The organism is Pseudomonas sp. FP215, assembly GCF_030687795.1.
In the GTDB taxonomy this organism is placed as follows: Bacteria; Pseudomonadota; Gammaproteobacteria; order Pseudomonadales; family Pseudomonadaceae; genus Aquipseudomonas; species Aquipseudomonas salmasensis.
In genome coordinates this window covers 5,039,524-5,265,551 of the sequence record NZ_CP117447.1, presented here as the reverse complement: position 1 = coordinate 5,265,551, position 226,028 = coordinate 5,039,524, and the positions used below count along the sequence as shown (strand labels likewise).

The window sequence follows — 226,028 nt, the reverse complement described above, 5'->3', positions numbered from 1 at the left end:
CAAATTCTGATTCCTTAATCACTGAACTATCTCGTAAGGAAGAAACCGCGGGTTTTGAAATGATGCTCGGCGATACGGAGCTCGAGAGTGCCGTTCGATGTGAGGGGTTAGGTCGATGACACCGTTGAGATGCGGAACGGACTGAGGCTTAACCATTAACACCGATTGTCGAAAGTGGTCGTCGCTACCGACCCAAAAGGGGCGAATGGCGGTAATTTGGATGCCGCTAGACGCTGGCATCGTGTGCCGATTACCGACAGCGTAACCTTTCATTCTTGAAGAGTCGTATTTACCTGAGTCAAGCGACATGCGTGCTCACCCCAGATCGCAGCGGCTTTGCGACACGCTTGATTCATTCGCACACCTAGCCAGGTAGCAACTTGAATATTGGTTGTGGGTGAGGAGGTTATTGAAGTGAAAATCGGAGTTAGCGGCGCCGGCAATATTGGGGCTACCCTTGCCCGCAAGCTCGTCGCGTGCGGCCATGAAGTTAAGCTGGCAAATTCGAAAGGCCCCGAAAGCCTTCAAAACCTGGTCAGTGAAATCGGCGCACACGCTGTGACCAAGGAAGAGGCAGTGTCCGAGGTAGGCGTTGTGATCCTCTCGATACCCTTCCCAAAATATCCAGATCTCAAACAGACGTTAAAGAATGTCCCCGAGAAAGTCGTTGTCATTGACACGTCCAATTACTATCCGGGACGCGACGGGGCAATCATAGAAGTTGACGACGGCAAGCCCGTGAACGTTTGGGTAAGCGAGCAGTTTAGCCGCCCGGTCATTAAGGCTTGGAACGCCGTCCTTGCAGCGACTCTTGCCGACAATCGGCAACCAACTGGATCTTCGACACGCATTGGCTTACATGTAGCAGGGGATGACACTCATGCAGAGGCCGTCGCGCAGGATCTCGTTGAGGATACGGGCTTTATCGCGCTTGCCGCTGGTAGCCTTGAAGATTCGTGGCGTCAGCAACCAGGAACACCAGCCTACTGCACCGAGCTAACATTGCCGGAGCTGAAGATGGCGCTGGAGGCGGCAGACAAGGTACGGGCACCTCAAAACCGAGACGCACTTATCGCAAAATTTATGGTTCCCGGCAGTCAGTTTACAGATGAGCAAATTGTTGCCACAAATCGCGCTAGGACGGCCTGACTACCGGATTAGGCGGGATTCTTTGCTAGAATTTCGCCTAATTGATCTAGTCGCTAAACTCATCTCTTTACGTAAACAGGGCACTGCAGACGCGTGCCTAACTCAGCGTCTGGATGAGGCCGCGAATTTCCTAACCTGTCCTGTATCGCGGCCTAGGCCACGTCACGTTGTTCAAGCATCCGCTCAATCTCAGCGCCAGCTAAAGCGTCGCAAGCGTGCGGCGTGGTCTACTACCGATCTCAACTATTAAGGCGTTGGCGTCAGGAAGGCGTGTTTACCGGACGCTTACCTTCAAGGAATTCCGGGCAACACAGAAACAAGAACGCCGATTTGATTGATGATGTTCGTGCGAGCAAACACATCTAACAAACCGGCGTTCTTATGTGCGATATTATACTTTTCTTCCTTTTTGGGAGGGCTTTTCTGTCGTTAACACAAAGCCTGATGGTGATGCCCTCCAGATCGATCTGACTCCCCGCGCCAAACTAGACCGTCTCGTTTTGAAATAGTGGGCTGTGCCCAGTGAGAAAGATTTGCCCCAGGTATTTGGGGCGAAGGGCAACGGCGCCATCGGCTTGTTCTGCCGTCATTTCGAGCTCCTCTACGAAGAAGTCCCAAAGCTCCTCATTCGTCGATACCTCGTTATTGGCGAGCTGATCTTCGATGTTTTCAAGGATTTGTTGGGTCAGGTTATTGAAGATTAGATTCATGTGCTGCTCCTGTTGAGTCGAGGAGCGCCCAGGAGGGAGCCTCTCATGAATGTGCCGATTGGCTTGGCGTATCGCCGGCATCGTTAGGTATTGGAGATATTCCATACCTGCAGTTTGAAGTTGTGTAAATAGCCGAGCTCCGAGAGCCGACTGCACTGTTGGCGTAGTTGCTGACGATCAACAGTTGTGTCCAGCCTGACTGTATAGCTTAGAGGCCAGATTGTGCCGAACAACTCGGCATCTGCCTCGAGGTCGTTGGTTGCGCCGGTCGGGGTCATCCCGAACGGGGCATCCTCTTTTGATACCTGTTTATTGGTGGCCGGTAGGGCGGGCGGATTATTACGCTGCACAGGCTTGGAGAGGTTGGAAGAAGACTCTTCATCCATAGGGTCAGGCTCGTTTGGCGAGAGCCTGGCGGCGTCTTCTGGTGTCAGATTGTCGACGTCGTCGAGGCTCATGCTTTCCAGCCTTGCACGGATCTCAACGATCAGGCGGCCTGCTGTGGAGTAATACGAAGGACGGATCTCCGTTATCAGAAAGTCGCCTCGGTATTTGCCTTCATCGTACTGATCGAGGAGTGCGTCTTTGATCACGAACTCACCGATAGAGGTCGAAAGCCGTCCGACGTTGAATTCGCCATTACGGCCGCTGATGGTACGGATGGCCAGTTGGCCGGGGATGTTGATCATGGGCAGCTCCACACTGCTACGAATGAAAAAAGCCCGACAGGTGTCGGGCTTTGGGCAGTGCTGTGATTGTCGAAGGATTACGGGCAAGAAGTATGAGTTTCTTCCTTGAGTGAGATGTACAGATAGAAAACGCCTGGCGGTGATTCTATACGGTCAAGTTTTAGGTCCAGCCAGACTCGATCAGTGCTATTGCCGGCAGGCAATAAACGATAGAGGCCGAAATGGATCTGTGTGCTGTCAGGTTGCAAGTGCAGTTCTCGGTAGGCCTCCAGGACAACTTCGCCCAGTCGCTCACTGACAACACTTGCATCCTGAGGGTTTTCAATATGCACCGCTTCCTGCCAGGCCCGGGGTGTTAAAACGACCGGGAGCTTGAGCAGGTCAGACGACACGAGGTTAGTGGTGCTTTGCATGTTTATCTCCAGGTGTGAGAAACCACCCGGCCCGTCCGGGAAGTGGTTTCCCGGTTAGGTATGTTTTGGTTATGTCAGGACCAGCACACGTGGCGTTGTGTCCAGAGGTTGAGGTCAAAAGCTTGTTTCGCGGCATATTCGCTGCGGTAGTATTCTTCGGACTCCCTTGATACCGGTTCAAACTCATCAGCGGTACCAATGTAATAGCCCGCAGCGCTCTTCAGTATTTGGAGGGGGTACTCGATACCGCACTCGGCGAATGCAAGTTTCCCGTATGCAAAATCCGACACAATGTATGGTTCCGGTGTTATTAGCTGCTGCTGGTCTTCTTCAGTAAAGCGTGACCAACCGCCACCATTAATGGCCGCGTTCACTCCTTCGCCCCAAGCTCGACTGAGCGCAGGAACGGTTTTGAACAGCTCGGGTACGATCGGCTGGCCGGCGCGGTACGCGTCGGCACCCAGAATATGAGCCTCGATCTCAGCCTCATATTGGGTAATCTCGTCGCCATAGATTTCCGCTTTTGCATAAGCAACGCGTATATCGAGAGATTGCGTAAATAACGTGTTCATAAAGGTGAGTCTCCAACGGACGAGAATCACCGTGCCCGGAAGGGAGGTGTTCCCTGCGGACTTTGATAATAATGAAGGCACCCGAAGGGTGCCTTTCAACAAAGTGAATCAAGATGCCGTACGCTGCTGTTTAGCGGGCGTTGGCTTGGATTGTTCCTCTGCTACTGGCTCGGATGCTTCTTCGCTTGCGAGCTGTGCTTCAGGTTCCGCTTCGCCGTCTTCAACAACTGGTTCTACTTCACGAGGCTTTGCTTCATAGACGGTTTGGCCATCCACCTTGATCCAGCCGATAAACAACAGGCGTCCCTTGAGGCTTGCTCCAGGTTGACCTTTTTTATCGCCTTTCTCGTAGGTAAATGCGTCGGTCCAGATATCACCGATGCGGAAGCTCACAAGGACCTTCTTTCCGGCTTCAACGGCTGCTTGGCTGCGACGAATCAGCTTTTCAGCTTCAGCGCCGACCACGTTGCAGTCGATATAGGAATACTCGGCATCATCCATCGAGCCGCGCAGAGCCGCAACGGTAACTGCCATGAATGGCTTACCTTTGCCGCGAGGTTTCACTTCACGGATACGGTTGAGATAACCGATACCAGTGGTGTGAAGGTCGAAGAATTTTGCTTCGTTGGATTGATTAGTGCTCATGGTGATTCTCCAGTTTCGAAATAACAGAAAGCGGAGAAACACTTCGCCCTAGGGGGAAAGTATTCCCCGCGAGGGTGGGTGGAGCTTAAGGTTGTTTAATGCATCAGCTTCATTGCAGCAATCATTACACCGACAGCTGCAGACAACATGACGCCCATGCGAATGGTGAGCTTGACTTCAAGCTGTGAAATCTCAGATTTGAACTCTGCAGCAAGAGCAGTTAAATCTGCCTTGGTAGCCAAACGTGAAAGCATGTCGGTCTCCAAAGCTTCAATAACAGCATTTGCCTTCTGTTCCGGGACGTTAATCGAAATCAACGCCTGGTAGAGAGCCAGTTCAGTTTTCATCAGACCTCCAAAAGTGAGAGGCCTGCCCTGACGGGGTAGGCCCGTCATGGGTGGGAAAGGTGCTTCCATCGACTAAGTCGACTGATCGCGCTACCGGAAGCTATGGCGATCTTGGGAGTGGATCAATGCAGAAAACCGCATCGTAGTCTTGCGGATCCAGACTACTTGGGCATGTTGCTGACGACGTCAGCGATACATGTGCAGATCATGGAAATACGATTGTCGCTTGTCAAGCCCCTACCGTGAAAACTCTGAGGAAACCTTCCCTTTGGGAAGGCTCCCTACAGAGGCGAAGGACGCAGACTTAGCAAGTTGCTGGCACCAACGAGCGTGCAGCTGGCTTCTTACGCGGTTTCCGAGCTGGCTTTTCGACCACTCGAGTGTTAGCCGCGTACCAAAGGTTCAGGTCGACACCTTTACGAGTTATTGCCGGTACATGATCCATCTCACGTACGAGACGCTCAGGTACGCAGGGCGGTGGAAGCAACGGAGCTGCTTTGGTATGGATAGCTGTGGGCGCAGCGCTGGTTTTCTTTACCGCACGCAGAAACTGTCGCGTGATGGTGCCAAGCGCGAAACCGAAGCCATAAGCAAGTTTGGACATGGTGATTCTCCTGCAGGTTGAATGCGGAGAACCCACTGACCCCGTTGGGGAAGTGATTCCCCGCGAGGTGAGTTGCATAAGGTGCTTCCATCGACGATTGTCGACCGACCGCGCTACCAGAAGCTCAGCGGTCTTGGGCGGATCTGACACGAACATCGTGTCGCAGTCTTCAAGATCCTGACTGCCTGGGCATGATGCTGACGACGTCAGCAAAGCACGTCCATATCATCGAAGGGGGGATGGTGATGTGTCAAGCGGAGAGGGATATTTCGCGGAGGGCAAAGAAGGTTCAGGTCGACAGGAGAAGCTACCGAGAGTAGCTGGGTCAACAGTCACTCTCGGATGTAGTAAGTAGCGTCTTTCAGAAAAAAATACCACCTGTGCGGGATGAAGGCGTTGTTGATCCCTGGGCTGTGATCTGAACGTCTTACTTCCAACACCTGGCCGATTATCGTGGCTGAGGCCAGCTAGCATAAGGCACGCATCCGCGCACAAAGGGAGCCCTGCGTTTCGCCGGCGGGCCACCGGCAAGGAAAAGCAGCTACCAATAGGTAGCCTGATCATCCTTTGCAAGATGATCAGGCTACCTATTGTGTGAGCTTTAAAAAGTGTGGGCCACAACACCAGTGTGGCCCTTAGACTACGGTGCTTCGAACCTCAACAGAGCCCTATGTGCCTTTGAACTCGCAATTCACGAGTTAGACGGCTGCGTGTCTGGCTTGAACAGGGAGACACAGGGAGAGCTCTGAACCAGGTCCGCACGCCCTTCCCGGAGCTATGCGTGCTTTGGGGTTGGTGATGAGGCAAGCCGCATCACCGGGCGCTACTGATGACCGCCAGTAGCCAACGGGGTGGAAACGTTGTTGTGATCATTATGTTGATAGGCCGGAGCTTATGCAACCCGGCGCCTTTCAAAGTCGGTCGACTCAGACTAATTGACTGCGACGACCGCACCTTCGGGAACAGGGGACGGAATTGCTATACCGGTCGCCCCAGTTATCTGTGAAATCAGCATTCCTGAACGCTTTAAACCAACGGTAGTTGTCTTTGTCAGGTCTACCAGCACAGAAGGCAAGCCTGACGGTGCAACCCCATCAAAATAAGTATAGGCCGTTCCTGATGAGATGTAAGAACCTACGCCCACAGGTTTCACAAACCACCCAGGTAGGTTGAGCGCAGAATCGCTCGGTACTCCGCTGAAGCCCGGGTTGGCCTGGGCATATTCGGTAGCGGCAGATCGGTACACCAGAAAGCCGCGACCCAGTGAGTCGAGGGTAGCGTAGTCGGATGTACGTTGGTCCTGATGTTGGTTCTCCATGAAAATGCTGGAGGCAATGAGCACAATCATCAAAACGAGCCATTGCATTGTCATGATATGAGCTCCATCCACAAAATGGTGGTTGTTACCACCTACGCGTCAATAACAAAACTATTTCGTGAGGATAATCAATGTTAAGCAAATTCCTACTAGGCCAAGCGCAATGACAGTCCACTTTGCGGCTCGCTTGATGCTCATTGGTTTGCGTTGTGGATTGATTAATTCCATAGTGGCGATCTTTTTTACTAAATAACGACCAGAGGCCGTTGGTTGTAACTTGTAAGTGAACTCGCCGACCTCGAATGCCTCTTTTTCTTCTAGTGCGCGACGCCATAGCACAGTTGAGCATATCCTGCTTCGGGTGCTTAGCCAGGTCTGTAATTCTCCAGCACTATACTCAACGTTATTCTCAAGCGTCTGCACTGCAATAATCCCCATAAACATACTATAAAACGTTTTTGAAATTTTATAAATGGATGCTTTATTTGAAGCAGCTCCAATAGAAAAGACCTGGCCAGGAAAGTCGAGATGTGGAGAGAAACCATCCACTTGCATTTCTGAAGATGTACCCAGTCTCACTATCCCCGATGCCAAAAGCGCCAGTTAAAGAGCATGACTTCCATGTAGTGTCGCCAAGGGAGCAGGTCACACTTCCTCTGGCAGGCGCCTGGCAGGTGCCCTGGATCAGCTGGAATTCCCACCCACCTGGTCTTTTCCATAAGCCTTGTTCGCAGGACAACGTTATTCCCGCGGCGCTTTTTGCAAGAAGGGTTCGGTCACTGCACTGTTGCCCCTCGGTAGCTATGCCTCCCAGGGACAAATATTCATTTGTCTGAATGCGATCATAGGCCGTTATCTTGCCCGTCGAGGTTATCTTTCCACCCCATAGTTCACCTCCGGTTGAAAAGTTTTTGTCGTTATAAACTTGGACCCAGTTGGGGCTATTTTGATAAATCCCGCCTCCCCATTTTTCGCTGTACCAGCCTGTGTCACCACGTGTTCTGAACCAACCACCTGTGCTGGTATCACCGGTAATGGTTGCAGTAGCGGCATTAACATTGGCTGTGGCGATAACGTTTCGAGCTGTAATGTCGGCGTTAGCTGTTATGTTGCCTGACGCTGTGATACTTCCTGCGTTGTTAATATTGTGGTTGCCCATCGTGATATCAGTATTCATCGTGTTGAATTCTGGATGATTGGGCACTGCGTTTCGATATAGATAGTCATTAGCCAACGCTCCATCCATAAGAAAAAGTGCGCTAGCTGTATGTCCTGGGCCAGGAGCTATAGCATAGTTACTTAGTGCTACCTGCCATCCACCCCGCACGCCCTGGACGATGTTCGGATTGGCAGAAGAGATGAACCCACCAGGTCCTCCGAGATTTTCAGCGATGGTTCGAATACCCATTTCAGGAATCGTCTGCCCACCTGTAGTAACCACAATCACTTCCAGTTGATTGGCGTTGGGTTTCCGGGCGAGGCCGACAATGGTCTGCCCAAAGGCGTTAGTGGGGCTATAACCTGCAGGAAGGTAGTTGGTGTTGACGAGCATCGGAACGGTTATTTGCACCGGTACGGTTGCTGCCGCGTTGGCCAGCACCACGCTGTAGTTATCCTTCAGATATTTGGCCAATGCCTCTGAAATGGTTCTCTGTTGATCAGCCGCAATTCGATAGTCCTGAGAATCCATCTGCTTGATTTGCCATGCGATCGCCAAAGTGACGACAACGGAGAAAACGGCCAATCCGATCGCCATGTCCAAGCTCAAGAACCCCCGCTGCTTGATCCTACTGGTCATTCCAGAGACTCCTTGATGATTGGTGAGCGATGTCGTGATCGAGCATCGTGATCTTTCCTGCATGGACTTTCTCTCGGATGCCCGGTCCGTCATCGCCTGTGAAAAGCAGGCTCTGCAGGGTTAATCGACGACTTCCTTCGTTGCCACTTGATAAGGACTGGTGAAGAACAGCCACCAACCCCTTGGAGAGCAGCTCTCGGGCGTTATTGAGTAACGGCTGAGCCAGGGCTGATATACGTTCAATGCCTTGAGTAACGCTGCCGGCATGACCTGTGCTGATAATGAGATGGCCATTGATCGAGGCTTGAATTACTTGTGCTGCTGTCGAGCTGTCGCGAATTTCTCCCACGAACAGGAAATCGGCTCTTGTGCGCAGCGCTAGGATCAAAGCTTCCTCGTATCCCCCCATCCGGCGAGAGACCGGAACTTGAATGCAGCGCCCACTCCCATGCCTGCCATTCAAAAATGGTTCTGGAGGATCCTCTACAGCCACACAAATGCCTCCCCAGGCCTCGAGACGTGCTTTCACCAGTGATGCAGCACTTGAGGTTTTCCCTGTGCCCATTTCCCCACAAATAAATATCAGGCCGCGTACCGTGTCGCTCATCAGCGCGTCCTGCAGATAGTCGGGCAGACCCAGCATGTCCAATGGACGGATCTGGACTGAGGATTTGCTTACGACAAACACAGGCTTGCCATTCAAATCCAGCAACTGGGTTACACGAAGGACGACGCCATCTTCAATTAGGGCGAACTCTGGATCCTGGGTTGCCTTGTGCTTTTCCTCGCACTGCGCCCGTAAGCGCTCAAGGTCTGCCCGCCATTCGGCGGGCGCTTCAACCCTTCGTGCCTGCCCAGGGAGACCTTTGGCGTCGGCAAATCCATCGCCGAGGTACAGGTCGACGAATTCAGCATCAGAGATCACGCTCACACTGAGTTCCTTAGTACGAAGTCCAAGCGATGGTATTGGCGTCCGAGGAGCAGCTGGTCGCAGCTGCCACCGCAGTGATTTCGCCGGCAATTGCAGTGCCGCCATTGATCGCCGTCGTTGTCTGTTTGTCCTTGGCCATGTTCGAGGCAAGGGTGATGCAGGCATTTTTCGGAAGGTTGGATTCTGTGATGGTGAAGGTCATGCCGTTGCTCATTACGGTCACTGCGCCGTTCCAGCGGTTGGACAGGGCATTACCGTTGATGCTCATGCCGCCAGTTGCCTCGAGGTTGATCAAAGAAGGCGCCAAGTTGGTGCCTGCCGTGGCGTAGCCCGTGGTGCTTTTCAGTCGTTTGGTATTGCTCAGCAACGTGCCGAGATTGCTCTGTTCAATGGTGACGTCCGAGCTGCCGAACGTTCTGTAGCCCATGAACACGATGAAACCAAGTGCCACCGCGATCAGCATCAACCAGAACATCCCGTCCAGGGAGAGAAATCCGCGTTGGTTGTTTTGAGTGTTTGTTGGCATTTCCAGTACCTCATTTAGGTTTGATTTAAAGCGTTGCAGTCACATTGCCGGCCAACTGGAAGATCCCGACCACTACCAGAATCATCATGACCCCCATGGCCATGGAGGACATGCCGATAAGAGATTTGGCGATGGCTTCGACGCGCTGAAGCGTTTGCTCCAGCCACCGGTTGGAAAACCGTTCCATCGACTCAGCGAAGCCTTTGCGGGTGGCGAGCACTTCCAGAAAATGCATCGCCATGGGGTCTGGGAATTGATGACCCGCAAGCTTCAATGCGGTACCGAAGTTTTTGCCGGCGCTCACTCCGTAATGAATGGCGCTCAGGCGCTCTTTCAACCATGGAGAGGCATTGCGTTGAAGAGAGGTCAGCGCATCTAGTTGGTTGATGCCGGAGCGCAGCATCACAGCCATGTTGAGCAGAAAGATCGATCCGTGGAGCGCCTTGTAGACTGACCAAGGCGGGAGCCTCTCTGCTCGGACTCGCAGGACCTGGAGCAGCTTGTTCAACTGCAGCTTCCACGAAGGGCTGGCGGCCGTAATCTGAAGGCCGCAAAACACGGGTAGAGTGATGATCGATATGAGGATAAAGACGATTACAGCTATCAGCGTCACTAGCCCGTAGTGGGTCACGAAATTCGATAGGGCATAGAGGAAGGCCGGCACGCCGGTCCACGCCTCGGGGTTGGAGCGTCGTGTCATGGAGGGCACCATCCACACTGCAATCACATACAGCAACGCCGCCATGACGCTCCACACCATGGAGGGGAAAACGGTGGCGGACGCTACGAGTTTGCTGATCCGCTGACGTACTTCGATGATCCTCACGCAGTCCCGAAATGCCTGCACCAGGTTGCCGGTGTCTTCCCCGGAAGCGATCAAAGAGTTCTCGTCATAGGGAACCCAGCCTTCGCAGGAAATGCTCAGCGATTTCCCACCTTTTACCGATTGCGCGATATCCCTGCAGGCAAGGGACACTGGATGGAGCTTCTGCCCGTTATCGCTGAATGCTCTGGCCACCGTGTGCAGTGCGTCTTCAAGCGACACACCATCCTCAAGGATGCCCATCAGGCTCTCGTAGAACTGGATTCTTTCGTTTTTGCCAAACTGCTTGGCATAGAAGGTCTCTGCCCAACGATTCAGCATCGCTCTGACGTCACTCAGCATGAGCGAGCTCCAGGATTTGCCGGTCAAAGTCCAACGGCCCCACCGTCATTTCGGCGTGGCGGGGGTCTACTAATCCTTGTTTCAGTTTGATGATCGTGTGTGCGGTCTTGGTAATACCGCCCATTTCCTTGACCCAGTGGCGACGTGCCGCACTTGCACCCTGCCCATTGAAAACGCGCATGAATTCAAGGTCGGTGAGCAAAGTTTCCGCAACCACCGTGCGACCGGTGATGCCCAAGCCTTTGCAATGCGGGCATCCCGGTCCTTTGAGGTAGGTCTCATCAATCGCTTCCAAATCGCGCAAGTGCTGCACCAGCGCACTGTTGAGCTGCCCGAGATGCTCGCGTGCGGGGACGCGGCAGTGGGAACACAGCACGGGCAAGAGGGATTGATTGACCACGCTTGTCATCAGTGCAGGATCAGTAACCAGGTGTCGGTCTACACCCATGTCGATCAGTCGTTGAAGAGCTGCTACAGCGTTGTTGGTGTGCAGTGTCGTCAGCACCAGGTGACCAGTCATACCGCCGCGGAAAGCCGCTTGTGCTGATGCAAGGTCCCGGATCTCCCCATACATGAGAATGTCAGGGTCGAGTCGCATGGAATTGGTGATCCCGTCATTCCAGGTTTCACCGGCGCCCAGCGGTGACTGATTGGCGAGAAGTGGATATTCAGGTGGATCTTCCATCGTCAGAATGTGTTTTGTTCCACCGCACTCTTCGTGCAAGAGGTTCAGGTTTACCTGCAGCGACTTCGATTTGCCGGAACCGGTGGGTCCAGTGATCAGGTTCACCCCATAAGGCAAGCTGCGGATGCGGCTGAATGCATCAATTTGCTGCGTCAGGAAACCGAGATCACTAAGCGTCATTTTGGTTTTGTCGTCATACAGCAGACGCAAAACCATCAGAGGGCCATCTACGAGCGGCCGAGTGGCGACTCGGGCACCGAACAAACCGAGTTGGTCGACATAGGCGCGTTTTACCCTGGCGTCCTGGCTCACCTGCGGCTGGTAGTGGTCTTTCGCGACATCGCACATGCTGTTGTAGAGGGACGAGCAGAGCTCCATGCCCACCTGGCTCTGGTGCTGTTCTGCCTCCCACAAGAGCCCGTGGATGCGAAAGAAGATTCGAGTGATATCGTGACCTACGACAAAGTGGACGTCGCTGGCATTGCGCCGGTGGGCTTCTCCTAAAAGCTGCACCACCTGGGCCTGGCGCTTCGTCTCAGTCGCCGATAGTGCTTTACCATTTGCATCATCATTGGCGCGGTAGAGTGCCTTGATTGTGCTCATCGAGCAGACCTTGACCTCAAAGTGGTGATTTTCGTGTTCCAGCTGGTCCTCGAATGCCATGACATAGGCATCCGTTTGGTGTTGGGCTGACACATACAAAATCCCATCGCTGGTCAACGCACATAGTTGACGCAGCTCGGGTTTCAGCTCAAACGGTCCACCAGGGGCCGTCAGCAGTATTTGGTGCGACGTCAGTAGGACTGCAGCAGACTCATCACTGTCAGGCTCTATGACATCTGGTTTTTCAGTCAGGATCGTCATCGAACTTCTCAATCAACGTTGGCCAGGGATCAGCCCAGGCGGCATAGGTGCTGATGGGGTAATGCTGGGGGCTGAATTGTTAACGTTGCTCAAGCTGGCCGGGGGCGTACTGGAAAAGCCGAGGGGGTAGCGCTTACCGCCACGCTCGAGGGTCACGTTTTCGACGGAGAGGATGGCCATGCGATAGCCACCGGGTAACTCCCGAGATGAGGCATCTGCGTCTACTTCAAATCCGCTGCTGTAGAGCAGAGTCGCACGCAGCCGTTTTGCTGAGCCGAATACCGCTTTCACGACAGGCAAGTCAGACTGTGTATCACTGCTGTGCGCCGAGGCTGCAGCCGGCTGTGTGAGGTTTCCTTGAGAAAAAAACACAGTTGACGGCTGCGTCGTCGCACTTTGGTCTTCGCCCTTGATCGATCTTTCGGCCTTGGCCTTCTCGGCTTTGGCATTCAACAAGATCGTCTGGCTTTGAATCTGGGCCAGCTCGCCGACGTTCACCCCAGATAGGGTGTTCTCATCTGCCCAGCTCGATGGTGCCCCTAACGCAAGGATGGAGCACAAAAAGCACAGCGCTTTATTTCGCATATAGGTCACCTATTACTGACCAGACAAGGTGGCCGGTCTCATATTTGGTTGTGATTTCGCGCAGCCGTAAGCCCTGACTGGGTGCGCCGGATAATGAGTCCAGCGGCGTAATGCCAGTGGCATAGCTCAGCTCGAATTGCTTCCATTGAGGCGGTGGGGGCGGCGGTGGCGCAGGTTGGCCCGGTATCGCTGGTTGAATGGGCACAACGACCGGCACTTCTTTCAGCACTGGGGTTTGAGTGAAGCTGTGCAGCCAAGACGACAGGTTCGCCAACATCACGATGGCGTCTTTTAGAGGCTCATCACCGGCTGCGGGTAGAGAGATGTCGAATTTCAACGTGGCCGAGTTGCCCTCGTCAAAGAAGGCCGGCCGATCAGAAAAGTGGCCCTGCGTCGCCTGTATCAGTTTGTCGGCCGTGCTATTGCCCGAGCGCTTATAGGAGGACAAAACCTGTGCGCCGTCGCAGACGGCACTCGTGAACTGCCATCCCTGAATGGACAGAGGCAACTGATAAATGACGTTGCTGCAACCCTCCAGGAAATCTGCAACAGATGGACGTTTGGCCCAAGGGTGTTCAAGCGCTTGGGGCGTCTGTTCCATACCGGATTCTTTTTGCAGTCTGGCCAACTCTGCCAGGCGTTGCTGTTCAGCCTGGAAAGCCGCCTCTTTGGCTATCTGGTCCTGATGGTTCTGCCATTGAGCCCATCCGATGATGCCGGCAGCGATCAGCACGCCAAGAACCGCCAGCTGTACAAGTTCTGGTTTGGATAGCCCAAAGACGAGTGGCCGTAGCCGGTACTCGCGTTTTAGATGCGACGGCTGAAGCAGCTCTGCCACGTCCAGTGGTTGACCGCCCATATCGAACTCTGGGGGCAGGTACTCGTTGTCGAAGTTGATCCCACGACTGCGTTGTTGCGCGACTCGGCGGCGGACCTCAGCACCAGTGCCGATCATGTCGCAGCCAGAGATCACGCCACCTTGATACACAGCAACGAGGGCATATTGGTCAATCTCGCTTTCAGTTTTCCAGGCCGCGATCCATGAGTCCCCCAGCTGTCCAGCCAGGGTGGCCGCGAGCGAGTACATCCCTTTGATGACCTCCTCGCTGCGCGCTACAAAACCTGCCTGAATAATGGCTGGTGTTCTTCTAATGGCGACAATGTCGAGGTGGTGCTCACGACCGTACTGGCGCGCTTCCTTCATGTGCCCGGTGACACTACCCAGCGGATGCCAGCGCAGACCGGTGACAAATGATTTTCCACGATACTGGAGTACCTGGACTCGAGCAGAGCGTGCATTTTTTGAGGTTTCCGCAACCATGGCTTACCCCTTGGAACCTGTGCAATGCAGCAGTGGGGTAGGGCAAGAGCCCCAAGGCTCGTTGGCAGCAGGTGAAATCACCGCGCTGGGGCTGCCTGTGTCGCTATCAACAACAGGAGTAATCAGCACTACGAGTACGCTGTGCCCTGTGGTGCGGACACGGCTGCCGCCCAAACCGAAGAATCCAGGATCCCCTACGCCAGACTTGGTTGCGTTTTCGCTGTTCTCCTCAAAACCAGTCAGTACGAGGGTTTGACCGCTGCGCAATTTGACCTTGGGCGACAGATTCTTGGTGTCGTAATCCGCTGTCTGGACACTGGAGCCGTTGCTCGTAAAAGTGGTGAAGGTCGGTTTGCTACTCATGCTCAGGGTGATCATCAGCAACATGTTGTCCTGGTCGATGATTCGAGGGAGCAACATCATGTTGAAGCCGCTGGTGATAGTCGCGGGGGTGAGCGAAGTAGACGATCCAACGGAAGCCGTAGTGGTTGTCGAGCTTGATGCGACATAGCTCTTTACGTTGCCGATCTGGATGGGTGCCGGCTGCAGATTCAGCGTGGTGACCGACGGCGAGCGAACGTTCGAGATTCGGCCCTGTTCGGAAAGTGCTTTGATGATTAAGTTGGAGCCAGCCCAAGGAGACTTCGACGTGTCCAAAATACTCAACGAGCCCGACACCGCGCCCGTGCTTATGCCGGTGGTGGCATTCTTCAGCGAAAAGCCCCATTTGTTGCTCAAGGACGTATAGACAGCCGTCCAGTCCAGGCCGGTCTGGTCTGTGTCGGTGAGAGTTACCTCGAAAACTTTGACGTTGAACAACACCTGACGGGTGATACTGCTGTTGATCGAATTCAGGTATTTAGCAACGTTTGAGAGTACTTCTGGTCGATCACTTACCGTCAGGGTGCCAGTGGAACGCGAGAGGAACATCCGACCTTGGGGCTGTTGGCTCAGCATCGCCTTGACGTTTTTTTCAATGTCTCCGATCAGCGAGGTCTTGATGGTAACGGTGGTGCTCTGGTTGCTGCCTGATTCACCCGATGCACCTGTCGACGAAGATCCGCCGCCACCACCACCGGAACTGCTCCCGCTGCCTGTAGCGGTCAGCAAGCCCGACTTCACTGTGCTTTCAATGACCTGGTCATCACCAAATGCCCAGACGTCGAACGTCTTGGTGTCGAAGTAAGTGACATGCACGCTTCGATCATCGGAGGAATAATTCCACGCTAAGCCCAACTGGGAGGTCGCTTGATTCAACAACCCTGACAGCTTGCCGCTGTACTTAATGGGGAATGTGTTGGGTGCAGTCAGCCCAATCGAATTCATTGAGCGGGCGTTGCTCGGAACATTGCCGATGACGCCGGCGGGCATGAAGTTGGTCAGGTTGTCGGCAGAGCCCAAACCAGGTGGAACTGCAGGTCCTGAGTTGCCCTGCGTCGAACTGGAAAGGACACTTGGGTCGATTGCGTCAGGGGCTACGATGACCGGTACACCACATTCACTAGTGATGTACTGCGCGATCTCAGCGATCCCAACGTTATATGAGGGGCGATAGGTGATGTCGCAATCCATGGTCAGCGGTAAACCACGCTTGGCGACCAGCGGTTTTTTGGACACCCATGGTTTGTCGCTGAACACCACCGTAGCGCGCGCGGACTCTTGCTGCTGATTTCTCAGAAATCGGCTGTATTGAGAGGCTGTCGCAGCGTCATTTTCAGCTCGGCTGGCCGATTCATTCACACGCTGCAGCGAACAGGAACTCACCAGTGCGACGATAAGTGACAAGGCTGTGCTTTTGATCCAGAGACGAGCAGTCATCATTTGTTCCTCTCTGTAATAAAAATCAGCCGCTGTGAGGAGTTACTGTCGACCACATCGACCAGAAAGGACCGTGGAGCCGAGTCGTAGAGAGGGAAAATCGACCCAATGGCTTCTTGGAAACTGCCCTCAAATCGAAGTGGAGCGTCAATTGAGTAATCCAAATCATCGACCTGCCACATCAGTTTCCAGCCCGCTTTTTCAGCCCAGCCTTCGACGGTTTGACGAAGGGTTGAGCCAGTTGAAGCCGTCCATGTCTGGGCCAGCGGCTTCGGCGCTGCAATGTCCGTCGCAACCGGCTTTGGCGCTGCAGAAACTGCGGACGGCGCGGTGACCAGTTTCGGAGTTGAAGCGGCCTTGGCATCTGGGTTGCTGGACGAAGTCGAGGCCGGACTCTGAGTCGGCAAGGCAGACGTTTGTTTTGTAGAGCCATCCTTGGTAATCACCGTAGGAGGGGCCACGGTTTTGGCTGGTGCAGCGTTCGCCACAGGGGTAGCGGCTGATGCCGTTGTTGTGAAAGGCGCTGTTTGGGGAACGGCGGCGACTACTACTTGGCTGCCCGCATCATTGTTATTGCTCTTCGCTGCGATAGGCTGTGCAGCTGTCGATGTGTTGAGTTGAGCAATCTGAGTTGATGCAGGACGTGGAGAGTCCGGGAGCTGGTAGCCAGGGCGCAGGACGTAGCACACCTGACGGTTGACCTCGTCGACCTTCACCTGCCAGGCCGGACCTGCGAGCACCTGCAGGGTGTTACGCAGGGTCATAGGGCCAAGTTTATATTGGGCTGCTGGGAGTGGTCGGGTGTAAAGGATGTTGACGTGGCCAGAGTCTGCCGAGCAAAGCGTATAACCTGAACGGTCCACCACGTACTGCATGGCCTCATGCACATTTGGGTGCATGTTGGCTGGAATGCTGATGTCGATAATCTGAGCCATCAGGTCACGTTGGCCAGAATCTGGCAGCGTGCTGACGAGGGTGTAGCGGCCATAGCGCACTACTGGTTCTTTTTCAGGAACGGCGCCGCCAGGATAGAGGTCTGGCGTCAACATGTCCGGATTGCGACTGCTGTCGAAAGCGGGCTTGGGTGTCTGCGCCGTTTGGGTCGTGCAACTGGCGATTAACGCTAGAAGCGAGAGCGTGGTGACGTGCCTGATCATGTGCCGAGAGGCCCCCTGTAATGATAGGGGAACGGTGACAGGCTGGTACCAGCTGCGCAGTAGGAAATAGAAAACTACGTCTATAGGTATTTATAGGCTATACAAAGATGACGCGACCGAGGTGGAAAATTACCTAGTATCTGATCACCCATTTCCATTCACGCTGAGCATTCATTTGCATTCACGCTGACCACTCAATTGCATTCGACCTGACCAGCTATCCTGCCATTACGCCTAGAGTAATGAATCCAAAATCGCGTTCAGCGAACATCCATTCGAACATCAAATCTCCGTCCGCGTGCTGAGGCGATTGTTAATCCCTCCTGGTCGTTACCCTGTGGTCGACCGGTGAGCATTGATCCCCATCGTTAACTCCCGCCACAGGCATTTGTGCAAGCAGGCTGAACGTGGTTAAATCTGCATATTCGATTATCCACATATGCAGAGCGATTGCTTATGAGCCTTACACCACACACATTCTTCAAGTGCTTGGGTGATGAAACTCGCGCCCGGATCATGCTCATGCTTTCGGCTGAGGGTGAGTTGTGCGTGTGCGAGTTAATCTGGGCACTGGACGATAACCAGTCGAAGGTCTCCAGGCATCTTGCCCAACTGCGTGCTTGCGGGTTACTCGCAGATCGGAGGCAGGGTCAGTGGGTTTACTACCGGCTGCATCCCGAGCTTGAACAGTGGGCACTGGATGTTCTGAACGTCACTACGCAGGCACACCAGTCCTGGGTTAACGACCATCAAGGACGGCTGGCTTCCATGGAAGACAGACCCGTGCGCCAAGCCTCCTGCTGCTGACATCCTGATCTGGAACATACTCATGCTCATCGCAGCATCGATTTTCGTAGTTACGCTCGTCTTTGTTATCTGGCAACCCAAGGGGTTAGGTGTCGGCTGGAGCGCGGCAGCGGGTGCCGTTCTGGCACTACTGACTGGCGCCGTAAGTCTAGGGGATGTGCCGGTTGTGTGGCACATCGTCTGGAACGCTACCGCGACCTTCATTGCTGTGATCATCATCAGTTTGTTGCTCGATGAAGCGGGATTCTTCAAATGGGCGGCGCTTCATGTCGCTCGCTGGGGTCGGGGCAAAGGCGGACGTCTGTTTGCGCTGATGATCCTGCTCGGTGCAGCCGTTTCGGCACTGTTCGCCAATGATGGAGCCGCACTGATTCTGACCCCAATCGTCATCGCGATGCTGACGGCGCTTCGCTTCAGCCCGGCATCCACCTTGGCATTCGTGATGGCCGCAGGCTTCATCGCTGATACCGCCAGTCTGCCGATGGTGGTGTCCAACCTGGTGAACATCGTTTCGGCAGACTTTTTTGGCGTGGGTTTCGGTGAATACGCTTCTGTCATGTGGCCAGTGAACCTAGTGGCCGTGGCCGCGACACTGTTCATGCTCTGGATGTTCTATCGCAAGGACATTCCCGCCCAGTACGACGCGGATCAGCTTGAGGCCCCGGAGTCGGTGATTCGAGATCGGGCGACCTTCATTGCTGGCTGGTGGGTACTTGGCCTGCTGCTGGTTGGTCTGTTCGCACTGGAGCCGTTAGGTATCCCCATCAGCGCTGTTGCTGCTGCGTGTGCAATGATCCTGCTGGTCATCGCAGGTAAAGGCCAAATCATCTCCACGAGAAGGGTCATCAAGGACGCGCCCTGGCAAATTGTCGTGTTTTCGCTGGGCATGTATCTGGTGGTCTATGGCCTGCGTAATGCTGGCCTAACCGACTCGCTCTCGGGGCTGCTGAACATATTTGCCGAGCATGGCCTATGGGCCGCTACCTTGGGCACCGGTATCACCGCTGCGCTGTTGTCCTCGATCATGAACAACATGCCGAGTGTGCTTATCGGCGCTCTGTCCATTCAGGGCAGCGACGCTACAGGACTGGTACGTGAGGCCATGATCTACGCCAACGTCATCGGTTGCGATCTTGGCCCCAAGATCACGCCCATCGGAAGCCTGGCCACGTTGCTGTGGCTGCATGTGCTAGCGCAGAAAAATATCCGCATCACCTGGGGTTACTACTTCAAAGTCGGCAGCATCCTCACCCTCCCTATCTTGCTGGTAACGCTGGTGGCACTGGCGTCGCGGCTGAGCATCCCTGTCTAGGAGAAACCCATGAAAGTGCTATTTATGTGTACGGCAAACAGCTGCCGGAGCGTTCTCTCGGAGGGGTTGTTCAACCACCTGGCCCCGAGCGGTTTTAACGCCGTCAGTTCGGGCAGCTTCCCAAGCGGACAACTGAATCCACGCGCCGTGAGTACGTTGCAAGCGCTTGGTATCGACACCACAGATCTCTACAGCAAAGGCTCAGAGGTGTTTTCGGACTCACCACCGGATGTGGTGATCACCGTGTGTGATAAGGCTGGAGGCGAACCCTGCCCGGTCTATTTCGGGCCTGCTGTCAAAAGCCACTGGGGCCTCGCCGACCCTTCCGATGTAGAAGGCACAGACAGCGACATCCAAGCCGCATTTGACGCGACCGTCGTCCAGATTAAAAAGCGTTTCGAGGCATTCTTCAGCTTGGATCATTCGGCGCTCACACCGCAGGAACTGAAGCGCGAGCTAGATCAAATAGGTGAACTGTAATGGACGAATTTTCCTCGGAAAGCAGCCTGGATCTACCTAATCTGGATCAGTCGCTAATCGACTTCGTCACACTGGATCGCCTGCAAGGCAACGAGCAACCGACTCACAAACCACGCATCTTGTTGCTGTATGGCTCAACCCGTGAGCGCTCTTTCAGCAGGCTGCTGACCCAAGAGGCCGCGCGCATCCTGACCCTAATGGGAGCCGAGACCGTCATCTTTGATCCCTCGGGTCTGCCTCTCCCTGATGACGCTCCGGAAGACCATCCAAAGGTTAAAGAGCTGCGGGATCTGGTTCTGTGGTCAGAGGGACAGGTGTGGTGTTCGCCAGAGCGTCACGGTGCAATGTCTGCTGTATTCAAAGCCCAAATAGACTGGATACCTCTCACGTTGGGCGCTGTCCGCCCCAGCCAGGGCAAGACGTTGGCCGTCATGCAGGTCTGCGGTGGATCACAGTCCTTCAACACGGTAAACCAGCTTAGGATCCTCGGGCGCTGGATGCGGATGATCACCATCCCAAACCAGTCGTCAGTACCCAAAGCCTTTCTGGAGTTCGACGACGCAGGGCGTATGAAGCCATCCGCCTACTACGACCGTGTTGTGGACGTGATGGAGGAACTGATGAAGTTCACGCTGATGGTTCGGGGCCGGGAAACGTATTTGGTAGACCGCTATTCGGAGCGCAAGGAAAGCGCCGAAGCACTCTCGAAACGAGTCAATCAAAGATCGATTTGAGCGACCAAGGGGATAGAGGATGAGCAACACCACAGTAAGGATTGCGCAGATTTCGGACGCTCAAGCCATCCAGGCAATTTACGCACCGATGGTTGAGCATACGGCGATTTCGTTTGAGCTTGAGCCGCCCACAGTCGAAGAGATGGCCAAGCGGATTGGGTCGACTTTGCCGACTTACCCGTATCTGGTAGCGGAGCGAGACGGCCAGCTCATCGGCTATGCATATGCCAGTCAGCACCGGGCTCGTGAGGCCTATCGCTGGTCGGTCGACGTCACCGTTTATATATCGCCAGAAGCGCACCGTAGCGGGGTCGGCCGGGCACTGTATGGCGTGTTGCTGCCGACATTGAAAAGGCAAGGGTTTCACGCAGCCTTTGCCGGGATCGCGCTGCCAAACGATGGCAGCGTGGGGCTGCATGAAGCACTAGGCTTCGCTCACATCGGTACGTATCCAGAAGTAGGATTCAAGCATGGCGCTTGGCATGATGTTGGATATTGGCGTATCGCGCTGGATTCAACGAGTCCGCCAAAACTGTCCGTGCCTTTCAGTGAGATCAGTCTCTTCTGAATGGGTCTCGACGGCCATTATGAGCGATGGGAAGATTCTAATACGTAACAAAGTCAATTATGTTCGACTCCTCGAAATGAATACGAGCAAAGTGGGTAAAATCGAAATAGATTTGCCACTTTCGGAAGTTTGCAGATATCGAACGAAACTATTGTTGCCGATGGGGAGGCCTATTAGATTCCAGAAAACAAAAGTAATGGTTCCAAGTACGTTTACAAGGTCTCAGCCACTAAGAAGCAGTGATATACCGCAGATCTACAAATTGGTCGCCAATGCTTGTCTCGCGTTGCCGGCCGCGTCGGGCTCAATGAGGTCACTTGCCAACTGACGCTTATCCTGCAGCATTTGCCAAAGCATCTGGTCGATTGTGTTTTCCACCAGCGGGATTTTCACCACGACCATGCGCAATTGCCCATTGCGGTAGGCCCTGTCCTCAGCCTGGTCCTGCAGTCCAGGCGTCCAGGGGAGGCCCAGGAACATCACATAGTTGGCCGCAGTGAGGTTGTTGCCGGTGCCGGCAGCGGAGGTAGTGGCGGCAAAGACGCGGGTTTCTGGATCACTTTGGAATTGATCGATCGCCTTCTGCCGTTTGCCTACAGAGTCACTGCCGACAACCGTGACGCACCCGTACTCAGCTTGCTTGCACCGAGTGCGAAGTGTTCCTACCGTATCCTTGAACTCACAGAACAAGATTACTTTGTCCTCCGCGTCCAGTTCGCACAGCAGATCCATTACGACACGAATCTTTACCTGCTCAAGCAACTGACGCAGTGATCCCAACCTGGCGAGGCTAGGCCTGTCTTCGAGCCGAATTTGATCGTATTGCTTGCGCTCTTCAGCAGTGAGTTCGATGGGTAAAGTTTGGCGCTGTTTGCCCTTGAGACCGGGCAAGACATCCTTGCGTCGACGGAGCATCCAATCGCCGATTGCGCCCCGCAGATTCATGCGGAAATCCTGACTGCCGGCGAACTGTTCGCAGAATTCTTTCAAGGGCAGTTTCCCAACGGGGTGGCCGGATAGCCGTAGCAGCGTGTGCAGCTCAGATTCTCGGTTGAGGACTGGCGTACCCGTCAGCAGGTAACGGTTGGGTATCTTGGCGGCAATGTCGAAGCCGTGACGTGTCCACGCGGCGGTCGGCTCTTTCAGGCGGTGCGCCTCGTCGATGATCATCACTTCAAAGTGTCCTGCATGCAGAACAAAATCGCCAAGGCGTTCGTAGTTGGTGATAATCCATTGCGAAGAGGGATCAAAGACCTGTTGGCCGATAGTGGCCTTGGGATACACCATCTGGATTTCGCGTTGCCAGTTGATGATCAACGTCGACAGGGTGATAACCAAGATGGGTCTATTAGCTGCTCGGATTGCAGCGGCAATGATTGCTTGGCGAGTTTTACCAAGCCCCATGTCATCCGCAAGCAAGGCGCTTGTGCGCTGTAGCAAGTGCCGGATGCCTGCCGGTTGATGGTCCAGTAAAGAATAACCAGCCAATGCCTGGTTAATCTGTTCGGTAGTGGACCCGGTGCGCTCGATTGAGGGCACCGCGGCTAAATACACATCGGTTGAGGTGCTATCGTCAGCCGCTTTTGCTGCGCGCTCTTGTGGCGGTCCACCAAGACTGATGCGGGTGATTTCATCAGCTGGAACAACGGATCCGTCGGTCAGCAGCTCTTGCACGGTGTCGAGGATTTCGAACTGATCCTCCGACAATCCAAGCTCCAGGATCAAGTTGCTTCGCACCACTTCCGCACCAGCGTCAATGCGCCAGGACTTGGAATGCCCGAGAAACACGCCGTGCATGCGCCTTGAAACGGCGACCGCGCCAGGATGGTAGTCACCTGACAGCAGGATCCCGCCCTGAACGAGTGGAGCTATCCGAAAGGTCAGCCCCCACGTGAATGCCTGCCGATCTGGGTCGTTTTGTGCGGCTGTGATTTTATGTGAAAACGTCTCCCAACTTTCATTGAAACGGTCCTCGGACAACTCCATCAAACGGTGGAAGAGCACATCCAGGTCATCCAGCAACTTGCCTTTTGGTAATCGCCAATAGCGATGTTGAGGATGCTCGGCACGCCGAATATAGAAACCATTACGTTCGAGAAACAGCCGGTTCGCACCCTCAACGTATTGCATTAAGACCCCGAAGTCATAGCCGTCAAAAATGACTTTTTCGACCAGGTCCTGCCGGCGGTTCATCAGACGTGGACGACTCATGTCCTGCTCAATCGTTGGTTGATCCATTCCGCACAGGCCTGGGCATGCATTTTTTTCCGGTTTCGATTTGTATAGCGCGACATGGATAGTGTTTGGTCGGGCCATTCCAGGTTAATGGCGAGCTCACCCGATTTGATCTTTGCCCAAAACCATTGATAGGCCCGGTCAACCCTGGAGCCCGACTTAGGTGTGCGATTGCGGAGCCCTCTCAGTTGTATCGTCACCAGGTGTTTGGGAGTCAATTTTGCTAACGTTTCGCCCCAGGCACTTTCATCCATTTGGATTTCTGCAGAGGCCAACGATTTCCCGTTTTCGCGAACCGAAAAAAGACGGCAGATGCCCCGATAAGCACTGTAGTCGTAACCATCAATGCAATGGCCCAGCGCTCGATGTTCCGCATCAAGATCGGCGGGGCACTTCAGTTCGATAATTTGCAGCCCATTTGGACTCACGAGGGGTGTGCTGGTTGAATAAAGCAGCGGCTTCCAGGGCGTTAAAGAGTCTGTTCTTGTTTGTGGATCTACTGCATCTAAAGCCTCACGGATGTCTATCAACGCGAGGTGAAAGCCATTCACCAAGCTGGCGATCTGGTGATAGGAAGCAGTAGCAATGAAGCTTTTGAGTTTCTGCAGTGCTTCACCAGAAGCTGGTCCGTCGCTCTCATCAACGTTGTTAAAGAGCTCGTTCAGGTCTCGAAAGTCGTCGGCGATTTTGGACCAATTGTCGTCCGACCAATCAGTTGGACACCCTGACAGCAGCCTGTTCCAGTCCTGCGTTTGATCCAGCAGTTGATACGGGATTTTATCCAGCAGCGCGAAGAGAGTGATCCAGTGCGCTTTTTTAAGAGGACGGCGATTGCCCAGTGAGGCTCCCAGCAGCAGTCGATGCCAGGGTCCTTGTGGCCCCTCGCGGCTGATACGGGTCAATGCACTGCCGGTATCGAATACCCGCTGTTGACCCAGGTAGCGCACTGCAGCGCGCGGCGCCTGTAGCAGCCAAGCCAGTGTGTCGGAAAGGGGGAGGCCCGCGTCGGCTATGCGACCTACCAGGCACTCTTCAGCGGAAATCAAATAACGGTCCTCACTCCAGTATGGGCGCCACGCCTGAAGTTCATCCCATGGGCAGTTCATGTATACCTGCTGCTGCCCATCCCACGGCCACGGCCATTGATCTGCTAGTACCAGAAGTGGAATCAGTACTGGCTGGGCTTTTAGGGCCTGAAGGCGGCGTTTTCGGTCACCTTGAGCCAGCCAGTTATAGAGCTTGGGTGAGGGACATTGCGCTGAACGAATGGCGAATAAAAGCTCTTGGTCCAGACACTGGCAAAACTGCTTCAGCGTGCTGCCAATCTGCTTCAGGTAAAATCGGGTGCGGGGATTGAAGTACCGATTGTTGCTCGCCGTCCAATCGAAGCCGCGGCGATTAAAGCTTCCTAGATCTTCAATCGAAAGGGCTTTCGCCCTCTCTCCAGCAGACTTGCAGAAGGAGGTCAGTAGGACGTCTGCATACCAGCGTTTTTCAAACCTGAGCAGTAGCTGCTGGGCCACCATTGCGGTGGGTTTTCTCTTATGCACGCGGTCCTTGCTGAAGATTTTGCAGGCCTTAACCTGATGACCATCGAAGTACTGGAGGTGATCGCCGATTCTGGCCAGGAGCCGCCGTGTTTGATCATCTGTAGAGGGCAGGGCTACGCACCAGCAACGAGTATGGACAGTGGAACTCAGATAGGTATCGATGAAGGAGGTCAGCTGGGAGGGCGGTACGTTAAATTGTAAAGCCCAGGTCTGGGCGACTTCAATTTGCCGGTCTGAGAACTTCTCCAGCTTCGGCGCTAAGATGCGCAGCCCCACCACCGATTGTCTCTTCTGTACGCTCACCCATGACCTCCTCTGCAATTTCGCAGAGGACTGTCAGGTATAGGAATGGTGGGCTTCTAGGGTTAATGCGTAACGGCGTTGTCGGTGATTTATATCGGCAATGGCAGAAGTCACACCCCTCTGGGTTTATTGAGATCTGGTTTGCCATTCAAGTTTGGAAAACTCACCTTGCATCCATTCGATTTGAAGCCTGTGCAACCCCAAAAGTCATAGCCACCGCCCCCTTTTTTTTGTCGCCTTGCGAGGGGTTGATTGCACTTGGGACAGTTGAAAGCGCCACCTGCTGTGGCTGGGCGTGGAGCGGACGCCATCGGCACACTCGGCATTCCACGTTGCTGAGACAGTTCCTCTTCCAGGCGTCTATGCAGACGCGCAACGACAGCTCCATAGGTGTCTTGGCCCTGGGCGACTTTGTCCAAATCCCGCTCCAGCTCCCTCGTAAAATCGAGCTCCACGAAACTGTAGAACCCTTCCAGCTTCGCGATTGTTTCCTCCCCCAGCGGCGCCGGTACCAGCTTGCGGCTTTTTTCCTCAATCATTCCTTTGCTGGTGATGTTCTTCAAGATCGAGGCGAACGTGCTGGGACGACCAATACCGCGGCGCTCCATTTCTTTGATTAGACTGGCCTTGGTGTAGCGGGATGGCGGCTGAGTTTTCTTCTTCAGCAGTTCTCCGTTGTGCACAGAGATGATCTGTTTTGGTGTGAGTGCAGGAACTGGGTTGCTCGCTGCTCCATCTTCCTCATCGTCTGTGTCATCGCCCTTGAGCAGTTTCCGCCACCCAGGATGAAAAAGGGTTTCACCAGTTGCATTGAATCGCAAAGCCTTACCATTTGGGCCAACCGCGAGCAGTTTTACAGCACGCACGTCGAATACCGCCGCTTCGATCTGGCTGGCCAGCGCCCGGACCCAAATCAACTTGTACAGGGCGAGTTCCTCGTCGTTCTCACCAGCTTTTGTATCAGCCCAATGCGTCGGGGTAATAGCGGGGTGGCCTTCCTGCGCGCCTTCGGCGGCCTTGAATGTACGTCGCTCGTCGACGGTCTTCAATCCGATAGATCTAGCTACGGTTCTAATATCCTCCATGGCCTCGTCTGGTACGTTGGGATTATCCGTCCTGTGGTAGGTGATCACGCCTTGTTCATACAATCGCTGGGCGACTTGCATGGTCTTGTCCGGGTCCCATTTCAAGGCGTTGCTGGCTGCTTGTTGAAGGGTGGAAGAGATGAAGGGCGCGGGTGGGTGGCGCTCGGCCTTGCGGTCTTCACAGGACTCGACGACGACATTACGTGTGCCGGCGACGAGTCGGGCCAGGTTGGCATCTTGAACGTAAGGAAAGTCTTTGCTCGCGAAATCCGGTACCGGTTGCCAGTCTGCATACCAGGTGGTGCCCTGATTCATATCCACAAAGTTCAGACGCACACCGAAGTGGTTGATTACCTGAAAGTTGCGGATCTCGCGCTCGCGCAAAACCACCAGGTATACGGCAGGCGATTGCACGCGGCCTGCAGAGGTGGGCTTGCCCATCAGTCGGCGTAGCTCCTGAGTCACCAGGTAACCCACCAAACGATCAAGTACACGCCGGCATTCTTGTGACGCGACTCTGTTCAAATCGATTTGGCGAGGATTGGCTAGAGCCTCTGCGACACGCTTCAGGGTGATTTCATTGAAGGTGATGCGTTTGTAGGATTTGACCGCCAGTACCTGCTGGATGTGCCAGCTGATGCTTTCACCTTCGCGATCCGGATCGGTTGCGAGGTAGATTTCATCGGCCTGTTTAGCTGCGGCCTTGATGGTCCGCACGGCCTTGGCGCTCTTATCCAGGATCTCGTACACCGGTGTGTAATTTTTGCGGACGCCTGTGGTGATCATGCTGTCGTCCTGCCCTCTGGCGGGCAAGTCACGTATGTGCCCACCACTGGCGACAACCAACCAGTGTTCGCCTGGGCGCAGTTTCTTCATCATTGGCTGAAGCTTTTTCAGCTTCCCAGGTGCCTCGATGATCAATAGCTTCACGGTGTGCCCCTTCTCAATTATGCAGAGCGGGACTGTCACGTCATGGCAGGTAAGGCTTCAATGGGAAATGGTCAATGCACAACGGGAGGCTTTTAGCGGCTAGAGGTCCAGCGTCAGCTGCTGTTCCTGGGCAAAGCCCTTTAGCCACGACGCGCGCATCGCAGGATGGTGGTAAGGGCAGTCATACACCCGTAGCCCTTTTCGGGCGGCGTCAGCACCGGCTATTTGAACGGCAGTATGGGGGTTATTGAATTGCCGCCTATCTGCTGGTTTCAAAGAAGTTCGAGATTGCGCCATTGGCTATCGGTCCCCGAAGAACAGATCTATCAGACAGTAACATCACGAATAGCGCATTTTTTTGCATCAAAAACGGAAGTTTTAAACTTCTGTGCTTGAGATAGCCGAATGGAAGTGTGACTCAACCTGAAAGTTAACGAATGGCGCGATTTTTTGCCAACCAATTGGCGGTTTGATGTCAATTCGAAGCTGGCTCGTCCGTCCAGTTCGCAACTCTGATCCACGCGATGAAGTCCTGAGTGGATTGTCCGCTTTGAACACGTAGTTGTTCCAGCTTGCCGTATAAGTGTTCAGTCATTTCGTCGTCGTCGTCAAAGTCGACGCGGTATTCAGTATCTAAGCGGTATTCATCGAGCAAGGTGTTGATAAATCGGCGGGCTTGCCAGGTATCAAGGTCTGTCTCTCCACGGCCCCCCATCAGATACTCTCCCGTTCGCCACCCAACTGGAGCCCATGATGCTCGGTTTATGTCCAGGGTGAGCCCGTAGTAGTCCGGAGCATTCACCTCGCTTTCATCAAAGTAAGCCCAGTAAACACGGCCTAAAGCTGGGTGCTCTGCGCCAATGACAACGTACCCTGTTGGGTCCCTCAAAACTTCATCCATCGGCACGTCCTAATTTGTAGTGGTTCTCTAATGAGGTCGGGGGAAACGATGAGCTGTTTCCCCCAACACCGACAGCTACACGAATGGGCCGAAAAATTAAGCCCCTGTTTTCAGAATTGCGGTGGATCGGTATCTGGATATTCATCCGGGCCTGGAGCTGGCTGCGGCCGCGATTCGGGTCTGTTGGACTGTTGCGAATTCTGGTTTTGCGAAGGCGCCAGATTCACCATGGTCACGCGGTGTGGCAGCATGCCGACCCGGCTGGCCTGGATTTTCAAAGCTTCGAATTCGCCATCGTCGTTCTTCCAACGGTCCATAACGGCGCGACCGGAAACCAGCACTCGCATACCTTTCTGGAACAGTTGCGAATAATGCTCGGCGTCCTTGTGCCACCACTCCACATTCGCCCAAAAACCGCCACGATCTTCGTAGCCGCCTTTGCCATCCGGAATCGAATTGTCGAAGTAAACGTTGGCTCGCATGAGTCGACGTGGGTCTTTATTGCCGTTGGGGAATTCTTTGAATTCCGGTGCAGAACCGATATTGCCTTCCCAGCCTTGTACGGGCGTGCCCATGAGTATTCTCCGAGGTTATTGGTGTTGCGTTGGGTTGTTGAGCTGCTGCAGGCGAGCGGTATACACGGCCTCTGCCTGGCCCATTTTTTCTGCGCACTCGGCGGCCTGTTTGGTGATCGAGTGCAGCAAACTCATTTGCATATTCAAGGTGATGCGCTGCAGCTCCATCACGTAAAGATCCTGCAGCATGGATTCCGGTGTTCTGGGTGAGCCCATCATTTCTGCCCAAACCCCTACGCCCATCCGCCGATCTGTCACCTGCTGCCATCTCAAAAACTGGGTGCCGGCTTGGGTGTTCTGCTCAGTCAACCGCACTGGAACTAGGGTGAATGGATATCGGCGGGCCTGGCTCAGCACTTCCTGGGCAAGAGCTTTTAAGTCCGATTCTTGAGCTCGGCAAAGATCGGCAAATTGGGTCAGCTCCCCCTTACCTTTAAAAGGCTTTAAAAGGCCCTTTAGTGAGGCAGCCTGTTGCAGTCGCTGAAAGGCTTCCTGTTGCAGTGGCCGGAAGGCGGTCTGTTGCAGCGACCCATCATTGGAGGGAATCTGGCCCATGCTCTTTAACCCTCAACGGGGTCATCGAGATGATCATCCGTCTCGGTTTGCTGCTGACCGCGGATGATCGGTGGCGCGAAATTCGAACGGCGGGTGCCTTCCAGGATGTCTTGTGGCAGCTCACCGTACCGCTCGTACATTTTGCGGGCTGCTTCAGCCTTGGCATTGTTTGCAGCGAAGTCGTCGCGGGCAGCGCCTGAGTACTTATAGATCTGGGCCAGACCAAACAGTCTCCGCAGTACCGCTGCGCCTTCGTCGATCCAGGTTTCCATATCGTGGCGCCCGACAAGGCCAACGTGCTGGGCCAACAGAATGCGTCTGACAATTTCGTCGTAGTTCGTCAGCAGGTACACAGCCTGAAATCCCAGGGGATTGGAGATGTACAGCGGGAGGCTGACAGGCTGGATCGAGAGGTTTTCGCTAATGCTGATGGCCGGTGGAAGAGAGGCCATGGCTGTGTCCAGGCGATCTTCGATGGTCTTTAACGCTTCCTTGGAATCGTTGATCTTTTCCTCGAGGAGGATCATCCACCAGTCAGAGTAGGGATCATCCTGTTGGGCGCCTCGAGACATTCGATTGACGACAGTGCAGAACCCTGACAGACCAATGATGCCGGCTTTGAGGTCATTTTTAGGGCGCCCCATCCATATACGAGCGGCGTGGTGAGTGTGAAGGGTGAGCTTCACATCGCTGCGCAGTGAACCGATGTTGAGCCGGAAGTTATCAGCCATGGTGCAGTGTTTCCTTGGGAAGAGGATTGACGTACCCATGCTGCAATTTGGCTATAGGAGACGCAGCATTAAATACGTAGCCCGATGGAAGGGGATTTGTTGAGGCTTCTATATAGGAAGAGCTGAAACTCGCCGGTGCGGACCGAATCCCTTGCGTGGCGGCCACCTCCGGTGCCGGATGCTGTCAGGGTGTTGTGGGCCACAACACTTGCCATGTCGCCGGCACGGATGCCGGATCCTGCCAAGGTGGTGCGGGCCGCACCACTTATATGGCTGCCACCTCCGGTGCCGGATGCTGTCAGGGTGTTGTGGGCCACAACACTTGCCATGTCGCCGGCACGGATGCCGGATCCTGCCAAGGTGGTGCGGGCCGCACCACTTATATGGCTGCCACCTCCGGTGCCGGATGCTGTCAGGGTGTTGTGGGCCACAACACTTGCCGTGTCGCCGGCACGGATGCCGGATCCTGCCAAGGTGGTGCGGGCCGCACCACTTATATGGCGGCCACCTCCGGTGCCGGATGCTGTCAGGGTGTTGTGGGCCACAACACTTGCCATGTCGCCGGCACGGATGCCGGATCCTGCCAAGGTGGTGCGGGCCGCACCACTTATATGGCGGCCACCTCCGGTGCCGGATGCTGTCAGGGTGTTGTGGGCCACAACACTTGCCGTGTCGCTGGCACGAATGCCGGATCCTGGGCAAGTGATTTGGGCCGAGTCACTTGCGTGGCGGCCGCGGCGTATTTCGGTTCCTGTCAGGGTGTTGCGGGCCGCAACACTTGCTGTGTAGCTGGCACAGATTCCGGTCACGACCGCTTCGCTCTGGGCCGCGTTACCACGATATTCTGGTTGTCCACCTGACATCATGGATGTGTACCCCGATTAGGCTTCAGCAGATGCAGCATTCCGCTGAGTGTGTGTTTTGCGGTTTGTATCGACTCAGGGCTACGCGTCTGCGTTAGCGTCTTCGTCGGCTGCTCTGCGCCCTCTGGCGGGGCTGAAGCGTCTTGACGCTCGGGGCTCGCTTTTGCCTTGTCGTCAGGGTTCCATTGGCTGTTGAAATCGCCGCGAACGGCCATGCCGACGAGCGTCATTAAGTATCCAAGCGGGTTTCGGACCCCTCCCGAGTCACAGCGGTGGACCCATTGTTTGATGAGCGCGGTTTTCAACTCTGCTGGAACCTTTTGCAGCGCCAGGACCGCGTTCTGTTTTTGCTCGACCGGTAGTCGATGCAGTGCACCGAGCAAATCGGCAGCGATGTCGTTTGGTGTGGGCGGTACATGTACAGAGCTTTTACAAACATCTTTGTGTGTATCTGTATACGTACTATATGAGTTCGGATGCCGAACTAAGTCCGAACTCAGTGATTTACGGCTGAGTTCGGCATCCGAACTCTGCTCCAAAGCGATTCGCTCTTCGCCTTTTTCACTGAGTTCGGTATCCGAACTCAGTGGAGATAGAGCTATATTTTGCTGAGTTCGGATTCCGAACTCAGTCGCTTTAAGAACGACTGGAGCCTGCGCTTTGGTCCAGGCCTGGCTATTCATGCGGGATTCGATGATGTCCAGCCTGCTAGGTAAGCGTTGGCCAACATCAGGATCAGCTGCAAATTCCTTCCAGGCAATTTCTGCCACTTCGCGAATCACCTTGGTCTGGTGCTGCATTGACTGCGCGAGTAGCTGCAAGTAGTCCTTGTCGAACTCTATAGCTTCGGCCGGTGTGACCGGTTCGTCGTGAAGCAGGTAGACGTTGCCTTGCACTTGTCCACTCAGATCATTGCGCACCCGTCGCCCCAGGCTAAGCCAACGGGTGAGACGTAAGGTCACTAATGCTTTTGATACAGTTTCACGCGAGGCAGGCCTACCGGGTTGCATACCCAAATATGGCCGCAGTTGGTCATAGGTAGGGAACGCCGTAAGGCCGTCGTCATTGATCAGTAGGCGAAATACCTGCCAGGTGTTTCTTTCAAGCGGGGTTAAGCGATCATCCAAAAGCAATCGGCGAGGAACCGTTTCGTGTGGGTTCCCGCTGAAAATAATTCCGGAGTAGGGGGAAGACCCTTCAATCCCCGGAGGCGCCGACTCTTTTTTCTGAAGCAAATGAGCTTCAAGGTGACCCGAGGCCGAGTCTAAAAGCGTCGACAAGGGAAGCCGAGACAACCTCATAATACAGAGTCACCTTCCACCGATGTCGCTGCAGGCTGTGCAAGTCGTTGAGAAGACACAAGCTGTAGCCTTCTCGGAAGGCCAGGGTTTGCAGGAGGGTAAAGCCCTTCCTTTATCCAGGACTGAATGCGATGCCAGATGATGGCCAGGCTGAGGTTTTCGTGGGTCTCATCTGGGCTAGTATCCTGTGGAGCATTGAGTTCCTCGGCGACCAACATGGCGATGTCCAGCAACGCGAGACTGTCGCCAAGCTCTACCTGATGCTCTTGCATTAGGTGCGTCCATCGGTACCAAAGCTGAGCGTCCATCTCCTCACTGAATTCGCGCCAACGGCCACGACGTGCCGTCACGCCGATCATTAGGCGTTGAAGGGCCACATCCTGCGGAGACAGCCCGAAGAACTGTTGCAGCATTTGAGTGGTCGCGCCAAGTCGCAGCGCACGTTCAATCATGCGCACTTCTTCATCAGAACGCTGCGCGCCTGACAGTAGTTTTTTTACCATGTCCCCATCAATGGTGACGTTGCACCAAGACACGGGAGTGTTAAGCAGCAAGCTCAGTACTGAAGGTTGTTGGAGCTGAGCCAATATCTCTGGCTCCAGGCCCATTTCGATGCAGCGCCGAAGTTGGCCATTACGCATGTGATGAAGCACCTGTGACAGGATTGCTTCATTTATTGGTGTCTTGGACATGACGACTCCCCCTTGTAGAGTCCGTGTGTTAACTGGCTGAATTCGGACCGTTGTTGGCGACTGACTGGATTTCCAGGTCAATCAAACGTCTTGCGAGACGAATAATGCGGAACAGCTTCACTAGAGCGCCGTCGCTGAGACGGCATTCACTTTCAGGGGGCTGATCTTTTGTGTGAGGCTGGCCCAGTAAGATCTGGCCCAGTCCGGCTGCGAACTCAAAGTCAGCCAACGCGTCGATTTGAAGCTTGGGTTGCTGCTGAATCATTTTCAGTACGATGGCCATCGAGCCGCTCAAAGACTGGAGCAGCGTCAAGGTATGTTGGGCTGTGGCAGTAATTTCGACTTCCGCTTCGGGGTGTCGGTAGCTGAACCCGACGCCACCATCGATATCGATAAATTGACCTGGGGCTTTGACCGAGCTGGCTATTTCGCGAGCCAATTGAGCGATGTGCTGACGCAGGGTCGCGGTATTGTCTATTTCGCGTTCGATGTACCAAAGGTCAGAAATGGGATTGAGTCCGCCAGCTTGAACAGGGATGGCCACCAAGGCATTGGAGGCGAAGTCGGGCAAGACCTCACCGTCAAGCGCAGCGAGCTCCCGTTTCATCTTGTCGACTCTGGGAGAAGTCTTCACAGGGCTCGCAACGTGCCCATCGATACGTGCTTGGCGCTCTTGTGGGCTCATTTGCTCCTGCGGAGTTGGGGCCAGTTGCTGTTGCACCCCTTGAGGTGAAGGACTCTCTTTGGAGGGCGTCGTCTTATGTGTGCTGCCCCCCGAAGTAGTAGGGGGTAGTTGTAGAGGGTTCTGATTAGCCTCAATGCCATTGTTCGAAACGTTAAGTTGAGTCCCCCCCTCAAATTGCGATGCAGGGTACTGTGGCAGCTCAAGAACCGGCGTAGACCGGCGCAATTGGTCCTGGTTCTGAGTGATTTCCAACAGTATTTGCTCGTAGCCGAGGTTCAGCGGCTTTTTAAGGTGATCTATCAGTTCGTCCTGAAATCGCTGGAATAGAAATTCTTCAGCGTCGCCCTCAAACTGGGACAGTACATCTTGGAAAAGCGTATCGAAATCAAGGTGCTGCTCCTGCTCTTGATAATTGCGATCCCAGCACTGAAGAGCTGTTTTGCGCAAAGACAGAAGCTTTATGATTCTGTCTACTCCCAGTCCAGAGTACAGCGCGCCTGGAATTGCTGGCAGTAAGTACCGAATGGTGTCGTGCATACGACTCAAGTGAGACGCGGAGACCGGGTAGCCATCCGCTGACAGCCGCCGTGAAAGCTCACGTAATGAGATAGACTCCCCTGCCTCTGTTTCATACAGCGCTCTCGCTTTGTCGACCCCAATAGCCCGCTCAATGAACAGGAGCTGGCCTTGGAGGTCGTTTTCAGCCAAGTGGCCGGTGAGCGAGATGATTTCGCCCCGAACGGCGTCCCAGGGTCGAAATAGGCAGTGAAACTTGAAGTACTTCTCGTCGCCGGTCTCACGATACAACTCGTTTAAAATTGCCAGGCGAGTGTTGCCGCCGTTGCGGATCCGGTACTTATCTTCCCCAGGTTTACGAGTGACGGGAGGTGGCGTATCGAGTCCCCGATTTCGTATCGACTCTTTAATTTCATCGTACTTCGGGTTACGAGTCGTCCTTGGGTTTTCGTCATACGGCAGCGTTTCGTCGAGAGTCAACAGCATGGGGGTATCGACGATGGGGTCGCTCATTCGCGCTGCCACCGGCGACTTCGATTCAAACGCCGGCAGCAACAGCTTATCTTTCATGGTTTGGGCCAAAGACGCTTTCATACTCTGGCTCCTGGCTGCTCATAAGCCGGGCTTGCCGCCAAAAGCTGGTCAATGATTTTCAAAGCACGATCCAGAGCAGCTTCAAGTTCGGCAGTTGTCTCCAGCCGATAAACAATTTCTGAGTTCATCGACCTGGCGTTTTCACGTGCTTCCAACGCGATGCGTTCGCGCATCCCGTCGGGCAGGCGAATAACGAATTTTTCTTCATGCAGACGCTGTGGTTTGTTACTCATGGTGGGCTCCGATGCCTAGGGTAGAAAGTGTGTTCAGCGACGTTTCAACTGATCAGTGAGTTGGGTAGGTAACCCCTTGATGACTAATGAATTGGACGCCTCGTCGTACTCGATCTTGTCCCCTAGCAGATGCGCTTCAAAACTGATGGACAAGCCTTCGGCACGGCCGGTGAACCGACGGAATTGGTTGAGAGTGCGTTTATCCAGGGGGATTTCCGGCGACAGGCCGTAGTCCTTATTGCGGATATGGTCGTAGAACGCCTTGGGGCGATCTTCATCGATCAAGCCTGACAGTTCCTCCAGGCCCATGGGTTCACCGAGCTTGGCCTGGCTGGTGGCGTAGTCCACCAGGGCCTTGGTTTTCTCGCGGGCCGATTCGTCTGGCAGGTCTTCGTTTTCAACGAAGTCGCTGAACGCCTTGAGGAGGGCGCGGGTTTCGCCCGGGCCGTCGACGCCTTCCATGCAGCCAATGAAGTCGCTGAAATACCCCGAGATCTTCTTACCGTTTTTGCCTTTGATGTACGAGATGTACTGCTTGGATTGCTTGTTGTTCTGCCACTCGGACAAGTTGATACGCGCTGCCAGGTGCAACTGGCCAACGTCCAGGTGGCGTGAAGGAGTGACGTCCAGATCGTCAGTAACCACCACGCCTTCACTGTGGTGGAGCAGGGCGACAGTTAGGTAGTCGGTCATGCCTTGCTGGTAATGGGCAAACAGTACGTGGCCACCGGTGGAGAGGTTGGACTCTTCCATCAGCTTTTGCAGATGCTCGACCGCCGTGTGGCTGAAGGCGGTGAAGTCCTGGTCACCTTCAAAGTACTGCTTTAACCAGCCGCTAAACGGGTGCGCGCCGGACTCGGCATGGAAGAAACCCCAGGCCTTGCCTTGTTTGGCGTTATAGCTCTCGTTGAGGTCGGCAAGCATGTTCTCGATGGCGACCGATTCGGATAGCTCCGAATCGCGTGCCTGGAGAACAGCAGGTGTGCCATCGGGTTTTTTGTCGATCAGGTGGACGATGCAATGACGGATAGGCATTAGATTGCCTCCTGCGAGTGTAGGGTTTGAGCTCGATCAGCACGACGAATACGGGCTTTGGCGTTGAGGCCTGAGCGGTAATCGCTTGCGGTTGATGAGGTGTAAATCGATCCAAGGCCAGATTTCGTGAACTTGATATGGCCACCTTGAGTGCGAGACACCGTCCAGCCATTCGCTTCAGCAAACTTCACGAGTACACGAAGGCTCTCGCTTTTTCCGCGTAGGAGATTGGTGGTCATAGCTCTGCATCCCTGTCTGCCAGAACGTTACCGGTCTGGATCGCGATGATTTCAGCCTGATCGCCAGGAAACTTGGTACCGAGCTCATGCAAAAAGTGACGCGTAGCCTCACGTGCTCCAGGCACGCGGAACACCACGCTGCAGTGCTGAACTTCCGCGGGGTGTTGCAGGTGAGACATGACGGCCACTTTCAGCGAGCAGCACTGGAGGTAGCGGGGCACCCAAACCGACCAGAAGTAGCTGGATAGCAAGGCGCCCGCACAGAGCAGTTCAACGGTAATTGTTGCGCTGGGCGTGTTGGTCAGCTCGACGTAGCCGAGCTTCTCAAACTCCAACAGATCCTCACGCATGCTCATTGGGACCACGGTGCTGTGGTCACGAGCAAGGCGGCCGATCGCTTGAGCTAATGCGTCGAGCTCCACCGGGTTGATCCCAGATTTATGGGCATGAGCCACAGCAGAGGCTTCGAACACGGCACCGGCATGGATACTAGGAAATAGCTCGGCGCTACTGTGCATCCGACACCTCCTGAAGCTCCTCGATGTCATAGCTATTGCAAGTAGGGCAAATAAGCTCGTCCACTTCACCGCCGGGTAAGGCTGGAGCGCCACTCACTTGATGTTTCGGGTGGTGGCTATCGCATTGAAGGCACCAGTGAGTGATGCGTACGAGAGTATTCATCGCTGAGGTGTGCTTTTTCATAGTTGAGCCCCTTGCCAGCCGGCGTTGGGACTGAGGTTGGCAAACCGGGTCTGATTGGCGATGAAGGCTGTTCGTACGGTCCCAGTTGGGCCGTTACGCGCCTTGCCGAGAATGATTTCTGCAATGCCTTTGTGTTCGCTCTGAGGGTGGTACACCTCGTCCCGGTAGACGAACATAATCAGGTCCGCGTCCTGTTCAATCGCACCGCTATCACGCAGGTCTGCGTTGATCGGACGCTTATTTGGCCGTCGCTCCAGTTCTCGGTTGAGCTGGGAAAGCGCAACCACCGGGCAATTCATCTCTTTCGCTAGGGCCTTGAGGGACTGGGATATAGCGCTGATCTCGTTGGCCCTGTTTTCCTGACCTGGGCAGCGCATGAGCTGCAGGTAATCGATCAGGATCAAGCTCGGGTGTCCGAAGCGACGAGCTGCTCGACGAGATTTAGCTCTGATTACTGCAGGCGTGAGCGCTGATGAGTCGTCGATGACCAGCCGCTCTCCATAGCCATTAATACGAGAAACCGCTGCAGTCAGCTTCGGCCAATCATCATCATCGAGCTTGCCCTTCAATAGCCTGCCCAGATCGATATGGCCTAGGATGCCCATCAATCGATACATCAGTGCTTTGGCCGGCATTTCCATGCTGAAAACCTGAACTGTACGATCAAGCTTTGCCTGCAGAGCCGTATCTATGAAGTTCAAGGCCAGAGAGGTCTTCCCCATAGACGGGCGCGCGCCGAGGATGATCAGGTCGGCTTTTTGAAAACCCGACGTCAGCTCGTCCAGGTCCTCCAGGCCTGAAGGCAGGCCGGTCACGGTGATATTGCCGTTGAAATGTTCGTCTATTTGTTCGACGACGTTCGTCAGGCATTGGTTGATATTGACGAATTCCGTTGCGCTCTTGCCTTCACCCAGAGCGAACAGTTGCTGTTCAATTGATTCTTGAACATCCTCCGCACTTGCCAACGGGTCTGTCGCCTCGCGAGAGCATTGGTATCCAAGGGACATGAGCTGTCTGAGCCGAGAGCGATTACGCACGATGGATGCGTAATGCTCGATGTTGGCTACAGACGGCGTGTTTTTGGCCAGCTCGCCCAGATAGCTCAGCCCTCCGGCTTCGTCTGGCTCCTCCAACGCGTTGTGGACGGTGACGATGTCGAACGGAATGGACTTGTCAGCAAGGCTTGCCATTGTCCGGAACAGCAACCGATGGTCGTGTCGGAAAAAATCAGAGGCATCCAGTTTGTCTGCGACGAGATCCCAGGTGTTGTTGTCGAGCAGTAGCCCACCTAACACACCTTGTTCAGCCTCTACGGAGTAGGGAGGTGAGAGGTCAAGGTGATTCATTTCCCAGACTCCTGGCCTATCTGAAGAAAACCACTCCCGTTGCGTGCCCCCAGGGCTTTGACCATGTCGACTTCAACCTTCGCTGAATTGATCATGACCTGAGCAACCTCGGCAACCGCTTTGGCCCGTTCGATTTCCATTGGTCTTTCTGGGTCCAGGAGGCTCTCGATCGCGACGAACAGGTGATTACGTAGATCTTCAATCTTGTTCTTCATGTTCAACCTCCCGGATGGTGCGTTTGAGTTTGCCGATAGCGCGTATTGCGGATTTCAGCTCTTCCGGATACCGATGAATGGTGTTCCGACGCATACGTTCTGCTCTCGTCAGCAACTCCAGGTTATTCAGGGCTATATGGGCCTTGTTGCCGTCCTTGAAGCACACGCACATGTTTATAGGGACTGGTCCGTGATGCTCCTCCCAAAGCAGTACATGCACGGCTTTCCAGTCAACGGGTGGGTAACCGGTATCGGTGATTTTCTTCTGCTGATAACCGTCAGGAGTTGTGCGCAGGCTGCCAATAGGCAGCCAGTTCCCCGGTTTATTGCCGGCCTTAAACTGCGTCTGAGTCATACGGCCAGAGGAGGGGAGCCCCTTAAGGCCCTTATTCCATGGGACGGATCCCTTGGGAAAGCGGAATTCTGCGCCCAACTTGCCGTCAAGCCGGCCACAGAGACTACTGCGAAGAAACTCGGCGCTTTTGCTCAAGCCCAGCCGTTTGGCTTTGGCATAGACCTGATAGACGCTGAGCCCCAATTCGGCGGCTAGGACCTGAGTCGGTTCATTGGGATAGCGGGCAATGAGCGAGCGCTCTTCTGCCTCACTCCAAACATGGTGTTTGTGAACCGGGGCAAGCCCAAGTTGGGATCTGGCTTGTTCCAGCGCCGCCATGGCCAAAGGTGAAAGCGAATGAGTTCTCATTGGCTCCCTCCATGCCCAAGGGCTCCTTGTGACTGCTGTCCGACACCACGATGCAGCCTGGCATGCTTGCCCTGGTCCCATCCCGCTTGCAAAGAGCGGGTGTCATGACCTTTGGCTTCGATGGGCTTGATAATGGCTAGCGTTAGTTTTGGATGATGCCATTCCAGGTAGGCTTGGATCTCCAGCGCAGTGTTTTCGTCTATCCCACCTGCAAACTGGTTCACCTTAGAGGCGACGGCATTGAGCCAGCCCTCGGCAAACAGTTGGCCGCGGTGACGTTTGGTTTTCAGTTGGCAGCGCTTCTGCTGGGCAACATGAGCTCGTCGGGCTGCGACAAGCTGGTGATGCAGCGTTGAATAGGTGTGAGCTGCCAGATCGGGTGAAATACCTTTCCCCAAGAACTTGAAGGACCAGCCAAGTAGCGGATTGAAATACGCCAAGTGGCTGCAATCGAAGGCTTGGGAACAGATTGAGGCCAGGTTGTGCAGCCAATCCTGCGGTGCCCGACGGGTTTTGGTACCCACAATGGATTCTTCGATTGTATGGGCAGCGACTTCGGTGTGTTCCAAGTTGTACTGATTCATCAAATGGCGAGCTTGACGAAGTGCAATTTCCACTTCGTTTGGGGCAGCGCCTTGTGACTTGGCCAGCGCCATGAGTTTGGCGACCTTGCTGAGGACTTTTTGCTTGTCCATCATTCACCCCCTTCCTGTTGGAGGCGGGGGGAGAGCGCCTCTGACCACAGGCGAAGTGTTTCTTCCTCATCAGCAGAGAGGTGAGTCCGGGCAAGGCAGTCCGCAACCTTCTGTTTCAGGGCATCAAGGCGGTCTTGAACACTTGACCCATCGTCGTAAGCAATCTCTTGCTCAACAGCTTGCACAACGTCATTACGAAGAGAGAGAACCGTGCTTATCCAAAAAGCACTTGGGCTGGTCCAGCCAATGAGCTTTCGAGTTCTGGCAGGCGACAGGTAATCACGGAGCCTGAGATTGAACTCCCTAGGGGAATAACCATTCCTGAAAACGTCTGCTCGATTAAGCGTCAGCGCTGTTTTAAGAATATCTAGAAGAGGGTCCAAAGCCGTTGGCTCAGGAGCAAAGGGTTCTAAATATGTTTCAGCTACCAGGCGTTTGGCTTCGGCATATCGACTTTGCTGACGGCGTTTGGCTTGGTTTTCGTCGCGGCCGCGCTTTTCCTTCGCGTGCTTAATGTTCGAGTTCACTGACTCGATAAGCTTCGCGGCGTCCTGCAAAAGCTGAAGCTGGTCAACGCTCAACTGAGCGCCAATCCGACCGGGTAATTGGTAACCGCTTGTCAGGGCTCGGATTTCTCGTGCGGTTCCACTGAGCTTGGCTTGCAAGCTGCGCAATTGCTGAGCGCTGTAGTACTTGCCAACCTCTAGGATGAGGTTTGCAGTAATACTGCGGGCGTCGGTAATGGAGGGCTTCGCCATTTCAACGACCCTCCCTCACCAAGTTAGCTACCTTTTCCTCGGTCATGGCCTCGAAGCGGTCACGCCATTCTGGAAAAAGCTCAATGGCCAATTGGCGGATCACGACAAGGGCTGCAGGGGATATGCGGTTGGAAGGCTGTCTGTATTCCAAGCGGTGTACTGGGACGCCCAGGGATGAACTGTTACGAAACACCACTGCGGAGGGGACGACGCATTCCAGAACGTTGATTTCGTCATTGTCCTGGAAAATTTCCCGTACCGACTGCTCGATCATTTGCGCGTCGGTGGTTTGGTCGAGATTGTTGACGACGATCCGCACAGGAGGGATTTTCATGCCCAGGCGCCCATAGGCGCGCAGGCCGTCCAGCATCTGCATGGATCCCCGGCTGAACTCCCGTGCAGCGAGCATATTGGGCGGAAGTGGGGATATGACCAAATCAGAGGCTAGGACCACCATTTCGAGCATTGCCGACCTGGCGCCTTGGGTGTCAATCAGTACCAGGTCGAAATGATCTTTGAAGCCCGGCATCAGGTTGGCGAGTCGCAACCGTCCGTCAGGTGCTTGCAGGATCAGGCTGTTCAGTTGGTTGTTGATGTCGTTGGAAATGACAAGCGACAGGTTTGGTATCGTGGTGCTGGATATGATCTTGGCTGATTCGGTGATATTGAATGCCAGCAGGTCGTAGATGCCTCCTTGAGCTTCATCGACCAATTGGTAATACGAGGAGAGCGAAGGCTGTGCAGGATCTAGGTCGATCATGAGCACGCGCAGGCCTGCATCCGCACAAAAAGCGCCGAGGTTGGCCTCGATGGTAGTTTTGCCTACGCCGCCTTTGGTCGAAACGACCGCAGAGATTTTCATGGTTTGGAGCCTCTAATGTGGGTTCATTAGAGGCTGCGAGGCCACGGAAACAGCTATGTGTAGCGAACACGATCCTGGGCTATGAAGCACTAAAACCAATTGTCTTTTAACCAATTGGTCGTAGGTTCGAATCCCACACGACCCACCATTTTTGAGACCAGTTCAGGCTGGAATCGAATCTTAAGATCAGAGGCCAAAAGCGCTGATCGAAGAAGGCGACTGAAAGGTCGCCTTTTTATTACCGGGGTATAGCGCAGTCCGGTAGCGCGCCTGCTTTGGGAGCAGGATGTCGGGAGTTCGAATCCCCCTACCCCGACCATATTAAAAATCCTCGTATCGAAAGATACGGGGATTTTTTTTGCCTGTTGTTGTAGGAGCGAGCTTGCTCGCGAAAAACTCACAGGCGCCGCGTTCACTTAGAAAGCCCGCGTTATCGTTGACGTTTTTCGCGAGCAAGCTCGCTCCTACAAGGGGCAAGATTCGCTTAACTTGCCCCCCACAGGTGTTATGCGTTGTTAATGCAATTTAAGGCGCGGCTCGGTGCCGCGGCCGATCTTGCTGCCCAGCATCAGCATCGCCGTGCGGAAGAACCCATACAGCGCCATCTGGTGCATGCGGTACAGCGACACGTAGAACATCCGCGCCAGCCAGCCTTCCAGCATCACACTGCCCGTCAAATTGCCCATCAGGTTACCCACCGCGGAAAAGCGCGACAGCGAGATCAGCGAGCCGTAGTCGGTGTACTTGTAGGTCGGCAGCTCCTTGCCTTCAATCCGCAGCTTGAGCGATTTGGCCAGCAATGACGCCTGCTGGTGAGCGGCTTGGGCCCGTGGCGGTACATTGCGGTCGGTGCCCGGCTGCGGGCAGGCGGCGCAATCACCAAAGGCGAAGATGTTTTCGTCGCGGGTGGTTTGCAGGGTTTGCAGGACTTGCAGCTGGTTGATGCGGTTGGTTTCCAGGCCGTCGATGTCCTTGAGGAAGCCAGGTGCGCGAATACCGGCCGCCCAGACCTTGAGGCTAGCCGGGATCACCTGGCCGCTGCTGGTAATCAAGGCGTCGGCGGTTACTTCACTGACTGCCGAGTTGGTCAGTACCGTCACCCCTAGTTTCTCCAGGGTCTTATGCACTGGCCCACCGATCCGCTCCGGCAGGGCAGGCAATACCCGCGGGCCGGCTTCGATCAGGGTGATGTGCATGTTTTCCGGCTTGATACGGTCCAGGCCATAAGCCGCCAGCTCATGGGCGGCGTTATGCAGCTCGGCGGCCAGCTCAACCCCGGTGGCACCGGCGCCGACGATGGCGACGCTGATCTGTTCAACGGCGTCGGTTTGGCCTGCATGGGCGCGCAGGTAGTGGTTGAGCAGTTGCTGGTGGAAGCGCTCGGCCTGCTTGCGGGTGTCGAGGAACAGGCAATGTTGCGCCGCGCCCTCGGTGCCGAAATCGTTGGTGGTGCTGCCTACCGCAATCACCAGGCTGTCGTAGCCCAGCACGCGGGCGGGCACCAGTTCGCGGCCTTCTTCGTCGAGGGTGGCGGCCAGCTGGATTTTCTTCTGTTCACGGTCAAGCCCGCTCATACGGCCCAGCTGGAACTCGAAGTGGTTCCATTTGGCTTGGGCGACGTAGTTGAGTTCGTCTTCCGAGGAATTCAGCGAGCCGGCAGCCACTTCGTGCAGCAAGGGCTTCCAGATGTGGGTCAGGTTGGTGTCGACCAGCGTGATGCTGGCCTTGCCACGCTTGCCCAGGGTCTTACCCAGGCGGGTAGCCAACTCCAGGCCGCCGGCACCGCCGCCGACGATAATAATACGATGGGTCATGGGGATATCTCGCAAGGCTAAAAGAAATCGGAGCAGTTACCCTCGCGAGCGCCAGGCGGCTCATAGCGTCAGGTAACTCAATAGGCGGCTCAGCGCACCGAGCCCGATCACCACTACCAGCACCACGCAGAGGAGCAGCCACGGCCGGAAAGGCTTGCGCTCGACTCTGTTCTGGGAGAGTTGCAGGTACTCTTCGACACGCTCTTGGTCATCGGGTTTCAGGCGGCTGGTCATAAAGGCCTCGTCAGGTAGACGTTGCAAAGGGGCGCCACGTTACAGCCAGGGGCATCACAGGCTGATGCCGACATCAAACACTATGCTGCGGCCCAGGTTGTTGCGCAAGAAGTCCGGCGCGTCGGGATGGGCGAACAGGACCCGCGCGAATGTCGGCCCCACCAGCGATAGCGAGCGCCAGCCCTGGCGCAGGTATTCGGTCGGCGGCGGAAAATGGCTGTTGAGGTCCAGCACTTCGCGCTTGAGGCTGGTAAACGCAATGAGGTCCAGCTCCCCCAAGTCCATGCCGCGTTCTTTGTAGTTGTGAGCTTTTTTACGCAGTGTGGGGGCCAGGCGCAGCAGGAACTCATGGGCGGGGATGCGCCGTGGCTTGGCTTCGCGCCGTACCAGTTGGCTCAGGGAGAAAGCACTGCGCCTGCGCAGCAACTCATCGCGCCACTCGTCGTTCAGGCGACGGCCCTCGTCCAGCACAAAAAAGACCTCGAAGCTGGCGTCGCGAAACAACACGTCGGGCGGCTCCTGGCCCGCCGCGTGAAATTCTTCGACACGGTAGGGCACGTTCAAGCCTTGCAGCAGGCGCTGGCAGACCCAACGCTCACGCTCCCACTTGCGGGCATTGGACAGGAATGCGTTGGCTTGTTCGGCTGCTACGGTGAGCAGGCGCAAATAATCTGAGTCATCCATAGTCGCAGCTTAGCGTTCAAATGATGACCACAGGAAGTCTTGCCTTAAAACGCGGGTGTAGAATGCTCACGTGAAACAGGCCAGGGACGAGGTGTGTGATGAGTTTTTTAGTAAAGGCAGAGCGTCCGTGATCAGTGCAGCGGTTCTGGCACCCCAGACCCTCGGTATCGGCTGGCTGGTGTATGCGCCCGTGGTGATATGGGCGATCCTGCGCTCGCCCTGGGTGGAGCTGTTTGCCGACCGGCGGCGCCAGCATTTGCTGTTCGGCACGGTGTTCGCACTGTTCATGCTGTGGCTGGTGCGGCGGGATTTCGATACCGGTGTTTCCTATCACTTTATCGGCATGACCGCCGTGACCTTGCTGCTCGATTGGCCGCTGGCAATCGTCGGTGGCTTTGCCGCCCAGCTTGGCTTGATGCTGTTGGGGCGCCAGGATCTGGCCGCGCTTGGCGTCAATGGCCTGCTCCTGATCGTGCTGCCGGTGCTGGTCACCGAAGGGTGCGCGCTGTTGGTAGAGCGGGCGCAGCCGCGAAACCCCTTTGTGTATATCTTCTGTTCGGGCTTTTTTGCTGCCGCACTGTCGGCATTGCTGTGCCTGTTGGCCGGCCTGGGCCTGCTGTGGTTCGACGGCCTTTTTGCGATGCCGCAATGGCTGGAGGATTTTGTCGGTTACCTGTGGCTGATCATCTTTCCCGAAGCCTTTATCAACGGCATGGTCATCAGCGCATTGGTGGTGTTTTGCCCCGATTGGCTGGAGACCTTCAACCGCACCCGCTACCTCTCGGCGCCCTGGAAGGACGACGATTCGCAGCGTTGATCCAGGTCAAATGCCGGGCAGCGGCGCAGGTCCATGCTCTGCAAAATTTTCAGGAGCACGAATCATGAGTGTGTATGAATGGGCACGGCAGGAGTTGCGCAGAAGCCAGGACGCAGCGCAGGAAATCGGGTTTGACCCCGGCTTGACCTTGCGCGCCATGCTCAGCGCAGTGGTGCAGCAAAGCAAGGGTGTACGCAGCTTTGAAGACCTGGCCGACGAGTTGCAATACCTTGCAGAAAACCTCGACGACCAGCAGGAATATGCCTTTATGCGGCCTTAGTGGCGCGGCGGCAGGTCTTCGGAAAACAGTTCGTCTTCGGCGTCAGGGGCCACGGGAATCTTGTGTTCTTCAGCGGCCCAGGCACCCAGGTCGATGAGTTTGCAACGGTCCGAGCAGAACGGCCGGTTGAGGTTGGTCGCTTTCCATTCCACGGGGGCACCGCAGGTTGGGCAGTCGACGGTCAAGGGTTGGCTCATGATCGGCCTCCACGCAAAGTAAGGTAAAAGTGGTGCAGTCGCTCGACCTCGCCGTGCAGCCAGGCCAGGTCCTTATCGTTGACCAGCACGTCATCGGCATGGTTCAGGCGGTCTTCGCGGCTGGACTGGGCCTTGAGAATCGCCTGCACCTGTTGTTCGCTGATGCCATCGCGCTGCAGGGTACGCTGAATCTGCAGCGATTGCGGCACGTCGATCACCAGGATGCGCTGGGTCATGCTGTACTGTCCGGATTCGATCAGCAGCGGTGACACCAGGATCGCGTAGGGCGACTGGGCGCGTGCCAGGTGGCTGCGAATTTCCTCGGCGATCAGCGGGTGCAGCAAGGCCTCCAGCCACAGGCGCTCTTGTGGGACCTCAAAAATCAGTTTGCGCAGCGCGGCACGGTCCAGTTGGCCGTCGGCTTGCAGCACGCCACTGCCGAAATGTTCGGCAATGCGCGCCAGCGCCGGGCGGCCCGGCTCGACGACCCAGCGCGCGGCGTGATCGGCGTCCACCAGGTCGATGCCCAGCTTGATAAAGTGCTCGGCCGCAGCGCTTTTGCCGCTGCCAATGCCGCCCGTGAGCCCAAGAATCCAGGGTGTTGCAACAGAAGTGGTCATCTGAAACCGACAGACTGCAAATAGAAGTCGGTTATTTGACCACCCCAGAGCAATGCAATCCAGCCGGCAATTGCCAGGCAGGGGCCAAACGGCATCGGCGCTGACACCTGGGCCTTACGCAAACGCAACAGAATCAACCCGGCAAACACGCCCAGCAGCGAGGCCATCAGCAGGGTCATCGGCAGAATCTGCCAGCCGCCCCAGGCTCCCAGCAAGGCCAATAATTTGAAGTCGCCATGGCCCATGCCGTCCTTGCCAGTGGCCAGCTTGAAGAGCCAGAACAGGCTCCACAAGCTCATGTAGCCGATGACCGCGCCCCATACTGCATCGGGCAGGGGCGTCAGCAGGTCAGCGCTGTTGAGGATCAGCCCCAGCCATAGCAGCGGCAGCACCAGCACATCCGGCAGCAGTTGGTGGTCCAGATCAATCAGGCTCATCCCCAGCAAGCCCCAACTCAACAGCATCACCGCGCCGGCTTGCCAGCCGAAGCCGAAGTGCCAGGCGACAGCGGTTGAGATCAGCGCGCAGGCCAGTTCGGTGAGGGGGTAACGCAGGCCGATGGGTTCGCGGCAGTGGGCACAATGCCCCCGGAGCAGCAGGTAGCTGAGCACCGGGATATTTTCCCAAGGCCGAATCGGTTGATTGCAGTGCGGGCAGCATGAGTTGGGGCGCATCAGGTTATAGGCCGGTCCATCGGGCTCGGCTGGCAAGTCGAGAATCTCATGGGCCTGGGCACGCCACTCCCGCTCGAGCATTTTGGGCAGGCGCCACACCAGAACATTGAGGAAGCTGCCGACGATCAGGCCCAACACCAGCGCCAGGCCTACAAACGCCCAGGGATGTTCGCTCAGCAACAGGCTCAAAACGCCGTCCCCAATTGGAATACCGGCAAGTACATGGCGACTACCAGCGCGCCGACAATCCCCCCCAATACCACCATGATCAGCGGCTCCATCAGGCTGGTGAGATTGTCGACCAAGGTATCCACGTCTGACTCGTAGTGGTTCGCGACTTTTTCCAGCATGCGGTCCAGGGTGCCGGACTCCTCACCGATTGCGGTCATCTGGATTGCCATGCCTGGGAACAGGCCGCTGTTATGCATCGATTGATTCAACTGCATGCCTGTGGATACATCGTGGCGCATACGTTCGATTGCCTGTTTAAAGGGGCCATGACCGACGGCGCCAGCCACCGAACCCAATGCCTGTACCAGAGGAACGCCCGCCGCAAAGGTAGTGGATAGCGTGCGTGCGTAGCGGGCGACCGCAGATTTGTGCAGCAGTTTGCCTGCCACGGGCACTTTCAACAAACCTGCTGCCCACCCATGGCGAAACCCCGGGTGAGTCCGGTAGGCGTGGCGACCCGCGCCCAGCGCCGCGCCCACACCCAGCCCCAGCATCCACCACGCCTGTTGCAGCAGTTCCGACAGCGCGATGACCCCCAGGGTAAACCCCGGCAATTGGCCGTTGACCCCGGCGAACAAGTTCTGGAATTGCGGCACCACATGGATCAACAGCACTGTGCTCACCCCTGTGGCAATTACCAGTACCGCGATAGGGTAGGTCATGGCTTTCTTGATCCTGGTTTTGAGCCGTTGGCTTTTTTCCAGATGAATCGCCACGCGCTCCAGTAGGGTTTCCAGGGCACCGGCCATTTCGCCAGCCGCCACCAGATTGCAGTACAGCTCATCGAAGTGGCGGGGATACTGACGCAGGGCAGCAACCAACGGGTGGCCGCTGGCAATATGCTGTTTCAGCGCCTTCACCAGTTCGCGCAGCTGTGGGTTTTCGACGCCTTCACTGATGATGTCGAAGGCTTGCAGCAGCGGAATGCCGGCCTTGAGCAAGGTGGCCAACTGGCGAGTGAACAGGGCGATATCTGCGGGCGTTATGCGCGTCTTGAAGGTCGGCAGTGCACAAGATTTTTTGCGCACACGCTCGGGGCAGATCCCTTGCTGGCGCAGTTGTACCTTGATCAGCGCAAGGTTATGGCCGGCGATTTGCCCGGAGACCCGGCGCCCTTTGCGGTTGATGCCCTCCCAGGCATAGATTGTTGGAGTGTCGTTCATGTGAGGTTGGCGCACCCAGATCGTGAAGAATTTATAGCTTAGTCAGGTGGCGGAGTCGGGCAGGCTGGTGCTGGGCGATAAAATGTCAGATTGTGCGTCTTGCAGGCGAACGGCTGCGTGGGGATGAGTACACTGGCGCCGTTGCACACTACGGGGCGCAGGACGCGCCTTGTCATGGTTCTATTCTGGAGAGTGAAAGAGATGCGTCAAAAAGGTTTTACCTTGATCGAGTTGTTGATTGTCGTGGCAATCATCGGCATTTTGGCCACCATCGGTCTGCCCATGTACACCAAGCACCAGGCCAAGGCCAAGTTCACCGCGGGGTTGGCTGAAATCAGCGCGTTAAAGGCCGGCTACGAGGACGCTATCAATCAGGGCGAAGTGCCGAAGCTGCCGCTGATCGGTGGAACCAGCCCTACCGCCAACTGCACTATCGAAGTGACGGGCGATGTGGCCTCGGGCGTCGGTACTATCCGTTGTGAAATCCTCGATGCGCCCGCGCCCGTGCTCGGCAAGACCATCACCCTGACCCGCAGCGCCACCAGCGGCTGGAGCTGTGCCACCACGGTAGAGCCTCAGTATGCTGCCAAGGGTTGCGGCGCCAACGGCGCGTGACAGTCGCCGGGCGGTGAGCGAGCAAGTTGCTGCATGCCCAATGCAGTGCTAGCTTTAGCCCACCGCCCGTGTAGCTCAGCCGGTAGAGCAGCGCACTCGTAACGCGAAGGTCGCAGGTTCGATTCCTGTCTCGGGCACCACAGGCACCACTGTTTCAACGGCAATGTTTTCAGATGATCCCAGAATGGTTCTGAAGGCCAGGTGAGCCGGGCATTTGCGCCCGCTCTTTTGTATCTGCGCAACCTTGAAGACCCAGATGCATTCCCATTCCTCGATCTAAGAGAACAACATGACCACGACTGAAATGACCCAGGAAGCGCGGCACGAACAAGCGCTCAAGCACTACCTTGAGGACACGCCGCAGCTAAAAGAAGAGATCAAGGACCTGAGTGCCGATGATCAGCGCGACCAGATTCAGTGGGCATTCGAGGACGAGGCCGAGAGCCAGAGCCTTCAGCCTTGGGAGCTGACCCTCAAGTACACCACGACCCCTGAAGAGTTCGAGGCCGCGCGGTTGGCCTTGCACAAAGAGGCGGCCGAGGTGCTGGGTGTCGATTGGGACGAGTACTGCGAGATGAATAACCTCGTCGTCTAAAAGCAGCCTGTAGGAGCGAGCTTGCTCGCGAAAAACTCAAGACCACCGCGTGCCCCCAGAGGTACGCGTTATCGTTAGGGTTTTTCGCGAGCAAGCTCGCTCCTACAGTTACGGCATCTTCAGATACTGAGGCGCATCGACAGGTCCACCGCCTTCACATCCTTGGTCATCGCCCCGATGGAGATGTAGTCCACGCCGGTCTCAGCGATAGGCAGCAAGGTGGTTTCATTGATCCCGCCGCTGGCTTCCAGCTTGGCCTTGCCGGCGTTCAGGCGCACGGCTTCGCGCATGTCGTCCAGGCTCAGTTCATCCAGCATGATGATGTCGGCACCCGCCGCCAGGGCTTCGCGCAACTCTTCCAGGCTTTCCACTTCGATTTCCACCGGCTTGCCCGGGGCGATCTCGTGGGCGGCCGTAATCGCTTGGGCAATACCACCGCAGGCGGCGATGTGGTTTTCCTTGATCAGGAACGCGTCATACAGCCCGATACGGTGGTTGTGGCAACCGCCGCAGGTCACCGCGTACTTCTGCGCCAAACGCAGACCTGGGAGTGTCTTGCGGGTGTCCAGCAGTTTGACCTGGGTGCTCGCGACAAAGTCCGCCAGGAACTGCGCTCGGGTGGCTACACCTGACAGCATCTGCAAAAAATTCAGCGCACTGCGTTCACCCGTGAGCAGCGAGCGTGCCGGGCCTTCAAGGTGGAACAGCGCCTGGTTGGGGCTGACACGTTCACCGTCAGCTACCTGCCAATGCACGGCGACCCGTGGGTCCAGTTGACGAAACACTGCATCCACCCAGGCCGTACCGGCAATCACGGCCGCTTCACGGGTAATGATCGTGGCCTTGGCCAGCCGTTCGGCCGGGATCAACTGCGCGGTGATGTCACCACTGCCTATGTCTTCCAGCAGTGCGCGGCGCACGTTGGCTTCGATTTCGGCGGTGAGGTCGGCAAGACGGAGGTTCGGCATAACAGGCTCCACAAACAAAGTGCCTCGATTATAGGGCCAGCGTGCGTTCTAACCCAGCTCGCCACTCATTTACCGCACAAAGTCAGAGTGTGCTGGCGCAACTGCCCTCGTTTGCAAGATAATCTCGCGCCTTGCAATTGGCGTCATAGCTTTGACGTCTTGGTGGTAACCGGGATATTTGCAGGGCCTGCCAGGCCTGCTCCCGGTCTTTCCACCTCTCAAAACCGCCGTTTCAGGAGGCCAGGATGCACAATGACGGGAAGGTGGTGCCTATCAACAGGGCACAGGCCACGCCATCGCCGCTCGCGCGCCTGCCGGTGGTGTTGCTGCAGGTGCGTGACAAGGCTGCGCAACAGCTGCAGCAGGGTTTGCAGGAACTGTTCGATAACGCCGACGATACCCTGTTTGAAATGGCCGAAAAGGCCCGTAGCACCGTCGACCATCATATTTTTTTCGAGGCCATGCGCGACCTGCGCCTCAAGCGCAAGAACTTCGAACGCGTGTTCATGGAGCAGTTGTTCGTGGCGTTCGCCAACTTGGGCCAGGCCCGGTGCAGCGGGGCGCACCTGGTGCCGCTGGTGTCTTATGAGGCGGTACCCGGCACCAGCGCCGATGACGTGGAAAAAGCCGTGGCCCTGGAGGCGATGCTCGGTCGGGTGCGCCACCGTGATGGCTTGGCGCTGGGGCAATTGAACGCGCGCTTGAGTGAACTGCTTGGCAGGCGCCTGGATGATCCGGAAAACCCCTTGGGCCCGGCGCGGCTTTGCGATTTTTTCCTGCAGGCAGGGCGTAGCCTGGGGGTGGAGATCCGCGTCAAGCTGGTCATGCTCAAGCTGTTTGAGAAGTACGTGCTCAGTGACGCCGACCTGTTGTATGGCGAGGCCAACCAATTGCTGATCGCCACTGGCGTATTGCCGGAACTCAAAGCGGTCCCGTCCCGTCGAGCCGGCGGGCGTGCGGCCCGGGAGCATCAGGACTGCTCCGGCCAAGCGGTGGCCGACCCGCCGCTGGATAAAAGCGGCCAGCAAGCGTTCAGCGCCTTGCAGACGCTGCTGGTAGCCGTGCGTGGCAGCGTGGCCCCGACCCTTGAAGCCAGCGCCGAGCCGCAACCCATTGCCACCCGCGATCTGCTGCGCCTGCTGTCGCATTTGCAGCAATATGTACCGGAGCCGGAGTGCGAGGACGATTTCGACCTGCGCAGCCAGCTTGAACAGTTGCTCACCCGGGTCAGTGTCAAAAGTGGCAAGTCGCGGGTGTTGGAAGAAGCAGACGAAGATGTGATCAATCTGGTGGCCATGCTGTTCGAGTTCATGCTCGATGACAGCAGTGTGCCGGACGCTTTCAAGGCGCTGATCGCCCGCTTGCAGATCCCGCTGCTGAAAGTGGCGGTGCTGGACAAGAGCCTGCTCAGTTGCACGCAGCATCCGGCGCGGCGCTTGCTCAATGACATCGCGAACGCCGTCATCGGCTGGAGCCCGCCCCATGACCACCCACGGGACAACCTCTATCTGTGTATCGAGCAACTCGTACAGCGGTTGCTGAATGAGTACGTCGAAGATCCGGCGATTTTCTCCCAGTTGCTCACCACGTTCAGCGCATTTACAGCCCAAGAGCGCACACGCAGTGAACGTCTTGAGCGGCATACCCGTGACGCCGAGCAAGAGCGCCTGCATACCCAGGTGGCGCGTCAACGTGTGGCGCAGGTGCTCAATCGGCGGCTCGCGGGCAAAACCTTGCCGGCATCGGTGCTGCAATTTGTGCAGCAAGCCTGGAGCCAGGTGCTGTTAGTGGCCGTTCTCAAGCACGGCGAACAATCGCTGCAATGGCAGGCGGCGCTACGCACCCTGGATGAATTGCTCTGGAGCGTGGGCCTGCGTGAAGACACCGAAGCCGGCCGGCGTTTGCTGGAGCAATTACCCGGGCTGCTCAAAGCATTGCGTGACGGATTGGCCGGTGCGGCGTTCGATCCTTTCAGTACCCGCGAGTTTTTCCTGCGGTTGCAGGCTCTGCATGTTCAGCCGCTCGACGGCGAGGTACTGGTCGAAGTCCGCGAGCCTTTTACCCTGGACGCTGGCCCGCCGGCCGCCGATGAATCAATGCCCCCTGACGATCCCGACCTGATCAAGGTCCAGCAGTTGCGAGTCGGTGCCTGGGTTGCGTTGCAGCAACATGAAGCCGGTACCCTGCGCTGCAAGTTGACCGCAATCATGCCGCCCGCCGATACCTATATTTTTGTCAGCCGCACGGGCCTCAAGGTCCTGGAGAAAAGCGCGTGCCAGTTAGCCCTGGCGTTCAAGCAGGGCGTCCTGCACAGCTTGGACGATGGCCCGCTGTTCGAACGTGCGCTGACAGCCGTGGTGGGTAACCTGCGGCAACTCAATCGCGGCAAGTGATCGCAACCGCAGGGTGGAACGCGGCATACTGGTCACACCTCGTCTCACTCAAGGAGCCTGTATGCAGTTGGACCCCGCCAGCGGTTGGTGCCAGGGCATTCGTCATTGCCCTTCGCCCAACTTCAACGAGCGCCCTGAAGGCGAAATCTCGCTGTTGGTGGTGCACAACATCAGTTTGCCTCCGGCGCAGTTCAAGACCGGCAAGGTGCAGGAGTTTTTCCAGAACCGCCTGGATATTTCAGAGCATCCCTACTTTGAAGGGATAGCCAGCCTACGGGTGTCTGCGCATTTTCTGATTGAACGTGACGGCACTGTGACGCAATTTGTTTCGTGCCGCGACCGGGCCTGGCATGCCGGTGTTTCCTGCTTCAAGGGGCGCGAGGTGTGCAACGATTTTTCCCTTGGGATCGAGCTGGAAGGTACGGATGACCTGCCGTTCACCGATGCCCAGTACGCGGCGTTGATCGACCTGACGCGCCAACTGCTGGCCGCTTACCCAGATATCACCTACCAAAATATTTGTGGTCATAGCGACATCGCTCCGGGGCGCAAGACTGACCCAGGCCCCGCTTTTGATTGGACGCGCTTTCGCAGCGCCCTGCAGGATGGAGGACACGAACGATGAGTTTCCTGGTGTTGGTGCTGGCGGTATGGATCGAGAAGTTCTCGGCCTTGCGCCTGCGGTTGCAGCGTGACGGCGGATGGCTGCGTGAACTGGCCAAGCTGGAATCGAGCCCGCGCATGGGCAAGCGGCCCTGGTTGATCCTGCTGGTATTGGTGCTGTTGCCAGTGGCATTGCTGGCGTTGCTGTTGCTGGTGCTGGAGCCAGTGGCCTATGGCCTGTTGGCATTGCCGGTGCATTTGCTGGTGGTGATCTATAGCCTGGGCCGTGGCGACCTATTGGCAGGGCTGGGGCCGTTTCGTGATGCCTGGCGGCGCGGTGACCTGCAAGCGGCCGAGCATGTGGCCGAACGCGACCTCAAGCTTGGCGCCGACAGTGGCGAGCAACTGCTGGAGCGCGTCCAGGGCTACCTGCTGTGGCAGGCGTACCAAAGCTTCTTTGCGGTGATTTTCTGGTATTTCCTGCTGGGCCCGGTGGCAGCCCTGGCGTACCGCCTGTTGGCGCTGGCCAGCGAACACAGCCAGAACCCCTTGGTGGCCGAGCGCGCCACGCAATTGCGTCACGCGTTTGACTGGTTGCCGGTACGCCTGCTGGCGGCCAGCTTTGCCTTGGTGGGCAATTTCGTCGGGGTCAGCCGTGTGATGCTCCACGAACTGCTGAGTTGGGATATCAGCGCTGCACAGCTGGTGGAAAAAGTCGGCCTGGCTGCTGCGGAGATCCCGCCGCCAGTGGTGGGGGCCGATGGCATCAACAGCCTGGATCGCCTGTGGGAACTGCTGCTGCGCGCGGCGGTGCTGTGGTATGCCGGGTTTGCCATCTGGACGGTACTCCCCTGATGCCAATTTGTAGGAGCGAGCTTGCTCGCGAAAAACGTCAACGATAACGCGTGCTTCCTGAATAAACGCGGCGTCGTTAAGTTTTTCGCGAGCAAGCTCGCTCCTACATGGCATTAGGGCTTGCCCCTCGCCGTTAACCTTACGTTACAAAACTCCCTTTCGAATTGAGCTATACAGATAGAGCGCCAAATAGTGGCTATCTGCCGCCGCCCTGCGCCTCAATAAAAATAAAAGAAGGGGAGGTCACCTGTGAAGAGCTTGCTCTATCCCGCCGTCGCGCTGATGAACCGCCTGAGCTTCGGCATGAAGTTCAGCCTGATCAGCGTGCTGTTCCTGCTGCCGATGCTGGCGACCAACTATTACCTGGTGCGCGACTCGTGGCGTGAATACCAGGGCACCCGCGTCGAACTGCAAAGCCTTGACCTGCTCGGCAGCAGCCTGGCGTTGCGTCGCGAGCTGGAAACCCTCAACAACCAGGTTCAGATCAACGCGACCCTCGGCCAGTCTGGCAAAGCGGCAGACCTGGAGACCAGAATCAGCGCTTTGGAAGCGAGTGTAGTGGAGCGCTTGCAGGGCTTGCGCGCCATTGCGACCCAGCCCGAGCAAGTTGCCGTCTTCGACAGTAAGCGCGACGAACTGATCGCCGCGTTCAAGGCCCAGCAGCAGGAAACCTCACTGCTCAACAAAGCGGCGTTGATTAGCAAGTTACTCAACCAGGCCCAGATGTTCAGCCAGATCATTGCCAGCCAAGCCGGCTTGAGCCGTGATCCGCAAAGTGATCTGCGCCAGCTCAGCGACCTGGTCACCACCGTCACCCCTCAAGTCACCCAGGCCTTGGGCGAAGGCCGGGCGATGGGCGCGTACTCCCTGGGGCAGGGCTTTATCAATTCGTCCTCCAGCACCCGTTTTGACGAACTGTTGCAGCAACTGGAAAAACTCCACGGTGAATATGGCCTGAAGCTGCAGGACGCGCTGGGCGCCAGCAAGGCCGCGCACGCCGCCCTCGACGTCTCGGCGCAAGCCAGCCAGGCGAGCCTTAAGCAAGGCAGTGAGTTTTTCGAAGAGCAGGTGGTGATGGCCGAGACCCTCGACGCGCCTTGGCAGGGCTTTTATGACGGCGTCAGCCAACTGATGGCCAAGACCTATCAATTGGATGACGCCACCCTGGCGTTCCTCGGGCAGCAGTTGCAGCAGCGCCTGGCGCAGAACCGTTTGCATATGGTGTTGCTGGTCACGGCCCTGGCGGCGGTGTTTGCGCTGATTTTCTATCTCTATGCCGGTTTCTTTGTCTCCACCCGCACCACCTTGCGGCGCCTGGGGGCGATGATGGACAAAGTGGCGGCAGGTGACATGACGGTCACCTTCGTTGCGCAAAGCCGTGACGAACTGGGCGACCTGGGCCAGGTGTTCAATGGCACCGTGGCCAAGATTCATGACCTGATCGAGCGTGTTGGGCATACGGTCAGCCAGGTCGAGTTGCAGGCCGGCCAGGTGCAGGCGGTGTCGGCACAGAGTAACCAGGCGGTGTCCGGCCAGCGCAGCCAGATCGAGCAAGTGGCGACGGCGATGAACCAGATGTCCGCCACCGCCCAGGAGGTGGCGCGCAGCGCGGCGGCGGCGGTCAGCAGTGCTCAGAGTGTCAACGATGAAACCGTCAGCGGGCGTGCGCTGGTGCAATCCCAGCAAGGCGGTATCGCGCGCCTGGCGGCGGAGATCGACGAATCGGTGCGGGTGATCAACCAACTGGCTACCGACAGCCAGTCCATCAGCAGCGTGCTGGAGGTGATCAAGAGCATCGCCGAGCAGACCAACCTGCTGGCGCTCAACGCGGCCATCGAAGCGGCGCGCGCCGGTGACCAAGGGCGCGGGTTTGCGGTGGTGGCCGACGAGGTGCGCACCCTGGCTCGGCGCACCCAGCACTCCACCGAGGAAATCGAGCAGATGATCATCCGCTTGCACAGCGGCGTCGGCGCGGCGGTGAAGGCCATGGGCAGCAGCCATGAAATGGCGAATGGCACGGTAGGGCAGTCGGAAAAAGTCCAGCAAGCCCTGGAAAATATCCTGGGGGCGGTTGGGATGATCGTCGATCAGAACCAGCAGATCGCCGCCGCCGTGGAGCAGCAAACGGCGGTCGCCCACGACATCGACCAGAACATTGTCGAAATCAACCGCGCCGGCGAGCATGCGGCGCAAGGCGCGCAGCACACGGAAGCGGCCAGTCGGCAACTGGCAAGCCAGGTGGTTGAGTTGAAGCAATTGATTGGTGCGTTTCGGGTGTAGGGAGGTTCTGAAGGACGAAGCGGCGGGCCATGTGGCTTATGTCCTGATTTACCGATGCGTGTTTTATCGGGGCGTGATTAGGTGAAAATTTATTTCATCCGTCACGGTCACGAGGGGACAAAACGATGGCCGCCGCAATCGGTATCAAAGGGCATTGCGCCCAATGCAACATGACGTTTGAGCTCAAGCCCTGGCAACTGAACGCCATTGCCATTGAGGTGCCGTTTGACTGTACGTATTGCCACTGCGGTTTGCAGTTGGAGTGTGTCAAGCAGTTGCGCCAGTTCAAGGCCCTGGACCACTGGGCGCTGGTGCGGCCGAGCATGATCATGCTGACGTGCGCAACCTTTCTGATGGCCTTGGTCGCTGAATGGTTGGGGCTGCTCAGTGTGATCGGGCAACTGAACATTTCGCTGGTCGCCGTGCTGATCCATTTGCTGGTGGTGCGCTATGCCCGCCATCGGCAGACTATGACCTTGAAGTTGCAGGTGATCAGTCCGCTACCAGTTGAACAGCTCGCACGCATTGCGTGTGCTCGCCTCAGCCAGCAATAAAGGGCTGATACCCATGCGTTCGGCCAGGGCCGTGCAGATCTGCGGCAGGTGCTGCGGGCTATTGCGCTGGTTGGGGTACATGGCCGGGGCCATATCCGGCGAGTCGGTTTCCAGCACCACGGCGTCGAGTGGCAACTGCGCCAGTACCCGGTGCATGCGCAGGGCCTGGGGCCAGGTGGCAGCGCCGCCCAGGCCCAGTTTGAACCCGAGCTTGATGTACTCGCGGGCCTCTTCAGCGCTGCCGGCGAACGCATGGATGATGCCGCCTCTGGGCACGCGGATGCGCTTGAGGGTGGCAATCACGGCGGCGTGGCTGCGGCGAACGTGGAGCAAGGCCGGCAGTTGGAAATCCACTGCGAGTTTCAGTTGGGCTTCAAACAGCGGTTGCTGGCGCTCGTGGTCCAACTGTTCCAGAAAGTAATCCAGGCCAATTTCGCCCACGGCGCACAGTTGCCGGTGGCCGTGCAGGCGCGTCAACCAGTCGCCCAGTTCCAGCAGGTCGGCGGGGCGATGCTCATCGAGATACACCGGGTGCAAGCCGAAGGCGGCGAACAAGCCTTCGTCTTGTTGCACCAAGTCCCACAGCCGCTGCCAATTTTTCTGGTACACCCCCAGCACCACCAGGCGCCGCACGCCGAGTTCACGGCTGTGGGCGAGGACGTGCGAGCGATCCTGCTCGAAGTCCTCGAAGTCCAGGTGCGTGTGGGTGTCGATCAGCTCCACGCTCAGGCCTCGTGGATACGCTGCTTGAAGGTCCGGCCAATCGCATGCACGCCGGGTTGGTACTGTTCCTCTTCAATGGCGGCCAGGGCCAGACGCAGGGCGGTTTCGGCAATCAACTGATGTTGCTGGGCCATGGCGTTGACCGGCAGCGGCAGGAAATCCAGCAACTGCGTATCGCCGAAGGTGCCCAGGCGCAGGGGCCGCGACTTGAGCGGGAAGTCATGCAGCGCGTCGAACACGCCTTGCAGCAGTACGTAGGAGGTGGTTACCAGCGCGTCCGGCAGATGCCCCAGGCGTTGCAGCAGTTGCTCCATCAGCTCTCGGCCGCAGTCACGGCTGAAGGCTTCGCCCTGTTCGATAATCACTTCGCCCGTGAAGCCTTGCAGCGCATCCCGGAAACCGGCGGTACGTGCCTGGCTGATGCTCAGTTCGGGCCGCGCGCCAATCAGTGCGATCTGCTTGGGCAGCGGTTGTAGCAGGCTGCTGGTGAGTTGCTGGCAGGCCTGGTGGTCGTCGCTGACCACGGAGCAGAACTGGTTCGGCTCCATCTCCCGGTCGATGGCAATCACTGGCAGCCCCTTGGCCTGCAGCTCGCGATAGCTGTCATCGCTGGCCGGCAGGCAACTGGCGACGAACAACGCATCGCAACGCCTGGCACGGAACAGTTGCAGCAGTTGGCGTTCGCTGTCCGCTTCATCATCGGAGCTGGCGATCAGCAACTGATAGCCTCGCGCCCGCGCACCTTGTTCCAGCAATTTGGCGATGCGTGCGTAGCTGGGGTTTTCCAGGTCTGGCAGGATGAACCCCAAGGTGCGTGTATGCCGGCTGCGCAGCCCGGCAGCTTGAGGGTTGGGGGTAAAACCATGGGCCTGGACCACGGCACGCACACGCTCAACGGTTGCGTTGCTGATGCGCTGCTGTTCGGCCTTGCCATTGATGACATAGCTGGCGGTGGTAACGGACACACCGGCCAGACGTGCGATATCACTGAGTTTCAAACCGGGATTTCCTTGTTTTTTGGCGCTCGCCCCGACATTTTGTCCAATCGTAACCGATTCCAGCATTCGACCCATGCCCCACAGCAAGCGCCGAGTGGCCCTTCAAGCTTGCGCAATTAACGCGTAATCTGCCATAAATTCTAGATTAAACGTTTCAGCAAGCGTATTTTTACGATGTTCGCCGCTGAGTGATCACTGCCAATTGACCGCTCAGTCAGTTAATTTTGAACATATTTACCTACAACAATACCTAGTGCGCCGGTCGCACTAACTAGGAGAACGGCATGCTTGAGCTCACTGTAGAGCAGATATCCATGGGCCAGGTGGCTGTGGATAAATCTGCTGCCTTGCACCTGCTCGCTGACAAATTAGTGGCCGATGGCCTGGTTGCCGAAGGTTATCTCAGTGGCTTGCAAGCCCGTGAAGCCCAAGGCTCGACCTTTCTCGGCCAAGGCATTGCCATTCCCCATGGCACGCCAGAAACCCGCGACCAGGTATTTTCCACCGGTGTGCGCTTGCTGCAGTTCCCCGAAGGGGTGGACTGGGGCGATGGCCAGATCGTCTACCTGGCGATTGGCATCGCGGCTAAATCCGATGAACACCTGCGCCTGCTGCAACTGCTCACTCGTGCTCTCGGTGAAACCGACCTGGGTCAGGCCTTGCGCCGTGCTGGCAGTGCCGAAGCCCTGTTGAAACTGTTGCAAGGCGCGCCCCAGGAACTGGCCCTGGATGCACAGATGATCAGCCTGGGCGTGTCGGCCGATGATTTTGAAGAGTTGGTGTGGCGCGGTGCACGCCTGCTGCGCCAGGCCGACTGTGTGAGCAATGGCTTTGCCGCCGTGTTGCAGCAGGTCGACGCGCTGCCCCTGGGCGATGGCCTGTGGTGGTTGCACAGCGAGCAGACGGTCAAGCGTCCGGGCCTGGCCTTCGTGACGCCGGACAAACCCATGCGTTACCTCGGCCAGCCTTTGCACGGCCTGTTTTGCCTGGCGAGCCTCGGCGAAGCGCACCAAAGCCTGCTTGAACGCCTGTGTGCCTTGTTGATTGAAGGGCGTGGTCAGGAATTGGGGCGCGCCACCAGCAGCCGTGCGGTGCTGGAAGTGCTGGGCGGTGAACTGCCACCGGACTGGCCCAGCGCCCGCATTACCCTGGCCAACGCCCACGGGTTGCATGCGCGCCCGGCGAAGATCCTTGCCCAATTGGCGAAAAGTTTTGATGGCGATATCCGCGTGCGCATCGTCGATGGCGCGGTGGGCGCCGTGTCGGTCAAAAGCTTGAGCAAGTTGCTCAGCCTCGGCGCACGTCGTGGCCAGGTGCTGGAATTTGTGGCCGAGCCGACGGTGGCCGGCGATGCACTGCCCGCCCTCTTGGCCGCCGTGCAAGAGGGCCTTGGCGAAGAGGTCGAGCCTTTGCCCACCGTGAGCGCACAGCCAGCACCGGTCGACATCGAACCCGTGCTTAGCGCGCCAGTGAGCGGTAGCCAACTCCAGGCGATTGCCGCCGCACCGGGTATTGCCATCGGCCCGGCCCATATCCAGGTGCCGCAGGTGTTCGATTACCCGCTGCGCGGTGAGTCTGCCGCCGCCGAACGCCAGCGCCTGCACACGGCCTTGAGCGACGTGCGCACGGATATCCAGGGCCTGATCGAGCGTAGCCAGGCCAAGGCCATCCGCGAGATTTTCATCACCCACCAGGAAATGCTCGACGACCCGGAACTGACCGACGAAGTCGACACCCGCCTCAAGCAAGGCGAAAGCGCCGAAGCCGCCTGGATGAGCGTGATCGAAGCCGCCGCCAAGCAACAGGAAGCCTTGCAGGATGCCCTGTTGGCCGAGCGTGCTGCCGACTTGCGTGACATCGGCCGCCGCGTGCTGGCCCAATTATGCGGCGTCCAAAGCGTGCAGGAACCGAGTGAACCCTACATCCTGGTGATGGAAGAAGTCGGCCCTTCGGATGTAGCACGCCTGGACCCTGCCCGCGTTGCCGGCATTCTCACCGCCCGAGGTGGCGCCACCGCTCACAGTGCCATCGTCGCTCGCGCCTTGGGCATTCCGGCCTTGGTCGGTGCTGGCGCTGCGGTATTACTGCTCAACGCCGGCACGCCGCTTTTGCTCGATGGCCAGCGCGGTCGCCTGCATGTGGACCCCGACGCCGCCACCCTGCAACGCGCCACCGTGGAGCGCGACAGTCGCGAACAGCGCTTGCAAGCTGCTTCGGCCCAACGCCATGAAGCGGCGCTGACCCGTGACGGCCACGCCGTGGAAGTGTTCGCCAACATTGGTGAAAGCGCCGGGGTGGCCAGTGCAGTGGAGCAGGGCGCCGAAGGTATTGGCCTGCTGCGCACCGAACTGATTTTCATGGCCCACCCCCAGGCGCCGGACGAGGCCACCCAGGAGGCCGAATACCGTCGCGTACTCGACGGCCTCAACGGTCGCCCGTTGGTGGTGCGCACCCTGGATGTGGGCGGCGACAAGCCCTTGCCCTATTGGCCGATCGCCGAAGAAGAAAACCCCTTCCTCGGTGTGCGCGGCATTCGCCTGACGCTGCAACGCCCGCAGATCATGGAAGCGCAACTGCGCGCACTGCTGCGTGCTGCGGATAACCGCCCGCTGCGCATCATGTTCCCCATGGTCGGCAGCGTGGATGAGTGGCGCGCCGCCCGGGACATGACCGAGCGCCTGCGCCTGGAGATCCCGGTAGCGGACCTGCAACTGGGGATCATGATCGAAGTGCCTTCAGCCGCGTTGCTGGCGCCGGTGCTCGCCAAGGAAGTCGACTTCTTCAGCGTCGGCACCAACGACCTGACCCAGTACACCCTGGCCATCGACCGTGGCCACCCGACCCTGTCGGCCCAGGCCGATGGCTTGCACCCGGCAGTTTTGCAACTGATCGACATCACCGTGCGCGCCGCCCATGCCCACGGCAAATGGGTGGGCGTGTGCGGCGAGTTGGCGGCGGACCCGCTGGCGGTGCCGGTGCTGGTCGGCCTGGGTGTGGATGAGTTGAGCGTGTCGGCCCGCAGCATTCCCGAGGTGAAGGCGCGGGTGCGTGAGTTCAGTCTGAGCGAGGCCCAAGGCCTGGCGCAACAAGCACTGGCGGTGGGTTCGCCTGCCGAAGTGCGTGCCCTAGTGGAGGCCGTGTAGATGGCGAATATTCTGACTCTGACGCTGAACCCGGCGTTGGACCTCACGGTACGCCTGGCGCACCTGCAACCCGGTGAGGTCAATCGCAGTGAGGCGATGCTCACCCACGCGGCGGGCAAGGGCGTGAATGTGGCGCAAGTGCTGGCGGACCTGGGCCATTACGTCAGCGTGGGCGGGTTCCTCGGCAGTGCCAACCCCCAGGCGTTCAATGCGCTGATCAAGCGCCGTGGGTTTGGCGATGCCTTCATTCGTGTCCCCGGCGAAACCCGTAGCAACATCAAGATTGCCGAACAGGATGGGCGGGTCACCGACATCAATGCACCGGGGCCGCTGGTGACTGAAGAGGCGCTAAAAGCGCTGCTCAAGATGGTCGCGATCATTGGCCCGGAGTTCGATGCGGTGGTGGTGGCCGGTAGCCTGCCGCGCGGCGTCAGCCCGCAGTGGTTTAAAGGTCTGCTGGAGGCGTTGAAAGACCTCGGGTTGAAAGTGGCCCTGGACACCAGCGGCGAAGCGCTGCGCCTGGGGTTGGAGGTTGGCCCGTGGCTGGTCAAACCCAATACCGAAGAGTTGGCCGAGGCCCTGGGTAGCGCCACCGATGCCATCAGCCGCCTGCATCAGCAAGGTGTCGAGCATGTGGTGGTCTCCGACGGGGCCGCAGGCGTGACTTGGTACCGCCCAGGTGCGGCGCTGCACGCCACACCGCCCAAAGTGGCAGTGGCCAGTACCGTGGGCGCCGGCGACTCGCTGCTGGCCGGGATGCTCCACGGTTTGCTCAGTGGCGACACGCCGGAGCACACCCTGCGCCGGGCCACGGCGATTGCCGCGATGGCAGTGACACAGATCGGTTTTGGCATCAGCGATGACGCGCAGTTGGCGCATCTCGAAAGCGGCGTCGATGTGCGCACGCTGACAGAACAATAAGAGGGTTTGTGATGAAGTTAGCCATTGTTACCGCCTGCCCGAACGGCATGGTCACCAGTGTGCTGTGCGCCCGCTTGCTGGACGCCGCCGCCCAGCGCATGGGTTTGCACACCAGTGTTGAAGTCGTCGATGTGCAGCGCCCGGAGCGCCAGTTGTCCCAGGCCACGATTGATGATGCCGAGTGGGTGCTGCTGGTCAGCAGTACCCCGGTGGATATGCAGCGGTTTGTCGGCAAGCGTGTGTTCCAGAGCACGCCCGCCCAGGCGTTGGCGGATGTCGAAGGCGTATTGCGCCGGGGCGCCGAAGAAGCCCAGGTGTATGTCGCCGACGCCGCCCCGGTGGCGGCCAAGGCTGCGCCGCGTATCGTTGCGATTACCGCGTGCCCCACTGGCGTGGCCCACACGTTCATGGCCGCCGAAGCCTTGCAGCAGACCGCCCAGCGCCTGGGTTATGACTTGCAGGTCGAGACCCAAGGCTCGGTCGGCGCCCGCACGCCGTTGAGCCCCCAGGCGATTGCCGATGCCGATGTGGTATTGCTCGCGGCCGATATCGAAGTGGCCACCGAGCGTTTCGCCGGCAAGAAGATTTATCGCTGTGGCACCGGCATTGCTCTTAAGCAATCCGAAGCCATCCTCAACAAGGCCCTGGCCGAAGGCGCAGTGGAAAGCGCGGCCAGCGGTGCAGCGGCCAAGGCCGAGAAAACCGGGATCTACAAACACCTGCTCACCGGCGTGTCGTACATGTTGCCGATGGTGGTGGCGGGGGGCTTGCTGATCGCCTTGTCGTTTGTGTTCGGCATTCATGCCTTCGAACAGCCCGGCACCTTGGCGGCGGCGCTCAAGTCCGTGGGTGACCAGGCGTTCCTGTTGATGGTGCCGCTGCTGGCGGGCTACATCGCCTACTCGATTGCCGACCGTCCCGGCCTGGCACCCGGCATGATTGGCGGGCTGCTGGCGGGGACGCTGGGGGCTGGGTTTATTGGCGGCATCCTCGCCGGTTTCGTCGCCGGGTATTGCGTCAAGCTGATCAGCCGCGCGGTGCAACTGCCCCAGAGCCTGGAAGCGCTCAAGCCGATCCTGATCATCCCGTTATTGGCGAGCCTGTTTACCGGCTTGGTGATGATCTACCTGGTGGGGCCACCGGTCGCGCGCTTGCTCACGGGCCTGACGGATTTCCTCAGCACCATGGGCACCACCAACGCGGTGCTGTTGGGCATTTTGCTCGGCGGCATGATGTGCGTGGACTTGGGCGGGCCGATCAACAAAGCGGCCTATGCGTTCTCGGTCGGCCTGCTGGCCGCCTCGAGCGGCGCGCCGATGGCCGCGACCATGGCAGCCGGCATGGTGCCGCCGATTGGCATGGGCATCGCCACGTTACTGGCCCGACGCAAGTTCGCTCAGACCGAACGCGAAGCCGGCAAGGCGGCGATGATCCTGGGGCTGTGCTTTATCTCCGAAGGCGCGATTCCCTTCGCCGCCAAAGACCCGCTGCGCGTGATTCCAGCCAGCATCGCCGGTGGCGCGTTGACCGGCGCACTGTCGATGTACTTCGGCTGCAAACTCGCCGCGCCCCATGGTGGCTTGTTTGTGCTGGTGATTCCGAATGCGATGAACCATGCGTTGTTGTACTTGTTGGCGATTGTGGCGGGCAGTGTATTGACCGGGCTGGTGTATGCCCTGCTCAAGCGACCGGAAGCGGCCGAGCTGGCCGTGACTGCCTGACACTGGCAAAAAATGTGGGAGCTGGCTTGCCTGCGATAGCATCGACTGGGTTTGCCTGATACACCGAGGTGTTTGCATCGCAGGCAAGCCAGCTCCCACAGGTGAATTTGATCGTTCTCCCGATCGGTGTCACATCCGCTTCATCCCTCCATGCTTTAGTGGCCCTTTTGATACTCAAGAGGGCACCTGCATGAGCCACTTCGATCTGGGCCGCCGCCGTGTGATGCAAGCCGTGGGCGCCGGCCTGTTGTTGCCGGGCCTGGCGCCGGCGGTGATCGCTTCGGTGAAGGACCGGCCGCAACTCACTGACGGCGTGCAGTCGGGCGACCTGCAGGGCGACCGCGCGATGATCTGGAGCCGCAGCGACCGCCCGGCGAAGATGGTGGTGGAGTGGGATACCCGCAGCGTGTTCAGCAACCCGCGCCGATTCGTCTCGCCCCTGGCCGACAGCCGCACCGACTTTACCGCCCGTGTCGAACTCACGGGGCTGCCGGTCGACCAGGCGATTTTCTACCGCGTGCACTTCGAAGATGCCCAGAGCGGCATTGCCAGTGAACCCTGGTTCGGCCACTTGCGCAGCGTGCCGCAACAGCGGCGTGACATCCGCTTTGTGTGGAGCGGCGACACCGTCGGCCAAGGCTTCGGCATCAACCCCGACATCGGTGGCATGCGCATCTATGAAGCCATGCGCCTGCGCCTGCCGGACTTTTTTATCCACAGCGGCGACACCATCTACGCCGACGGCCCAGTCCCCGCGCAGATCACCACCGAAGGCGGGCGCATCTGGCGCAACATCACCACCGAAGCCAAGAGCAAGGTGGCGGAAACCCTCGATGAATATCGCGGCAATTACCGCTACAACCTGCTGGATGAAAACGTGCGCCGCTTCAATGCCGAGGTGCCGCAGATCTGGCAGTGGGACGATCACGAGGTGATCAACAACTGGTCATCGAGCAAGCAGTTGGATGAGCGCTACCAGACCCGCGACATCAACACTCTGGTGGGCCGTGCCCGCCAGGCCTGGCTGGAATATTCACCCATGCGCCGACAGAGCGCCGACGGTGGCGGGCGCATTTATCGCACGCTCAGTTATGGGCCGCTGCTGGATGTGTTTGTGTTGGATATGCGCAGCTATCGCGGGCCGAATGACGACAACCTGGGTGCTGAAAAACCCTTCCTGGGTCGTGAACAGTTGGACTGGCTCAAGCGCGGGCTCAAGGCGTCGCAAGCGCAGTGGAAGGTGGTCGCCGCCGACATGCCCATCGGCCTGGGCGTACCCGACGGTGAAGTCAGCCCCGGTGTGGCGCGTTGGGAAGCGATCGCCAATGGCGACCCAGGCCCGGCGCAAGGGCGTGAGCTGGAGATCGCCGAACTGCTGGGGTTCCTGCATGAGCACAAGGTGCGCAACCATGTGTGGCTGACGGCCGATGTGCATTACTGCGCGGCGCATCACTACCACCCAGACCGCGCGGCGTTTCAGGATTTCGAGCCGTTCTGGGAGTTTGTGGCAGGGCCGTTGAATGCCGGAAGCTTCGGGCCCAACCCACTGGATAAAACCTTTGGCCCGCACGTGGTGTTTCAGAAGGCGCCACCGGCACAGAACACCTCGCCGTTTGCGGGTTTCCAGTTTTTTGGTGAAGTGCAGATTGATGGGCAGACGGCGGAGTTGACGGTGATGCTGCGGGACTTGGATGGGGTTTCGGTGTTCGAGCAGAAATTGCAACCGACTTGATTGGAGTGCTGATCGTTCCCACGCTCTGCGTGGGAACGCATCCTGTGACGCTCCGCGTCACGCCGTTAAGAGCGGACGCGGAGCGCCCAGGGCAGCATCCCCACGCGGAGCGTGGGAACGATCAGGAGCAACAAAGTCTCAGTAGACATCCCGACGATAGCGGCCTTGTTCGATCAGGCGCTCCAGCGCCTCATTGCCCAGGATGTCTGCCAGTGCCTGATCCACCCCCGTCGCCATCCCCTGCAAGCTGCCACATACATAAATCGCCGCGCCATCCGCCAGCCATTTACGCAGCACATCCGCTGACTCGCGCAGGCGGTCCTGTACGTAGATTTTCTCCTCTTGGTCCCGGGAAAACGCCAAGTCCAGCAGGGCCAGGTCTCCATTGGCGAGCCAGCCTTGCAGTTCCTCCTGGCACAGGTAGTCGTGGGCGATATTGCGCTCGCCAAACAGCAGCCAGTTGCGCTGCTGGCCGTCGGCAATACGCGCCTTGAGCAAGCTGCGCAGGCCCGCCAGGCCGGTGCCGTTGCCCAGCAGAATCAGCGGCACAGGCGCGTCGGGCAAATGAAAGCCGCTGTTGCGCCGCAGGCGCAGGCTGATGGCCGAGCCGAGGGCGGCGTGTTCAGTCAGCCAGCCGGAGCCAAGCCCCAGGCTGCCGTCGGGATGGCGCTCCTGGCGCACGATCAGCTCCAGCACACCGTCGCTGGCAATCGAGGCGATGGAGTATTCGCGCATGCCCAGCGGTACCAACGCATCCACCAGTGCCTGGGCGTGCAGGCCGACCAGGTGCGTGCGGTTGTCCGGCAGTTGGCGCGTGGCCAGGGCCTGGTCGAGGGTGTGGGCGACGCCGTCAATTACCACGCCGTCGCTGCCGACCAAGCCCAGGCCGGCCAGGAAGTGTTCGATAGCCCACGGGCAATTGCGTGGCAGAACTTCCACCAGGTCGCCGGCCAGCCAGCTGTGCGCAGACGTGGACGTCAGGCCCAGCAGGTAGACGGGCGAGCCGACACTGTCGGGGTTGAGCAGGGTGCGTTGGCTCAGGGTCCAGTTTTCGTACTGGGCCGTCGGCCAGGCCGCTGCCGGCGCATGCCCGGTGAGCTGGCCCAGTTGTTGTTGCCAGGTCTGCAACGCCAGGGTGTCGCCGCTGTCGACTTCCACCGGGGCAAACAGGGGGTTGCCGCCCTGGTTGGTCAGCCAGAAATGCAGGCGCCGCGCAAAGCCGCAAAAATGCTCGTACTGCCGGTCACCCAGGGCCAGCACCGAGTAGTTCAAGCCTTTGAGGGGCAGCGCCTGGCCGAGCACGCTGCGCTCGAAACCACGGGCGCTGTCGGGCGCTTCGCCGTCGCCAAAGGTACTGACCACAAACAGCGCGTTCTGCGAGTGGCTGAGGTCGTCAGGGCTGACACTGCCCAGCGGCTGCACCTTCACCACCAGGCCCGCAGCCTGCAATTGCCCGGCCGTTTGCCAGGCCAGTTGTTCGGCAAAACCGCTCTGGCTGGCGAAGCCGATCAGCCATGCCGGCGCATCGCTGTGGTTGTCTGTCAGACCTTTGCGGGCATCGCGGACCTGGCGCTTTTTGCGGCGTCGGTCGAGGTACAGCAGCCAGCCCGTGATGAAAAACAGCGGCATGAGCAACGAACTGACGGTGAGGACAATCCGCCCGACCAGGCCGAAATAGCTGCCGGTGTGCAGCGCATACACACTGGTCAGCAACTGCGCCTTGAGGCTTTTGCTGGCGTAGCGCTCGTGGGATTTGACCTCGCCGGTGGCCGGGTCCAGGTTGATCTGGTTCAGCGCGCGGTCATGGGGCGATGAGTTGAGCAGGTAATACACAGTGGCCGGTTGCCCGGCAACCGCCGGCATCCGAATGTTATAGGCGCTCAAGTCGGGGCCGGCGTTGCTGTAGATGCTGCTCCAGATCGCGTCGTAGTTGGCCACCGGAGCCGGGCCAGCGGGGGCTGGGCCGCGCTTGCGCATGCGCTCGTTCTGCGGCGCGTCGGACAGCAGTTTGGTCACGCCACGGTTGTACCAATCGTAGGACCAATACAGCCCGGTCAGCGCCGCCAACAGATAAAACAGCAGGCACCAGGTGCCGAACACCGAGTGCAGGTCCCAATTGAAGCTGCGGCCCTTTTTGCGCCAGTCCAGGGTCAGCCAGACGCGCCAGCTTTTCACCTGGCGCGGCCAGCGCAGGTACAGGCCGGAGAGGCAGAAGAACAACAGGATCAGGGTGCAGGCGCCGGTGATATTGCGCCCGGTATCGCCGATGGCGAGGAAACGGTGCAGTTGCAGGACAAAGCCGAACAGATCCTGGCCGACCGCGTCGCCCATGTAGTCGCCGGTGTACGGGTCAAAGTAGCGCATCTGGCCACGGCGCTCGCCCGGTGGTGGGGTGAAGGACACGCGGCCGGCGTTGCCGCTGTCGCTTTCTACCCACAGCATGGCCACGGTCTTGCCTTCGGCCGCTTCCAACTTGCGTACCAGCTCGGCGGGCGGCAGTACACCGGCCTCGCGTTTCTGCACGCTCAACACGGTGGGGTTGAGCGCCCGCAGGATCTCGTCCTGAAACGAGTACGCGGCCCCGGTGACCCCCATCAAGGCCAGCACCAGCCCGGCCGTGATGCCGAAGAACCAATGCAACTGAAACAGGGTTTTCTTCAACACGTCGGAGCGCCTCGCTTAGCTGGATATCTGATCACGGCGCGCATTATGCCGTGAGTTGCCGAAAAACACGCAAAAGCCCCACGCATCCGATGTGTGGGGCTTCTGGCTGGAGCTTTACCGCTTTTAGAAGTGGAAGCTGGTGGTCAACAACGCCGTACGACCGGCCGCCTGGTTGGCGAAGTGCGTGGAGAAAGCCTTGTCGTAGTAGGTCTTGTCAGTCAGGTTCTGCACGTTCAATTGCAGGTCGACGTTCTTGGTCAGCTTGTAGCTGGCCATGGCGTCGTAGCGGGTGTAGGAGGGTACATACACCGTGTTGCCGACGTCGCCGTAAACCTGATCGACATAGAAGGCGCCGCCGCCGATGGTCAGCTTGGGCGTCACGTCGTAGGTGGTCCACAGGCTGAAGGAGTTCTTCGGCGTGTTGGGCATTTGGTTGCCCTTGCTGGAGCCGGAACTCACGACACCGTTACGCCCGTTGAGGCCGGATTTAACCAGTTCGCTGTCCAGATAGCTGTAGCCCGCAAACACCTGCCATTGTTCGGTAATTTTGCCGCTGGCGGACAACTCGATGCCATCGACCTGAGATTCACCGGCGTTCTGGTAGGTGAGTGCATCCACCAGGATGCGGGTGTTTTTCTTCTCGGTGCGGAAGATAGCTGCGGTCAGGGACAGGCGGTCGTGGAACAGGTCCCACTTGGTGCCCAGTTCGTAGTTGACGGTTTCTTCTGGCTGCAAGTCGCTGGTGGCGGCACCGGCAGACAGTGGGTTGCCGTCGGAACCTTCGCCTATCAGGCCACCGGCTGGCGTGGCCGATGTTGCGTACGAGGCGTAGATGCTGCCGTTCTCCACCGGCTTCCAGACCAGGCCGGCCTGCCAGTTGAAGAACTGGCTGTCGTCCTTGATCTTGCTGCGTCCGGCGACGGCGTTGGTGTTGGCTTCGGTGTCAAAGGTGTCGTAACGCAAGCCTACGTTCAGCAGCCATTTCGGATCGAGCTCGATGGTATCGAATACGTACGCGGCGCGGCTGGTGGCCTTGGTGTTGGTGCCGTTGTAGTTGCGGGCGATGCTGCCGTTCCAGGCATCGTCGGGGTTTGGGTTGCTCAGTGAGGTGCACTGGCCGCCCAGGCTGCCCTTGGCGGTGGTGCACACCGGGTTCGCGTTAGGGCTGACGGTGTAGCCACTGACACGGGTTTCTTCACCGGTAAATTCCAGGCCAGTGGAGTAAGTGTGCTTGAAGCCCAGGGCCTGGAAGCTGCCAAACAGGTCAGTCTGGTTGGTGGTTGTGGTCGTGGTGGAGACACGGCTGTTGGCGCGGCGCCAGACGGTGCCGTAGCGGTTGACGTTGAACTTGCTGTCATCCGGCTGAGTGAGCACATAGTCCTGGCCGGTGCTGCCGTGGCGCAGGGTGTTCTTGAGCGTCATGTTGTCGTTCAGGTCGTGCTCGATGGAGAACGTGCTGATGTCGGCGCGGGTCTTGCGGAAGTCACGGCTTTTCAAACCATAGAAGTTGTTGCTGTCGCCGCCGTCGTTGGGTTTGTCATGCACGTGGGCCGTGGCGGTTGCTGAGCCATAGCCATACGGAATCCCCGAATCCGGCAGGTCATCACTTTCCATATGGTAGTAGCTGAGGTTGACACGGGTCGGTGTGCCCAGGCCAAACGTCAGCGACGGTGCCACGCCCCAACGGTCGTAGTTCACCGCATCGCGGCCAGCCACGTTTTGTTCATGGCTCATCAGGTTCAGGCGGAATGCCGCGCTGTCGTCGAGGAACTGGCGGTTCACGTCGAGCACGTAGCGGCGGGTCTGGTCGGAGCCGTAGGTAAAGCCGCCGTTGGTGAAGTCCCGCGCTTGTGGGGTCTTGCTCACCAGGTTGAGGCTGCCACCGGCCGAGCCACGGCCGCCGAACGAGGAGTTGGGGCCTTTGCTGACTTCGATGGACTCGATGTCGAAGATCTCGCGGCTCTGGCCGCCGGTATCGCGTACGCCATCGAGGTAGGTGTCGCCCTGAGCGTCAAAACCACGGATGAACGGACGGTCGCCCTGAGGGTTGCCACCTTCACCGGCGCCGAAGGTGATACCCGGTACGGTGCGCAAGGCATCCTGCAACGAGGTGGCGGCGGTGTCCTTGAGTACTTGTTGCGGCACCACAGTGACCGAACGCGGCGTGTCCACCAGCGGCGCGGTGTACTTCTGCGACGAGGCTTTTTCCACCTGGTAGGAGGTGTTGTCCTGCTCTTGCCCTGTGATGTTGGTAGCGCCGAGGGAGATAGGGTTGCGCTCGCCTTTTGGCTCGGTATTTTCAGCCGCCTGCGCCAGGTGGGCGGCGGAGCCGGCACTCAGGGCAACGCCGATGGCCGAAGCCAGCATGCGTGGTGAACTGACCGGTATTTTTAGAATAGTGCGCGACATGACGTGTCCCTTCCCCAAGGATGTGAGGCCGCGGAATATAGGGCCAACAAGACTTTGTATCAATTGCGAGATATTGCTATTCGCATCAAATTTACATTCTTTACACTTTTTTGTTACGGAATTTGCCTTCTCGTTCGTCCCCGTGTTTTACAGAGCGGATAAGAATCAATACCATTGACGCCTCTCTGATCGCAGGTATTGCCCCATGTTGCTGCACATTCCCGGCCTGTTCTCTCGCGAGGAGGTGCTACGCATTCGCCAGGCCCTGGAAGAGACCGAATGGGCTGACGGCAAAATCACCGCCGGGCACCAGTCGGCCAAGGCCAAGCACAACCTGCAATTACCCGAAGGCCACCCCCTGGCCAAGGAAATCGGCGCGGCGATGCTGGAACGGTTGTGGAGCAACCCGCTGTTCATGTCGGCCGCGCTGCCGCATAAAGTCTTCCCGCCACTGCTCAACTGCTACACCGCAGGCGGCAGTTTCGACTTTCATATCGACAACGCGGTGCGCCAACCCAAAGGCAGCCACGAGCGCGTGCGCACCGACCTTTCGTCCACGTTGTTCTTCAGCGACCCCGACGACTACGACGGTGGGGAACTGGAGATCCAGGACACATTCGGCGTGCAGCGAGTCAAGCTACCCGCCGGCGACATGGTGCTGTACCCCGGCTCCAGCCTGCACAAGGTCAACGCGGTGACCCGTGGCGCGCGCTATGCCTCGTTCTTCTGGACCCAAAGCCTGGTGCGCGAAGACAGCCAGCGCACCTTGCTGTTCGAGATGGACGGCGCGATCCAGCAACTGACCCGCGACGTGCCCGACCACCCCGCGTTGATCCAGCTCACCGGCACCTACCACAACTTGCTGCGCCGCTGGGTCGAGGTCTGAGCATGGGCTTTTTATTGCGCCGCGAAGAAGTGCTCAACGTCGAGCAATTACAAAGCATGCTCGATGATTCCCCGGTGCGCGCCGCCCAGGCCATCCTCATCGCCGCCAAGGCAGGCGTGGTCGATGCCCAGGCCCTGCTCGGGCAAATCCTGCTGGAAGGGCGCGGCATCGCACGCGATGAAGCGCTGGCGCTGCGCTGGTTCCAGATTGCCGCGCAGGGCGGGCACCTGATGGCGCGCAATATGACCGGGCGCTGCCTGGAGCATGGTTGGGGCTGTGCCGTCGATGAAGCCGCAGCCGCGCAGGAATATCGCCTGGCGGCACACGCCGGGTTGGATTGGGGGCAGTACAACTACGCCAACCTCTTGGCTACCGGCCGTGGCGTTATTGAAGACCAGGCGCAAGCACTGGCGCTGTATCGCCAGGCCGCCGAGCAGGGCCACGCCAAGTCCATGAACCTGCTCGGGCGTTACCTGGAAGACGGGCAGCATTGCCCCAAGGACCTTGAGGCGGCTGTCGAGTGGTATCGCCGTTCAGCCGAGGCAGGGGATTTTCGGGGGCAGTTCAGCCATGCGGCGGTGCTGGCCGACAGTGGCCAGATCGACGCGGCGCTGGAGTGGTTGCACAAGGCGCTGGAGGGCGGGAATCTCAAATTCCTGCGAACGGCTCACAAGGCGCTGGCGCAGGCGGATGACCCGCGAATTCGCGCCATGGCCGAGGCCTACCAACAACGAGCCGCGACCTGATCGTTCCCACGCTCCGCGTGGGAATGCCGCCCTGGACGCTCTGCGTCCGCACATGAGCGCGTAACGCAGAGCGTTACAGGAGGCATTCCCACGCAGAGCGTGGGAACGAGCGGGGGAGGGGTTAAACGTAGAAGGATTTCAACGGCGGGAACCCATTGAACTCAACCGCGCTGTAGCTGGTGGTGTAGGCACCGGTCGACAACCAGTACAAACGATCACCAATGGCCAGGTTCAATGGCAGGCCGTACTTGTAGTTTTCGTACATGATATCGGCGCTGTCGCAGGTCGGGCCGGCGATGACCACTTCTTCCATCTCGCCTTTCTTCTCGGTCCAGATCGGGAACTTGATGGCTTCGTCCATGGTTTCGATCAGGCCGGAGAATTTGCCCACATCCGTGTACACCCAACGCTCGACCGCGGTACGGGACTTGCGCGCCACCAGCACCACTTCGCTGACCAGGATGCCGGCATTGGCGATCAGCGAACGGCCAGGTTCCAGGATGATTTCCGGCAGGTCGTCACCGAAGTCTTCCTTGAGGAAGCGGATGATTTCTTCGGCGTAGGTTTCCAGGCTGTTGGTGCGGGTGATGTAGTTGGCCGGGAAGCCACCGCCCATGTTGATCAGCTTCAGGTGAATGCCGTCTTCTTCTTTCAGGCGTTCGAAGATCACCTTGACCTTGGCGATGGCCGCGTCCCACACGCTGATGTCGCGCTGTTGCGAGCCAACGTGGAACGAGATGCCGTAAGGCACCAGGCCCAGGTCGCGGGCGAGGATCAGCAGGTCCATGGCCATGTCGGTCTGGCAGCCGAATTTGCGCGACAACGGCCAGTCGGCGGTGGTCGAGCCTTCGGTGAGGATACGCACATACACTTTCGAGCCCGGCGCGGCCTTGGCGATGTTGCGCAGGTCGGCTTCGGAGTCGGTGGAGAACAGGCGCACGCCCTTCTCATAGAAGTAGCGGATGTCCTTGGATTTCTTGATGGTGTTGCCGTAGCTGATACGGTCGGCGCTGACGCCGCGGTCCATGACCTTGTCCAGCTCGTAGATCGAGGCGATGTCGAAGCTCGAGCCTTTGTCTTTCAACAGGTCGATGATTTCAACGGCCGGGTTGGCCTTGACGGCGTAATACACCTTGGCGAATTCGAAACCGGCGCGCAGGTCATCGTAGGCCTGGCTGATCATCGCGGTGTCGATCACCACGAACGGGGTTTCTTGCTTGTCGGCGAACGCCTTCATTTTGTCAAAAGTGGCGCGCGCGAAATAATCTTCGACGTTGATCGACATGCTGGGAACTCCTAAGGGCAAACTGAAATTAGCAATGGGTGCAAATGAACGTCCTCCGTATCCCCACTTTGGTTCGCCTACTTCCCAAGGCATGTCGCCGAAAGCAAAAAGGCCACGGGGTAAGCTGCCCTTGGCCTTGCTGTCTCGTCGTCAGTACTTGAGCCGGATGGATCGTTTCCAGCATGGACGTTCGGCGCGAACTTTAGGGCTTGGCGGGCGTGGGATCAACTAAAAATGTCGCGTTTTTGCACGCGTTCGTCGCGCGGCCGCGTGCAGCTACTTATGTAACCGACCGGTGTGACGGATTGATGTTCCCCGGATGGGGCCAATCAGATGGATTTGCGGTGTATTCATCGCAGGCAAGCCAGCTCCCACAGGGGAATGCATTCCAACATAAGAATGCAGTTCAAATGTGGGAGCTGGCTTGTCGGGTCGCCGCATCGCTGCGATAGCGATCTATCAAGCCAAAGCAGTTTCGGCAGGCGAGACAATACTGGTCTTGCCCCCACGGGACTTACCAGAGCTCAAGTATTCGGCAATCGACTCCTGGGTCACCTCACCCAAGAACACCCGCTCCGCATCCATCACCGGCAACCACGAGCGGTTGAACTCGTACATGCGCGACAGCAGGATGCGCAAATGCTCGTCATACGCCGCCGTGGCGTTGAACTCGCGCAGGTACTGGCCGCAGGTGCCGGCCTGGCGGTGCAAGTCGCGGCGGCGCACATAACCCAGCGCCTTGTTTTCGGCGCAGGTGACCACCACGTAGCGGCGGTCGTGCTCGTCCATCAGCTCCAGGGCATCGGCCACTGGGGTTTCCGGGCTGACGGACGGGGCGTTGTCCGCCGCGTCTTCGGCTTTCACCAGCAGCAGGCGCTTGAGGGTGCTGTCCTGGCCCACGAAATTGCTGACGAACTCGTCGGCCGGGTGCGCCAGCAGCGTGTCCGGGTGGTCGATCTGCAGCAACTTGCCGGCGCGGAAGATGGCGATCTTGTCGCCCAGCTTGATGGCTTCGTCGATGTCGTGGCTGACCATGATCACGGTCTTGTTCAGCGCGCGCTGCATCTCGAAGAACTCGTTCTGGATCATCTCGCGGTTGATCGGGTCGACCGCGCCGAACGGCTCGTCCATCAGCAGCAACGGTGCGTCAGCCGCCAGGGCGCGGATCACGCCGATGCGCTGTTGCTGCCCGCCCGACAATTCACGCGGGTAGCGATGCAGGTACTGCTTGGGCTCCAGCTTGATCATGCTCATCAACTCGCGGGCGCGGTCGTGGCATTTTTGCTTGTCCCAGCCGAGCAGCTTGGGCACCACCACGATGTTCTCTTCGATGGTCATGTTGGGGAACAGGCCGATCTGCTGGATCACGTAGCCGATGTTGCGACGCAGGGTCACCTCGTCGAGGTCGGTGGTGTCTTCGCCGTTGATCAAGATCTTGCCCGAGGTGGGCTTGATCAGGCGGTTGATCATTTTCAGCGTGGTGCTCTTGCCGCAGCCCGAGGGCCCCAGGAATACGCAAATTTCGCCTTCGTTGACGGTCAGGCTTACATCGTTGACGGCAGTGACAGTCTTGCCGTTGCTTTGAAAAGTCTTGGACAGGTTTTGAAGTTCGATCATTTGAGCAATCCTTTTGGAGTCAGCGAGCGTTGCAGCCATTGCAGAAGCAGGTCGGCGAAGATGGCCAGGAGACTGACCAGCACGGCGCCGACGATCAGCATCGACATGTCACTGCGGCTGATAGAAGCCAGAATCAGTACACCCAGGCCACCGGCACCGATGGTGGCGGCGATGGTCATCACACCGATATTCATCACCACGGCGGTGCGCACACCGGCGAGGATCACCGGCACCGCAATCGGCAGTTCGACCATGCGCAGGCGCTGGCCGAAGGTCATGCCGATGCCGCGTGCGGCTTCGCGAATGCCTGGCTCTACGCCGGTCAGCGCGAGGTAGGTGTTACGCATGATCGGCAGCAGGGAGTAGAGGAACACGGCGGTGATCGCCGGCATCGGCCCCAGGCCCTGGCCGAACTTGGAGTAGAACGGCAGCAGCAGGCCGAACAGCGCAATGGAGGGCACCGTCAGCAGCACCGTGGCGCTGGCTTGCAGCGGGCCGGCCAGGGTCGGAAAACGCGTCATCAGAATGCCCAGGGGCACGCCGATAAAGATCGCCAGGATCACGGCGATGCCGACCAGGGTGATGTGCTGCCAGGTCAAGTGCAGCACTTGGGCCCAATCAAGATGGGAAAAGGCGTTCAAAAATTCCATGTCTTCTCCTTTTTAGTTGATTGGATGTTGGCGCAGGAAATCGGCGGCAACGGCGGACGGGCTTTCATGGTCGACGTCGACCCGTGCATTGAGCTGGCGCATGGTTTCGTCGTCGAACAGGTGTGCCAAAGGCTTGAGTTCGGCGGCCAGTTGCGGGTGCTTGTCGAGGTATTCCTGGCGGATCACCGGGGCTGCGGTGTAGTCGGGGAAGTAGTGCTTGTCGTCTTCCAGCAGCTTCAACTTAAAGGCGTTGAGGCGCCCGTCGGTGGTGTAGACCAAACCTGCAAACACCTGGCCGTTACGCAGCGCGGTGTAGACCAGCCCGGCGTCCATCTGCCGGGTGTTCTTGCGCGTCAGGTTCATGTCGTACAGCTTGACCATGCCCGCCAGGCCATCGGAGCGGTTGGCAAACTCGGTATCCAGGGCGACCAGGCGATGCTCTTTGGTCTCCTCGGCCATGGCTTGGGTGAGATCGCTGATGCTGTTGATCTCGGGATGTTCCTGCGCGACTTTCTCCGGCAATGCCAGGGCATAGGTGTTGCTAAAGCGCGACGGCGACAGCCAGACCAGGCCTTTTTTCGCGTCGAGTTCTTTGACCCGAGCGTAGGACTGTTCGCTGTCGAGTTTCTCGTCGATATGGTTGTAGGCCACCAGGGACACACCGGTGTATTCCCAGATCAGGTCCAGTTGCCCGCTTTCCTGGGCACTGCGCGCCAGGTTGCTGCCCAGGCCGCCAGTCACACGGGCGTCGTAGCCCTTGGCGCGCAGGTACTGGGAAGTGATTTCGGCGAGCAGGGTCTGCTCGGTGAACACCCGGGCGCCGATGCGGATCACGGGTTTTTCGGCGGCTTGTGCAATACCTGCAAGCAGCAGGACGCAGCCTAATATCAAGCTCAGTTTTTTCATGTGAATTCCTTTACCGGGCTTAAGACGGGCGCAACCCGCGTTCCAGCCAGAGGCGGCTGGCCATGGTTACCAGGCCGTCAAGCAGCAACGCCAGCAGCGCGGTGCAGGCGGCGCCGAGCAACAGTTGCGGCTGATTGTTCAGGGCAATGCCGGGGAAGATCAGGCTGCCCAGGCTGTTGGCGCCAATCAGGAAGGCCAGCGGCGCGGTGCCGACGTTGATCGCCAGGGCCACGCGCACACCGCCGATGATGATCGGCACGGCGTTGGGCAGCTCCACGCGAAACAGCACCTGGCGCGGGGTCATGCCGATGCCGGTGGCGGCTTCTTTCAGGGAGCCCTGAACGTTTTTCAGGCCTTCGTAGGTGTTGCGCACGATGGGCAGGAGCGAGGCGAGGAACAGCGCGAAGATGGCCGGGCCGCTGCCGATGCCGAGGACGCCGAGGGCGATGGCCAGTACGGCCAGGGGAGGGACGGTGTTGCCGATGTTGAAGATCTGCATGAAACGTTCTGCGCGCCCGACCATATTGGGTCGGCTGAGCAGGATACCGGCGGGGATGCCCACAATCAGGGCTGCCAGCATGGAGACTAGGACGAGAATCAGATGAGCTTGCAGGTAAAACAACAAATCGTCGCGGTACAGTTCGATCGTGTTGATGCCGATCCAGTGGACCAGCAGGGCCAGGAGAGCGACGACAACCACTGCTCCTATCAGCCCTTTGCCATAGCGAATAGCCACAGGCGGACTCCTTTTTTTCTTCTGTCGGCGAACACATTTCCGAGCGGCAGGGCCATGACTGGCTGCCTTGGAATGGGTTCGCGAAAAGCAACTCGCCGATACTGGCAATGCAGTATGCGATCGAGCCATGAGCGCAGCCTCGTCAGGCTAACTTGCTGATTTTTCAGCCCCTGTTCCGAGTGCGATAGCAGGGGAGTGGACGTCTCTACCTTTTAAAAGGTTCCACACTTGGGCGTATTTAGCCACCCCCAATGGGCTCAACGGTGGTCCGGACCCTCGCGTTTGCGCTATACTCGCCGCCCTTTTTTGACTCACCTGCCAGGCGATTTCCCATGACCCACCAGGCCGCCGAAGTCGCGAAACGCCGCACTTTCGCCATTATTTCCCACCCCGATGCCGGTAAAACCACCATCACCGAAAAGCTGTTGCTGATGGGCAAGGCGATCGCGGTAGCCGGCACGGTGAAATCGCGCAAATCCGACCGCCATGCCACCTCCGACTGGATGGAGATGGAAAAGCAACGGGGTATTTCCATTACCACGTCGGTCATGCAGTTCCCGTATCGCGACCACATGGTCAACCTGCTCGACACCCCCGGCCACGAAGACTTCTCCGAAGATACCTACCGCACCCTGACGGCGGTGGACTCGGCATTGATGGTCCTCGACGGCGGTAAGGGTGTAGAGCCACGTACCATCGCGCTGATGGACGTGTGCCGTCTGCGTGACACGCCGATTGTCAGCTTCATCAACAAACTCGACCGCGACATCCGCGACCCCGTCGAGCTGCTGGATGAAATCGAAGCCGTCCTGAAGATCAAGGCCGCGCCGATCACCTGGCCGATTGGTTGCTACCGCGACTTCAAGGGCGTGTACCACCTGGCCGACGACTACATCATTGTCTACACCGCTGGCCACGGTCATGAACGCACCGAAACCAAGATCATCGAGAAGCTCGACTCCGACGAAGCCCGCGCCCACCTGGGTGACGAGTACGACCGTTTTGTCGACCAGCTGGAACTGGTGCAGGGCGCCTGCCATGAGTTCAACCAGCAGGAGTTCCTCGACGGCCAACTGACGCCGGTGTTCTTCGGTACCGCGCTGGGCAACTTCGGTGTCGACCACGTGCTCGACGCCGTCGTGGACTGGGCGCCAAAACCCCTGGCTCGCGTTGCCAACGAGCGCACCGTGGAACCGGTCGAAGAGAAATTCACCGGCTTTGTGTTCAAGATCCAGGCGAACATGGACCCCAAACACCGTGACCGTATCGCCTTCATGCGCATCTGCTCCGGCAAATACGAAAAAGGCATGAAGATGCGCCACGTGCGCACCGGCAAGGACGTGCGCATCGGCGACGCCCTGACGTTCTTCTCCTCTGAACGTGAACAGCTGGAAGAGGCGTTTGCCGGCGACATCATCGGTTTGCACAACCACGGCACCATCCAGATCGGCGACACCTTCACCGAAGGCGAAGCGCTGGGTTTTACCGGTATCCCGCACTTCGCCCCGGAACTGTTCCGCCGCGTGCGCCTGCGTGACCCGCTCAAGTCCAAGCAACTGCGCCAAGGCTTGCAGCAATTGGCCGAAGAGGGCGCCACCCAGGTGTTCTTCCCCGAGCGCAGCAACGACATCATCCTCGGCGCCGTGGGGGTGCTGCAGTTCGACGTGGTCGCCAGCCGCTTGAAAGAGGAATACAAGGTGGAGTGCTCCTACGAGCCGATCACCGTGTATTCGGCGCGCTGGATTGATTGCAGCGATAAGAAGAAGTTGGAAGAGTTCTCCAACAAAGCCGTGGAAAACCTCGCGATCGACGGCGGTGGTCACCTGACCTACCTGGCGCCGACCCGGGTGAACCTGGCGTTGATGGAAGAGCGTTGGCCGGATGTGAAATTCCGCGCGACCCGCGAACACCACTAAGGTTTGAGCGGTTAAGAGAAGGGCGAAGCTGTGATGGCTTCGCCCTTTTTATTGGTCGCCCAAAGGCTAAGTGTGGGAGCGCGCTTGCTCGCGAAGGCGGTGGATCAGCCGACGCATCTGTTGAATGACGCCCCGCATTCGCGAGCAAGCCCGCTCCCACAGTTAATCTCGATTTGACCAGAAATTGGCGCAAACCCTTGATCAGAACTAGCTTCAAAGACTGGCGATGGTAATTGGTCTGTCGCGTGGGCTTTACCTACTGACTGGACGGAATCGATCATGAGTATTTTTCAACGAATAGTGCTGTTGATGAAGGTGCTGGTGCTGTTGTCGTTGGGGATGTCGACGGCCTGGGCGCATAACCCGGTGCATGGCTCAGCCATGGTGACGAGTAGCCAGGGCTCGGACTTGCAGTTGGCCAAGTCCGAAGCGGAACCCGGCGATAAAGGCCAAGGTGGCACTGAGGGGGATGATGACTCGACCACCGAAGAGCCCGACAGCGACGACGCAGACGAAGGCGATAGCCAGACGTAGGCTCGCCCAGCAATGTAAAGCGCTTCAAACAATGCCTTGGATGGGGTTTCCAAGGCATTGTTATTACTGGCCGCCCACTTTCCTCAGAACGAAGTGGTCACCGACGCGAAGTAAGCCCGCCCTGGCTCATTGTAGGTCTGCGCCCCCGCATCCTCGGCGTTGCCTTTGCGCGACAAACGCTTGTCCAGCAGGTTGTTGATGCCCACTCGTACGCTCAGGTTTTTATTGAATTCGTAGCCGCTGCTCAGGCCCATCAGCCCGTACGGGTCGACGTCCTGCTGGGCGCTGCGATCGTAACTGCTGGCGCTGCGTGAGTTGAGCGTCGGCGCCTCCTGCTTGCCGTAATAGGTGCCGCTGACTTGGAAAGACAGCTTGTCCGTGGCTTGCCAGTCCAGCGTGGTGTTGACGGTGTACTTGGGGATGATGCTCAAGGGCTCGCCGGTGTCTTTGTCCTTGGAGTCGATCATGTAGGTCAGGTTGGTGTTCAAGTCCAGATCATCGCGCAGGCTGATGAACAGGTTGCCTTCAACGCCCTGCACCAAGGCTGGGCCGCTGTTTTCCCACTCCAATACACGTCGGCCATTGCCCAGACGGAACGCCGCCTCGTTACTGGCGTTGATCTTGTTCTTGTAGTCATTACGGAAATACGTCGCACTGGTGCGCCAGGTGCCCTTGTCCAAAGCCAGGCCGATTTCCTTGTTGACGCTGATTTCCGGCTTCAGGTCCCGGTTGCCCACCAGGTAGCAACCGCCCATGTTGGCTTCGCTGGCGTTGCAGCCATTGCCACGGCTGTAGAGCAAATAGTTCGGGTTGGACTGGTACAGGTTGGGGGTTTTGTAGGCGCGGGCAATGCCGCCCTTGATGCTCAGTTCATCGGTCAACTGGTGCGAAGCGTTGAAGCTGGGGCTCCAGTTGCCGCCGTATTCCTCATGATCGTCGAAGCGCAAGCCAGGCGTGATGACAGTCTTGCTGCCCAGTTCGATGTTGTCTTCGGCAAACAAGGCGTAGCTTGAGGCGGTGGTCTTGGTGCTGTTGCGGCTGATGCCCGGGATGGCGGGGACGCCGCCGGTGCCTGGGTCATAGCTTTGCGGGCGCAACGAGCCAGGGTCGTTCATCGACTCGTAGAGGTATTCGCTGCCCAGGGTCAGCACCTGTTCCGCACCCACGCTCAGGGGCAGGTTGACCTCGGCAGTGGCCCGGGTATTGCGCAGGCGCGACTCGAAACGACCCGCGCTGGCGGAGGGCGCGCCTTCGCCGGAACCGGCCAGGCCTTCGTTGAGGCGCTCGTTGCGGGTCAGGTCGTGGGTCAGCGTAGCCAGGGTCGAACCCCAGTCGAATTCGCCGCGATGGGTGGCAGAAAAGCTGCTGCGTTGAATCACACTGGTTTCCTTGCCGACCAGGCTTTCCACGAACGCGCCACCGCCGTTGAGCATGGTGTCGCCGGCGAAAATATTGCCCTGGCGGCTGTAGCTGGCTTCCAGGTCGAGGGTTTGCTCGGGGGTGAATTGCCAGCTCAGCAAGCCATTCACATCTTTGTTGCGCACACCTTCGCGGCCGGCTACCAGCGAGTCTGGGGTCGCTTGGGCTGCGCGGTTGATATCGGCGTCATCGGCGTCGGTCTTGTTCAGGCCGCCATAGACGCGGAACGCCAGGGTGTCGGTCAGCGGGCCGCTGAGGTTGAAGTTGGTACGCTTGCTCGCGCCTTCGGCATCGTTTTCGGGGAAGGCGGTGTAGGCGGTCAGCGAGCCGTGCAGTTGGTCGGTGGGGCGTTTGGTGATGATATTGATGACACCGCCCATGGCACCGGAGCCATAACGGGCGGCGGCCGGGCCGCGCAGGATTTCAATGCGTTCGACCTCTTCGGCCGGTACCCAGTTGGTTTCGCCACGGGTATCACGGTCACCACTCCAGCCGTAACGCACAGCGTTGCGGGAGGTGGACGGCTTGCCATCGATCAGGATCAGGGTGTTTTCCGGGCCCATGCCGCGCAGGTCGATCTGGCGGTTATTGCCACGGCTGCCGCTGGAACTGTTGCCGGTCAGGTTCACACCCGGCTCGCGGCGGATGATCTCCGACAGGTCGTTAGTGGGCGGGCGTTTCTTGATGTCTTCGGCGGTGATGATCGACACGCCGGGCGCTTGCTTGAGTTCTTCGGCGGCGGTGCCCAGTACACGTGTCTCGCCCAGCACCAGGGCTTGGGGCGTGCCATCCACAGGCAGGTCTGTCGCTTGGATCGGCACTTTGTCGCGTTCTTTTTCCACGCTCTGCGCCAGTAGCGCGGGGGACGAAAGGGTAGCGATAAACGCCAGCGAGAGATGGCTGAGCCTGAATTGAGACGACATGTCCACAAAGTCCTTTAGGAGGGGCGATTGAACGAGAGGCGTCTGAATTTTTTTCGTGCATCCAGCGCTCTCTATGCGCCGTAATGGTATTGATTCTCAAACAGAAGTAAATTGCATTTACAGTCTATACACTTTTTGAAACGCTCTGGATCAATGTTTTCAGGGCTTTGGGCGTGGGTTCAAACGGTATGTTTTTTGTTACAACCGCGCAAAAAAAGCCCCTCCGGCCAGACTGATGCGCAATCTGGCGGGAAGGGCGATGGAACTCATGCAACGAGATCATCCCCACGCTCTGCGTGGGGATGGATCCTGTGACGCTCCGCGTCACTCTTGCGCAAGGCTTGAGCTGGCGGACGCAGAGCGTCGCCGACGGCGTTCCCACGCAGAGCGTGGGAACGATCCCACACAGGGCGGTTGTGTTGCTTCAGGCCACGAATTGCTCCGCGTAGTGGCAAGCCACCTGCCGATTATCCAAAGGACGCAACAGCGGCTCCTCACTGCTGCAACGCGCCGTCGCATACGGGCAGCGCTTGTGGAACGCGCAGCCAGGCGGCGGGTTCAGTGGGTTGGGCAGTTCGCCGACGATCTTGATCTTCGGCTTGCTCGGGTCCGGGTGAATGGTCGGGGTGGCCGACAGCAGCGCCTGGGTGTAGGGGTGCAAGGGGCGTGCGTAGATGTCTTCCTTGGGGCCCACTTCAACCGGGCGGCCGAGGTACATCACCATCACATCGTCAGCCACGTGCTGCACCACCGCCAGGTTGTGGGAGATGAACACGTAGGCGGTGTTGAATTCCTGCTGCAAATCCATGAACAGGTTAAGCACCTGCGCCTGGATCGACACATCCAGCGCCGAGGTCGGTTCGTCCGCCACCAGCACTTTGGGTTGCAGCATCATGGCGCGGGCCAACGCGATGCGCTGGCGCTGACCACCGGAGAACATGTGCGGGTAGCGCTGATAATGCTCAGGGCGCAGGCCCACTTGCTTCATCATCGCCTGCACTTTCTCGCGGCGCTCAGCGGCCGACAGGTTGGTGTTGATCAGCAACGGCTCGGCCAGTTGATCGCCGACTTTCTGGCGGGGATTCAACGAGGCATAGGGGCTCTGGAACACCATCTGCACGTCTTTGCGCAACTGCTTGCGCTGGGCCTTGTCGGCGCCGGCCACTTCTTGCCCGGCGATTTTCAACGAGCCCGACGAGGGCTCTTCAATCAGCGTCAGGGCGCGGGCCAGGGTGGACTTGCCACAGCCCGACTCGCCCACCACGGCGAGGGTCTTGCCGGCTTCCAGCTCAAAAGACACACCATTAAGAGCACGCACGGTGGCGTGGCCTTTGAACAGGCCACGGGACACTTCGTAGTGACGGGTGAGGTCGCGGGCGGTAAGTACGACGGCCATTACGCCACCTCCTGGTTCAGCGGGTAGAAGCAGCGGGCAAGGCTGTTGCTTTTCGGATCGAGGCCCGGGCGCTGGGCGCGGCAGGAGTCCTGCACGTACGGGCAGCGCGGCGACAGCAGGCAACCCTGTGGGCGGTCATAGCGACCCGGCACGATGCCTGGCAGGGTGGCCAGGCGCGTAGCACCCAGGCTGTGCTCGGGAATCGCCTTGAGCAGCGCTTCGCTGTACGGGTGCGCCGGAATGTCGAACAACTGCGGCACCTGGCCGACTTCCACGGCTTGGCCGGCGTACATCACGCACACCCGCTGGGCGGTCTCAGCCACTACCGCAAGGTCGTGGGTGATCAGCACCAGGCCCATGTTCTGCTCTTTTTGCAGGGCCAGCAGCAGTTCCATGATCTGCGCCTGGATGGTCACGTCCAGTGCAGTGGTCGGTTCATCGGCGATCAGCAGTTTGGGCTCGCCGGCAATCGCCATGGCAATTGCCACACGCTGGCTCATACCGCCGGACAGTTGATGCGGGTAGGCGTCCATACGGCTTGCGGCGCCTGGGATCTCGACCTTTTCCAGCAGCTCGATGGCGCGTTTGCGTGCTTGTTTGCCGGACATTTTCAAATGCAGGCGCAGCACTTCTTCAATCTGGAAACCCACGGTGTAGCTGGGGTTCAACGCGGTCATCGGGTCTTGGAACACCATCGCCAGGTCTTTGCCGACGATCTGGCGGCGCTGGCGGTTGCTCAACTTGAGCATGTCCTTGCCGTCGAAGCTCAGGGCATCGGCGGTGACGATGCCGGGATGCTCGATCAGGCCCATCAGCGCCATCATGGTCACGGATTTACCCGAACCCGACTCGCCAACGATCGCCAGTACTTCGCCTTTGTCGACGGACAGGTCGAGGCCATCGACCACCGGCACGGCGGTCTTGTCGCCGAAGCGCACGTTGAGATTCTTGATTTCTAACAGTGACATGGGAATCTCCTCAGGCGGCGTTCTTGAGTTTCGGGTCCAGCGCGTCGCGCAGGCCGTCACCCATCAAGTTGATTGCCAGCACGCTGAGCAAAATGGTCAAGCCAGGCAGGCTCACCACCCACCAGGCGCGTTCGATGTAGTCTCGGGCCGAAGCCAGCATGGTGCCCCACTCAGGGGTTGGCGGTTGTACGCCAAGGCCGAGGAAGCCCAGGGCCGCGGCATCGAGAATCGCCGAGGAAAAGCTCAAGGTCGCTTGTACGATCAGCGGCGCCATGCAGTTAGGCAGCACGGTGATGAACATCAGGCGTGGCAGGCCGGCGCCAGCGAGGCGGGCGGCAGTCACGTAGTCGCGGTTCAGTTCGCCCATTACGGCCGCGCGGGTCAGACGCACATAGGACGGCAGCGACACGATGGCGATGGCGATCACGGTGTTGATCAGGCCAGGGCCGAGGATGGCGACAATCGCCACAGCCAGCAGCAGCGACGGCAGGGCCAGCATGATATCCATCAAGCGCATGATGGTCGGGCCGAGCAAGCGCGGGAAGAACCCGGCGAACAGGCCCAGCAGGATGCCCGGGATCAGCGACATCACCACCGATGACAAACCGATCAGCAACGACAGGCGCGAACCCTGGATCAGGCGCGAGAGCAAGTCACGGCCCAGTTCGTCGGTGCCCAGCAGGAACTGCATCTGCCCACCTTCCAGCCACGCCGGCGGGGTCAGCAGGAAGTCGCGGTATTGCTCGCTGGGGTTATGCGGGGCAACCCACGGAGCGAAGATCGCGCAGAACACGATCAGCAACATGAACAGCAGGCCGGCAACCGCGCCTTTGTTCTTGGAGAAGGCTTGCCAGAATTCTTTGTACGGGGACGGGTACAGCAGGCTCTGATCGACTGCTGACACTTGAGTAGGTGTGGTCATGGTCATGATCTCAGCGCTGGTGACGGATGCGTGGGTTGGCGAAGCCGTAGAGGATATCCACCACGAAGTTCACCAGGATCACCAGGCAGGCGATCAGCAGAATGCCGTTTTGCACCACTGGGTAGTCCCGCGCGCCAATGGCTTCGATCAGCCATTTGCCGATGCCGGGCCACGAGAAGATGGTTTCGGTCAGTACCGCACCGGCCAGCAGTGTGCCGACTTGCAAGCCGACCACGGTGAGTACCGGGATCAGCGCGTTGCGCAGGCCGTGCACGAACACCACGCGAGCCGGCGACAGGCCCTTGGCCTTGGCGGTACGGATGTAGTCCTCACGCAGCACTTCGAGCATCGACGAACGGGTCATGCGCGCGATCACTGCCAGCGGGATGGTGCCGAGCACGATGGCCGGCAGGATCAGGTGGTGCAACGCATCCCAGAACGCGTCCGGCTCGTCGGCCAGCAGGGTGTCGATCAGCATGAAACCGGTGCGCGGCTCGATGTCGTAGAGCAGGTCGATACGCCCGGAAACCGGGGTCCAGCCCAGGCTCACCGAGAAGAACATGATCAGGATCAGGCCCCACCAGAAGATCGGCATCGAATACCCCGCCAGGGAGATGCCCATCACCCCATGGTCGAACAGGGACCCTCGCTTGAGTGCCGCGATCACCCCGGCCAACAGGCCCAGGATACCGGCGAACAACAGCGCGGCCATGGACAGTTCCAGGGTCGCGGGGAAGAGGGCGGTGAACTCGGTCCACACGCTGGTGCGCGTACGCAGCGATTCGCCAAGGTCGCCCTGGGCGAGCTTGCCGACATAGTCCAGGTATTGCGCATACAGCGGCTTGTTAAGGCCAAGGCGCTCCATTGCCTGTGCGTGCATTTCGGGGTCAACCCGTCGCTCGCCCATCATGACTTCTACGGGGTCGCCTGGAATCATGCGAATCAACGCAAAGGTCAGCAACGTGATGCCGAAGAACGTGGGGATCAATAACCCCAGTCGGCGGGCAATAAAACTAAACATCTTGGTGTGTACCTCAATCAGCCGGTTAGGCAGGTCCGGCACCGTCAATGTCGACGGTGCCGAGCGTTTTTCTTATTTACTTCACCTGGGTGGTGGCGAAGTTATTTGTACCCAGAGGGCTTTGGGTGAAGCCTTCTACGTTCTTGCGCATGGCGGTGAACAGTTTCGGGTAAGCCATTGGAAGCCATGGCTGGTCCTTCTCGAAGACATCTTGTGCTTGTTCATAGAGCGCAGCCCGTAAGGCCGGTTCCTTTTCCGCACGAGCCTTGTCGATCAAGTCCTGAAACTCTTTGTTACACCAGCGTGCGTAGTTTTCGCCGTTTTTCGCCGCATCGCAACTCAGGTTCGGAGTGAGGAAGTTATCCGGGTCGCCGTTGTCACCGACCCAGCCCGCCGAAACCATGTCGTGCTCGCCGTTTTTAGCGCGTTTGAGCATTTCGCCCCATTCCATGACTTTGATATTGACCTTCAGGCCAACCTGCGCCAGATCCGCCTGCATACGCTGGGCGCCGAGCATTGGATTGGGGTTGGTTGGGCCGCCGCCGTTGCGGGTGAACAGGGTGAATTCTGTGCCTTCCGGTACGCCAGCTTCCTTGAGCAGGGCGCGGGCCTTGTCCAGGTCACGGGGTGGGTTCTTCAGTTTTTCGCTGAAACCCAGCAAGGTCGGTGGGTAGGGGCCGGTGCCGACTACCGCGTTGCCTTTGCCGAACAGGGCTTCGGTGTAACCTGCCTTGTCGAACGCGATGTTAATCGCATGGCGTACCCGGGCATCGCTCATGTATTTGCGCGTGGTGTTCAATGCGGTGTAGCTGGTGGTCATCGCAGCCAGTTCATCGACTTTCAGGTTCGGATCTTTCTTGATGCTTGGGATGTCATCCGGCTTGGGGAACAACGCGATCTGACATTCGTTGGCCTTGAGCTTTTGCAGGCGCACGTTGTTATCGGTGGTGATCGCCAGAATCAGCGGGTCGACCGCCGGTTTGCCGCGGAAGTAGTCCGGGTTGGCCTTGAAGCGCGCCTGGGCATCTTTCTGGTAGCGATTGAAGACGAATGGGCCAGTGCCGATAGGCTTGGCGTTGAGGTCTTCAGTTTTACCGGACTTGAGCAACTGGTCGGCGTATTCCTTCGAGTGGATTGAAGAGAATGCCATGCCCAGATCGGCCAGGAACGGAGCTTCTGGGCGGGTCAGGGTAAAGACGACGGTGTGATCATCGGTCTTCTCTACGCTCTTGAGCAGTTCCTTGAAACCCATGCTTTCGAAATACGGGTAACCCACGAGAGATTTGTTATGCCACGGATGATTCGGGTCCAGCTGGCGCTGGAAGCTCCAAAGCACATCATCGGCGTTCAGGTTGCGCGTGGGTTTGAAATAGTCGGTGGTGTGGAACTTGATGTCGTCACGCAGGTGGAAGGTATAGGTCAGGCCATCGGCGCTGATTTCCGGCAGGTCTTTGGCCAGGGCAGGCACCACTTCTGTGGTGCCGGGCTTGAAGTCCACCAGACGGTTGAACATGGTTTCAGCGGCGGCGTCAGCGGTCACGGCAGTGGTGTACAGGACCGGGTCGAAACCTTCCGGGCTGGCTTCGGTGCAGACCACCAGCGGTTTGGCCGAAACGCCGATCGCCACGCTCAACAGCGCAGCGGCCATGGCGGCTTGTAGTGGGAGCATTTTCATTCAGAGCCCTCTGCAATCGATGGAGCCAGAAAAGCGTAGGCGGCGGGCTCGTCCTGAGCTCGCCGCCTGCCTGGCACTAATTAAAGGATGTTGAACGGGATGGTGGTAACCAGACGGAACTCTTTGATGCTGCCGTCGGACTGGAACTCGCTGCCACGGTGCTCAACATAGGTTGCGCGCACGGTGGTGGCTTTGAGTGGGCCGCTCTGCAGCGCGTAAGAGGCGCCTACACCGTATTCCTGGTGCTTCTCGCCGTCCTGGGACTGGATGCCGTCATAGGCAAACTTGGCCCGGCCATTGTTGCCGGTGTAGTGGGTACCGTCGATGCCCCAGCCGCGTGCCGAGTAGGCGTTGAACTTAAGGCCAGGTACGCCGTATTCAGCCATGTTGATGGCATAGGCGATCTGGAAGGATTTCTCGTTCGGGCCGTTGAAGTCAGACGTCAGGGAGTTGGCCAGGTAGATACCGTTGGTTTCGTGCAGGTAGTCGAAGTACTCGTTACCGTTCACTTGCTGGTAGCCGAAGGTCAGGCTGTGTGCCTGGTGAGTCAGGCCCAGGGAGAGGGAGAAGGTATCGTTGTCGATTTCCCCCATCTCTTTTTTGCCTTCATCGACAGTCTTGTAGTAGTTGAAGCCGGTGGTCAGGCCCAACTGCTGCGCGTCGCCCAGCTCGTGGGTGGCGCCGAAGTAGTACTGGTTCCAGAAGTCCTTCACGTTGGCGGCGAAGAAGCTGGTCTTCAGGCTTTTCAGCGGCTGGTAGTTCACACCCAGGGTCGACACTTTGTCGGTTTCTGCGCCGTTGCCGTATTCGCTGCGGAATTTCGACAGGCTCTGCTCGCTACGTGGCGAAACGCGGTCGAACACGCCACCCTGGAACGACAGGTTGCTGAACTCTTCGCTGTTAAAGCTCACACCCTGGAAGCTGGAAGGCAGGGCACGGTTGCCGATGGTGTCGACGATGCCGCTGCTGAAGTTCTGACGGCCGGCGGTCAGTGTGGTGTTGGACACACGGAATTGCACGTTGGCCAGGCCCAGTTTGCTCCACTGGTCGACAGCGTCGCCGTTGGAGTCGGCCAGGGTACGGTTGGAGCCACCCTTGATATCACGCTTGCTGCGGTCCAGCACCAGGGCGTTGTACACCGCCACTTCAGTCTTGACCCCAACGGTGCCCTGGGTGAAACCCGAGCTGGCGTTGAGGATGGTGCCTTGCACCCAGTTGGTACGGTTGCGGTCGGTCAGGGTCTGGCCGTGCTTCTGGTACGAGAAGGTGCCCCCACGGTATTTGCTTTCATGGGAGTACCAGTTACGCGTGGTGCCGCCCAGGCTGAAATCTTCGATAAAGCCTTTGGCCTCGCTTTGGGCGCTGGTGCCGGCCAGGGTGGTAGGAACGAAGTCCTGGCTTTGCGTTTCAGCGTAGGCGGTGGCCGTGATGCTGCTGATGGCCAAGGCCAGAAGCGCTTTGCTGCTCAGTTTCATGGGTGAAGCTCCTTTGGTTCTCTTTTTTAATGCCGGTCTTTTTGGGTGATCCGGCTATTGGGTGTGGAACTCGTTCAAGCCATTGCAAACGTTTGGCGTAGGAAATTTCCCAACAAAAGCCTGCACGTTTGCCGGGGAGCCGATTTCGCTCCCCGCCATCCGGTTATTGTCTTATGGGTTGATGCTGACGCCCGAGAACACGTTGCGGCCGAAGGGGCTTACCTTGAAGCCTTCGACTTTGGCGCTTAACGGCTGGTTGACCGTCGAGTGGGCGATAGGCGTGATCGGCACCTGCTGCTTGAGCAGTTGCTGCGCCTGTTTGTACAGAACAGTCCTTTGTTCGCGGTCGGTCACGACCTTGGCTTGCTTGATCAGCTTGTCGTACGCCGGGTCGCACCACATGGAGTAGTTGTTCCCGCCGATGGCGTCGCAGCTGTAGAGGGTGCCGAGCCAGTTGTCCGGGTCACCATTGTCGCCGGTCCAGCCGATCAGGCTGACATCGTGCTCACCGTTCTTGGTGCGTTTGATGTACTCGCCCCACTCATAGCTGACGATCTTGACCTTGAGGCCGATCTTGGCCCAGTCGTTCTGTAGCATCTCGGCCATCAGCTTGGCGTTGGGGTTGTACGGGCGCTGCACTGGCATAGCCCACAGGGTGATCTCGGTGCCTTCCTTGACGCCGGCGGCCTTGAGCAACTCCTTGGCTTTTTCCGGGTTGTAGGCGGCATCCTTGATGCTGTCGTCGTAAGACCACTGCGTCGGCGGCATGGCGTTGACCGCCAGTTGCCCGGCGCCCTGGTACACGGCGTTGAGGATGCTCTGCTTGTTCACCGCCATGTCCAGCGCCTGGCGTACTTCAAGCTGATCGAACGGCTTGTGGCGCACGTTGTAGGAGATGTAGCCAAGGTTGAAGCCCGGCTTGGTCAGCAGCTGCAGGTTCGGGTCGGCCTTGAGGGCTTCGACATCGGCGGGGCGTGGATGCAGGGTCACCTGGCATTCGCCGGCCTTGAGTTTTTGCACGCGTACCGAGGCGTCGGTGTTGATGGCGAAGATCAACTGGTCCAGCTTGACGCGGCTCGGGTCCCAGTACTGTTTGTTGCCCACGTAGCGGATCTGCGAGTCTTTCTGGTAACGCTGGAACACGAACGGGCCAGTGCCGATCGGCTTCTGGTTGATGTCGCTGGGCCGGCCTTGCTTGAGCAACTGCTCGGCGTATTCGGCCGAGAGGATCGCGGCAAAGCTCATGGCGATGTTCTGCACGAACGCGGCGTCGACCGTGTTCAGGGTCATCACCACGGTGTAGGGGCCTGTTTTCTCGACCTTGGCGATGTTCTTGTTCAGGCTCATCCCGTTGAAGTACGGAAACTCGGTCGGGTAGGCCTTGCGAAACGGATGGTCGGGGTCAAGCATGCGGTTGAAGGTGAACAGCACGTCGTCGGCGTTGAAGTCCCGCGTCGGCTTGAATTCCTTGTTGCTGTGGAATTTCACCCCTTCACGCAGGTGGAAGGTGTAGGTCAGGCCATCCGGGGAGATATCCCACTTGGTTGCCAGCCCAGGGACGACGTCGGTGGCGCCTTTTTCGAACTCCACCAAACGGTTATACAAAGGCTCCGCCGCATCGTTGTCGGTGGCGGTGGTGTATTGCGCAGTGTCAAACCCTGCCGGGCTGCCTTCGGAGCAGAACACCAGGCTCTTCTTTTCGGCGGCTTGGCCCATCGTGGCCACGGCCAGCAGGCTGGTGGCAAACAGAGCGGATACAACGGTTGTATGGCGCATGACGTTCCCGGTCCTTGTTTGTAGTTATCAACAGCGAGCCTTCCTGCTGGCGTGCAGCCAGGCAGACCTCACTGATCCCACACACAGCAAGTGCCCTTCACCAGAATGATGCCGCTGCTGTCCTACGACCTTATGGGGCGCTGACCTTGCAGTAAATGCGTCAATTCTGACTGACCTTGTAGGCAACGGAGGCACGGGTCGCAGTTCATTGCTGTAAGACGGCAACGCTTGCAAACGTAGTCTGTTTCCTAAGGTCCAGGCGGATGGAATAACGGCGACGTTATGAAACGTCGCCGTTATTGATCCTTACTTGCCGCTGACGCTAACGCCGTAGAAGGAGTTCAAGCCAAACGGGCTGATCTTGAAGTCCTGTACGGTATTACGCATGGGTTGATACACCGTCGAGTGCGCGATAGGTGTCATCGGGACTGCATCTTTGAGGATATGTTGCGCCTGCTTATACAGCTCGGTGCGTTTGGCGACATCCGATGTGGCCTTGGCTTCTTTCACGATGCCGTCGAATTTCTTGTCGCACCACTTGGAGAAGTTGTTGCCCGACAGCGAGTCGCAGCCGAACAGCACGTTCAGCCAGTTGTCCGGGTCACCATTGTCGCCGCTCCAGCCAATGATCATGGCCTGGTTCTCGCCGCCCTTGGAGCGCTTGATGTACTCGCCCCACTCGTAGCTGACGATGTTGACCTTCAGGCCGATCTGTTTCCAGTCGTTCTGCAGCATCTCGGCCATCAACTTGGCGTTGGGGTTGTAGGGGCGCTGAACCGGCATGGCCCACAGGGTGATCTCGGTGCCTTCCTTGACGCCAGCGGCCTTGAGCAGCTCTTTGGCTTTGGCAGGATCGTACTTGGCATCCTTGATGGTGTTGTCATAGGACCACTGGGTCGGCGGCATGGCGTTGACTGCCAGCTGGCCGGCACCCTGGTACACGGAGTCGATGATCTGCTGCTTGTTCACCGACATGTCCAGGGCTTCACGGACGCGCAGGTCAGCCAGCGGGTTCGCGGCGGTCTGGCCCTTGAGTACTGGCATGACGTTATAGGCGATGTAGCCCAGGTTGAAACCGGCCTGGTGCGGCAGTTTCAGGTCCTTGTCCTCACCCAGCGCCTTGAGGTCGGCCGGACGTGGGAACAGGGTGATCTGGCATTCGTTTTTCTTGAGCTTCTGGATACGCACCGACGGGTCAGTGGTGATAGCGAAGATCAGGTTGTCGATCTTCACGTCTTCAGGTTTCCAGTAGTCCTTGTTGCCGGTGTAGCGAATGTTCGAATCTTTCTGGTAGCTCTTGAACACGAACGGGCCAGTGCCGACCGGCTTCTGGTTGATGTCGGCAGGCTTGCCTTCCTTCAACAGCTGCGCAGCGTATTCGGCGGACTGGATCGAGGCGAAGCTCATGGCCAGGTTCTGGATGAACGCGGCGTCCACGGTGCCAAGGGTGAACTTGACAGTGTGGTCATCGACTTTTTCGATGTTCTTGATGTTGGTGTCCATCCCCATGTCCGTGAAGTACGGGAACTCGGTGGGGTAGGCCTTACGGAATGGATCGTCTTTATTGATCATCCGGTTGAAGGTGAACAGTACGTCGTCAGCCGAGAATTCACGAGTAGGCTTGAAGTACGGGGTGGTGTGGAACTTGACGCCTTCGCGAAGGTGGAAGGTATACGTCAGGCCATCCGGGGAAACGTCCCAGCTGGTGGCAAGGCCAGGAACGACGGCAGTGCCGCCACGTTCGAACTGGCTCAGGCGGTTGAACATGGTTTCGGCCGAGGCATCGAAGTCTGTTCCGGTGGTGTACTGGCCTGGATCAAAACCGGCCGGGCTCCCTTCGGAGCAGAACACCAGGTTAGTTGCCGCAAGGGCTACGGGGGCTGCGGCCATAAGGCCAGCGCTCACTAATAACGGAAGGACTGCGTGTTTAAGCATGTTGGCCTCATGATTTGTTGTCATTTTTGGTGGTGAGGGCGACCTCGTGAGTCGGCCTGCGGATACTTATGCAGGCGCCATACCCAATGCAAGATGCAGAGCGGTTGCAAAGGGAAAACTGTGGTACGAACGTACAGGAATGTCGCAATTATGAAAGTTTCGACACAAAAGTGCTTGTTTGGAGGGTTTTTTCGGTGCAAATGGCGCACCAAAAAAGCCCAGCCGAGGCGTCTAGCGCACTCGGTTGGGGCGCGGCTGTTACTTATCTAGACCCACACCGTAGAACGGCGTTAGCCCAAACGGGCTGATCTTGAAGTCCTGCACTTGCTTGCGCATAGGCTGGAAAACCGTCGAGTTCGCAATAGGCGTTATAGGTACTTGTTCCTTAAGGATTTTCTGTGCCTGTTGATACCACTTGATGCGCTGCTCACGGTCACTGCTGACCTTGGCCTGCTGCACCAGCTTGTCGTAGGCCGGGTTACACCATTTGGCGTAGTTGCTGCCCTTGACCGCGGCACAACTGTAGAGCACGCCCAGCCAGTTATCGGGGTCGCCGTTGTCGCCGGTCCAGCCATAAATCATTGCATCGTGCTCGCCATTTTTGGCGCGCTTGATGTATTCGCCCCACTCATAGCTGACGATGTTGGCCTTGATGCCGACCTTGGCCCAATCCTGTTGAATCATTTGTGCGGACATCCGCGCATTCGGGTTTGAGGCGCGTTGTACGGTCATTGCCCACAGGTTGATGGTGGTACCTGGTGCAACCCCTGCTTCTTTTAGTAGCAACCGTGCCTTGGTCGGGTCGTAGGGGGCGTCCTGGATGTTCGGGTCATAAGACCACTGCGCGGGAGGCAGTGCGTTCTGCGCCAATTGCCCGGCGCCCTGGTACACGGCCTTGATGATCGCGGGCTTGTCGATGGCCATGTCCAGGGCCTGGCGCACCTTGAGCTGGTCCAGCGGCGGGTGAGTCACGTTATAGGCCAAAAATCCCAGGTTGAAGCCTGCTTGTTGCAACACGCGCAGGTTGGGGTCTTGCTTCATCACCTCGATATCGGCGGGGCGCGGGTAACCGCTGACCTGGCATTCGCCGGCCTTGAGTTTTTGCAGGCGTGCGGCGGCGTCCGGGGTGATGGCGAACACCAGGTTGTCGAGCTTCACGTCCTCGGGTTTCCAATACTGTTTATTGGCCACGTAGCGGATCTGCGAGTCCTTCTGATAGCGCTTGAACACAAACGGCCCGGTACCGACCGGTTGCTGATTGATCTGCTCGGCCTTGCCTTCTTTCAACAGTTGGGCGGCGTATTCGGCCGATTGCACCGAGGCGAAACTCATGGCCAGGTTTTGCACGAACGAAGCATCGACCGTGTTCAGGTTGAACCGCACGCTGTGCTCGTCGAGTTTTTCGACGCTCTTGATCGTGGTGTTCAAGCCCATGTCGGTGAAGTAGGGCGACTCGGATGGGTAGGCCTTGCGAAACGGGCTCTGGGCATCGAGCAGGCGATTAAAAGTGAACAGCACGTCATCGGCGTTGAAATCGCGGGTCGGGGTGAAGAAGTCGGTGGTGTGGAACTTGACGCCTTCACGCAGGTGAAAGGTGTACGTCAGGCCATCCTTCGAAACATCCCAGCTCGTCGCCAGACCAGGCTCCACCTCGGTGCCACCGCGCTTGAACTGGGTCAGGCGGTTGAACACGGTTTCGGCGGAGGCATCGAAATCGGTGCCACTGGTGTACTGGCTGGGGTCGAAGCCGGCGGGGCTGGCTTCGGAGCAGTAGACCAGCGTCGTGGCGGCCTGGGCCATCGGCATAAAGGCCACAAGGCTTGCGGCGAGGAGCAGTGGCTTGACGGCGATTCTTTGCATAAAGACCCCTGAAATGGCGGGCATATTAAAGCTGCCCAAACGAAAACGGCGGTGACCGAGGTTACCGCCGTTCAGCTGGCTTAGGTAGGAGATACGTTTATGCGGGGGGAGACTTCTATCCGGATGGGAGCCGATTTGTCGATTGTAACGGGCTGGCCATCTATTTCATTACTTTCACGAAGGGTGAACGTTCGAGTGGCTGTTATGTTCACGTCATCGGCGAGGGTGGACTCACCTCTAACCGCATATTTCAGGTGCCATTGGGTGGTTATGGTGACCTCTGTCTCATTTTTTAAAGGGTTGTAGTCGATGACGTACCGCCTTTTGCCAACATTGCTGCTAAAGCCGGGCTTCACTCGGGGAGGCTGCAATTCAAACCACACAGGAGCGGAAGAGCCTTGATGAGCTACCTCTGAAATTGCCGCTCGCATGTCAGGATCGGGCACGATGTGCTCAAATTTATCGATCCCGTCCCTTATAAGCCCCTCACGAATCGGCTCTTCTAAGTTATTGGGGATAGTCATTCCTGCTATCTGCCGAGATATGTCGATTTCAACGTTCTCCAGGCCAGGGCGCCTTATTGTGTAAGGGTCTCGGTTGATGTCTTTGATAAATTGTTCGGAGTAATTGCTGGTACCGAACGGGGATGAGGAGGCTCTTTCCGATGCGGATACCGTGAAGTCCCCGCTGTCGGCTGTCCAAGAAAAGACAGGGCGATTCTTTAAAACACCGTTATCCTCCTCGACGCTGATGCCATATTTATAGTTCGCTTGCTCTTCAACGTTGAAATACTTGTCGAATATGTCAGCGCCTTTCATTTTGGTACCGTCTAACTCAATAAAATTATCCGATACCTGTGCAGGGGTTTTTATATCGTTACTGAGTGTCGGGGACTCAGTTCGCGGCCACGGCCACTGCCACTTCACCCCGCCATCGCCCTGGGCACGGGCCCACTCTCCATCACGCCCGGGTGTGATGATCATCAGTCCCGCGCCGTTATCAGGGTTGATGACTCTGGCAAACACATCGCCGGTGCGGTAACGCCCCGATATCTCAAATACCTTGCTCGCCCCCGTCTCATCGGTAAGGCGCACGAATTGGCGCAGTGCTCCCTGGCTGTCGGATATTCGGTAGACACCCAGCGCGTCGCGGGGCGCATCCTTTATCAACTGTTCACCCTCGGGGACAGCATAGGGCGCCATCGGCAGTAGGGGGCGGGATTTTGGCGCCGGAGCCCCCGCGTCGTTGACCACCTGAGTACCGCTGGATGGCCCGGGTTTTGGTTCTTCAATTTTGGTGATTTGTGGTTGAGCAAGCGGGTTTCTCACCGGCAGTTCTTTCTTCGGCGGCAGTGCAAAAGGATCTTCAGGGACGGTACTCGCCCCGATGGAAAATAATGTGTTCAGCACACCATCGAGTGCTCGGGAGGCCCCGTTGTCGCGTTCCGCCTCGGTGTCTCCGGACGCGGATTGTTCGAACCCCAGCCCCAGTTCGGTCAGCCCGGCAATTACTGCGGCACCGGTGACCGGTGCTGCGATGGGAGCAAGCTTGGCCAGTAACCCCGCGGCCACGGTAATGTCATTGAGCCATGTGTCCCGCGTCACTTCGCTGTTGGATTTGACGACAACGTCGGTATCACTCGTCATGCGTTGTTTGGCAGCGGTTGCCAGGGTGGAAAACACGTCCCCCTCGATCTTTGACTGACTGCTTTTATTCAGCGGTGTTTTCAGAGCGTCGGCGGCCATTTTCTTGAAGAGGGCGTCCAGGCCATCTTGCGTGTCGCTAATACCTGTAAAGCTCCCGCCCGGTACGAACCCGCTTGCCAGTTGTATGAGAACGCCAGGCTTACGGTTCTGACGATCAGCCAACGAGAAGTGCGCGAGCAGCGACTGGCTTTTTTTCGGGTCCTTGGTCTGGTCAATCACCCATTGATTGAGCTTGTCCAAGGAGTCGAAGCGCAGAAATGCCGGTTTGGCTCCAGGTAGGTAGAGCACTTGCCGGCCAGCGTCGTCGTTGCTGAATCGAAGAATGTCGCTGGATATAAAACCGTGGATATCAAGGGCATGCACTTGGGGGGTGCTGTTTACTGGCGCTTTAGCCTGCAGCTGTTCAAGGCTCAGGGGGGTGTTTTCGTCGAGTGGAATATTGTTTGCCGCCGCCATTACCAGGCTGTAGTCGCCACGGGTGAACTGATGTTCGGGGGCTTGTAACGCTCGCTCAGCAGATGACCCGGCTTCGGCGCTCTTCAGTTGTTCTCGGGCCTGGGAAACAAACTCGCCCTTGATTACCGTCTGGTAGTCATCGGTATGCGCGCTCCAGAACGCGTCGAATTTCTGGGTCATCTGGGTCTGAAAGTCGGTTTTCCAGCTTTCGTGCATCACTTGGGACGGCTTGAGGTCGATTTGATTGTGTTTTCCGTAGCCGCCGTTTTCGCTTTGCCCGGCAGGCTGGGTATACAAACCCGCGTCGAGGTCGAGGTTGCCAGGCACCCAGTCGTGCTCGGAGAAGTTTTTCAGCAGGGCGTCGGGCAAGCGCAGCGAAGACCAGGGCTCCTGGAATGTGTGTTCCCAGCCGGTCGCCGTGTCCGCGCTTTCGCCGCCTTTGAAGCGATTCAAGTAGACGGTGTCGGAGTCGATAGGTTTGCCCGTGAGTTTGAGCAGCAGGTCATCCGCCCACTTCTTGGCTTCTGCCCGCGTATTGGGCAGGTTGTTGGCGACCTCAACCGCCAGGCGCTTGTAAGCCAAGGCCTGTGGTGCGGTGCTGTAGTACCTGGCGGCGTTGTGTTGTTGCACTAGCAGCGCCTGTGCCGAGCGGCTGCTGGCAGGGCGCAGGTGGTCATCGGCGGGGATAGGGTCGAAGGTGTCTTTATGTTCCAGGTGCCTGATTTGCGCACGGGCCTGTGTCAGTGTTTGCGGCAGGGAAACGCCTTCAAAGTTGGCCACCACTTTTGCGCTGACCTGTATGGAGTCCTCGCGCAGCCTCACACGCAAATCACCGTTATTGCCAGGGGCGATAACTTTTGCGGCGTCCAGCAATGGCCCTGAAACTTGCCCCCAGCCTGAGGTATCCGACAGTTGAAAGGTTTTGGTTTTGCCCTCGACCTCGGCCGACAAGGTACCGGTAGAGGGGTTGATTGAAAGCAGGGTGTCTGGAGCGAAGTGTTGTGCGCGCAGCCAGCTCTGGACAACGGAGTTTTCCAAAAGCCTGCGATACAGCCCGAGCCATTGACCCAGGGTACTTTGGGGCGGGACGGTTATAAGCCCGGCATTGCCGTGTAACACCTTGCGCTGTGCGGCCTCGAGGTAGGCCTTGAGCAGTGCTGTTTCGTCGGGTTGGACGGGATTGGCTGTTGGCGGGACTGCGGGTGGCGTCTGCGCTTGAGTGCTCGGTGTCGGATGCAGTGATGCAGAGGGTATTGGATTGATTGATAGGGACATGAATTCGGCTCTCATTGTGTGAATAAATGCCAGCACAGCCCTCCCTGGTAGCTATGGCAGTAATTGAGTCGTGAAAGCCGGGCACTTGATTCCTGCCAGATATGCTGCTGGATATGACGTGGCGCCAACGCAAAAAAAAGGCGCACGCCCCGTGGGGCTGCGCCTCTGTCCTGTCTAAAAAAGTTACTGTAAAACTTCGATCACGCCGTCGGCACTCATAGTGACCTGGCTGGTGCCGGCTTCCACTTCAGGCGTCGGCGCTGAATCGGCCATGGCGGCTTTCATCATCATGCCGCCATTGCGGGCGTAGGGCATCGGGTAGCCATTGGTGTTGAAGTTCAGGTTGACGATCTTGTAGCCCTTGCCGCCGAGTGCATCGGTAGCCAGTTGCGCGCGCGCCTTGAACGCCGCCACCGCGTCTTTGAGCAGCGCATCTTCGCTGGCCTTGCGGGTGGCGTCGGCGATGGCGAAGTCCATGCTGTCCATTTTCAAGGTGTTCAACAACTCGCCGGTGAGTTTGGACAGCGCCGGGAAGTCCGCGCTTTCCAGGCGCAGCTCGGCGCGTTCACGCCAGCCGGTGATCTTCTGGTTCTTGCTGTCGTAGATCGGGTAGCTGTTGCGGCTGCCCTGGCGCAAGGTCACGCCTTTGACCTCGCGGGCCTGGCCCAGGGCCTGGTTCAGGGTGGTGGTGATTTCGGCGGCGAGCTTGGCCGGGTCGGCGTTTTGCGATTCGGTGTAAAGGGTGACGATCATCTTGTCGCGGGCCACTTCCTGGCTGGCTTCGGCGCGCAGGGAGATCTGGTTGTAATGCAATGCATCGGCGGCCATGGCCGGCAGGCTGGCCAGGGCGCTGGCGCTGAGGGTAATGATGGCTGCACTGCGAATGAAACGAGACATGGAAGCTCCTTGAGATAGTCGTGCTCGGTAAGACTGTAGACGTTGGCACTGGGTTCTTCGGGTTTACACATTACCTACAAGTTATGCGGGCGGCGACGAACGGTCATTTGCCCGGCCTGCGTCAAAGAGCCACACACGCCGTGCCAGCCGGTCTGCTTCGTTTATACTCGTGCCGATCCGCCTGCAGCGCTCAACGGGAGAGCTCATGCTCGCCGCCGTAAAACTGACTTCCGCCACTCGCCAGAACCTTTGGCGCCTGACGTTCATTCGCACCCTGGTATTGGCCGCACAGGCCGGTTCCGTCGGGCTTGCCTATTGGTTCGACCTGCTGCCGCTGCCCTGGCTGCAACTGGCCGTGACCCTGGGTTTTTCCACCGTATTGTGTGTGTTCACCGCCATACGATTGCGTACCACCTGGCCTGTGACCGAGCTTGAGTACGCCCTGCAACTGGCCTGTGACCTGTTTATCCACAGCGTGTTGCTGTACTTCTCCGGCGGTTCCACCAACCCCTTTGTCTCCTACTACCTGGTGCCTTTGACCATCGCCGCCGTGACCCTGCCGTGGCGCTATTCGGTGGTGCTGTCGGGCATCGCGCTGACGCTGTACACCTTGCTGTTGGCGCAGTTCTACCCCTTGCAGACATTCCCCATCGCCCGGGAAAACCTGCAGATCTACGGGATGTGGTTGAGCTTCGCCCTGTCGGCGGCAGTCATTACCTTCTTCGCCGCACGCATGGCCGAAGAACTGCGCCGCCAGGAAGAACTGCGCGCCATTCGCCGGGAAGAGGGCCTGCGTGACCAGCAGTTGCTGGCCGTCGCCACCCAGGCCGCCGGCGCCGCCCATGAGTTGGGCACGCCGCTGGCGACCATGAGCGTGCTGCTCAAGGAAATGACCCAGGACCATCACGACCCGGCCCTGCAGGACGATTTGAGCGTGCTGCAGGAGCAGGTCAAACAGTGCAAGCTGACGCTCCAGCAACTGGTGCGCGCCGCCGAAGCCAATCGCCGTCTGGCGGTCGAAATGCAAGACGTCACCCAGTGGCTCGATGAGGCGCTCAACCGCTGGCACCTGATGCGTCCCGAAGCCAGTTACCGTTTCAACCTGCTGGGCCAAGGCAGCGTACCGCGCATGGCGCCACCGCCAGACCTGACCCAGGCGCTGCTCAACTTGCTGAACAATGCAGCCGACGCCTGCCCTGAAGGCCTCGGTGTGCAGTTGGACTGGGACGCCGAAAACGTCACCATCAGCATTCGTGACCATGGCGCGGGCGTGCCGTTGGCCATTGCCGAGCAGATCGGCAAACCCTTCTTTACCACCAAGGGCAAAGGCTTCGGTCTGGGCCTGTTTTTGAGCAAGGCCAGCGTGACCCGCGCGGGCGGCTCAGTGAAGCTCTATAGTCATGAGGAAGGTGGCACGCTCACCGAGCTGCGCCTGCCCCGTGTCGCACGAGGAGATATCGATGAGTGACGAGATCCAAGTCGAAGGCGAAGAACTGCCGCACCTGTTGCTGGTAGATGACGACGCGACCTTTACCCGCGTGATGGCACGCGCCATGAGCCGGCGCGGTTTTCGCGTCAGCACCGCAGGCTCTGCCGAAGAGGGCCTGACCATCGCCCAGGCCGACCTGCCGGACTACGCCGCCCTGGACCTGAAAATGGACGGCGACTCGGGCCTGGTGCTGCTGCCCAAGCTGCTGGAACTTGACCCGGAAATGCGCGTGGTGATCCTCACCGGTTACTCCAGCATCGCCACCGCCGTCGAGGCAATCAAGCGCGGCGCCTGCAATTACCTGTGCAAGCCGGCGGATGCCGACGACGTGTTGGCCGCCTTGCTGTCCGAGCATGCCGACCTCGACACCCTGGTGCCGGAAAACCCGATGTCGGTGGACCGCCTGCAGTGGGAACACATCCAGCGTGTGTTGACCGAACACGAAGGCAATATCTCGGCCACCGCCCGCGCCCTGGGCATGCACCGCCGCACGCTGCAACGCAAGCTGCAGAAGCGCCCGGTACGACGCTGAACGGCGACTGAACAACCCGCTTCAGGCTGCACGGACGCACGAACCGATCACCTATGATCGGTTCAAACGCCTGTCATTCTTTTCCTACCGAGCCTGAACGATGAATCAGAACGCTGAATACCGCGCGGTCAACGATGCGGTGCGTGGGCAATTCTTCCGCCGAACCTGGGCCATGATCACACCCTATTGGCGCAGCGAAGAGAAGGGCAGGGCCTGGCTGCTTCTAGCCGCAGTGATTGGCCTGTCGCTGTTCAGCGTGGCGATCTCCGTGTGGATCAACCACTGGTACAAGGACTTCTACAACGCCCTGGAGAAGAAGGACACCGCGGCCTTCTGGCAACTGATCGGCTATTTCGGCGGGATCGCGGCGGTGGCGATACTCGGTGCGGTGTACCGCCTGTACCTGACCCAGATGCTGACGATCCGCTGGCGCGCCTGGCTCACCGAAAAACACTTCAGCCGGTGGCTCGCCCACAAGAATTACTACCAGATGGAGCAGGGCGGCTACACCGACAACCCGGACCAGCGGATCTCCGAAGACCTCAACAACTTCACCTCCGGCACCTTGAGCCTGGGCCTCGGCTTGCTGCGTAACGTGGTCAGCCTGGTGTCATTCTCGATCATCCTGTGGGGTGTCTCGGGCAGCATCGAAGTGTTCGGCGTCACCATCCCTGGCTACATGTTCTGGTGTGCGTTGCTGTACGCCGCCGTGGGCAGTTGGCTGACGCACCTGATCGGCCGGCGCTTGATTGGCCTGAGCAACCAGCAACAACGCTTTGAGGCGGACCTGCGTTTTTCCATGGTGCGGGTGCGTGAGAATGCCGAAAGTATCGCCTTGTACAACGGCGAGCCGAATGAAAGGCAACGCCTGAGTTCGCGCTTCGGCAAGGTCTGGCAGAACTTCTGGGACATCATGAAAGTGTCCAAGCGCCTGACCTTTTTCACCGCCGGCTACAGCCAGATCGCAATCATCTTCCCGTTTATCGTCGCCGCGCCGCGCTACTTCACCGGCAAGATCGAGCTGGGCGAGCTGATGCAAATCAACTCGGCGTTCGGCAACGTACAAGAGAACTTCAGCTGGTTTATCAACGCCTATTCGGAGCTGGCGACCTGGCGCGCCACCAGCGACCGTCTGCTGAGTTTCCAGCAAGCCATGAGCGACAACGAGCAACGCACGCCGGCGATCGACGTGCGCCCTGAAGGCGAGCGCCTGGTGATCCAAGACCTGGGCATGGACCTGGCCGATGGCCGCCATTTGCTCACCGACGCCGACATGACCGTGGAGCCTGGCCAGCGCGTCATGCTCAGCGGGCGTTCCGGCAGCGGCAAGAGCACGTTGCTGCGGGCGATGGGGCATCTGTGGCCCGCCGGGCATGGCAGCATCCGCCTGCCGGCGACGCGCTACCTGTTCCTGCCGCAAAAGCCTTACTTGCCGATTGGTACGCTCAAGGCCGTGTTGAGTTATCCACAGGACGACAGCGTCTATGCGCCAGAACGTTATGCACAGGTGCTGGAAACCTGTCGCCTGCCCCATCTGGTCAGCCGTTTGGATGAAGCCAACCACTGGCAACGCATGCTCTCGCCCGGCGAGCAACAGCGCCTGGCCTTTGCCCGTGCGTTGTTGTTTGCGCCGCAATGGCTGTACATGGACGAAGCGACCTCGGCGATGGATGAAGAAGACGAGGCAACCCTGTACCAGGCGTTGATTGATGAACTGCCGGGACTGAGCATCGTCAGCGTTGGCCACCGCAGCAGCCTCAAGCGTTTCCACGGGCGGCATGTGCGCATTGACGGTGGGCGGTTGCAGGAGCAACAACTCACTTGAGCTCTTGTCCGCTCCTACAATTGGTGGGGTGTCTGAGGCAGGTGTGTCAACGGGCACACCGCTATCGCAGCATAGGTATCTACACAAACTTTGGTGAGACGCTGGACCTGTGGCGAGGGAGCTTGCTCCCGTGACGACTGGATAGCCGACCCTGTTCTAACTGACGCACCGAGAGTTAAATGTGGGAGCTGGGTTGCCTGCGATGGCGGCCTGGCAGTCAACACAGTTGGACCGGGTACATATCCGTTATTTAGGTAACGGCCACCTAGGGTTCCGCCCTGACGGCGGCTCACTTTCGAAAAGCGCGAAAGTAAGCAAAGCGCTCTTGCCCCACCACTCGGCACCTCGCCTAGGCTCGGTGTGCCCGTAATCCGCCAGTGATTTGGGGGGCCGCCGCCACGCGCCATCCATGGCGCGGGGCGGCTAAACCGGCATCCCTGCCGGTTTACCCCCCCAAATCCCTGTCGAATTCCGGCCAGCGTGGTTTGACGGGGCGCCTGAGATCAAGAGCAGATCAAGATCAAGAGCGGCTCGCTTCGCATCGTGGTTACCGTCGGCTGCTACAGGCTACAAAGTTGTGTAGATACCTATGGCCATCGCAGGCAAGCCAGCTCCACAGGGGGCGGGGTTGTCTGGTGGTTCAGGCACCCAACAAAAAAGCCCGGCTGATCATCGATCAGCCGGGCTTTTTTATTGCTCGAAGATGACTTACTTCTTCAAGCCGTAATGCTCATCCAACATGCCTGGGGCGTTCGGCGTTTTTGGCGCGTAGTCCCGTGGTGGCTCCTGGTTTTCCCGTGGCGGGGTCAGGCGTTCCCGTGGGGGTTGCGGTGCATCGGAATGCAGCGCTGCCAGCAGGCGCTGGCGGGTGATGTCGTCGAGGGCCAGGCGGTTAGCGCCATCGGCGAGATGATCCTGTACTTCCTGGTAGCTCTGGGTGAGCTTCTTGACCAGGGTCGCGGTGCTGTTGAAGTGGGTAACAACCTCGTTCTGATAACTGTCAAAACGTTCCTGAATGTCATCCAACTGACGCTGCGTGCGGTTAGGCGCGGCATTCGGCAGCAGGCGGGCAACCAGGAAACCAATGGCGACACCGGCAACCAGGGCAAGAGTCGGCAACAACCAAACTAAGAGCGAGTGTTCCACGAGTCCTTCCTCTATAAACGGCTTTGCTTTACGTTAACGGCTCAAACCTGCGCTGTATACCGCGATTAAGCTCGCAATGATGCCATGCACAGACTTTTAGCTAGACGAGTCGACCCCTTGAGAGGTCACGGAGTTCATCCTTGCTCATGCGTGAAACCCCCGTTTTGATCGATGGCCCGGTGGGCCAATTGGAAGCCTTGTACCTGGATCACCCCGAACCACGTGGCCTGGCGCTGGTTTGCCACCCTAACCCGGTGCAGGGCGGGACCATGCTCAATAAAGTCGTCTCGACCTTGCAACGCACCGCCCGCGACGCGGGTTTGATTACTTTGCGTTTCAATTACCGGGGCGTCGGTGCCAGTGCCGGTACTCACGATATGGCCAGCGGTGAAGTCGACGATGCTGAAGCGGCCGCCACCTGGCTGCGGGAAAAGCACCCGGACCTGCCGATCACCTTGCTGGGTTTCTCCTTCGGTGGTTACGTGGCTGCCAGTCTCGGCGGGCGTTTGGAAGCCAAGGGCGAGAAGCTCGCGCACTTGTTCATGGTGGCTGCGGCGGTGATGCGCCTGGGCGAGTCGGACGTGCTGCCCCAAGGCTGCCCGTTGACCCTGATCCAACCGGAAAGCGACGAAGTGGTCGATCCGCAAGTGGTCTACGCCTGGTCCGCCGCCCTGAAACGCCCCCATGAGTTGCTGAAAGTGGCAGAATGCGGACACTTTTTTCACGGCAAGCTGACCGATCTTAAGGATCTGGTGCTGCCACGCCTTTCGAATTGATGACAAGCGATCACCCATGACGACCCGTACCCGTATCCTCACCGGCATCACCACCACCGGCACGCCGCACCTGGGCAACTACGCCGGTGCGATTCGCCCGGCGATCCTCGCCAGCGAAGACGCGAATGCCGACTCCTTCTACTTCCTGGCCGACTACCACGCCCTGATCAAATGCGATGACCCGCAGCGCATCCAGCGCTCGCGTATGGAAATCGCCGCGACCTGGCTGGCCGGTGGCCTGGATGTGAACCGGGTGACGTTCTACCGCCAGTCGGACATCCCGGAAATTCCGGAGCTGACCTGGCTGCTCACCTGTGTTGCCGCCAAGGGCCTGCTCAACCGCGCCCATGCCTACAAGGCCTCGGTGGACAAGAACGTCGAAAACGGTGAAGACCCGGATGCGGGCATCAGCATGGGCCTGTACAGCTACCCGGTGCTGATGGCGGCGGACATCCTGATGTTCAACGCGCACAAGGTGCCGGTGGGCCGCGACCAAATCCAGCACGTGGAAATGGCCCGCGACATCGGCCAGCGCTTCAACCACCTGTTCGGCAACGGTAAAGAATTCTTCACCATGCCCGAAGCGTTGATCGAAGAAAGCGTGGCCACCTTGCCGGGCCTGGATGGTCGCAAGATGTCCAAGAGCTACGACAACACCATCCCGTTGTTCACCAGCGCCAAGGACATGAAGGACGCGATCTCGCGGATCGTCACCGACTCCCGTGCCCCAGGCGAAGCCAAGGACCCGGACAATTCGCACCTGTTCACCCTGTACCAGGCGTTCGCGACCAAGGCCCAGGAAGCCGAATTCCGTGGTCATTTGTTAGAAGGCCTGGGCTGGGGCGAGGCGAAGAACCGTCTGTTCCAACTGCTCGACGGCCAGCTCGGCGAAGCACGCGAGCGTTACCATCAACTGATGTCGCGCCCATCGGACATGGAAGACCTGCTGCAGGTCGGCGCCAAGAAGGCCCGCGCTGTGGCGGCACCGTTTCTGGCCGAGTTGCGTGAGGCGGTGGGCCTGCGTTCGTTCGTCAACCAGGCGGCGCCGCCGGTCGCCACCAAGAAGAAAGCGGCAAAGGCTGCGCGGTTTGTGAGCTTCCGTGAAGCTGACGGCAGCTTCCGCTTCCGCCTGCTGGCCGCTGATGGTGAGCAACTGCTGCTGTCGCGCAACTTTGCCGATGGCAAAGCGGCCGGCGCGGTGACTAAGCAACTGCAAAGTGGTGATGCGCTGGACGTGCGCGCCGAGGCTTTGAGCTTCAGCGTGTGGCTGGACGGCGCCGCAGTCGCTGACAGCGCCGAGTACGCCGACCAAGCTTCGCGTGACGCGGCCATCGAAGCCTTGCGCGCTGCGTTAGCCCCAATCGAGGATTAACCCGACCAAGGGTTGATTGCCATTATCCAGGGCCGTCGTTACAGTGTCGGCCCGTTTTTGTTGCCTTGCTAACGAAATTATGACGCCCCTAGAACGATATCAAGCTGATCTGAAACGCCCCGAGTTCTTCCACGACGCGGCCCAGGAAAATGCCGTGCGTCATTTGCAGCGCCTGTACGAGGACCTCGTGGCCGCGTCGCAAAGCAAACCAGGGATGTTCAGCAAGCTGTTTGGCAAGAAAGACCACACGCCGGTCAAGGGCCTGTATTTCTGGGGCGGCGTGGGCCGGGGCAAGACTTACCTGGTAGACACCTTCTTTGAAGCACTACCGTTCAAGGAAAAGGTACGTACGCACTTCCACCGCTTCATGAAGCGCGTGCACGAAGAGATGAAGACCCTGCCGGGCGAGAAAAACCCGCTGACCATCATTGCCAAGCGTTTCTCCCAAGAGGCCCGGGTGATCTGCTTCGATGAATTCTTCGTCTCCGACATCACCGACGCCATGATCCTCGGCACGCTGATGGAAGAACTGTTCAAGAACGGTGTGACCCTGGTGGCCACGTCGAACATCGTGCCCGATGGCCTGTACAAGGACGGCCTGCAACGTGCGCGCTTCCTGCCGGCCATTGCGCTGATCAAGCAGAACACCGATATCGTCAACGTCGACAGCGGCGTCGACTACCGCCTGCGTCACCTGGAGCAAGCCGAGCTGTTCCACTTCCCGCTCAACGAAGCCGCACACGAAAGCCTGAAGAAAAGCTTCCGTGCGCTGACACCGGAATGCACCCAGGCGGTGGAAAACGACAAGCTGATGATCGAGAACCGCGAAATCATCGCGCTGCGCACCTGCGATGACGTGGCCTGGTTCGATTTCCGCCAGCTGTGCGATGGGCCGCGTAGCCAGAACGATTACATCGAGCTGGGCAAGATCTTCCACGCCGTGATCTTGAGTGGTGTGGAACAGATGGGCGTGACCACCGACGATATCGCCCGACGCTTCATCAACATGGTCGATGAGTTCTACGACCGTAACGTCAAGCTGATCATCTCGGCGGAAGTCGAACTCAAGGACCTCTATACGGGTGGTCGCTTGAACTTCGAATTCCAGCGCACCCTGAGTCGCCTGCTGGAAATGCAGTCCCACGAGTTCCTGTCGCGCGGGCACAAGCCTTAAGCACGCTATAAATCAAATGTGGGGCTTGCTCGCGAATGAGATCTGTCAGTTGATGAATAAGTCGACTGACAGTCCGCATTCGCGAGCAAGCCCGCTCCCACATTTTTTTCCGCGTTCAACCAGGGTCAGGCGGCTTGCTGGAATTGCTGCCTGTACTGGTTGGGCGACAACTCCGTGTGCTGCCTGAACAACCGCGCAAAGAAACTCGCATCGTCGTAACCCACCTCATAACTGATGGTCTTGATGCTCTTGCGGCTGCCCGAGAGCAGGCCCTTGGCGGTCTCGATACGCAGGCGTTGCAGGTAATGCAGCGGCTTGTCACCGGTCGCGGTCTGGAAGCGGCGCATGAAGTTGCGGATGCTCATGCCGTGTTCCCGGGCGACGTCTTCAAAGCGGAACTTGTCGGCAAAGTGCTCTTCAAGCCAATGCTGGATCTGCAGGATGATCACATCCTGGTGCAGCTTCTGCCCGCCAAACCCGATCCGCCCCGGTGAATAGTTGCGCTGCACCTCATAGAGAATGTCGCGGGCCACCGCCTGGGCGATGTTGGCGCCGCAGAAGCGTTCGATCAGGTAGATATAAAGGTCGCAGGCCGAGGTGGTGCCGCCGGCGCAGTACAGGTTGTCGGCGTCCGTGAGGTGCTTGTCCTGATTGAGCTGCACCTTGGGGAAGCGCTCGCTGAAGGCATTGAAGAAGCGCCAGTAGGTGGTCGCCTCCTTGCCATCGAGCAGCCCGGCTTCGGCCAGCCAGAACACCCCGGTGGCCTCGCCGCACAGCACAGCCCCGCGAGCATGTTGTTCGCGCAGCCACGGCAGCACCTGGGGGTAGCGGGTGCACAACGCATCGAAGTCGTCCCAGAAGGCCGGCAGCACGATGATGTCGGCGTCTTCGAGGCCGCCGTCCACCGGCATGATCACATCGCTGAAGCTGCGCACGGACTGGCCGTCGGGGCTGACCAGGCGCGTTTCGAACCCTGGGGTCAGGCCCAGGCCTTGCTGTTTGCCATGGCGCAGGCTGGCGAGATGGAAGAAATCCTTGGCTTGCATGAGGGTGGAAGCGAATACCCGATCAATGGCCAAAATGCTGACGCGCCGCAACGGCGTGGAGATTTGGTTAGACATAATTTCATTTATTCTTATAGGGGAAAGTGGTCACCAGACGGCTGGATCGTCTTATTTTTTGTCGCATGTGTCCAGTGTCCCGTGACGCCTTCGGGGCATAGGCTCTGTGGTCTCGTCCTTGTCCGACAATCCACACAGGTGACCCATGATCCCCAGAACCTTGTTCAGTTCGGAGCACGAACTCTTCCGTGAGAGCGTGCGCACCTTCCTCGAAAAACACGCCGTGCCCTTTCATGGGCAGTGGGAAAAGCAGGGCTATATCGACCGTAACCTGTGGAACCAGGCGGGGGAGGCGGGCATGTTGTGTTCCCACCTGCCAGAGGAATACGGCGGCCTGGGCGCGGATTTTGTCTACAGCGCTGTGGTGATCGAAGAGGTCAGCCGCCTGGGTTTGACCGGCATCGGCTTTTCCCTGCATTCGGATATTGTCGCGCCGTACATCCTGCATTACGGCAGTGAAGCACTGAAGCACAAGTACCTGCCCAAATTGATCTCTGGGGAAATGGTCACGGCCATTGCCATGACCGAGCCGGGCGCTGGTTCCGACCTGCAGGGCGTCAAGACCACAGCGGTTTTGGATGGTGATGAGTACGTGATCAACGGCTCCAAGACCTTTATCACCAATGGCTACCTGGCCGATCTGGTGATCGTCGTTGCCAAGACCGACCCCAAGGCCGGCGCCAAGGGCACCAGCCTGTTCTTGGTGGAAGCCGATACGCCGGGCTTCGACAAGGGCAAGCGCCTGGAGAAAGTCGGCATGAAGGCCCAGGACACCTCGGAGTTGTTCTTCCAGGATGTGCGCGTGCCCAAGGAAAACCTGCTGGGCCAGGCGGGCATGGGCTTTGCCTACCTGATGCAAGAGTTACCGCAAGAACGCCTGACCGTGGCGATTGGCGCGCTGTCTTCAGCCGAAGCGGCGTTGCAGTGGACCCTTGAGTACACCCGTGAGCGCAAGGCGTTCGGCAAGGCGATTGCCGATTTTCAGAACACCCGGTTCAAGCTGGCGGAGATGGCTACCGAGATTCAGATTGGCCGTGTTTTTGTGGACAAGTGCATGGCTATGCACCTGGAAGGCAAGCTGGACGTGCCTACCGCAGCGATGGCCAAGTACTGGGCCACAGACCTGCAATGCAAGGTGCTCGATGAGTGCGTGCAGTTGCATGGCGGTTACGGCTTCATGTGGGAATACCCGATTGCCCGGGCCTGGGCGGATGCGCGGGTGCAGCGCATTTATGCGGGGACCAATGAGATCATGAAGGAGATCATTGCGCGGGCGCTTTGATGGATCGTTCCCACGCTCCGCGTGGGAACGCCTCATGTGACGCTCCGCGTCACGACTCTGAGAGCGGACGCAGAGCGTCCAAGGCGGCATCCCACGCAGAGCGTGGGAACGATCAGTGCGCGACAATCAAGGCGCTGGATTCGGATGATCCTTCTGAATCGCCTCAATCCCTTCCAACACTTCTTTGGACAATTTCAGATCGGCACTGGCGATGTTGCTGTCCAGTTGTTCCAGTGAAGTAGCCCCAATAATATTGCTGGTCACAAACGGCTGCTGCGTCACAAACGCCAGCGCCATCTGCGCCGGGTCCAGGCCATGTTCCCGCGCAAGAGCCACATACCGGCTGCACGCCGCTTCCGACTGCGGGTTGAAGTAACGGCTGAAGCGGCTGTATTCAGTCAGGCGCGCCTTGGCCGGGCGTGCGCCATTCTCGTACTTGCCACTGAGCATGCCGAACGCCAAAGGCGAATAGGCCAGCAAGCCGCACTGTTCACGAATGGCAACCTCCGCCAGGCCCACTTCAAAGCTGCGGTTGAGCAGGTTGTAAGGGTTCTGGATCGACACGGCGCGCGGCCAGCCACGGGCTTCGGCCAGGGCGAGGAATTTCATGGTGCCCCACGGCGTTTCGTTGGACAGGCCAATGTGACGGATCTTGCCGGCCTTCACTTGTTCGTCCAGGGCTTCGAGCGTTTCCTCCAGTGGGGTGAGGTCGTCTTCGTCCTTGTGCTTGTAGCTCAACTGGCCGAAGAAGTTGGTGCTGCGCTCCGGCCAATGCAGTTGGTAGAGGTCGATCCAGTCGGTCTGCAGGCGCTTGAGGCTGGCGTCCAGGGCTGCGCCAATGTGCTTGCGGTTGTGGCGCAGGTGGCCATCACGGATATAGTCGATGGTGTTGCCGGGGCCGGCGATCTTGCTGGCAAGCACCCAGTCGGCGCGGTCGCCACGGCTTTTGAAGTAGTTGCCGATGTAGCGTTCGGTGGTGGCGTAGGTGTCGGCCTTGGGCGGTACCGGGTACATTTCTGCGGTGTCGAGGAAGTTGATCCCCGCGGCCTTGGCCCGTTCGATCTGCGCGAAGGCCTCTGCCTCGCTGTTTTGCTCGCCCCAGGTCATGGTGCCCAACGCGATCGCGCTGACATTCAGATCGGTGCGGCCCAGCTGTCGGTAATCCATCGGGTACTCCTTCGGGGAAAACAATCATAAAAGCAGGTTGAATTTTTTTTCGCAATCTGCATAATTGCCCACCTCTTTCTGCAGTGGAAGTGATGCGCCGCCTGCCGAAGAATCTTGCCGTTGAACGGACGCGCCGACCCGAGCCCCCGATAGCGTCTGTATCCGGCTGCCTTTGACCTTGTCAAAGTACGCACTATTCAGTAAGATCCGCCGTCTAAATTTACAGGCGGCCCCTGAGGCTATTAAAGAATGACAACTTTTACTGCAAAACCGGAAACAGTTCAGCGCGACTGGTTTGTCGTCGACGCCGCTGGTCAGACCCTGGGTCGTCTGGCCACTGAAGTCGCCAGCCGTCTGCGTGGCAAGCACAAGCCTGAATACACCCCGCACGTTGATACCGGCGACTACATCGTCATCATCAACGCTGAGCAGGTTCGTGTAACCGGCAACAAAGCAAGCGACAAAATGTACTACCGTCACTCCGGTTTCCCAGGCGGTATCAAGTCTTCCAACTTCGAAGGCCTGATTGCCAAGAAGCCTGAAGCCCCGATCGAAATCGCGGTCAAAGGCATGCTGCCTAAGGGCCCACTGGGTCGCGATATGTTTCGCAAGCTGAAAGTCTATGCGGGCGCTGTACACCCTCATGCTGCTCAGCAGCCCCAAGAACTGAAGTTTTAACGGAATAGTTCATTATGTCGGCGACTCAAAATTACGGCACTGGCCGTCGCAAAACCGCAACCGCACGCGTTTTCCTGCGTCCGGGCACTGGTAACATCTCGATCAACAACCGCTCCCTGGACAACTTCTTCGGTCGCGAAACTGCCCGCATGGTAGTTCGTCAGCCGCTGGAATTGACCGAGACCGTTGAAAAGTTCGACATCTACGTCACCGTTATCGGTGGCGGTGTAAGTGGTCAAGCTGGCGCAATCCGCCACGGTATCACTCGCGCTCTGATGCAGTACGACGAAACCCTGCGTGGCGCTCTGCGCAAAGCTGGCTTCGTGACTCGCGATGCTCGTGAAGTTGAACGTAAGAAAGTCGGTCTGCGTAAAGCGCGTAAGCGTCCGCAGTACTCGAAGCGTTAATTCGCTTTACGTTCCACAAAAACGCCCAGCCTCCTTACGGAGCTGGGCGTTTTTTATTGCCTGCGATTTATGCACATTTTTCGCCGTGACAACTTGCCACATCCGTAGACCCCCTATACTACAAGGCCTGGAGGCGGAGCTCCGGGCAATTCCCTTGTCATACGTGGGGCTTTTCATTACCATCCGTCAAAATTTTTATAAGTAAAGATTCAACACTTAGTAGACGCCTGATTTAACAGGCCAAAAAGCTGATGGGAGAGGACTGAATGAGCAATGACGGCGTGAATGCAGGCCGGCGTCGCTTCTTGGTAGCAGCCACATCCGTGGTGGGTGCTGCAGGAGCGGTGGGGGCTGCGGTCCCGTTCGTGGGGTCATGGTTTCCCAGTGCCAAGGCGAAAGCCGCAGGTGCACCGGTGAAGGTGAATGTCAGCAAGATCGAGCCAGGCCAGCAGATGATTGCTGAGTGGCGCGGCCAGCCGGTTTTCATTGTTCGTCGTACCGAGGAAATCCTGGGGAATCTGAAGAAGATCGAAGGCCAGTTATCTGACCCGACATCCGAAAAGTCCGACCAGCCCGCCTACGCCAAGAACGAAGCGCGTTCGATCAAGCCAGAGATTCTGCTGCTGGTTGGTCTGTGTACCCACCTGGGTTGCTCACCTACCTTCCGCCCGGAAGTGGCGCCTGTCGATTTGGGCAAAGACTGGGTCGGCGGTTATTTCTGCCCGTGCCACGGTTCCCACTATGACCTCGCTGGCCGCGTTTACAAATCCCAGCCCGCGCCCCTGAACCTGCCGGTTCCTCCTCACAATTACGAATCTGACGACATCATTGTCATTGGCCTCGACAAGGAGAACGCGTGATGAGCAAGTTCATGGATTGGGTGGATGCGCGCTTCCCCGCCACTAAAATGTGGGAAGACCATCTCAGCAAATATTACGCGCCGAAAAACTTCAACTTCTTCTACTTCTTCGGCTCCCTGGCCCTGTTGGTGCTGGTCAATCAGATCGTCACTGGCGTGTGGTTGACGATGAGCTACACGCCGTCGGCGGAAGAGGCCTTTGCCTCTGTCGAATACATCATGCGTGACGTCGAGTACGGCTCGATCCTTCGCCTGCTGCACTCCACCGGCGCGTCGGCGTTCTTTATTGTCGTCTACCTGCACATGTTCCGCGGCCTGCTCTACGGCTCGTACCAGAAGCCCCGCGAGCTGGTGTGGGTCTTCGGCATGTTGATCTACCTGGCGCTGATGGCCGAAGCGTTCATGGGCTACCTGCTGCCTTGGGGCCAGATGTCGTACTGGGGCGCCCAGGTGATCATCTCGCTGTTCGGCGCGATCCCGGTGATCGGCAACGACCTCACCCAGTGGATTCGTGGTGACTACCTGATCTCCGGTATCACCCTGAACCGCTTCTTCGCCTTGCACGTGGTGGCCTTGCCGATCGTGATCCTGGGCCTGGTGGTACTGCACATCCTGGCGCTGCACGAAGTGGGTTCCAACAACCCGGATGGCGTGGACATCAAGAAGCACAAGGACGAGAACGGCATCCCGCTGGATGGCATTCCGTTCCACCCGTACTACACCGTGAAAGACATTGTCGGCGTGGTCGTGTTCCTGTTCGTGTTCTGCTCGATCGTGTTCTTTTTCCCGGAGATGGGCGGTTATTTCCTGGAGAAGCCTAACTTCGAACAGGCCAACGCCTTCAAGACACCTGAGCACATTGCCCCGGTCTGGTACTTCACGCCGTTCTACGCGATTTTGCGCGCAATTCCCGACAAACTCATGGGCGTGATCGCCATGGGCGCGGCCATCGCGGTGTTGTTCGTGCTGCCGTGGCTCGACCGTAGCCCGGTCAAGTCGATGCGCTACAAAGGCTGGCTGAGCAAGATCTGGCTGTGGGTGTTCTGCATTTCGTTCGTGATCCTGGGTGTACTGGGTGTATTGGCACCTACCCCTGAGCGGACGTTGCTGTCGCAGGTCTGCACCTTCCTGTACTTCGCCTACTTTATTCTGATGCCGTTCTATACCCGGCTCGAGAAGACCAAACCGGTTCCGGAAAGGGTGACTGGCTGATGAAAAAATTAATCGTTGCATTCGTGCTTGCGGCGCTGCCGCTACTGTCCTTCGCTGCCGAGCATGGCGCGGAGCTGGAAAAAGTCGATATCGATGTGTCTGACAAAGCCGCCATGCAGGATGGGCTGCGTACATTCACCAACTACTGCATGGGGTGCCACAGCGCCAAGTTCCAACGCTACGAGCGCGTTGCCGATGACCTGGGCATTCCCCATGAAGTGATGCTCAGCCACGCGGTGTTCACCGGCGCCAAGATCGGCGACCACATGAATATCGGCATGCAACCGGCCGACGCCAAGACCTGGTTCGGCGCTGCACCGCCCGACCTGACCCTGGTGGCCCGTGTACGCGGTACCGACTGGCTCTACGGTTACCTCAAATCCTTCTACGAAGATCCTGCGCGCCCCTATGGCGTGAACAACAAAGTCTTCCCGAACGTCGGCATGCCGAACGTTCTGGTCGGCCTGCAGGGGCGCCAGGTGGTAGGATGCAAGCAGGTTCAGGTCGTTGAAGACGGCAAGAAGCAATATGATCCGCTGACCGGCACGCCGCTGACCCATGAAGCGTGCGATCAACTGACCATCGTGCCCAAGACCGGTACGCTGAACGAAGAGCAGTTCGACGAGAAGGTCAAGAACCTGGTGACCTTCCTGGCCTACTCGGCCAACCCGGTCAAACTGCAGCATCAGCGCATCGGTACCTACGTCTTGCTGTACCTGGCTTTCTTCTTCGTATTCGCTTATTTGCTCAAGCGTGAATACTGGAAGGATGTGCATTGATCCAACCGTAAGCAATTGCTGTTAATCTTGCGCGCCCAGCGGCATCTCTGAACACGTAGCGCCGGTTTGAACCGGTCGTTACAGGGATGCTTTCTGGGCGCGCTCGTTTTTGAGCTTTCGATAATTTCAACAAGCGAGGAGGACCGCCATGGGCGTGACCAACCGGTTGGCCTGTTACTCCGACCCCGCCGACCACTATTCCCACCGAGTACGCATCGTGCTCGCAGAGAAGGGTGTCAGCGCCGAGATCATCAGTGTGGAGGCGGGCCGTCAGCCGCCGAAGCTGATCGAAGTGAACCCTTACGGCAGCTTGCCCACCCTGGTCGATCGTGACCTGGCGTTGTGGGAGTCGACCGTGGTGATGGAATACCTGGATGAGCGTTACCCTCATCCGCCTTTGCTGCCGGTGTACCCGGTGGCGCGTGCCAACAGCCGCCTGCTGATCCATCGGATCCAGCGTGACTGGTGCGGGTTGGTGGATGTGATCCTGGATTCGCGTTCCAAAGAAGCCGCTCGTGTACAGGCGCGCAAGGAATTGCGCGAGAGCCTGACCGGCGTTTCGCCGTTGTTCGCCGATAAACCTTTTTTCCTCAGTGAGGAACAAAGCTTGGTGGATTGCTGCCTATTACCCATACTCTGGCGCTTGCCGATTCTGGGCATTGAACTGCCACGGCCGGCCAAGCCGTTGCTTGATTACATGGAGCGCCAGTTTGCGCGTGAGGCTTTCCAGGCAAGTCTGTCTGGCGCCGAACGCGATATGCGCTAAGGCTTAAGGAGCCGTTGATGAACTCCAGTCGACCTTACCTGGTCCGCGCGCTCTATGAGTGGATTGTGGACAACGATTGCACCCCGCACATGCTGGTCAATTCCGAATTTCCTGCGGTTCAGGTACCCCAGGGTTTTGCCAGTGACGGGCAAATTGTGCTGAACGTATCGCCCAGTGCCGTGCGCCACCTGCACATGGACAACGAAGCGGTGAGCTTCGAAGGGCGTTTCGGCGGTGTGCCCCATACGCTGTTCGTGCCCATCGGTGCCATCCTCGGGATCTACGCCCGGGAAAATGGCCAGGGCATGGTGTTCGATCTGGAGTCGCCTTTAGAGGATGACGAAACGATCGAAGGCGAAGACGGTGATGATGTACCGCCACCGGATGCCGAGCCGCCGCGCCCTAGCGGTCGGCCAAGCTTGAAAGTGGTGAAGTAAGCGGATTTCGCTTACAGACCCATCTAGAAAATGCCTCGACATCTGTCGGGGCATTTTTTTTGCGTGAAGGATATGGATGAAAGTCGCGCCAGAACGGTGATCGTACAACCACCATGGGCTATGATGCGGTCTTTAGTTCGTCGAGAAAGATGGTTCATCATGGAAAACGCCAGCGCCGCCCCACGTCTTCCCCGCAAGCGCCGCAGCCTTGCCCAGGAATTGGTCACGGTGTTGTCCGAGCAGATCCGCGATGGCCAGCTCAAACGCGGCGACAAGTTGCCCACCGAGTCGGCGATCATGGACGCCCATGGCGTCAGCCGTACCGTGGTGCGTGAAGCCATCTCGCGGTTGCAGGCGGCAGGGCAGGTTGAGACTCGCCACGGTATCGGCACCTTCGTGCTGGACACGCCAAGCCCCAGCGGTTTTCGCATAGACCCGGCCACTGTGGTGACCTTGCGTGATGTGCTGGCGATTCTGGAGTTGCGTATCAGCCTGGAAGTGGAGTCTGCGGGTCTTGCGGCCTTGCGTCGCAGCGATGAGCAGTTGGCGGCCATGCGTGCGGCCCTCGATGCCTTGAATGAAAGTGCGGCCCACGCTGGCGATGCGGTGGCGTCGGATTTTGCCTTTCATCTGGAAATTGCGCTGTCTACTGGCAACCGCTACTTCACGGACATCATGACCCACCTGGGCACCAGCATCATTCCGCGTACTCGCCTGAATTCGGCCCGTTTGGCCCATGATGATCAACAGCATTACATGAGCCGCTTGAGCCGCGAACACGAAGAAATCTATGAGGCGATTGCCCGCCAGGATTCGGATGCGGCACGTGCGGCCATGCGCCTGCATTTGACCAACAGCCGTGAGCGGCTGCGTCATGCCCATGAAGAGGCAGAGGCGCAGCGGGGCTGATCGTTCCCACGCTCCGCGTGGTAACGCCTCTATGGACGCTCCGCGTCCCGATGCGCGTGGATTTTCAAGCCCTACGCAGGGTGACGCGGAGCGTCACAGGCTGTATTCCCACGCAGAGCGTGGGAACGATCATGCCAGCCGTTAGTTGGCGGGTTGGTTTGGCTTGTAGTCCTTAAGCAGCAAGTACGTACTCCACCCCCACCAATCATTGGTCCAGTGCTTGTCGTTCAAATCGTTGACGTCCTTGCGCCGCAGCACCTTGTCCCCCTCCATCTTGAACAGCGGCGAGAAGTTATTTGCCGGGTTTTGCGCGGCGTTCAGGTCGGGCACATACAGCGGTGCCTTGAACTCGGCCGGGGAGGGTGCGATGCCGCTGATGAAGGTTTCGAAGATTTCATCTGCCGAGGCCTGTACGGCCCCTTTGACCTGCACGCGATTGTCGGCGTCGATGCTGTCGAAGTAACGCTTGTCGCCGTAGGCATGCCACTGAGCGCCCATGGCATTGCGCACCTTGAGCCCGAATTTACTGTCTTCATCGTGCATGAAGCGGCTGATCAGCGAGCCGAGTTCTCCTGGCGTCACCACTGCCGCCAGTTGTTTGCGCGGTACCCGCAGGTGGCCGGCGGAAAACAGGTCGGTCAAAAAGTGATCGGCAAAGCTGTTCATGGCGTAGGCCAATTCCAGGGCCTGGTCGGTGCCGGTCTGGTGGGCCACCACTGCTTGTTGCAGTGCTGCCGTATGGCCGGCCATGTAGGCGGACAAGGCCCACTCACCGAAGTGGTCTGCGTTGTCCGCTGCCAGTTTCAGGTAGCGGCCCAGTGGCACGAGGGCCGAAACAGCGCTGCCGCCGCCGGTGATGCGGTTCCACTCCTCGGACAACGTATCACCCAGGGCGTCGTAGGCTTCGTGCGGCTGTTTGCCTTCCTTGATCGCCTGGTTGACGGCGTTGATCTCCTTTTGCATCACCGCCAGGATCTTCTGCGCTTCTTGCCGTGAAGCGGGCAACACGGCCAGGGAGTTGAAGGCCGCGGTGAAGCGTTGCACGCGCTCGGCCGGGGAGCTGCCATCGCTGATCGGTTGGCCGGGGATGCCATAGAAGTCGCCGCCCAGGGCGATCACCTGGCCATAGGTCAGCGCGAGCCCGTTGGGCAGGTGCAGTTCGACTTGGCGCGCAGGGATGGCCGGGGCGTCCTTGCTGAAGCGAAGCAGGGTGTCATCGCCGATGGCGGTGTGTTCACCGCCTTCGAAGCGCAGGGTTGGCGGAGTTTTTTCGGGTGCTGCGAGTTCAAGACCTGACATGTTAGCTCCTTGCTATGTCGTGGGAATCTTCCTTAATAACTGTATGTATATACAGTTAACTGAATCATAGGTGAGAAATTTCCTACGTCAAGAGCCGCGTCTTAAGCCTTCGCCGGATTACACCGGATGAATTGCAGTTGACGAATTTATTTATAGTTGTACGATGACGTACGACATCATCAAAACCAACAACAACCTTTCGTAAGAAAGTCTTCGCCCAGGGTGTTCGAATAATGAATCCACAAGAACTGAAGTCCATCCTCTCCCACGGTCTGCTGTCTTTCCCGGTGACCGATTTCAACGCCCAGGGTGATTTCCACCAGGCGGGTTACATCAAGCGCCTGGAATGGCTGGCCCCTTATGGCGCCAGCGCCTTGTTCGCCGCGGGTGGCACAGGTGAGTTTTTCTCCCTGGCGGCCAGCGAATATTCCCAGGTGGTGAAAACCGCCGTGGATACCTGCGCGTCCAGCGTGCCGATCCTGGCCGGTGTGGGCGGTGCCACCCGCCAAGCCATCGAGTACGCTCAAGAGGCCGAACGCCTCGGCGCCAAAGGGTTGCTGCTGCTGCCGCACTACCTCACCGAAGCCAGCCAGGACGGGGTTGCCGCCCACGTTGAAGCGGTGTGCAAGTCGGTCAAGATCGGCGTGGTGGTGTACAACCGCAATGTCTGCCGCCTGACCGCACCATTGCTGGAGCAACTGGCCGAACGCTGCCCGAACCTGATCGGCTACAAGGATGGCTTGGGTGATATCGAGTTGATGGTGTCGATCCGCCGTCGCCTGGGCGACCGTTTCAGCTACCTGGGTGGTTTGCCGACTGCTGAGGTTTACGCCGCGGCCTACAAGGCCCTGGGCGTGCCGGTGTACTCCTCGGCGGTGTTCAACTTCATCCCCAAGACGGCGATGGATTTCTACCACGCCATTGCCCGCGAAGATCACGCCACTGTCGGCAAGATCATCGACGACTTCTTCCTGCCGTACCTGGATATCCGTAACCGCAAGGCCGGTTACGCGGTGAGCATCGTCAAGGCCGGTGCGAAAATCGTGGGTTATGACGCCGGCCCTGTGCGTACGCCACTGACCGACCTGCTGCCGGAAGAGTACGAAGCCCTCGCTGCGCTGATCGACAAGCAAGGCGCGCAATAAATTATCCACAAGGCCGCTGAGCAATCAGCGGCCTTTTGCGTCAGGAGAAGATTCGTGTCCCAAGCAAAGCGTTTTGAGAACTACATCAATGGTGAATGGGTAACCGGCGCCGACTACTGCACCAACATCAACCCGTCGGATGTGTCCGACGCCATTGGCGAATATGCCAAAGCGGACGTGGCCCAAGTCAACGCGGCCATCGACGCTGCCCGCGCCGCGTTCCCGGCGTGGTCCACCTCCGGTATCCAGGCGCGTCACGATGCGCTGGATAAAGTTGGCAGCGAAATCCTCGCCCGTCGTGAAGAACTCGGCACCTTGCTGGCCCGAGAAGAGGGCAAGACCCTGCCTGAAGCCATTGGTGAAGTGACCCGCGCCGGCAATATCTTCAAGTTCTTCGCCGGTGAATGCCTGCGCCTGTCGGGCGATTACGTGCCGTCGGTGCGTCCGGGCGTCAACGTTGAAGTGACCCGTGAAGCCCTCGGTGTGGTGGGCCTGATCACCCCGTGGAACTTCCCGATTGCCATCCCCGCGTGGAAAATCGCCCCGGCCCTGGCCTACGGCAACTGCGTGGTGATCAAGCCTGCCGAACTGGTGCCGGGCTGTGCCTGGGCCTTGGCGGAAATCATCTCTCGCGCCGGTTTCCCTGCCGGTGTGTTCAACCTGGTGATGGGCAGTGGCCGTGTGGTCGGTGACGTGCTGGTCAACAGCCCGAAAGTCGATGGCATCAGTTTCACCGGGTCTGTGGGCGTTGGGCGTCAGATCGCCGTCAGCTGTGTCTCGCGCCAGGCCAAGGTGCAGTTGGAAATGGGTGGCAAGAACCCGCAAATCATCCTCGACGATGCCGACCTCAAGCAGGCGGTCGAGCTGTCGGTACAGAGTGCGTTCTACTCCACCGGTCAACGTTGCACCGCGTCGAGCCGCTTGATTGTTACTGCCGGAATTCACGACCAGTTTGTCGCCGCCATGGCCGAGCGCATGAAGTCGATCAAGGTCGGCCACGCATTGAATAGCGGCACCGACATTGGCCCGGTGGTATCTCAGGCCCAGTTGGATCAGGACATGAAATACATCGACATCGGCCAGAGCGAAGGCGCCCGGCTGGTGAGCGGTGGCGGCCTGGTGACCTGTGACACCGAAGGCTTTTACCTGGCGCCCACACTGTTTGCTGACAGTGAAGCGGCGATGCGCATCAGCCGTGAAGAGATCTTCGGCCCGGTGGCCAACGTGGTGCGCGTGGCCGACTACGAGGCGGCGCTGGCCATGGCCAACGACACCGAGTTCGGCTTGTCGGCGGGCATCGCCACCACCTCGCTCAAGTATGCCAACCACTTCAAGCGCCACTCCCAGGCTGGGATGGTGATGGTCAACCTGCCGACGGCGGGGGTGGATTACCACGTTCCATTTGGTGGCCGTAAGGGTTCATCCTACGGTTCGCGTGAGCAAGGTCGCTATGCGCAAGAGTTCTACACCGTGGTGAAAACCAGCTACATCGGTTCGTAACACGCAGCACCCTGTGGCACCGGCTTTATGTGGGAGCTGGCTTGCCTGCGATAGCATCACCTCGGTCTCGCTGACACACCGAGGTGCCTGCATCGCGGGCAAGCCCGGCTCCCACAGGAAAACAAAAAATCATTACCCGCAAAAAAAATAATTAGTGGGAGTACTTCTACATGCAAGCGACCAAGCCGACCCATGTCCGCTATTTGATCCTGCTCATGCTGTTCCTGGTGACCACGATCAACTACGCCGACCGGGCCACCATCGCTATCGCCGGCTCCAGCCTGCAAAAAGACCTCGGCATCGACGCGGTCACCCTCGGTTATATCTTCTCTGCATTCGGTTGGGCCTACGTGGCCGGGCAAATTCCCGGTGGCTGGCTGCTCGATCGTTTCGGCTCGAAAAAAGTCTATGCCTTGAGCATCTTCACCTGGTCGCTGTTCACCGTGCTGCAAGGCTATGTCGGTGAGTTTGGCGTCTCCACTGCAGTAGTCGCGCTGTTTATGCTGCGCTTCATGGTGGGCTTGGCCGAGGCGCCGTCGTTTCCGGGAAATGCCCGTATTGTTGCGGCGTGGTTTCCTACGGCTGAACGCGGCACTGCGTCGGCCATCTTCAACTCGGCCCAGTACTTCGCAACCGTGCTGTTCGCGCCGTTGATGGGCTGGATCGTCTATCGCTTCGGCTGGCATCACGTGTTTATCGTGATGGGCGTGATCGGCATTGTGTTCTCGCTGATCTGGCTGAAAGTTATCCACAGCCCGCGCCAGCATCCGATGATCAACGAGGCCGAGTTCAATCACATCGCCGCCAATGGCGCGATGGTCGATATGGACCAGGACAAGGGCAAGGGTAAGAAAACCGACGGGCCGAAGTGGGATTACATCCGCCAGCTTCTGACCAACCGCATGATGCTCGGCGTCTACCTGGGCCAGTACTGCATCAATGGCATCACCTACTTCTTCCTGACCTGGTTTCCGGTGTACCTGGTGCAGGAGCGTGGCATGACCATCCTCAAGGCTGGTTTCATTGCTTCGTTACCGGCGATCTGCGGCTTTATCGGCGGGGTGCTGGGCGGGGTGATTTCCGACTACCTGCTGCGCAAAGGCCATTCGCTGACCTTCGCGCGCAAGGCGCCGATCATTGGTGGCCTGCTGATTTCCAGCAGCATCGTGGCCTGCAATTACGTGGATATCGAATGGATGGTGGTGGGCTTCATGGCCTTGGCCTTCTTCGGCAAAGGCGTTGGCGCACTGGGTTGGGCGGTGGTGTCCGACACCTTGCCAAAACAAATCGCCGGGCTCAGTGGCGGCTTGTTCAACACCTTCGGTAACCTGGCGTCGATCACCACGCCGATTGTGATTGGCTACATCATCAGCACCACCGGCTCGTTCAAATGGGCGCTGGTGTTTGTTGGCGCCAACGCGCTGGTGGCGGTGTTCAGTTACCTGGTGATTGTCGGCCCGATCAAGCGCGTGGTGCTCAAGGAGCCGCCTACCCAGGGCCCTGAGTTGACCAACCTTTCTCAAGCGCATTCCTGAGGTTCGTGTGATGCAGTTGATTGAACATGCCGACTCGCCGCGCTCGATCCGTTTGCACGAGCGCGACAATGTGGTGATCGTGGTGAACGATCAAGGGGTACCCGCCGGTACCGAGTTTCCCGACGGCCTGGTCACCGTGGATTTCATCCCGCAGAGCCACAAGGTGACGCTGGAAGACATCCCCGAGGGCGGCCAGATTATTCGCTACGGCCAGACCATCGGTTATGCCCTGGCACCGATTCCCCGCGGCAGTTGGGTGCAGGAGGACCAGTTGCGCATGCCCACCGCACCACCGCTGGACAGCTTGCCGCTGTCCACCGAGGTGCCTGAAACCCAGGCACCCCTGGAGGGGTTTACCTTCGAGGGCTATCGCAACGCGGACGGCACCGTGGGCACGCGCAATATTCTCGGCATTACCACCACCGTGCAATGCGTTACCGGCGTGCTGGACCATGCGGTCAAGCGCATCAAGGATGAGTTGCTGCCCAACTACCCGCATGTCGATGACGTGGTGGCGCTGACCCACAGCTACGGCTGCGGCGTGGCGATTACAGCGACGGATGCCTACATCCCCATCCGCACCGTGCGCAACCTGGCGCGTAACCCCAACCTGGGCGGCGAAGCCTTGGTGATCAGCCTGGGCTGCGAAAAGCTCCAGGCTGGCCAGGTGATGCACGATAACGACAGCTCCGTGGACCTGAGTGAGCCGTGGTTGTATCGCCTGCAGGACTCCAGCCAGGGCTTTACCGAAATGATCGAGCAGATCATGGCGCTGGCCGCGGTGCGCTTGAAGAAACTCGACCAGCGCCGCCGCGAAACCGTGCCGGCCTCCGAGTTGATCCTGGGCATGCAGTGCGGCGGCAGCGATGCGTTCTCCGGCATCACCGCCAACCCGGCGCTGGGCTACGCCTCGGACCTGTTGCTGCGCGCCGGCGCGACGGTGATGTTTTCCGAGGTGACTGAAGTGCGCGATGCGATTTACCTGCTGACTTCACGCGCGCAAAACGAAGACGTTGCCCGCGAGCTGGTCAGGGAAATGGACTGGTACGATCGTTACCTGGCCAAGGGGGAAGCAGACCGTAGCGCCAATACAACGCCGGGTAACAAGAAGGGCGGGCTGTCGAATATTGTCGAGAAGTCGCTGGGTTCCATCGTCAAATCCGGCAGCAGTGCGATCAATGGCGTACTTGGCCCTGGCGAGCGCTTCAAGGAAAAGGGCCTGATCTTCTGCGCCACACCGGCCAGCGATTTTGTCTGCGGCACCTTGCAACTGGCGGCGGGGATGAACCTGCACGTGTTTACCACCGGGCGCGGCACGCCGTACGGGCTGGCGATGGCGCCGGTGGTGAAGGTTTCGACCCGCACCGAGCTGGCCCAGCGTTGGCCGGACCTGATCGATATCGACGCCGGGCGCATTGCCACGGGGCGCGCGAGTATCGAGGAGCTGGGCTGGGAGCTGTTCCACTTCTATCTGGATGTGGCCAGCGGCAAGAAGCAGACCTGGGCGGAGCGGCACAAGCTGCATAACGACATCACGCTGTTCAACCCGGCGCCCATTACCTGAGACCCGGCGCTAACCCTGTAGGAGCGAGCTTGCTCGCGAAAAACGCCAACGATAACGCGTGTTAACTGAATGAACGCGGCGCCTGGGAGTTTCTCGCGAGCAAGCTCGCTCCTACATTTGAAGTGCGTTGCCCACACGAACCCGCTCGTACTGGCTTATCATTAGCCAACTAACGACGCCCACCAAGGTTCTCCCCGGCATGCTGGCAATCTTCCTCACCACCCTCACCATCACCGCGCCGGTGTTCGCCATGCTGTTCCTGGGCGTGTTCTTAAAGCGCATCAACTGGATCAATGACAACTTTATCCACACCGCATCGTCCCTGGTGTTCAACGTGGCCATGCCGGCGCTGCTGTTCCTGGGCATTCTGCATGCCGACCTGCACTCGGCGCTCAAGCCGGGGCTACTCATCTACTTTTGCGTCGCCACCCTGGTGAGCTTTGCCATGGCCTGGGGCTGGGCGATCTTTCGTTGCAAACGCGAAGACCGAGGCATCTACGCCCAGGGCGCGTTTCGTGGCAACAACGGGGTCATCGGCCTGGCGCTAGCAGCCAGTATGTACGGCGACTACGGCATCTCCCTGGGCGCGATCCTCGCCGCGCTGGTGATCCTCTTTTACAACACGCTGTCGACCATCGTGCTGGCGGTGTATAGCCCGGTGATCAAGTCCGACCCGTGGAGCATCTTCAAAAGCGTAATGGCCAACCCGCTGATTATCAGCGTGATCGTCGCCACGCCGTTCGCGTACTTCCAGATCGGCGTGCCCGGTTGGCTTGAGAAATCCTTGCAGTACCTGTCCGACACCACGCTGCCGTTGGCGTTGATTTGCATCGGCGGCACCTTGTCCATGGCCGCGCTGCGCAAGAGCGGCAACATGGCCTTGAGCGCGAGCCTGATGAAGATGATCTGGCTGCCGGTGATCGCCACCCTGGGCGCGTGGTTGCTGGGGTTCCGAGGGCCGGAGTTGGGGATTCTGTTCTTGTATTTCGGCGCACCGACTGCGGCCGCGAGCTTTGTGATGGCCAGGGCGGCGGAAGGGAATCATGAGTTGGCGGCGGCGATTATCGTAATCACCACGCTGATGGCGGCTGTGACCACGAATATCGGGATTTTTGTGTTGCAAGCGGGTGGCTGGATCTAAGTTTTGCGCGGTCTTCAGGGCCATTCGCGAGCAAGCCCGCTCCCACATTCGACCGCATTCTCATGCTGAAACTCGGACAAATGTGGGAGCGGGCTTGCTCGCGAAGGCGATCGGGCAGTCACTGCTGATCGGCTTGGTACGCCTCAATCACTTCCTGCGCCGCCCGAAACGCATCAATCGCCGCCGGCACTCCGGCATACACCGCGCAATGCAGCAGCGCTTCGCGAATCTCCTCGACCGTACAGCCATTATTCAGCGCACCGCGCACATGGCCCTTGAGTTCCTGCGGGCACTTGAGAGCGGTGAGGGCGGCGAGGGTGATCAGGCTGCGGGTCTTGAGTGGCAAACCTTCGCGGTTCCAGACGCTGCCCCACGCGTGCTCATTGACGAAGTCCTGCAGCGGTTGGGTGAACGCTGTGGCATTGCCCAGGGCGCGGTCGACGAATACATCGCCCATGACCTGGCGACGCACTTCAACCCCGGGCTTTTTCTGATCGGTCATTGCGATTCCCTCTTGTGTTGGCGGTGCCAGGCGCGCAGTGAGGTGAACAACAGCAGAGCGCCTAACGCCGGCAGGACGTAATACAGCATCAATTGTTCAAGCTTGTTGGCCAGCGGCATGCCAGTGGTGAAGGCCATGACATGCAGGCCGTAGGCCAGGTACAGCCCCAGCAACACAAGCCCTTCGATGCGCGTTACCCGGTAACCGGTATAAAACACCGGCAGGCACAGGATGATGGCGCCGAGCATCACCGGTAAATCGAAGTCCAGGGCATTGGGCGAGACCGACAGCGGCGTCGGCGCCACCAGGGCGGTAAAGCCCAGCACGCCGAGCAGGTTGAACAGGTTGCTGCCGATCACGTTGCCCACGGCAATCTCCCGTTCGCCACGCAAGGCGGCGATCAGCGACGTGGCCAGGCACGGCAGCGAGGTGCCGACGCCGATCAACGTGAGGCCGATGACGCGCTCCGACAGGCCCAGGTCGCCCGCCACCTCCACCGCTGCGCCGAGCAACAAATGCCCGGCCAGCACCAGCACCAGCAAGCCGCCGAGCATCAGCAGCACACTGCTCAGCCATGGCGCTTTGGCCACGGTGTCGAGGGTGCGCGGGCGGCGGGAGTGGCGTGTCTGGTAATGCAATACGCCCAGGTAGGCCAGCAGCGCCACCAGCAGCACGGCGCCATCGAAGGGCGTCAGCATTTCATTGGCGGCCAGGATAAACACCAGCAGGCCGGCGACGATCATCACCGGGATATCCACGCGCACCAGCTGCCGCGAGACTCGCAGTGGAATGATCAGTGCGGACAAGCCCAGGGTCACGAGGATATTGAAGATGCTGCTGCCAATGACGCTGCCCACGGCAATGTCCGTGTTGCCAGCCAGCGTGGCCTGCAGGCTCACGGTCATCTGCGGCGCACTGCTGCCGAAAGCGACGATACTCAAGCCGATGATCAGTGGCCGCACCTTGAGGCTGGCCGCCAGGCGCACCGCAGCGCGCACCAGGATTTCAGCGCCGACGATCAGCAATATCAGGCCGCCCACCAGTTCGAGCAGGCTCCAGGGCGAGAGGGCGTTCAATCCGAAAATGCTCAAGGCTGCCTCGATCAGTTGTTCAGGGCTTGCACGCGAACCCGCGCGGTGCCGCTGCTCAGCATGCGCAGTTGCTCGGCAGCCTTGCGTGAAAGGTCGATCAGGCGCCCACGGGTATGCGGCCCGCGATCATTGATACGCACCACGACAGACCGATTGTTGTCGAGGTTGGTCACCTTGACCTGGGTGCCGAAGGGCAGGCGCCGATGGGCGGCGGTCAAGGCGTTCTGGTTGAAAGGTTCACCGCTGGCAGTTCTCTTGCCATGGTGCTTGGCGCCGTAATAGGAAGCGGTGCCGGTTTCGTCGTAGCCGTTGGGGTCGATGAGGCCGCTGGCGCAACCGGCCAGCAGGGAGGACAGGGCCAGGAGGCCGAGTAGACGCTTCATTGTCAGGAAGTCCCAGATGTAAATGTGGGAGCTGGCTTGCCTGCGATAGCATCGGCTCGGTGTAACTGAAACACCGAGGTGCCTGAATCGCAGGCAAGCCAGCTCCCACAAAAGGTCGGGGTGTAGGTGAAACTCCACTCCGACCATTTCACTGCAATCAGCCTTCGAGCTTGCTTTTGAGCAGTTCGTTCACCTGTTGCGGGTTGGCTTTGCCCTTGGAGGCTTTCATCGCCTGGCCGACAAAGAAGCCGAACATCTTGCCGCGCTTGGCTTCGTCTGCCGCGCGGTATTGCTCGACCTGCTCGGCATTGGCCGCGAGCATTTCATCGAGTACGGCCGAGATGGCGCCGCTGTCGGTGACTTGCTTGAGGCCACGCTTTTCGATGATCTCGTCGGCATTGCCTTCACCGGCGGCCATCGCTTCGAACACGGTCTTGGCAATTTTGCCGGAGATGGTGTTGTCCTTGATGCGCAGCAGCATGCCACCCAGTTGCTCGGCGGTAACCGGCGCTTCGTCGATTTCCAGGCCCTGTTTGTTCAACAGGCTGCCCAGCTCGACCATCACCCAGTTAGCCGCCAGCTTGGCGTCGCCGGCAATGCTCACGACTTTTTCGAAGTAGTTGGCTTGTTCACGGCTGGAGGCCAGTACGCTGGCATCGTAGACGGAAAGGCCGAACTGCTCCTGGAAGCGCTCGCGTTTTTGCTGCGGCAGTTCGGGCAGGGTGGCGCGGATATCATTGAGGAATGAATCCTCCAGCACCACCGGCAACAGGTCCGGGTCGGGGAAGTAACGGTAGTCGTTGGCTTCCTCTTTACTGCGCATGGCGCGGGTTTCGTCTTTGTTCGGGTCGTACAGGCGCGTTTGCTGGATCACCTTGCCGCCGTCTTCGATCAGCTCGATCTGGCGACGCACTTCGCTGTTGATCGCCTTCTCGATGAAGCGGAACGAGTTGACGTTCTTGATCTCGCAGCGGGTGCCGAACTCGACCTGGCCCTTGGGGCGGATCGACACGTTGCAGTCGCAACGCAGCGAGCCTTCGGCCATGTTGCCGTCGCAGATGCCCAGGTAGCGCACCAGCGCGTGGATGGTCTTGACGTAGGCCACGGCTTCCTTGGCACTGCGCATGTCCGGCTCGGACACGATTTCCAGCAGCGGCGTGCCGGCACGGTTCAGGTCGATACCGGTGGCGCCCGGGAATTCTTCGTGCAGGCTTTTGCCGGCGTCTTCTTCCAAGTGCGCGCGGGTCACGCCGACGCGCTTGATGGTGCCGTCTTCCAGGGGAATGTCCAGGTGGCCCTTGCCGACAATCGGCAGTTCCATCTGGCTGATCTGGTAGCCCTTGGGCAGGTCCGGGTAGAAGTAGTTCTTGCGCGCAAACACGTTGTGCTGGCCGATCTCGGCGTCAATCGCCAGGCCGAACATCACCGCCATGCGCACCGCTTCCTGGTTCAGCACCGGCAGCACGCCGGGCATGCCCAGGTCTACCAGGCTGGCCTGGGTATTGGGCTCAGAGCCGAACGTGGTGGCGCTACCGGAGAAAATCTTCGATTGGGTGGCGAGCTGGGTATGAATCTCCAGCCCGATCACAACTTCCCATTGCATAGTGTTCTCCTCAGAAGCCGGTAGGGGTGCGGGTGTGCCAGTCGGTGTTCAACTGGTACTGGTGCGCCACATTGAGCAGGCGGCCTTCCTGGAAATACGGGGCGAGCAATTGCACGCCCACCGGCAGGCCATCGACGAAACCTGCGGGCATGGACAACCCCGGCAAGCCCGCGAGGTTGGCGGTGATGGTGTAGAGGTCTTCCAGGTACTCGGCGATCGGGTCGCCGGTCTTGGCGCCGATCTTCCAGGCCAGGTTCGGCGCGGTCGGGCCGAGGATCACATCGACTTCTTCAAAGGCGGCCATGAAGTCGTTCTTGATCAGGCGACGGATTTTCTGCGCCTTGAGGTAGTACGCGTCGTAGTAGCCGGCCGACAGGGCGTAGGCGCCGACCATGATACGGCGCTGCACTTCACTGCCGAAGCCTTCGCCACGGGAGCGTTTGTACAGGTCGGTGAGGTCTTTCGGGTTTTCGCAGCGATAGCCGAAGCGCACGCCGTCGAAACGCGACAGGTTGGAAGACGCCTCTGCTGGCGCGATCACGTAGTAGGCGGGAATCGCGTGCTGGTTGTTCGGCAGGCTGATTTCCTTGATCACGGCGCCGAGCTTTTCCAGCTCTTTGATGCTGTTTTGCACCAGCTCGGCGATACGCGGGTCGAGGCCGGCGCTGAAATATTCCTTCGGCACGCCGATGCGCAGGCCCTTGATCGAGGTATTCAGGCTGGCGCTGTAGTCCGGCACGGGCTCGTCGATGCTGGTGGAGTCCTGTTTATCAAAACCTGCCATGCCTTGTAACAATATTGCGCAGTCTTCAGCGGTACGTGCCAACGGACCGCCCTGATCCAGGCTGGACGCATAGGCGATCATGCCCCAGCGGGACACGCGACCGTAGGTCGGCTTCAGGCCGGTGAGGTTGGTGAAGGCGGCTGGCTGGCGGATCGAACCGCCGGTGTCGGTGGCGGTAGCGGCGGGCAGGAAGCGCGCGGCCACGGCCGCAGCCGAGCCACCGGAGGAACCACCCGGCACGTGTTCCAGGTTCCACGGGTTTTTCACCGCGCCGTAATAGCTCGATTCGTTGGCCGACCCCATGGCGAATTCGTCCATGTTGGTCTTGCCCAGGGTCACGGCCCCGGCAGCGGCCAGCTTGGCGACCACAGTGGCGTCGTAGGGCGCCTTGAAGTTGTCGAGCATCTTCGAGCCGCAGCTGGTGCGAATGCCCTGGGTGCAGAACAGGTCCTTGTGGGCGATCGGTGCGCCGAGCAGCGCGCCGTTCTCACCGTTGGCGCGACGGACGTCGGCAGCCTTGGCCTGGCTCAGGGCCAGCTCCTCGGTGAGGCTGATGAAGCTGTTGACCTTCGGATCGAGCGCGGCGATACGCGCCAGCAAGGTCTGGGTCAGCTCTTCGCTGGAAAACGATTTGTCGGCGAGACCGCGGGCGATCTCGGCCAGAGTCATGTGATGCATGAAAGGCTCTTTCCCTTTAGTCGATGACTTTCGGAACCAGGTACAGGCCGTTTTCGACCGCTGGCGCGATGGACTGGTAGGCCTCGCGATTATTGCGTTCGGTCACGACGTCTGCGCGCAGGCGCTGGCTGGCTTCCAGTGGGTGAGCCAGGGGCTCGATGCCGTCGGTATTCACGGCTTGCATTTGGTCGACCAGCCCGAGAATGCTGTTCAGGGCTGCGGTGGTCTGTGGAAGATCGGCATCATTAAGGCCAAGCGAGGCCAAATGTGCGATTTTTTCCACGTCGGAGCGTTCAAGCGCCATGGGATTCTCCAGTGGAAAACAGAACGGAGGGCGTCCGTGTGTTAGATTGTCGGAACACTACCGCATTTCTACGGTCATAAGGCCGCGATTGTGGGGGTTGGTGCACAGAAAGTCGGCCAATTTAGCACATTGGCGCCTTGCCCAAAATCCCTGTCGTTGTTAGAGTTTGCCGCACTTTTTTACCCACGCGTTGCCTAGGGTCCTTTCCCCATGTTCAAGAAACTGCGTGGCATGTTTTCCAGCGATCTCTCCATTGACCTGGGCACTGCCAACACCCTTATTTACGTGCGCGAGCGCGGTATCGTTCTGAATGAGCCATCGGTTGTGGCCATTCGGACCCATGGTAATCAGAAAAGTGTCGTTGCCGTTGGCACCGAGGCCAAGCGCATGCTCGGCCGTACACCAGGCAATATTGCTGCCATTCGTCCGATGAAGGATGGCGTGATCGCCGATTTCAGCGTCTGCGAAAAGATGCTGCAGTACTTCATCAACAAAGTTCACGAAAACAGTTTCCTGCAGCCCAGCCCTCGCGTGCTGATCTGCGTTCCGTGCAAGTCCACCCAGGTTGAGCGTCGCGCCATCCGTGAATCGGCCCTTGGCGCCGGTGCCCGTGAAGTCTTCCTGATCGAAGAACCGATGGCCGCTGCGATCGGTGCCGGCCTGCCGGTTGAAGAAGCACGCGGTTCGATGGTGGTGGATATCGGTGGTGGTACGACCGAAATCGCCCTGATTTCCCTGAACGGTGTGGTGTATGCCGAATCCGTACGCGTGGGTGGCGACCGCTTCGACGAAGCGATCATTACGTATGTGCGTCGTAACTACGGCAGCCTGATCGGCGAATCCACCGCCGAGCGCATCAAGCAGGAAATCGGCACCGCTTACCCAGGCGGCGAAGTTCGCGAAGTCGATGTGCGCGGTCGCAACCTGGCCGAAGGCGTTCCACGTGCCTTCACCCTGAACTCCAATGAAGTGCTGGAGGCTCTGCAAGAGTCCCTGGCCACCATCGTTCAGGCCGTGAAAAGTGCACTGGAGCAATCGCCGCCGGAGCTGGCTTCCGATATCGCCGAGCGTGGCCTGGTACTGACCGGTGGTGGCGCCTTGCTGCGCGACCTCGACAAGTTGCTTGCCCAGGAAACCGGCCTGCCGGTGATCGTCGCTGAAGACCCGCTGACCTGTGTTGCCCGTGGCGGTGGTCGTGCGCTGGAAATGATGGATAAACACACCATGGACCTGCTCTCCAGCGAATAAGATTGCCTGGATGGTTCATGCTTGGTCGGCAGGCAGCACTTTGCAGTGCTGCCTGTTGGCGTTTATCTTCTTCAATCTGCATCCAGGCCGGTTTGATGCCGTATGAATAAAGAGAACATTTGCCTGGGAGGAGCGGCTTATTAAACCGCTTTTCGCCAAAGGCCCCTCATTGGGTGTGCGCTTATTGGTGCTGACCGTGCTTTCGGTCGCGCTGATGGTGGTCGATGCCCGCTTTGCACTGCTCAAGCCGGTGCGTAGCCAGATGTCGCTGGTGTTGATGCAGACCTACTGGATCACCGACCTGCCGCAACGTCTATTCCAGGGCGTGTCCAGCCAATTTGGCAGCCGCACCGAACTGGTCGCCGAGAACGAAAAACTCAAGACTGAAAACCTGCTGTTGCAGGGGCGCATGCAAAAGCTGGCGGCCCTCACCGAGCAGAACGTTCGGCTGCGCGAGTTGCTCAATTCTTCCGCGCTCGTCAACGAAAAGGTCGAAGTGGCCGAGCTGATCGGCATGGACCCCAACCCCTTTACCCACCGCATCATCATCAACAAGGGTGAGCGCGACGGTGTGGTGCTTGGCCAGCCGGTGCTCGACGCCCGTGGCCTGATGGGCCAGGTGGTGGAGTTGATGCCCTACACCTCGCGGGTGCTGTTGCTGACGGATACAACCCATAGCATTCCGGTACAGGTCAACCGTAACGGCCTGCGCGCCATTGCCAGCGGCACCGGCAACCCGGAACGCCTGGAGCTGCGCCATGTGGCCGACACCGCCGACATCAAGGAAGGCGACCTGTTGGTCAGCTCTGGCCTGGGCCAGCGCTTCCCGGCGGGTTATCCGGTGGCGACGGTCAAAGAGGTGATCCACGATTCCGGCCAGCCGTTCGCTATCGTTCGGGCGGTACCGACTGCCGCGCTGAACCGCAGCCGTTACCTGCTGTTGGTGTTCAGCGACAACCGTACCCCGGAAGAGCGCGCCAACGACGCCGCCCAGGCCCAGGAAGCGGAAGACCAGCAGAATGGCACCGCGCCCATCGTGCCGGCCACGGTGCCAAAACCGGCTTTTGTTGGTCCCCCTGCACCCGCGGCGACACCTGCACCAGCACCGGTGGCAACGCCCGCTCAACCGGCAGCGCACACGGCGCGCCCGGCTAAGCCGGCTGTAGCTAAACCGCCGACCGCGACCCCTGCCGCCGCTCCGACCACCACACGGCAGAGGGAGCAATAATGGCCGGTACTCATTCACGCAATGGCTGGATCGTCTGGCTGACCTTCGCCATCGGCTTGCTGCTCAGTGTTTCGCCGCTGCCGCAGTTCATGGAAATCCTGCGCCCGCTCTGGCTGGCCTTGTTGCTGGCGTTCTGGTCATTGAACCTGCCGCACAAGGTGGGCATGGTCACAGCGATGTGCCTGGGGTTGGCCGAAGATGTGCTGTATGGCACCTTGCTGGGCCAGAACGCGTTGATCCTCACCCTGATAACCTTCCTGGTGCTGTCGCTGCAGCAGCGCTTGCGCATGTTCCCGATGTGGCAGCAGTGCCTGGTGATCCTGGTGATCTTCGGCCTGGCGCAGTTGGTGCAACTGTGGCTCAGCGCGTTGACCGGCAACCGCCAGCCCACCCTGGCCTTGGTTCTGCCGGCGCTGGTCAGCGCCTTGTTGTGGCCCTGGATCAGCTTTGGCCTGCGTGGGCTGCGCCGTCGCTATAAAATCAATTGAATGGATTGCGAGGCTCTGCCTGGTTATCGAACCCCACAGGGAGAGGCTGCAATGAATTCGCTTTATCTGGCCTCGGGCTCCCCGCGGCGACGTGAACTGCTGGCCCAGATCGGTGTGCCCTTCACCCTGGTCAGCGCCGCTATTGATGAAACGCCTCTTAACAACGAACCTGCCGTTGCCTATGTCGAGCGCCTTGCGCGGGGCAAGGCGAAGGCGGGTTTTGTTGCGCTTGGCCACACCTCAAACACCTGCGTACTAGGGGCTGACACGGCGGTGATCGTGGATGGGCGGATCCTGGGCAAGCCGGTGGATCAGGCCGATGCGCTGGCCATGCTGATGGCACTTTCCGGCCGCGAGCATGAAGTGCTCACCGCCATTGCCCTGACCGACGGCCAGCAATGTGAAACCCGATGTGTCAGCAGCCGTGTACGTTTCCGCGAGGTTTCTGTGCAGGAGGCTACCACCTACTGGCACAGTGGCGAACCGCAGGACAAGGCTGGCGGCTATGCTATCCAAGGGCTGGGTTCGGTGTTTGTGGCCGGGCTTAATGGCAGTTATTCCGCCGTGGTGGGCCTGCCAGTCTGCGAAACCGCGCAACTGCTCGCCCAATTCGGCATACCCTGTTGGCAAAACCTTACCGTGTGCTGAACGCCGTATTCCAGCGCCAAGCCTTAAGCGACCGGTCACTATTGTGAAAACGCCTGAACGAGACCCAGCCATGAGTGAAGAGATTCTGATCAATATCACGCCGATGGAATCGCGCGTGGCGGTGGTAGAGAACGGTGTTCTGCAAGAAGTGCATGTCGAGCGCACCCAGAAACGCGGAATCGTCGGCAATATCTACAAAGGCAAGGTGGTGCGCGTATTGCCGGGCATGCAGGCGGCCTTCGTCGACATCGGCCTGGACCGTGCAGCGTTTATCCATGCCTCGGAAATTTCCCTGCGCGAAGGCCCTGCGGTGGAAAGCATCAGCGCCCTGGTGCACGAGGGCCAGAGCCTGGTGGTGCAAGTCACCAAGGACCCTATCGGTTCCAAAGGCGCCCGCTTGACCACCCAGCTGTCGATTCCCTCGCGCTATCTGGTGTACATGCCGCGCACCGCCCATGTGGGCATTTCCCTGAAGATCGAAGACGAAGCCGAGCGTGAGCGCCTGAAGAAGGTGGTCAGCGACTGCGTCGCCGCCGAGGGCATCAAGGAAGCGGGCGGGTTTATCCTGCGCACCGCCGCAGAAGGCGCTGGCGCGGATGAAATTCTCATGGATATTCGCTACCTGCGGCGTTTGTGGGACCAGATCGACGCACAGATCAAGACCATCGGCGCGCCCAGCGTCATCTATGAAGACCTGGGCCTGGCGCTGCGCACGCTGCGCGACCTGGTCAGCCCGAAGATCGAGAAAATTCGCATCGACTCGCGGGAAACCTTCCAGCGCACTACGCAATTTGTTGCCGAGTTGATGCCAGAAATCGCCGATCGCCTGGAACACTACCCCGGCGAACGGCCGATCTTCGACCTGTATGGCGTCGAAGACGAAATCCAGAAAGCCTTGGAACGCAAGGTGCCACTCAAGTCCGGCGGCTATCTGGTGGTGGACCCGGCAGAAGCCATGACCACCATCGACGTCAACACCGGTGCATTCGTGGGCCATCGCAACCTTGAAGAGACCATCTTCAAGACCAATCTCGAAGCGGCCACGGCTATCGCCCGTCAACTGCGCCTGCGCAACCTGGGCGGCATCATCATCATCGACTTCATCGACATGGAAGATGAAGAGCACCAGCGCCAGGTGCTGCGCACGCTTGAGAAGCAACTGGAGCGCGATCACGCCAAGACCAACATCATCGGCATCACCGAGTTGGGCCTGGTGCAGATGACCCGCAAGCGCACGCGCGAAAGCCTCGAGCAGGTGCTGTGCGAGCCGTGCAGCAGCTGCCAGGGCCGCGGCAAACTGAAGACTCCGGAAACGGTTTGCTACGAGATTTTCCGCGAGATCCTGCGCGAGGCGCGCGCCTACCAGGCCGAAGGTTATAGAGTACTTGCCAATCAGAAGGTGGTGGATCGCCTGCTGGACGAAGAGTCCGGTAACGTCGCCGAACTGGAGAGTTTTATCGGTCGCACCATTCGCTTCCAGGTCGAAACCATGTATTCACAGGAACAATACGACGTGGTGTTGCTCTGATCCCCAGCTGTGCACTTTCTTCGAGACCGGCAGACCTTGATCTGCCGTCCGCTAACTGTTTTTTGAGGGTCGCCTGACATGGAGCGTCTGATACGCTTTTTTGCCGCTTTGACCCGTTGGGGCCTGGGCCTGTGCGCGTTGCTGCTGGTATTGGCAGCGTTGTACGTGAGCCTGGGGCGCGAACTCACCCCGCTGGTGGCCGAATACCGCGCCGAAGTCGAAGCCAAGGCCCAGGCTGCGCTGGAGACGCCGCTGCATATCGGTAGCCTTGAGGGCCGCTGGAGCGGGTTTGCCCCGGTATTGCTGGCCCACGACGTCATGGTCGGCGAGGGTAGCAGTGCCTTGCGCCTGGACCAGGTGGAAGTGGTGCCGGATATGTGGGCCAGCCTGTTGGCCCGCGAAGTGCGCATCGCTCATCTGCAAGTCAGTGGCCTGCAACTGAGCGTCAAGGAAGACCAGGACGGCCGCTGGACGCTGCAAGGCTTGCCGGTGCAGGACGACCAGCCGTTGGACCCGCAACAGCTGCTGACGCGCATGCAGATGGTCAAGCGCGTGTCGGTGCTGGACAGCCAGGTGACCTTGCAACCCTTCGACCAGGCGCCGGTGACCGTGACCTATGTGGGCCTGAGCCTGCATACCGGCATGAGCCAGCAGCGTCTGGACGCTCGCCTGACATTGCCCGATGGCCAACCGTTGGCGGTCAGCCTGCGTAGCCGCATTCGCGCCAGCCAGTGGCAAGACGCTGAGGTCGATGCCTACCTGAGCCTGCCGCAAAGCGACTGGGCCAAATGGATTCCCGCCAGGCTGACCCAGCAATGGAAGCTGACGCAATTGAAGGCCGGCGGCGAGTTTTGGCTCAGTTGGGCCAAAGGCACGGTGCAAAGCGCGGCGGTACGCCTCAATTCGCCCCAAGTGAAGGGCAGCTACGCCGACCGTAAGCCGGTACACCTCGAAAACCTGGCCCTGACCGCCTACCTGCAGCGCAGTGACACTGGTCTCAAGGTACTGTTTGATTCCCTGGCGATGAACATCGGCGAAACCCGTTGGGAATCGCGCCTGCAATTGCAGCAAAGCCTGGCGACCGACAAGGAACAGGAAGTGTGGAAGTTGCAGGCCGACCGTCTCGACCTCACGCCCATCACACCGCTGCTCAACGCCTTGGCACCGCTGCCGGACGGCTTTGCCAAGGCCGTCGAACACCTCAAAGCTACTGGCCTGTTACGCAACGTGCTGGTGGACTTCCGACCCCAAGACACCACCGACCGCAAACTCAGTTTTGCCGCCAACCTGGAGCGTGTCGGCTTCGATGCCTACTTCGGCGCGCCGGCTGCACGCAATGTGTCCGGCAGCATCAGTGGCGACCTGGGCCAGGGCGAGTTGCGCATGGACAGCAAGGACTTCTCCTTGCATCTGTATCCGATCTTCGCCAAGCCGTGGCAATACATCCAGGCCAATGCGCGCCTGACCTGGAAGCTGGACAAGCAAGGCTTCACCTTGATCGCCCCGTATATCAAGGTACTGGGCGAGGAAGGCAAGGTGGCGGCGGACTTCCTGATTCGCCTGCATTTCGACCACAGCCAGGAAGACTACATGGACCTGCGGGTCGGCATGGTCGATGGTGATGGCCGTTTCACCCCCAAGTATCTACCGGCCGTGTTGAGCCCGGCGCTGGATGAATGGCTGCGCACGGCGATCCTCAAGGGCGCGGTGGACGAAGGCTTTTTCCAGTACCAGGGTTCGCTCAGCCACAATGCGCTGCCGGCGTCGCGCAATATCAGCCTGTTCTTCAAGGTGCATGATGCCGAACTGGCCTTCCAGCCGGGCTGGCCTCATGTGAACAAGGTCAATGGGGAAGTGTTCGTCGAGGAGAGCGGTGTACGCATTCTGGCGAGCAAGGGCCAATTGCTCGACACCCAGGTCAAGGATGTCTACGTCAATATCCCCCACGCCCCAGCGGGCGGGGACAGTCATCTGCTGCTCACGGGTGGGTTCTCCGGTGGTTTGGGCGACGGCCTGAAGATCCTTCAGGAAGCCCCGATCGGCACGGCATCTACGTTCGCTGGCTGGAAAGGCGAGGGCGACCTGCAAGGTAGCCTGGACTTGGACGTACCGCTGGCCAAAGGCACTGAGCCCAGGATCGTGGTGGACTTCAAGACCGACAAGGCGCGCCTGCAATTGGCGGAACCGCCGCTGGAACTGACCCAGCTCAAAGGTGATTTTCGCTTCGACAGCGCCAAGGGCCTGAGCGGGCAGAAGATCTCGGCCCAGGCGTTCGACCGTCCCATCACGGCGCAGATTTTTGCCGAAGGCAAGCCGGGCAATATCAGCACTCGCGTGACCGCCAATGGCCAGGTCACCGTCAAGCGCCTCACGGACTGGTTGAAAGTCAGCCAGCCGTTGCCGGTCTCCGGCGATATTCCGTACCAATTGCAAGTGATCCTCGACGGCGCAGACAGCCAGTTGATGGTCAATTCCAACCTCAAGGGTGTCGCGGTGGACCTGCCGGCGCCGTTTGGCATGCCGGCCAGCCAGGGCCGTGACAGCACCTTTCGCATGACTTTGCAGGGTGCTGAGCGCCGTTATTGGTTTGATTACGGCGAGTTGGCGAATTTCACTTTTGCCGCGCCGCCGGACAACTTCAATGATGGCCGCGGCGAACTGTTCCTTGGCGATGGTGATGCGGTGCTGCCCGGTGCCAAGGGCCTGCGCATTCGTGGCGTGCTGTCGGAGCTGGATATCGACCCCTGGAAGAAACTTGTGGATCGCTACGCGGGCAATGATCCCGGTGGCAATGCCAAGCAACTGCTCAGCGGTGCGGACTTCAAGGTGGGCAAGCTGACCGGGTTTGGTACCCAGTTTGACCAGGTCAGCTTGCAGCTTGATCGCAAGCCGGCAGCCTGGGGCCTGCAACTCGATAGCCAGCAAGCCAAGGGCACGGTGAACCTGCCGGACGCCAAGGGCGCGCCGATTGCGGTCAACCTCAAGTATGTGAAATTGCCTGCGCCAGACCCGACCGCGCAGGCGGACGAAAACGCGCCGGACCCGCTGGCCGATATCGACCCAAAAAGCATTCCGGCCCTGGATATTGCCGTCGACCAATTGTTCCAGGGTTCGGACCTGATCGGGGCCTGGTCGCTGAGGATCCGCCCGACCGCCAAGGGCCTGGCCTTCAATAACCTCGACCTTGGCCTCAAGGGCATGCTGCTCAAGGGCGCCGGGGGTTGGGAAGGTGCGCCAGGCGCCAGCAGCAGTTGGTACAAGGGCCGCCTCGATGGCCGCAACATTGCCGATGTGCTCAAAGGGTGGGGTTTTGCGCCTACGGTGACCAGCGAAGACTTCCACCTGGACGTGGATGGCCGCTGGCCGGGTTCGCCGGCCTGGGTCGGGCCCAAGCGGTTTTCCGGCAGCCTGGATGCCGCGTTCCGTAAAGGTCAGTTCGTCGAAGTGGAGGGCGGGGCCCAGGCATTGCGAGTGTTTGGCCTGCTTAACTTCAATTCCATTGGCCGGCGTTTGCGTTTGGACTTTTCCGACTTGTTCGGCAAGGGCTTGAGCTACGACCGGGTCAAAGGCTTGTTGGCCGCCAGTAATGGCGTGTTCGTGACCCGCGAGCCCATCACCATGACCGGGCCTTCCACCAATCTTGAGCTTAACGGCACCCTGGATCTGGTTGCCGATCGCGTCGACGCCAAGTTGCTGGTCACCTTGCCTGTGACCAACAACCTGCCGATTGCAGCGCTGATTGTCGGTGCGCCGGCCATTGGTGGTGCATTGTTTTTGATCGACAAGCTGATCGGTGACCGGGTTTCGCGCTTTGCCAGTGTGCAATACAAGGTGCAGGGCCCCTGGAAGGATCCGAAAATCACCTTCGACAAGCCATTTGAAAAGCCAAACTGAGAGCCTGTGGAGTAGCATGGCCCCATGCCCTGTATGGAGTGTCGGCCCATGTCCTTTGCGGTAATTCAAATGGTCAGCCAGAGTGACGTGCTGGCCAACCTCGCCCAGGCGCGTCGCCTGCTGGAACAGGCGGCGGCCGGTGGTGCGAAACTCGCGGTGCTGCCGGAGAATTTCGCGGCCATGGGGCGCCGTGACGTGGCCGACATTGGTCGCGCCGAGGCGTTGGGCCAAGGCCCTGTGCTGCCCTGGTTGAAACAGGCCGCCCGCGACCTCACCTTATGGATAGTGGCCGGCACATTGCCGTTGCCGCCCAAGGACCAGCCCCACGCCAAACCCAATGCTTGCTCGCTGCTGATCAACGATCAGGGTGAAATCGTCGCTCGCTACGACAAACTCCATCTGTTTGATGTGGACGTAGCGGACGCTCGCGGTCGTTATCGCGAATCTGACGACTATGCTTTCGGTAGCCAGGTGGTGGTGGCGGATACGCCGGTGGGCCGTGTGGGGTTGACGGTGTGTTACGACCTGCGTTTCCCGGAGCTGTACAGCGAGTTGCGCGCGGCGGGGGCTGAACTGATTACCGCGCCTTCGGCTTTCACGGCGGTGACTGGGGCTGCGCACTGGGATGTGCTTATTCGTGCGCGGGCCATTGAAACCCAGTGCTACCTGCTGGCAGCCGCCCAGGGCGGTGTGCACCCAGGCCCACGGGAAACCTTTGGCCACGCGGCGATTGTCGACCCTTGGGGCCGAGTGCTGGCGCAACAGGATCAAGGCGAAGCGGTGTTACTGGCCGAACGCGATAGCAGTGAACAGGCGTCGATACGGGCGCGCATGCCGGTGACCAATCACCGGCGCTTTTTCTCGCAGGGCGCGCAGCGGCCTGCTTCAGAACGATGAATTTAAGGCCAAACCTATGAGCGAGTTGTTGTCCTCAGTCAGTGATCACCTCCTGGCACCCGGTGGCGTGACCATCGAAAGCCTGCAAACCGTACTCGGCGATCTGGCCGGGCCGGGTATCGATGCGGCTGACCTGTATTTCCAGGGGCAGATTTCCGAGTCCTGGGCGTTGGAAGATGGGATCGTCAAGGAAGGCAGTTTCAACCTTGACCAGGGCGTAGGCGTTCGCGCGCAATCGGGTGAGAAGACCGGCTTTGCCTACAGCAATGCGATCACCCTGGAGGCCCTGGGCCTGGCGGCGCGTGCCGCCCGTTCGATTTCCCGTGCCGGCCAGAATGGCACGGTGCAGGCATTCAGTACCCAGGACGTGGCCCAGTTGTATGCGCCGGATAACCCCTTGGAAGTGATCAGCCGTGCGGAAAAGGTCGAGCTGCTCAAGCGTATCGACGCCGCTACCCGTGCCTTGGACCCGCGTATCCAGCAAGTGACCGTGAGCATGGCCGGCGTGTGGGAGCGCATCCTCGTGGCGTCCACCGACGGTGGGCTGGCGGCGGATGTACGGCCGCTGGTGCGTTTCAATGTGAGTGTGATCGTCGAACAGAACGGGCGCCGCGAGCGCGGTGGCCATGGTGGCGGCGGGCGCACCGACTACCGTTATTTCCTCGCTGACGACCGTGCCATGGGCTATGCCCGTGAGGCGCTGCGCCAGGCATTGGTCAACCTGGAAGCGATTCCGGCACCGGCCGGTACCTTGCCGGTGGTGCTGGGTTCGGGCTGGTCTGGGGTGTTGCTCCACGAAGCCGTGGGCCATGGGCTGGAAGGCGATTTCAACCGCAAGGGCAGTTCCGCTTACAGCGGGCGCATGGGCGAAATGGTTGCGTCCAAGCTGTGCACCATTGTCGATGACGGTACCCTGGCCGGCCGCCGTGGTTCGCTGAGTGTCGATGACGAAGGGACGCCAACCGAATGCACCACCCTGATCGAGAACGGCGTGCTCAAGGGCTACATGCAAGACAAGCTCAACGCCCGCCTGATGGGCGTGGCGCGTACCGGTAATGGTCGTCGCGAGTCTTACGCGCACCTGCCGATGCCGCGCATGACCAACACCTACATGCTTGGTGGCCAAAGCGATCCGGCAGAAATCATTGCCTCGGTCAAACGCGGTATCTACTGCGCCAACCTCGGCGGCGGCCAGGTGGATATCACCAGCGGCAAGTTCGTGTTCTCCACCAGCGAGGCGTACCTGATCGAAGACGGCAAGATTACCGCGCCGGTCAAAGGGGCGACGCTGATTGGTAACGGGCCGGAAGCCATGAGCAAGGTGTCGATGGTCGGTAACGACCTGTCGCTGGACAGCGGCGTGGGCACGTGCGGCAAGGATGGGCAGTCGGTGCCGGTAGGTGTCGGCCAGCCAACCTTGAAAATTGATGCGATCACCGTGGGTGGCACGGGGTCGTAGGAGCGGGAGCTTCGGGTGGCGAAGACCGCCACCCGGGGAAGAGGATCAGCGCAGGCCGCGTTGAGTCTCGTCCAGCTCACGGATGTACTTGAAGATTTTACGGCTGGTGGCCGGCGCCTTGTTATGCGCCAGCTCGTGCTGGGCCTGACGGATCAGGGAGCGCAATTGCTGGCGGTCCGCGTCCGGGTAGTCCAGTACGAATTTCTCCAGCACCGCGTCATCGCCCGAGATCAGGCGGTCACGCCAACGTTCCAGGTTGTGGAAGCGTTCGTTGTACTGGCGAGTGGAGGCATCGGTTTGATCGAGCAAAGTCAGAATGGCGTCAATGTCTTGGTCGCGCATCAGTTTGCCGATAAACGAGATATGCCGTTTACGCGCGATATTCGCGGTGTGCTTGGGCGCATCGGCCAGGGCCCGACGCATTTCGTCGGTCAGTGGCAGTTTTGCAACCAAATCCTTTTTGAGCGTCGTAAGGCGCTCGCCAAGGTCAACCAGAGCATGCAGCTCACGTTTGACCTGGGTTTTGCTTTTCTCCCCATCGAGGGAGTCGTCGTAAGAATCAACCATGGTGGCAGTCCGCAAAGAAACGCCGCCATGATAACCAGTCGGGGGCCGCTTGTCCGGCCCGGTCGCTCGATGGCCATTACCGAAAGCAGAATTTGAGTGGAGAAAACCATGAGTGCAGCCCAAAGCGTCGGTCCACAAGCGTTACCGGCACTGCAGGAACAAGTCGAGCAGATCCTTGCCGAGGCCAAGCGCCAGGGGGCCAGCGCCTGTGAAGTGGCGGTGTCGCTGGAGCAAGGGTTGTCGACTTCGGTGCGCCAGCGGGAAGTGGAAACGGTTGAGTTCAATCGTGACCAAGGGTTTGGCATTACCTTATATGCAGGCCAGCGCAAAGGCTCGGCCAGCACCTCGGCCAGTGGCCCCGAGGCGATTCGCGAGACCGTCGCCGCGGCACTGGCGATTGCCAAGCACACCTCCGAGGATGAAAGCTCGGGCCTGGCCGACAAAGCGCTGATGGCCAAGGATGTGCAGGATTTTGACCTGTTCCATGCCTGGGACATCACCCCTGAGCAAGCCATCGAACTGGCGCTGACCTGCGAAGCGGCAGCCTTCGATGCCGATGCCCGCATCAAGAATGCGGACGGCACCACCTTGAGCACCCATCAGGGCTGCCGCGTCTACGGCAACAGCCATGGCTTTATCGGTGGCTATGCGTCCACGCGTCACAGCCTCAGTTGCGTGATGATCGCCGAAGCCAATGGGCAGATGCAGCGTGATTACTGGTACGACGTAAACCGCCAAGGCGAGTTACTGGCAGACCCTGCAAGCATTGGCCTGCGTGCGGCGCAACGGGCTGCAAGCCGCCTGGGCGCGCGCCCGGTGCCGACCTGCGAAGTGCCTGTGCTGTTTTCCGCTGAGCTGGCCGGTGGTTTGTTCGGTAGCTTCCTGGGGGCGATTTCCGGGGGCAACCTGTATCGCAAGTCTTCGTTCCTGGAAGGCGCCATCGGCCAGAAGCTGTTCCCTGAGTGGCTGACCATCGACGAGCGCCCCCACCTGATGCGCGCGATGGGCAGTTCGTCGTTCGACGGCGATGGCCTGGCCACCTATGCCAAGCCGTTTGTCGAAAAGGGTGAGCTGGTGTCCTATGTGCTGGGCACTTATGCCGGTCGCAAGCTGGGACTGCCAAGCACCGCCAACGCGGGCGGCGTGCATAACCTGTTCGTGACCCATGGCGATGAAGACCAGGCCGCGTTGTTGCGGCGGATGGGGCGCGGGTTGCTGGTGACTGAATTGATGGGCCATGGCCTGAACATGGTCACCGGTGACTACTCGCGCGGTGCGGCGGGCTTCTGGGTGGAGAACGGCGAGATTCAGTTCGCCGTCCAGGAAGTGACCATTGCCGGCAATATGCGCGATATGTTCAAGCAAATCGTTGCCGTGGGTAACGACCTGGAACTGCGCAGCAACATCCGCACGGGTTCGGTGCTGATCGAACGCATGACGGTCGCTGGCAGCTAATCCTTCCAGCACGTCCCGAAAGGCGCGCCATCGCAAAGATGGCGCGCCTTTTTTATTGCAGCTCTTTTTGTGGGATCAATGGGCTACTCTTGTTTTGATTCTCAATATCATTTAATAATAAATATCATTACCGAGTGAGTATGGCTCATGAGTTCTGTCCTGCATGAGGATCCCTATCTGGAAAGCTGGCGTTGGATGAGCCGCCAGATTCGCTGTGGCCTGGATCCCAATGAACCTCGCCTGATCGAGCATTACCTCAACGAAGGTCGGTACCTGGCGTGTTGCACCGCAACCCATCCGTGGACGATCGCCGAAACCTCATTTCGCTTGTTGATCGACACTGCCAGCGATATCGCCTTGCCCTGGCATTGGCGCTCCCTGTGCATGGACCAGGCCTGGCGGCCACTGCGCGACCTGGAAAAACTCTCCCACTGTGCCTGCCGCCTCAAGCGCTGGCAGACCTTTGCCTGGCAATTGGCGAGCTGCGAATTACTGCCTTCGATTTCCGTTTCTGACTTGGTGCAAGGATCTAATGATGAGTAACACCCGTATCGAACGCGACAGCATGGGCGAACTGCGTGTGCCGCAAGAAGCTTTGTATGGCGCGCAAACCCAGCGTGCCGTGAATAATTTTCCGATCAGTCATCAACCCATGCCGGCGCAGTTCATCCGCGCCCTGATCCTGGCCAAGACCGCCGCCGCGAGGGTCAACGTCGACCTCAAGCAAATCAGCGAAGGGCAGGGCAAGGCCATTGTCGATGCCGCCCAAGGCCTGCTGGAAGGCGACTACATGCAGCATTTTCCGGTGGATATCTTCCAGACCGGCTCTGGCACCAGCTCCAACATGAACGCCAACGAAGTGATCGCGACCCTTGCCAGCCGTTTGCTCGGCGAGACGGTCAACCCAAATGACCACGTCAATTGCGGCCAGAGCAGCAACGACATCATCCCCACCACCATCCACGTCAGTGCCGCGTTGGTGCTGCACGAGCAAACACTGCCGGCCCTGTTGCATCTGGTGCAAGTCATCGAGCAAAAAGCCGAGGCGGTTCACCCGTTCATCAAGACCGGTCGCACGCATTTGATGGACGCCATGCCGGTGCGCATGAGCCAGGTGCTCAACGGCTGGGCGCAGCAGCTCAAGGCCAATATCGGCCACTTGCAGGACCTGCTACCGGCGCTGCAAGCATTGGCCCAGGGCGGGACGGCAGTCGGCACCGGGATCAACGCGCATCCCGAGTTTGCCGGGCGCTTCAGCCAGCAACTGAGCCTTTTGACCGGCGTGAAGTTCACCCCCGGCAAGAACCTGTTTGCGCTGATTGGCTCCCAGGACACCGCCGTTGCAGTCTCTGGCCAGTTGAAAGCCACGGCGGTGTCGCTGATGAAGATCGCCAATGACCTGCGCTGGATGAACTCCGGCCCATTGGCCGGCCTCGGTGAAATCGAACTGGAGGCGCTGCAGCCGGGCTCGTCGATCATGCCGGGCAAGGTCAACCCGGTCATCCCGGAAGCGACCGCCATGGTGGCCGCCCAGGTTATTGGCAACGACACAGTGATCACCGTGGCCGGCCAATCGGGCAACTTCGAGCTGAATGTGATGCTGCCGATCATTGCCCAGAACCTGCTCAGCAGCCTGGAGTTGCTGGCCAACTCCAGCCGGTTGCTGGCGGACAAGGCCATTGCCAGCTTCAAGGTCAACGAACCCAAGCTCAAGGAAGCGCTGTCGCGCAATCCCATCCTGGTCACCGCACTTAACCCGATCATCGGCTACCAGAAAGCCGCTGAAATCGCCAAGAAGGCGTATCAGCAAGGCCGCCCGGTGATCGATGTCGCCCTCGAACACACCGACCTGCCTCGCAGCCAACTGGAAGTCCTGCTGGACCCGGAAAAGCTCACGGCTGGCGGCGTGTAATCAACGACCCTGCTTTGGAGGCTCACCATGGAGCACTGGAAACGCACGATCGAACGGGCCAATCGCTGCTTTATGGCGGGTGAGCTGGTTGACGCTCGCGAGGCCTATCTGCAAGCCCTGGCCCTGGCTCAAGTGTTGTTCGAACGCTGGGCGGATGCTGACGAAGCAGTGGCGGCTTGCGTCATTTCCCATCACAACCTGGCGGACCTGCACTTGCGCCTGAACCAGCCTGAGGAAAGCGCGGAATACCTGTGCGCTATCCATCAGCGCCTATTGCAGACCATGCAGGACCCACGCCTGAGCCCGTCATTGCGCGAGGCCGCGCTGCGCCAGAGCAGCAAGACCTACGTCGAGCTGCTGAATTTCATCAGCGATCACGGCGAATATCCACGCACTCATCGGCTGCTGGGCAGTGCTGCGACGCCAACGTCCACGTCCCACTATGGAGCACATTGATATGACCTATACCTTGCCGGCCTTGCCTTACGCCTACGACGCCCTCGAGCCGCATATCGACGCGCAAACCATGGAAATTCACTACACCAAGCACCACCAGACCTACATCAATAACCTCAATGCCGCGGTCGAGGGCACTGAGTTCGCCGGCTGGCCGGTGGAGAAGCTGGTGTCCAGCGTCCAAACATTGCCGGAGAAATTACGCGCCGCCGTGGTCAACCAAGGAGGCGGGCATGCAAACCACTCGTTGTTCTGGGCGGTCATGTCACCGACAGGGGGAGGCAAACCCGAGGGTGCACTGGGCAAGGCCATCGACGAACAACTTGGCGGCTTCGACAGCTTCAAGGAAGCGTTTACCAAGGCGGCGTTGACGCGTTTCGGCAGCGGTTGGGCCTGGTTGAGCGTTACCCCACAAAAAACGCTGGTGGTGGAAAGCAGCGGCAACCAGGACAGCCCGCTGATGAGCGGCAATACACCCATCCTTGGTCTGGACGTCTGGGAACACGCTTACTACCTGCAATATCAAAACCGACGACCCGAGTACATCAATGCATTTTATAGCGTCATCAACTGGCCGGAAGTTGCCGCGCGCTATCAGGCGGCCTTGGCCTGACACTCACTCCATAACAAGATCTAAGGCCGACTATGGGCACTCAAACACTGGCGATCGGTAGCGTGCGAATGTTTCGTTATGCGTTTGGCACGCTGCTGCTATTGGCAGGTACTGCGTTATTGGTGGCCCATGGGCTGGCCTGGTTGAACCTGGAACCGCGCATCTTGCGTGCTTTGCAGGGCGGGGCGATCTGCGCGCTCGGCACCGCGCTGGGGGCGGTGCCGGTGTTGGTGATTCGGCGCATGCCGATGGCGCTGAGCGATACCCTGCTGGGCTTTGGGGCTGGTGTGATGCTGGCGGCGACCGCGTTTTCCCTGGTCGTGCCGGGTATCGCTGCTGCTGAAGGCCTGGGGCTGTCGCCCTGGGGCGCCGGTGGCCTGATCAGCTTCGGCATCATGCTCGGAGCGTTCGGCCTTTACCTGGTGGACCGCAAGGTCTCTGGCGCCAGCCCGGAAATGCTGGTGGGTACACCGGATAAGCCGGTTATCCCGCCGCGTATTTGGTTATTCGTGTTTGCCATCATTGCGCACAACATTCCTGAAGGCATGGCCGTGGGTGTGTCTGCGGGCGGAGGCATGGCGGATGCCGACAGCCTCGCCATGGGCATTGCCTTGCAGGATGTCCCCGAAGGGCTGGTGATTGCGTTGGTATTGGCGGGAGCGGGAATGTCGAGGGCCAAGGCCTTCCTGATTGGCGCTGCATCAGGCTTGGTTGAACCGGTATTTGCGGTGCTCTGCGCATGGCTGGTGAGCCTTGCCGAAGTGTTGTTGCCGTTGGGTCTGGCGCTGGCCGCTGGGGCAATGTTGCTGGTGGTGACTCATGAAGTCATCCCCGAGTCGCGCCGTAATGGTCATGAAAAGCTCGCCAGCCTTGGGCTGTGCCTCGGGTTTTGCCTGATGATGGTGATGGATACGGCGTTAGGCTGAGGATGGCTTTATCTATGTAGGAGCGAGCTTGCTCGCGAAAAACCTGAGAGCACTGCGTTAAACCAGGATGCCCGCGTATCGTTGACGTTTTTCGCGAGCAAGCTCGCTCCTACAGTAGGGGTTATTCGCCTTCGTCGAAGTAGTTGTTAATCAACTCGACCAGTGCGGCCATTGCTTCGTCTTCTTGCTCGCCTTCGGTGCTCAGATGGATCTTGGTGCCTTTGCCGGCCGCCAACATCATCATCGCCATGATGCTTTTGCCATCGACCATGGACTCTGGCGTGCGCCCTGCACGGATCTGGCAGGGGAACTGCCCAGCCACGCCGACGAACTTAGCCGACGCCCGGGCGTGCAGGCCCAGCTTGTTGATGATTTCAATTTCCCGAGCCGGCATCGCAGTGGTGTTCCTTTCAGCTTAGGTCGCGGTGGCGAACCTGGACGTTCTTGAGGGTTTGTTGCAGCACCTGGCCCAGTCGTTCAGTCAAATAGACCGAGCGGTGGTGGCCACCGGTGCAGCCAATGGCAATGGTGACATAGGCCCGATTGCTGGCGGCAAAGCGCGGCAACCATTTGAGCAGGTAGCTGGAGATGTCCTGGAACATCTCTTCTACGTCCGGTTGCGCGGCCAGGTAGTCGACCACAGGCTGGTCCAACCCCGACTGATCGCGCAGTTCCGGCTTCCAGTAAGGGTTGGGCAGGCAGCGCACGTCGAACACCAGGTCGGCGTCTACCGGCATGCCGCGCTTGAAGCCAAAAGACTCGACCAGGAACGCCGTCCCCGGCTCAGGCTGGTTCAGCAGGCGCAGCTTGATCGCATCGCGCAACTGATACAGGTTCAGGTTGGTGGTGTTGATCTTCAGGTCGGCCAGGTCAATGATCGGCCCCAGCAGTTTGGTCTCGTCCTCGATGGCTTCGGCCAGAGAGCGGTTGGCACTGCTGAGGGGGTGACGTCGACGGGTTTCGGAGAACCGCTTGAGCAGGGTTTCTTCGTCTGCATCCAGGTACAGCACGTCGCAATGAATGTGCTTGGCGCGCACTTCTTCCAGCAGTTCCGGGAACCGCGAAAGGTGGCTGGGCAGGTTGCGCGCATCAATCGAGACAGCCACCAGTGGCTGTGCCAATTCGGTATGGATCAATGCACGTTCCGCCAGCTCTGGCAGCAGGCCGGCCGGCAGGTTGTCGATGCAATAGAAGCCGTTGTCCTCAAGCACATTGAGGGCGGTGCTCTTACCGGAGCCGGAGCGACCGCTGACGATGATCAAACGCATGATTACTGCCCGTTTTGTTCATCCAGGACAACTTGGTACAACGCTTCATTGCTGGAGGCGCTGCGCAGTTTGTCGCGTACATCCTTGCGGTCCAGCATGCTGGCGATCTGCCGGAGCAGTTCCAGGTGCGCATCGGTGGCGGCTTGCGGGACCAGCAGAACGAACAGCAGGTCAACCGGGGCACCGTCGATGGCGTCGAAGTCGATGGGTTTTTCCAGGTGCAGCAGCGCGCTGACCGGGGTATCGCAGCCTTCGAGGCGGCAGTGAGGAATGGCGATGCCGTTGCCAAAACCGGTCGAGCCGAGTTTTTCACGAGCAATCAGAGCTTCGAAAACATCTTGCATCTCCAGCTCAGGCACTTGGCTGCTGATCAGGTTGGCAATTTGTTCGAGGGCGCGCTTTTTACTGCCGCCCGGCACGTTCACGAGGGAACGGCCGGGGGTCAGGATGGTTTCAAGTCGGATCATGGGGGGAGAGTTAACGACCTGTACCTTGCATCAGGTGCAGATTCTTTTCCTTATGCTTTATGAGTTGGCGGTCGAGCTTGTCGTAAAGGGAGTCAATTGCCGCGTACATGTCTTCATGTTCCGCATTGGCGACGAGCTTGGCATTCGGTACGTGCAGGGTGGCCTCGATTTTCTGCTTGAGCTTATCGACCTCCATGATGACCTGCACGTTGGTGATCTTGTCAAAATGCCCCGCAAGCTTGTTCAGTTTGCTCTCGGTGTATTCACGCAGGGGCTTGGTGACTTCCAGCTGGTGTCCACTGATGTTGACTTGCATACAGCTTCTCCTTCGTTGCCAGTGCATAAAGCGGTGGGCAGGAATACCCACCACTGGAACGCTGTGGCCCGCCCGTCACATCAACCGCTTACGCTCGCTGGAAGGCGCGATCCCTAGGGACTCGCGGTACTTGGCGACGGTTCGACGGGCGACCTGAATGCCTTGTGCCTCCAGTAAACCAGCGATCTTGCTGTCACTCAACGGCTTTTTCTGATTTTCCGCGGCAACCAGTTTTTTGATGATCGCGCGGATCGCCGTGGACGAGCATTCGCCGCCCTCGGAGGTGCTGACGTGGCTGGAGAAAAAGTATTTCAGCTCATAAATACCCCGTGGGGTATGCATGAATTTCTGCGTGGTGACCCGGGAAATCGTCGATTCGTGCATACCGACGGCTTCGGCGATGTCGTGCAGCACCAGAGGCTTCATGGCCTCGTCGCCGTATTCCAGGAAACCGCGCTGGTGTTCGACGATTTGCGTCGCGACTTTCATCAGGGTTTCGTTGCGGCTTTGCAGGCTCTTGATGAACCACCGCGCTTCCTGCAACTGGTTGCGCATGAAGGTGTTGTCGGCGCTGGTGTCAGCGCGGCGCACAAAACCTGCGTATTGCGGGTTGACCCGCAGGCGCGGTACCGACTCCTGGTTCAGCTCCACCAGCCAGCGCTCGTTGTCCTTGCGCACGATGACGTCGGGGACCACGTATTCGGCTTCGCTGGATTCGATCTGCGAGCCCGGACGCGGGTTGAGGCTTTGCACCAGCTCGATGACCTGGCGCAAGTCATCTTCCTTGAGCTTCATGCGGCGCATCAGTTGGCTGTAGTCACGACTGCCCAACAGGTCGATGTAGTCACTGACCAGGCGTTGCGCTTCGGTGAGCCATGGCGTCTTGGCCGGCAGTTGGCGCAGTTGCAGCAACAGGCACTCGCTGAGTGTGCGGGCACCGATGCCGGCGGGTTCGAATTGCTGGATGCGGTGCAGGACGGCTTCGATTTCGTCCAGTTCGATGTCCAGTTCCGGGTCGAAGGCCTCGAGGATCTCGTCGAGGGTTTCGTCCAGGTAGCCTTGGTTGTTGATGCAATCGATCAGGGTGACCGCGATCAGACGATCGGTATCGGACATCGGCGCCAGGTTCAGTTGCCACAACAAGTGGCTCTGCAGGCTCTCACCCACCGACGTGCGGGTGGTGAAGTCCCACTCATCATCATCGTTGCTCGGCAGGCTGCTGGCGCTGGTCTGGTAGACGTCTTCCCACGCGGTGTCCACGGGAAGCTCGTTGGGAATGCGTTCGTTCCAGTCGCCTTCCTCCAGGTTATCCACCGTCGGGGCGGTTTCCTGATAGGAGGGTTCCTGCACGTCGGGATTGGGTTTTTGCTCGATGTTGTCGGCCAGCGGATCTGCGTTGTCGAAGTCGTCGCCTTCTTCCTGGCGTTCGAGCATCGGATTGGACTCCAGGGCCTCCTGGATTTCCTGTTGCAGGTCCAGGGTCGACAATTGGAGCAGGCGGATGGCCTGTTGCAGCTGCGGTGTCATCGTCAGCTGCTGGCCCATTCTCAGGACTAGCGATGGTTTCATGGCAGGGGCTTAACACCTTATTCGCCGGCGCAATGCGCCATCCACGACAGGGCGCGTGAGCGCCAAACATAAGCAAATTATATGCCTGATCTCGGGGCCTTTGCCTAGAGCGCGGTAACAATAAAAAAACCGAGGTTTCCATTGACTCCCGCGCGCTCCAGGGAAAAGCGCGATACCCCTGTGTTTACAGGCGGAACTCGTGACCCAGGTACACTTCCTTCACCAGCTCGTTAGCCAGGATCGTCTCGGCATCGCCTTCGGCAATCAGTTGGCCATCGTTGACGATATAAGCGGTCTCGCAGATATCGAGGGTCTCGCGCACGTTGTGGTCCGTGATCAGCACCCCAATGCCCTTGGCCTTGAGGTGATGGATGATCTGCTTGATATCACCCACCGAAATCGGGTCGACACCGGCAAAGGGTTCATCCAGCAGGATGAATTTCGGCGCGGTCGCCAGGGCGCGGGCGATTTCCACGCGACGACGTTCACCACCGGACAAGCTCATGCCGAGGTTGTCGCGAATGTGGTTGATGTGGAATTCCTGCAGCAGGCTTTCCAGCTCCTGGCGACGGCCGTCGCGATCGAGTTCCTTGCGGGTCTCGAGGATCGCCATGATGTTGTCGGCCACCGACAGTTTGCGGAAGATCGACGCCTCCTGGGGAAGATAGCCGATACCTGCCCGTGCACGACCGTGCATGGGTTGGTGGCTGACGTCCAGGTCGTCGATCAATACGCGACCCTGGTCTGCCTGGACCAGCCCGACGATCATATAGAAGCAGGTGGTTTTGCCGGCACCGTTAGGGCCGAGCAAACCGACGATCTGGCCGCTGTCGATCGACAGGCTGACATCGCGTACCACCTGGCGGCTTTTATAGGCCTTGGCCAGGTGCTGGGCTTTCAGGGTTGCCATTACTCGGCCTTCTTCTTCGGCTGGATAACCATGTCGATGCGCGGGCGTGGCGAGGTGACCTTATTGCCATTGGCGCGACCGGCATTAGCGATCTGTTTCACGGTGTCGTAGGTGATTTTCTCACCTTCCGTGGAGTTGCCATCGGGGCTGAGCACCTTGGCCTGATCGATCAGGACAATGCGGTTCTGCAGGGCGTGATACTGGATGGTCTTGCCGTAGCCCTTCATCTTGCCGGTATCGGTTGCCGACTGCTGCTGTTCGAAGTAAGCCAGGTTGCCCACCGACGTCACCACGTCAATGTCGCCTGTGGGGGTGCGCGTCAGGGTCACTGTGTTACCGGTGATCTTCATCGAGCCCTGGGTGATGATCACGCCGCCGGTATAGGTGGCGACACCTTTCTTGTCATCGAGCTGTGCATCGTCAGCCGAGATGTGGATCGGTTGCTGGCTATCGTTCGGCAGAGCCCAGGCGCTCACGCTTCCCAGTGCTGCGCCCAGACCGAGCAAAATAGGGAGGGTTTTAACGAGCCTCATACTGTCCTCTTACGTTCGATAGCAGGTGTATCCTGCTTTCTTTCAAATACGCTTTCATTCCCTTGCCAGTCGATACACCGCCAGCGCCGTCGATTCTAACGTCTTGCTCGGTCTGCGCATATTGCTTCTGTGGGAATACGGTCATGCGACTGCTGGTAATGATGGTGTCACGGTTCTGCGCGTCTGTACGTGCGACGCGAACCGAGTCGATCAGTTCAACTTCGGTGCCGTCCGGGTTGACCTCGCCACGCTTGCTGGTGACGTGCCAGGGAAATTCGGTGCCGCGATACAGGTTCAGGTCCGGATTGGTCAGCAGGCTGACTTCGGAAGCCTTCAAATGCTCGACCTTGTCCGATGTCATCTCATACTGCACCTTGCCGTCGGGCAGGTACTGAATGCTGTAGGCATTGGTGGCGTAATAGTCGATAAGGCCTTCGTCAACCTGCGCAACAGGCTTGTCGAGAAAGCGCTCCGGGCTGATATTCCAGTAGCCCACCGCCAGGAGCAGCGCGGCGATGACCCCGAATAACAGGAAGTTGCGAATCTTTTTGCTCAGCATATAACGCTCTATAGGTAGGCGGCGTGGGCCGCTTCAAGACTGCCCTGGGCACGCAGGATCAACTCGCAGAACTCGCGGGCGGCACCTTCGCCGCCACGGGCGGTGGTGATGCCATGGGCGTGTTCGCGCACAAACGCTGCGGCATTCGCGACGGCCATGCCCAGGCCTACCCGGCGAATCACCGGCAGGTCGGGCAGGTCGTCGCCCAGATAGGCGACCTGTTCATAGCTTAGGTTGAGTTGGCCAAGAAGCTCGTCCAATACCACCAGTTTATCCTCGCGGCCCTGATACAGGTGAGGAATACCGAGGTTTTGTGCGCGGCGTTCCACAACCGGTGTTTTTCGACCGCTGATAATTGCGGTTTGCACGCCCGCTGCCATCAGCATCTTGATGCCTTGGCCGTCGAGGGTGTTGAAAGTCTTGAATTCGCTGCCGTCTTCGAGGAAGTACAGGCGGCCATCCGTCAGCACGCCGTCAACGTCGAAAATCGCCAGTTTGATGTTCTTACCGCGTTGCATCAGGTCGCTGGTCATTTACATCACTCCTGCGCGCAGCAAGTCGCCAAGGTTAAGGGCCCCGATCGGCCGATCATCGTGGTCGACCACGATAAGTGCGCCTATCCGGTGGTCTTCCATGATTTTCAACGCTTCGGCCGCGAGCATTTCGGCGCGGGCGGTCTTGCCGTGAGGGGTCATCACGGCGTCGATGGTGGCGGTATGGATATCAATGGTGCGGTCCAGGGTGCGACGCAGGTCGCCGTCGGTGAATATCCCGGCCAGCCGGCCATCGGTTTCGACGATGGCGGTCATGCCCAAGCCCTTGCGGGTCATTTCCATCAGCGCATCCCGCAAAAGGGTACCGCGTGGAACGCTCGGCAGTTCTGTGCCGCTGTGCATCACATTTTCCACTTTCAGCAACAGGCGACGGCCCAGTGCACCACCTGGATGGGAAAATGCGAAATCTTCGGCGGTAAACCCGCGAGCCTCCAGCAGCGCCACTGCCAGGGCATCGCCCATTACCAGCGCGGCGGTGGTAGAGGAGGTGGGCGCCAGGTTCAGCGGGCAGGCCTCGTGGGCCACGTGCACGTTCAGGTTGACGTCGGCGGCCTTGGCCAGCGTTGACTCAGGGTTGCCTGTAAGGCTGATCATCTGGATACCCAAGCGCTTGATCAGCGGCAACAGGGTCACGATTTCGTTGGTGGTGCCGGAGTTGGACAGCGCCAGAATCACGTCATCCTTGGTGATCATGCCCATGTCGCCGTGGCTGGCTTCGGCCGGGTGCACGAAAAACGCGGTGGTCCCGGTGCTCGCCAAGGTCGCGGCGATCTTGTTGCCAATGTGGCCGGACTTGCCCATGCCGACCACCACAACGCGGCCCTTGCTGGCCAGAATCATCTCGCAGGCGCGCACGAAATCCGCGTCGATATGCGCCAGCAAGCCTTCTACGGCTTCAAGCTCAAGGCGTATGGTGCGTTGCGCGGATTGAATAAGGTCGCTGGATTGGCTCATGTCTGAAATCGTATAGCCTGACGAAAAGTCGGCGATTATAGCGGTAATGATCAATTCCCTCACACAAGTTCGTCAGGCTTTGTGCGCCGGATAACTGAAAAGCACCGTCGGTAACATAGCAAGCAACGTTTTTTCCCTGTCTCAAATCTGAACCAGCGCTGTTCCGGCCTTGGGCGCTCTGTACCAGCAGTGATATAGTTCGCCGCCAGTTCGGTCCGCCCAACCCATGTGCCTTATTATTGCGCATCAGTTGAAAACCAAAGTCGCACACATGGTGTCTGAGTGAAAGGCTGCATCCCAAGGAGATTAGATGAGTGCCGATAACGCCTACGCGGTCGAGCTGAAGGGCCTTACCTTCAAGCGCGGTACGCGCAGCATCTTCAATAACGTCGATATTCGCATTCCTCGCGGCAAGGTCACGGGCATCATGGGGCCTTCCGGTTGCGGCAAGACCACCCTGTTGCGCCTGATGGGCATGCAATTGCGCCCCAGTGCCGGGGAAGTGTGGGTCAACGGCCAGAACCTGCCGACGCTGTCGCGCAGCGATCTGTTCGATGCGCGCAAGCATATGGGGGTGCTGTTCCAGAGCGGCGCGCTGTTCACCGACCTCGATGTGTTCGAAAACGTGGCCTTCCCGCTGCGGGTGCACACCCAACTGTCCGACGAGATGATTCGTGACATCGTGTTGCTGAAACTGCAGGCCGTGGGCCTTCGCGGTGCCATCGACCTGATGCCAGACGAGTTGTCCGGCGGTATGAAGCGCCGTGTTGCCCTGGCGCGGGCCATTGCCCTCGACCCACAGATCCTCATGTACGACGAGCCATTCGTGGGTCAGGACCCGATCGCCATGGGCGTGTTGGTGCGCCTGATCCGCCTGCTCAACGATGCATTGGGGATCACCAGTATCGTGGTGTCCCACGACCTGGCCGAAACCGCGAGCATTGCCGACTACCTCTATGTAGTAGGTGACGGTCAGGTGCTGGGGCAGGGTACGCCTGAAGAGTTGATGAACGCCGATAACCCGCGCATTCGCCAATTCATGACCGGCAACCCCGATGGCCCGGTGCCTTTTCACTTTCCGGCAGCGGACTACCGCTCAGATCTTCTGGGGAAGCGCTGATGCGCAAGACATCTCTTATCGAGAAGGTTCGCCTTTTCGGTCGTTCGGGCATCGACATCGTCGAAGTGCTGGGGCGTTCGACCATTTTCCTGTTCCACGCCTTGCTGGGGCGCGGCGGCATCGGCGGCGGCTTTGGTCTGCTGGTCAAGCAGCTGCACTCGGTGGGGGTGATGTCCCTGGTGATCATCGTGGTCTCCGGCGTGTTCATCGGCATGGTGCTGGCGCTGCAGGGTTTCAATATCCTGTCCAGCTACGGCTCGGAGCAGGCGGTAGGGCAGATGGTGGCCCTGACTCTGTTGCGTGAGCTTGGCCCCGTGGTCACCGCCTTGTTGTTTGCGGGGCGTGCAGGTTCGGCGCTGACTGCTGAAATCGGCAATATGAAGTCCACCGAGCAGCTGTCCAGCCTGGAAATGATCGGCGTGGACCCGCTCAAGTACATTGTTGCCCCGCGCCTGTGGGCCGGCTTCATTTCCCTGCCATTGCTGGCGATGATCTTCAGCGTGGTGGGTATCTGGGGCGGTTCGTGGGTGGCGGTTGACTGGCTGGGGGTCTACGACGGCTCCTACTGGGCCAACATGCAAAACAGCGTGACCTTCACCGGTGACGTGCTCAACGGCATCATAAAGAGCATTGTCTTTGCCTTTGTGGTGACCTGGATTGCCGTATTCCAAGGCTATGACTGCGAGCCCACTTCAGAGGGGATCAGCCGTGCCACTACCAAGACCGTTGTGTACGCCTCGCTGGCGGTACTGGGCCTTGACTTCATTTTGACCGCCTTGATGTTTGGAGATTTCTGATGCAAAACCGCACTGTGGAAATCGGTGTCGGCCTTTTCTTGCTGGCTGGCATCCTGGCTTTACTGTTGTTGGCCCTGCGAGTCAGCGGCCTTTCGGCCAGCCCTACCGCCGATACCTATAAACTTTACGCGTACTTCGACAATATCGCCGGTTTGACGGTCAGATCCAAAGTGACCATGGCCGGTGTCACCATCGGCAAGGTCACGGCAATCGATCTGGATCGCGACAGCTTTACCGGTCGGGTGACGATGCAACTGGACAAGAAGGTAGATAATCTGCCGACTGACTCCACAGCATCTATCCTCACTGCGGGGTTGCTGGGCGAGAAGTACATCGGTGTCAGCGTGGGCGGGGAAACAGCCCTGCTCAAGGATGGTTCGACCATCCACGACACACAGTCGTCGCTGGTGCTTGAAGACCTGATCGGAAAATTTTTGCTCAATACGGTCAATAAAGACGCCAAATGAGGAATCTGTTCATGATCTCTACCTTGCGACGTGGCCTGCTGGTACTGCTTGCAGCATTGCCGATGATGGCCAACGCGGCAGGTTCTGCCCACGATTTGGTGCAGGACACCACCAGCAGAATGCTGGCTGACCTCAAGGCTAACAAAGAACAGTACAAGCAAGACCCTTCCCAGTTCTACAAGGCGCTTGACGCCATCGTTGGCCCTGTGGTCGATGCTGAAGGTATTTCCAAAAGCATCATGACGGTCAAATATTCGCGCAAGGCTACGCCTGCGCAGATGCAGACGTTCCAGGAGAACTTCAAGAAGGGTCTGTTCCAGTTCTACGGCAACGCCCTGCTGGAGTACAACAACCAGGGCATTATCGTTGACCCGGCCAAGGACGAGACTGGCGACCGCGCCGAAGTCGGGATGAAAGTCTCCGGCAGCAATGGTGCCGTTTATCCAGTGTCCTACACCCTGACGAAGATCAACGGCGAGTGGAAACTGCGCAACGTGATCATCAACGGTATCAACATCGGCAAGCTGTTCCGTGACCAGTTCGCTGACGCGATGCAGCGCAATGGCAACGACCTGGACAAGACCATCAATGGTTGGGCCGGTGAAGTGGCCAAGGCCAAGGAAGAAACCGACAAAGCTGCCGGGAAGCCTGCGCAATGACCGAGTCGGCTGTTCGTATCGGCGACGCCGGCGAGCTGTTCCTCAGCGGCGTGCTGGATTACCGCACCGGGCCTGACCTGCGCAAGCAGGGCCAGGCGCTGATCAAGGCCAGCAAGGCGCCAGAACTGGTGCTCGATTGCTCGGCGGTGACCAAGTCCAGCAGTGTCGGCCTGTCGTTGTTGCTGTGCTTCATGCGTGATGCCGAGGCGGCGAAAAAACCGGTCAGCATCCGTGCGTTGCCGGAAGACATGCGTGAAATTGCCGAAGTTTCCGGTTTGACCGAACTGCTGGCGCATCCTTAATACACATTATTAGAAAAGCCCCCCGTCAGAGTCCTGCTATGCGGGGTTCGCAGGCGCGGGGCTTTTTTGTATGATGTGCGACCCGTGCGCACTGGGCGCCGATAGAGGTTGAGCATGCAGGCCCTAGAAGTTAAGAGCTTCCTTGAAGGAAAGCTGCCGGAAACGAACATAGAAGTTGAAGGCGAAGGCTGCAATTTCCAGCTGAACGTGATTAGCGATGAACTGGCGGCATTGAGCCCGGTCAAGCGTCAGCAGCAGATCTATACCCATTTGAACCCATGGATCGCCGATGGCAGCATCCACGCGGTCACTATGAAATTTTTCAGCCGCGCGGCCTGGGCCGAGCGCACCTGAGCCCCCAAGGCGTCGAGATTCTTATGGATAAATTGATTATTACCGGCGGTGCCCGCCTTGATGGCGAGATCCGCATTTCCGGTGCGAAAAACTCCGCCTTGCCGATCCTGGCAGCGACCCTGCTGTGCGATGGCCCAGTGACTGTGGCCAACCTGCCGCACTTGCACGACATTACCACCATGATCGAGCTGTTCGGTCGCATGGGCATTGAGCCGGTGATCGACGAGAAACTGGCCGTCGAAATCGACCCGCGCACCATCAAGACCCTGATCGCACCGTACGAACTGGTGAAAACCATGCGTGCGTCGATCCTGGTGCTGGGCCCGATGGTTGCCCGTTTCGGCGAAGCCGAAGTGGCCTTGCCTGGCGGTTGCGCCATTGGTTCGCGTCCGGTCGACCTGCACATCCGTGGCCTTGAGGCCATGGGCGCAGTCATCGATGTCGAAGGCGGCTACATCAAGGCCAAGGCGCCGGAAGGCGGCCTGCGGGGCGCGAACTTCTTCTTTGATACCGTCAGTGTGACCGGTACCGAGAACATCATGATGGCCGCTGCCCTCGCCAACGGTCGCAGCGTGCTGCAGAACGCCGCGCGCGAGCCGGAAGTGGTCGACCTGGCCAATTTCCTCAACGCCATGGGCGCGAAGGTTTCCGGCGCTGGCACCGACACCATCACTATTGATGGGGTAGAGCGCCTGCACACTGCCACCTACAAAGTCATGCCTGACCGCATCGAGACCGGCACCTACCTGGTTGCCGCCGCCGTGACCGGTGGCCGTGTGAAGGTCAAGGACACCGATCCGACCATCCTTGAAGCCGTCCTGGAAAAACTCAAGGAAGCCGGCGCAGAGATCACCACCGGCGAAGACTGGATCGAGCTGAACATGCACGGCAAGCGGCCGAAAGCTGTCAACGTGCGTACCGCTCCGTACCCGGCGTTCCCGACCGACATGCAAGCGCAGTTCATCTCCCTGAACGCGATTGCCGAAGGCACCGGTGCCGTGATCGAGACCATCTTCGAAAACCGTTTCATGCACGTGTATGAACTGCACCGCATGGGCGCCAAGATCCAGGTCGAAGGCAACACCGCCATCGTCACCGGCATCGACAAGCTCAAGGGCGCGCCAGTCATGGCCACCGACCTGCGTGCTTCGGCCAGCCTGGTAATCTCGGCACTGTGCGCCGAAGGCGACACCCTGATCGACCGCATCTACCACATAGACCGTGGTTACGAGTGCATCGAAGAGAAACTGCAGATGCTCGGCGCAAAAATCCGCCGCGTACCGGGCTAACCCCCACTGCACTGTAGGATGTAGGAGCGAGCTTGCTCGCGAAGAGCTCATGGTCACCGCGTGAAGTCTGAATAAACGCGTTATCGTTGACGTTCTTCGCGAGCAAGAACTAGGCGTCCCCCTCGCTCCTACAAACACTGGTTTGTTTCAAATCGAGGCTGTCATGGCCTCGATCTGTGTCTGGCGCCGTTTGCGACCGGACAGCAATAGCCTGATGAAGGACTGACATTTCCCATGTTGACCATCGCACTGTCCAAGGGCCGCATCCTTGACGACACGTTGCCGCTTCTGGCTGAAGCGGGCATCGTGCCGACCGAGAATCCGGACAAGAGCCGCAAGCTGATCATCCCCACGACCCAGGACGACGTGCGCCTGCTGATCGTGCGGGCTACCGACGTGCCGACCTACGTTGAACATGGCGCCGCCGACCTGGGGGTTGCCGGCAAGGACGTGCTGATGGAGTACGGCGGCCAGGGCTTGTACGAGCCCTTGGACCTACGCATCGCCCTGTGCAAGCTGATGACTGCCGGCCGTGTCGGTGATGTCGAGCCCAAGGGCCGCCTGCGGGTCGCCACCAAGTTCGTCAACGTCGCCAAGCGCTACTACGCCGAGCAAGGCCGTCAGGTCGATATCATCAAGCTCTACGGCTCCATGGAGCTGGCGCCGCTGATCGGCCTGGCCGACAAGATCATCGACGTGGTCGACACCGGCAACACCCTGCGCGCCAACGGTTTGGAGCCCCAGGATTTCATCGCTGACATCAGCTCCCGCCTGATCGTCAACAAGGCATCGATGAAGATGCAGCACGCCCGTATCCAGGCGTTGATCGACACCCTGCGCAAGGCAGTGGAGTCGCGACACCGCGGTTGACTCACCCGCGTAGCTGAAAAGCTGCGCCCGTCTATCCGCCTCATAGCCAGAATTCTCAGGTGCCCAAGCGGAAACGACTGCTAGTTTAGGGCGCCTGAGTTTTTGCCAATTCTATTGAGGCCCTCGCTATGACCACGTCCACTGCAATTGCCCGACTCAACGCTGCCGACCCGGATTTCGCCCATCATCTGGATCATCTGCTGAGCTGGGAAAGCGTGTCCGACGACTCGGTCAACCAGCGGGTGCTCGACATCATCAAGGCCGTGCGCGAGCGCGGTGATGCGGCGCTGGTGGACTTCACCCGCCAGTTCGACGGGCTGGACGTAAAGTCCATGGCCGACCTGATCCTGCCGCGTGAACGCCTGGAGCTGGCGCTGACGCGCATTACCGCACCACAGCGCGAAGCCCTGGAAGTCGCAGCGGCGCGGGTACGCAGCTATCACGAGAAACAGAAGCAGGACTCCTGGAGCTACACCGAGGCCGACGGCACGGTGCTGGGCCAGAAGGTCACGCCACTGGACCGCGCCGGCCTGTACGTGCCGGGCGGCAAGGCGTCGTATCCATCGTCGGTGTTGATGAATGCGATCCCGGCCAAAGTTGCGGGCGTGACCGAAGTGGTCATGGTGGTGCCGACCCCGCGTGGCGAAATCAACGAGCTGGTGCTGGCTGCCGCCTGCATCGCCGGCGTCGACCGCGTGTTCACCATCGGTGGCGCCCAGGCCGTCGCGGCGCTGGCCTATGGCACCGAAAGCGTGCCGAAGGTCGACAAGGTGGTTGGCCCTGGCAACATCTACGTCGCCACCGCCAAGCGCCATGTGTTTGGCCAGGTCGGTATCGACATGATCGCCGGCCCTTCGGAAATCCTTGTGGTGTGTGACGGCCAGACCGACCCGGACTGGATCGCCATGGACCTGTTCTCCCAGGCGGAGCACGATGAAGACGCTCAGGCGATCCTGGTCAGCCCCGATGCCGAGTTCCTCGACAAGGTCGCCGCCAGCATCAATAAACTGCTGCCCACCATGGAGCGTGCCGAGATCATCGAGAAGTCGATCAACGGCCGTGGTGCGCTGATTCTGGTGCGTGACATGGAGCAGGCCATCGAAGTGGCCAACCGCATCGCACCGGAGCACCTGGAACTGTCCGTAGCGGACCCTCAGGCCTGGTTGCCGTCGATCCGTCACGCCGGGGCGATCTTTATGGGGCGCCACACCAGCGAAGCCCTGGGCGACTACTGCGCCGGCCCCAACCACGTGTTGCCGACCTCCGGCACTGCACGTTTCTCGTCGCCGCTGGGGGTGTACGATTTCCAGAAGCGCTCGTCGATTATCTTCTGCTCGCCACAAGGCGCTTCCGAGCTGGGCAAGACCGCCTCGGTGCTGGCCCGTGGTGAATCCCTCAGCGCGCACGCACGCAGCGCCGAATACCGCATCGTCAAGGGAGAGTAAGGCATGAGCAAATTCTGGAGCCCTTTCGTCAAGGACCTGGTGCCTTACGTACCCGGTGAGCAACCGAAGCTGACCAAGCTGGTCAAGCTCAACACCAATGAAAACCCCTACGGCCCATCGCCCAAGGCGCTGGCGGCAATGCAGGCCGAGTTGAATGACAACTTGCGCCTGTACCCAGACCCCAACAGCGACCTGCTCAAGCAGGCCGTGGCCAGGTATTACGGGATCGACGCCGGCAAGGTGTTCCTGGGCAACGGTTCCGATGAAGTCCTGGCGCACATCTTCCATGGCCTGTTCCAGCACGATCTGCCGCTGTTGTTCCCGGACATCAGCTACAGCTTCTATCCGGTGTACTGCGGCCTGTACGGCATCACGTTCGACGCGGTGCCATTGGACGAGCAGTTCCAGATTCGCGCCGCTGACTACGCCAGGCCCAACGGCGGGATCATCTTCCCCAACCCGAACGCGCCCACCGGCTGCGTACTGGCGCTGGACGCGGTAGAGCAGATCCTCAAGGCCAGCCCGGATTCGGTGGTGGTGGTCGATGAAGCCTATATCGACTTCGGCGGCGAAACCGCCATCAGCCTGGTCGATCGTTACCCGAACCTGCTGGTAACCCAGACCCTGTCCAAATCGCGCTCACTGGCCGGTTTGCGCGTAGGCCTGGCCGTGGGCCACCCAGACCTGATCGAGGCGCTGGAGCGGGTCAAGAACAGCTTCAACTCCTACCCGTTGGATCGGCTGGCGATTGTTGGTGCGGCGGCCGCGTTTGACGACCGTGAATACTTTGAGAAGACCTGCAAGTGGGTGATCGACAGCCGCAACCAGGTTGTCGCGCAATTGGAGAGCAAGGGGTTTGAGGTATTGCCGTCGGCGGCGAACTTCATCTTCGCGCGTCACCCGCGGCATGACGCTGCAGGGCTGGCCGCCAAGTTGCGCGAGCAAGGGGTGATTGTGCGGCACTTCAAGCAGGAGCGGATTGCCCAGTTCCTGCGGATCAGTATCGGGACGCCGGAGCAGAACCAGGCGCTGATCGACGGTCTCGGCGAGCTCTAATTTTTACAGGCTGTAAGGGCCTCATCGCGGGCAAGCCCGGCTCCCACAGGATGCTGCATTTCCCTGTGGGAGCCGGGCTTGCCCGCGATGAGGCCATCAGCTACACCAGAAAACTTAGATCAGCGGCTCATCATCCGGCTTCTTGTTCTTCCAGCCATCATTGCCCGGCAGCAGCAAGTTCAAGCCAATCGCTACCACCGCACACAGGGCGATGCCCTTGAGGCCGAAATCATCCGGGCCGGTGCCGGTACCCACCAGCACACCGCCAATCCCGAACACCAACGTTACCGACACAATCACCAGGTTGCGCGCCTCACCCAGGTCGATCTTGTGGCGAATCAGCGTGTTCATCCCCACCGCAGCAATCGAGCCGAACAGCAGGCAGAGAATCCCGCCCATCACCGGCACGGGGATGCTCTGCAGCAGCGCGCCGAACTTGCCGATGAACGCCAGACTGATGGCAAACACTGCCGCCCAGGTCATGATTTTCGGGTTGTAGTTCTTGGTCAGCATCACGGCGCCGGTCACTTCGGCGTAGGTGGTGTTCGGCGGGCCGCCAAACATGCCGGCAGCCGTGGTGGCAATACCGTCACCCAGCAGCGTGCGATGCAGGCCAGGCTTTTTCAGGTAATCGCGGCCGGTCACGCTGCCTACCGCAATCACACCGCCGATATGCTCGATCGCCGGGGCCAGGGCCACCGGGACGATAAACAGGATCGCCTGCCAGTTGAACTCCGGTGCGGTGAAGTGGGGCAGGGCGAACCACGGTGCCGCGGCGATTTTCGCCGTGTCGACCACACCAAAGTAGAACGACATGGCAAAGCCCACCAGCACACCGGAAATGATCGGCACCAGGCGGAAAATGCCCTTGCCGAACACGGCCACGATCAAAGTGGTGAGCAGCGCTGGCATCGAGATCAGCATCGCGGTCTGGTAATGGATCAACTCGGCACCGTCGCCGGACTTGCCCATAGCCATATTGGCGGCAATCGGCGCCATGGCCAGGCCGATCGAGATGATCACCGGGCCGATCACCACGGGCGGCAGCAGCCGGTCGATAAAACCGGTGCCCTTGACCTTCACGGCCAGGCCCAGGAACGTATAGACGAAACCCGCCGCCATCACCCCGCCCATGGTCGCCGCCAGGCCGAACTGGCCCTTGGCGAGAATGATCGGGGTGATGAACGCGAAGCTCGATGCCAGAAATACCGGCACCTGCCGCCCTGTCACCACCTGGAACAGCAACGTGCCCAGGCCTGCGGTGAACAGCGCGACGTTTGGATCAAGACCTGTGATCAGTGGCATCAACACCAACGCGCCAAATGCTACGAAGAGCATTTGTGCGCCAGACAGGATCTGGCGCCAAAGCGGGTCGTTGAATTCATCCTGCATGCTCACGCGTCCTTCTGCTTGGTGCCGAAGATCTTGTCACCGGCATCGCCAAGGCCCGGGATGATGTAGCCGTGTTCGTTCAGGCGCTCATCGATGGACGCGGTGTAGATCTGCACGTCCGGGTGGGCCTTCTCGACGGCGGCGATGCCTTCGGGCGCGGCCACCAGCACCATGGCGCGGATGTCCCGGCAACCGGCTTTTTTCAGCAGGTCGATGGTGGCAACCATGGAACTGCCGGTGGCGAGCATCGGGTCGATGATCATGGCCAGGCGTTCGTTGATTTCCGGGACGAGTTTTTCCAGGTAGGTGTGGGCCTGCAGGGTTTCTTCATTGCGGGCCACGCCCACGGCGCTGACCTTGGCGCCCGGAATCAGGCTGAGTACACCTTCAAGCATGCCGATACCGGCGCGCAGGATCGGCACCACGGTAATTTTCTTACCGGCGATTTTCTCCACCTGTACGGGACCGGCCCAACCGGGGATCTCGTAGGTTTCCAGGGGCAAATCCTTGGTGGCTTCGTAAGTGAGCAACGCTCCGACTTCCTGAGCAAGCTCACGGAAGTTCTTCGTGCTAATGTCGGCACGGCGCATAAGGCCGAGTTTGTGTCGGATCAGCGGGTGGCGGATCTCGCGAGTGGGCATAGGAAAGGCTCCGGCGGCGGGCAAAAAAACCGGCCTAGATTAATCTATCCGAGGGTGTTGTCCTATAGACATCAAGTACGTTAGTCCATAAAGGCTTGATTGGAGCGCACGAGAAGCGTACCTTCGCCCGCTTTTCTTGCCACAGCACCCCCTTGGAGAGCGCCATGTCTGCTGATCTCGAGCATATCCGTCAAATCATGCACGAGGCTGACTGCCTGTACACCGAAGCGCAGGTCGAAGCAGCGATCGCCAAGGTCGGCGCGCACATCACCCGCGAAATGGCCGACACCAACCCGGTGGTCTTTTGTGTGATGAACGGTGGCCTGATCTTCGCCGGTAAATTGCTCACCCACCTGCAATTCCCACTGGAAGCCTCTTACCTGCACGCCACCCGCTATCGCAATGAGACCAGCGGCGGCGACTTGTTCTGGAAGGCCAAGCCGGAAGTGTCGTTCATCGACCGCGATGTGCTGATCATCGATGACATTCTCGATGAAGGTCACACCCTGGGTGCGATCATCGACTTCTGCAAACATGCCGGCGCACGCAAAGTGCACACCGCCGTGCTGATCGACAAAGACCACGACCGCAAGGCGCGCCCAGAGCTCAAAGCCGACTTTGTCGGGCTGCCGTGCGTTGACCGTTATATCTTCGGGTATGGCATGGACTACAAGGGCTACTGGCGTAACGCCAATGGCATCTACGCCGTTAAAGGAATGTAATCGATGGCCCGCTTTCTTGATCAGACGCTGTTTGCCGAGTTGGCCGAGAAAGCGGCCGCCAATCCCCGTGGCCGTCAAAACGTTAACTTCCATGAGATGCAAGAGCCTTGTCATCGCATGGCGGTTGGTTTGCAGCCCAGCACCTATGTGCAGCCTCACCGTCACCTGAGCGCCGATAAGGCTGAGACCTTGCTGGTGCTCAAAGGGCGTCTGGGTATCCTGATTTTCAGCGAGACAGGTGAGGTGTTGAGCACGCGTGTATTGCAAGCGGGCGGGGAATGCCAGGGCGTTGACCTGTCGCCCGGCGTGTTCCACGGCCTGGTGGTGCTTGAGCCGGACAGCATCATGTTTGAATGCAAGGCTGGCCCTTACCGCGCTGTCGGTGAAGGTGAACTGGCCGACTGGGCGCCCCGCGAAGGCGAAGACGGGATGGCGGAGTATCATCGCTGGATGCTTGCCCAGTTCGGCTGAAATCCAGATGTAGGAGCGAGCTTGCTCGCGAAAAACGTCAACGCTAACGCGTGCTTCCTGAATAAACGCGACGCCTTTGAGTTTTTCGCGAGCAAGCTCGCTCCTACAGGTATTAGGGCAAGCCCCCTCCCACATCCGGCGTCGCGCAGGTAGACTTCAAACCCCGTGTAAATGTCTGCAGGCTGGAGTCGGTAATGCGTAAAGATAAGAAACAGGTGATTGGCGACGAAATCGGTGACGACCAGATCAAGTTGTTCCTGGACTTCGAGCCGGTTGATGCGACGTCGCCGTCCCTGCACAAACTGATCAAGGCTTATCGCGGCCTGCGTATCGACGACTTCGAGCGTTTCCTGGGCTTTTTCAAAGAAGCAGGCCTGGACCTGGATGGCCAGGACGAGCATGGCCAGACCTTCGTCGACCTGATCAAGGACCAGCGCAACGCCGCCGAATACATCGAGCTGATCGACAACGCCCGCGGCTGATTATCAAAGCCACAAAAAAACGCCCCGGCCTCATAAGAGTCCGGGGCGTTTTGCTTTTACCTGTAGGAGCGAGCTTGCTCGCGAAGAACCTGAGAGCGCTGCGTTAATCCACTTGCGCTGCGTTATCGTTGACGTTTTTCGCGAGCGAGCTCGCTCCTACAGGGTCCACCAGCTCAAGGCTGATGTTGTTTTGCGTGTTGATCTTGCGATACAGCTCGGCGTCCGTCTCCAGCACTTTCTCGCGCGCCGGGAAGATCTCGTGCAGCTTGGTAGCCCATTCACCGGCGGCTTTCTCCGGGAAGCAGCGCTCGATCAGCTCGAGCATGATCGAGACGGTCACCGAGGCACCTGGGGAGGCGCCCAACAGCGCCGCAAGCGAGCCGTCCTTGGCCGCGACCAGTTCGGTACCGAATTGCAGCACGCCGCCTTTCTTCGGGTCTTTCTTGATGATCTGTACGCGCTGGCCGGCCACTTCCAGGCGCCAGTCTTCGGCTTTCGCCTCGGGGTAGAAGCGACGCAGGGATTCCAAACGCTGCTCCATGGACTGACGCACTTCGCTGACCAAGTACTTGGTCAGGTCCATGTTGTCGCGGGCCACGGCCAGCATCGGGCCGATGTTGCCGGCGCGAATCGACATCGGCAGGTCAAGGAACGAGCCGTGCTTGAGGAACTTGGTGGTGAAACCGGCGTACGGCCCGAACAGCAGGGATTTCTTGCCATCCACCACGCGGGTGTCCAGGTGCGGCACGGACATCGGTGGCGAGCCCACGGCAGCCTGGCTGTAGACCTTGGCCTGGTGCTGCTTGACCACTTCCGGGTTGTCGCAACGCAGCCACTGGCCGCTCACCGGGAAGCCGCCGAAGCCTTTGCTCTCTTCGATGCCCGAGGCCTGCAGCAACGGCAGTGCCGCACCGCCAGCGCCAAGGAACACGAACTTGGCGTCGACGTCACGGCTGTTGCCGCTGTTGACGTCCTTGATGCTCACGGTCCAGCCCGCGCCGTTGCGCTTGAGGCCGGTCACGCGCTTGCAGTACTTGACCTGGGCGTCTGGCGAACTGGTCAGGTGGCTGAGCAGTTGGTTGGTCAGGGCGCCGAAGTTGACGTCGGTGCCGTTCATCACGCGGGTGGCGGCGATTTTTTCGTCGAGCGGGCGGCCGGGCATCATCAGCGGCATCCACTCGGCCATTTCACTGCGGTCTTCGGTGTAGTGCATGTCCGAAAACGCGTGGTGCTGGCTGAGGGTCTCAAAGCGCTTCTTGAGGAAAGACACGCCTTTGTCACCCTGCACGAAGCTCAGGTGCGGCACCGGGCTGATGAACGACTTGGACGAGCCAAAGGTGCCCTTCTTGGTCAGGTAAGCCCAGAACTGCTTCGACACCTCGAACTGGGTGTTGATGTGCACGGCTTTCTTGATGTCGATGGAACCATCGGCGGCCTGCGGCGTGTAGTTCAGCTCACACAGCCCCGCGTGGCCGGTACCGGCGTTGTTCCACGGGTTGGAACTCTCCGCGGCACCCGAATCCATCAGCTCAACGACTTCCAGCGTGAGGCCGGGGTCGAGCTCTTTGAGCAGTACGGCCAGGGTGGCACTCATGATGCCGGCCCCTACCAGTACTACGTCGACTGCTTCGTTATGCGCCATTTAACGCGTCTCCAAAATCTGCAGCACCAAATTGTCGGCATGGCTGCCAGGAGTGACGGGGCGGTTCACGTGTTGCCCCAGGTTACCCATGGCCAGGATCGCCATGTCCGATTCGCAATTCTTTGCAACTTCAGCACACGCTTCCTGCCGGGCTAATCTGCCTATGAACGCATTCATGGGCGCCTGTGGCAATTCGACTTATGGTCAAAGCGTGCGATTCGTGCAACCAATCCGTAGCGGACAGGCTCAAGCTCCGGTTTTTGAGGCGTGCTCGGTCCTGTGTAATGGGGCTGTTCCAGACGCTGATGGTGCTTGTACAAACGCCAAACTATTCATTTGCTCGCCACACTCTTGTGAAGTTGTGAAAACCCGTTTTTTCACGCTCTTTTGAAGACGTGAACCTCAAAAAAGGGCTGCCCCAGCCTGGCACCTGGCCCGCAAACCTCTGCCGACACGCGGCAAAACGGGCAAACAACTCAAGTGGCCGAGCGCAATGGCAGCTCTGGCAGATTCGATAAAAGACGGGGTGGTTTGCAAAGGAAACAGCAAGCACGCCAGCTTCACTCGATCTGTGTGGGCGGCTCTCTGTGGGCGATTTTGGGGGCTAATGCCTGGGCATTAACGATGCTGCGAGGCCCGATCAGGAGACGTCCTTATAATCGGGGGGAGATTGTAGCGAAGAACGCCAGGGAAATGGGCGTGTTTTATGACTTTTATTAGGGCGCCGGTCAGGAGGCCAACGCTTGCCGGTGCCGTGGGCGAAAAACCTGTGGGCTCACCCGGGCGCTGGCCGGCAGTGGACGGTGCATCCAGCCCAGGTGAGTCTCGGTCACTTCCACCCAGCCTTCACCGACGGGCGGCAGGCTGCATTGCTTGAAGGCCAGGCAATGACCGTGGGCATCGAGCAGGGCAAAGTGGCGATGACGGGCGTGCGACATAAACAGGGTCTTGAGAAGGCGCATGGCTGTGTACCTGGTGTGTTACATGCTTGAAGGTTGCCAGTGTGGCATGACACTGGGGTGACGAATTTATGCGAATTTGTAATTTGCGCAGGGGCTTCAGCCGCCGTTCAGGATCGCTGGTGAGTGGCGCGCGTGCACCGTTATACTGGCGACCTGTCTGCACCTAGTCCTGGAGAAATGCGATGTTGCAACGCCTGTTGTTCGGTTTGATCACTGTGACCAGTTTGACCCTTGTCGGCTGCGCCAACAGCCCGCAACAACTCAGCCCGCAACCTAAAGTCACCGCGCCGTTGGCTGCGGTAGGCCACGGCCAGCCGGTGTCGGTGCGCGTGGTCGACGGTCGTCCGTCGCCAACCCTGGGCTCGCGTGGCGGCCTGTACCCTGAGACCGCACTGATTTCGGTGACCGGCCAGGATGTGCTGCCCAAGTTGCAGGCCCAGGCTGAAGCCGCCGTGCGTTTGTTGGGCTTTACGCCGACCAACTCACCAGGCGTGCCGCAACTGACCGTGACCCTGGCCGAGCTGAAATACCAGTCGCCCAAAGACGGCTTGTACGTGACCGAGGCTTCCATCGGCGCCACCTTCAAGTCCGACGTCAGCGCCGGTACCCGCCGCTACAGCGGCCGCTACGCTGCCTCGCTCAACCAGCGTTTCGGCATGTCGCCCAACCAGGAAACCAACACCAAGCTGGTCAGCGACGTGCTCAGCGATGCCTTGACCCGCCTGTTCAAGGACCCAAGCATCGGTCAACTGCTCAGCGCGCAATAAGCCGCACACAAAAAACCGGGCTCATCGCTGAGCCCGGTTTTTTTGTGCCTGGCGTTTGGTCATGCCGCCGTATCGACATAAAAGTCCAGCATGCTCACACCGGTGAGCAAATCCAGCTCCGGCAGGTCGGCATGCTGGTGCCCGCCGAGGGCGCAATACACCAGCCAATGGCGGTCCTGAACATTGAACGCGAGGCTGCCGATCAACGCCTCCTGTTCCTCGCTCTGGGCGATCAGGTACAGCCGATCCTGGTTTTGCGCATGCAACATGACAAGCTCCTCAAGCGTCGAAGGGCAACAGAGTGGCTTGTTAAGGTGACGTTCAGGTGACGGCGTAAATTACTGGATACATTAGCCGTCCATGGGGAAGGAGCATTAAAGGCGCAGGAGGCGACTGTCGTTCAGGTGTGTATCTGGACCGATACCCGAATACTGATTCACCGAGGTTTGCGATGGCGCTGCCCGCACTGCTCATTAATATTGTTGCCCTGTTGGTTGCCTGCTCGGGTGCCTGGGTGCTGTTCATCACCCGCCTGCATGCCCAGCGTGCGATGGCCGACCTGGCCCTGCGCAGCGAAGAGCGCGCTATCGACCAACCGATGCTGTTTCTGGATACGCGCACCGAACGGGCGCATCGCCTGGCGTACCGCGTCGGGTTCGCCTGCCTTGGCCTGGCCCTGGCCATCTCCTGGCTCAGCACCCACCTCTAATTCCACTGCAAAACCCAATGTGGGAGCGGGCTTGCCCGCGAATGCGGTGTGTCAGCTAGTGAATTTTTAACTGAACCACCGCTATCGCAGCATAGTATCTACACAACTCTGTAGGCTGCGCAGCAAACGGTAACCACGATGCGAAGCGAGCCGCTCTTGATCTTGATCTGCTTTTGATCTTAGGCGCCCCGTTAAACCACGCTGGCCGGAATTCGACAGGGATTTGGGGGGGTAAACCGGCAGGGATGCCGGTTTAGCCGCCCCGCGCCATGGATGGCGCGTGGCGGCGGCCCCCCAAATCACTGGCGGATTACGGGCACACCGAGCCTAGGCGAGGTGCCGAGTGGTGGGGCAAGAGCGTTTTGCTTACTTTTGCGCTGTTCAAAAGTGAGCCGCCGTCAGGGCGGAACCTTAAGTGGCCGTTACCTAAATAATGGATATTTACCCGGTCCAGCTGTGTTGACTGTTAGGCCGTCTTCGCAGGCAAGCCAGCTCCCACACAAGCCTGCTCACCTATTGGGTTGGGTGTTTACAGCGGGATCCCAGCCTTGACTCGGTATTGGTTGCGTACCGGCGTCGCATACTGCACCACCAGGTAAGGCCGGTGCTCCGCCGGGCACTCGTTCAAGCGCCGTTCCCATTCCGCCTTGGCCTTGGCCAGCTCATCGGCCGGGAACACATCCGCCGCCTTGGGCACCTGCAGTTGCGGGTCGGCATCACTCCACTGCGCGTACGCCAAGTAGTGCACCGGGAACAACCGATAGCCGCCCAGGATCTGCCGGTCCATTTCCGCTGCCAGCAGCTTGGTGTCTTCAAACCGCTCGGTGATCGGCGGCGCAAAGTTCACGTGCACCCGGCCTTTATAGCCGGTAATGCCCAGGGCAATGCTCACATCATCCTCGCCCGGTGCCTTGGTGTAGGTGCCGGTGGTGGCGCGGATATACAGCTCGCGGGCCTTGGCGGCATCGCAAGGGTCGTATTCGTAGCTGATGGACACCGGCGTCAGGTTCAACGACTGGATCACCTCGGCAAACGGCTCGTCCTTGCGGCTGACGTGGAACATCTTGAGGATCGCCGATTCGGTCCGGTCATCGCCATCCTTGGCCCGGCCTTCAGCCTGGGCGATCCAGATCGACTGGCAGTCGTTGCGGATCGAATGGTTGATGTAGGCCGACAGCAGGTTGTAAGCCGCCATCTTCTCCTTTCGCCCGGTGATCGAACGGTGCACGATGAAGCTCTTGTTCAGGCGCATCAGGTCGCTGACAAACGGCTTTTGCAGCAGGTTGTCGCCGATGGCGATGCGCGGCGTCGGCAGCCCGGCGTGGTACACGGCGTAGTTGACGAAGGCCGGGTCCATCACGATGTCGCGGTGGTTGGCCAGAAACAGATAAGCGGTGCCGGATTTCAGCTGCTCGACGCCGGTATAGGTCACGCCGTCGGTCGCCCGGTCAATGGTGTGGTCGACGTAGTACTCGACTTTGTCCTGCAGCGTGGCCACGGTGGTGACGCCGGCGAACTCGCGGCGCAGTTTGCGCGCGATCATCGGCTTGAGCAGCCAGCCCAGGGCGCCGGCAAAGCGCGGGAAGCGGAAGTGGGTCAGGATGTCCAGAAAGGCCTTGTCACTGAACAGACGCGCCAGCACTGCCGGGACTTCGCTGTCGTTGTAAGGTCGGATGGTATCGAATTCGCCCATCATGCTCTCTTGTTAGAAACGGCTAGGGTAAGTAAAGGAAATAGCAGGGGCGGCGTGAGTAAACTGGCTCTGCCGGAAATAGCCCTGTAAATAGACCGGCGATTATACGCACAAGTCACCTGGGAGACTGCGATGCTGGAAACTGCGATGTACGATTGTCCTTATTGTGGCGAAGCGGTCGAGACAACGGTGGATTTGTCTGGCGGGGACCAGACCTATATAGAAGACTGCCAAGTGTGTTGCCGGCCGATCACGTTCGACCTGCAAGTTCATGGTGAAGAGTGGATGCTTGAAACCCGCAGCGAAAATGAATAACAGGTACGCCCATGCAGCGAATCTACGAACCGGAAAACCTCATGGAGGGCGAGTTGCTCCAACAGATGCTTGCCAGTGAAGGCATCGAGGCGCACCTGGTGGGGCGCCATTTGCTCGGCGGCACGGGCGAGTTGCCGATATTCGGCTTGCTGGGGCTGGAGGTCGACAACGACCAGGCCGCCTGCGCCCGCGAGCTGATCACCGCTTATATTGGCGCGCAACCGTTGCCCGGCGACGAACCCGACAGCTTCCCCGACGTATTGGTCTGTTAGGCTGTCAGTCGGTTTACCCCAAGAGTCGTGTTGCCCCATGTGTGGACGTTATGCCCTGTTTCGCTGGAACCCTGCCTTTGCTGCCTTGCCCGGCTTCCCCGCCGACCAGCAGGCTCAGTGGAATATCTCTCCCAATGATTCGGTGCTCATCCAGCGCCTGAGCGAAGGCCAGCTCACCCTGGCGCGTGCCCGCTGGGGCCTTACGCCGCCCTGGCTCACCGACCTGTCGCGCACCCCGGCCCACGCCCGCGCCGAAACCCTGGCCGAACAACCGATGTTCCGTGAAGCGTTCCGCCAGCGCCGTTGCCTGCTGCCCGCCAATGGCTTTTATGAATGGCGCGGCACCCAGCGCAAGCGCCCGTACTGGCTCACACCGGGGGAGGGTTCAACGCTGTTCTTTGCCGCGGTGTGGGAGGCGTATCCGGTGCAGGAGCAGGTATGGCTCAGCACGGCGGTGATTACCCAAGCAGCGCAAAGTCAGCGCCGGCCATTGATCCTGGACGCGGCGGGGCAAGCCGCCTGGCTCGACCCCGAGACCCCGCTTCATGTGCTGCAGGGCATGCTGGCGGCTGAACCTGCCGTGTTGCGCGAGCGGGTGCTGGCCAATATGGTCAACGATCCGAAGCTCAACGGGCCGGAGTGCCTGACCCCGGCGTGAGCTTTGTCAGTCGTTCCGCGTTCGGATATATCTGAAATTCAGCGGTTAAACGTCTTGTGTATCTGGCGCAGATACAAATGACCGCCTACGATACGCGCCATGTTTTCAGGGAGCGTGTTCATGAAGAAGTCATTGGTGGTAAGCGGTTTGGTTGCAGCGATGCTGCTGGCGGGTTGTCAGTCGGTCAATACCACCAGCGGCGGCGCCGTTGGGGTAGAGCGCAAGCAGTACATGTTCAGCATGCTGTCGAGCCAGGAAGTCGACCAGATGTATGCCCAGTCTTATCAGCAGACCCTGGGTGAAGCCAGCAGCAAAGGGGTGTTGGACAAGACCAGCGCCAACGCCAAGCGTGTGCAGGCCATTGCCAAGCGCCTGATCGCCCAGGCTCCGACCTTCCGTGCGGATGCCGCCCAGTGGAACTGGGACGTAAACCTGATCAAAAGCGATGAGATGAACGCCAACTGCGGGCCTGGCGGCAAGATCCTGGTGTACAGCGGCTTGATCGACAACCTCAAGCTCACCGATGACGAACTGGCTGCGGTCATGGGCCATGAAATCGCCCACGCCTTGCGTGAACACGGCCGCGAAGCCATGTCTAAGGCCTACGGTATCCAGATGGCCAAGCAGGGCGCCGGGGCGATATTCGGTCTCGGCCAGGACAGCCTGGCACTGGCCGATACCGTGGCCAACTACGGCATGACCTTGCCCAACAGCCGCAGCAATGAAAACGAAGCCGACCTGATCGGCCTGGAACTGGCCGCCCGCGCTGGCTACAACCCGAACGCGGCGATCACGCTGTGGAACAAGATGGCCAAGGCTTCGGAAGGCGCACCGCCAGAATTTATGAGCACGCACCCGGCTTCCGACAGCCGCATCGCGTCGTTGCAGGCGGCGATTCCGAAGGTGATGCCGCTCTACCAGCAGGCCAAGAAGTCCTGATCGACGCCGTGTAGGAGCGAGCTTGCTCGCGAAAAACGTCAACGATAACGCGTGTTGCCTGAATAAACGCGGCGCCGGTGAGTTTTTCGCGAGCAAGCTCGCTCCTACAGGCATCAGGGCAAACCATCTTCCGTGTTTGCCTTAGATCCAACCGCTGCTTTGCATGGCCTTGTACACCGCAACAATCGCCAGCACGAAGAACGCCGTAGCCGCCAAGCGACGAATCAAGGTCAGCGGCAGTTTATCCGCGGCAAAATTCCCCGCCAGCACCACCGGTACGTTGGCAATCAACATGCCCAGGGTGGTACCGATAATCACCAGCCACAGTTCCGGGTATTGCGCCGCCAGCATCACCGTGGCGATCTGGGTTTTGTCGCCGATTTCGGCGAGGAAGAACGCAATCAAAGTGGTCAGGAAGGGCCCGAACTTACGGGTAGTACTGGCTTCGTCATCATCGAGTTTGTCCGGCACCAGGGTCCACAGCGCTGTGGCGCAGAAGCTTGCGGCGAGGATCCAGTGCAGCACCGCATCCGAGAAGAAACTCCCGAACCAGGCGCCCACGGCACCGGCCGCCGCATGGTTGGCCAGGGTCGCGGCGACAATGCCGGCGATGATCGGCCAGGGCTTGCGAAAGCGAGCAGCAAGGATGAGTGCGAGCAGTTGCGTCTTGTCGCCGATTTCGGCCAAGGCAACGATTGCGGTAGGAACGAGTAGTGAATCCAGCATCAGGTATTTTCCAGGGGCGGGTCGACACGGCTATGACACGTACAGCCTTCCCGCCCCGGGTAAGGTGTGCGTGTCATAGGTCTTGTCAAACCCCGGTCCGTCTGTGCGGACTCCTGGGTCGCATACGCCATGATCTGCTGACCAAGTATGTTGACGTATGCCGGACGAGCATGGCGCTCGTGGGAGACTACTCCCCTAGGACGCTGCGGATTCTGCCTAGGCAAAACCCATTCGGCAAGCGTTCTTTTTCAAACGCCCCATCAGGGGCGCTTGGCCCGGTATATGCGAAAACCATTGCCTTCGGCCTTGATTGCGCAGATGCCCAAATGCTCTTCGATCAGTGGCTGGTACTTCAGGAAGCTATTGGCAACCAGGCGAAGTTCGCCACCTTTTGCCAGGTGTTTCGCCGCTTTTCGCAGCAGATTCTCCGTGGCGAAATAATCGGTGTGCACTCCGACGTGAAAGGGCGGGTTGCTCAAAATCGCGTTCAAACCCATGGGCGCTGCGTCGATACCGTCACCGGTCAACACCTCGGCTTCCAGGCCGTTCGCTGCCAACGTCAGGCGACTGCTGGCGGCGGCGAAGGCATCCACATCCAGCATCGTCACCGTGTTATGCGGGTAGCGGCGTTTGACCGCCGCCCCCAATACGCCGGCGCCGCAACCGAAATCGAGCAGGTTGCCGCTGGGCAGTTTGTCCAAGTGCTCCAGCAACAACTCGGTGCCGCGGTCCAGGCGACCATGGCTGAACACACCTGGCAAGCTCACGACCTTCAGTGGGCCTTCGGCCAGCGGTACCTCGAAAACTTGCGCCAGGCTCTCAAGCGCAACGGCTTGCGGCGCGTTGGCGACGGTGACCTGCCACAACTGGCAATGCCGTGCGCTATCGAGCTTGCGCGGTTTGCCGAACGGAGCCATCTGTTTGGCGGCGCTTTCGATACCACCCTTTTTCTCGCCCACCAGAAACAACTCGGCACCCGGCAGGCGCGCAGCCACAGCGTTGAGCAGGTAGTCGGTGAGGTCCTTGGACTTGGGCAGGAAAATCACCGCCGCATCAAAGGCGCGCTCGGGGACATTCACGCCAAACTGGCTGCGTTCGGCGAAGCGTGCATCGAGCGCCGCCTGGTCACCGGCATGCCAGCACCAGCCGTGGGCGTTGGGCAGGCGCCCAAGGAGATCGTCGGCAGGCAAACCTACGAGCAGCAGGTTGCCTTGAAAAAGTTCGGCCTGGCGAAGCAGTACTTCACTGCGCGGATCCATAGTCTGCTCCTTGAAAAGGGGCGCAGTTTATCAACTGACGACGCGCAGCGGGGCGCCGCTGAAAAAGCCCAGGGCGTTTTCCGTGAGTTGGCCGACGATGCGCTGGCGTGCTTCGCGACTGCCCCAGGCGTTGTGGGGCGTGACGATCAAGCGTGGAATGTCTTCAGCCAGCAGCGGATTACCCGTGACTGGCGGCTCGACACTCAGCACGTCAGTCGCCGCGCCGCCAAGGTGACCACTGCGCAGCGCGTCGGCCAGGGCCTGTTCATTGATCAAACCACCGCGTGCGGTGTTGACGATAAACGCGCCAGGCTTGAGCAACGCCAGTTCACGAGCGCCGATAAAGTCGCGGGTGTGCTCGTTGAGTGGGCAATGCAGGGTCAGCGCATCGACCTGGGTCAGCAATTGATCCAGCGGCACACGGTCGGCGCGGGCAGGGCGCCCAGGTATCGCGCCGAGCACCACACGCATGCCAAACGCTTCAGCCAGGCGCGCCACGGCACTGCCAAGTTCACCATGGCCGAGCAGGCCGAGGGTTTTGCCTTCCAGTTCGACGATTGGATGGTCCAGCAGGCAAAACTGTTTGGCCTGCTGCCATTTGCCTGCGGCCACGTCCTGTTGATAGTCCTTCAAGCGCGTGGCGAGGTTGAGCAACAGCATGATCGTGTGCTGGGCCACCGACGGCGTGCCATAGCCCTGGCAATTGCTCACGGTAATCCCCTGGGCACGGGCAGCTTCAAGGTCGATATTGTTGGTGCCGGTGGCCGATACCAGGATCAGCTTGAGCTCCGGGCAGGCGGCCAGAGTTTGGGCCGTGAGCGGGATTTTATTGCTGATGGCGACGTGGGCGCCCTGCAAGCGCTCCTGCACATTTTCTGGCGTGGTCTGTTCAAACAGCTGCAACTGGCTGAAGCAGTCATGCAAACCGCTGAGGTCGAGGTCGCCCAAGTCCAGGGAAGGGTGGTCGAGGAAGACGGCGCGGCGATTGTTCATGATCAACTGTACCTTTTGCGACGAGGTTCGAAGGCGTAATCTGCCGAGCCTATCAGATGAAATAATCAGTTACTTAATGGAGTGAGCATGTACGTCGCCGAGTTTTTGACCGTAGCCTTGATTCACTTGCTGGCGGTGGCCAGCCCCGGCCCGGATTTCGCCGTGGTGGTGCGTGAGAGTGTGACCCATGGCCGTCGCGCCGGCACATGGACGGCACTGGGCGTCGGTTCGGCGATTTTCCTGCATGTGGGGTACTCGTTGCTGGGTATCGGCTTGATCGTGTCCCAGTCCATTGTGCTGTTCAATGCGTTGAAGTGGGCGGCAGCGGCATACCTTTTGTACATCGGCTTCAAGGCCCTGCGTGCCCAGCCGGCCAAGCCTGCGGCCGAGGGCGAGTTGCACCGTGAAGCGGGTGAGCGCACGCCGCGTGGCGCGTTTACCGCAGGCTTTGTGACCAATGGCTTGAACCCCAAGGCCACGCTGTTTTTCCTGTCGTTGTTTACCGTGGTGATTAACCCGCACACACCGCTGGCGGTACAGGCCGGTTATGGGGTGTACCTGGCGGTGGCGACGGCGTTGTGGTTTTGCCTGGTGGCCATGCTGTTCAGCCAGCAACGCGTTCGGGCCGGGTTTGCAAAGATGGGTCATTGGTTTGATCGGACCATGGGCGCGGTGTTGATTGCCATTGGGGTGAAGTTGGCCTTCACTAGCATGAAGTAAGCGCGTTCATTCAAGCGGGCAGGGACAAAATGTGGGAGCTGGCTTGCCTGCGATGACGGCCTGCCAGCCGACACCTACCTACCTGGCGCCCCACGATCCAACTGTGGGAGCGGGCTTGCTCGCGAAGGCTGCCTGGCAGCTAACACAGTTATACCGAGTACATATCCATTCCTGCGGTAACGGCCACCTAGGGTTCCGCCCTGACGGCGGGTCACTTTGGAAAAGCCCCAAAGTAACCAAAGGGCTCTTGCCCCACCACTCGGCACCTCGCTTAGGCTCGGTGTGCCCGTAATTCGCCAGTGATTTGGGGGGCCGCCGCCACGCGCCATCCATGGCGCGGGGCGGCTAAACCGGCATCCCTGCCGGTTTACCCCCCAAATCCCTGTCGAATTCCGGCCAGCGTGGTTTAACGGGGCGCCTAAGATCAAAAGCAGATCAAGAGCAAGATCAAGAGCGACTCGCTTCGCATCGTGGTTACTGTCGATTGCTGGAGCGCTATGATGTCCAGATAGTGGCGCAACGCTAGCATTTACTGGCCCCTGCAAATCATTCCTTTGGCTGATTTGGCTGAAACATAAGCGCTCTACAGTGCAGGTCTTCAAGCCAAGACCGTGCAGTCATTAAAGGGATTCTTATGTTGCAGACCCGTGTTATCCCGCCCGCCGAAGGTGCGTACCAGTATCCGCTGTTGATCAAGCGCCTGTTGATGTCCGGGACTCGCTACGAGAAGACCCGGGAAATTATCTACCGCGACAAGCTGCGCTACAGCTACCCCACGCTGATCGAGCGCGTCGCGCGCCTGGCCAATGTGCTGACCGAAGCCGGGGTCAAGGCCGGTGACACGGTGGCGGTGATGGACTGGGACAGTCACCGTTACCTGGAGTGCATGTTCGCCATCCCGATGATTGGCGCGGTGATCCACACCATCAACGTGCGGCTGTCGCCGGAACAGATTCTGTACACCATGAACCACGCCGAAGACCGCTTTGTGCTGGTCAACAGTGAGTTCGTGGGGCTCTACCAGGCGATTGCCGGGCAGCTCACTACCGTCGACAAGACCTTATTGATTACCGATGGTGACACCCACACTGCCGAGCTACCCAACCTGGTCGGTGAGTATGAAACCCTGCTGGCCGCCGCCAGCCCCCTCTATGACTTCGAAGATTTCGACGAAAACTCGGTCGCCACCACCTTCTACACCACCGGCACCACCGGGAACCCCAAAGGTGTGTACTTCACCCACCGGCAACTGGTGCTGCACACCATTGGCGTGGCGACCATCATGGGCTGCGTCGACAGCGTGCGGCTGCTGGGCACCAACGACGTGTACATGCCGATCACGCCGATGTTCCACGTACACGCCTGGGGCTTGCCGTATGTGGCGACCATGCTCGGGCTCAAGCAGGTGTACCCCGGCCGCTACGACCCGGAATACCTGGTGGAGCTGTGGCGCAAGGAGAAGGTGACGTTCTCCCACTGTGTGCCGACCATCCTGCAAATGGTGCTCAACGCCAAGGCTGCGCAGAACGTGGATTTCGGCGGTTGGAAAATCGTCATCGGTGGCAGCGCCCTCAACCGCTCGTTGTACGAAGCCGCCAAGGCTCGGGGCATTCAACTGACCGCCGCGTATGGTATGTCCGAGACCGGGCCGCTGGTGTCTTGTGCTCACCTCAACGAAGAGCTGATGGCTGGCAGCGAAGATGAGCGCACCACCTACCGCATCAAGGCCGGTGTGCCGGGGCCGTTGGTTGAGGCGGCAATCATGGACACCGACGGTCGTTTCCTGCCCGCCGATGGCGAAACCCAGGGCGAACTGGTGCTGCGCGCGCCGTGGCTCACCGAGGGTTACTACAAAGAGCCGCAAAAGGGCGCCGAACTCTGGGCCGGTGGTTGGTTGCACACCGGTGATGTGGCCACGCTGGATGCCTTCGGCGTGATTGATATCCGCGACCGCATCAAGGATGTGATCAAGACCGGCGGCGAATGGATCTCTTCCCTGGCTCTGGAAGACCTGGTCAGCCGTCATCCGGCAGTACGGGAAGTGGCGGTGGTGGGCATTGCCGATCCGCAATGGGGCGAGCGCCCCTTCGCGTTGTTGGTGGTGCGCGAAGGGCAGGTGATCGACGCGCGGGAGCTCAAGGAACACCTCAAGCCTTTTGTCGAGTTGGGCCATTTGAGCAAGTGGGCGATCCCGAGCCAGATCGCCGTTGTTACTGAAATTCCCAAGACCAGTGTCGGCAAGCTCGACAAGAAACGTATCCGTGTCGACATCATCGAGTGGCAGGCCAACAACAGCACGTTCCTCTCCACGCTCTAAACCCTCTCGCCGCGTCCGTTCGGGCGCGGCAATGCTCTATATCAAGCCTTTACTTGTGATTTGCCGAATTTCAGCCATCCTTCCCGCGTCGACCTTCGTCGGCGTGGCGAAAGGGTTGTGGCAGACAGGTTGGTGATGCAAATCACACTTTAGAGGGATCAAGCACTACCCCCCTCTGGCTATAGTCCCTTTCAGAGTTTTTCGCGGATGTTGCGCTTCGAGCCATGGAGGCTCGGTGGCGATGCGGCATTGGAATCGTTGTATCCCGGCCGTTACATCTGAAGAAAGGGCTCACTGCCATAACAATAAAATATGCACATGGAGTAGCGTCGATGACCTCAGTAAACCAGTTCTGGCGCCGGGCAAGATTGCCCCTGGCCGTCAGCCTCGCTTCTACGCTCGCCGGGCCGGCATTCGGCGTCAGTTTCAACATTGGTGAAATCGAAGGGAGCTTTGACTCGTCGCTTTCCGTGGGCGCTAGCTGGTCCACAGCCAAACCCAATCGTGACCTGATCGGTGCCAACAACGGCGGCAAGGGCCTGTCCCAGACCTCCGATGACGGCCACCTGAACTTCAAGCGCGGCGAGACCTTCTCGAAGATCTTCAAGGGCATCCACGACCTGGAACTGAAGTACGGCGACACCGGTGTGTTTGTGCGAGGCAAGTACTGGTACGACTTTGAACTCAAGGACGAAAGCCGTCCGTTCAAGGACATCAGCGACAACAACCGCAAGGAAGGCGCCAAGTCTTCGGGCGGGCAGATTCTCGACGCCTTCGTCTACCACAACTACTCGATTGCCGATGCGCCGGGTTCCGTGCGTTTTGGTAAGCAGGTGGTGAGCTGGGGCGAAAGTACCTTCATCGGTGGCGGCATCAACTCCATCAACCCGATCGACGTGTCGGCGTTTCGTCGTCCGGGGGCCGAGATCAAGGAAGGCTTGATCCCGGTGAACATGTTCTACGTGTCCCAGTCGCTCACCGACAACCTGTCGGCCGAGGCGTTTTACCAGCTGGAGTGGGACCAGACCGTTACTGACAACTGCGGCACGTTCTTCTCGCAGCCGGACGTGATCTCCGATGGTTGCAGCAATAACCTGCGGGTACTGAACAAGCGTTCCACCATTCCTGCCGCCGCCCTGCCGACCCTGGGTGCCTTGGGTGTGGACGTCAACAGCGAAGGCGTGCTGGTGCGCCGTGGGCCGGACCGTGATGCACGCGACAGCGGCCAGTTCGGCGTGGCCATGCGCTACAACTTCGAACCGCTGGATACTGAGTTCGGCGCGTATTTCATGAACTACCACAGCCGTGCGCCGATCTTCAGTGCACAGGGCGCGCCATCGGCGGCCTACACGCGTCCGCTGGGGCCACTGGGAGCCTTGCGGCCGTTGATCGTGGCGGGCAGCTCGAATTACTTCGTCGAGTACCCGGAAGATATCCGTCTCTACGGCCTGAGCTTCTCCACCACCTTGCCTACCGGCACCGCCTGGAGCGGTGAGTTGAGCTACCGTCCGAATGCGCCGGTGCAGTTGAGCACCACTGACATTCTGTTCGCCGGTGTCACGCCGATCCCAGGCTTTGGCAATGCGTCCGTGCTCAAGGGCACGCCGGGCCAGGACCTGCACGGCTACAACCGCAAGGAAGTCACCCAGTTCCAGACCACCTTCACGCACTTCTTCGACCAGGTCATGGGCGCCAGCCGCCTCACCACCGTCGGTGAAATCGGCGTGACCCACGTGGGCGGCCTGGAAAGCAAATCCCAGGCTCGTTACGGCCGCGACCCAGTGTTCGGCCCAGGCACGCTGCCAGGTGGGTTCTGCAACGCCCTCAACAACTCCACCGCCAACGGCGCCGGCTTGCCCAACGCTGCCGGCCTGAACACCAACTGCAATAACGACGGTTACACCACCGCAACGTCCTGGGGCTACCGTGCCCGTGCCATCTGGGAATACCCGGACGTGTTCGCGGGCGTGAACCTCAAGCCCAACGTGGCCTGGTCCCATGACGTCAAAGGTTACTCGCCAGGCCCTGGCGGTAACTTTGAAGAAGGTCGCAAGGCGGTCAGCCTGGGCCTGGACGCCGAATACCAGAACACCTACACCGCGAGCCTGGCGTACACCAACTTCTTTGGTGGCAAGTTCAGCACCGTGGATGACCGCGACTTTGTCGCCTTGAGCTTCGGCGCCAACTTCTAAGCACACTCTTTTCAAGTGGCATGTATTCAGGAAGACCAGAGCATGAAAATAACAAAAAGTCTGTTGCACGTGGGTGTGCTTGGGCTGTCGATCCTGGCGAGTAACGTCATGGCGGCAGTCTCGGCAGATGAAGCCGCCAAGCTCGGCACGACCCTGACCCCGATGGGCGCCGAGATGGCGGGTAACGCGGCTGGCACCATTCCAAAATGGTCGCCATTGCCGACCAATGCCGGCGCGGTAGACGCCCGTGGTTTCCTCGCCAACCCGTATGCCAGCGAGCAACCGCAGTTCACCATCACCGCGCAGAACGTCGAGCAATACAAAGACAAGCTGGCCCCCGGGCAATACGCGATGTTCAAGCGTTACCCGGACAGCTTCAAGATGCCGGTGTACCCGACCCATCGCGGTGCCACCGTGCCGGCTGAGGTGTTTGCCTCGATCAAGAAAAACGCCACCACCACCAACCTGGTGTCCGGCGGCAACGGCCTGGAAAACTTCGAAACCGCCGTCCCGTTCCCGATTCCCAAGAGCGGCGTTGAAGTGATCTGGAACCACATCACCCGTTATCGCGGCGGCAGCGTGACCCGCCTGGTCACCCAGGCCACCCCGCAAACCAACGGTTCCTACAGCCTGGTGTACTTCCGCGACCAGTTCGTGTTCCGCGACAAGATGAAGGACTTCGATCCGAAAAACCCAGGCAACGTGCTGTTCTACTTCAAGCAGCAAGTGACTGCGCCAGCGCGCCTGGCCGGTGGTGTACTGCTGGTGCACGAAACCCTGGACCAGGTCAAAGAGCCGCGTTCGGCCTGGGTCTACAACGCCGGGCAGCGCCGCGTGCGTCGGGCACCGCAAGTGTCCTATGACGGCCCGGGTACTGCCGCCGATGGCCTGCGCACCTCCGACAACCTCGACATGTACAACGGTGCGCCGGACCGCTACGACTGGAAGCTGGAAGGCAAGAAAGAAATCTACATCGCCTCCAACAGCTACAAGGTCGACGATCCCAAGCTCAAGTACGCCGACATCATCAAGGCTGGCCACATCAACCAGGACCTGGCTCGCTACGAGCTGCGCCGTGTCTGGCACGTGGTCGCTACCTTGAAGGAAGGCCAGCGCCACATCTACGCCAAGCGTGACTTCTACATTGACGAAGACACCTGGCAAGCCGCGGTGATCGACCACTACGACGGTCGCGGCCAACTGTGGCGTGTCGCCGAAGCCCATGCCGAGAACTACTACGACAAGCAAGTGCCGTGGTACGCCCTGGAAACCCTCTACGACCTGCAGTCCGGCCGTTACCTGGCACTGGGCATGAAGAACGAAGAGAAGCAGGCCTATGACTTTGGCTTCACCGCCAGCACCAGCGACTTCACCCCAGCGGCCCTGCGCCAGGACGGTGTTCGCTAACCTCTGCTGATGCTCGCTCCCACGCTCTGCGTGGGAGCGCTTCCTGTGACGCTCTGCGTCACGCCTCACGCGCCCATCCTGAATGGGCGCGTTGTTTTTGAGCCCTTCGCGAGCAAGCTCGCTCCTACTTCTTTCCAGGAGGCTGGAAGGGATATTTCTTGTCGCAGTTCTTTTTCAGGCATTTGTTGCAAAGATCTACAATCCCGCCGCTTTTACCGCTAGTCTGCGGACATCTGCAATGCCGACAACAGCCTTCTACAAGAGCCCGGCGATGACTGATCTGTCCCGAACCCATGGGCCTGCCAGTGTGGTGATGCCGACCCTGGAAGGCCGCTTCTACAGGCCGCCGCTGCCTGACGGCTACGTGCTGCGCCCGCGCCTGTGCGAACGCCTGAATGCCGGCCTGGAGGGGCGACTGTTGCTGGTCAGCGCGCCCGCGGGGTTCGGCAAGAGTTCGTTGGCTGTGGAGTTCTGCCAGGGCTTGCCGGCCCAGTGGCAAAGCCTGTGGTTGGGCCTGAGCCCACGGGACAGCGACCCCGGCCGTTTCCTGGAGCGGCTGCTCGACGGCTTGCAACAGTATTTCCCGCAACTCGGCGCCCAATCCATGGGCTTGCTGAAAATGCGCCAGCGTCACCAACCCTTTGCCTTCGAAGAATGGCTCGATGGCCTGCTCGACGAGCTGGCCGTGCACCTGTCTGCGCGCTCGCCGTTATTGCTGGTACTGGATGACTATCACCTTGCCCAGGGCCCGGTGCTGGATCGCTGCCTGCAATTTTTCCTCAATCATTTGCCCGATGGCCTGGTGGTGCTGGTCACCAGTCGGCAGCGCCCGGACTGGCACCTGGCACGCCTGCGCCTGTCGCGGCACCTGCTGGAGCTGCATGAGCAAGACCTGCGCTTGACCCACGACGAGGCCCTGGCGGTGCTGGATGGGCACGGCAACGCATTACGCGGTGAAGCGTTGGAAAACCTGATCCGCCGCAGCGAGGGCTGGGTCGCCGGCCTGCGCTTCTGGCTGTTGGCGGCCTCCGAAGCCGGCAGTGAGGGCGCCTTGCCCCAAAGCCTGCACGGTGGCGAGGGGCTGATTCGCGACTACCTGCTCGAAGAGGTTATCGACTGCCTGCCTGCGGAGGTGCAAGCGTTCCTCTACGACACTGCACCGCAGGAGCGCTTTTGCAGCGAATTGTGTGACGCCGTTCGCGAGGCCCATGACAGCGCAGAAATCCTGCGTTATCTGCAGGCACATCAAGTGTTCCTGGTGCCGTTGGATGAGCAAGGGCACTGGTACCGCTATCACCATTTGTTCTCCGACCTGCTGCGCACCCGCCGCGAGAAGAGCGCCACCTTGCCGCCGGCCAGCTTGCACTTGCGTGCTTGTCGCTGGTTTAACGCCCAGGGTTTGATCGATGAGGCGGTGGAGCAGGCGCTGCGGGCCGGCCACCTGGATGTGGCGGCGAACCTGGTGCAGAACCTGTCCGAAGAGCAACTGCTGGCAGAACAGAATATCGGCATGCTGCTGCGCTGGAAGATGGACCTGCCCGACAGCCTGCTGATCAGCACGCCGCGTTTGATCGTGCTCTACAGCTGGGCGCTTGGGCTCGCATGCCAATTGGATGCAGCGCAGGAGCTGTCCAGTTATCTCAGCCGCTTCCTGCCGGCGCCATCGGCCACCGCGCAAAAATCCATGTTGGCCCAATGGTTGGCGTTGAGCGGGATCATTGCCCGTGGGCGCGGAGACCGTGAGCTGACCCAGCGCTATTGCCAAGAGGCGTTGGAAAGCCTGCCGCAAAAGCGTTACGGCCAGCGCCTGGTGTGCCTCTCGACCCTGTCCAACCTGGCAATCGCCGATGCCGACCTGTGGCGCGCCCGTGGCCTGAACCGCGAATCGTTGGAACTGGCGCAGCGCGTCGGTAACCCCTTGTTTGAAGCCTTGGCCCATTACGACCGAGCCCGGGTGTTGCAGTCGCGGGGTGAGATCCTGCGTTCTCTGGATGAAGTTCGCCAAGGCCTGGAGCGCCTGCATGGGCTGGCACCCCAGCGCCTGTACGCCGTGCGTGCGCGGCTGTCGCTGTACGAAGGTTACCTGCTGCTGGTGCGTTGCCAGCCCGAAGCCGGCCTTGCGCGTTTGCGCGCCGGCCTGGCCGAGGCTCGCGCCTGCCGCGATATCAGTGTGCTGATCGGGCACTGTGTCATCGCCAGCTTCGAAGGGCGGCGCGGGGAGTTTGCCAATGCCTTTGCCGAACTGGCCGAGGCCGAGCGCTTGATGCACATCTGGGATGTACCGCCGATCTATTACCTGGCGATGATCACCCTGATCAAATGCGAGCTGTGGCTGGCCCAGGGGCGCACTGACCTGGCCGACGCCTGGCTGGCCCGCCTGGGGCAGACCTACAACGGCGAGCACGCCGCGGCCGCCCCTGAGTTTCATCCGCACCTGCCGCAACATATCGAGCTGCAACAAGCCGCGCTTGATGTCACTCGCCATCAACCCGACAGCGCGCTGCAACGCCTCGAAGCGTTGGCCCAACAGGCCCATGACAGCGGGCGCCAGATGATTGCCCTGATGGCGCTGGTCCAGCAGGTGCAGTTGCTTCTGGAGAATGGCCAGGAGGCTAAGGCCAGGCCGGTATTGGCCCGTGCCCTGCAAGCCGGCTCGGGCGGCGCGTTGCAGCCGTTTCAACGCTTGTTGGAGGGTTACCCGCAGTGGATGCGCGAGCAGTTGGGCAAGGACCCCCATGGGCTGCTGAACCAGAGCTTGCTGGCGTTGCTGCCCCAGGCCAGCGCGGTTGAAGCCTCACCTCAACAGGAAACCCTGAGCAACCGAGAGTTGGCGGTGCTGCAGCTGATTGCCCAAGGCTGTTCAAACCAGGAAATCAGCAACCAGCTGTTCATCTCCCTGCACACGGTGAAGACCCACGCCAGCCATATCAACAGCAAGCTCGGCGTGGAGCGTCGTACCCAGGCAGTCGCGCGGGCCAAGTCCATGGGCTTGCTGGCCTGAGCCCATGGCTCAAGGCGCGGTCGGGCAGCCTTTGAGTGAGGTGTCGACGGTCTGATTGATCAGCGCCGCGAACCGCTTGAGGTTGTTCTGATGCGCCACCACCAGCTCGTCGATGCTCGGCCCGGCGGGTGATTGCAAGGTGGTGCGGCAGGTCAACGCTGGGCGGTCGCCATTGACTTGCCTCAGGCGCCAGCGCACATCGAGCAGCGCGTACTGTCCGGGGACCGAGTCAAAACGCTGCACTTCTACGCGCAAAGCCACGGCTTGCCGGGCATTACTGTTGGCCAATTGATCCACCAGCGCGCTCCTCAGCTCATCGGCGAGGGTGGCGGCCCACCACTGGGTTTCAAGAATCGCCAGGCCGCTGTCGCCCTGGCGAATCACTATTTGCGCACGGTCGACCTGAGGCGGCACGCTGATGCTCTCAATGCGTACACCACCGGCCTCTGCTCGCGTACTCGGGCTCAAGTGCGCCGGGGTCAGGGTGTGAAAGGCGATGGGTTCACTGCGACAGGCACCGAGCAGCAGCAGGGTGGCCAGCAATGTGATCTTCAACGGCAATGTCATGGCGGCTCCAATGGTCATTTGCGGGGTGGCCCTTGCAGGTCCGTCGGTGCGGCGTTATCGGGGCGGCCGCGAATCAGCGACTCCGGATGCCGGCCCAGGTAATCCGAAAGCTCGCGCAGGGAGCGCGACATGCGCCCCAACTCGTCGAGGGTCTGGGTCAGTTGTTCACGCTGCGGCGAGTCTTCGGCCAGGGTTGAACTGGCCGATTGCAGGGTCTTGCTCACGTCGGCCAAGGTCGTCTGCACACCCGGCAGCGTCTTGGCGTTGAATTGCGCCAGGCCCTTGCGCAGTTCGACCAGGCTGGCGTCGAGGTTGCCGGCAATGCGCTCCACAGGCAGTTGGCTGATCTTGTTGACGATGCCTTCGAACTTCTCTTGCAGTTGTTCCAGGTTGCCCGGGATGGTGGGGATGCCCACCGGGCGCTGGTTCGGGTCGAACGCGACTTTCTCGGCCTTGGGGTAGAAGTCCAGGGCGATGTACAGCTGGCCGGTCAGCAAGTTGCCGCTGCGGGCCTGGGCGCGCAGCCCGTTTTCGATGAAGGTGCCTATCAGGCGTACGCCGGCTGCCTCATCGTCAGGGTTATTGTTCATGGCCTTGAGTAGCTTGGTGTGGGCCTCGCCGAGCAGTTGCGGGTAGATCACGATGCCGACATTGACCGGGAAGGTGCGCTTTTTCGCATCGAAATCCAGGTTGATCGATACAACCCTGCCGAACTCCACGCCAAGGAACTCCACCGGTGCGTCGACTTTCAGACCACGCAGGGCCTGATCGAAACGCAAGACCATGTATTGCCCCCGGCCATTGGGTGGGGCGAGGGCGCTTTGCTGGTCTTCGAACAACTCAAAGCTGCGACTTTCTTCGGCCGGTTTGTCATTGGGGTTGTAGGGCGGCGCCTGGAAGGCGATCCCGCCCATCAACATGGACGACAAGGATTCGGTTTTCAGCGCGAAGCCATTGGCGCCAACGCTCAAATCGACGCCACTGGCGTTCCAGAAGCGCGTATTTTCAGTGATGTACACGTCATTGGGCGCATGCACGAAGATTTCGACATTCACGCCCTTGCCTTCGTTGTCCAGCTCATAGGCCACCACCTGGCCCACCGGGATTTTGCGGTAATAGACCGGCGAGCCGATGTCCAGGGAGCCCAGGGCCTGGGTGTGCAGCGTGAAGCGCTTGCCTGGCTCGCCGTAAGTGATGGGCGGCGGGTTTTCCAAGCCGGTGAAGTGTTTAGCGCGGGTCTCGGACTGGCCGATGTCTGCGCCGATGTAGTCGCCGGACAACAACGTGTCGATGCCCGACACGCCGCCTGCGCCAATGCGCGGGCGCACCACCCAGAATTTCGAGTCTTCGCGGGTGAAGCTTTCGGCCTGTTTGACCAGCTCGACGGTGGCGTTGACGCTTTTCTGGTCATCGCTCAGGGCCACGGCGGTTACCTGGCCGATCACCACGTTGCGGTATTTGACCTCGGTTTTGTTGGCAACCAGCCCGCTGCCGGTCTTGAAGTTGAGGACGATGGTCGGCCCTTGTTGCATGACGCTGTGAATCACCAGCGAGATCCCCACCAGCACAGCGACAATCGGCACGATCCAGACCAGCGAAACGCTGAAACGACGCGTCTTGATCACGGGTTGCCCCGCAGGGGTGTCAGCCTTGGATGAGCTCATCCGAGGTCTCCTCGTTAGGTGGGTTTTCCCAGATTAGCCGGGGATCAAAACTCATGGCCGCGAGCATCGTAAACACGACCACCAGGCCAAAAAACAGAATACCCAGGCGTGGTTCGATCGTGCCCAGGGCTTGAAACTTCACCAGCGCGGCCACCAAGGCGACCACGATGACATCGAGCATCGACCAGTAGCCGATCAGTTCGATAAACCGAAACAGCTTCGAACGCTCCTTGCGCGCCCACTGGCTATTGCGCTGCACGGTGATCAGCAGCAGCCCCAGCGACAAGAACTTGATGCCCGGCACGGCAATGCTGGCGATGAAAATGATCAGCGCAATGTCCCAGGCGCCATGCTGCCAGAACTCCAGCACGCCGCTCATGATGGTGCTGTCTGCGCCCGAGCCGAGCATGGTGGTGTTCATCACCGGCAGTAAATTGGCCGGGACATAAAAGGCGAGGGCGGTGAGCATGTAGGCCCAGGTGCGGGTCAGGGACTGCACCTTGCGACGATGCAGCGCGGCGCCACAGCGCTCGCACTCGGTGGGCTCAAGGCGCATGTCGCAGGGCTGGCCGCAGGTGTGGCACAGGCACAGGTTCAATTCGCGGGCGGTAGGCGGTGAGTTCATACGGTGTCCCACAGGTCACGCACATCGCGCCCGGCAATGCGGATCAGCAACAGGCTCAGGGCAGCCAAGGCAAACAGGCCGGTGCCAGGAATAACGTCCAGCATGCCGGCCAGCTTGAACACCGCGACCATCGCGCCCAGCAGGCACACCTCCAGCATGCTCCACGGCCTGAGTGCTTCGAGCCAGCGCATGCACAGCTTGAACGCCGGCGAGCGCCTGCCGGCCAAGGCGAAACTCAGCACCCAGATCAGCAACAGCAGTTGAAACACCGGCGCGATAATGATGGAAATCGCCGCCACCAATGCAATGAATGTGATCGGCCCCAGGCTCAGCGCAACCACCGAATCCCAAAGGGTCGCGCTGTTTTTCAGGCCTTGCAGGCTGATGCTCATCACCGGGTAAAAGTTGGCAAAGGTCCACAGCACTGCGGCAGTCACCGTCAGGGCCAGACGTTGCTGCACCGACAGGCCGTTATAGCGCTGCAGCACGCCAGAGCAGCGTACGCACAGGGCTTTCTGATGTTTGGCGAGCGTGACTTTCTCGTACACGCAGTCGCAGTGTTCGCAGATGATCTGTTGATTCGCCATGGGTGTTGCTCCAAATGCGACTGACTGCAGCAGGGGATTTCAATGGCGCTTGTGTAGCTTAGCAGCGGATAGACCGCGCAATCGACGCCTTCCAGAGCAGGGGCAAGCTACACCATACTGCATTTGGAACGCGCCAGAGAGCTTGCAGGACACCCATGACTATTGAAAAACAACCGTTGATTCGCGAAACCTTCCCCGTCGGGCCGTTGCAGTGCAACTGCACCATCATTGGCGACCCGATCACTAAAAAAGCCATCGTAGTCGACCCCGGCGGCAATCACGAGTTGATCCTGGCACGCCTTGATGCGCTGGGCCTGAAGGTGGTGAGCATTATCCACACCCATGCTCACCTTGATCATTTTCTGGCCTCCGGGCAATTGAAAGAAAAGACCGGCGCCACGCTGCACCTGCACAAAGAAGATCAATTTCTATGGGACAACCTGGAAATGCAATGCCAGATGTTTCGCGTGCCCTACGTCCCGGTGCCGTCTCCGGATCGCTGGCTGGAGCATGACGAAGAACTCGCCTGCGGCTGCGGCGTAGCCTTGCATACTCCTGGGCATACACCGGGCTCGATGAGTTTCTGGTTTGCCGACGCCAAGCTGTTGATCGCCGGCGATACCTTGTTTCGTCGTGGCGTAGGGCGTACGGATTTATGGGGCGGCGACCAGGCGACGATTGTGCGGTCGATCAAGCAGCGCCTGTATACGCTGGACGAAGGCGCGACGGTGGTCACTGGGCATGGGCCGGATACGTTGCTGGGCGATGAGATGCGGGAGAATCCTTTCGTGCGTGCGTGATGGGTTGCCGGCTCTGATACAAGCCGGTACAGACGCACAGGCACAGGCCCGAGCCAAAGACAGCTATGCTTTACGCACCCCTTTACGGAATTTTTGCCGTTTGTCGCGTTCCAAACTCGGCACAGGTCCATTGCCAATGTCCTCTGCATCACAGAATGCAAAAGTAGGAGCTTCCTTCATGTTCACTCCGCGTCGTCTGCTTGTTGTCGCTACCGCCGTAGCCCTGTTGTCTGGCTGCGCCTCACCTAACCCTTATGACGGCAGCCAGGGACAGGCCAGCAATGGTTCCGAAAGCGGCATGAGCAAAACCGCCAAGTACGGCGGCCTCGGTGCGCTGGCTGGCGCCTTGGCCGGTGCGGCCATCGACCATAACAACCGTGGCAAGGGCGCGCTGATTGGCGCAGTGGTTGCGGGTGCCGGTGCGGCAGGTTATGGCTACTACGCCGACCAGCAAGAGAAAAAACTGCGTGAAAGCATGGCCAACACCGGGGTTGAGGTGCAGCGCCAGGGTGACCAGATCAAGCTGATCATGCCGGGTAACATTACCTTCGCCACCAACTCGGACGCGATCTCCAGCAGCTTCTACCAGCCGCTGAACAACCTGGCCAACTCCCTCAAGCAGTTCAACCAGAACACTATCCAGATCGTTGGCTACACCGACAGCACCGGTAGCCGCCAACTGAACATGGACCTGTCCCAGCGTCGTGCGCAGAGCGTGGCCAACTACCTGACCTCCCAAGGTGTCAACGGTGCCAACCTGAGCGCACGCGGTGCCGGCCCGGATAACCCGATTGCCAGCAACGGCGATGTGAACGGCCGCGCCCAGAACCGTCGAGTCGAAGTCAACCTCGGCCCGATCCCTGGCCAGCAATACGGCCAGCCTGGCCAGCAGCAGGCGCCACAGCAGAACAACCAGTTCCAGGGCAACCCGTACCAGCAATACCAGTAAACCCTGGGCACTAAAAAGGGCGCCGTGCAGTCAATGCACGGCGCCCTTTTTTGATCGTTCCCCCGCTCTGCGTTGATCGTTCCCACGCTCTGCGTGGGAATGCCCGCTCTGACGCTCCGCGTCCCACTGATGGCGCAAAAGTCGCGGCCTGTGGGGTGGTGACGCGGAGCGTCACGGGATGCGTGCCCACGCAGAGCGTGGGAACGATCAAGGACTCTACATCAGTCGATGTATTCGAACACCTTCACAATCTTCTGTACGCCCGACACGCCTTGCACCAAATTGGCTGCACGGGTGGCTTCTGCCTGGGTCAGCAGGCCCATCATGTAGACGATGCCGTTGTCGGTAACGATCTTGATCCGCGAACCAGGCACCGCACTGTCGGTCAGCATCTGGGCCTTGATCTTGGTGGTCAGCAAGGCATCGTTGCTGATGGCCAGCAGGGTGATCGGGTCCATGACCTGCAGTTCGTTGTGGACCTTCTTGACGCGTTGCACGCCGGCGGCGGCTTGCTCGGCCTGGGCCTTGAGGTCGGCGCGGGGCGTTTGGCCTGCCAGCAGGACCACGCCATTGAAGCTGGTCACCACAATGCGCGAGGCACCGTTGCCCAGGTCGGTAGCCGCCTTGGCGACGTTGACCTTGACCTTGGTTTCGATCAGCGAATCATCAATGGTGCTGCCGAAGGTGCGTGTGCCCCGGTCGTCCTGGATAGGGGTGTCCCGTGTAGCGGTGATAGCCGAGCTGCAGCCGCTGATGGCGACGCACAGCGTGATGGCCAAAAGACTGAGGCGATTAACGGTCATTCTTCACTCCCGAACAGTTGGCTGTCGATCAGATCGCACAGGCAGTGGATCGCCAGCAGATGAACTTCTTGGATACGTGCAGTGACATTGGCCGGGACGCGAATCTCCACGTCCTCAGGCAGCAGCAGCGAAGCCATGCCGCCGCCGTCGCGACCGGTCAAGGCTACGACAATCATTTCGCGATCATGTGCGGCCTGGATCGCTTGAATAATATTCGCCGAGTTGCCGCTGGTGGAAATCGCCAGCAACACATCGCCGGGCTGGCCGAGGGCGCGGATCTGCTTGGAGAAGATTTCGTTGTAGCTGTAGTCGTTGGCAATCGAGGTGATCGTCGACGAATCGGTGGTCAAGGCAATGGCTGGCAGGCTCGGGCGCTCACGTTCGAAGCGGTTGAGCAGCTCGGAGGAAAAATGCTGGGCATCGCCAGCCGAACCGCCATTGCCGCACGAAAGCATTTTGCCTTCGTTGAGCAAGGCATTGACCATCACCTGGCTGGCTTGCTCGATGTGCGGTGCAAGTACGTCCATCGCCTGTTGCTTGGTGTCGATGCTGGCCTGGAAAAGCTGGCGAATTCGGGATTGCATGTCCATCTGTGTGACCTTAAGTAGCGCGGCTGTTTGGCACAGGTAATGTGCAGCCCGCAAAGCAAAGAGCAAAAATGAGTGGTGGAGGTACCCGGCGAATCAGCTGTCGAAGGCATTTTTGAGCCAAGTCAGATCAGCTGTGCCTGACGGGGTGCTTTCCATGGCAACCACATCGAAACGGCAGGGGCAGTCAGCCCAGCGATGCTCTTTTTGCAGAAAAAACTGCGCAGCGAGTATCAGCTTTTGACGCTTGCGCCCGTCGATACTGGCGAGCGCGCCACCCCATTGTGCGTGTTTTCTGTAGCGGACTTCGACGAATACTACTGTATCGCCGTCAAGCATGACCAGATCAAGCTCGCCGCGTTTACATAACCAGTTCTGCGCCAGAAGGCGCAGACCCTGTTGTTGCAGGTAGTTGAGAGCATGCAGTTCGGCATCCTTGCCGCTTTGTGCGCTGGACCGCTCGGGCATCAGCGTGGGGTATCGGGCAGGCGCTGAATGTCGCCGCCAACGAACTTCGCCCACGGCATCTGGCGATCGACGCGCTGGTTGGCGCTGATGCCCAGGTTGCCCGAGAGGCCGTCGACACGGGTGTCCGGCAGTGCCTTGAGCTGGCCCAGGCGTGGCGCCAGGCGGTAGGCATCCACGCCCATCGCGTAGAGGCGGCCCAGGCTGCCATTGGCTTGCGGCCATTGCGCGGCGACCTGGTTGCGCAGCGGGTCGGTGGTGTTAAGCAGCCAAGGGGTTTCGCAGAACATCACATTGGTCATGTCCAGGTACTGGTTGCGGTCACCACTGGCACTGAACACGTGAGAGGTCGCGTACACCGGCACATCGCCAGCGTATTGGAAGTTCAGGGTCGGCTTGATCTGCTGGGCCAGTTGCGGCGTGACGGCCAGGAAGATGAACTCGATGTCCTGACGACGCGAAGGCTGGGCGGCAACGTCGGTGCCGACCGTGTTTTGCAGGCTCTTGGCGCGGCCTTCGCTCTTGCGCAGTTGGAATAGATCGGCGATCTGCTGGGCCAGGGCCACAGGCTGATCGACATACTCAACGCCCATGACGGTGCCGCCATTGGCTTCCCAATCCTGGCGGAACGCCTTGTACACGCGCTCACCCCATTCGCCACGGGGCACCATGGCGGCGGCGCGATGCAGGCCATCAGCACGGGCACGGCGCGACACTTCGCGGGCTTCGTCTTCTGCGGCCAGGCCGAATTGGAACAACTGCGCCGGGCCTTGATCGGTTTCGCTGTAGTTCAGGGCCAGGGTGGTGATCGGCAACTGCGGGCGTGCGCTGAGTTGCTTGACCAGCGGTTTTTCCAGCGGGCCGACCACCAGTTGCACGCCGGCGGCCTGGGCCTTGGCGTAGAAGTCGTCGAGGGAGGTCAGGCGCGAACTGTCATAGAACTCGATAACCGGTGGCTTCTGCCCGGCTTGCTCAGCCTGGTAGTGAGCCGCCATGAAGCCTTCGCGCAGCGCTTTGCCCACAGCGGCCAGCGGGCCTTCCTGGGGCAGCAGCAGGGCGATCTTGTTCAGGGGCTGGCTGGCCAGTTCCTTGAGTTTGGTCAGCGGCGCTGGCAGTTGCACCGCCGCCGGGTGGCCCGGGTTCTGTGCGCGCCAGGTGTCGATGGCGGCTTGTTGTTGCTCCAGCGTACCGGCGCCCTTGACCGCCTGGGCCAGGGTGATCCAGCCATCGAGTGTCGGGTTGCCGGTGGCTTGCAGCTGTTCGGCTGGCAGCGCGGCAATCAATACCCAAATGGCTTCGTGGTTGCTGCTGGCAGCCTCCCCCGTCAGCAGCGGCGCCATGGCCACGCGCTCGCGAGCGGCGGCGAGGGTCTGGCCGTCGGCTTCATAGGCGCGCGCATGTACGGTACCGGTGCGGATCTGCTGGTCGGTCGGCAGTTCCTTCAGGCTTTGCAGGCTGGGGTGGTTCAGCGCTGCCAAGGCCGCCTTGGGCTGGTTGCGGCCCATTGCCAGTTCTGCGGCCAGGGTGCTGGCAAATACTTGCGCGGCTGGCTTCAGGGCATCCAGGGGCACTTGCGCAAGGATCTGCGAGGAGCGGCCGGGATTGTTCTGCTGGTAGGCCAGGTCTGCCGCGCTCAGGCGCAGCAACGCGGCTTTTTCTGGCGTCTTGGCGTTCGTCGCCTGTTCGAGCAGTTGCTCGATACTGGCATCGGGCGTGCGTGGCAGTTCGCCAAGACTGGAGGAGGGCGAACTGGCGCAAGCGGCCAGCAAGGCAGCGAGGCAGAGGGCGGAGAGCAGCCGCAGGCAAGCGATCATGTAAGTGTTCCTGATACCGATCAAATTAGCGTGGAAGTGTACCCAAGCACTGGCCCAGGCGCGATGTTCATGGCGTTAAACCGTGGATTTAGGTCGTGCAAATGTTGCCAATAGCTGACGGTGGCTGAAACGGCATCGGCCGTGATGGCATATTTTCAGGGCGTCTACGCGCTACAATGTGGCTTTTGCCAACCATCGAGGTGTGCGCTTTGACTGCTCCAGGTCCTTTGAATTCCACTGCTGGCTCGCTTTTTGTGGTGGCGACGCCCATTGGCAACCTGGACGACATCAGTGCCCGGGCGCTGAAGGTGTTGCGCGAGGTGAAATTGATCGCGGCAGAAGACACGCGGCACTCCCAACGGTTGATGCAGCATTTTGGTATCAGCACGCCATTAGCCGCCTGCCACGAACACAACGAACGTGAAGAGGGTAGCCGCTTTATCACGCGTCTTTTGGCGGGTGATGACGTCGCACTGATTTCCGACGCGGGCACGCCGCTGATTTCCGATCCGGGTTACCACCTGGTCCGCCAGGCGCGCGCCGCTGGTATCAATGTAGTGCCTGTTCCAGGAGCCTGCGCGCTGATTGCTGCATTATCGGCCGCCGGGTTGCCCTCGGACCGCTTTATCTTCGAAGGCTTCCTGCCCGCCAAGGCTGTAGGTCGTCGGGCGCGTCTGCAGGCACTTAAAGAAGAGCCGCGCACCTTGATCTTCTATGAGGCCCCGCATCGCATCCTTGAATGCTTGCAGGATATGGAGCTGGTATTTGGCGGCGAGCGCCTGGCCTTGCTGGCCCGGGAGTTGACCAAGACCTTCGAAACCCTCAAGGGGTTGCCGCTGGAGGCGCTGCGAGCGTTTGTCGAGGGCGACAGCAATCAGCAGCGCGGCGAATGCGTGGTGCTGGTAGCCGGCTGGACCGCGCCGGAGAATGAGGACGCAGTGGGCAGCGAGGCCATGCGCGTCCTCGATTTGTTGCTCAAGGAAATGCCACTCAAGCGCGCCGCCGCCCTGGCTGCCGAAATTACCGGCGTGCGCAAGAATGTGTTGTATCAGGTCGCGCTCGATAAACAGAAGGCCGAATAGTTCCGGGCCCAAAACTGTATTTCGTCTGAACGTGATGGCAATGCTGCACTTTTAATACTTGTCCTCTAGCCGCCGTGCCGTTAACCTTCGCGGCGGAGAGTCGATTGGACAGTCGCTGCCCTCTATGAAAATTAGGGGGGGGAGGAAAGTCCGGGCTCCATAGGGCGAAGTGCCAGGTAATGCCTGGGAGGCGTGAGCCTACGGAAAGTGCCACAGAAAATAACCGCCTAAGCACTTCGGTGCCGGTAAGGGTGAAAAGGTGCGGTAAGAGCGCACCGCACGACTGGCAACAGTTCGTGGCTAGGTAAACCCCACTTGGAGCAAGACCAAATAGGGTCCCAAGGCGTGGCCCGCGCTGGGACCGGGTAGGTTGCTAAAGATGTCCAGTGATGGCCATCGTAGACGAATGACTGTTCAAGACAGAACCCGGCTTACAGATCGACTCTCCACCTTTTTTCCTTGTGTTCGAATCTCGTGCGCAAACCGGTAGTAACGCAAGAATCCCTCCCTGCCAAATCATTGGCAGATGCATCTTCGTAATACCAAAAAAATCTTACTCTTAATAAATCACTTTAACTTTAAGCCCTAGCTCTTTGAGCTGTTTGCTGTTGTTGAGTCAAAAACATCGCAAAACTCTCGTTTCTCCTCCCTTTACCTTCCTAAATCTCCGTTCTGTAAGGCTTTTCCTTGAATACGCGCCTTGACGGTGTGGTGGGCGCATTCCTATAGTGTGCGCAAGTGGCGGAAAGTGGCACAAAGTGGGTTTTTTGAACGTAAAACGCTAAAATTTGGAGAAACGCATCTGTGTTTCGCGGAGCTAACGCTATCAGTCTCGATGCAAAAGGCCGTCTCGCCATGCCGAGCCGGTATCGTGACGAGCTCATTTCGCGAAGTTCAGGGCAGTTAATCATCACGATTGACGCCGTTGACCCTTGTTTGTGTGTTTACCCCCTCGACGAGTGGGAGTTGATTGAAACCAAGTTGCGCGCGCTGCCTTCATTGCGTGAAGAAAACCGCCGCCTTCAGCGTTTGCTGATCGGTAATGCCGTCGACCTTGAGCTCGATGGCAGCGGTCGTTTCCTGGTGCCTCCGCGGCTGCGCGAGTACGCCAAGCTGGACAAGCGCGCAATGCTGGTAGGCCAACTGAACAAGTTCCAATTGTGGGACGAAGATGCCTGGGATGCTGTGTCTGCAGCGGACCTGGCTGCTATTCAACAACCGGGCGCCATGCCTGATGAACTGCGTGATTTGATCCTGTGACTATTGATAGCGGCTTTAACCACATCACCGTACTGCTTGACGAAGCCGTTGAGGCTCTCGCCGTACGTGCCGATGGCTGCTATGTCGATGGCACATTCGGCAGGGGCGGGCATAGCCGGTTGATACTCAGCCAGCTCGGGTCCGACGGCAAACTCCTCGGGTTCGACAAAGACCCTCAAGCGATTGCCACCGGGCAAGCGCTAGCGGCCGAAGACGGCCGCTTTGTCGTTGTGCAGCGCAGCTTTGCCGAGCTGGGTGCCGAAGTTGCCGAACGCGGCATGACGGGCAAGGTGGCCGGGGTTCTGCTCGACCTGGGCGTGTCTTCGCCGCAGCTCGATGACCCGGAGCGCGGCTTCAGTTTCATGAACGACGGCCCCCTCGACATGCGCATGGACCCCACCCGTGGGGTCAGTGCCGCACAGTTCATCGCCACCGCGCCGGTGGAAGAAATCGCCCGTGTGTTCAAGGAATACGGTGAAGAGCGTTTCGCCGGTCGCATGGCGCGTGCCGTGGTCGAGCGCCGCGAAATCCAGCCGTTCGAACGCACCGCTGACCTGGCCGAAGTGCTGAAGGTCGCCAACCCGGCCTGGGAAAAGGGCAAGAACCCGGCGACCCGTGCGTTCCAAGGCCTGCGCATTCACGTCAACAACGAATTGGGCGATCTGGAAGCCGGCCTCGAAGCCGCTCTGGATGCTTTGGAAGTGGGCGGTCGCCTGGTGGTGATCAGCTTCCACTCCCTGGAAGACCGCATCGTCAAACTCTTCATGCGTCGTCTGGTCAAGGGCGAATCCGACAACCTGCCGCGTAACCTGCCGGTGCGTTTCGAAGCCTTTGTGCCGAAAATCAAAATCCATGGCAAAGCGCAGTTCGCTTCCGAAGCCGAACTCAAGGCCAACCCACGTTCCCGTAGCGCCGTCATGCGCGTCGCGGAGAAGTTGCGGTGAGCAAGCTTTTCGCCAAGCCCCTGCCGGGCGGCAGCTTCTTTATGTTGCTGCTGTTTGTCGGCGTGCTGGTGTCCGCGATTGCGGTGTCCTACAGCGCCCACTGGAACCGTCAGTTGCTCAATACCCTGTACGGGGAATTGAGCGTGCGTGATAAAGCCCAGGCAGAGTGGGGCCGGTTGATCCTTGAGCAAAGCACCTGGACGGCCCACAGCCGTATCGAAGTGCTGGCCACCGAACAGTTGAAGATGCACATCCCTGGCGCGGCGGAAGTCCGCATGGTGGCGCCATGATGAAACTCGAAGGGGCACTCTACCCATGGCGCTTCCGCCTGATGCTCGGCTTGCTGGCATTGATGGTGGGCGCGATCGTCTGGCGCATCTTCGACCTGCAAGTGGTCGATCGCGACTTCCTGATCGGCCAGGGTGACGCCCGCAGCCTGCGGCATATTCCGATTCCTGCACACCGCGGCTTGATCACCGACCGTAATGGCGAGCCCCTGGCCGTCAGTACCCCGGTGACCACTCTGTGGGCCAACGCCAAAGAGCTGCAAGTTGCCAAGGACAAGTGGCCTGAACTGGCCGCTGCCCTGGGGCAAGACCGCAAGGCCCTGACCGAACGCCTGGAAGCCCAGGCCAATAAAGAATTCATCTACCTGGTGCGCGGGCTTACCCCTGAGCAAGGCCAGCAAGTGCTCGACCTCAAAATTCCCGGTGTCTACGGCATCGAGGAGTTTCGGCGTTTCTACCCGGCCGGTGAAACCACCGCGCACATGGTCGGCTTTACCGATATCGATGACCACGGCCGCGAAGGGGTCGAACTGGCCTATGACGAATGGCTGGCTGGGGTTCCGGGCAAACGTCAGGTCATCAAGGATCGGCGCGGCAGATTGATCAAGGACGTCCAGGTCACCAAAAACGCCAAGGCCGGCAAGCCTCTGGCGTTGTCGATCGATTTGCGCCTGCAATACCTGGCCAACCGCGAACTGCGTAACGCGATCATCGAGAACGGCGCCAAGGCCGGCAGCCTGGTGATCATGGACGTGAAGACCGGCGAGATCCTCGCCATGGTCAACCAGCCGACCTATAACCCCAACAACCGTCGCAACCTGCAACCGGCGATGATGCGTAACCGCGCAATGATCGACGTGTTCGAGCCGGGTTCGACCATGAAAGCCATCTCCATGAGCGCTGCCCTGGAAACCGGCCGCTGGAAACCCAGCGACAAGGTCGAGGTTTACCCAGGCACCTTGCAGTTGGGCAAATACACCATTCGTGACGTATCCCGCACTGAAGGTCCGGTGTTGGATCTGACAGGCATCCTGATCAACTCCAGTAACGTGGGCATGAGTAAAGTTGCCTTCGATATCGGCGGCGAGACCATCTATCACCTGGCGCAAAAAATCGGCCTGGGGCAACCCACCGGTCTCGATTTTCCAGGTGAGCGCGTGGGCAACCTGCCGAACTACCGCGAGTGGAGAAAAGCCGAGACTGCAACGCTGTCCTACGGCTACGGCCTGTCGGTGACCGCCATCCAGTTGGCCCACGCTTTCTCGGTATTGGCCAATAACGGCCGCATGGTTCCACTGAGCCTGATCCATGTCGACGAAGCGCCAAAAGCCACCCAAGTGATCCCGGAAAAAGTCGCCAAGACCATGCAAGGCATGCTGCAACAAGTGATCGAAGCACCGCGTGGCGTTTTCCGCGCTCAGGTGCCGGCGTACCACGTTGCGGGCAAGTCGGGTACGGCGCGTAAGACTTCGGTGGGCACCAAGGGCTATGCCGAAAACTCCTACCGTTCGCTGTTCGCCGGCTTCGGTCCAATGAGCGACCCGCGCTACGCCATCGTCGTGGTCATCGACGAGCCTAGTAAAGCCGGCTACTTCGGTGGCCTGGTTTCGGCGCCGGTGTTCAGCAAAGTGATGTCCGGCACCCTGCGCCTGATGAACATCACGCCGGACAACCTGCCGCCGACCCAACAAGCCAACGCCGGCCCACCGGCCGCCGCTGTCAAAGCCAATGGAGGGCGCGGCTGATGTCTCTTAGCCTGAACAAGATTTTTGCCCATGCCGGCCACGATCTGCTGATTCGTGAGCTGACCCTGGACAGCCGTAATGTGCGCGCCGGTGACCTGTTCTTGGCGGTACCTGGCGGCAAGCTCGATGGCCGTGCGCATATCGCCGATGCCCTGCAACGTGGTGCGGCTGCGGTTGCCTATGAAGTGGAAGGCGCCACCGTGCTGCCGATCACCGATGTGCCGTTGATTCCGGTCAAGGGCCTGGCTGCGCAGCTGTCCGACATCGCCGGGCGTTTCTACGGTGACCCGAGCCGCCAACTCAACCTGGTTGGCGTGACGGGCACCAACGGCAAGACCAGCGTGACCCAATTGGTTGCCCAGGCGTTGGACCTGCTGGGTCAGCACTGCGGCATCGTCGGCACCCTGGGCACCGGTTTCTATGGCGCGCTGCAAAGCGGCCTGCATACCACGCCAAATCCGATTGCCGTGCAAGCGACCCTGGCCGACCTGAAAAAGGCCGGCGCCAAGGCGGTTGCCATGGAAGTGTCCTCCCACGGCCTGGACCAAGGGCGTGTCACTGCCCTGGCCTTTGACGTGGCGGTGATGACCAACCTGTCCCGCGATCACCTGGACTACCACGGCACCATGGAGGCGTACGCCGCCGCCAAGGCCAAGCTGTTTGCCTGGAATGACCTGAAGTGCCGGGTGGTCAACCTCGACGACGCCTTCGGGCGCCAACTGGCGGAGCAAGACAGCGACGCGCGCTTGATCAGCTATAGCCTGCAAGATGCCAGCGCCTACCTGTATTGCCGCGAAGCCCAATTCAATGACGAAGGCGTGCGCGCCACGTTGGTGACGCCGCAGGGCGAGCACCACTTGCGCAGCACCTTGCTCGGGCGGTTCAACCTGAGCAACGTGCTCGCCGCTATCGGCGCACTGCTGGGCCTGGACTACGCCCTGGATGAAATCCTGCGCGTACTGCCAAAGCTGGAAGGCCCGGCCGGTCGCATGCAGCGCCTGGGTGGCGGCACGCAACCGTTGGTGGTGGTCGATTACGCCCACACACCGGATGCCCTGGAAAAAGTCCTCGAAGCCCTGCGCCCACATGCCAAGGGCAAACTGCTGTGCCTGTTCGGGTGTGGCGGTGATCGCGATCGCGGCAAGCGCCCATTGATGGCCGAGATTGTCGAGCGCTTGGCCGATGGCGTACTCGTCACCGACGACAACCCGCGCAGCGAAGACCCCAGCCAGATTTTCGACGACATCCGTGTCGGCTTCAAAGATGCCTCCAAGGTCACCTTCGTCGCGGGCCGTGGCGCCGCCATTGCGCAGTTGATCGCCAGTGCCGGCGCGGACGACGTAGTGGTGCTGGCGGGCAAAGGTCACGAGGACTATCAGGAAATCAACGGTGAGCGCCATGCCTTCTCCGATCTGGTCGAGGCGGATCACGCCCTGACCGCCTGGGAGGTCGCCCATGCTTAAAGCGATGACATTCAGCGAGCTGGCCCAGGCCCTGTCGGCCCGCGTGCTGTCGAGCGACTGCACATTCAACGGCGTGAGTATCGACAGCCGTAACATCCAGCCGGGGCAACTGTTTGTCGCCCTGGCCGGTCCGCGTTTCGATGGTCACGACTACCTCAACGACGTTGCCGCCAAAGGTGCTGTCGGTGCCCTGGTACAGCGTGAAGTGGCCGATTCTGCCTTGCCGCAATTGCTGGTAGCCGACACCCGCCTGGCCCTGGGCCAACTGGGTGCGCTTAACCGTGCCGCTTTTGATAAGCCGGTGGCGGCCATTACCGGTTCCAGCGGCAAGACCACGGTCAAGGAACTGCTTGCCGGCATCTTGCGTACGCGCGGGCCTGTACTCGCCACCCGTGGCAACCTGAACAATGATTTCGGCGCACCGCTGACCCTGCTCGAACTGGCCCCGGAACACACGGCGGCAGTGATCGAACTGGGGGCTTCGCGCATCGGCGAAATCGCCTACACCGTGGCGCTGACCCAGCCGCACGTGGCGATCATCAACAACGCCGGTACCGCCCATGTCGGCGAGTTCGGCGGCCCGGAAAAAATCGTCGAAGCCAAGGGCGAAATCCTTGAAGGCCTCGATGCTTCGGGCACTGCGGTACTGAACCTGGATGACAAGGCCTTCGAGACCTGGCGTGTACGCGCCGCCGGTCGCAAGGTCCTGACGTTTGCCGTGCTGAATGCCGCAGCCGACTTCCATGCTTCCCACATCAATGTCGATGCCCGTGGCTGCCCGTCCTTCACCTTGCACACCCCGCAGGGTGACGAGCACGTGCAGTTGAACCTGCTGGGCAATCATAACGTCGCCAACGCCTTGGCCGCCGCCGCTGCCGCCCATGCCCTGGGTGTGTCGCTGTTCGGTATTGCCACAGGCCTGGGCGCTGTGCAGCCGGTCAAGGGCCGCACCGTGGCGCAACTGGCCGGCAACGGCATGCGCGTGATTGATGACACGTACAACGCCAACCCGTCCTCCATCAATGCCGCTGTGGACCTGCTCAAAGGCTTTGAGGGGCGCAAGGTGCTGGTGCTGGGCGACATCGGCGAACTGGGCGATTGGGCTGAACAAGGCCACCGTGAAGTCGGCGCCTATGCCGCTGGCAAAGTGGACGCGCTCTACGCCGTTGGCACGAACATGGCCCATGCGGTCAACGCTTTCGGCCCTGGCGCGCAGCATTTCGCCAGCCAGGCCGAGCTGATCCAGGCGTTGACGGCGGCTGAACATGACAAACACACAACCATTTTGATCAAGGGATCGCGCAGCGCGGTGATGGAAAACGTCGTCGCAGCCTTGTGTGGCTCAAGTACGGAGAAACATTAATGCTGCTGCTGCTGGCTGAGTATCTGCAACAGTTCCACAAAGGCTTCGCGGTCTTCCAGTACCTGACCCTGCGCGGGATCCTGGGTGTGCTGACCGCGCTGTCTTTGTCGCTGTTTTTAGGGCCGTGGATGATCCGCACCCTGCAGAACCTGCAAATTGGTCAATCGGTTCGTAACGACGGCCCGCAGTCGCACCTGTCCAAGTCCGGCACGCCCACCATGGGCGGTGCGCTGATCCTGTCGTCCATCGGCGTCAGCACCTTGCTCTGGGCCGATCTGCACAACCGCTACGTGTGGGTGGTGTTGCTGGTGACCCTGCTGTTCGGCGCCATCGGCTGGGTGGATGATTACCGCAAAGTGATCGAGAAAAACTCCAAGGGGCTGCCAAGCCGCTGGAAGTATTTCTGGCAGTCGGTGTTCGGCCTGGCCGCCGCGATCTTCCTGTACACCACCGCGCCAAGTGCCGTGGAAACCACCTTGATCATCCCGATGCTCAAGGACGTGAGCATCCCGCTGGGTGTCGGTTTTGTGGTGCTGACCTACTTCGTGATCGTCGGCTCCAGCAACGCGGTGAACCTGACCGATGGCCTCGACGGCCTGGCGATCATGCCGACGGTAATGGTGGGCGGCGCGCTCGGCATCTTCTGCTACCTGTCGGGTAACGTGAAATTCGCGGAATACCTGCTGATTCCTTATGTACCGGGCGCTGGTGAACTGATCGTGTTCTGCGGCGCGCTGATCGGTGCCGGCCTGGGGTTCTTGTGGTTCAACACCTACCCGGCACAAGTCTTCATGGGCGACGTCGGCGCACTGGCGCTGGGCGCGGCCTTGGGCACCATCGCGGTGATCGTTCGCCAGGAAATCGTGCTGTTCATCATGGGCGGCGTGTTCGTGATGGAAACCCTGTCGGTGGTCATCCAGGTGGCTTCCTTCAAGTTGACCGGGCGCCGCGTGTTCCGCATGGCGCCGATTCACCACCACTTTGAACTCAAGGGCTGGCCTGAGCCACGCGTGATTGTCCGCTTCTGGATTATCACCGTGATTCTGGTACTGGTCGGCCTTGCCACCCTGAAACTGAGGTAGAAACGAGTGTCCCTGATCGCTTCAGACCACTTCCGCATCGTTGTCGGCCTCGGCAAGAGCGGCATGTCCCTGGTTCGCTTCCTGGCGAACCGGGGCACGTCGTTTGCCGTGGCCGATACGCGGGAAAATCCACCGGAGCTGGTCACGCTGCGCCGTGACTACCCGCACGTGGAAGTGCGTTGTGGCGAGCTGGATGTCGAGTTTCTGTGCCGTGCCGATGAGCTCTACGTGAGCCCGGGCCTGGCTTTGGCGACACCGGCCCTGCAAGCGGCGGCGGCCCGTGGCGTGAAGCTGTCTGGCGATATCGACCTGTTCGCGCGCAACGCGAAGGCGCCGATCGTGGCCATCAGCGGTTCCAACGCGAAAAGCACTGTCACCACCCTGGTGGGCGAGATGGCGGCGGCGGCGGGCAAGCGTGTGGCCGTCGGCGGCAATCTTGGCGTGCCGGCGCTCGACCTGCTCAGCGACGACGTCGAGCTGTACGTGATGGAATTGTCGAGCTTCCAGCTGGAAACCACCCACGACCTGGGCGCCGAAGTGGCGACAGTATTGAACGTCAGCGAAGACCATATGGACCGCTACAGCGGCCTGCCGGCTTATCACCTGGCCAAGCACCGGATCTTCCGTGGCGCCAAGCAATTTGTAGTCAACCGCCAGGATGCCCTGAGCCGTCCGCTGATGGGCGAGGGCATGCCCTGCTGGACTTTCGGCCTGGGCAAACCGGACTTCAAAGGCTTCGGCATTCGTGAAGAGAACGGCGAGAAGTACCTGGCGTTCGAATTCCAGAACCTGATGCCGGTACGCGAACTGAAGATCCGTGGCGCACACAACCAGTCCAATGCCCTGGCGGCCTTGGCGCTCGGTCACGCGGTTGGCCTGCCATTCGACGCCATGCTTGCCAGCCTGCGCACCTTTGCCGGGCTTGAGCATCGCTGCCAGTGGGTGCGCGACCTCAATAGCGTCAGCTATTACAACGACTCCAAAGCCACCAACGTCGGTGCTGCCCTGGCGGCCATCGAAGGCCTAGGTGCCGATATCGACGGCAAGCTGGTGCTGATCGCCGGTGGCGATGGCAAGGGCGCCGACTTCAAGGACCTTAAAGCGCCAGTGGCCGCCCATTGCCGTGCCGTGGTGCTGATGGGCCGCGATTCGGACCTGATCGCCGCCGCCCTCGGTGACGCTGTACCGCAAGTACGCGCAGCTTCCCTGGACGATGCGATTGCCCAGTGCAAAGCCCTGGCTCAGCCCGGCGATGCGGTGTTGCTGTCGCCCGCGTGCGCCAGCTTCGACATGTTCAAGAACTATGAAGAGCGCGGCCACCTGTTCGCCCGCGCCGTGGAGGCTTTGGCATGAGCCTCAACCTGAGAAACATCATCAAGCCATACCCGTCGCCGATCATTACCGGGCGCGGCATTGACCTTGATTTCCCTATGCTCGCCGGTTGCCTGGCGCTGCTCGGCCTGGGGCTGGTGATGATCACTTCGGCGTCCTCCGAAGTGGCTGCCGTGCAGTCGGGTAACACCCTGTACATGATGATCCGCCACTTGGTGTACCTGGTGATCGGCCTGGGCGCCTGCATCGTCACCATGATGATCCCGATTGCCACCTGGCAGCGTCTGGGGTGGCTGATGCTGATCGGTGCGTTCGGCTTGCTGGTGATGGTGATCGTGCCGGGCATTGGCCGCGAGGTGAACGGTTCGATGCGCTGGATCGGCTTCGGCGCGTTCAACGTGCAGCCTTCGGAAATCGCCAAGGTGTTCGTGGTGATCTACCTCGCCGGTTACCTGGTGCGCCGTCAGAAAGAAGTACGCGAAAGCTGGATGGGCTTCTTCAAGCCGTTCATCGTGCTGCTGCCCATGGCTGGCCTGTTGCTGATGGAGCCCGACTTCGGGGCCACGGTGGTGATGATGGGCGCCGCCGCCGCGATGCTATTCCTGGGAGGGGTCGGGCTGTTCCGCTTCACCTTGATGGTGGTGCTGGCGGTCGCGGCGGTGACCATCCTGGTGCAGGCGCAGCCCTACCGGATGGCGCGTTTGATCACCTTTACCGACCCCTGGTCCGACCAGTTCGGCTCCGGCTACCAGTTGACCCAGGCGCTGATCGCCTTCGGTCGCGGCGAGTGGCTGGGCGTGGGCCTGGGCAACAGTGTGCAAAAGCAGTTTTATCTGCCGGAAGCCCACACCGACTTCGTGTTCTCGGTATTGGCCGAGGAGCTGGGTGTGGTGGGTTCGCTGTGCACCGTGGCACTGTTTGTATTCGTTTGCGTGCGCGCCATGTACATCGGCTTGTGGGCCGAGAAGGCCAAGCAGTTCTTCGCTGCCTACGTGGCTTATGGGTTGGCCTTCCTGTGGATCGGCCAGTTCCTGATCAACATCGGCGTGAACGTCGGCCTGTTGCCGACCAAGGGCCTGACCTTGCCGTTCCTCAGTTACGGCGGCAGTTCGTTGGTGATTTGCTGCGCCTGTCTCGGCTTGTTGCTGCGTATCGAGTGGGAGAGCCGTACCCATTTGGGCAGCGAAGAGATGGAGTTCAGCGAGAGCGACTTCGCCGAGGAGCCGACCCATGGGCGCTAACGTGCTGATCATGGCAGGCGGCACCGGGGGCCACGTGTTCCCGGCCCTGGCTTGCGCCCGTGAATTCCAGAACCGTGGCTACAGCGTGCACTGGCTGGGTACACCCCGTGGCATCGAAAACGAATTGGTGCCCAATGCCGGTTTGCCGCTGCATTTGATCAACGTCACCGGGCTGCGCGGCAAGAGCAAGTTGTCATTGCTCAAGGCGCCGTTCGTGTTGCTCAAGGCGGTCATGCAGGCGCGCAAGATCATTCGCGAGCTCAAGCCAGTGTGTGTGCTCGGCTTTGGCGGTTATGTGACCGGCCCCGGTGGCGTCGCGGCGAAACTCGCGGGCGTGCCGGTGATCGTTCACGAACAGAATGCCGTCGCCGGTACCGCCAACCGCCTGCTGGTGCCATTGGCCGCGCGGGTGTGTGAAGCCTTCCCGAAAACCTTCGCCGCCTCCGACAAGCTGCGCACCACCGGCAACCCGGTGCGTACCGAACTGTTCATGGCCATTGCGCGTGACGCGCTGGCGGGGCGCAAGGCTCACCTGCTGATCCTGGGCGGAAGCCTGGGCGCGGAGCCACTGAATAAATTGCTGCCTGAAGCCGTTGCGCAACTTCCTGAGGATGTGCGCCCGGAGATCTTCCACCAGGCCGGCAAGAACCACGATGAAGTCACCGCCGCGCGTTATCGCGAGGCCGGTGTAGAGGCCAATGTACAGCCCTTCATCAAAGACATGGCCCAAGCCTATGGCTGGGCCGACCTGGTGGTCTGCCGCGCTGGTGCGCTGACCGTCAGTGAACTGGCGGCCGCCGGTCTGCCGTCCTTGCTGGTGCCTTTGCCCCACGCTATCGACGATCACCAGACCCGCAACGCCGAATATTTGGCCGGGGAGGGCGCTGCCTTCCTGCTGCCGCAAAGAACGACTGGCGCCGCCGATTTGGCCGCTCGCCTGACCGAGGTTTTGATGCAACCGGAACGACTCAACAGCATGGCGAGCACCGCAAGCCGCCTGGCCAAACCTGACGCAACCCGCACCGTGGTCGATATCTGCCTGGAGGTGGCCCATGGTTGAGAATCAGAAAGCCATGCCGCAACCCGAGATGCGCCGCATCCGTCGTATTCACTTCGTCGGTATCGGTGGCGTGGGCATGTGCGGGATTGCCGAAGTGTTGCTGAACCTGGGCTACCAGGTGTCCGGCTCGGACTTGAAAGAGTCGCCGGTCACCGAGCGCCTGAAGTCCTTCGGCGCGCAGATCTTTATCGGCCACCGTGCCGAGAACGCCGCCGAGGCCGATGTGCTGGTGGTGTCCAGCGCCGTGAACACCTCCAACCCGGAAGTGGCCACCGCCCTTGAGCGCCGTATCCCTGTGGTGCCGCGTGCCGAGATGCTCGCCGAGCTGATGCGCTATCGCCACGGCATCGCCGTCGCCGGTACCCATGGCAAGACCACCACCACCAGCCTGATCGCCTCGGTGTTCGCCGCCGGTGGCCTGGACCCGACCTTCGTCATCGGTGGCCGCCTGAATGCAGCTGGCACCAATGCCCAGCTCGGCACCAGCCGCTACCTGATCGCCGAAGCCGATGAAAGTGATGCGAGCTTCCTGCACCTGCAACCGCTGGTCGCCGTCGTCACCAACATCGACGAAGACCATATGGCCACCTACGACGGCGACTTCAACAAGTTGAAGAAAACCTTCGTCGACTTCCTGCACAACCTGCCGTTTTACGGGTTGGCGGTGGTGTGCCTGGACGACCCGGTGGTGCGTGAAATCCTGCCCCAGGTCAAGCGCCCGACCGTGACCTACGGCTTCAGCGAAGACGCCGACGTGCGCGCAATCAATGTGCGCCAGGAAGGCATGCAAACCTTCTTCACCGTGCTGCGTCCTGATCGCGAGCCGCTGGACGTGTCGGTGAACATGCCGGGCAACCACAACGTGCTGAACTCTTTGGCGACCATCTGCATTGCTACCGATGAAGGCGTCAGCGATGAAGCCATCGTCGAAGGCCTGTCGCGCTTTGCCGGTGTGGGCCGTCGCTTCCAGGTCTACGGCCAACTGCCGGTTGAAGGCGGTGACGTGATGCTGGTTGACGACTACGGTCACCACCCGACCGAAGTTGCGGCTGTGATCAAGGCCGTGCGCGGTGGCTGGCCGGAGCGCCGGCTGGTGATGGTGTACCAGCCGCACCGCTACAGCCGTACCCGCGACTTGTACGACGATTTCGTCAATGTACTGGCCGATGCCAACGTGCTGCTGCTGATGGAAGTCTACCCGGCCGGTGAAGAACCGATCCCGGGCGCTGACAGCCGCAAGCTGTGCAACAGCATCCGCCAGCGCGGCCAGTTGGACCCGATCTACATCGAGCGTGGCGTGGACCTGGCGCCTATCGTCAAGCCGCTGCTGCGTGCCGGCGACATCCTGCTGTGCCAGGGCGCCGGTGATATCGGTGGCCTTGCGCCCAAGTTGCTGGCGAGCCCGCTGTTTGCTGCCGCCAAGGGGAAGTCGAAATGACCACTGACTACGGCTCCCTGTTTTCCACCCTTGCGCCTGCCGACTTCGGTCGCGTGGCCGTGCTGTTCGGCGGCAAGAGCGCCGAGCGCGAAGTGTCGCTCAAGTCCGGCAATGCGGTGCTTGAGGCGCTGCAAAGTGCTGGCGTGAACGCGTTCGGTATCGATGTGGGCGATGATTTCCTTGCCCGCCTGCAGGCCGAGAAGATCGACCGCGCCTTTCTCATTCTTCACGGCCGTGGCGGTGAAGACGGCAGCATGCAGGGCCTGCTCGAATGCGCCGGCATCCCTTACACCGGCAGCGGCATCCTCGCCTCGGCCCTGGCGATGGACAAGTTGCGCACCAAGCAGGTGTGGCACAGCCTGGGCATTCCGACCCCGCGTCACGCCGTATTGTGCAGCGAAGACGATTGTATTTCTGCGGCCAAGGAACTGGGCCTGCCTTTGATCGTCAAACCAGCCCATGAAGGCTCCAGTATCGGCATGGCCAAAGTGAACTCGGCCGCCGAATTGATCGACGCATGGAAAGCGGCAAGTACCTACGATTCGCAAGTGTTGGTGGAACAGTGGATTTCCGGTCCCGAGTACACCATCGCCACCCTGCGTGGCCAGGTATTGCCGCCCATCGCTTTGGGCACGCCCCACACCTTTTATGACTACGACGCCAAGTACCTGGCTTCCGATACTCAGTACCGGATCCCATGCGGCCTCGAAGCAACCAAGGAACAAGAATTGATGGACCTCACGGCGAAAGCCTGTGAGGCGCTGGGTATCGCCGGTTGGGCGCGGGCAGACGTGATGCAGGATGACCAAGGGAATTTCTGGTTCCTTGAAGTCAACACCGCACCGGGCATGACCGACCACAGCCTGGTTCCCATGGCAGCCCGTGCCGCCGGTCTGGATTTCCAGCAGTTAGTGCTGGCGATCCTGGCCGACAGCATTGAGCCAAGAGGCTAAACACATGAACGGCGCATCGCTTCGTCATCAGCCCCCACAAGCACCGAGCCGCAAGCCGGTGCCACGGGGTGCAAGCCGAATGGTGGCTAAAGAGCCGATGTCTTCGCGCCTGCCAAAAGCCAACTTTGGTTTTATCAAGGCGCTGTTCTGGCCGGTGCTGCTGGTGGTGTTGGGCTTTGGTACGTACGAAGGCGCGCAGCGCCTGTTGCCGTATGCCGACCGGCCGATCACCAAGATCAGTGTGCAGGGCGACCTGAGCTACATCAGCCAGCAAGCGGTACAGCAGCGCATCGGCCCATACCTGGCGGCGAGCTTCTTTACCATCGACCTGGCGGGCATGCGCTCGGAGCTGGAACAGATGCCATGGATCGCCCATGCCGAAGTTCGCCGTGTATGGCCGGACCAGGTGACGATCCGCCTGGAAGAACAACTGCCCGTGGCCCGTTGGGGCGATGAAGCGCTGTTGAACAACCAGGGCCAGGCGTTCACCCCGCGTGAGCTGGCCAACTATGAACACCTGCCGCAGCTGTTCGGGCCGCAGCGGGCGCAGCAGCAAGTGATGCAGCAGTACCAGGCCTTGAGCCAGATGCTGCGGCCATTGGGCTTCTCCATTGCACGCCTGGAATTGCGTGAGCGGGGCAGTTGGTTTTTGACGACCGGGGCAGGCAGTTCCGGCCCGGGCATCGAGTTGTTGCTGGGACGCGACCGCTTGGTGGAAAAGATGCGCCGCTTTATTGCCATCTATGAAAAAACCTTGAAAGAACAGATTACGAACATTGCGAGCGTCGACCTGCGTTACGCCAACGGCCTGGCCGTCGGCTGGCGTACACCGGCTGCGCCCACGGCAGCACAACCCGCTGTCGCGAAGAATTAAGAAGAGGCAGGACCCATGGCAAACGTGCAAAGCGGCAAAATGATCGTCGGTCTCGATATCGGCACCTCCAAGGTGGTGGCGCTGGTGGGCGAGGTCGGGGAAGACGGCGCGATCGAAATCGTCGGTATTGGCACGCATCCGTCCCGGGGCCTGAAGAAGGGCGTGGTGGTGAACATCGAGTCCACCGTGCAATCGATCCAGCGCGCTATCGAAGAAGCGCAGCTGATGGCCGGTTGCCGGATTCACTCGGCGTTCGTCGGCGTGGCCGGCAACCACATCCGCAGCCTGAACTCCCACGGCATCGTGGCGATCCGCGACCGTGAAGTCAGCTCGGCCGACCTTGAGCGCGTGCTCGACGCTGCCCAGGCCGTGGCGATCCCAGCGGACCAGCGCGTGCTGCACACCCTGCCGCAGGACTACGTGATCGACAACCAGGAAGGCGTTCGCGAGCCCCTGGGCATGTCGGGCGTGCGTCTGGAAGCCAAGGTTCACGTGGTGACCTGCGCCGTCAACGCTGCACAGAACATTGAAAAATGCGTGCGTCGCTGCGGCCTGGAAATCGATGACATCATTCTCGAGCAGTTGGCCTCGGCCTACTCGGTACTCACCGACGACGAAAAAGAGCTGGGCGTGTGCCTGGTGGACATCGGCGGCGGCACCACCGACATCGCGATCTTCACCGAGGGTGCGATCCGTCACACCGCGGTGATCCCGATTGCCGGCGACCAGGTCACCAACGACATCGCCATGGCGCTGCGCACACCGACCCAGTACGCCGAAGAAATCAAGATCCGCTACGCCTGCGCCCTGGCCAAGCTGGCCGGTGCCGGCGAGACCATCAAGGTGCCAAGCGTGGGTGATCGTCCACCCCGCGAGCTGTCGCGCCAGGCCCTGGCCGAAGTGGTCGAGCCACGCTACGACGAGCTGTTCACCCTGATCCAGGCTGAACTGCGCCGCAGCGGCTACGAAGATTTGATCCCGGCCGGCATCGTGCTGACCGGTGGCACCTCGAAGATGGAAGGCGCGGTCGAGTTGGCCGAAGAGATCTTCCACATGCCGGTGCGCCTGGGCGTGCCCCATGGCGTGAAGGGCCTGGGCGACGTGGTGCGCAACCCGATTTATTCCACCGGTGTGGGCTTGCTGTTATACGGGCTGCAAAAGCAGACCGACGGCATTTCCCTGTCGGGCCCCAGCATCCGTGACAGCTACCGCAGCGATGACGAAGCGAAAGCACCGTTGTTCGAGCGGCTGCAGGCTTGGGTAAAAGGCAATTTCTAAAGATTTACCGCGACACCGCAACACCCGCAACAAGCAGTAGGCGAAAAAACTAGAGAAAATGAAAGGAGAGGGAACATGTTCGAACTCGTAGACAATATCCCCGCTAGCCCGGTTATCAAAGTAATCGGTGTCGGCGGTGGCGGCGGCAACGCTGTCAACCACATGGTCAAGAGCAACATTGAAGGCGTTGAGTTCATCTGCGCCAACACTGATGCCCAGGCGCTCAAAAGCATCGGCGCGCGGACCATCCTGCAATTGGGCACCGCGGTGACCAAAGGCCTCGGCGCTGGCGCCAATCCGGAAGTCGGCCGTCAAGCCGCCCTGGAAGACCGCGAGCGTATTGCCGAAGTGCTGCAAGGCACCAACATGGTGTTCATCACCACCGGCATGGGCGGCGGTACCGGTACCGGTGCTGCACCGATCATTGCCGAAGTGGCCAAGGAAATGGGGATTCTGACCGTTGCTGTCGTGACGCGTCCGTTCCCGTTCGAAGGCCGCAAGCGCATGCAGATCGCCGACGAAGGTATCCGTCTGCTGTCTGAAAGCGTCGACTCGTTGATCACCATCCCCAACGAGAAGCTGCTGACCATCCTGGGCAAGGATGCCAGCCTGCTGTCCGCCTTCGCCAAGGCTGACGATGTACTGGCCGGTGCCGTTCGCGGTATCTCCGACATCATCAAGCGCCCAGGCATGATCAACGTCGACTTTGCCGACGTACGTACGGTCATGAGCGAAATGGGCATGGCGATGATGGGCACTGGCTGCGCCAGCGGTCCGAACCGTGCGCGCGAAGCCACCGAAGCGGCCATCCGCAACCCGTTGCTCGAAGACGTGAACCTGCAAGGTGCACGCGGCATTCTGGTGAACATCACCGCAGGTCCCGACCTGTCCCTGGGTGAGTACTCCGACGTGGGTAGCATCATCGAAGCCTTCGCTTCCGAGCACGCCATGGTCAAAGTCGGTACCGTTATCGATCCAGACATGCGCGATGAGCTGCATGTAACCGTGGTCGCTACCGGCCTGGGTGCGAAAATCGAGAAGCCTGTGAAGGTCATCGACAACACCCTGCACACCAGCCAGGCCAGCCAGGCAGCTGCCGCTCCAGCCCCTGCTCGCCAGGAACTGCCGTCGGTGAACTACCGTGACCTGGACCGTCCGACCGTGATGCGCAACCAGGCTCAGGCCGGTGCTGCGGCGTCCCGTAGCCCGAATCCGCAAGATGACCTGGACTACTTGGACATCCCGGCATTCCTGCGTCGTCAGGCCGATTAATGGAATGTATCAGGGCTATGAAGGTGATTGGTGTTCAGCAAAGGTCTGGTCTGCTATTATCGCCAGCCTTTGTTGATACCAGTTCGCAATTTGCGCTGAAGCGGTCCAAGCCATGATTAAACAACGCACCCTGAAGAATATTATTCGTGCCACAGGTGTAGGTCTGCACTCCGGGGAGAAGGTATACCTGACCCTCAAGCCTGCACCTGTCGACACCGGCATCGTGTTTGTGCGTGCCGACCTGGACCCTGTGGTGCAGATTCCTGCTCGCGCGGAAAACGTTGGCGAAACCACTATGTCGACCACATTGGTCAACGGTGACGTCAAAGTGGACACGGTGGAGCACTTGCTCTCGGCCATGGCTGGCCTGGGCATCGATAACGCCTACGTCGAGCTCTCCGCGTCCGAAGTCCCGATCATGGATGGCAGCGCTGGCCCCTTCGTATTCTTGATTCAATCTGCCGGCCTGGAAGAACAGGACGCAGCCAAGAAGTTCATTCGCATTCTGCGGGAAGTGACAGTAGAAGACGGCGACAAGCGCGCCACCTTCGTCCCGTTCGAAGGCTTTAAAGTGAGCTTTGAGATCGATTTCGATCACCCGGTATTCCGTGACCGCACCCAAAGTGCAAGCGTGGATTTTTCCAGCACTTCGTTCGTAAAAGAAGTCAGCCGCGCCCGTACCTTTGGTTTCATGAGTGACATCGAGTACCTGCGCAAGCACAACCTCGCACTCGGCGGCAGCGTGGAAAACGCCATCGTGGTCGACGCGGATGGTGTACTGAACGAAGACGGCCTTCGCTATGAAGACGAATTCGTGAAGCACAAGATCCTCGATGCAATCGGTGACCTCTACCTGCTGGGCAATAGCCTGATAGGCGAGTTCAAAGGCTTCAAGTCGGGCCACGCCCTTAACAACCAGCTGCTGCGCAAGTTGATTGAGCAGACAGACGCTTGGGAAGTCGTGACCTTCGAAGATGCCAGCACCGCACCGATCTCTTACATGCGTCCCGTCGCGGCGGTGTAAGTAACAACTCTCTTTCTTTAGTTTTGAAAGGCTGCCTTCGGGTGGCCTTTTTTTATGTCCGACGTTTGCCCCCTGTAGGAGCGAGCTTGCTCGCGAAAAACCTGAGAGCACCCTGCGCATTCAGGAATCCCTCGTTATCGTTGACGTTCTTCGCGAGCAAGCTCGCTCCTACAGGGGGTGGGTTGTGGCATCCATTGTCCGGTTACGGCCGCTGTGCTTGGCCTGATACAACGCCTGATCAGCCTTGAGCAGCAGGTCCTCAAGGGAAATACGGCTGTGCTTCTGCCAGGTACTCAAACCGATGCTTACGGTGATCGGTTGCTCGTCCCCGGCCACTTTCGACAAGTGCTCGACCGCCTCGCGGATATGCTCGGCGATCACCCACGCCCCCTTGGTGTCGGTATTGGGCAGTACCACCGCGAATTCTTCACCGCCATACCGCGCCGCCAGGTCGGCAGGGCGGCGGATATGGCTGGCGATCACCTGCGCAACTACACGCAAGGCCTCATCGCCGCCCTGGTGGCCATGGCGGTCGTTGAAGGCTTTGAAGTGGTCCACATCGATCATCAGCACGCTCAACGACTCGGTGGAGCGTTGTGCCCGGTCCCATTCCAGCCGCAAGCGTGCGTCCAGGGTGCGGCGGTTGGCCAGGCCAGTAAGGGCGTCGGTGGCTGCCAGTTCTGACAGCACCTGCTCGGCGCGATGGCGGCGGCGCAGCTCCATGCACAGTGCCCAGGTCAGCCATAACAAGCCCACGCACAGCACTCCGGTCGCGATGCTGACCAGCCACGCGGCACGCCGCCAGGGTGCGAACATTTCATCGCTGGACAAGGCCACTGCCACGATCAGCGGCAAGTCGCCCACATTAGAAAAGCTGTAGAGCCGTGCCTGGCGATCGACGCTGGAGATGCTTTGGAAGCTGCCATCCCGTTCGCGCAGCATGCGCGCCACATTCGGGCGCTGGCTCAGGTCCTTGTCGATGATATCCACTTCCAGCAAAGGCTCTTGCGCCAGCAGGATGCCTTGGTGGTTGAGCAGGTTGATGGTGCTGTTGTTGCCAATGTTCAAGCTGCTGAATAACTGATGAAAGTACGACAGGCGCATGGACGCGACCGCCACGCCCAGAAAACGCCCATCCGATGACGAAACGCGACGGCTGAACGCGATGCGCCAGGGGTCGGCACACTGGCAGCGCGCCATGAACGGACGGCTGATATACAAGCCCAGGTCGGGGTTGGTGCGGTGTGCCTGAAAATAATCCCGGTCGGCAAAGTTACCCAGCTTGGGCGTCAGCAGGGACGAATCGGCAATCACCTCGCCGGCCGGGTCCAACAGTAGGATATCGCCCTTGTAGGGCGCTGCTGCGGAACGATCGAACAGCACCAGGTGCCGGATGCTTTCGGAAACGTCCTGCAGGTCAGTGCGCTCGGTGGCGGTGATCAAGCCTTTGAGGGCCATGTCGTACAGTTCAACATTGCGCAGCACGTCAGCGTCGATCAATTGCGTGATGGTATTGGCGGTGCGCTTGGCCGTCTGCAGGGTGTTGGCATGTTCACGAATCAGCAGCGCAGTGACGACCCCCACGATCAGCAACACCGTGAGCGTGCTGCCCAAGATCAGCAGGCGCTCCGGGCGGCGGTTGGGGCGGGTAGGGCTTGAACTCATCGGGCACACTTTTGCGTTGAGAATGCCCTTAGCGTAGTAGCAACTCTTAAATATGGCTGTAGGAGCGAGCTTGCTCGCGAAAAACTCACAGACGCCGCGTTTATTCAGGAAGCACGCGTCATCGTTAACGTTTTTCGCGAGCAAGCTCGCTCCTACCTGTATTCAGAACACGTTGATTGGGTAGTCCACGATCACGCGGTACTCATCCACATCGCGGTCCACCGCCGAGTAGCCATTGCTGCCGCGGTTGGTCGCCCATTGCAGGCGCACGGCCAAGTCCTTGGCCTTGCCGCCCTGCACCACATATTTCAGGTCGATATCGCGCTCCCAGTGCTTGGCATCTTTGCCATCGGCGCTATACCAGTTGCTGTAGCCGCGACTGTTGGGGTCGACCTTGGTCAGGTCGGTCTTGCCGCTGATGTACGACACTGCGGAGGTCAGGCCGGGCACGCCGAGGCCGGCGAAGTCGTACGCGTACTTGAGCTTCCAGGAGCGCTCGTTGGGCCCGTTGAAATCCGAGTACTGCTGGGAGTTGTCCAGGTACACGCTGTCGCCCTGGGTGATGTAGTCGAACGGCGTATTGCCATTGACCCGCTGATACGTCGCCGTGACGCTGTGGTTGCCCACGCCCACGGTGAAATGCAGGCTGTAGGTGTTGTTGTCGATATCCCCCAGCAGCGATTGGCCGGTGTCCTGGGTATGGTAGTAGTGAAGGCCGGGGGTCAGGCTGACCAGGTCGTTCAGGGCGTAGGTGTATTCCAGGTCGTAGTAATACTGATGCCAGACGTCCTTGAGTTCGGAGGCGTACAGGTTGCTGGTCAGCCCCTCGATCCCGCTGAACGACACGCCAGCCCAGTCCAGGTGCTGGCTGTCGGTGTTGGCGGGCAGCGTGCCGTAGCTGGTGCCGATGCGCCGGTGGCCGCTCTGGTTGTAGAGCTTGGTGAAACTGGCCTGGCCGCCTTCGAACATCCAGCCGTCGAAGCTGTGGTTGGTCAGGCTCACGCCACGGAAAGTCTGCGGCAACATGCGCGTCATGCCGCCGGCGATCACCGGGTTGTTGAGGAACAGGTCGCCGGCTTTCAGTTCGGTGTCGAAGGCGCGCAGCTTCAAGGTGCCGCCGGCCGTCGAGAACGAACCCGGCGCCTTGCCGTTGCCGCTGCCATACGGAAGGATGCTGGAACCATCCGTACCGCCACCGCCGTCGAGCTTGAGGCCGAGCATGGCATTGACGTCCAGGCCGAAGCCGACGGTGCCCTGGGTGTAGCCAGATTCGAAAGTGCCGATAAAACCCTGGCCCCATTCCTTGCTGTCATCCTGGTGAATGTCGCGCCGGTCGCGGTTCATGTAGTAGTTGCGGGTGTTGATCGTGAGGTGGGAGCCTTCGACGAAACCGTCGTTGGGGGGAGTGTCTGCCGCGTGGGCCAGTGGGGCGATCGTTGCTGCAATCGCGAGGAATAACGGGGTGAACGTCAGCGAGTTCTTCACCGGTAAAGCTCCTTTGGTCAATCCATAACGGCCAGTGTCGTGAGGGAGTGCCCGGCCTTTTTTTACGGCAAAAAAAAGCCGCTGAAAGTCAGCGGCTTTAAGACAGATTCCCAGTGTAGAGCCCTGGAAAAAAGTCGAGGGAAATTCGGGTAAGCGGGTCAGCTGTCTTTGCCGTCGCGCTCATCGATGCGTCAAAGTAACGCAGGCGAGCGGTGCGATACAGAGTGTAACAAGATAATAACTATTGCCCAAATCGCAACAGTGCGGATGTACGTCGATCTAAGTGTGGGAGCGGGCTTGCTCGCGAATTCGGTGTGTCAGTCAATATATCTGTAACTGATACACCGAATTCGCGAGCAAGCCCGCTCCCACATGTGACTCAAGCGTTCTTACGATTTAGACCGGCAGGGTAATACCAAAGGTATTGCCACCGCCCTCACTGCGCACAAACACATCCCCCCCATGCATCAACGCAATCGCCTTGACGATCGCCAGCCCCAGCCCGTGATTGGCCCCGCTGTTGCTGCGCGAGGCATCCACTCGATAGAAGCGTTCGAACAGGCGTGGCAAGTGTTCGCTGGCAATCGCCTCGCCGGGGTTGGTCACGCCAATCGTCACCTGGTGTGCCTGCATTTCAATGCACACGTCGATGACGTGCCCCGGCGCGGTGTGTTGCACGGCATTGCTCAGCAGGTTGATCAGTGCGCGACGCAGGTGGGCTTTTTCGATCTGCACCACAGCATCGCCGTGCACGCGCACTTCGACCTGGGCGTCTTCGAGGATGAAGTCGAGGTAGTCGAGGGTGGTGGCCACTTCATCGGCCAGGGCGCTTTCGATCAGCTTGGTGGCCTTGCTGCCTTGGTCGGCGCTGGCGAGGAACAGCATGTCATTGATGATCGAGCGCAGCCGTTCCAGCTCTTCCAGGTTCGATTGCAGCACTTCGAAATATTGCTCTGCCGAACGGCCGCGAGTGAGGGCCACCTGGGTCTGGCCGATCAGGTTGGTGAGCGGCGAACGCAGTTCGTGTGCGACGTCGGCGTTGAACGACTCCAGGCGCGAATATGCCTGCTCGACCCGGTCGAGGGTGGCGTTGAACGAGTTGACGAACTGGCTCAGCTCGGGTGGCAAGGGCGACAATTGCAGGCGCCCGGAGAGTTTCGGCGGCGCAAGTTTTTGCGCCTCATCCGAGAGTTTGCCCAGGGGCTTGAGGCCGATACGCGCGACCCAGAACCCCAACAGCGCCGCCAGTATCACACCCACCAATGCCAGGCTGATCAATGCCACCAGCAGGTGATGCTGGGTGGCGCGGAAGTTCTCCGTGTCGATGGCGATCATGAAACGCAGCGCCGGGCGCTGGTCCTTGGCGGCAAACTGGCTGACCAGCACCTTAAAGGGATAATCGTGACCCGGCAGGCGCAGGTCGCGCTTACCCGTGGCGCCCTCGGCAAAGGCGCGAATCTGCGCATCTGGCTCACCGTATTCGTAGCTCGGGTCGCTGCTGACCACCCAGAAACGGATGCGCTTGTCTTCTTCGCCCAACAGCTTGAGCTTGGACCTGATCTTGGCCCAATGCTCCGGCGTGCCGAAGCGATTGATCGACGACTCCAGCACGCTGTAGCGCGCATCCAGCTCGGCCCCTGGCAACAACCCCAGGCCACGGTCCACCTGCTGGTACAGCGCGCCGCCGATCAACAGGAAGATCAGCAGCGCCACCAGGGTGAACATGCCGCTCAGGCGCAGGGCGATGGAATTAGCGACCACTGTGGTTTTCCTGCATGCGGTTCTCCAGCACATAGCCCATGCCACGTATGGTGTGCAGCAGCTTGTGTTCGAACGGCCCATCGAGCTTGGCGCGCAGGCGCTTGATCGCCACTTCCACCACGTTGGCATCGCTGTCGAAATTGATGTCCCAGACCATCTCGGCAATCGCGGTCTTGGACAGGATCTCACCCTGGCGCCGCGCCAATACGCTGAGCAGCGAGAACTCCTTGGCGGTCAGGTCCAGGCGCAGGCCGTTGCGGCTGGCTTTGCGGCTGATCAGGTCGATCCACAGGTCGGCGACGGTGACCTGCACCGGTTCATGGCCGCCGCTGCGACGGGTCAGGGCTTGCAGGCGGGCCACCAGTTCCAGGAACGAAAACGGTTTGCCCAGATAATCGTCGGCGCCTTCGCGCAGGCCGCGGATGCGGTCTTCCACGCGCTCGCGGGCGGTGAGCATGATCACCGGCGTCTGCTTGCGGGCGCGTAAGGCACGCAACACACCGAAGCCATCCAGGCCGGGCAGCATCACGTCGAGCACGATCACCGCGTAATCGTTTTCCAGCGCCAGGTGCAGGCCCTCGATGCCTTCACGGGCCACATCGACGGTGTAGCCTTGCTCGGTCAGGCCACGGTGCAGGTAGTCCGCGGTTTTTTCTTCATCTTCAATAATCAGGACGCGCATGACCGCCTCAGTGTGTGGTCGCCAGCGCCAGCGCTGGTTTGGGCCTGTGGAAAAAACGTTCAAGGTACAAGTATATGACCGGCGTGGTGAACAGCGTCAGCGCCTGGCTCACCAGCAAGCCCCCGACCACCGCGATGCCCAGTGGTTGGCGCAGCTCTGCCCCCGGGCCTGCGCCGAGCATCAACGGCACGGCGCCGAGCAACGCGGCAAGGGTGGTCATGATGATCGGCCGGAACCGCGTGACGCAGGCTTCATAGATCGCATCCTCCGGCGGCAGCCCGCGCACACGTTGGGCCTCCAGGGCGAAGTCGATCATCAAGATACCGTTTTTCTTCACGATGCCGATCAGCAGCACCAGGCCGATCAAGGCCATGATCGAAAAGTCCTGGCCCAGCAGCCACAGCATGATCAGCGCACCGAGGCCCGCCGAGGGCAGGGTGGAAATGATCGTCAGCGGGTGCACAAAACTCTCATACAGCACGCCCAGGATAATGTAGACCGCCACCAGCGCCGCGAGGATCAGCCATGGCTGGCTGGCGAGCGAACTCTGGAACGCCTGCGCCGCACCCTGGAAGTTACCGATGATCGTGCTCGGCATCCCGATTTCGTTCTTGGCCTGGTCGAGGATAATCACCGCGTCGCCCAGGGCCACGCCGGGCGCGAGGTTGAACGACAGGTTGGCAGCAGGGAACATGCCGTCATGGCTGATGGACAACGGCCCGACTGTGGGCGGGTCGACTTTGGCCAGTGCCGACAGCGGCACCATTTCATTGGTCAGTGGCGAGCGCAGGTAAAAATAGTCGAGGCTTTCGGCCTTGCCGCGCTGTTGGCTGTCCAGTTCGAGTATCACTTGGTACTGGTTGATCTCGGTCTGGAACTCGTTGATCTGGCGCTGGCCGAAGGCGTCGTACAGCGCCTGGTCGACATCGGTTGCGGTCAGCCCGAAGCGCGCGGCGGCCTGACGATCGATACTGATATGGGTGATGCTGCCGCCCAGTTGCAGGTCGTTGGACAGGTCGCGAAATGCCGGGTTGGCGCGCAGTTTTTCGGTGAGGCGTTGGGTCCAGGTGTTCAGCGTCGGGCCGTCGTTGCTCTTGAGCACATATTGGTACTGGGCGCGGCTGGGGCCGGAGCTCAGGTTGATGTCCTGGCCGGCGCGCAGGTACAGCACGATGCCCGGCACCTTCGCCAACTGCGGGCGGATGCGGTCTATGAACTGGCTGGCGGACACGTCGCGCTCACTGCGGTCTTTCAAGGCGATCCAGAAGCGGCCGTTGGCGATGGTCTGGTTGCTGCCGGTGACGCCGACCGAATGGGAAAACGCCTGCACCGCCGGGTCGGCCTTGACGATCTCGGCCAGGGCCTTGTGCTTGGCGACCATGTCCTTGTACGACACATCGGCCGCCGCTTCGCTGGTGCCGAGCACGAAACCGGTGTCTTGCACCGGGAAGAACCCCTTGGGGATGAACACATAGCCGACCACCGCCAGCGCCAGGGTCACCACGAAGATCGCGGCCATGCTGCGTTGGTGCGCCAGGGCACGGCGAAGGTTGCGCGCATAGCCGGCCAGCAGGCGTTCGCTGAAGCTGGGCTTGGCGTGGGCAGGGTGGGTAGGGGCACGCATGAACAACGCGGCCAGCGTCGGTGCCAACGTCAGCGACACCACCACTGAAATCAGAATGGTCGCGGTGGCCGTCAATGCAAATTCCTTGAACAATCGCCCGACCACGCCGCCCATGAACAGCAGCGGAATAAACGCCGCCACCAGCGAGAAGCTGATGGACACCACGGTAAAGCCAATTTCGCCGGAGCCCTTGATCGCCGCTTCGCGCTTATCCAGGCCAGCCTCCAGGTGACGATGAATGTTCTCCACCACCACAATCGCATCGTCCACCACAAAGCCCACGGCGATCACGATGGCCACCAGGGTCAGGTTGTTCAGGCTGAACCCCATCACGTACATCAGGGCGAAACTGGCCACCAGCGAGACACCCAGCACCGCAGACACAATCAGCGTCGCCGACAGTTGGCGCAGGAACAACGCCATCACCGCCACCACCAGCAGGATGGCGATCAGCAGGGTCATTTCCACTTCATGCAGTGAAGCGCGGATGGTCTTGGTGCGGTCGGTCAACACGCTGACCTGCACCGAGGCCGGCAACATGCCTTGCAGGCGCGGCAACTCGGCCTGGATGCGGTCCACGGTGTCGACGATGTTGGCGCCGGGCTGGCGCGAAATCACCAGGTTCACCCCGGGGGTATCGCCGGACCAGGCTTGTACGTAGGCGTTTTCCGAGCCGTTGATGACCTTGGCGATATCGCGCAGTTGCACCGGCGCACCGTCCTTGTAGGAAACGATCAGTTGGCCGTATTCCTCCGGGTGAAACAGCTGGTCGTTGGTCGACAGGGTGGACACGCTGTTTTCGCCATAGATCGCGCCCTTGGCCAGGTTGAGGCTCGACTGCTGGATGGCCAGGCGTATATCGGCGAGGGTCAGGCCGATGGCCGCGAGCTTGTCGGGGGACGCCTGCACGCGAATCGCCGGGCGTTGCTGGCCGGTGATGTTGATCTGGCCGACGCCGTCGATCTGGCTGATCTGGCGTGCCAGCAGGGTTTCCACATAGTCGCTCAGCTCGGTGCTGGGCATGCTGCTGGAACTGACGCTGAGGATCAGCACCGGGCTGTCTGCCGGGTTGACCTTCCTCCAGGTGGGCAAGCTCGGCATGTCGCTGGGCAACTTGCCGGACGCGGTGTTGATCGCGGCCTGCACTTCCTGGGCGGCGGTATCGATGCTTTTTTCCAGAGTGAATTGCAGGGTCAAGAGGCTGGAGCCCAAGGCGCTGCTGGAGGTCATCTGGGTCATGCCGGGGATGGCACTGAACTGCACCTCCAGAGGCGTGGCCACCGATGAGGCCATGGTGTCCGGGCTGGCGCCGGGCAGTTGCGCGGTGACCTGAA

At 59.5% G+C, this 226,028-nt stretch carries 212 protein-coding genes, 2 tRNA genes, 1 other RNA gene, 1 pseudogene and 1 riboswitch (1 of these 217 running past the window's edge); of the genes and pseudogenes, 104 read left to right on the top strand and 112 right to left on the bottom strand.

Going from position 1 to position 226,028, the window contains the following annotated elements:
• Positions 1-414: 414 nt before the first annotated feature.
• Complete coding sequence (locus PSH76_RS23875; RefSeq protein ID WP_032873293.1) at positions 415-1,149, top strand: NADPH-dependent F420 reductase; 735 nt, start codon at positions 415-417, stop codon at positions 1,147-1,149.
• Positions 1,150-1,634: 485 nt separating this feature from the next.
• Here PSH76_RS23875 and PSH76_RS23870 read toward each other — a convergent pair whose 3' ends face one another.
• From PSH76_RS23870 to PSH76_RS23785, 18 genes are all read right to left on the bottom strand, one after another.
• Entirely contained in the window at positions 1,635-1,859 is a 225-nt protein-coding gene (locus PSH76_RS23870; protein ID WP_019818103.1) for a hypothetical protein, read from the bottom strand.
• An 83-nt stretch (positions 1,860-1,942) separates the two neighbouring features.
• On the bottom strand, positions 1,943-2,548 hold the full coding sequence (locus tag PSH76_RS23865; protein WP_019818102.1) for a DUF3275 family protein: 606 nt from the start codon (positions 2,546-2,548) through the stop codon (positions 1,943-1,945).
• A 77-nt stretch (positions 2,549-2,625) separates the two neighbouring features.
• Positions 2,626-2,961: a hypothetical protein gene (locus tag PSH76_RS23860; protein ID WP_019818101.1), complete on the bottom strand. Its 336-nt coding sequence runs from the start codon at positions 2,959-2,961 to the stop codon at positions 2,626-2,628.
• 74 nt (positions 2,962-3,035) lie between these two features.
• Complete coding sequence (locus PSH76_RS30830; RefSeq protein ID WP_019818100.1) at positions 3,036-3,533, bottom strand: hypothetical protein; 498 nt, start codon at positions 3,531-3,533, stop codon at positions 3,036-3,038.
• Between the two features lie 108 nt (positions 3,534-3,641).
• Complete coding sequence (locus tag PSH76_RS23850) at positions 3,642-4,178, bottom strand: STY4534 family ICE replication protein (protein ID WP_019818099.1); 537 nt, start codon at positions 4,176-4,178, stop codon at positions 3,642-3,644.
• A 95-nt stretch (positions 4,179-4,273) separates the two neighbouring features.
• On the bottom strand, positions 4,274-4,525 hold the full coding sequence (locus PSH76_RS23845; RefSeq protein WP_008437363.1) for a hypothetical protein: 252 nt from the start codon (positions 4,523-4,525) through the stop codon (positions 4,274-4,276).
• 304 nt (positions 4,526-4,829) lie between these two features.
• Positions 4,830-5,129 (bottom strand): hypothetical protein, encoded by a 300-nt coding sequence (locus PSH76_RS23840; protein WP_073451708.1) that lies wholly within the window; start codon positions 5,127-5,129, stop codon positions 4,830-4,832.
• 931 nt (positions 5,130-6,060) lie between these two features.
• Positions 6,061-6,501, bottom strand: coding sequence for a type IV pilus biogenesis protein PilM (pilM, locus tag PSH76_RS23835; RefSeq protein WP_019818097.1), 441 nt, complete (start codon positions 6,499-6,501; stop codon positions 6,061-6,063).
• A 57-nt stretch (positions 6,502-6,558) separates the two neighbouring features.
• Complete coding sequence (locus tag PSH76_RS23830) at positions 6,559-6,996, bottom strand: hypothetical protein (RefSeq protein ID WP_124356003.1); 438 nt, start codon at positions 6,994-6,996, stop codon at positions 6,559-6,561.
• Positions 6,929-8,245 (bottom strand): shufflon system plasmid conjugative transfer pilus tip adhesin PilV, encoded by a 1,317-nt coding sequence (gene pilV / locus PSH76_RS23825; protein ID WP_019818096.1) that lies wholly within the window; start codon positions 8,243-8,245, stop codon positions 6,929-6,931. The genes PSH76_RS23830 and pilV overlap by 68 nt, the downstream gene beginning before the upstream one ends.
• Positions 8,235-9,176 carry an ATPase, T2SS/T4P/T4SS family gene (locus PSH76_RS23820; protein WP_008437359.1) on the bottom strand — a complete coding sequence of 314 codons (942 nt, stop codon included), beginning with the start codon at positions 9,174-9,176 and terminating at the stop codon, positions 8,235-8,237. Before PSH76_RS23820 ends, pilV begins: the two co-directional genes overlap by 11 nt.
• 10 nt (positions 9,177-9,186) lie before the next feature.
• The gene (locus PSH76_RS23815) at positions 9,187-9,639 is read right to left on the bottom strand and encodes a type 4 pilus major pilin (RefSeq protein ID WP_171902656.1); all 453 of its coding nucleotides are present in this window, start codon (positions 9,637-9,639) and stop codon (positions 9,187-9,189) included.
• A gap of 88 nt (positions 9,640-9,727) precedes the next feature.
• Positions 9,728-10,867, bottom strand: coding sequence for a type II secretion system F family protein (locus PSH76_RS23810; RefSeq protein ID WP_019818094.1), 1,140 nt, complete (start codon positions 10,865-10,867; stop codon positions 9,728-9,730).
• Positions 10,857-12,416 (bottom strand): GspE/PulE family protein, encoded by a 1,560-nt coding sequence (locus PSH76_RS23805; RefSeq protein WP_019818093.1) that lies wholly within the window; start codon positions 12,414-12,416, stop codon positions 10,857-10,859. Before PSH76_RS23805 ends, PSH76_RS23810 begins: the two co-directional genes overlap by 11 nt.
• A gap of 12 nt (positions 12,417-12,428) precedes the next feature.
• The gene (pilP, locus tag PSH76_RS23800; protein WP_008437355.1) at positions 12,429-13,001 is read right to left on the bottom strand and encodes a type IV pilus biogenesis protein PilP; all 573 of its coding nucleotides are present in this window, start codon (positions 12,999-13,001) and stop codon (positions 12,429-12,431) included.
• Complete coding sequence (pilO2, locus tag PSH76_RS23795; protein ID WP_024073376.1) at positions 12,991-14,322, bottom strand: type 4b pilus protein PilO2; 1,332 nt, start codon at positions 14,320-14,322, stop codon at positions 12,991-12,993. The genes pilP and pilO2 overlap by 11 nt, the downstream gene beginning before the upstream one ends.
• A 3-nt stretch (positions 14,323-14,325) precedes the next feature.
• A complete protein-coding gene (locus PSH76_RS23790; protein ID WP_019818091.1) occupies positions 14,326-16,140 on the bottom strand; it encodes a PilN family type IVB pilus formation outer membrane protein in 1,815 nt (604 codons plus the stop codon).
• On the bottom strand, positions 16,140-17,297 hold the full coding sequence (locus tag PSH76_RS23785) for a TcpQ domain-containing protein (RefSeq protein WP_019818090.1): 1,158 nt from the start codon (positions 17,295-17,297) through the stop codon (positions 16,140-16,142). Before PSH76_RS23785 ends, PSH76_RS23790 begins: the two co-directional genes overlap by 1 nt.
• Positions 17,298-17,753: 456 nt before the next feature.
• On the opposite strand from PSH76_RS23785, the gene PSH76_RS23780 reads away from it, so the two are divergent.
• The 5 genes from PSH76_RS23780 to PSH76_RS23760 are packed head-to-tail and all read left to right on the top strand — an operon-like array spanning position 17,754 to position 21,198.
• Positions 17,754-18,104, top strand: coding sequence for a metalloregulator ArsR/SmtB family transcription factor (locus PSH76_RS23780; RefSeq protein ID WP_008437351.1), 351 nt, complete (start codon positions 17,754-17,756; stop codon positions 18,102-18,104).
• 22 nt (positions 18,105-18,126) lie between these two features.
• Positions 18,127-19,416, top strand: coding sequence for an arsenic transporter (locus tag PSH76_RS23775; RefSeq protein WP_008437350.1), 1,290 nt, complete (start codon positions 18,127-18,129; stop codon positions 19,414-19,416).
• 9 nt (positions 19,417-19,425) lie between these two features.
• Positions 19,426-19,896 carry an arsenate reductase ArsC gene (locus PSH76_RS23770; RefSeq protein ID WP_008437349.1) on the top strand — a complete coding sequence of 157 codons (471 nt, stop codon included), beginning with the start codon at positions 19,426-19,428 and terminating at the stop codon, positions 19,894-19,896.
• Complete coding sequence (gene arsH / locus PSH76_RS23765) at positions 19,896-20,630, top strand: arsenical resistance protein ArsH (RefSeq protein WP_008437348.1); 735 nt, start codon at positions 19,896-19,898, stop codon at positions 20,628-20,630. Before PSH76_RS23770 ends, arsH begins: the two co-directional genes overlap by 1 nt.
• Before the next feature lie 19 nt (positions 20,631-20,649).
• The gene (locus PSH76_RS23760; RefSeq protein ID WP_008437347.1) at positions 20,650-21,198 is read left to right on the top strand and encodes an arsinothricin resistance N-acetyltransferase ArsN1 family B; all 549 of its coding nucleotides are present in this window, start codon (positions 20,650-20,652) and stop codon (positions 21,196-21,198) included.
• A 255-nt stretch (positions 21,199-21,453) separates the two neighbouring features.
• Here the strand turns inward: PSH76_RS23760 and PSH76_RS23755 are convergent, their stop codons facing one another.
• The 22 genes from PSH76_RS23755 to PSH76_RS23650 form a co-directional block, all read right to left on the bottom strand.
• The gene (locus tag PSH76_RS23755) at positions 21,454-23,409 is read right to left on the bottom strand and encodes a DEAD/DEAH box helicase (protein WP_024073377.1); all 1,956 of its coding nucleotides are present in this window, start codon (positions 23,407-23,409) and stop codon (positions 21,454-21,456) included.
• Entirely contained in the window at positions 23,406-25,286 is a 1,881-nt protein-coding gene (locus tag PSH76_RS23750) for a hypothetical protein (RefSeq protein ID WP_019818088.1), read from the bottom strand. Before PSH76_RS23750 ends, PSH76_RS23755 begins: the two co-directional genes overlap by 4 nt.
• 110 nt (positions 25,287-25,396) lie before the next feature.
• Positions 25,397-27,301: a type I DNA topoisomerase gene (gene topA, locus PSH76_RS23745; protein ID WP_008437341.1), complete on the bottom strand. Its 1,905-nt coding sequence runs from the start codon at positions 27,299-27,301 to the stop codon at positions 25,397-25,399.
• A gap of 99 nt (positions 27,302-27,400) precedes the next feature.
• A complete protein-coding gene (locus PSH76_RS23740) occupies positions 27,401-27,598 on the bottom strand; it encodes a CrpP family ICE-associated protein (RefSeq protein WP_073845721.1) in 198 nt (65 codons plus the stop codon).
• Positions 27,599-27,776: 178 nt separating this feature from the next.
• Positions 27,777-28,202: a hypothetical protein gene (locus tag PSH76_RS23735; protein WP_008437339.1), complete on the bottom strand. Its 426-nt coding sequence runs from the start codon at positions 28,200-28,202 to the stop codon at positions 27,777-27,779.
• A 110-nt stretch (positions 28,203-28,312) separates the two neighbouring features.
• Positions 28,313-28,777 (bottom strand): single-stranded DNA-binding protein, encoded by a 465-nt coding sequence (locus PSH76_RS23730; RefSeq protein ID WP_008437336.1) that lies wholly within the window; start codon positions 28,775-28,777, stop codon positions 28,313-28,315.
• A gap of 15 nt (positions 28,778-28,792) precedes the next feature.
• On the bottom strand, positions 28,793-29,332 hold the full coding sequence (locus PSH76_RS23725) for a DUF3158 family protein (RefSeq protein WP_008437334.1): 540 nt from the start codon (positions 29,330-29,332) through the stop codon (positions 28,793-28,795).
• A gap of 5 nt (positions 29,333-29,337) precedes the next feature.
• The gene (locus PSH76_RS23720) at positions 29,338-30,063 is read right to left on the bottom strand and encodes a PFL_4669 family integrating conjugative element protein (protein WP_008437331.1); all 726 of its coding nucleotides are present in this window, start codon (positions 30,061-30,063) and stop codon (positions 29,338-29,340) included.
• Positions 30,064-30,131: 68 nt separating this feature from the next.
• On the bottom strand, positions 30,132-30,722 hold the full coding sequence (locus PSH76_RS23715) for a hypothetical protein (RefSeq protein ID WP_124356005.1): 591 nt from the start codon (positions 30,720-30,722) through the stop codon (positions 30,132-30,134).
• 203 nt (positions 30,723-30,925) lie between these two features.
• Positions 30,926-32,227, bottom strand: coding sequence for an STY4528 family pathogenicity island replication protein (locus PSH76_RS23710; RefSeq protein WP_019816979.1), 1,302 nt, complete (start codon positions 32,225-32,227; stop codon positions 30,926-30,928).
• Positions 32,224-32,919, bottom strand: coding sequence for a DUF2857 domain-containing protein (locus tag PSH76_RS23705; protein WP_008437329.1), 696 nt, complete (start codon positions 32,917-32,919; stop codon positions 32,224-32,226). Before PSH76_RS23705 ends, PSH76_RS23710 begins: the two co-directional genes overlap by 4 nt.
• A gap of 28 nt (positions 32,920-32,947) precedes the next feature.
• Complete coding sequence (locus PSH76_RS23700; RefSeq protein ID WP_008437328.1) at positions 32,948-34,714, bottom strand: ParB family protein; 1,767 nt, start codon at positions 34,712-34,714, stop codon at positions 32,948-32,950.
• On the bottom strand, positions 34,711-34,947 hold the full coding sequence (locus PSH76_RS23695) for an Arc family DNA-binding protein (protein WP_008437327.1): 237 nt from the start codon (positions 34,945-34,947) through the stop codon (positions 34,711-34,713). Before PSH76_RS23695 ends, PSH76_RS23700 begins: the two co-directional genes overlap by 4 nt.
• Positions 34,948-34,980: 33 nt before the next feature.
• The gene (gene yejK / locus PSH76_RS23690) at positions 34,981-35,982 is read right to left on the bottom strand and encodes a nucleoid-associated protein YejK (protein WP_008437326.1); all 1,002 of its coding nucleotides are present in this window, start codon (positions 35,980-35,982) and stop codon (positions 34,981-34,983) included.
• The gene (locus tag PSH76_RS23685) at positions 35,982-36,221 is read right to left on the bottom strand and encodes a type II toxin-antitoxin system HicA family toxin (RefSeq protein ID WP_008437325.1); all 240 of its coding nucleotides are present in this window, start codon (positions 36,219-36,221) and stop codon (positions 35,982-35,984) included. Before PSH76_RS23685 ends, yejK begins: the two co-directional genes overlap by 1 nt.
• Positions 36,218-36,739 carry a hypothetical protein gene (locus PSH76_RS23680; RefSeq protein WP_008437321.1) on the bottom strand — a complete coding sequence of 174 codons (522 nt, stop codon included), beginning with the start codon at positions 36,737-36,739 and terminating at the stop codon, positions 36,218-36,220. Before PSH76_RS23680 ends, PSH76_RS23685 begins: the two co-directional genes overlap by 4 nt.
• Before the next feature lie 180 nt (positions 36,740-36,919).
• Entirely contained in the window at positions 36,920-38,269 is a 1,350-nt protein-coding gene (gene dnaB, locus PSH76_RS23675; protein WP_044275348.1) for a replicative DNA helicase, read from the bottom strand.
• Positions 38,266-38,484, bottom strand: coding sequence for a hypothetical protein (locus tag PSH76_RS23670; RefSeq protein WP_008437317.1), 219 nt, complete (start codon positions 38,482-38,484; stop codon positions 38,266-38,268). The genes dnaB and PSH76_RS23670 overlap by 4 nt, the downstream gene beginning before the upstream one ends.
• Positions 38,468-39,187: an HNH endonuclease signature motif containing protein gene (locus PSH76_RS23665; RefSeq protein ID WP_020301295.1), complete on the bottom strand. Its 720-nt coding sequence runs from the start codon at positions 39,185-39,187 to the stop codon at positions 38,468-38,470. Before PSH76_RS23665 ends, PSH76_RS23670 begins: the two co-directional genes overlap by 17 nt.
• The gene (locus tag PSH76_RS23660) at positions 39,184-39,885 is read right to left on the bottom strand and encodes a DUF2786 domain-containing protein (RefSeq protein ID WP_008437315.1); all 702 of its coding nucleotides are present in this window, start codon (positions 39,883-39,885) and stop codon (positions 39,184-39,186) included. Before PSH76_RS23660 ends, PSH76_RS23665 begins: the two co-directional genes overlap by 4 nt.
• Positions 39,882-40,640, bottom strand: coding sequence for a hypothetical protein (locus tag PSH76_RS23655; RefSeq protein ID WP_008437314.1), 759 nt, complete (start codon positions 40,638-40,640; stop codon positions 39,882-39,884). The genes PSH76_RS23660 and PSH76_RS23655 overlap by 4 nt, the downstream gene beginning before the upstream one ends.
• A gap of 1 nt (position 40,641) precedes the next feature.
• Positions 40,642-41,502, bottom strand: a complete 861-nt coding sequence (locus PSH76_RS23650) for a ParA family protein (protein WP_008437313.1) — start codon at positions 41,500-41,502, stop codon at positions 40,642-40,644.
• Positions 41,503-41,744: 242 nt separating this feature from the next.
• On the opposite strand from PSH76_RS23650, the gene PSH76_RS23645 reads away from it, so the two are divergent.
• Positions 41,745-41,821, top strand: a tRNA-Pro gene (locus PSH76_RS23645).
• Positions 41,822-42,017: 196 nt separating this feature from the next.
• Here PSH76_RS23645 and PSH76_RS23635 read toward each other — a convergent pair.
• From PSH76_RS23635 to PSH76_RS23625, 3 genes are read right to left on the bottom strand one after another with little or no spacing between them, the layout of a single operon-like run.
• Positions 42,018-43,316: an NAD(P)/FAD-dependent oxidoreductase gene (locus PSH76_RS23635; protein WP_014716868.1), complete on the bottom strand. Its 1,299-nt coding sequence runs from the start codon at positions 43,314-43,316 to the stop codon at positions 42,018-42,020.
• 60 nt (positions 43,317-43,376) lie between these two features.
• Complete coding sequence (locus PSH76_RS23630) at positions 43,377-43,550, bottom strand: DUF3094 family protein (RefSeq protein ID WP_032893628.1); 174 nt, start codon at positions 43,548-43,550, stop codon at positions 43,377-43,379.
• 54 nt (positions 43,551-43,604) lie between these two features.
• Positions 43,605-44,234, bottom strand: coding sequence for a DUF1780 domain-containing protein (locus PSH76_RS23625; protein ID WP_003188431.1), 630 nt, complete (start codon positions 44,232-44,234; stop codon positions 43,605-43,607).
• Between the two features lie 127 nt (positions 44,235-44,361).
• On the opposite strand from PSH76_RS23625, the gene PSH76_RS23620 reads away from it, so the two are divergent.
• Together PSH76_RS23620 and PSH76_RS23615 are read left to right on the top strand one after the other, a co-directional pair.
• Complete coding sequence (locus PSH76_RS23620; protein WP_138761276.1) at positions 44,362-45,051, top strand: energy-coupling factor ABC transporter permease; 690 nt, start codon at positions 44,362-44,364, stop codon at positions 45,049-45,051.
• Between the two features lie 64 nt (positions 45,052-45,115).
• Positions 45,116-45,331: a hypothetical protein gene (locus PSH76_RS23615; RefSeq protein WP_003171680.1), complete on the top strand. Its 216-nt coding sequence runs from the start codon at positions 45,116-45,118 to the stop codon at positions 45,329-45,331.
• Here the strand turns inward: PSH76_RS23615 and yacG are convergent.
• Genes yacG through PSH76_RS23595 form a run of 4 tightly spaced genes read right to left on the bottom strand, consistent with a single transcriptional unit; the run spans position 45,328 to position 48,216 of the window.
• Positions 45,328-45,528: a DNA gyrase inhibitor YacG gene (gene yacG / locus PSH76_RS23610; RefSeq protein WP_003188437.1), complete on the bottom strand. Its 201-nt coding sequence runs from the start codon at positions 45,526-45,528 to the stop codon at positions 45,328-45,330. The genes PSH76_RS23615 and yacG overlap by 4 nt on opposite strands.
• Positions 45,525-46,148: a dephospho-CoA kinase gene (coaE, locus tag PSH76_RS23605; RefSeq protein WP_032893625.1), complete on the bottom strand. Its 624-nt coding sequence runs from the start codon at positions 46,146-46,148 to the stop codon at positions 45,525-45,527. Before coaE ends, yacG begins: the two co-directional genes overlap by 4 nt.
• On the bottom strand, positions 46,145-47,011 hold the full coding sequence (locus PSH76_RS23600) for an A24 family peptidase (protein WP_032893623.1): 867 nt from the start codon (positions 47,009-47,011) through the stop codon (positions 46,145-46,147). The genes coaE and PSH76_RS23600 overlap by 4 nt, the downstream gene beginning before the upstream one ends.
• Positions 47,008-48,216: a type II secretion system F family protein gene (locus PSH76_RS23595; RefSeq protein ID WP_305493011.1), complete on the bottom strand. Its 1,209-nt coding sequence runs from the start codon at positions 48,214-48,216 to the stop codon at positions 47,008-47,010. Before PSH76_RS23595 ends, PSH76_RS23600 begins: the two co-directional genes overlap by 4 nt.
• A gap of 201 nt (positions 48,217-48,417) precedes the next feature.
• Between PSH76_RS23595 and PSH76_RS23590 the strand changes: the two genes are divergently transcribed.
• The 3 genes from PSH76_RS23590 (at position 48,418) to PSH76_RS23580 (ending at position 49,426) form a co-directional block, all read left to right on the top strand.
• Entirely contained in the window at positions 48,418-48,831 is a 414-nt protein-coding gene (locus PSH76_RS23590; protein WP_138761279.1) for a pilin, read from the top strand.
• Positions 48,832-48,895: 64 nt separating this feature from the next.
• Positions 48,896-48,971, top strand: a tRNA-Thr gene (locus PSH76_RS23585).
• A 149-nt stretch (positions 48,972-49,120) separates the two neighbouring features.
• On the top strand, positions 49,121-49,426 hold the full coding sequence (locus PSH76_RS23580) for a DUF6388 family protein (protein ID WP_032893620.1): 306 nt from the start codon (positions 49,121-49,123) through the stop codon (positions 49,424-49,426).
• A 119-nt stretch (positions 49,427-49,545) separates the two neighbouring features.
• Here the strand turns inward: PSH76_RS23580 and nadC are convergent, their stop codons facing one another.
• Positions 49,546-50,394 carry a carboxylating nicotinate-nucleotide diphosphorylase gene (gene nadC / locus PSH76_RS23575; protein WP_098949594.1) on the bottom strand — a complete coding sequence of 283 codons (849 nt, stop codon included), beginning with the start codon at positions 50,392-50,394 and terminating at the stop codon, positions 49,546-49,548.
• Between the two features lie 245 nt (positions 50,395-50,639).
• On the opposite strand from nadC, the gene PSH76_RS23570 reads away from it, so the two are divergent.
• The 6 genes and pseudogenes from PSH76_RS23570 (at position 50,640) to PSH76_RS23550 (ending at position 57,079) form a co-directional block, all read left to right on the top strand.
• Positions 50,640-52,787 carry a DUF1631 domain-containing protein gene (locus tag PSH76_RS23570; protein WP_305493010.1) on the top strand — a complete coding sequence of 716 codons (2,148 nt, stop codon included), beginning with the start codon at positions 50,640-50,642 and terminating at the stop codon, positions 52,785-52,787.
• Positions 52,788-52,848: 61 nt separating this feature from the next.
• On the top strand, positions 52,849-53,412 hold the full coding sequence (ampD, locus tag PSH76_RS23565; RefSeq protein ID WP_305493009.1) for a 1,6-anhydro-N-acetylmuramyl-L-alanine amidase AmpD: 564 nt from the start codon (positions 52,849-52,851) through the stop codon (positions 53,410-53,412).
• Complete coding sequence (ampE, locus tag PSH76_RS23560; RefSeq protein WP_003188449.1) at positions 53,409-54,245, top strand: regulatory signaling modulator protein AmpE; 837 nt, start codon at positions 53,409-53,411, stop codon at positions 54,243-54,245. Before ampD ends, ampE begins: the two co-directional genes overlap by 4 nt.
• A gap of 282 nt (positions 54,246-54,527) precedes the next feature.
• Positions 54,528-55,619 (top strand): annotated as a pseudogene (locus tag PSH76_RS30825) (methyl-accepting chemotaxis protein); the annotation flags it as partial.
• Complete coding sequence (locus PSH76_RS30820) at positions 55,596-56,525, top strand: methyl-accepting chemotaxis protein (protein WP_370874669.1); 930 nt, start codon at positions 55,596-55,598, stop codon at positions 56,523-56,525. The pseudogene PSH76_RS30825 and the gene PSH76_RS30820, both read left to right, overlap by 24 nt.
• Before the next feature lie 125 nt (positions 56,526-56,650).
• Positions 56,651-57,079 carry a hypothetical protein gene (locus tag PSH76_RS23550; protein WP_305493007.1) on the top strand — a complete coding sequence of 143 codons (429 nt, stop codon included), beginning with the start codon at positions 56,651-56,653 and terminating at the stop codon, positions 57,077-57,079.
• Here the strand turns inward: PSH76_RS23550 and PSH76_RS23545 are convergent.
• Positions 57,026-57,802 carry a TatD family hydrolase gene (locus PSH76_RS23545; protein ID WP_305493006.1) on the bottom strand — a complete coding sequence of 259 codons (777 nt, stop codon included), beginning with the start codon at positions 57,800-57,802 and terminating at the stop codon, positions 57,026-57,028. The two genes, PSH76_RS23550 and PSH76_RS23545, sit on opposite strands and share 54 nt — an antisense overlap.
• 2 nt (positions 57,803-57,804) lie before the next feature.
• On the bottom strand, positions 57,805-58,800 hold the full coding sequence (cra, locus tag PSH76_RS23540; protein ID WP_098949587.1) for a catabolite repressor/activator: 996 nt from the start codon (positions 58,798-58,800) through the stop codon (positions 57,805-57,807).
• A gap of 284 nt (positions 58,801-59,084) precedes the next feature.
• Between cra and ptsP the strand changes: the two genes are divergently transcribed.
• From ptsP to PSH76_RS23520, 4 genes are all read left to right on the top strand, one after another.
• On the top strand, positions 59,085-61,943 hold the full coding sequence (gene ptsP / locus PSH76_RS23535; RefSeq protein ID WP_305493005.1) for a phosphoenolpyruvate--protein phosphotransferase: 2,859 nt from the start codon (positions 59,085-59,087) through the stop codon (positions 61,941-61,943).
• Entirely contained in the window at positions 61,944-62,864 is a 921-nt protein-coding gene (gene pfkB / locus PSH76_RS23530) for a 1-phosphofructokinase (protein WP_032893608.1), read from the top strand. It begins immediately after the preceding gene.
• A gap of 11 nt (positions 62,865-62,875) precedes the next feature.
• Entirely contained in the window at positions 62,876-64,585 is a 1,710-nt protein-coding gene (locus PSH76_RS23525) for a PTS fructose-like transporter subunit IIB (RefSeq protein ID WP_032893606.1), read from the top strand.
• Between the two features lie 190 nt (positions 64,586-64,775).
• The gene (locus tag PSH76_RS23520; RefSeq protein ID WP_305493004.1) at positions 64,776-66,317 is read left to right on the top strand and encodes an alkaline phosphatase; all 1,542 of its coding nucleotides are present in this window, start codon (positions 64,776-64,778) and stop codon (positions 66,315-66,317) included.
• Between the two features lie 138 nt (positions 66,318-66,455).
• On the opposite strand, the gene PSH76_RS23515 is transcribed toward PSH76_RS23520, so the two are convergent.
• Positions 66,456-68,981, bottom strand: a complete 2,526-nt coding sequence (locus PSH76_RS23515) for a sulfite reductase flavoprotein subunit alpha (protein WP_305493003.1) — start codon at positions 68,979-68,981, stop codon at positions 66,456-66,458.
• 123 nt (positions 68,982-69,104) lie between these two features.
• Positions 69,105-71,390 carry a TonB-dependent siderophore receptor gene (locus PSH76_RS23510; RefSeq protein WP_305493002.1) on the bottom strand — a complete coding sequence of 762 codons (2,286 nt, stop codon included), beginning with the start codon at positions 71,388-71,390 and terminating at the stop codon, positions 69,105-69,107.
• A gap of 205 nt (positions 71,391-71,595) precedes the next feature.
• On the opposite strand from PSH76_RS23510, the gene PSH76_RS23505 reads away from it, so the two are divergent.
• Both PSH76_RS23505 and PSH76_RS23500 read left to right on the top strand, forming a co-directional pair.
• The gene (locus tag PSH76_RS23505; protein ID WP_056789563.1) at positions 71,596-72,276 is read left to right on the top strand and encodes a Fe2+-dependent dioxygenase; all 681 of its coding nucleotides are present in this window, start codon (positions 71,596-71,598) and stop codon (positions 72,274-72,276) included.
• Between the two features lie 2 nt (positions 72,277-72,278).
• A complete protein-coding gene (locus PSH76_RS23500) occupies positions 72,279-73,022 on the top strand; it encodes a tetratricopeptide repeat protein (protein WP_098949581.1) in 744 nt (247 codons plus the stop codon).
• A 121-nt stretch (positions 73,023-73,143) separates the two neighbouring features.
• Here PSH76_RS23500 and PSH76_RS23495 read toward each other — a convergent pair whose 3' ends face one another.
• The 5 genes from PSH76_RS23495 to PSH76_RS23475 form a co-directional block, all read right to left on the bottom strand.
• Positions 73,144-74,307 carry a type III PLP-dependent enzyme gene (locus tag PSH76_RS23495; protein ID WP_014716890.1) on the bottom strand — a complete coding sequence of 388 codons (1,164 nt, stop codon included), beginning with the start codon at positions 74,305-74,307 and terminating at the stop codon, positions 73,144-73,146.
• Positions 74,308-74,766: 459 nt separating this feature from the next.
• Positions 74,767-75,924 carry a betaine/proline/choline family ABC transporter ATP-binding protein gene (locus tag PSH76_RS23490; protein WP_003188471.1) on the bottom strand — a complete coding sequence of 386 codons (1,158 nt, stop codon included), beginning with the start codon at positions 75,922-75,924 and terminating at the stop codon, positions 74,767-74,769.
• Positions 75,921-76,574 (bottom strand): ABC transporter permease, encoded by a 654-nt coding sequence (locus PSH76_RS23485; protein WP_003188473.1) that lies wholly within the window; start codon positions 76,572-76,574, stop codon positions 75,921-75,923. The genes PSH76_RS23490 and PSH76_RS23485 overlap by 4 nt, the downstream gene beginning before the upstream one ends.
• Before the next feature lie 12 nt (positions 76,575-76,586).
• Positions 76,587-77,480, bottom strand: coding sequence for a glycine betaine ABC transporter substrate-binding protein (locus PSH76_RS23480; RefSeq protein WP_305493001.1), 894 nt, complete (start codon positions 77,478-77,480; stop codon positions 76,587-76,589).
• A 19-nt stretch (positions 77,481-77,499) separates the two neighbouring features.
• Entirely contained in the window at positions 77,500-78,216 is a 717-nt protein-coding gene (locus PSH76_RS23475; RefSeq protein WP_003188475.1) for an ABC transporter permease, read from the bottom strand.
• Between the two features lie 332 nt (positions 78,217-78,548).
• On the opposite strand from PSH76_RS23475, the gene PSH76_RS23470 reads away from it, so the two are divergent.
• Together PSH76_RS23470 and PSH76_RS23465 are read left to right on the top strand one after the other, a co-directional pair.
• Positions 78,549-80,132 carry a peptide chain release factor 3 gene (locus tag PSH76_RS23470; protein ID WP_305493000.1) on the top strand — a complete coding sequence of 528 codons (1,584 nt, stop codon included), beginning with the start codon at positions 78,549-78,551 and terminating at the stop codon, positions 80,130-80,132.
• Between the two features lie 279 nt (positions 80,133-80,411).
• Positions 80,412-80,666, top strand: coding sequence for a hypothetical protein (locus PSH76_RS23465; RefSeq protein ID WP_098949579.1), 255 nt, complete (start codon positions 80,412-80,414; stop codon positions 80,664-80,666).
• 83 nt (positions 80,667-80,749) lie between these two features.
• Here the strand turns inward: PSH76_RS23465 and PSH76_RS23460 are convergent, their stop codons facing one another.
• The 12 genes from PSH76_RS23460 to PSH76_RS23405 all read right to left on the bottom strand — a co-directional run bounded on the left by PSH76_RS23460 (position 80,750) and on the right by PSH76_RS23405 (position 100,370).
• Positions 80,750-83,008, bottom strand: a complete 2,259-nt coding sequence (locus PSH76_RS23460) for a TonB-dependent siderophore receptor (protein ID WP_305492999.1) — start codon at positions 83,006-83,008, stop codon at positions 80,750-80,752.
• Between the two features lie 424 nt (positions 83,009-83,432).
• Positions 83,433-84,404 carry a peptide ABC transporter ATP-binding protein gene (locus PSH76_RS23455; protein WP_003188483.1) on the bottom strand — a complete coding sequence of 324 codons (972 nt, stop codon included), beginning with the start codon at positions 84,402-84,404 and terminating at the stop codon, positions 83,433-83,435.
• Positions 84,404-85,372 (bottom strand): ABC transporter ATP-binding protein, encoded by a 969-nt coding sequence (locus PSH76_RS23450; protein WP_186608183.1) that lies wholly within the window; start codon positions 85,370-85,372, stop codon positions 84,404-84,406. The genes PSH76_RS23455 and PSH76_RS23450 overlap by 1 nt, the downstream gene beginning before the upstream one ends.
• 10 nt (positions 85,373-85,382) lie before the next feature.
• Positions 85,383-86,294, bottom strand: a complete 912-nt coding sequence (locus PSH76_RS23445) for an ABC transporter permease subunit (RefSeq protein WP_003188486.1) — start codon at positions 86,292-86,294, stop codon at positions 85,383-85,385.
• Between the two features lie 10 nt (positions 86,295-86,304).
• Entirely contained in the window at positions 86,305-87,315 is a 1,011-nt protein-coding gene (locus PSH76_RS23440; RefSeq protein ID WP_003171721.1) for an ABC transporter permease subunit, read from the bottom strand.
• Positions 87,316-87,391: 76 nt separating this feature from the next.
• Positions 87,392-88,990: an ABC transporter substrate-binding protein gene (locus PSH76_RS23435; protein ID WP_032893592.1), complete on the bottom strand. Its 1,599-nt coding sequence runs from the start codon at positions 88,988-88,990 to the stop codon at positions 87,392-87,394.
• 80 nt (positions 88,991-89,070) lie between these two features.
• On the bottom strand, positions 89,071-90,465 hold the full coding sequence (locus tag PSH76_RS23430) for an OprD family outer membrane porin (protein WP_003188488.1): 1,395 nt from the start codon (positions 90,463-90,465) through the stop codon (positions 89,071-89,073).
• A gap of 171 nt (positions 90,466-90,636) precedes the next feature.
• Positions 90,637-92,181, bottom strand: coding sequence for an ABC transporter substrate-binding protein (locus tag PSH76_RS23425; RefSeq protein ID WP_370874668.1), 1,545 nt, complete (start codon positions 92,179-92,181; stop codon positions 90,637-90,639).
• 366 nt (positions 92,182-92,547) lie between these two features.
• Complete coding sequence (locus tag PSH76_RS23420) at positions 92,548-94,176, bottom strand: ABC transporter substrate-binding protein (RefSeq protein ID WP_138761289.1); 1,629 nt, start codon at positions 94,174-94,176, stop codon at positions 92,548-92,550.
• 258 nt (positions 94,177-94,434) lie between these two features.
• Positions 94,435-96,036: an ABC transporter substrate-binding protein gene (locus PSH76_RS23415; RefSeq protein ID WP_032893590.1), complete on the bottom strand. Its 1,602-nt coding sequence runs from the start codon at positions 96,034-96,036 to the stop codon at positions 94,435-94,437.
• 80 nt (positions 96,037-96,116) lie between these two features.
• Positions 96,117-99,473, bottom strand: a complete 3,357-nt coding sequence (locus PSH76_RS23410) for a dermonecrotic toxin domain-containing protein (protein WP_305492998.1) — start codon at positions 99,471-99,473, stop codon at positions 96,117-96,119.
• Between the two features lie 183 nt (positions 99,474-99,656).
• On the bottom strand, positions 99,657-100,370 hold the full coding sequence (locus PSH76_RS23405) for an SIMPL domain-containing protein (RefSeq protein ID WP_032893587.1): 714 nt from the start codon (positions 100,368-100,370) through the stop codon (positions 99,657-99,659).
• Between the two features lie 205 nt (positions 100,371-100,575).
• Here PSH76_RS23405 and PSH76_RS23400 point away from each other — a divergent pair, with 205 nt between their 5' ends.
• The 3 genes from PSH76_RS23400 (at position 100,576) to PSH76_RS23390 (ending at position 104,216) form a co-directional block, all read left to right on the top strand.
• Positions 100,576-101,838 (top strand): ATP-binding protein, encoded by a 1,263-nt coding sequence (locus tag PSH76_RS23400; protein WP_003188495.1) that lies wholly within the window; start codon positions 100,576-100,578, stop codon positions 101,836-101,838.
• Positions 101,831-102,391, top strand: coding sequence for a response regulator transcription factor (locus tag PSH76_RS23395; protein WP_003171731.1), 561 nt, complete (start codon positions 101,831-101,833; stop codon positions 102,389-102,391). Before PSH76_RS23400 ends, PSH76_RS23395 begins: the two co-directional genes overlap by 8 nt.
• A gap of 100 nt (positions 102,392-102,491) precedes the next feature.
• A complete protein-coding gene (locus PSH76_RS23390; protein ID WP_305492997.1) occupies positions 102,492-104,216 on the top strand; it encodes an ABC transporter ATP-binding protein/permease in 1,725 nt (574 codons plus the stop codon).
• Between the two features lie 708 nt (positions 104,217-104,924).
• Here the strand turns inward: PSH76_RS23390 and PSH76_RS23385 are convergent.
• Positions 104,925-105,362, bottom strand: a complete 438-nt coding sequence (locus tag PSH76_RS23385) for a YhcB family protein (protein ID WP_032893585.1) — start codon at positions 105,360-105,362, stop codon at positions 104,925-104,927.
• Between the two features lie 146 nt (positions 105,363-105,508).
• On the opposite strand from PSH76_RS23385, the gene PSH76_RS23380 reads away from it, so the two are divergent.
• The 3 genes from PSH76_RS23380 to zapE all read left to right on the top strand — a co-directional run bounded on the left by PSH76_RS23380 (position 105,509) and on the right by zapE (position 108,684).
• Positions 105,509-106,138, top strand: coding sequence for an alpha/beta hydrolase (locus PSH76_RS23380; RefSeq protein ID WP_032893584.1), 630 nt, complete (start codon positions 105,509-105,511; stop codon positions 106,136-106,138).
• Between the two features lie 16 nt (positions 106,139-106,154).
• On the top strand, positions 106,155-107,510 hold the full coding sequence (locus tag PSH76_RS23375) for a tryptophan--tRNA ligase (protein WP_305492996.1): 1,356 nt from the start codon (positions 106,155-106,157) through the stop codon (positions 107,508-107,510).
• 79 nt (positions 107,511-107,589) lie between these two features.
• Complete coding sequence (gene zapE / locus PSH76_RS23370) at positions 107,590-108,684, top strand: cell division protein ZapE (RefSeq protein WP_032893582.1); 1,095 nt, start codon at positions 107,590-107,592, stop codon at positions 108,682-108,684.
• Between the two features lie 125 nt (positions 108,685-108,809).
• On the opposite strand, the gene PSH76_RS23365 is transcribed toward zapE, so the two are convergent.
• Positions 108,810-109,730, bottom strand: a complete 921-nt coding sequence (locus PSH76_RS23365) for a GlxA family transcriptional regulator (RefSeq protein ID WP_186607426.1) — start codon at positions 109,728-109,730, stop codon at positions 108,810-108,812.
• Between the two features lie 220 nt (positions 109,731-109,950).
• Between PSH76_RS23365 and PSH76_RS23360 the strand changes: the two genes are divergently transcribed.
• Positions 109,951-111,087, top strand: a complete 1,137-nt coding sequence (locus PSH76_RS23360; RefSeq protein ID WP_305492995.1) for an acyl-CoA dehydrogenase family protein — start codon at positions 109,951-109,953, stop codon at positions 111,085-111,087.
• Between the two features lie 126 nt (positions 111,088-111,213).
• Here PSH76_RS23360 and PSH76_RS23355 read toward each other — a convergent pair whose 3' ends face one another.
• On the bottom strand, positions 111,214-112,254 hold the full coding sequence (locus tag PSH76_RS23355; protein ID WP_032893580.1) for an NADP(H)-dependent aldo-keto reductase: 1,041 nt from the start codon (positions 112,252-112,254) through the stop codon (positions 111,214-111,216).
• A 249-nt stretch (positions 112,255-112,503) separates the two neighbouring features.
• Here PSH76_RS23355 and rplM point away from each other — a divergent pair, with 249 nt between their 5' ends.
• From rplM to PSH76_RS23315, 8 genes are all read left to right on the top strand, one after another.
• The gene (gene rplM / locus PSH76_RS23350) at positions 112,504-112,932 is read left to right on the top strand and encodes a 50S ribosomal protein L13 (RefSeq protein ID WP_003188508.1); all 429 of its coding nucleotides are present in this window, start codon (positions 112,504-112,506) and stop codon (positions 112,930-112,932) included.
• A gap of 14 nt (positions 112,933-112,946) precedes the next feature.
• Positions 112,947-113,339 (top strand): 30S ribosomal protein S9, encoded by a 393-nt coding sequence (gene rpsI, locus PSH76_RS23345; RefSeq protein WP_002555064.1) that lies wholly within the window; start codon positions 112,947-112,949, stop codon positions 113,337-113,339.
• Between the two features lie 266 nt (positions 113,340-113,605).
• Positions 113,606-114,199: a ubiquinol-cytochrome c reductase iron-sulfur subunit gene (gene petA / locus PSH76_RS23340; protein WP_003188524.1), complete on the top strand. Its 594-nt coding sequence runs from the start codon at positions 113,606-113,608 to the stop codon at positions 114,197-114,199.
• Complete coding sequence (locus PSH76_RS23335) at positions 114,199-115,410, top strand: cytochrome bc complex cytochrome b subunit (protein ID WP_003188526.1); 1,212 nt, start codon at positions 114,199-114,201, stop codon at positions 115,408-115,410. Before petA ends, PSH76_RS23335 begins: the two co-directional genes overlap by 1 nt.
• Positions 115,410-116,189 (top strand): cytochrome c1, encoded by a 780-nt coding sequence (locus PSH76_RS23330; RefSeq protein WP_032893579.1) that lies wholly within the window; start codon positions 115,410-115,412, stop codon positions 116,187-116,189. The genes PSH76_RS23335 and PSH76_RS23330 overlap by 1 nt, the downstream gene beginning before the upstream one ends.
• 148 nt (positions 116,190-116,337) lie before the next feature.
• On the top strand, positions 116,338-116,955 hold the full coding sequence (locus PSH76_RS23325; RefSeq protein ID WP_003188529.1) for a glutathione S-transferase N-terminal domain-containing protein: 618 nt from the start codon (positions 116,338-116,340) through the stop codon (positions 116,953-116,955).
• 17 nt (positions 116,956-116,972) lie between these two features.
• The gene (locus PSH76_RS23320; protein WP_003188531.1) at positions 116,973-117,392 is read left to right on the top strand and encodes a ClpXP protease specificity-enhancing factor; all 420 of its coding nucleotides are present in this window, start codon (positions 116,973-116,975) and stop codon (positions 117,390-117,392) included.
• A gap of 159 nt (positions 117,393-117,551) precedes the next feature.
• Positions 117,552-118,301 carry a FadR/GntR family transcriptional regulator gene (locus tag PSH76_RS23315; protein WP_003188534.1) on the top strand — a complete coding sequence of 250 codons (750 nt, stop codon included), beginning with the start codon at positions 117,552-117,554 and terminating at the stop codon, positions 118,299-118,301.
• 141 nt (positions 118,302-118,442) lie between these two features.
• Here the strand turns inward: PSH76_RS23315 and PSH76_RS23310 are convergent, their stop codons facing one another.
• Positions 118,443-119,600: a phospholipase gene (locus tag PSH76_RS23310; RefSeq protein ID WP_305492994.1), complete on the bottom strand. Its 1,158-nt coding sequence runs from the start codon at positions 119,598-119,600 to the stop codon at positions 118,443-118,445.
• Positions 119,601-119,833: 233 nt separating this feature from the next.
• Here PSH76_RS23310 and kdgD point away from each other — a divergent pair, with 233 nt between their 5' ends.
• From kdgD to PSH76_RS23285, 5 genes are all read left to right on the top strand, one after another.
• A complete protein-coding gene (gene kdgD / locus PSH76_RS23305) occupies positions 119,834-120,745 on the top strand; it encodes a 5-dehydro-4-deoxyglucarate dehydratase (RefSeq protein ID WP_032893575.1) in 912 nt (303 codons plus the stop codon).
• A gap of 54 nt (positions 120,746-120,799) precedes the next feature.
• A complete protein-coding gene (locus tag PSH76_RS23300; RefSeq protein ID WP_305492993.1) occupies positions 120,800-122,245 on the top strand; it encodes an aldehyde dehydrogenase family protein in 1,446 nt (481 codons plus the stop codon).
• A gap of 170 nt (positions 122,246-122,415) precedes the next feature.
• Positions 122,416-123,780 (top strand): MFS transporter, encoded by a 1,365-nt coding sequence (locus PSH76_RS23295; protein ID WP_305492992.1) that lies wholly within the window; start codon positions 122,416-122,418, stop codon positions 123,778-123,780.
• A 10-nt stretch (positions 123,781-123,790) separates the two neighbouring features.
• Entirely contained in the window at positions 123,791-125,344 is a 1,554-nt protein-coding gene (garD, locus tag PSH76_RS23290; RefSeq protein WP_305492991.1) for a galactarate dehydratase, read from the top strand.
• A 199-nt stretch (positions 125,345-125,543) separates the two neighbouring features.
• Positions 125,544-126,485: an AEC family transporter gene (locus PSH76_RS23285; RefSeq protein WP_032893571.1), complete on the top strand. Its 942-nt coding sequence runs from the start codon at positions 125,544-125,546 to the stop codon at positions 126,483-126,485.
• Between the two features lie 118 nt (positions 126,486-126,603).
• Here the strand turns inward: PSH76_RS23285 and PSH76_RS23280 are convergent, their stop codons facing one another.
• The 6 genes from PSH76_RS23280 to gatC form a co-directional block, all read right to left on the bottom strand.
• Positions 126,604-126,987, bottom strand: coding sequence for a carboxymuconolactone decarboxylase family protein (locus tag PSH76_RS23280; RefSeq protein WP_044271602.1), 384 nt, complete (start codon positions 126,985-126,987; stop codon positions 126,604-126,606).
• Positions 126,984-128,039: a calcium/sodium antiporter gene (locus PSH76_RS23275; protein WP_186932424.1), complete on the bottom strand. Its 1,056-nt coding sequence runs from the start codon at positions 128,037-128,039 to the stop codon at positions 126,984-126,986. Before PSH76_RS23275 ends, PSH76_RS23280 begins: the two co-directional genes overlap by 4 nt.
• Positions 128,040-128,089: 50 nt before the next feature.
• Positions 128,090-128,461, bottom strand: coding sequence for a septal ring lytic transglycosylase RlpA family protein (locus PSH76_RS23270; protein WP_003188549.1), 372 nt, complete (start codon positions 128,459-128,461; stop codon positions 128,090-128,092).
• A gap of 157 nt (positions 128,462-128,618) precedes the next feature.
• Positions 128,619-130,064, bottom strand: a complete 1,446-nt coding sequence (gatB, locus tag PSH76_RS23265) for an Asp-tRNA(Asn)/Glu-tRNA(Gln) amidotransferase subunit GatB (RefSeq protein ID WP_005784800.1) — start codon at positions 130,062-130,064, stop codon at positions 128,619-128,621.
• Positions 130,065-130,074: 10 nt separating this feature from the next.
• On the bottom strand, positions 130,075-131,526 hold the full coding sequence (gene gatA / locus PSH76_RS23260) for an Asp-tRNA(Asn)/Glu-tRNA(Gln) amidotransferase subunit GatA (RefSeq protein ID WP_032893568.1): 1,452 nt from the start codon (positions 131,524-131,526) through the stop codon (positions 130,075-130,077).
• A gap of 16 nt (positions 131,527-131,542) precedes the next feature.
• The gene (gene gatC, locus PSH76_RS23255) at positions 131,543-131,830 is read right to left on the bottom strand and encodes an Asp-tRNA(Asn)/Glu-tRNA(Gln) amidotransferase subunit GatC (RefSeq protein WP_003188556.1); all 288 of its coding nucleotides are present in this window, start codon (positions 131,828-131,830) and stop codon (positions 131,543-131,545) included.
• 210 nt (positions 131,831-132,040) lie between these two features.
• Here gatC and mreB point away from each other — a divergent pair, with 210 nt between their 5' ends.
• The 8 genes from mreB (at position 132,041) to tldD (ending at position 143,220) form a co-directional block, all read left to right on the top strand.
• On the top strand, positions 132,041-133,078 hold the full coding sequence (gene mreB / locus PSH76_RS23250) for a rod shape-determining protein MreB (RefSeq protein WP_002555108.1): 1,038 nt from the start codon (positions 132,041-132,043) through the stop codon (positions 133,076-133,078).
• 169 nt (positions 133,079-133,247) lie between these two features.
• Positions 133,248-134,306 (top strand): rod shape-determining protein MreC, encoded by a 1,059-nt coding sequence (gene mreC, locus PSH76_RS23245; protein WP_032893567.1) that lies wholly within the window; start codon positions 133,248-133,250, stop codon positions 134,304-134,306.
• Positions 134,306-134,794, top strand: a complete 489-nt coding sequence (gene mreD, locus PSH76_RS23240) for a rod shape-determining protein MreD (protein ID WP_003188558.1) — start codon at positions 134,306-134,308, stop codon at positions 134,792-134,794. Before mreC ends, mreD begins: the two co-directional genes overlap by 1 nt.
• A 51-nt stretch (positions 134,795-134,845) precedes the next feature.
• On the top strand, positions 134,846-135,442 hold the full coding sequence (locus PSH76_RS23235) for a nucleoside triphosphate pyrophosphatase (protein ID WP_305492990.1): 597 nt from the start codon (positions 134,846-134,848) through the stop codon (positions 135,440-135,442).
• 70 nt (positions 135,443-135,512) lie between these two features.
• Positions 135,513-136,970 carry a ribonuclease G gene (gene rng / locus PSH76_RS23230; RefSeq protein ID WP_003188562.1) on the top strand — a complete coding sequence of 486 codons (1,458 nt, stop codon included), beginning with the start codon at positions 135,513-135,515 and terminating at the stop codon, positions 136,968-136,970.
• A gap of 78 nt (positions 136,971-137,048) precedes the next feature.
• Positions 137,049-140,864 (top strand): YhdP family protein, encoded by a 3,816-nt coding sequence (locus PSH76_RS23225; protein ID WP_305492989.1) that lies wholly within the window; start codon positions 137,049-137,051, stop codon positions 140,862-140,864.
• 48 nt (positions 140,865-140,912) lie between these two features.
• Positions 140,913-141,761 (top strand): carbon-nitrogen hydrolase family protein, encoded by an 849-nt coding sequence (locus PSH76_RS23220; RefSeq protein WP_032893563.1) that lies wholly within the window; start codon positions 140,913-140,915, stop codon positions 141,759-141,761.
• A gap of 16 nt (positions 141,762-141,777) precedes the next feature.
• Complete coding sequence (gene tldD, locus PSH76_RS23215) at positions 141,778-143,220, top strand: metalloprotease TldD (RefSeq protein ID WP_003188566.1); 1,443 nt, start codon at positions 141,778-141,780, stop codon at positions 143,218-143,220.
• 45 nt (positions 143,221-143,265) lie between these two features.
• Here tldD and yjgA read toward each other — a convergent pair whose 3' ends face one another.
• Positions 143,266-143,787: a ribosome biogenesis factor YjgA gene (gene yjgA, locus PSH76_RS23210; RefSeq protein WP_003188568.1), complete on the bottom strand. Its 522-nt coding sequence runs from the start codon at positions 143,785-143,787 to the stop codon at positions 143,266-143,268.
• Positions 143,788-143,895: 108 nt separating this feature from the next.
• Between yjgA and pmbA the strand changes: the two genes are divergently transcribed.
• The 6 genes from pmbA (at position 143,896) to PSH76_RS23180 (ending at position 149,149) form a co-directional block, all read left to right on the top strand.
• A complete protein-coding gene (gene pmbA / locus PSH76_RS23205) occupies positions 143,896-145,242 on the top strand; it encodes a metalloprotease PmbA (protein ID WP_032893561.1) in 1,347 nt (448 codons plus the stop codon).
• A gap of 147 nt (positions 145,243-145,389) precedes the next feature.
• On the top strand, positions 145,390-145,785 hold the full coding sequence (locus PSH76_RS23200) for a FagA protein (RefSeq protein ID WP_305492988.1): 396 nt from the start codon (positions 145,390-145,392) through the stop codon (positions 145,783-145,785).
• Positions 145,778-147,154 (top strand): lyase family protein, encoded by a 1,377-nt coding sequence (locus PSH76_RS23195; protein ID WP_278917516.1) that lies wholly within the window; start codon positions 145,778-145,780, stop codon positions 147,152-147,154. Before PSH76_RS23200 ends, PSH76_RS23195 begins: the two co-directional genes overlap by 8 nt.
• Positions 147,155-147,181: 27 nt before the next feature.
• Positions 147,182-147,610, top strand: a complete 429-nt coding sequence (locus PSH76_RS23190) for a hypothetical protein (RefSeq protein ID WP_003188573.1) — start codon at positions 147,182-147,184, stop codon at positions 147,608-147,610.
• A 1-nt stretch (position 147,611) separates the two neighbouring features.
• Positions 147,612-148,223, top strand: a complete 612-nt coding sequence (locus tag PSH76_RS23185; RefSeq protein ID WP_044271631.1) for a superoxide dismutase — start codon at positions 147,612-147,614, stop codon at positions 148,221-148,223.
• 32 nt (positions 148,224-148,255) lie between these two features.
• A complete protein-coding gene (locus PSH76_RS23180; protein ID WP_305492987.1) occupies positions 148,256-149,149 on the top strand; it encodes a ZIP family metal transporter in 894 nt (297 codons plus the stop codon).
• 121 nt (positions 149,150-149,270) lie between these two features.
• Here PSH76_RS23180 and PSH76_RS23175 read toward each other — a convergent pair whose 3' ends face one another.
• The 10 genes from PSH76_RS23175 to PSH76_RS23130 form a co-directional block, all read right to left on the bottom strand.
• Positions 149,271-149,543 (bottom strand): HPr family phosphocarrier protein, encoded by a 273-nt coding sequence (locus tag PSH76_RS23175; protein ID WP_032893555.1) that lies wholly within the window; start codon positions 149,541-149,543, stop codon positions 149,271-149,273.
• A 16-nt stretch (positions 149,544-149,559) separates the two neighbouring features.
• Positions 149,560-150,417: an RNase adapter RapZ gene (rapZ, locus tag PSH76_RS23170; protein WP_003188578.1), complete on the bottom strand. Its 858-nt coding sequence runs from the start codon at positions 150,415-150,417 to the stop codon at positions 149,560-149,562.
• Positions 150,418-150,419: 2 nt separating this feature from the next.
• Positions 150,420-150,884, bottom strand: a complete 465-nt coding sequence (gene ptsN, locus PSH76_RS23165; protein WP_003188579.1) for a PTS IIA-like nitrogen regulatory protein PtsN — start codon at positions 150,882-150,884, stop codon at positions 150,420-150,422.
• A gap of 10 nt (positions 150,885-150,894) precedes the next feature.
• Entirely contained in the window at positions 150,895-151,200 is a 306-nt protein-coding gene (gene hpf, locus PSH76_RS23160) for a ribosome hibernation-promoting factor, HPF/YfiA family (protein WP_003171804.1), read from the bottom strand.
• Positions 151,201-151,275: 75 nt separating this feature from the next.
• Positions 151,276-152,769, bottom strand: a complete 1,494-nt coding sequence (locus PSH76_RS23155; protein WP_003188580.1) for an RNA polymerase factor sigma-54 — start codon at positions 152,767-152,769, stop codon at positions 151,276-151,278.
• Positions 152,770-152,953: 184 nt separating this feature from the next.
• Positions 152,954-153,679, bottom strand: coding sequence for an LPS export ABC transporter ATP-binding protein (gene lptB, locus PSH76_RS23150; RefSeq protein WP_003188582.1), 726 nt, complete (start codon positions 153,677-153,679; stop codon positions 152,954-152,956).
• A complete protein-coding gene (lptA, locus tag PSH76_RS23145) occupies positions 153,679-154,212 on the bottom strand; it encodes a lipopolysaccharide transport periplasmic protein LptA (RefSeq protein WP_078802491.1) in 534 nt (177 codons plus the stop codon). The genes lptB and lptA overlap by 1 nt, the downstream gene beginning before the upstream one ends.
• Positions 154,199-154,771 (bottom strand): LPS export ABC transporter periplasmic protein LptC, encoded by a 573-nt coding sequence (gene lptC, locus PSH76_RS23140; RefSeq protein ID WP_014716937.1) that lies wholly within the window; start codon positions 154,769-154,771, stop codon positions 154,199-154,201. Before lptC ends, lptA begins: the two co-directional genes overlap by 14 nt.
• 8 nt (positions 154,772-154,779) lie before the next feature.
• A complete protein-coding gene (locus PSH76_RS23135) occupies positions 154,780-155,304 on the bottom strand; it encodes an HAD family hydrolase (protein ID WP_003188588.1) in 525 nt (174 codons plus the stop codon).
• Positions 155,305-156,279 (bottom strand): KpsF/GutQ family sugar-phosphate isomerase, encoded by a 975-nt coding sequence (locus PSH76_RS23130; protein WP_003188589.1) that lies wholly within the window; start codon positions 156,277-156,279, stop codon positions 155,305-155,307. It lies immediately after the preceding gene.
• Between the two features lie 310 nt (positions 156,280-156,589).
• Here PSH76_RS23130 and PSH76_RS23125 point away from each other — a divergent pair, with 310 nt between their 5' ends.
• The 10 genes from PSH76_RS23125 to hisC all read left to right on the top strand — a co-directional run bounded on the left by PSH76_RS23125 (position 156,590) and on the right by hisC (position 164,638).
• On the top strand, positions 156,590-157,399 hold the full coding sequence (locus PSH76_RS23125) for an ATP-binding cassette domain-containing protein (RefSeq protein ID WP_003188590.1): 810 nt from the start codon (positions 156,590-156,592) through the stop codon (positions 157,397-157,399).
• Entirely contained in the window at positions 157,399-158,196 is a 798-nt protein-coding gene (mlaE, locus tag PSH76_RS23120) for a lipid asymmetry maintenance ABC transporter permease subunit MlaE (protein ID WP_003188592.1), read from the top strand. Before PSH76_RS23125 ends, mlaE begins: the two co-directional genes overlap by 1 nt.
• Positions 158,196-158,663, top strand: coding sequence for an outer membrane lipid asymmetry maintenance protein MlaD (gene mlaD, locus PSH76_RS23115; RefSeq protein WP_003188593.1), 468 nt, complete (start codon positions 158,196-158,198; stop codon positions 158,661-158,663). Before mlaE ends, mlaD begins: the two co-directional genes overlap by 1 nt.
• An 11-nt stretch (positions 158,664-158,674) precedes the next feature.
• Complete coding sequence (locus tag PSH76_RS23110) at positions 158,675-159,322, top strand: phospholipid-binding protein MlaC (protein ID WP_138761301.1); 648 nt, start codon at positions 158,675-158,677, stop codon at positions 159,320-159,322.
• Complete coding sequence (locus tag PSH76_RS23105) at positions 159,319-159,624, top strand: lipid asymmetry maintenance protein MlaB (RefSeq protein ID WP_003188596.1); 306 nt, start codon at positions 159,319-159,321, stop codon at positions 159,622-159,624. Before PSH76_RS23110 ends, PSH76_RS23105 begins: the two co-directional genes overlap by 4 nt.
• Before the next feature lie 114 nt (positions 159,625-159,738).
• Entirely contained in the window at positions 159,739-159,978 is a 240-nt protein-coding gene (locus PSH76_RS23100; RefSeq protein ID WP_032893547.1) for a BolA family protein, read from the top strand.
• A 23-nt stretch (positions 159,979-160,001) separates the two neighbouring features.
• On the top strand, positions 160,002-161,267 hold the full coding sequence (murA, locus tag PSH76_RS23095) for a UDP-N-acetylglucosamine 1-carboxyvinyltransferase (protein WP_003188598.1): 1,266 nt from the start codon (positions 160,002-160,004) through the stop codon (positions 161,265-161,267).
• 234 nt (positions 161,268-161,501) lie between these two features.
• Complete coding sequence (hisG, locus tag PSH76_RS23090) at positions 161,502-162,137, top strand: ATP phosphoribosyltransferase (RefSeq protein WP_003188599.1); 636 nt, start codon at positions 161,502-161,504, stop codon at positions 162,135-162,137.
• 128 nt (positions 162,138-162,265) lie between these two features.
• Positions 162,266-163,582, top strand: a complete 1,317-nt coding sequence (gene hisD, locus PSH76_RS23085; protein WP_003188601.1) for a histidinol dehydrogenase — start codon at positions 162,266-162,268, stop codon at positions 163,580-163,582.
• Positions 163,583-163,585: 3 nt separating this feature from the next.
• Positions 163,586-164,638: a histidinol-phosphate transaminase gene (gene hisC / locus PSH76_RS23080; RefSeq protein WP_305492986.1), complete on the top strand. Its 1,053-nt coding sequence runs from the start codon at positions 163,586-163,588 to the stop codon at positions 164,636-164,638.
• 114 nt (positions 164,639-164,752) lie between these two features.
• On the opposite strand, the gene PSH76_RS23075 is transcribed toward hisC, so the two are convergent.
• Together PSH76_RS23075 and upp are read right to left on the bottom strand one after the other, a co-directional pair.
• On the bottom strand, positions 164,753-166,030 hold the full coding sequence (locus PSH76_RS23075) for a uracil-xanthine permease family protein (protein WP_032893544.1): 1,278 nt from the start codon (positions 166,028-166,030) through the stop codon (positions 164,753-164,755).
• A gap of 2 nt (positions 166,031-166,032) precedes the next feature.
• Positions 166,033-166,671, bottom strand: a complete 639-nt coding sequence (gene upp, locus PSH76_RS23070; RefSeq protein WP_003188608.1) for a uracil phosphoribosyltransferase — start codon at positions 166,669-166,671, stop codon at positions 166,033-166,035.
• 164 nt (positions 166,672-166,835) lie between these two features.
• Between upp and PSH76_RS23065 the strand changes: the two genes are divergently transcribed.
• The 3 genes from PSH76_RS23065 to PSH76_RS23055 all read left to right on the top strand — a co-directional run bounded on the left by PSH76_RS23065 (position 166,836) and on the right by PSH76_RS23055 (position 168,346).
• Complete coding sequence (locus tag PSH76_RS23065; protein ID WP_003188610.1) at positions 166,836-167,393, top strand: hypoxanthine-guanine phosphoribosyltransferase; 558 nt, start codon at positions 166,836-166,838, stop codon at positions 167,391-167,393.
• A gap of 3 nt (positions 167,394-167,396) precedes the next feature.
• Positions 167,397-167,864 (top strand): WbuC family cupin fold metalloprotein, encoded by a 468-nt coding sequence (locus PSH76_RS23060; RefSeq protein ID WP_098949559.1) that lies wholly within the window; start codon positions 167,397-167,399, stop codon positions 167,862-167,864.
• A 194-nt stretch (positions 167,865-168,058) separates the two neighbouring features.
• The gene (locus PSH76_RS23055; protein ID WP_032893541.1) at positions 168,059-168,346 is read left to right on the top strand and encodes a PA4642 family protein; all 288 of its coding nucleotides are present in this window, start codon (positions 168,059-168,061) and stop codon (positions 168,344-168,346) included.
• A 103-nt stretch (positions 168,347-168,449) separates the two neighbouring features.
• On the opposite strand, the gene mqo is transcribed toward PSH76_RS23055, so the two are convergent.
• The gene (gene mqo, locus PSH76_RS23050) at positions 168,450-169,988 is read right to left on the bottom strand and encodes a malate dehydrogenase (quinone) (RefSeq protein ID WP_098949558.1); all 1,539 of its coding nucleotides are present in this window, start codon (positions 169,986-169,988) and stop codon (positions 168,450-168,452) included.
• Positions 169,989-170,716: 728 nt separating this feature from the next.
• Positions 170,717-170,950 (bottom strand): hypothetical protein, encoded by a 234-nt coding sequence (locus tag PSH76_RS23045; RefSeq protein WP_003188617.1) that lies wholly within the window; start codon positions 170,948-170,950, stop codon positions 170,717-170,719.
• A 182-nt stretch (positions 170,951-171,132) separates the two neighbouring features.
• Between PSH76_RS23045 and PSH76_RS23040 the strand changes: the two genes are divergently transcribed.
• Positions 171,133-171,717, top strand: a complete 585-nt coding sequence (locus PSH76_RS23040) for a YajG family lipoprotein (RefSeq protein WP_014716946.1) — start codon at positions 171,133-171,135, stop codon at positions 171,715-171,717.
• Between the two features lie 59 nt (positions 171,718-171,776).
• Here PSH76_RS23040 and PSH76_RS23035 read toward each other — a convergent pair whose 3' ends face one another.
• Positions 171,777-171,986 carry a hypothetical protein gene (locus PSH76_RS23035; protein ID WP_003188620.1) on the bottom strand — a complete coding sequence of 70 codons (210 nt, stop codon included), beginning with the start codon at positions 171,984-171,986 and terminating at the stop codon, positions 171,777-171,779.
• A gap of 182 nt (positions 171,987-172,168) precedes the next feature.
• Between PSH76_RS23035 and PSH76_RS23030 the strand changes: the two genes are divergently transcribed.
• The gene (locus tag PSH76_RS23030; protein WP_044271660.1) at positions 172,169-172,426 is read left to right on the top strand and encodes a hypothetical protein; all 258 of its coding nucleotides are present in this window, start codon (positions 172,169-172,171) and stop codon (positions 172,424-172,426) included.
• A gap of 529 nt (positions 172,427-172,955) precedes the next feature.
• Here the strand turns inward: PSH76_RS23030 and PSH76_RS23025 are convergent.
• Complete coding sequence (locus PSH76_RS23025; RefSeq protein WP_169918829.1) at positions 172,956-174,119, bottom strand: 1-acyl-sn-glycerol-3-phosphate acyltransferase; 1,164 nt, start codon at positions 174,117-174,119, stop codon at positions 172,956-172,958.
• 132 nt (positions 174,120-174,251) lie between these two features.
• On the opposite strand from PSH76_RS23025, the gene PSH76_RS23020 reads away from it, so the two are divergent.
• The 4 genes from PSH76_RS23020 to PSH76_RS23005 all read left to right on the top strand — a co-directional run bounded on the left by PSH76_RS23020 (position 174,252) and on the right by PSH76_RS23005 (position 176,303).
• On the top strand, positions 174,252-174,434 hold the full coding sequence (locus PSH76_RS23020) for a CPXCG motif-containing cysteine-rich protein (protein WP_003188623.1): 183 nt from the start codon (positions 174,252-174,254) through the stop codon (positions 174,432-174,434).
• A gap of 11 nt (positions 174,435-174,445) precedes the next feature.
• Positions 174,446-174,706 (top strand): putative signal transducing protein, encoded by a 261-nt coding sequence (locus PSH76_RS23015; RefSeq protein ID WP_032893538.1) that lies wholly within the window; start codon positions 174,446-174,448, stop codon positions 174,704-174,706.
• A gap of 37 nt (positions 174,707-174,743) precedes the next feature.
• Positions 174,744-175,364, top strand: coding sequence for an SOS response-associated peptidase (locus tag PSH76_RS23010; protein ID WP_098949556.1), 621 nt, complete (start codon positions 174,744-174,746; stop codon positions 175,362-175,364).
• 120 nt (positions 175,365-175,484) lie between these two features.
• Positions 175,485-176,303, top strand: coding sequence for a M48 family metallopeptidase (locus tag PSH76_RS23005; RefSeq protein WP_014716953.1), 819 nt, complete (start codon positions 175,485-175,487; stop codon positions 176,301-176,303).
• 141 nt (positions 176,304-176,444) lie between these two features.
• On the opposite strand, the gene PSH76_RS23000 is transcribed toward PSH76_RS23005, so the two are convergent.
• The 3 genes from PSH76_RS23000 to PSH76_RS22990 all read right to left on the bottom strand — a co-directional run bounded on the left by PSH76_RS23000 (position 176,445) and on the right by PSH76_RS22990 (position 179,284).
• Complete coding sequence (locus tag PSH76_RS23000; protein WP_044273724.1) at positions 176,445-177,029, bottom strand: TMEM165/GDT1 family protein; 585 nt, start codon at positions 177,027-177,029, stop codon at positions 176,445-176,447.
• An 88-nt stretch (positions 177,030-177,117) separates the two neighbouring features.
• Positions 177,118-177,237, bottom strand: a riboswitch (yybP-ykoY riboswitch).
• Between the two features lie 52 nt (positions 177,238-177,289).
• The gene (locus PSH76_RS22995; protein WP_305492985.1) at positions 177,290-178,288 is read right to left on the bottom strand and encodes a class I SAM-dependent methyltransferase; all 999 of its coding nucleotides are present in this window, start codon (positions 178,286-178,288) and stop codon (positions 177,290-177,292) included.
• Positions 178,289-178,318: 30 nt separating this feature from the next.
• Entirely contained in the window at positions 178,319-179,284 is a 966-nt protein-coding gene (locus PSH76_RS22990) for a 2-hydroxyacid dehydrogenase (RefSeq protein ID WP_305494487.1), read from the bottom strand.
• 84 nt (positions 179,285-179,368) lie between these two features.
• On the opposite strand from PSH76_RS22990, the gene PSH76_RS22985 reads away from it, so the two are divergent.
• The 5 genes from PSH76_RS22985 to PSH76_RS22965 all read left to right on the top strand — a co-directional run bounded on the left by PSH76_RS22985 (position 179,369) and on the right by PSH76_RS22965 (position 188,918).
• Entirely contained in the window at positions 179,369-180,001 is a 633-nt protein-coding gene (locus PSH76_RS22985) for a LysE family translocator (RefSeq protein WP_014716957.1), read from the top strand.
• Between the two features lie 634 nt (positions 180,002-180,635).
• Positions 180,636-182,318, top strand: a complete 1,683-nt coding sequence (locus PSH76_RS22980; RefSeq protein ID WP_305492984.1) for a fatty acid--CoA ligase — start codon at positions 180,636-180,638, stop codon at positions 182,316-182,318.
• Positions 182,319-182,650: 332 nt separating this feature from the next.
• On the top strand, positions 182,651-184,510 hold the full coding sequence (locus PSH76_RS22975; RefSeq protein ID WP_003188640.1) for a DUF1302 domain-containing protein: 1,860 nt from the start codon (positions 182,651-182,653) through the stop codon (positions 184,508-184,510).
• Between the two features lie 42 nt (positions 184,511-184,552).
• Complete coding sequence (locus tag PSH76_RS22970) at positions 184,553-185,917, top strand: DUF1329 domain-containing protein (protein ID WP_003188642.1); 1,365 nt, start codon at positions 184,553-184,555, stop codon at positions 185,915-185,917.
• 271 nt (positions 185,918-186,188) lie between these two features.
• Complete coding sequence (locus PSH76_RS22965) at positions 186,189-188,918, top strand: LuxR C-terminal-related transcriptional regulator (RefSeq protein ID WP_305492983.1); 2,730 nt, start codon at positions 186,189-186,191, stop codon at positions 188,916-188,918.
• A gap of 9 nt (positions 188,919-188,927) precedes the next feature.
• Here PSH76_RS22965 and PSH76_RS22960 read toward each other — a convergent pair whose 3' ends face one another.
• From PSH76_RS22960 to PSH76_RS22945, 4 genes are read right to left on the bottom strand one after another with little or no spacing between them, the layout of a single operon-like run.
• Positions 188,928-189,485, bottom strand: a complete 558-nt coding sequence (locus PSH76_RS22960; RefSeq protein WP_044271919.1) for a membrane integrity-associated transporter subunit PqiC — start codon at positions 189,483-189,485, stop codon at positions 188,928-188,930.
• Positions 189,486-189,499: 14 nt separating this feature from the next.
• Complete coding sequence (locus PSH76_RS22955; protein WP_073524099.1) at positions 189,500-191,149, bottom strand: intermembrane transport protein PqiB; 1,650 nt, start codon at positions 191,147-191,149, stop codon at positions 189,500-189,502.
• Positions 191,130-191,774 (bottom strand): paraquat-inducible protein A, encoded by a 645-nt coding sequence (locus tag PSH76_RS22950; RefSeq protein ID WP_098949550.1) that lies wholly within the window; start codon positions 191,772-191,774, stop codon positions 191,130-191,132. Before PSH76_RS22950 ends, PSH76_RS22955 begins: the two co-directional genes overlap by 20 nt.
• Positions 191,771-192,361 carry a paraquat-inducible protein A gene (locus PSH76_RS22945; RefSeq protein ID WP_014716964.1) on the bottom strand — a complete coding sequence of 197 codons (591 nt, stop codon included), beginning with the start codon at positions 192,359-192,361 and terminating at the stop codon, positions 191,771-191,773. Before PSH76_RS22945 ends, PSH76_RS22950 begins: the two co-directional genes overlap by 4 nt.
• Before the next feature lie 155 nt (positions 192,362-192,516).
• Between PSH76_RS22945 and PSH76_RS22940 the strand changes: the two genes are divergently transcribed.
• Together PSH76_RS22940 and PSH76_RS22935 are read left to right on the top strand one after the other, a co-directional pair.
• A complete protein-coding gene (locus tag PSH76_RS22940) occupies positions 192,517-193,161 on the top strand; it encodes an MBL fold metallo-hydrolase (RefSeq protein ID WP_003188651.1) in 645 nt (214 codons plus the stop codon).
• A gap of 178 nt (positions 193,162-193,339) precedes the next feature.
• On the top strand, positions 193,340-194,110 hold the full coding sequence (locus tag PSH76_RS22935) for an OmpA family protein (RefSeq protein WP_020301258.1): 771 nt from the start codon (positions 193,340-193,342) through the stop codon (positions 194,108-194,110).
• A 221-nt stretch (positions 194,111-194,331) separates the two neighbouring features.
• Here the strand turns inward: PSH76_RS22935 and PSH76_RS22930 are convergent, their stop codons facing one another.
• The 4 genes from PSH76_RS22930 to PSH76_RS22915 form a co-directional block, all read right to left on the bottom strand.
• Complete coding sequence (locus tag PSH76_RS22930; protein ID WP_003188655.1) at positions 194,332-194,913, bottom strand: BON domain-containing protein; 582 nt, start codon at positions 194,911-194,913, stop codon at positions 194,332-194,334.
• Positions 194,910-195,503 (bottom strand): phosphoheptose isomerase, encoded by a 594-nt coding sequence (locus PSH76_RS22925; protein WP_007904374.1) that lies wholly within the window; start codon positions 195,501-195,503, stop codon positions 194,910-194,912. Before PSH76_RS22925 ends, PSH76_RS22930 begins: the two co-directional genes overlap by 4 nt.
• Positions 195,504-195,596: 93 nt before the next feature.
• On the bottom strand, positions 195,597-195,968 hold the full coding sequence (locus PSH76_RS22920) for a YraN family protein (protein ID WP_003188656.1): 372 nt from the start codon (positions 195,966-195,968) through the stop codon (positions 195,597-195,599).
• Positions 195,968-197,779, bottom strand: coding sequence for a penicillin-binding protein activator (locus PSH76_RS22915; protein WP_098949548.1), 1,812 nt, complete (start codon positions 197,777-197,779; stop codon positions 195,968-195,970). The genes PSH76_RS22920 and PSH76_RS22915 overlap by 1 nt, the downstream gene beginning before the upstream one ends.
• 176 nt (positions 197,780-197,955) lie before the next feature.
• Between PSH76_RS22915 and rsmI the strand changes: the two genes are divergently transcribed.
• The 18 genes from rsmI to lpxC all read left to right on the top strand — a co-directional run bounded on the left by rsmI (position 197,956) and on the right by lpxC (position 217,477).
• The gene (gene rsmI / locus PSH76_RS22910; RefSeq protein WP_125969538.1) at positions 197,956-198,861 is read left to right on the top strand and encodes a 16S rRNA (cytidine(1402)-2'-O)-methyltransferase; all 906 of its coding nucleotides are present in this window, start codon (positions 197,956-197,958) and stop codon (positions 198,859-198,861) included.
• A gap of 96 nt (positions 198,862-198,957) precedes the next feature.
• An RNA gene (gene rnpB, locus PSH76_RS22905) (RNase P RNA component class A) lies at positions 198,958-199,311 on the top strand.
• A gap of 354 nt (positions 199,312-199,665) precedes the next feature.
• On the top strand, positions 199,666-200,121 hold the full coding sequence (gene mraZ, locus PSH76_RS22900; RefSeq protein WP_003171868.1) for a division/cell wall cluster transcriptional repressor MraZ: 456 nt from the start codon (positions 199,666-199,668) through the stop codon (positions 200,119-200,121).
• Positions 200,118-201,065: a 16S rRNA (cytosine(1402)-N(4))-methyltransferase RsmH gene (gene rsmH / locus PSH76_RS22895; protein ID WP_370874608.1), complete on the top strand. Its 948-nt coding sequence runs from the start codon at positions 200,118-200,120 to the stop codon at positions 201,063-201,065. The genes mraZ and rsmH overlap by 4 nt, the downstream gene beginning before the upstream one ends.
• The gene (gene ftsL / locus PSH76_RS22890) at positions 201,062-201,355 is read left to right on the top strand and encodes a cell division protein FtsL (protein WP_003188663.1); all 294 of its coding nucleotides are present in this window, start codon (positions 201,062-201,064) and stop codon (positions 201,353-201,355) included. The genes rsmH and ftsL overlap by 4 nt, the downstream gene beginning before the upstream one ends.
• Entirely contained in the window at positions 201,355-203,097 is a 1,743-nt protein-coding gene (locus tag PSH76_RS22885; RefSeq protein ID WP_169918656.1) for a penicillin-binding protein 2, read from the top strand. The genes ftsL and PSH76_RS22885 overlap by 1 nt, the downstream gene beginning before the upstream one ends.
• The gene (locus PSH76_RS22880) at positions 203,097-204,560 is read left to right on the top strand and encodes a UDP-N-acetylmuramoyl-L-alanyl-D-glutamate--2,6-diaminopimelate ligase (protein WP_032893523.1); all 1,464 of its coding nucleotides are present in this window, start codon (positions 203,097-203,099) and stop codon (positions 204,558-204,560) included. The genes PSH76_RS22885 and PSH76_RS22880 overlap by 1 nt, the downstream gene beginning before the upstream one ends.
• Positions 204,553-205,923 (top strand): UDP-N-acetylmuramoyl-tripeptide--D-alanyl-D-alanine ligase, encoded by a 1,371-nt coding sequence (gene murF / locus PSH76_RS22875; protein ID WP_305492982.1) that lies wholly within the window; start codon positions 204,553-204,555, stop codon positions 205,921-205,923. The genes PSH76_RS22880 and murF overlap by 8 nt, the downstream gene beginning before the upstream one ends.
• Positions 205,923-207,005, top strand: coding sequence for a phospho-N-acetylmuramoyl-pentapeptide-transferase (gene mraY, locus PSH76_RS22870; RefSeq protein WP_003188670.1), 1,083 nt, complete (start codon positions 205,923-205,925; stop codon positions 207,003-207,005). The genes murF and mraY overlap by 1 nt, the downstream gene beginning before the upstream one ends.
• A 6-nt stretch (positions 207,006-207,011) precedes the next feature.
• Positions 207,012-208,358 (top strand): UDP-N-acetylmuramoyl-L-alanine--D-glutamate ligase, encoded by a 1,347-nt coding sequence (gene murD, locus PSH76_RS22865; RefSeq protein ID WP_305492981.1) that lies wholly within the window; start codon positions 207,012-207,014, stop codon positions 208,356-208,358.
• Positions 208,355-209,578, top strand: a complete 1,224-nt coding sequence (gene ftsW, locus PSH76_RS22860) for a putative lipid II flippase FtsW (protein WP_003188673.1) — start codon at positions 208,355-208,357, stop codon at positions 209,576-209,578. Before murD ends, ftsW begins: the two co-directional genes overlap by 4 nt.
• On the top strand, positions 209,568-210,638 hold the full coding sequence (murG, locus tag PSH76_RS22855) for an undecaprenyldiphospho-muramoylpentapeptide beta-N-acetylglucosaminyltransferase (RefSeq protein ID WP_032893519.1): 1,071 nt from the start codon (positions 209,568-209,570) through the stop codon (positions 210,636-210,638). Before ftsW ends, murG begins: the two co-directional genes overlap by 11 nt.
• Positions 210,631-212,076, top strand: coding sequence for a UDP-N-acetylmuramate--L-alanine ligase (gene murC / locus PSH76_RS22850; RefSeq protein WP_020301253.1), 1,446 nt, complete (start codon positions 210,631-210,633; stop codon positions 212,074-212,076). The genes murG and murC overlap by 8 nt, the downstream gene beginning before the upstream one ends.
• A complete protein-coding gene (locus PSH76_RS22845; RefSeq protein ID WP_014716974.1) occupies positions 212,073-213,029 on the top strand; it encodes a D-alanine--D-alanine ligase in 957 nt (318 codons plus the stop codon). Before murC ends, PSH76_RS22845 begins: the two co-directional genes overlap by 4 nt.
• Positions 213,030-213,033: 4 nt before the next feature.
• Complete coding sequence (locus PSH76_RS22840) at positions 213,034-213,903, top strand: cell division protein FtsQ/DivIB (RefSeq protein WP_032893516.1); 870 nt, start codon at positions 213,034-213,036, stop codon at positions 213,901-213,903.
• A gap of 15 nt (positions 213,904-213,918) precedes the next feature.
• Positions 213,919-215,181, top strand: coding sequence for a cell division protein FtsA (gene ftsA, locus PSH76_RS22835; protein ID WP_003188682.1), 1,263 nt, complete (start codon positions 213,919-213,921; stop codon positions 215,179-215,181).
• A 75-nt stretch (positions 215,182-215,256) separates the two neighbouring features.
• Positions 215,257-216,453, top strand: a complete 1,197-nt coding sequence (gene ftsZ / locus PSH76_RS22830) for a cell division protein FtsZ (protein WP_003188685.1) — start codon at positions 215,257-215,259, stop codon at positions 216,451-216,453.
• Positions 216,454-216,565: 112 nt separating this feature from the next.
• Entirely contained in the window at positions 216,566-217,477 is a 912-nt protein-coding gene (lpxC, locus tag PSH76_RS22825) for a UDP-3-O-acyl-N-acetylglucosamine deacetylase (RefSeq protein ID WP_003171886.1), read from the top strand.
• 168 nt (positions 217,478-217,645) lie between these two features.
• On the opposite strand, the gene PSH76_RS22815 is transcribed toward lpxC, so the two are convergent.
• The 5 genes from PSH76_RS22815 to PSH76_RS22795 all read right to left on the bottom strand — a co-directional run.
• Positions 217,646-219,142, bottom strand: a complete 1,497-nt coding sequence (locus PSH76_RS22815) for a diguanylate cyclase (protein ID WP_305492980.1) — start codon at positions 219,140-219,142, stop codon at positions 217,646-217,648.
• A 162-nt stretch (positions 219,143-219,304) separates the two neighbouring features.
• On the bottom strand, positions 219,305-220,627 hold the full coding sequence (locus tag PSH76_RS22810; RefSeq protein ID WP_305492979.1) for an OprD family porin: 1,323 nt from the start codon (positions 220,625-220,627) through the stop codon (positions 219,305-219,307).
• Between the two features lie 396 nt (positions 220,628-221,023).
• Positions 221,024-222,388: a heavy metal sensor histidine kinase gene (locus PSH76_RS22805; RefSeq protein WP_032893512.1), complete on the bottom strand. Its 1,365-nt coding sequence runs from the start codon at positions 222,386-222,388 to the stop codon at positions 221,024-221,026.
• Positions 222,378-223,070 (bottom strand): heavy metal response regulator transcription factor, encoded by a 693-nt coding sequence (locus tag PSH76_RS22800; RefSeq protein WP_003188690.1) that lies wholly within the window; start codon positions 223,068-223,070, stop codon positions 222,378-222,380. The genes PSH76_RS22805 and PSH76_RS22800 overlap by 11 nt, the downstream gene beginning before the upstream one ends.
• 7 nt (positions 223,071-223,077) lie before the next feature.
• A protein-coding gene (locus PSH76_RS22795; protein ID WP_305492978.1) for a multidrug efflux RND transporter permease subunit crosses the window boundary here: on the bottom strand, positions 223,078-226,028 show its 3' portion. It continues 145 nt past the right edge of the window; the window shows 2,951 of its 3,096 coding nt (coding positions 146-3,096); the start codon falls outside the window, past its right edge — the gene reads right to left on this strand; the stop codon is at positions 223,078-223,080.

What these genes read in the sequence shown, in the direction of transcription:
- PSH76_RS23870 (WP_019818103.1), bottom strand. Translation starts at nt 1,859, where the DNA reads ATGAATCTAATCTTCAATAACCTGACCCAACAAATCCTTGAAAACATC.
- PSH76_RS23865 (WP_019818102.1), bottom strand. Translation starts at nt 2,548, where the DNA reads ATGATCAACATCCCCGGCCAACTGGCCATCCGTACCATCAGCGGCCGT.
- PSH76_RS23860 (WP_019818101.1), bottom strand. Translation starts at nt 2,961, where the DNA reads ATGCAAAGCACCACTAACCTCGTGTCGTCTGACCTGCTCAAGCTCCCG.
- PSH76_RS30830 (WP_019818100.1), bottom strand. Translation starts at nt 3,533, where the DNA reads ATGAACACGTTATTTACGCAATCTCTCGATATACGCGTTGCTTATGCA.
- PSH76_RS23850 (WP_019818099.1), bottom strand. Translation starts at nt 4,178, where the DNA reads ATGAGCACTAATCAATCCAACGAAGCAAAATTCTTCGACCTTCACACC.
- PSH76_RS23845 (WP_008437363.1), bottom strand. Translation starts at nt 4,525, where the DNA reads ATGAAAACTGAACTGGCTCTCTACCAGGCGTTGATTTCGATTAACGTC.
- PSH76_RS23840 (WP_073451708.1), bottom strand. Translation starts at nt 5,129, where the DNA reads ATGTCCAAACTTGCTTATGGCTTCGGTTTCGCGCTTGGCACCATCACG.
- pilM (WP_019818097.1), bottom strand. Translation starts at nt 6,501, where the DNA reads ATGACAATGCAATGGCTCGTTTTGATGATTGTGCTCATTGCCTCCAGC.
- pilV (WP_019818096.1), bottom strand. Translation starts at nt 8,245, where the DNA reads ATGACCAGTAGGATCAAGCAGCGGGGGTTCTTGAGCTTGGACATGGCG.
- PSH76_RS23815 (WP_171902656.1), bottom strand. Translation starts at nt 9,639, where the DNA reads ATGCTGATCGCGGTGGCACTTGGTTTCATCGTGTTCATGGGCTACAGA.
- PSH76_RS23810 (WP_019818094.1), bottom strand. Translation starts at nt 10,867, where the DNA reads ATGCTGAGTGACGTCAGAGCGATGCTGAATCGTTGGGCAGAGACCTTC.
- PSH76_RS23805 (WP_019818093.1), bottom strand. Translation starts at nt 12,416, where the DNA reads ATGACGATCCTGACTGAAAAACCAGATGTCATAGAGCCTGACAGTGAT.
- pilP (WP_008437355.1), bottom strand. Translation starts at nt 13,001, where the DNA reads ATGCGAAATAAAGCGCTGTGCTTTTTGTGCTCCATCCTTGCGTTAGGG.
- pilO2 (WP_024073376.1), bottom strand. Translation starts at nt 14,322, where the DNA reads ATGGTTGCGGAAACCTCAAAAAATGCACGCTCTGCTCGAGTCCAGGTA.
- PSH76_RS23790 (WP_019818091.1), bottom strand. Translation starts at nt 16,140, where the DNA reads ATGACTGCTCGTCTCTGGATCAAAAGCACAGCCTTGTCACTTATCGTC.
- PSH76_RS23785 (WP_019818090.1), bottom strand. Translation starts at nt 17,297, where the DNA reads ATGATCAGGCACGTCACCACGCTCTCGCTTCTAGCGTTAATCGCCAGT.
- PSH76_RS23780 (WP_008437351.1), top strand. Translation starts at nt 17,754, where the DNA reads ATGAGCCTTACACCACACACATTCTTCAAGTGCTTGGGTGATGAAACT.
- PSH76_RS23775 (WP_008437350.1), top strand. Translation starts at nt 18,127, where the DNA reads ATGCTCATCGCAGCATCGATTTTCGTAGTTACGCTCGTCTTTGTTATC.
- PSH76_RS23770 (WP_008437349.1), top strand. Translation starts at nt 19,426, where the DNA reads ATGAAAGTGCTATTTATGTGTACGGCAAACAGCTGCCGGAGCGTTCTC.
- arsH (WP_008437348.1), top strand. Translation starts at nt 19,896, where the DNA reads ATGGACGAATTTTCCTCGGAAAGCAGCCTGGATCTACCTAATCTGGAT.
- PSH76_RS23760 (WP_008437347.1), top strand. Translation starts at nt 20,650, where the DNA reads ATGAGCAACACCACAGTAAGGATTGCGCAGATTTCGGACGCTCAAGCC.
- PSH76_RS23755 (WP_024073377.1), bottom strand. Translation starts at nt 23,409, where the DNA reads ATGAGTCGTCCACGTCTGATGAACCGCCGGCAGGACCTGGTCGAAAAA.
- PSH76_RS23740 (WP_073845721.1), bottom strand. Translation starts at nt 27,598, where the DNA reads ATGGCGCAATCTCGAACTTCTTTGAAACCAGCAGATAGGCGGCAATTC.
- PSH76_RS23735 (WP_008437339.1), bottom strand. Translation starts at nt 28,202, where the DNA reads ATGGATGAAGTTTTGAGGGACCCAACAGGGTACGTTGTCATTGGCGCA.
- PSH76_RS23730 (WP_008437336.1), bottom strand. Translation starts at nt 28,777, where the DNA reads ATGGGCACGCCCGTACAAGGCTGGGAAGGCAATATCGGTTCTGCACCG.
- PSH76_RS23725 (WP_008437334.1), bottom strand. Translation starts at nt 29,332, where the DNA reads ATGGGCCAGATTCCCTCCAATGATGGGTCGCTGCAACAGACCGCCTTC.
- PSH76_RS23720 (WP_008437331.1), bottom strand. Translation starts at nt 30,063, where the DNA reads ATGGCTGATAACTTCCGGCTCAACATCGGTTCACTGCGCAGCGATGTG.
- PSH76_RS23710 (WP_019816979.1), bottom strand. Translation starts at nt 32,227, where the DNA reads ATGAGGTTGTCTCGGCTTCCCTTGTCGACGCTTTTAGACTCGGCCTCG.
- PSH76_RS23705 (WP_008437329.1), bottom strand. Translation starts at nt 32,919, where the DNA reads ATGTCCAAGACACCAATAAATGAAGCAATCCTGTCACAGGTGCTTCAT.
- PSH76_RS23700 (WP_008437328.1), bottom strand. Translation starts at nt 34,714, where the DNA reads ATGAAAGCGTCTTTGGCCCAAACCATGAAAGATAAGCTGTTGCTGCCG.
- PSH76_RS23695 (WP_008437327.1), bottom strand. Translation starts at nt 34,947, where the DNA reads ATGAGTAACAAACCACAGCGTCTGCATGAAGAAAAATTCGTTATTCGC.
- yejK (WP_008437326.1), bottom strand. Translation starts at nt 35,982, where the DNA reads ATGCCTATCCGTCATTGCATCGTCCACCTGATCGACAAAAAACCCGAT.
- PSH76_RS23685 (WP_008437325.1), bottom strand. Translation starts at nt 36,221, where the DNA reads ATGACCACCAATCTCCTACGCGGAAAAAGCGAGAGCCTTCGTGTACTC.
- PSH76_RS23680 (WP_008437321.1), bottom strand. Translation starts at nt 36,739, where the DNA reads ATGCACAGTAGCGCCGAGCTATTTCCTAGTATCCATGCCGGTGCCGTG.
- dnaB (WP_044275348.1), bottom strand. Translation starts at nt 38,269, where the DNA reads ATGAATCACCTTGACCTCTCACCTCCCTACTCCGTAGAGGCTGAACAA.
- PSH76_RS23670 (WP_008437317.1), bottom strand. Translation starts at nt 38,484, where the DNA reads ATGAAGAACAAGATTGAAGATCTACGTAATCACCTGTTCGTCGCGATC.
- PSH76_RS23665 (WP_020301295.1), bottom strand. Translation starts at nt 39,187, where the DNA reads ATGAGAACTCATTCGCTTTCACCTTTGGCCATGGCGGCGCTGGAACAA.
- PSH76_RS23660 (WP_008437315.1), bottom strand. Translation starts at nt 39,885, where the DNA reads ATGATGGACAAGCAAAAAGTCCTCAGCAAGGTCGCCAAACTCATGGCG.
- PSH76_RS23655 (WP_008437314.1), bottom strand. Translation starts at nt 40,640, where the DNA reads ATGGCGAAGCCCTCCATTACCGACGCCCGCAGTATTACTGCAAACCTC.
- PSH76_RS23650 (WP_008437313.1), bottom strand. Translation starts at nt 41,502, where the DNA reads ATGAAAATCTCTGCGGTCGTTTCGACCAAAGGCGGCGTAGGCAAAACT.
- PSH76_RS23635 (WP_014716868.1), bottom strand. Translation starts at nt 43,316, where the DNA reads ATGACCCATCGTATTATTATCGTCGGCGGCGGTGCCGGCGGCCTGGAG.
- PSH76_RS23630 (WP_032893628.1), bottom strand. Translation starts at nt 43,550, where the DNA reads ATGACCAGCCGCCTGAAACCCGATGACCAAGAGCGTGTCGAAGAGTAC.
- PSH76_RS23625 (WP_003188431.1), bottom strand. Translation starts at nt 44,234, where the DNA reads ATGGATGACTCAGATTATTTGCGCCTGCTCACCGTAGCAGCCGAACAA.
- PSH76_RS23615 (WP_003171680.1), top strand. Translation starts at nt 45,116, where the DNA reads ATGAGTGTGTATGAATGGGCACGGCAGGAGTTGCGCAGAAGCCAGGAC.
- yacG (WP_003188437.1), bottom strand. Translation starts at nt 45,528, where the DNA reads ATGAGCCAACCCTTGACCGTCGACTGCCCAACCTGCGGTGCCCCCGTG.
- coaE (WP_032893625.1), bottom strand. Translation starts at nt 46,148, where the DNA reads ATGACCACTTCTGTTGCAACACCCTGGATTCTTGGGCTCACGGGCGGC.
- PSH76_RS23595 (WP_305493011.1), bottom strand. Translation starts at nt 48,216, where the DNA reads ATGAACGACACTCCAACAATCTATGCCTGGGAGGGCATCAACCGCAAA.
- PSH76_RS23590 (WP_138761279.1), top strand. Translation starts at nt 48,418, where the DNA reads ATGCGTCAAAAAGGTTTTACCTTGATCGAGTTGTTGATTGTCGTGGCA.
- PSH76_RS23580 (WP_032893620.1), top strand. Translation starts at nt 49,121, where the DNA reads ATGACCACGACTGAAATGACCCAGGAAGCGCGGCACGAACAAGCGCTC.
- nadC (WP_098949594.1), bottom strand. Translation starts at nt 50,394, where the DNA reads ATGCCGAACCTCCGTCTTGCCGACCTCACCGCCGAAATCGAAGCCAAC.
- PSH76_RS23570 (WP_305493010.1), top strand. Translation starts at nt 50,640, where the DNA reads ATGCACAATGACGGGAAGGTGGTGCCTATCAACAGGGCACAGGCCACG.
- ampD (WP_305493009.1), top strand. Translation starts at nt 52,849, where the DNA reads ATGCAGTTGGACCCCGCCAGCGGTTGGTGCCAGGGCATTCGTCATTGC.
- ampE (WP_003188449.1), top strand. Translation starts at nt 53,409, where the DNA reads ATGAGTTTCCTGGTGTTGGTGCTGGCGGTATGGATCGAGAAGTTCTCG.
- PSH76_RS30820 (WP_370874669.1), top strand. Translation starts at nt 55,596, where the DNA reads ATGACGGTCACCTTCGTTGCGCAAAGCCGTGACGAACTGGGCGACCTG.
- PSH76_RS23550 (WP_305493007.1), top strand. Translation starts at nt 56,651, where the DNA reads ATGGCCGCCGCAATCGGTATCAAAGGGCATTGCGCCCAATGCAACATG.
- ptsP (WP_305493005.1), top strand. Translation starts at nt 59,085, where the DNA reads ATGCTTGAGCTCACTGTAGAGCAGATATCCATGGGCCAGGTGGCTGTG.
- pfkB (WP_032893608.1), top strand. Translation starts at nt 61,944, where the DNA reads ATGGCGAATATTCTGACTCTGACGCTGAACCCGGCGTTGGACCTCACG.
- PSH76_RS23525 (WP_032893606.1), top strand. Translation starts at nt 62,876, where the DNA reads ATGAAGTTAGCCATTGTTACCGCCTGCCCGAACGGCATGGTCACCAGT.
- PSH76_RS23520 (WP_305493004.1), top strand. Translation starts at nt 64,776, where the DNA reads ATGAGCCACTTCGATCTGGGCCGCCGCCGTGTGATGCAAGCCGTGGGC.
- PSH76_RS23510 (WP_305493002.1), bottom strand. Translation starts at nt 71,390, where the DNA reads ATGTCGCGCACTATTCTAAAAATACCGGTCAGTTCACCACGCATGCTG.
- PSH76_RS23505 (WP_056789563.1), top strand. Translation starts at nt 71,596, where the DNA reads ATGTTGCTGCACATTCCCGGCCTGTTCTCTCGCGAGGAGGTGCTACGC.
- PSH76_RS23500 (WP_098949581.1), top strand. Translation starts at nt 72,279, where the DNA reads ATGGGCTTTTTATTGCGCCGCGAAGAAGTGCTCAACGTCGAGCAATTA.
- PSH76_RS23495 (WP_014716890.1), bottom strand. Translation starts at nt 74,307, where the DNA reads ATGTCGATCAACGTCGAAGATTATTTCGCGCGCGCCACTTTTGACAAA.
- PSH76_RS23490 (WP_003188471.1), bottom strand. Translation starts at nt 75,924, where the DNA reads ATGATCGAACTTCAAAACCTGTCCAAGACTTTTCAAAGCAACGGCAAG.
- PSH76_RS23485 (WP_003188473.1), bottom strand. Translation starts at nt 76,574, where the DNA reads ATGGAATTTTTGAACGCCTTTTCCCATCTTGATTGGGCCCAAGTGCTG.
- PSH76_RS23480 (WP_305493001.1), bottom strand. Translation starts at nt 77,480, where the DNA reads ATGAAAAAACTGAGCTTGATATTAGGCTGCGTCCTGCTGCTTGCAGGT.
- PSH76_RS23470 (WP_305493000.1), top strand. Translation starts at nt 78,549, where the DNA reads ATGACCCACCAGGCCGCCGAAGTCGCGAAACGCCGCACTTTCGCCATT.
- PSH76_RS23465 (WP_098949579.1), top strand. Translation starts at nt 80,412, where the DNA reads ATGAGTATTTTTCAACGAATAGTGCTGTTGATGAAGGTGCTGGTGCTG.
- PSH76_RS23460 (WP_305492999.1), bottom strand. Translation starts at nt 83,008, where the DNA reads ATGTCGTCTCAATTCAGGCTCAGCCATCTCTCGCTGGCGTTTATCGCT.
- PSH76_RS23455 (WP_003188483.1), bottom strand. Translation starts at nt 84,404, where the DNA reads ATGGCCGTCGTACTTACCGCCCGCGACCTCACCCGTCACTACGAAGTG.
- PSH76_RS23450 (WP_186608183.1), bottom strand. Translation starts at nt 85,372, where the DNA reads ATGTCACTGTTAGAAATCAAGAATCTCAACGTGCGCTTCGGCGACAAG.
- PSH76_RS23445 (WP_003188486.1), bottom strand. Translation starts at nt 86,294, where the DNA reads ATGACCACACCTACTCAAGTGTCAGCAGTCGATCAGAGCCTGCTGTAC.
- PSH76_RS23440 (WP_003171721.1), bottom strand. Translation starts at nt 87,315, where the DNA reads ATGTTTAGTTTTATTGCCCGCCGACTGGGGTTATTGATCCCCACGTTC.
- PSH76_RS23435 (WP_032893592.1), bottom strand. Translation starts at nt 88,990, where the DNA reads ATGAAAATGCTCCCACTACAAGCCGCCATGGCCGCTGCGCTGTTGAGC.
- PSH76_RS23430 (WP_003188488.1), bottom strand. Translation starts at nt 90,465, where the DNA reads ATGAAACTGAGCAGCAAAGCGCTTCTGGCCTTGGCCATCAGCAGCATC.
- PSH76_RS23425 (WP_370874668.1), bottom strand. Translation starts at nt 92,181, where the DNA reads ATGGGCCAAGCCGCCGAAAAGAAGAGCCTGGTGTTCTGCTCCGAAGGC.
- PSH76_RS23420 (WP_138761289.1), bottom strand. Translation starts at nt 94,176, where the DNA reads ATGCTTAAACACGCAGTCCTTCCGTTATTAGTGAGCGCTGGCCTTATG.
- PSH76_RS23415 (WP_032893590.1), bottom strand. Translation starts at nt 96,036, where the DNA reads ATGCAAAGAATCGCCGTCAAGCCACTGCTCCTCGCCGCAAGCCTTGTG.
- PSH76_RS23410 (WP_305492998.1), bottom strand. Translation starts at nt 99,473, where the DNA reads ATGTCCCTATCAATCAATCCAATACCCTCTGCATCACTGCATCCGACA.
- PSH76_RS23405 (WP_032893587.1), bottom strand. Translation starts at nt 100,370, where the DNA reads ATGTCTCGTTTCATTCGCAGTGCAGCCATCATTACCCTCAGCGCCAGC.
- PSH76_RS23400 (WP_003188495.1), top strand. Translation starts at nt 100,576, where the DNA reads ATGCTCGCCGCCGTAAAACTGACTTCCGCCACTCGCCAGAACCTTTGG.
- PSH76_RS23395 (WP_003171731.1), top strand. Translation starts at nt 101,831, where the DNA reads ATGAGTGACGAGATCCAAGTCGAAGGCGAAGAACTGCCGCACCTGTTG.
- PSH76_RS23390 (WP_305492997.1), top strand. Translation starts at nt 102,492, where the DNA reads ATGAATCAGAACGCTGAATACCGCGCGGTCAACGATGCGGTGCGTGGG.
- PSH76_RS23380 (WP_032893584.1), top strand. Translation starts at nt 105,509, where the DNA reads ATGCGTGAAACCCCCGTTTTGATCGATGGCCCGGTGGGCCAATTGGAA.
- PSH76_RS23375 (WP_305492996.1), top strand. Translation starts at nt 106,155, where the DNA reads ATGACGACCCGTACCCGTATCCTCACCGGCATCACCACCACCGGCACG.
- zapE (WP_032893582.1), top strand. Translation starts at nt 107,590, where the DNA reads ATGACGCCCCTAGAACGATATCAAGCTGATCTGAAACGCCCCGAGTTC.
- PSH76_RS23365 (WP_186607426.1), bottom strand. Translation starts at nt 109,730, where the DNA reads ATGCAAGCCAAGGATTTCTTCCATCTCGCCAGCCTGCGCCATGGCAAA.
- PSH76_RS23360 (WP_305492995.1), top strand. Translation starts at nt 109,951, where the DNA reads ATGATCCCCAGAACCTTGTTCAGTTCGGAGCACGAACTCTTCCGTGAG.
- PSH76_RS23355 (WP_032893580.1), bottom strand. Translation starts at nt 112,254, where the DNA reads ATGGATTACCGACAGCTGGGCCGCACCGATCTGAATGTCAGCGCGATC.
- rplM (WP_003188508.1), top strand. Translation starts at nt 112,504, where the DNA reads ATGACAACTTTTACTGCAAAACCGGAAACAGTTCAGCGCGACTGGTTT.
- rpsI (WP_002555064.1), top strand. Translation starts at nt 112,947, where the DNA reads ATGTCGGCGACTCAAAATTACGGCACTGGCCGTCGCAAAACCGCAACC.
- petA (WP_003188524.1), top strand. Translation starts at nt 113,606, where the DNA reads ATGAGCAATGACGGCGTGAATGCAGGCCGGCGTCGCTTCTTGGTAGCA.
- PSH76_RS23335 (WP_003188526.1), top strand. Translation starts at nt 114,199, where the DNA reads ATGAGCAAGTTCATGGATTGGGTGGATGCGCGCTTCCCCGCCACTAAA.
- PSH76_RS23330 (WP_032893579.1), top strand. Translation starts at nt 115,410, where the DNA reads ATGAAAAAATTAATCGTTGCATTCGTGCTTGCGGCGCTGCCGCTACTG.
- PSH76_RS23325 (WP_003188529.1), top strand. Translation starts at nt 116,338, where the DNA reads ATGGGCGTGACCAACCGGTTGGCCTGTTACTCCGACCCCGCCGACCAC.
- PSH76_RS23320 (WP_003188531.1), top strand. Translation starts at nt 116,973, where the DNA reads ATGAACTCCAGTCGACCTTACCTGGTCCGCGCGCTCTATGAGTGGATT.
- PSH76_RS23315 (WP_003188534.1), top strand. Translation starts at nt 117,552, where the DNA reads ATGGAAAACGCCAGCGCCGCCCCACGTCTTCCCCGCAAGCGCCGCAGC.
- PSH76_RS23310 (WP_305492994.1), bottom strand. Translation starts at nt 119,600, where the DNA reads ATGTCAGGTCTTGAACTCGCAGCACCCGAAAAAACTCCGCCAACCCTG.
- kdgD (WP_032893575.1), top strand. Translation starts at nt 119,834, where the DNA reads ATGAATCCACAAGAACTGAAGTCCATCCTCTCCCACGGTCTGCTGTCT.
- PSH76_RS23295 (WP_305492992.1), top strand. Translation starts at nt 122,416, where the DNA reads ATGCAAGCGACCAAGCCGACCCATGTCCGCTATTTGATCCTGCTCATG.
- garD (WP_305492991.1), top strand. Translation starts at nt 123,791, where the DNA reads ATGCAGTTGATTGAACATGCCGACTCGCCGCGCTCGATCCGTTTGCAC.
- PSH76_RS23285 (WP_032893571.1), top strand. Translation starts at nt 125,544, where the DNA reads ATGCTGGCAATCTTCCTCACCACCCTCACCATCACCGCGCCGGTGTTC.
- PSH76_RS23280 (WP_044271602.1), bottom strand. Translation starts at nt 126,987, where the DNA reads ATGACCGATCAGAAAAAGCCCGGGGTTGAAGTGCGTCGCCAGGTCATG.
- PSH76_RS23270 (WP_003188549.1), bottom strand. Translation starts at nt 128,461, where the DNA reads ATGAAGCGTCTACTCGGCCTCCTGGCCCTGTCCTCCCTGCTGGCCGGT.
- gatB (WP_005784800.1), bottom strand. Translation starts at nt 130,064, where the DNA reads ATGCAATGGGAAGTTGTGATCGGGCTGGAGATTCATACCCAGCTCGCC.
- gatA (WP_032893568.1), bottom strand. Translation starts at nt 131,526, where the DNA reads ATGCATCACATGACTCTGGCCGAGATCGCCCGCGGTCTCGCCGACAAA.
- gatC (WP_003188556.1), bottom strand. Translation starts at nt 131,830, where the DNA reads ATGGCGCTTGAACGCTCCGACGTGGAAAAAATCGCACATTTGGCCTCG.
- mreB (WP_002555108.1), top strand. Translation starts at nt 132,041, where the DNA reads ATGTTCAAGAAACTGCGTGGCATGTTTTCCAGCGATCTCTCCATTGAC.
- mreD (WP_003188558.1), top strand. Translation starts at nt 134,306, where the DNA reads ATGGCCGGTACTCATTCACGCAATGGCTGGATCGTCTGGCTGACCTTC.
- PSH76_RS23235 (WP_305492990.1), top strand. Translation starts at nt 134,846, where the DNA reads ATGAATTCGCTTTATCTGGCCTCGGGCTCCCCGCGGCGACGTGAACTG.
- rng (WP_003188562.1), top strand. Translation starts at nt 135,513, where the DNA reads ATGAGTGAAGAGATTCTGATCAATATCACGCCGATGGAATCGCGCGTG.
- PSH76_RS23225 (WP_305492989.1), top strand. Translation starts at nt 137,049, where the DNA reads ATGGAGCGTCTGATACGCTTTTTTGCCGCTTTGACCCGTTGGGGCCTG.
- PSH76_RS23220 (WP_032893563.1), top strand. Translation starts at nt 140,913, where the DNA reads ATGTCCTTTGCGGTAATTCAAATGGTCAGCCAGAGTGACGTGCTGGCC.
- tldD (WP_003188566.1), top strand. Translation starts at nt 141,778, where the DNA reads ATGAGCGAGTTGTTGTCCTCAGTCAGTGATCACCTCCTGGCACCCGGT.
- yjgA (WP_003188568.1), bottom strand. Translation starts at nt 143,787, where the DNA reads ATGGTTGATTCTTACGACGACTCCCTCGATGGGGAGAAAAGCAAAACC.
- pmbA (WP_032893561.1), top strand. Translation starts at nt 143,896, where the DNA reads ATGAGTGCAGCCCAAAGCGTCGGTCCACAAGCGTTACCGGCACTGCAG.
- PSH76_RS23200 (WP_305492988.1), top strand. Translation starts at nt 145,390, where the DNA reads ATGAGTTCTGTCCTGCATGAGGATCCCTATCTGGAAAGCTGGCGTTGG.
- PSH76_RS23195 (WP_278917516.1), top strand. Translation starts at nt 145,778, where the DNA reads ATGAGTAACACCCGTATCGAACGCGACAGCATGGGCGAACTGCGTGTG.
- PSH76_RS23190 (WP_003188573.1), top strand. Translation starts at nt 147,182, where the DNA reads ATGGAGCACTGGAAACGCACGATCGAACGGGCCAATCGCTGCTTTATG.
- PSH76_RS23185 (WP_044271631.1), top strand. Translation starts at nt 147,612, where the DNA reads ATGACCTATACCTTGCCGGCCTTGCCTTACGCCTACGACGCCCTCGAG.
- PSH76_RS23180 (WP_305492987.1), top strand. Translation starts at nt 148,256, where the DNA reads ATGGGCACTCAAACACTGGCGATCGGTAGCGTGCGAATGTTTCGTTAT.
- PSH76_RS23175 (WP_032893555.1), bottom strand. Translation starts at nt 149,543, where the DNA reads ATGCCGGCTCGGGAAATTGAAATCATCAACAAGCTGGGCCTGCACGCC.
- rapZ (WP_003188578.1), bottom strand. Translation starts at nt 150,417, where the DNA reads ATGCGTTTGATCATCGTCAGCGGTCGCTCCGGCTCCGGTAAGAGCACC.
- ptsN (WP_003188579.1), bottom strand. Translation starts at nt 150,884, where the DNA reads ATGATCCGACTTGAAACCATCCTGACCCCCGGCCGTTCCCTCGTGAAC.
- hpf (WP_003171804.1), bottom strand. Translation starts at nt 151,200, where the DNA reads ATGCAAGTCAACATCAGTGGACACCAGCTGGAAGTCACCAAGCCCCTG.
- PSH76_RS23155 (WP_003188580.1), bottom strand. Translation starts at nt 152,769, where the DNA reads ATGAAACCATCGCTAGTCCTGAGAATGGGCCAGCAGCTGACGATGACA.
- lptB (WP_003188582.1), bottom strand. Translation starts at nt 153,679, where the DNA reads ATGGCAACCCTGAAAGCCCAGCACCTGGCCAAGGCCTATAAAAGCCGC.
- lptA (WP_078802491.1), bottom strand. Translation starts at nt 154,212, where the DNA reads ATGAGGCTCGTTAAAACCCTCCCTATTTTGCTCGGTCTGGGCGCAGCA.
- lptC (WP_014716937.1), bottom strand. Translation starts at nt 154,771, where the DNA reads ATGCTGAGCAAAAAGATTCGCAACTTCCTGTTATTCGGGGTCATCGCC.
- PSH76_RS23135 (WP_003188588.1), bottom strand. Translation starts at nt 155,304, where the DNA reads ATGACCAGCGACCTGATGCAACGCGGTAAGAACATCAAACTGGCGATT.
- PSH76_RS23130 (WP_003188589.1), bottom strand. Translation starts at nt 156,279, where the DNA reads ATGAGCCAATCCAGCGACCTTATTCAATCCGCGCAACGCACCATACGC.
- PSH76_RS23125 (WP_003188590.1), top strand. Translation starts at nt 156,590, where the DNA reads ATGAGTGCCGATAACGCCTACGCGGTCGAGCTGAAGGGCCTTACCTTC.
- mlaE (WP_003188592.1), top strand. Translation starts at nt 157,399, where the DNA reads ATGCGCAAGACATCTCTTATCGAGAAGGTTCGCCTTTTCGGTCGTTCG.
- mlaD (WP_003188593.1), top strand. Translation starts at nt 158,196, where the DNA reads ATGCAAAACCGCACTGTGGAAATCGGTGTCGGCCTTTTCTTGCTGGCT.
- PSH76_RS23110 (WP_138761301.1), top strand. Translation starts at nt 158,675, where the DNA reads ATGATCTCTACCTTGCGACGTGGCCTGCTGGTACTGCTTGCAGCATTG.
- PSH76_RS23105 (WP_003188596.1), top strand. Translation starts at nt 159,319, where the DNA reads ATGACCGAGTCGGCTGTTCGTATCGGCGACGCCGGCGAGCTGTTCCTC.
- PSH76_RS23100 (WP_032893547.1), top strand. Translation starts at nt 159,739, where the DNA reads ATGCAGGCCCTAGAAGTTAAGAGCTTCCTTGAAGGAAAGCTGCCGGAA.
- murA (WP_003188598.1), top strand. Translation starts at nt 160,002, where the DNA reads ATGGATAAATTGATTATTACCGGCGGTGCCCGCCTTGATGGCGAGATC.
- hisG (WP_003188599.1), top strand. Translation starts at nt 161,502, where the DNA reads ATGTTGACCATCGCACTGTCCAAGGGCCGCATCCTTGACGACACGTTG.
- hisD (WP_003188601.1), top strand. Translation starts at nt 162,266, where the DNA reads ATGACCACGTCCACTGCAATTGCCCGACTCAACGCTGCCGACCCGGAT.
- hisC (WP_305492986.1), top strand. Translation starts at nt 163,586, where the DNA reads ATGAGCAAATTCTGGAGCCCTTTCGTCAAGGACCTGGTGCCTTACGTA.
- PSH76_RS23075 (WP_032893544.1), bottom strand. Translation starts at nt 166,030, where the DNA reads ATGCAGGATGAATTCAACGACCCGCTTTGGCGCCAGATCCTGTCTGGC.
- upp (WP_003188608.1), bottom strand. Translation starts at nt 166,671, where the DNA reads ATGCCCACTCGCGAGATCCGCCACCCGCTGATCCGACACAAACTCGGC.
- PSH76_RS23065 (WP_003188610.1), top strand. Translation starts at nt 166,836, where the DNA reads ATGTCTGCTGATCTCGAGCATATCCGTCAAATCATGCACGAGGCTGAC.
- PSH76_RS23060 (WP_098949559.1), top strand. Translation starts at nt 167,397, where the DNA reads ATGGCCCGCTTTCTTGATCAGACGCTGTTTGCCGAGTTGGCCGAGAAA.
- PSH76_RS23055 (WP_032893541.1), top strand. Translation starts at nt 168,059, where the DNA reads ATGCGTAAAGATAAGAAACAGGTGATTGGCGACGAAATCGGTGACGAC.
- mqo (WP_098949558.1), bottom strand. Translation starts at nt 169,988, where the DNA reads ATGGCGCATAACGAAGCAGTCGACGTAGTACTGGTAGGGGCCGGCATC.
- PSH76_RS23045 (WP_003188617.1), bottom strand. Translation starts at nt 170,950, where the DNA reads ATGCGCCTTCTCAAGACCCTGTTTATGTCGCACGCCCGTCATCGCCAC.
- PSH76_RS23040 (WP_014716946.1), top strand. Translation starts at nt 171,133, where the DNA reads ATGTTGCAACGCCTGTTGTTCGGTTTGATCACTGTGACCAGTTTGACC.
- PSH76_RS23035 (WP_003188620.1), bottom strand. Translation starts at nt 171,986, where the DNA reads ATGTTGCATGCGCAAAACCAGGATCGGCTGTACCTGATCGCCCAGAGC.
- PSH76_RS23030 (WP_044271660.1), top strand. Translation starts at nt 172,169, where the DNA reads ATGGCGCTGCCCGCACTGCTCATTAATATTGTTGCCCTGTTGGTTGCC.
- PSH76_RS23025 (WP_169918829.1), bottom strand. Translation starts at nt 174,119, where the DNA reads ATGGGCGAATTCGATACCATCCGACCTTACAACGACAGCGAAGTCCCG.
- PSH76_RS23020 (WP_003188623.1), top strand. Translation starts at nt 174,252, where the DNA reads ATGCTGGAAACTGCGATGTACGATTGTCCTTATTGTGGCGAAGCGGTC.
- PSH76_RS23015 (WP_032893538.1), top strand. Translation starts at nt 174,446, where the DNA reads ATGCAGCGAATCTACGAACCGGAAAACCTCATGGAGGGCGAGTTGCTC.
- PSH76_RS23010 (WP_098949556.1), top strand. Translation starts at nt 174,744, where the DNA reads ATGTGTGGACGTTATGCCCTGTTTCGCTGGAACCCTGCCTTTGCTGCC.
- PSH76_RS23005 (WP_014716953.1), top strand. Translation starts at nt 175,485, where the DNA reads ATGAAGAAGTCATTGGTGGTAAGCGGTTTGGTTGCAGCGATGCTGCTG.
- PSH76_RS23000 (WP_044273724.1), bottom strand. Translation starts at nt 177,029, where the DNA reads ATGCTGGATTCACTACTCGTTCCTACCGCAATCGTTGCCTTGGCCGAA.
- PSH76_RS22995 (WP_305492985.1), bottom strand. Translation starts at nt 178,288, where the DNA reads ATGGATCCGCGCAGTGAAGTACTGCTTCGCCAGGCCGAACTTTTTCAA.
- PSH76_RS22985 (WP_014716957.1), top strand. Translation starts at nt 179,369, where the DNA reads ATGTACGTCGCCGAGTTTTTGACCGTAGCCTTGATTCACTTGCTGGCG.
- PSH76_RS22980 (WP_305492984.1), top strand. Translation starts at nt 180,636, where the DNA reads ATGTTGCAGACCCGTGTTATCCCGCCCGCCGAAGGTGCGTACCAGTAT.
- PSH76_RS22975 (WP_003188640.1), top strand. Translation starts at nt 182,651, where the DNA reads ATGACCTCAGTAAACCAGTTCTGGCGCCGGGCAAGATTGCCCCTGGCC.
- PSH76_RS22970 (WP_003188642.1), top strand. Translation starts at nt 184,553, where the DNA reads ATGAAAATAACAAAAAGTCTGTTGCACGTGGGTGTGCTTGGGCTGTCG.
- PSH76_RS22965 (WP_305492983.1), top strand. Translation starts at nt 186,189, where the DNA reads ATGACTGATCTGTCCCGAACCCATGGGCCTGCCAGTGTGGTGATGCCG.
- PSH76_RS22960 (WP_044271919.1), bottom strand. Translation starts at nt 189,485, where the DNA reads ATGACATTGCCGTTGAAGATCACATTGCTGGCCACCCTGCTGCTGCTC.
- PSH76_RS22955 (WP_073524099.1), bottom strand. Translation starts at nt 191,149, where the DNA reads ATGAGCTCATCCAAGGCTGACACCCCTGCGGGGCAACCCGTGATCAAG.
- PSH76_RS22950 (WP_098949550.1), bottom strand. Translation starts at nt 191,774, where the DNA reads ATGAACTCACCGCCTACCGCCCGCGAATTGAACCTGTGCCTGTGCCAC.
- PSH76_RS22945 (WP_014716964.1), bottom strand. Translation starts at nt 192,361, where the DNA reads ATGGCGAATCAACAGATCATCTGCGAACACTGCGACTGCGTGTACGAG.
- PSH76_RS22940 (WP_003188651.1), top strand. Translation starts at nt 192,517, where the DNA reads ATGACTATTGAAAAACAACCGTTGATTCGCGAAACCTTCCCCGTCGGG.
- PSH76_RS22935 (WP_020301258.1), top strand. Translation starts at nt 193,340, where the DNA reads ATGTTCACTCCGCGTCGTCTGCTTGTTGTCGCTACCGCCGTAGCCCTG.
- PSH76_RS22930 (WP_003188655.1), bottom strand. Translation starts at nt 194,913, where the DNA reads ATGACCGTTAATCGCCTCAGTCTTTTGGCCATCACGCTGTGCGTCGCC.
- PSH76_RS22925 (WP_007904374.1), bottom strand. Translation starts at nt 195,503, where the DNA reads ATGGACATGCAATCCCGAATTCGCCAGCTTTTCCAGGCCAGCATCGAC.
- PSH76_RS22920 (WP_003188656.1), bottom strand. Translation starts at nt 195,968, where the DNA reads ATGCCCGAGCGGTCCAGCGCACAAAGCGGCAAGGATGCCGAACTGCAT.
- PSH76_RS22915 (WP_098949548.1), bottom strand. Translation starts at nt 197,779, where the DNA reads ATGATCGCTTGCCTGCGGCTGCTCTCCGCCCTCTGCCTCGCTGCCTTG.
- rsmI (WP_125969538.1), top strand. Translation starts at nt 197,956, where the DNA reads ATGTGGCTTTTGCCAACCATCGAGGTGTGCGCTTTGACTGCTCCAGGT.
- PSH76_RS22885 (WP_169918656.1), top strand. Translation starts at nt 201,355, where the DNA reads ATGAAACTCGAAGGGGCACTCTACCCATGGCGCTTCCGCCTGATGCTC.
- PSH76_RS22880 (WP_032893523.1), top strand. Translation starts at nt 203,097, where the DNA reads ATGTCTCTTAGCCTGAACAAGATTTTTGCCCATGCCGGCCACGATCTG.
- murF (WP_305492982.1), top strand. Translation starts at nt 204,553, where the DNA reads ATGCTTAAAGCGATGACATTCAGCGAGCTGGCCCAGGCCCTGTCGGCC.
- mraY (WP_003188670.1), top strand. Translation starts at nt 205,923, where the DNA reads ATGCTGCTGCTGCTGGCTGAGTATCTGCAACAGTTCCACAAAGGCTTC.
- ftsW (WP_003188673.1), top strand. Translation starts at nt 208,355, where the DNA reads ATGAGCCTCAACCTGAGAAACATCATCAAGCCATACCCGTCGCCGATC.
- murG (WP_032893519.1), top strand. Translation starts at nt 209,568, where the DNA reads ATGGGCGCTAACGTGCTGATCATGGCAGGCGGCACCGGGGGCCACGTG.
- murC (WP_020301253.1), top strand. Translation starts at nt 210,631, where the DNA reads ATGGTTGAGAATCAGAAAGCCATGCCGCAACCCGAGATGCGCCGCATC.
- PSH76_RS22845 (WP_014716974.1), top strand. Translation starts at nt 212,073, where the DNA reads ATGACCACTGACTACGGCTCCCTGTTTTCCACCCTTGCGCCTGCCGAC.
- PSH76_RS22840 (WP_032893516.1), top strand. Translation starts at nt 213,034, where the DNA reads ATGAACGGCGCATCGCTTCGTCATCAGCCCCCACAAGCACCGAGCCGC.
- ftsA (WP_003188682.1), top strand. Translation starts at nt 213,919, where the DNA reads ATGGCAAACGTGCAAAGCGGCAAAATGATCGTCGGTCTCGATATCGGC.
- ftsZ (WP_003188685.1), top strand. Translation starts at nt 215,257, where the DNA reads ATGTTCGAACTCGTAGACAATATCCCCGCTAGCCCGGTTATCAAAGTA.
- lpxC (WP_003171886.1), top strand. Translation starts at nt 216,566, where the DNA reads ATGATTAAACAACGCACCCTGAAGAATATTATTCGTGCCACAGGTGTA.
- PSH76_RS22815 (WP_305492980.1), bottom strand. Translation starts at nt 219,142, where the DNA reads ATGAGTTCAAGCCCTACCCGCCCCAACCGCCGCCCGGAGCGCCTGCTG.
- PSH76_RS22800 (WP_003188690.1), bottom strand. Translation starts at nt 223,070, where the DNA reads ATGCGCGTCCTGATTATTGAAGATGAAGAAAAAACCGCGGACTACCTG.